At 36.8% G+C, this 230686-nt stretch carries 235 protein-coding genes, 2 pseudogenes, 1 riboswitch and 1 other annotated feature (1 of these 239 cut by a window edge); of the genes and pseudogenes, 191 read left to right on the top strand and 46 right to left on the bottom strand.

All coding sequences use genetic code 11. The annotated features are described in order from the left end of the window. From dnaA to IGJ76_RS00070, 14 genes are all read left to right on the top strand, one after another. The gene (gene dnaA, locus IGJ76_RS00005; protein ID WP_067483664.1) at positions 1-1335 is read left to right on the top strand and encodes a chromosomal replication initiator protein DnaA; all 1335 of its coding nucleotides are present in this window, start codon (positions 1-3) and stop codon (positions 1333-1335) included. Positions 1336-1504: 169 nt separating this feature from the next. Continuing rightward, complete coding sequence (gene dnaN / locus IGJ76_RS00010; protein ID WP_075491779.1) at positions 1505-2635, top strand: DNA polymerase III subunit beta; 1131 nt, start codon at positions 1505-1507, stop codon at positions 2633-2635. Positions 2636-2859: 224 nt separating this feature from the next. Continuing rightward, positions 2860-3102 carry a S4 domain-containing protein YaaA gene (yaaA, locus tag IGJ76_RS00015; RefSeq protein WP_067483660.1) on the top strand — a complete coding sequence of 81 codons (243 nt, stop codon included), beginning with the start codon at positions 2860-2862 and terminating at the stop codon, positions 3100-3102. Further along, on the top strand, positions 3089-4213 hold the full coding sequence (gene recF, locus IGJ76_RS00020) for a DNA replication/repair protein RecF (protein ID WP_075491781.1): 1125 nt from the start codon (positions 3089-3091) through the stop codon (positions 4211-4213). Before yaaA ends, recF begins: the two co-directional genes overlap by 14 nt. Further along, a complete protein-coding gene (gene gyrB / locus IGJ76_RS00025; RefSeq protein WP_075491783.1) occupies positions 4210-6156 on the top strand; it encodes a DNA topoisomerase (ATP-hydrolyzing) subunit B in 1947 nt (648 codons plus the stop codon). Before recF ends, gyrB begins: the two co-directional genes overlap by 4 nt. 21 nt (positions 6157-6177) lie before the next feature. Further along, the gene (gene gyrA / locus IGJ76_RS00030; RefSeq protein ID WP_075491785.1) at positions 6178-8670 is read left to right on the top strand and encodes a DNA gyrase subunit A; all 2493 of its coding nucleotides are present in this window, start codon (positions 6178-6180) and stop codon (positions 8668-8670) included. Positions 8671-8852: 182 nt separating this feature from the next. Next, positions 8853-9152 carry a 30S ribosomal protein S6 gene (gene rpsF / locus IGJ76_RS00035; RefSeq protein WP_067483652.1) on the top strand — a complete coding sequence of 100 codons (300 nt, stop codon included), beginning with the start codon at positions 8853-8855 and terminating at the stop codon, positions 9150-9152. A gap of 47 nt (positions 9153-9199) precedes the next feature. Then, positions 9200-9712 carry a single-stranded DNA-binding protein gene (gene ssb / locus IGJ76_RS00040; protein ID WP_067483650.1) on the top strand — a complete coding sequence of 171 codons (513 nt, stop codon included), beginning with the start codon at positions 9200-9202 and terminating at the stop codon, positions 9710-9712. Positions 9713-9736: 24 nt separating this feature from the next. Continuing rightward, entirely contained in the window at positions 9737-9973 is a 237-nt protein-coding gene (gene rpsR / locus IGJ76_RS00045; protein ID WP_016623165.1) for a 30S ribosomal protein S18, read from the top strand. A 167-nt stretch (positions 9974-10140) separates the two neighbouring features. Beyond that, on the top strand, positions 10141-12114 hold the full coding sequence (locus IGJ76_RS00050) for a DHH family phosphoesterase (protein WP_071869224.1): 1974 nt from the start codon (positions 10141-10143) through the stop codon (positions 12112-12114). 5 nt (positions 12115-12119) lie between these two features. Continuing rightward, positions 12120-12572: a 50S ribosomal protein L9 gene (rplI, locus tag IGJ76_RS00055; RefSeq protein ID WP_067483646.1), complete on the top strand. Its 453-nt coding sequence runs from the start codon at positions 12120-12122 to the stop codon at positions 12570-12572. A gap of 184 nt (positions 12573-12756) precedes the next feature. After that, on the top strand, positions 12757-14124 hold the full coding sequence (gene dnaB / locus IGJ76_RS00060; protein ID WP_075491787.1) for a replicative DNA helicase: 1368 nt from the start codon (positions 12757-12759) through the stop codon (positions 14122-14124). 210 nt (positions 14125-14334) lie between these two features. Next, positions 14335-15627 carry an adenylosuccinate synthase gene (locus IGJ76_RS00065; protein ID WP_067483642.1) on the top strand — a complete coding sequence of 431 codons (1293 nt, stop codon included), beginning with the start codon at positions 14335-14337 and terminating at the stop codon, positions 15625-15627. A gap of 229 nt (positions 15628-15856) precedes the next feature. Continuing rightward, on the top strand, positions 15857-16720 hold the full coding sequence (locus IGJ76_RS00070) for a DegV family protein (protein WP_413130789.1): 864 nt from the start codon (positions 15857-15859) through the stop codon (positions 16718-16720). A gap of 69 nt (positions 16721-16789) precedes the next feature. Here the strand turns inward: IGJ76_RS00070 and IGJ76_RS00075 are convergent, their stop codons facing one another. Continuing rightward, positions 16790-18412 (bottom strand): ABC-F family ATP-binding cassette domain-containing protein, encoded by a 1623-nt coding sequence (locus tag IGJ76_RS00075; RefSeq protein WP_071869223.1) that lies wholly within the window; start codon positions 18410-18412, stop codon positions 16790-16792. Between the two features lie 227 nt (positions 18413-18639). On the opposite strand from IGJ76_RS00075, the gene IGJ76_RS00080 reads away from it, so the two are divergent. Then, positions 18640-19164 (top strand): HdeD family acid-resistance protein, encoded by a 525-nt coding sequence (locus IGJ76_RS00080; protein WP_067483636.1) that lies wholly within the window; start codon positions 18640-18642, stop codon positions 19162-19164. A 51-nt stretch (positions 19165-19215) separates the two neighbouring features. On the opposite strand, the gene spxB is transcribed toward IGJ76_RS00080, so the two are convergent. Further along, entirely contained in the window at positions 19216-20943 is a 1728-nt protein-coding gene (gene spxB / locus IGJ76_RS00085; protein ID WP_095803322.1) for a pyruvate oxidase, read from the bottom strand. Positions 20944-21097: 154 nt separating this feature from the next. Here spxB and IGJ76_RS00090 point away from each other — a divergent pair, with 154 nt between their 5' ends. The 5 genes from IGJ76_RS00090 to IGJ76_RS00110 all read left to right on the top strand — a co-directional run bounded on the left by IGJ76_RS00090 (position 21098) and on the right by IGJ76_RS00110 (position 24509). Next, a complete protein-coding gene (locus tag IGJ76_RS00090; protein ID WP_067483631.1) occupies positions 21098-21916 on the top strand; it encodes a ZIP family metal transporter in 819 nt (272 codons plus the stop codon). Between the two features lie 517 nt (positions 21917-22433). Further along, positions 22434-23009, top strand: a complete 576-nt coding sequence (locus IGJ76_RS00095; protein WP_067483626.1) for a TMEM175 family protein — start codon at positions 22434-22436, stop codon at positions 23007-23009. A gap of 364 nt (positions 23010-23373) precedes the next feature. Further along, positions 23374-23616, top strand: coding sequence for a helix-turn-helix domain-containing protein (locus tag IGJ76_RS00100; RefSeq protein WP_067483624.1), 243 nt, complete (start codon positions 23374-23376; stop codon positions 23614-23616). Between the two features lie 277 nt (positions 23617-23893). Next, a complete protein-coding gene (locus IGJ76_RS00105) occupies positions 23894-24001 on the top strand; it encodes a helix-turn-helix transcriptional regulator (RefSeq protein ID WP_244897455.1) in 108 nt (35 codons plus the stop codon). Positions 24002-24143: 142 nt separating this feature from the next. Further along, a complete protein-coding gene (locus IGJ76_RS00110; RefSeq protein WP_157729241.1) occupies positions 24144-24509 on the top strand; it encodes a hypothetical protein in 366 nt (121 codons plus the stop codon). A gap of 237 nt (positions 24510-24746) precedes the next feature. Here IGJ76_RS00110 and IGJ76_RS00115 read toward each other — a convergent pair whose 3' ends face one another. Beyond that, complete coding sequence (locus tag IGJ76_RS00115) at positions 24747-25358, bottom strand: hypothetical protein (protein WP_430596657.1); 612 nt, start codon at positions 25356-25358, stop codon at positions 24747-24749. A gap of 288 nt (positions 25359-25646) precedes the next feature. On the opposite strand from IGJ76_RS00115, the gene IGJ76_RS00120 reads away from it, so the two are divergent. From IGJ76_RS00120 to IGJ76_RS00135, 4 genes are all read left to right on the top strand, one after another. Then, positions 25647-26249, top strand: a complete 603-nt coding sequence (locus tag IGJ76_RS00120; protein ID WP_218658014.1) for a response regulator transcription factor — start codon at positions 25647-25649, stop codon at positions 26247-26249. Between the two features lie 132 nt (positions 26250-26381). After that, positions 26382-26789 carry an NUDIX hydrolase gene (locus IGJ76_RS00125; RefSeq protein ID WP_067483616.1) on the top strand — a complete coding sequence of 136 codons (408 nt, stop codon included), beginning with the start codon at positions 26382-26384 and terminating at the stop codon, positions 26787-26789. A 160-nt stretch (positions 26790-26949) separates the two neighbouring features. Next, a complete protein-coding gene (locus tag IGJ76_RS00130; protein WP_067483614.1) occupies positions 26950-28020 on the top strand; it encodes an ABC transporter permease in 1071 nt (356 codons plus the stop codon). 9 nt (positions 28021-28029) lie between these two features. Continuing rightward, entirely contained in the window at positions 28030-28701 is a 672-nt protein-coding gene (locus IGJ76_RS00135) for an ABC transporter ATP-binding protein (protein WP_067483612.1), read from the top strand. Between the two features lie 223 nt (positions 28702-28924). On the opposite strand, the gene IGJ76_RS00140 is transcribed toward IGJ76_RS00135, so the two are convergent. The 6 genes and pseudogenes from IGJ76_RS00140 to IGJ76_RS00165 all read right to left on the bottom strand — a co-directional run bounded on the left by IGJ76_RS00140 (position 28925) and on the right by IGJ76_RS00165 (position 34300). Next, entirely contained in the window at positions 28925-29947 is a 1023-nt protein-coding gene (locus IGJ76_RS00140; RefSeq protein ID WP_430596658.1) for an LLM class flavin-dependent oxidoreductase, read from the bottom strand. A gap of 221 nt (positions 29948-30168) precedes the next feature. Continuing rightward, entirely contained in the window at positions 30169-30906 is a 738-nt protein-coding gene (locus IGJ76_RS00145) for a class I SAM-dependent methyltransferase (RefSeq protein WP_270346018.1), read from the bottom strand. Positions 30907-31411: 505 nt separating this feature from the next. Further along, positions 31412-32613, bottom strand: a pseudogene (locus IGJ76_RS00150) (tyrosine-type recombinase/integrase). After that, positions 32606-32809 carry a DUF3173 domain-containing protein gene (locus IGJ76_RS00155; RefSeq protein WP_430596659.1) on the bottom strand — a complete coding sequence of 68 codons (204 nt, stop codon included), beginning with the start codon at positions 32807-32809 and terminating at the stop codon, positions 32606-32608. The pseudogene IGJ76_RS00150 and the gene IGJ76_RS00155 overlap by 8 nt, the downstream one beginning before the upstream one ends. Positions 32810-32857: 48 nt before the next feature. Continuing rightward, complete coding sequence (locus tag IGJ76_RS00160) at positions 32858-33709, bottom strand: rolling circle replication-associated protein (RefSeq protein ID WP_430596660.1); 852 nt, start codon at positions 33707-33709, stop codon at positions 32858-32860. 219 nt (positions 33710-33928) lie between these two features. Then, positions 33929-34300 carry a hypothetical protein gene (locus tag IGJ76_RS00165; protein WP_430596661.1) on the bottom strand — a complete coding sequence of 124 codons (372 nt, stop codon included), beginning with the start codon at positions 34298-34300 and terminating at the stop codon, positions 33929-33931. Between the two features lie 194 nt (positions 34301-34494). On the opposite strand from IGJ76_RS00165, the gene IGJ76_RS00170 reads away from it, so the two are divergent. The 20 genes and pseudogenes from IGJ76_RS00170 (at position 34495) to IGJ76_RS00265 (ending at position 56270) form a co-directional block, all read left to right on the top strand. Further along, positions 34495-35358 (top strand): helix-turn-helix domain-containing protein, encoded by an 864-nt coding sequence (locus IGJ76_RS00170; RefSeq protein WP_430596662.1) that lies wholly within the window; start codon positions 34495-34497, stop codon positions 35356-35358. Between the two features lie 60 nt (positions 35359-35418). After that, positions 35419-39060 carry a hypothetical protein gene (locus IGJ76_RS00175; protein ID WP_430596663.1) on the top strand — a complete coding sequence of 1214 codons (3642 nt, stop codon included), beginning with the start codon at positions 35419-35421 and terminating at the stop codon, positions 39058-39060. 482 nt (positions 39061-39542) lie between these two features. Next, positions 39543-39857, top strand: a complete 315-nt coding sequence (locus tag IGJ76_RS00180) for a YdcP family protein (protein ID WP_000421280.1) — start codon at positions 39543-39545, stop codon at positions 39855-39857. A gap of 20 nt (positions 39858-39877) precedes the next feature. Further along, complete coding sequence (locus IGJ76_RS00185; RefSeq protein WP_001234189.1) at positions 39878-40255, top strand: YdcP family protein; 378 nt, start codon at positions 39878-39880, stop codon at positions 40253-40255. Between the two features lie 9 nt (positions 40256-40264). After that, a complete protein-coding gene (locus IGJ76_RS00190) occupies positions 40265-41038 on the top strand; it encodes a hypothetical protein (RefSeq protein ID WP_000185760.1) in 774 nt (257 codons plus the stop codon). A 21-nt stretch (positions 41039-41059) separates the two neighbouring features. Next, positions 41060-42463, top strand: a complete 1404-nt coding sequence (locus IGJ76_RS00195) for an FtsK/SpoIIIE domain-containing protein (RefSeq protein WP_001130247.1) — start codon at positions 41060-41062, stop codon at positions 42461-42463. 181 nt (positions 42464-42644) lie between these two features. Further along, a complete protein-coding gene (gene mobT / locus IGJ76_RS00200) occupies positions 42645-43829 on the top strand; it encodes a MobT family relaxase (RefSeq protein ID WP_000426691.1) in 1185 nt (394 codons plus the stop codon). Then, positions 43826-44098 carry a hypothetical protein gene (locus tag IGJ76_RS00205; protein WP_000055367.1) on the top strand — a complete coding sequence of 91 codons (273 nt, stop codon included), beginning with the start codon at positions 43826-43828 and terminating at the stop codon, positions 44096-44098. The genes mobT and IGJ76_RS00205 overlap by 4 nt, the downstream gene beginning before the upstream one ends. Continuing rightward, entirely contained in the window at positions 44095-44316 is a 222-nt protein-coding gene (locus IGJ76_RS00210; RefSeq protein ID WP_001009054.1) for a hypothetical protein, read from the top strand. The genes IGJ76_RS00205 and IGJ76_RS00210 overlap by 4 nt, the downstream gene beginning before the upstream one ends. 59 nt (positions 44317-44375) lie before the next feature. Then, a complete protein-coding gene (locus IGJ76_RS00215) occupies positions 44376-45137 on the top strand; it encodes an abortive infection family protein (RefSeq protein ID WP_000494842.1) in 762 nt (253 codons plus the stop codon). Positions 45138-45198: 61 nt separating this feature from the next. After that, on the top strand, positions 45199-45699 hold the full coding sequence (locus IGJ76_RS00220) for an antirestriction protein ArdA (protein ID WP_000421245.1): 501 nt from the start codon (positions 45199-45201) through the stop codon (positions 45697-45699). Between the two features lie 71 nt (positions 45700-45770). Further along, entirely contained in the window at positions 45771-46796 is a 1026-nt protein-coding gene (locus IGJ76_RS00225; RefSeq protein ID WP_000234705.1) for a hypothetical protein, read from the top strand. A gap of 70 nt (positions 46797-46866) precedes the next feature. Continuing rightward, positions 46867-47262 (top strand): conjugal transfer protein, encoded by a 396-nt coding sequence (locus IGJ76_RS00230; RefSeq protein ID WP_000723886.1) that lies wholly within the window; start codon positions 46867-46869, stop codon positions 47260-47262. Continuing rightward, on the top strand, positions 47246-49699 hold the full coding sequence (locus tag IGJ76_RS00235; protein ID WP_000941001.1) for an ATP-binding protein: 2454 nt from the start codon (positions 47246-47248) through the stop codon (positions 49697-49699). Before IGJ76_RS00230 ends, IGJ76_RS00235 begins: the two co-directional genes overlap by 17 nt. After that, entirely contained in the window at positions 49696-51723 is a 2028-nt protein-coding gene (locus tag IGJ76_RS00240) for a CD3337/EF1877 family mobilome membrane protein (RefSeq protein WP_000192390.1), read from the top strand. Before IGJ76_RS00235 ends, IGJ76_RS00240 begins: the two co-directional genes overlap by 4 nt. Next, positions 51720-52742, top strand: coding sequence for a bifunctional lytic transglycosylase/C40 family peptidase (locus tag IGJ76_RS00245; protein ID WP_000768374.1), 1023 nt, complete (start codon positions 51720-51722; stop codon positions 52740-52742). The genes IGJ76_RS00240 and IGJ76_RS00245 overlap by 4 nt, the downstream gene beginning before the upstream one ends. 16 nt (positions 52743-52758) lie before the next feature. After that, positions 52759-53688, top strand: coding sequence for a conjugal transfer protein (locus IGJ76_RS00250; protein ID WP_000584387.1), 930 nt, complete (start codon positions 52759-52761; stop codon positions 53686-53688). Positions 53689-54001: 313 nt separating this feature from the next. After that, positions 54002-54049 (top strand): annotated as a pseudogene (locus IGJ76_RS00255) (hypothetical protein); the annotation flags it as partial. A gap of 15 nt (positions 54050-54064) precedes the next feature. Next, positions 54065-55984, top strand: coding sequence for a tetracycline resistance ribosomal protection protein Tet(M) (tet(M), locus tag IGJ76_RS00260; RefSeq protein ID WP_000691737.1), 1920 nt, complete (start codon positions 54065-54067; stop codon positions 55982-55984). Between the two features lie 100 nt (positions 55985-56084). Next, complete coding sequence (locus IGJ76_RS00265; protein ID WP_413926387.1) at positions 56085-56270, top strand: cysteine-rich KTR domain-containing protein; 186 nt, start codon at positions 56085-56087, stop codon at positions 56268-56270. Between the two features lie 57 nt (positions 56271-56327). On the opposite strand, the gene IGJ76_RS00270 is transcribed toward IGJ76_RS00265, so the two are convergent. Next, the gene (locus tag IGJ76_RS00270; RefSeq protein WP_001227349.1) at positions 56328-56681 is read right to left on the bottom strand and encodes a helix-turn-helix transcriptional regulator; all 354 of its coding nucleotides are present in this window, start codon (positions 56679-56681) and stop codon (positions 56328-56330) included. 531 nt (positions 56682-57212) lie between these two features. On the opposite strand from IGJ76_RS00270, the gene IGJ76_RS00275 reads away from it, so the two are divergent. From IGJ76_RS00275 to IGJ76_RS00290, 4 genes are all read left to right on the top strand, one after another. Next, the gene (locus tag IGJ76_RS00275) at positions 57213-57635 is read left to right on the top strand and encodes an RNA polymerase sigma factor (protein ID WP_000804878.1); all 423 of its coding nucleotides are present in this window, start codon (positions 57213-57215) and stop codon (positions 57633-57635) included. After that, positions 57632-57862 (top strand): helix-turn-helix domain-containing protein, encoded by a 231-nt coding sequence (locus IGJ76_RS00280; RefSeq protein ID WP_000845144.1) that lies wholly within the window; start codon positions 57632-57634, stop codon positions 57860-57862. The genes IGJ76_RS00275 and IGJ76_RS00280 overlap by 4 nt, the downstream gene beginning before the upstream one ends. A gap of 495 nt (positions 57863-58357) precedes the next feature. Further along, the gene (locus IGJ76_RS00285) at positions 58358-58558 is read left to right on the top strand and encodes a DUF3173 domain-containing protein (RefSeq protein WP_000633909.1); all 201 of its coding nucleotides are present in this window, start codon (positions 58358-58360) and stop codon (positions 58556-58558) included. Positions 58559-58584: 26 nt separating this feature from the next. After that, entirely contained in the window at positions 58585-59778 is a 1194-nt protein-coding gene (locus IGJ76_RS00290) for a site-specific integrase (protein WP_000237798.1), read from the top strand. A gap of 67 nt (positions 59779-59845) precedes the next feature. On the opposite strand, the gene guaA is transcribed toward IGJ76_RS00290, so the two are convergent. Further along, positions 59846-61411 carry a glutamine-hydrolyzing GMP synthase gene (guaA, locus tag IGJ76_RS00295; protein ID WP_067483585.1) on the bottom strand — a complete coding sequence of 522 codons (1566 nt, stop codon included), beginning with the start codon at positions 61409-61411 and terminating at the stop codon, positions 59846-59848. Between the two features lie 57 nt (positions 61412-61468). Then, entirely contained in the window at positions 61469-62392 is a 924-nt protein-coding gene (coaA, locus tag IGJ76_RS00300) for a type I pantothenate kinase (RefSeq protein WP_067483584.1), read from the bottom strand. Between the two features lie 250 nt (positions 62393-62642). Between coaA and IGJ76_RS00305 the strand changes: the two genes are divergently transcribed. The 13 genes from IGJ76_RS00305 to IGJ76_RS00365 all read left to right on the top strand — a co-directional run bounded on the left by IGJ76_RS00305 (position 62643) and on the right by IGJ76_RS00365 (position 76093). Then, positions 62643-63248 carry a class I SAM-dependent methyltransferase gene (locus IGJ76_RS00305; RefSeq protein WP_067483583.1) on the top strand — a complete coding sequence of 202 codons (606 nt, stop codon included), beginning with the start codon at positions 62643-62645 and terminating at the stop codon, positions 63246-63248. 167 nt (positions 63249-63415) lie between these two features. After that, the gene (locus IGJ76_RS00310) at positions 63416-64432 is read left to right on the top strand and encodes a LacI family DNA-binding transcriptional regulator (RefSeq protein WP_067483582.1); all 1017 of its coding nucleotides are present in this window, start codon (positions 63416-63418) and stop codon (positions 64430-64432) included. A 140-nt stretch (positions 64433-64572) separates the two neighbouring features. Then, positions 64573-65874, top strand: a complete 1302-nt coding sequence (locus IGJ76_RS00315) for a pyrimidine-nucleoside phosphorylase (protein ID WP_067483581.1) — start codon at positions 64573-64575, stop codon at positions 65872-65874. Positions 65875-65888: 14 nt separating this feature from the next. Then, a complete protein-coding gene (deoC, locus tag IGJ76_RS00320) occupies positions 65889-66551 on the top strand; it encodes a deoxyribose-phosphate aldolase (protein WP_430596664.1) in 663 nt (220 codons plus the stop codon). Position 66552: 1 nt separating this feature from the next. Beyond that, the gene (locus tag IGJ76_RS00325) at positions 66553-66954 is read left to right on the top strand and encodes a cytidine deaminase (protein ID WP_067483577.1); all 402 of its coding nucleotides are present in this window, start codon (positions 66553-66555) and stop codon (positions 66952-66954) included. 61 nt (positions 66955-67015) lie between these two features. Further along, complete coding sequence (locus IGJ76_RS00330) at positions 67016-68107, top strand: BMP family lipoprotein (protein ID WP_067483707.1); 1092 nt, start codon at positions 67016-67018, stop codon at positions 68105-68107. A gap of 213 nt (positions 68108-68320) precedes the next feature. Then, on the top strand, positions 68321-69883 hold the full coding sequence (locus IGJ76_RS00335) for an ABC transporter ATP-binding protein (protein WP_270607867.1): 1563 nt from the start codon (positions 68321-68323) through the stop codon (positions 69881-69883). Further along, complete coding sequence (locus IGJ76_RS00340) at positions 69876-71009, top strand: ABC transporter permease (protein ID WP_067483573.1); 1134 nt, start codon at positions 69876-69878, stop codon at positions 71007-71009. The genes IGJ76_RS00335 and IGJ76_RS00340 overlap by 8 nt, the downstream gene beginning before the upstream one ends. Further along, a complete protein-coding gene (locus IGJ76_RS00345; RefSeq protein ID WP_067483571.1) occupies positions 71009-71965 on the top strand; it encodes an ABC transporter permease in 957 nt (318 codons plus the stop codon). The genes IGJ76_RS00340 and IGJ76_RS00345 overlap by 1 nt, the downstream gene beginning before the upstream one ends. 102 nt (positions 71966-72067) lie before the next feature. Beyond that, positions 72068-73234 (top strand): phosphopentomutase, encoded by a 1167-nt coding sequence (gene deoB / locus IGJ76_RS00350; protein ID WP_430596665.1) that lies wholly within the window; start codon positions 72068-72070, stop codon positions 73232-73234. A 34-nt stretch (positions 73235-73268) separates the two neighbouring features. After that, entirely contained in the window at positions 73269-74087 is an 819-nt protein-coding gene (locus IGJ76_RS00355) for a purine-nucleoside phosphorylase (RefSeq protein ID WP_067483566.1), read from the top strand. 38 nt (positions 74088-74125) lie between these two features. Continuing rightward, a complete protein-coding gene (gene deoD, locus IGJ76_RS00360) occupies positions 74126-74833 on the top strand; it encodes a purine-nucleoside phosphorylase (RefSeq protein WP_067483564.1) in 708 nt (235 codons plus the stop codon). A 75-nt stretch (positions 74834-74908) separates the two neighbouring features. Then, positions 74909-76093: an iron-containing alcohol dehydrogenase gene (locus IGJ76_RS00365; protein ID WP_086270532.1), complete on the top strand. Its 1185-nt coding sequence runs from the start codon at positions 74909-74911 to the stop codon at positions 76091-76093. Between the two features lie 58 nt (positions 76094-76151). On the opposite strand, the gene gpmA is transcribed toward IGJ76_RS00365, so the two are convergent. The 3 genes from gpmA to rpiA form a co-directional block, all read right to left on the bottom strand. After that, positions 76152-76838 carry a 2,3-diphosphoglycerate-dependent phosphoglycerate mutase gene (gene gpmA / locus IGJ76_RS00370; protein ID WP_067483560.1) on the bottom strand — a complete coding sequence of 229 codons (687 nt, stop codon included), beginning with the start codon at positions 76836-76838 and terminating at the stop codon, positions 76152-76154. A 156-nt stretch (positions 76839-76994) separates the two neighbouring features. Beyond that, positions 76995-77576 (bottom strand): recombinase family protein, encoded by a 582-nt coding sequence (locus tag IGJ76_RS00375; protein ID WP_067483558.1) that lies wholly within the window; start codon positions 77574-77576, stop codon positions 76995-76997. Positions 77577-77693: 117 nt separating this feature from the next. Beyond that, complete coding sequence (rpiA, locus tag IGJ76_RS00380) at positions 77694-78383, bottom strand: ribose-5-phosphate isomerase RpiA (protein ID WP_270346035.1); 690 nt, start codon at positions 78381-78383, stop codon at positions 77694-77696. Positions 78384-78693: 310 nt separating this feature from the next. Between rpiA and rpsL the strand changes: the two genes are divergently transcribed. The 37 genes from rpsL (at position 78694) to truA (ending at position 101123) form a co-directional block, all read left to right on the top strand. Next, complete coding sequence (rpsL, locus tag IGJ76_RS00385) at positions 78694-79107, top strand: 30S ribosomal protein S12 (protein ID WP_002294318.1); 414 nt, start codon at positions 78694-78696, stop codon at positions 79105-79107. 92 nt (positions 79108-79199) lie between these two features. Then, positions 79200-79670, top strand: a complete 471-nt coding sequence (rpsG, locus tag IGJ76_RS00390; protein WP_067483554.1) for a 30S ribosomal protein S7 — start codon at positions 79200-79202, stop codon at positions 79668-79670. 90 nt (positions 79671-79760) lie between these two features. Then, positions 79761-81848 (top strand): elongation factor G, encoded by a 2088-nt coding sequence (fusA, locus tag IGJ76_RS00395; RefSeq protein ID WP_067483552.1) that lies wholly within the window; start codon positions 79761-79763, stop codon positions 81846-81848. A 172-nt stretch (positions 81849-82020) separates the two neighbouring features. After that, the gene (tuf, locus tag IGJ76_RS00400) at positions 82021-83208 is read left to right on the top strand and encodes an elongation factor Tu (protein WP_067483550.1); all 1188 of its coding nucleotides are present in this window, start codon (positions 82021-82023) and stop codon (positions 83206-83208) included. Positions 83209-83543: 335 nt separating this feature from the next. Continuing rightward, positions 83544-83852 carry a 30S ribosomal protein S10 gene (gene rpsJ / locus IGJ76_RS00405; RefSeq protein ID WP_005880808.1) on the top strand — a complete coding sequence of 103 codons (309 nt, stop codon included), beginning with the start codon at positions 83544-83546 and terminating at the stop codon, positions 83850-83852. Between the two features lie 27 nt (positions 83853-83879). Next, positions 83880-84509: a 50S ribosomal protein L3 gene (rplC, locus tag IGJ76_RS00410; protein ID WP_067483548.1), complete on the top strand. Its 630-nt coding sequence runs from the start codon at positions 83880-83882 to the stop codon at positions 84507-84509. Between the two features lie 27 nt (positions 84510-84536). Then, positions 84537-85160 (top strand): 50S ribosomal protein L4, encoded by a 624-nt coding sequence (gene rplD, locus IGJ76_RS00415; protein WP_430596666.1) that lies wholly within the window; start codon positions 84537-84539, stop codon positions 85158-85160. Continuing rightward, a complete protein-coding gene (gene rplW / locus IGJ76_RS00420) occupies positions 85160-85450 on the top strand; it encodes a 50S ribosomal protein L23 (RefSeq protein ID WP_067483546.1) in 291 nt (96 codons plus the stop codon). Before rplD ends, rplW begins: the two co-directional genes overlap by 1 nt. Before the next feature lie 40 nt (positions 85451-85490). Further along, on the top strand, positions 85491-86324 hold the full coding sequence (rplB, locus tag IGJ76_RS00425; protein ID WP_067483545.1) for a 50S ribosomal protein L2: 834 nt from the start codon (positions 85491-85493) through the stop codon (positions 86322-86324). Positions 86325-86366: 42 nt separating this feature from the next. Further along, a complete protein-coding gene (gene rpsS, locus IGJ76_RS00430) occupies positions 86367-86645 on the top strand; it encodes a 30S ribosomal protein S19 (protein WP_002288655.1) in 279 nt (92 codons plus the stop codon). Positions 86646-86667: 22 nt separating this feature from the next. Continuing rightward, positions 86668-87015 carry a 50S ribosomal protein L22 gene (rplV, locus tag IGJ76_RS00435; protein ID WP_067483544.1) on the top strand — a complete coding sequence of 116 codons (348 nt, stop codon included), beginning with the start codon at positions 86668-86670 and terminating at the stop codon, positions 87013-87015. Between the two features lie 13 nt (positions 87016-87028). After that, positions 87029-87685: a 30S ribosomal protein S3 gene (gene rpsC / locus IGJ76_RS00440; RefSeq protein ID WP_067483543.1), complete on the top strand. Its 657-nt coding sequence runs from the start codon at positions 87029-87031 to the stop codon at positions 87683-87685. Positions 87686-87687: 2 nt separating this feature from the next. Then, positions 87688-88122, top strand: a complete 435-nt coding sequence (rplP, locus tag IGJ76_RS00445; protein WP_067483541.1) for a 50S ribosomal protein L16 — start codon at positions 87688-87690, stop codon at positions 88120-88122. Next, entirely contained in the window at positions 88112-88300 is a 189-nt protein-coding gene (rpmC, locus tag IGJ76_RS00450) for a 50S ribosomal protein L29 (RefSeq protein ID WP_002288664.1), read from the top strand. The genes rplP and rpmC overlap by 11 nt, the downstream gene beginning before the upstream one ends. Positions 88301-88324: 24 nt before the next feature. Beyond that, a complete protein-coding gene (gene rpsQ, locus IGJ76_RS00455; protein ID WP_067483538.1) occupies positions 88325-88591 on the top strand; it encodes a 30S ribosomal protein S17 in 267 nt (88 codons plus the stop codon). 57 nt (positions 88592-88648) lie between these two features. Continuing rightward, positions 88649-89017 carry a 50S ribosomal protein L14 gene (gene rplN / locus IGJ76_RS00460; RefSeq protein ID WP_002288669.1) on the top strand — a complete coding sequence of 123 codons (369 nt, stop codon included), beginning with the start codon at positions 88649-88651 and terminating at the stop codon, positions 89015-89017. A gap of 36 nt (positions 89018-89053) precedes the next feature. Further along, a complete protein-coding gene (gene rplX / locus IGJ76_RS00465; RefSeq protein ID WP_067483536.1) occupies positions 89054-89362 on the top strand; it encodes a 50S ribosomal protein L24 in 309 nt (102 codons plus the stop codon). 28 nt (positions 89363-89390) lie between these two features. Continuing rightward, the gene (rplE, locus tag IGJ76_RS00470) at positions 89391-89930 is read left to right on the top strand and encodes a 50S ribosomal protein L5 (RefSeq protein WP_067483534.1); all 540 of its coding nucleotides are present in this window, start codon (positions 89391-89393) and stop codon (positions 89928-89930) included. An 18-nt stretch (positions 89931-89948) separates the two neighbouring features. Further along, positions 89949-90134, top strand: a complete 186-nt coding sequence (locus tag IGJ76_RS00475; protein ID WP_002356214.1) for a type Z 30S ribosomal protein S14 — start codon at positions 89949-89951, stop codon at positions 90132-90134. Between the two features lie 36 nt (positions 90135-90170). Next, positions 90171-90569 (top strand): 30S ribosomal protein S8, encoded by a 399-nt coding sequence (rpsH, locus tag IGJ76_RS00480; RefSeq protein ID WP_067483532.1) that lies wholly within the window; start codon positions 90171-90173, stop codon positions 90567-90569. A 31-nt stretch (positions 90570-90600) separates the two neighbouring features. Next, positions 90601-91137: a 50S ribosomal protein L6 gene (gene rplF, locus IGJ76_RS00485; protein ID WP_067483530.1), complete on the top strand. Its 537-nt coding sequence runs from the start codon at positions 90601-90603 to the stop codon at positions 91135-91137. 63 nt (positions 91138-91200) lie between these two features. Next, entirely contained in the window at positions 91201-91557 is a 357-nt protein-coding gene (gene rplR / locus IGJ76_RS00490) for a 50S ribosomal protein L18 (protein ID WP_075491300.1), read from the top strand. 20 nt (positions 91558-91577) lie between these two features. After that, positions 91578-92078 carry a 30S ribosomal protein S5 gene (rpsE, locus tag IGJ76_RS00495; protein WP_067483528.1) on the top strand — a complete coding sequence of 167 codons (501 nt, stop codon included), beginning with the start codon at positions 91578-91580 and terminating at the stop codon, positions 92076-92078. 14 nt (positions 92079-92092) lie between these two features. Continuing rightward, positions 92093-92272: a 50S ribosomal protein L30 gene (gene rpmD / locus IGJ76_RS00500; RefSeq protein ID WP_002290455.1), complete on the top strand. Its 180-nt coding sequence runs from the start codon at positions 92093-92095 to the stop codon at positions 92270-92272. Between the two features lie 38 nt (positions 92273-92310). Continuing rightward, positions 92311-92751 (top strand): 50S ribosomal protein L15, encoded by a 441-nt coding sequence (gene rplO / locus IGJ76_RS00505; RefSeq protein WP_067483526.1) that lies wholly within the window; start codon positions 92311-92313, stop codon positions 92749-92751. Next, a complete protein-coding gene (gene secY / locus IGJ76_RS00510) occupies positions 92751-94046 on the top strand; it encodes a preprotein translocase subunit SecY (protein ID WP_067483524.1) in 1296 nt (431 codons plus the stop codon). The genes rplO and secY overlap by 1 nt, the downstream gene beginning before the upstream one ends. 63 nt (positions 94047-94109) lie before the next feature. Then, on the top strand, positions 94110-94757 hold the full coding sequence (locus tag IGJ76_RS00515; RefSeq protein WP_067483522.1) for an adenylate kinase: 648 nt from the start codon (positions 94110-94112) through the stop codon (positions 94755-94757). Between the two features lie 190 nt (positions 94758-94947). Further along, positions 94948-95166 (top strand): translation initiation factor IF-1, encoded by a 219-nt coding sequence (gene infA / locus IGJ76_RS00520; protein ID WP_010767960.1) that lies wholly within the window; start codon positions 94948-94950, stop codon positions 95164-95166. 32 nt (positions 95167-95198) lie between these two features. Continuing rightward, the gene (rpmJ, locus tag IGJ76_RS00525; RefSeq protein WP_002288710.1) at positions 95199-95315 is read left to right on the top strand and encodes a 50S ribosomal protein L36; all 117 of its coding nucleotides are present in this window, start codon (positions 95199-95201) and stop codon (positions 95313-95315) included. Positions 95316-95332: 17 nt separating this feature from the next. Continuing rightward, entirely contained in the window at positions 95333-95698 is a 366-nt protein-coding gene (rpsM, locus tag IGJ76_RS00530; RefSeq protein WP_067483520.1) for a 30S ribosomal protein S13, read from the top strand. Positions 95699-95725: 27 nt separating this feature from the next. Continuing rightward, positions 95726-96115, top strand: a complete 390-nt coding sequence (gene rpsK, locus IGJ76_RS00535; protein ID WP_067483518.1) for a 30S ribosomal protein S11 — start codon at positions 95726-95728, stop codon at positions 96113-96115. 79 nt (positions 96116-96194) lie between these two features. Further along, entirely contained in the window at positions 96195-97133 is a 939-nt protein-coding gene (locus IGJ76_RS00540; protein ID WP_002288715.1) for a DNA-directed RNA polymerase subunit alpha, read from the top strand. Between the two features lie 27 nt (positions 97134-97160). Further along, positions 97161-97541 (top strand): 50S ribosomal protein L17, encoded by a 381-nt coding sequence (gene rplQ / locus IGJ76_RS00545; protein WP_067483516.1) that lies wholly within the window; start codon positions 97161-97163, stop codon positions 97539-97541. A gap of 271 nt (positions 97542-97812) precedes the next feature. Further along, positions 97813-98652 carry an energy-coupling factor ABC transporter ATP-binding protein gene (locus IGJ76_RS00550; protein ID WP_067483514.1) on the top strand — a complete coding sequence of 280 codons (840 nt, stop codon included), beginning with the start codon at positions 97813-97815 and terminating at the stop codon, positions 98650-98652. Then, positions 98628-99497 (top strand): energy-coupling factor ABC transporter ATP-binding protein, encoded by an 870-nt coding sequence (locus IGJ76_RS00555; protein ID WP_071868757.1) that lies wholly within the window; start codon positions 98628-98630, stop codon positions 99495-99497. The genes IGJ76_RS00550 and IGJ76_RS00555 overlap by 25 nt, the downstream gene beginning before the upstream one ends. Continuing rightward, positions 99487-100284, top strand: a complete 798-nt coding sequence (locus tag IGJ76_RS00560) for an energy-coupling factor transporter transmembrane component T family protein (RefSeq protein ID WP_067483511.1) — start codon at positions 99487-99489, stop codon at positions 100282-100284. Before IGJ76_RS00555 ends, IGJ76_RS00560 begins: the two co-directional genes overlap by 11 nt. Before the next feature lie 92 nt (positions 100285-100376). After that, positions 100377-101123, top strand: a complete 747-nt coding sequence (gene truA, locus IGJ76_RS00565; protein ID WP_430596667.1) for a tRNA pseudouridine(38-40) synthase TruA — start codon at positions 100377-100379, stop codon at positions 101121-101123. A 75-nt stretch (positions 101124-101198) separates the two neighbouring features. Here truA and IGJ76_RS00570 read toward each other — a convergent pair whose 3' ends face one another. Both IGJ76_RS00570 and rpmB read right to left on the bottom strand, forming a co-directional pair. Continuing rightward, entirely contained in the window at positions 101199-103823 is a 2625-nt protein-coding gene (locus tag IGJ76_RS00570; RefSeq protein ID WP_430596668.1) for a YfhO family protein, read from the bottom strand. Between the two features lie 554 nt (positions 103824-104377). Then, complete coding sequence (gene rpmB, locus IGJ76_RS00575) at positions 104378-104566, bottom strand: 50S ribosomal protein L28 (protein ID WP_067483507.1); 189 nt, start codon at positions 104564-104566, stop codon at positions 104378-104380. A gap of 272 nt (positions 104567-104838) precedes the next feature. On the opposite strand from rpmB, the gene IGJ76_RS00580 reads away from it, so the two are divergent. The 15 genes from IGJ76_RS00580 to gshAB all read left to right on the top strand — a co-directional run bounded on the left by IGJ76_RS00580 (position 104839) and on the right by gshAB (position 125357). Then, on the top strand, positions 104839-105201 hold the full coding sequence (locus tag IGJ76_RS00580) for an Asp23/Gls24 family envelope stress response protein (RefSeq protein WP_067483505.1): 363 nt from the start codon (positions 104839-104841) through the stop codon (positions 105199-105201). Between the two features lie 51 nt (positions 105202-105252). Beyond that, positions 105253-106932 (top strand): DAK2 domain-containing protein, encoded by a 1680-nt coding sequence (locus IGJ76_RS00585; protein WP_067483503.1) that lies wholly within the window; start codon positions 105253-105255, stop codon positions 106930-106932. Between the two features lie 116 nt (positions 106933-107048). After that, positions 107049-109082, top strand: coding sequence for an ATP-dependent DNA helicase RecG (gene recG / locus IGJ76_RS00590; protein ID WP_430596669.1), 2034 nt, complete (start codon positions 107049-107051; stop codon positions 109080-109082). 47 nt (positions 109083-109129) lie between these two features. Continuing rightward, entirely contained in the window at positions 109130-110131 is a 1002-nt protein-coding gene (gene plsX / locus IGJ76_RS00595; protein WP_067483499.1) for a phosphate acyltransferase PlsX, read from the top strand. 122 nt (positions 110132-110253) lie between these two features. Continuing rightward, positions 110254-110496, top strand: a complete 243-nt coding sequence (gene acpP / locus IGJ76_RS00600; protein ID WP_067483497.1) for an acyl carrier protein — start codon at positions 110254-110256, stop codon at positions 110494-110496. A 301-nt stretch (positions 110497-110797) separates the two neighbouring features. Beyond that, positions 110798-111802 (top strand): ABC transporter ATP-binding protein, encoded by a 1005-nt coding sequence (locus IGJ76_RS00605; RefSeq protein WP_067483495.1) that lies wholly within the window; start codon positions 110798-110800, stop codon positions 111800-111802. Beyond that, on the top strand, positions 111803-112747 hold the full coding sequence (locus IGJ76_RS00610) for an ABC transporter ATP-binding protein (RefSeq protein WP_067483493.1): 945 nt from the start codon (positions 111803-111805) through the stop codon (positions 112745-112747). Continuing rightward, a complete protein-coding gene (gene opp4B, locus IGJ76_RS00615; protein ID WP_067483491.1) occupies positions 112747-113709 on the top strand; it encodes an oligopeptide ABC transporter permease in 963 nt (320 codons plus the stop codon). Before IGJ76_RS00610 ends, opp4B begins: the two co-directional genes overlap by 1 nt. A 29-nt stretch (positions 113710-113738) precedes the next feature. Then, positions 113739-114653 carry an ABC transporter permease gene (locus IGJ76_RS00620; protein ID WP_067483489.1) on the top strand — a complete coding sequence of 305 codons (915 nt, stop codon included), beginning with the start codon at positions 113739-113741 and terminating at the stop codon, positions 114651-114653. Between the two features lie 23 nt (positions 114654-114676). After that, a complete protein-coding gene (locus tag IGJ76_RS00625; protein ID WP_075491303.1) occupies positions 114677-116455 on the top strand; it encodes an oligopeptide ABC transporter substrate-binding protein in 1779 nt (592 codons plus the stop codon). Positions 116456-116757: 302 nt separating this feature from the next. After that, entirely contained in the window at positions 116758-117450 is a 693-nt protein-coding gene (gene rnc, locus IGJ76_RS00630) for a ribonuclease III (RefSeq protein WP_067483701.1), read from the top strand. 16 nt (positions 117451-117466) lie between these two features. Continuing rightward, the gene (smc, locus tag IGJ76_RS00635) at positions 117467-121045 is read left to right on the top strand and encodes a chromosome segregation protein SMC (RefSeq protein ID WP_430596670.1); all 3579 of its coding nucleotides are present in this window, start codon (positions 117467-117469) and stop codon (positions 121043-121045) included. A 9-nt stretch (positions 121046-121054) separates the two neighbouring features. Beyond that, a complete protein-coding gene (locus IGJ76_RS00640; protein WP_067483482.1) occupies positions 121055-121864 on the top strand; it encodes a Cof-type HAD-IIB family hydrolase in 810 nt (269 codons plus the stop codon). 11 nt (positions 121865-121875) lie between these two features. Beyond that, the gene (gene ftsY, locus IGJ76_RS00645; protein ID WP_430596671.1) at positions 121876-122877 is read left to right on the top strand and encodes a signal recognition particle-docking protein FtsY; all 1002 of its coding nucleotides are present in this window, start codon (positions 121876-121878) and stop codon (positions 122875-122877) included. A gap of 182 nt (positions 122878-123059) precedes the next feature. Beyond that, the gene (gshAB, locus tag IGJ76_RS00650) at positions 123060-125357 is read left to right on the top strand and encodes a bifunctional glutamate--cysteine ligase GshA/glutathione synthetase GshB (RefSeq protein WP_095803342.1); all 2298 of its coding nucleotides are present in this window, start codon (positions 123060-123062) and stop codon (positions 125355-125357) included. Positions 125358-125425: 68 nt separating this feature from the next. Here the strand turns inward: gshAB and IGJ76_RS00655 are convergent, their stop codons facing one another. Continuing rightward, entirely contained in the window at positions 125426-125872 is a 447-nt protein-coding gene (locus IGJ76_RS00655; protein WP_067483477.1) for a YueI family protein, read from the bottom strand. A 147-nt stretch (positions 125873-126019) separates the two neighbouring features. Here IGJ76_RS00655 and IGJ76_RS00660 point away from each other — a divergent pair, with 147 nt between their 5' ends. Genes IGJ76_RS00660 through IGJ76_RS00675 form a run of 4 tightly spaced genes read left to right on the top strand, consistent with a single transcriptional unit; the run spans position 126020 to position 129647 of the window. Further along, positions 126020-126967 (top strand): ABC transporter permease, encoded by a 948-nt coding sequence (locus tag IGJ76_RS00660; protein WP_075491305.1) that lies wholly within the window; start codon positions 126020-126022, stop codon positions 126965-126967. Further along, positions 126964-127923 (top strand): iron chelate uptake ABC transporter family permease subunit, encoded by a 960-nt coding sequence (locus IGJ76_RS00665; protein ID WP_095803343.1) that lies wholly within the window; start codon positions 126964-126966, stop codon positions 127921-127923. The genes IGJ76_RS00660 and IGJ76_RS00665 overlap by 4 nt, the downstream gene beginning before the upstream one ends. Next, positions 127920-128675 carry an ABC transporter ATP-binding protein gene (locus IGJ76_RS00670; RefSeq protein WP_067483471.1) on the top strand — a complete coding sequence of 252 codons (756 nt, stop codon included), beginning with the start codon at positions 127920-127922 and terminating at the stop codon, positions 128673-128675. Before IGJ76_RS00665 ends, IGJ76_RS00670 begins: the two co-directional genes overlap by 4 nt. Before the next feature lie 24 nt (positions 128676-128699). Beyond that, entirely contained in the window at positions 128700-129647 is a 948-nt protein-coding gene (locus IGJ76_RS00675; RefSeq protein WP_075491306.1) for a siderophore ABC transporter substrate-binding protein, read from the top strand. A 237-nt stretch (positions 129648-129884) separates the two neighbouring features. On the opposite strand, the gene IGJ76_RS00680 is transcribed toward IGJ76_RS00675, so the two are convergent. After that, positions 129885-130181 carry a hypothetical protein gene (locus IGJ76_RS00680; RefSeq protein ID WP_067483467.1) on the bottom strand — a complete coding sequence of 99 codons (297 nt, stop codon included), beginning with the start codon at positions 130179-130181 and terminating at the stop codon, positions 129885-129887. Between the two features lie 231 nt (positions 130182-130412). Here IGJ76_RS00680 and IGJ76_RS00685 point away from each other — a divergent pair, with 231 nt between their 5' ends. The 3 genes from IGJ76_RS00685 to IGJ76_RS00695 are packed head-to-tail and all read left to right on the top strand — an operon-like array spanning position 130413 to position 132284. Then, entirely contained in the window at positions 130413-130982 is a 570-nt protein-coding gene (locus IGJ76_RS00685; RefSeq protein WP_067483700.1) for a GNAT family N-acetyltransferase, read from the top strand. 17 nt (positions 130983-130999) lie between these two features. Then, on the top strand, positions 131000-131356 hold the full coding sequence (locus IGJ76_RS00690; RefSeq protein WP_071868748.1) for an iron-sulfur cluster biosynthesis family protein: 357 nt from the start codon (positions 131000-131002) through the stop codon (positions 131354-131356). A gap of 28 nt (positions 131357-131384) precedes the next feature. Continuing rightward, entirely contained in the window at positions 131385-132284 is a 900-nt protein-coding gene (locus IGJ76_RS00695; RefSeq protein WP_071868747.1) for a metallophosphoesterase, read from the top strand. A gap of 283 nt (positions 132285-132567) precedes the next feature. On the opposite strand, the gene IGJ76_RS00700 is transcribed toward IGJ76_RS00695, so the two are convergent. Next, entirely contained in the window at positions 132568-133302 is a 735-nt protein-coding gene (locus IGJ76_RS00700; protein WP_067483461.1) for an MIP/aquaporin family protein, read from the bottom strand. 317 nt (positions 133303-133619) lie between these two features. Between IGJ76_RS00700 and IGJ76_RS00705 the strand changes: the two genes are divergently transcribed. The 7 genes from IGJ76_RS00705 to IGJ76_RS00735 all read left to right on the top strand — a co-directional run bounded on the left by IGJ76_RS00705 (position 133620) and on the right by IGJ76_RS00735 (position 138512). Next, positions 133620-134021: a CidA/LrgA family protein gene (locus IGJ76_RS00705; protein WP_067483459.1), complete on the top strand. Its 402-nt coding sequence runs from the start codon at positions 133620-133622 to the stop codon at positions 134019-134021. Then, positions 134014-134715, top strand: a complete 702-nt coding sequence (locus tag IGJ76_RS00710; protein WP_095803346.1) for an LrgB family protein — start codon at positions 134014-134016, stop codon at positions 134713-134715. The genes IGJ76_RS00705 and IGJ76_RS00710 overlap by 8 nt, the downstream gene beginning before the upstream one ends. Before the next feature lie 62 nt (positions 134716-134777). Beyond that, on the top strand, positions 134778-136313 hold the full coding sequence (locus IGJ76_RS00715; RefSeq protein ID WP_067483455.1) for a helix-turn-helix domain-containing protein: 1536 nt from the start codon (positions 134778-134780) through the stop codon (positions 136311-136313). After that, positions 136303-136524 (top strand): DUF2829 domain-containing protein, encoded by a 222-nt coding sequence (locus IGJ76_RS00720; RefSeq protein WP_067483453.1) that lies wholly within the window; start codon positions 136303-136305, stop codon positions 136522-136524. Before IGJ76_RS00715 ends, IGJ76_RS00720 begins: the two co-directional genes overlap by 11 nt. After that, positions 136521-137282: a 3-oxoacyl-ACP reductase gene (locus IGJ76_RS00725; protein WP_067483451.1), complete on the top strand. Its 762-nt coding sequence runs from the start codon at positions 136521-136523 to the stop codon at positions 137280-137282. The genes IGJ76_RS00720 and IGJ76_RS00725 overlap by 4 nt, the downstream gene beginning before the upstream one ends. A 134-nt stretch (positions 137283-137416) precedes the next feature. Further along, positions 137417-137926 (top strand): QueT transporter family protein, encoded by a 510-nt coding sequence (locus IGJ76_RS00730; RefSeq protein ID WP_071868744.1) that lies wholly within the window; start codon positions 137417-137419, stop codon positions 137924-137926. A gap of 148 nt (positions 137927-138074) precedes the next feature. Then, positions 138075-138512 carry an SLATT domain-containing protein gene (locus IGJ76_RS00735; RefSeq protein ID WP_071868743.1) on the top strand — a complete coding sequence of 146 codons (438 nt, stop codon included), beginning with the start codon at positions 138075-138077 and terminating at the stop codon, positions 138510-138512. Positions 138513-138627: 115 nt separating this feature from the next. Here IGJ76_RS00735 and IGJ76_RS00740 read toward each other — a convergent pair whose 3' ends face one another. After that, the gene (locus IGJ76_RS00740) at positions 138628-139179 is read right to left on the bottom strand and encodes a biotin transporter BioY (RefSeq protein WP_430596672.1); all 552 of its coding nucleotides are present in this window, start codon (positions 139177-139179) and stop codon (positions 138628-138630) included. A gap of 142 nt (positions 139180-139321) precedes the next feature. Next, the gene (rpsD, locus tag IGJ76_RS00745; protein ID WP_067483447.1) at positions 139322-139933 is read right to left on the bottom strand and encodes a 30S ribosomal protein S4; all 612 of its coding nucleotides are present in this window, start codon (positions 139931-139933) and stop codon (positions 139322-139324) included. Positions 139934-140324: 391 nt separating this feature from the next. Between rpsD and IGJ76_RS00750 the strand changes: the two genes are divergently transcribed. The 7 genes from IGJ76_RS00750 to IGJ76_RS00780 all read left to right on the top strand — a co-directional run bounded on the left by IGJ76_RS00750 (position 140325) and on the right by IGJ76_RS00780 (position 148437). Continuing rightward, on the top strand, positions 140325-140963 hold the full coding sequence (locus IGJ76_RS00750; RefSeq protein ID WP_071868741.1) for a DNA alkylation repair protein: 639 nt from the start codon (positions 140325-140327) through the stop codon (positions 140961-140963). 19 nt (positions 140964-140982) lie between these two features. After that, positions 140983-141756 carry a Cof-type HAD-IIB family hydrolase gene (locus IGJ76_RS00755; protein WP_067483445.1) on the top strand — a complete coding sequence of 258 codons (774 nt, stop codon included), beginning with the start codon at positions 140983-140985 and terminating at the stop codon, positions 141754-141756. A gap of 186 nt (positions 141757-141942) precedes the next feature. After that, on the top strand, positions 141943-142740 hold the full coding sequence (locus IGJ76_RS00760) for a TIGR00282 family metallophosphoesterase (protein ID WP_067483443.1): 798 nt from the start codon (positions 141943-141945) through the stop codon (positions 142738-142740). Between the two features lie 9 nt (positions 142741-142749). Next, positions 142750-143169 (top strand): YlbF family regulator, encoded by a 420-nt coding sequence (locus IGJ76_RS00765; RefSeq protein WP_067483441.1) that lies wholly within the window; start codon positions 142750-142752, stop codon positions 143167-143169. Then, positions 143117-145735, top strand: a complete 2619-nt coding sequence (gene mutS / locus IGJ76_RS00770) for a DNA mismatch repair protein MutS (protein ID WP_218658023.1) — start codon at positions 143117-143119, stop codon at positions 145733-145735. Before IGJ76_RS00765 ends, mutS begins: the two co-directional genes overlap by 53 nt. Positions 145736-145752: 17 nt before the next feature. Next, positions 145753-147855: a DNA mismatch repair endonuclease MutL gene (gene mutL / locus IGJ76_RS00775; RefSeq protein WP_430596673.1), complete on the top strand. Its 2103-nt coding sequence runs from the start codon at positions 145753-145755 to the stop codon at positions 147853-147855. A gap of 21 nt (positions 147856-147876) precedes the next feature. Beyond that, the gene (locus tag IGJ76_RS00780) at positions 147877-148437 is read left to right on the top strand and encodes a Maf family protein (RefSeq protein ID WP_071868738.1); all 561 of its coding nucleotides are present in this window, start codon (positions 147877-147879) and stop codon (positions 148435-148437) included. 78 nt (positions 148438-148515) lie between these two features. On the opposite strand, the gene treP is transcribed toward IGJ76_RS00780, so the two are convergent. Then, positions 148516-150498: a PTS system trehalose-specific EIIBC component gene (gene treP / locus IGJ76_RS00785; protein WP_075491314.1), complete on the bottom strand. Its 1983-nt coding sequence runs from the start codon at positions 150496-150498 to the stop codon at positions 148516-148518. Positions 150499-150731: 233 nt separating this feature from the next. On the opposite strand from treP, the gene treR reads away from it, so the two are divergent. The 7 genes from treR to IGJ76_RS00820 all read left to right on the top strand — a co-directional run bounded on the left by treR (position 150732) and on the right by IGJ76_RS00820 (position 155398). After that, complete coding sequence (treR, locus tag IGJ76_RS00790; protein ID WP_067483432.1) at positions 150732-151445, top strand: trehalose operon repressor; 714 nt, start codon at positions 150732-150734, stop codon at positions 151443-151445. Positions 151446-151524: 79 nt separating this feature from the next. After that, positions 151525-151974: a peptide-methionine (R)-S-oxide reductase MsrB gene (msrB, locus tag IGJ76_RS00795; RefSeq protein WP_067483430.1), complete on the top strand. Its 450-nt coding sequence runs from the start codon at positions 151525-151527 to the stop codon at positions 151972-151974. Positions 151975-152151: 177 nt separating this feature from the next. Next, positions 152152-152754, top strand: a complete 603-nt coding sequence (ruvA, locus tag IGJ76_RS00800) for a Holliday junction branch migration protein RuvA (RefSeq protein WP_067483428.1) — start codon at positions 152152-152154, stop codon at positions 152752-152754. Between the two features lie 12 nt (positions 152755-152766). Beyond that, positions 152767-153768: a Holliday junction branch migration DNA helicase RuvB gene (gene ruvB, locus IGJ76_RS00805; RefSeq protein WP_067483426.1), complete on the top strand. Its 1002-nt coding sequence runs from the start codon at positions 152767-152769 to the stop codon at positions 153766-153768. Positions 153769-153805: 37 nt separating this feature from the next. Next, complete coding sequence (locus tag IGJ76_RS00810; RefSeq protein WP_218658025.1) at positions 153806-154387, top strand: TetR/AcrR family transcriptional regulator; 582 nt, start codon at positions 153806-153808, stop codon at positions 154385-154387. 37 nt (positions 154388-154424) lie between these two features. After that, positions 154425-154892 carry a low molecular weight protein-tyrosine-phosphatase gene (locus IGJ76_RS00815; RefSeq protein ID WP_430596674.1) on the top strand — a complete coding sequence of 156 codons (468 nt, stop codon included), beginning with the start codon at positions 154425-154427 and terminating at the stop codon, positions 154890-154892. Between the two features lie 131 nt (positions 154893-155023). After that, positions 155024-155398, top strand: a complete 375-nt coding sequence (locus tag IGJ76_RS00820; RefSeq protein WP_071868736.1) for a hypothetical protein — start codon at positions 155024-155026, stop codon at positions 155396-155398. Between the two features lie 276 nt (positions 155399-155674). On the opposite strand, the gene brnQ is transcribed toward IGJ76_RS00820, so the two are convergent. Then, positions 155675-157036, bottom strand: a complete 1362-nt coding sequence (gene brnQ / locus IGJ76_RS00825; protein ID WP_218658027.1) for a branched-chain amino acid transport system II carrier protein — start codon at positions 157034-157036, stop codon at positions 155675-155677. Positions 157037-157188: 152 nt separating this feature from the next. Between brnQ and IGJ76_RS00830 the strand changes: the two genes are divergently transcribed. Beyond that, the gene (locus IGJ76_RS00830; protein WP_071868734.1) at positions 157189-157797 is read left to right on the top strand and encodes a TMEM175 family protein; all 609 of its coding nucleotides are present in this window, start codon (positions 157189-157191) and stop codon (positions 157795-157797) included. Positions 157798-157843: 46 nt separating this feature from the next. On the opposite strand, the gene IGJ76_RS00835 is transcribed toward IGJ76_RS00830, so the two are convergent. The 4 genes from IGJ76_RS00835 to IGJ76_RS00850 form a co-directional block, all read right to left on the bottom strand. Next, positions 157844-159196, bottom strand: coding sequence for an amino acid permease (locus tag IGJ76_RS00835; protein WP_067483421.1), 1353 nt, complete (start codon positions 159194-159196; stop codon positions 157844-157846). A 261-nt stretch (positions 159197-159457) separates the two neighbouring features. Continuing rightward, complete coding sequence (locus IGJ76_RS00840; RefSeq protein WP_067483419.1) at positions 159458-160198, bottom strand: amino acid ABC transporter ATP-binding protein; 741 nt, start codon at positions 160196-160198, stop codon at positions 159458-159460. Positions 160199-160210: 12 nt separating this feature from the next. Next, the gene (locus IGJ76_RS00845; RefSeq protein ID WP_067483417.1) at positions 160211-161803 is read right to left on the bottom strand and encodes an ABC transporter permease subunit; all 1593 of its coding nucleotides are present in this window, start codon (positions 161801-161803) and stop codon (positions 160211-160213) included. Between the two features lie 147 nt (positions 161804-161950). Further along, a riboswitch (Lysine riboswitch) is annotated at positions 161951-162125 on the bottom strand. A 283-nt stretch (positions 162126-162408) separates the two neighbouring features. Then, positions 162409-162702 (bottom strand): hypothetical protein, encoded by a 294-nt coding sequence (locus IGJ76_RS00850; RefSeq protein ID WP_067483415.1) that lies wholly within the window; start codon positions 162700-162702, stop codon positions 162409-162411. A gap of 323 nt (positions 162703-163025) precedes the next feature. On the opposite strand from IGJ76_RS00850, the gene IGJ76_RS00855 reads away from it, so the two are divergent. The 3 genes from IGJ76_RS00855 to IGJ76_RS00865 are packed head-to-tail and all read left to right on the top strand — an operon-like array spanning position 163026 to position 165113. After that, a complete protein-coding gene (locus tag IGJ76_RS00855) occupies positions 163026-163757 on the top strand; it encodes an NAD-dependent protein deacylase (RefSeq protein ID WP_067483413.1) in 732 nt (243 codons plus the stop codon). After that, complete coding sequence (locus IGJ76_RS00860) at positions 163744-164589, top strand: chorismate mutase (RefSeq protein ID WP_067483410.1); 846 nt, start codon at positions 163744-163746, stop codon at positions 164587-164589. Before IGJ76_RS00855 ends, IGJ76_RS00860 begins: the two co-directional genes overlap by 14 nt. Before the next feature lie 2 nt (positions 164590-164591). Continuing rightward, on the top strand, positions 164592-165113 hold the full coding sequence (locus IGJ76_RS00865; RefSeq protein WP_067483408.1) for a transcription repressor NadR: 522 nt from the start codon (positions 164592-164594) through the stop codon (positions 165111-165113). Positions 165114-165178: 65 nt separating this feature from the next. Here IGJ76_RS00865 and IGJ76_RS00870 read toward each other — a convergent pair whose 3' ends face one another. From IGJ76_RS00870 to def, 3 genes are all read right to left on the bottom strand, one after another. Continuing rightward, the gene (locus IGJ76_RS00870) at positions 165179-166066 is read right to left on the bottom strand and encodes an RsiV family protein (RefSeq protein WP_430596675.1); all 888 of its coding nucleotides are present in this window, start codon (positions 166064-166066) and stop codon (positions 165179-165181) included. Between the two features lie 18 nt (positions 166067-166084). After that, a complete protein-coding gene (locus IGJ76_RS00875) occupies positions 166085-166588 on the bottom strand; it encodes an RNA polymerase sigma factor (RefSeq protein ID WP_067483404.1) in 504 nt (167 codons plus the stop codon). A gap of 256 nt (positions 166589-166844) precedes the next feature. Further along, complete coding sequence (gene def / locus IGJ76_RS00880; protein ID WP_067483402.1) at positions 166845-167408, bottom strand: peptide deformylase; 564 nt, start codon at positions 167406-167408, stop codon at positions 166845-166847. 251 nt (positions 167409-167659) lie between these two features. On the opposite strand from def, the gene rpsO reads away from it, so the two are divergent. The 4 genes from rpsO to IGJ76_RS00900 all read left to right on the top strand — a co-directional run bounded on the left by rpsO (position 167660) and on the right by IGJ76_RS00900 (position 172897). After that, on the top strand, positions 167660-167929 hold the full coding sequence (gene rpsO / locus IGJ76_RS00885; protein WP_010734375.1) for a 30S ribosomal protein S15: 270 nt from the start codon (positions 167660-167662) through the stop codon (positions 167927-167929). Positions 167930-168113: 184 nt separating this feature from the next. Beyond that, positions 168114-170237: a polyribonucleotide nucleotidyltransferase gene (gene pnp / locus IGJ76_RS00890; RefSeq protein ID WP_067483400.1), complete on the top strand. Its 2124-nt coding sequence runs from the start codon at positions 168114-168116 to the stop codon at positions 170235-170237. A gap of 175 nt (positions 170238-170412) precedes the next feature. After that, complete coding sequence (locus IGJ76_RS00895; RefSeq protein ID WP_067483398.1) at positions 170413-170667, top strand: GlsB/YeaQ/YmgE family stress response membrane protein; 255 nt, start codon at positions 170413-170415, stop codon at positions 170665-170667. 283 nt (positions 170668-170950) lie between these two features. Then, entirely contained in the window at positions 170951-172897 is a 1947-nt protein-coding gene (locus IGJ76_RS00900) for a KUP/HAK/KT family potassium transporter (protein ID WP_086271069.1), read from the top strand. Positions 172898-172936: 39 nt separating this feature from the next. Here IGJ76_RS00900 and IGJ76_RS00905 read toward each other — a convergent pair whose 3' ends face one another. The 3 genes from IGJ76_RS00905 to IGJ76_RS00915 form a co-directional block, all read right to left on the bottom strand. After that, positions 172937-174301, bottom strand: coding sequence for an MATE family efflux transporter (locus IGJ76_RS00905; RefSeq protein WP_284591124.1), 1365 nt, complete (start codon positions 174299-174301; stop codon positions 172937-172939). Between the two features lie 157 nt (positions 174302-174458). Then, on the bottom strand, positions 174459-174782 hold the full coding sequence (locus IGJ76_RS00910; RefSeq protein WP_067483392.1) for a DUF960 domain-containing protein: 324 nt from the start codon (positions 174780-174782) through the stop codon (positions 174459-174461). 439 nt (positions 174783-175221) lie between these two features. Beyond that, positions 175222-175833 (bottom strand): 50S ribosomal protein L25/general stress protein Ctc, encoded by a 612-nt coding sequence (locus IGJ76_RS00915; RefSeq protein ID WP_067483390.1) that lies wholly within the window; start codon positions 175831-175833, stop codon positions 175222-175224. A gap of 319 nt (positions 175834-176152) precedes the next feature. Between IGJ76_RS00915 and IGJ76_RS00920 the strand changes: the two genes are divergently transcribed. From IGJ76_RS00920 to IGJ76_RS00970, 11 genes are all read left to right on the top strand, one after another. Continuing rightward, complete coding sequence (locus IGJ76_RS00920; protein WP_067483388.1) at positions 176153-176869, top strand: 16S rRNA pseudouridine(516) synthase; 717 nt, start codon at positions 176153-176155, stop codon at positions 176867-176869. Positions 176870-176886: 17 nt separating this feature from the next. After that, positions 176887-177582 (top strand): YjjG family noncanonical pyrimidine nucleotidase, encoded by a 696-nt coding sequence (locus IGJ76_RS00925; protein ID WP_067483386.1) that lies wholly within the window; start codon positions 176887-176889, stop codon positions 177580-177582. A gap of 84 nt (positions 177583-177666) precedes the next feature. Further along, entirely contained in the window at positions 177667-178296 is a 630-nt protein-coding gene (gene udk / locus IGJ76_RS00930; RefSeq protein WP_067483384.1) for a uridine kinase, read from the top strand. Between the two features lie 151 nt (positions 178297-178447). Further along, the gene (locus tag IGJ76_RS00935) at positions 178448-179047 is read left to right on the top strand and encodes a TVP38/TMEM64 family protein (protein ID WP_075491322.1); all 600 of its coding nucleotides are present in this window, start codon (positions 178448-178450) and stop codon (positions 179045-179047) included. Between the two features lie 55 nt (positions 179048-179102). Next, positions 179103-179597 carry a GNAT family N-acetyltransferase gene (locus tag IGJ76_RS00940; RefSeq protein ID WP_071868727.1) on the top strand — a complete coding sequence of 165 codons (495 nt, stop codon included), beginning with the start codon at positions 179103-179105 and terminating at the stop codon, positions 179595-179597. A 332-nt stretch (positions 179598-179929) separates the two neighbouring features. Beyond that, positions 179930-181303 (top strand): hypothetical protein, encoded by a 1374-nt coding sequence (locus IGJ76_RS00945; RefSeq protein ID WP_075491323.1) that lies wholly within the window; start codon positions 179930-179932, stop codon positions 181301-181303. After that, entirely contained in the window at positions 181287-181736 is a 450-nt protein-coding gene (locus IGJ76_RS00950) for a YaiI/YqxD family protein (protein ID WP_430596676.1), read from the top strand. The genes IGJ76_RS00945 and IGJ76_RS00950 overlap by 17 nt, the downstream gene beginning before the upstream one ends. Before the next feature lie 260 nt (positions 181737-181996). Next, positions 181997-183073 carry a D-alanine--D-alanine ligase gene (locus IGJ76_RS00955; protein WP_067483374.1) on the top strand — a complete coding sequence of 359 codons (1077 nt, stop codon included), beginning with the start codon at positions 181997-181999 and terminating at the stop codon, positions 183071-183073. A gap of 117 nt (positions 183074-183190) precedes the next feature. Next, complete coding sequence (locus IGJ76_RS00960) at positions 183191-184540, top strand: UDP-N-acetylmuramoyl-tripeptide--D-alanyl-D-alanine ligase (protein WP_430596677.1); 1350 nt, start codon at positions 183191-183193, stop codon at positions 184538-184540. Positions 184541-184677: 137 nt separating this feature from the next. Continuing rightward, on the top strand, positions 184678-185151 hold the full coding sequence (locus tag IGJ76_RS00965; protein ID WP_413124061.1) for a DUF2975 domain-containing protein: 474 nt from the start codon (positions 184678-184680) through the stop codon (positions 185149-185151). 53 nt (positions 185152-185204) lie between these two features. Continuing rightward, positions 185205-185414, top strand: a complete 210-nt coding sequence (locus tag IGJ76_RS00970) for a helix-turn-helix domain-containing protein (protein WP_067483366.1) — start codon at positions 185205-185207, stop codon at positions 185412-185414. 37 nt (positions 185415-185451) lie between these two features. On the opposite strand, the gene IGJ76_RS00975 is transcribed toward IGJ76_RS00970, so the two are convergent. After that, positions 185452-185742 (bottom strand): hypothetical protein, encoded by a 291-nt coding sequence (locus IGJ76_RS00975; protein ID WP_430596678.1) that lies wholly within the window; start codon positions 185740-185742, stop codon positions 185452-185454. A 438-nt stretch (positions 185743-186180) separates the two neighbouring features. Here IGJ76_RS00975 and cshA point away from each other — a divergent pair, with 438 nt between their 5' ends. The 4 genes from cshA (at position 186181) to IGJ76_RS00995 (ending at position 189685) form a co-directional block, all read left to right on the top strand. Beyond that, positions 186181-187695 carry a degradosome RNA helicase CshA gene (gene cshA / locus IGJ76_RS00980; protein WP_067483362.1) on the top strand — a complete coding sequence of 505 codons (1515 nt, stop codon included), beginning with the start codon at positions 186181-186183 and terminating at the stop codon, positions 187693-187695. Positions 187696-187824: 129 nt separating this feature from the next. After that, positions 187825-188175, top strand: coding sequence for a holo-ACP synthase (gene acpS / locus IGJ76_RS00985; protein WP_067483359.1), 351 nt, complete (start codon positions 187825-187827; stop codon positions 188173-188175). A 15-nt stretch (positions 188176-188190) separates the two neighbouring features. Then, on the top strand, positions 188191-189312 hold the full coding sequence (gene alr / locus IGJ76_RS00990; RefSeq protein ID WP_067483357.1) for an alanine racemase: 1122 nt from the start codon (positions 188191-188193) through the stop codon (positions 189310-189312). Between the two features lie 10 nt (positions 189313-189322). After that, positions 189323-189685: a type II toxin-antitoxin system PemK/MazF family toxin gene (locus tag IGJ76_RS00995; RefSeq protein ID WP_067483355.1), complete on the top strand. Its 363-nt coding sequence runs from the start codon at positions 189323-189325 to the stop codon at positions 189683-189685. A gap of 313 nt (positions 189686-189998) precedes the next feature. Here the strand turns inward: IGJ76_RS00995 and rpsN are convergent, their stop codons facing one another. Further along, a complete protein-coding gene (rpsN, locus tag IGJ76_RS01000) occupies positions 189999-190268 on the bottom strand; it encodes a 30S ribosomal protein S14 (RefSeq protein WP_067483353.1) in 270 nt (89 codons plus the stop codon). Positions 190269-190452: 184 nt separating this feature from the next. On the opposite strand from rpsN, the gene IGJ76_RS01005 reads away from it, so the two are divergent. The 4 genes from IGJ76_RS01005 (at position 190453) to IGJ76_RS01020 (ending at position 196790) form a co-directional block, all read left to right on the top strand. After that, a complete protein-coding gene (locus tag IGJ76_RS01005) occupies positions 190453-191397 on the top strand; it encodes an NADP-dependent oxidoreductase (protein WP_067483351.1) in 945 nt (314 codons plus the stop codon). A 30-nt stretch (positions 191398-191427) separates the two neighbouring features. Then, complete coding sequence (locus IGJ76_RS01010; RefSeq protein ID WP_067483350.1) at positions 191428-191742, top strand: hypothetical protein; 315 nt, start codon at positions 191428-191430, stop codon at positions 191740-191742. Positions 191743-192049: 307 nt separating this feature from the next. Then, positions 192050-194755 (top strand): YhgE/Pip family protein, encoded by a 2706-nt coding sequence (locus IGJ76_RS01015; RefSeq protein ID WP_430596679.1) that lies wholly within the window; start codon positions 192050-192052, stop codon positions 194753-194755. Between the two features lie 211 nt (positions 194756-194966). Then, complete coding sequence (locus tag IGJ76_RS01020; protein ID WP_067483346.1) at positions 194967-196790, top strand: amino acid permease; 1824 nt, start codon at positions 194967-194969, stop codon at positions 196788-196790. Positions 196791-197127: 337 nt separating this feature from the next. Here IGJ76_RS01020 and IGJ76_RS01025 read toward each other — a convergent pair whose 3' ends face one another. Genes IGJ76_RS01025 through IGJ76_RS01040 form a run of 4 tightly spaced genes read right to left on the bottom strand, consistent with a single transcriptional unit; the run spans position 197128 to position 200529 of the window. After that, complete coding sequence (locus IGJ76_RS01025) at positions 197128-197787, bottom strand: ABC transporter permease (protein WP_067483344.1); 660 nt, start codon at positions 197785-197787, stop codon at positions 197128-197130. Positions 197788-197791: 4 nt separating this feature from the next. After that, positions 197792-198712, bottom strand: coding sequence for an osmoprotectant ABC transporter substrate-binding protein (locus tag IGJ76_RS01030; protein ID WP_067483342.1), 921 nt, complete (start codon positions 198710-198712; stop codon positions 197792-197794). Beyond that, on the bottom strand, positions 198709-199350 hold the full coding sequence (locus IGJ76_RS01035) for an ABC transporter permease (RefSeq protein WP_067483340.1): 642 nt from the start codon (positions 199348-199350) through the stop codon (positions 198709-198711). The genes IGJ76_RS01030 and IGJ76_RS01035 overlap by 4 nt, the downstream gene beginning before the upstream one ends. Positions 199351-199353: 3 nt before the next feature. Then, entirely contained in the window at positions 199354-200529 is a 1176-nt protein-coding gene (locus IGJ76_RS01040; protein ID WP_067483338.1) for a betaine/proline/choline family ABC transporter ATP-binding protein, read from the bottom strand. Between the two features lie 212 nt (positions 200530-200741). On the opposite strand from IGJ76_RS01040, the gene queA reads away from it, so the two are divergent. From queA to IGJ76_RS01055, 3 genes are all read left to right on the top strand, one after another. Beyond that, positions 200742-201773: a tRNA preQ1(34) S-adenosylmethionine ribosyltransferase-isomerase QueA gene (gene queA, locus IGJ76_RS01045; protein ID WP_095803357.1), complete on the top strand. Its 1032-nt coding sequence runs from the start codon at positions 200742-200744 to the stop codon at positions 201771-201773. Positions 201774-202182: 409 nt separating this feature from the next. Continuing rightward, entirely contained in the window at positions 202183-202566 is a 384-nt protein-coding gene (locus IGJ76_RS01050) for a DUF7006 family protein (protein ID WP_067483334.1), read from the top strand. Between the two features lie 698 nt (positions 202567-203264). Beyond that, positions 203265-205907: a cation-translocating P-type ATPase gene (locus IGJ76_RS01055; protein WP_071868717.1), complete on the top strand. Its 2643-nt coding sequence runs from the start codon at positions 203265-203267 to the stop codon at positions 205905-205907. Between the two features lie 66 nt (positions 205908-205973). Here IGJ76_RS01055 and IGJ76_RS01060 read toward each other — a convergent pair whose 3' ends face one another. Beyond that, positions 205974-206687 carry a DUF975 family protein gene (locus IGJ76_RS01060; protein WP_067483330.1) on the bottom strand — a complete coding sequence of 238 codons (714 nt, stop codon included), beginning with the start codon at positions 206685-206687 and terminating at the stop codon, positions 205974-205976. Between the two features lie 211 nt (positions 206688-206898). On the opposite strand from IGJ76_RS01060, the gene tgt reads away from it, so the two are divergent. The 9 genes from tgt to IGJ76_RS01105 all read left to right on the top strand — a co-directional run bounded on the left by tgt (position 206899) and on the right by IGJ76_RS01105 (position 216163). Next, entirely contained in the window at positions 206899-208044 is a 1146-nt protein-coding gene (tgt, locus tag IGJ76_RS01065; protein WP_067483328.1) for a tRNA guanosine(34) transglycosylase Tgt, read from the top strand. A 99-nt stretch (positions 208045-208143) separates the two neighbouring features. After that, positions 208144-208521 (top strand): preprotein translocase subunit YajC, encoded by a 378-nt coding sequence (yajC, locus tag IGJ76_RS01070; protein ID WP_067483326.1) that lies wholly within the window; start codon positions 208144-208146, stop codon positions 208519-208521. 313 nt (positions 208522-208834) lie between these two features. Beyond that, a complete protein-coding gene (adhE, locus tag IGJ76_RS01075; RefSeq protein WP_067483323.1) occupies positions 208835-211432 on the top strand; it encodes a bifunctional acetaldehyde-CoA/alcohol dehydrogenase in 2598 nt (865 codons plus the stop codon). Positions 211433-211793: 361 nt separating this feature from the next. Continuing rightward, positions 211794-211892 (top strand): L-rhamnose mutarotase, encoded by a 99-nt coding sequence (locus tag IGJ76_RS01080; protein ID WP_071868761.1) that lies wholly within the window; start codon positions 211794-211796, stop codon positions 211890-211892. Between the two features lie 69 nt (positions 211893-211961). Then, positions 211962-212723, top strand: coding sequence for an IclR family transcriptional regulator (locus IGJ76_RS01085; RefSeq protein ID WP_067483322.1), 762 nt, complete (start codon positions 211962-211964; stop codon positions 212721-212723). A 98-nt stretch (positions 212724-212821) separates the two neighbouring features. Beyond that, the gene (locus tag IGJ76_RS01090) at positions 212822-213466 is read left to right on the top strand and encodes a bifunctional 4-hydroxy-2-oxoglutarate aldolase/2-dehydro-3-deoxy-phosphogluconate aldolase (protein WP_067483320.1); all 645 of its coding nucleotides are present in this window, start codon (positions 212822-212824) and stop codon (positions 213464-213466) included. 6 nt (positions 213467-213472) lie between these two features. Further along, entirely contained in the window at positions 213473-214480 is a 1008-nt protein-coding gene (locus IGJ76_RS01095) for a sugar kinase (protein WP_095803360.1), read from the top strand. A gap of 14 nt (positions 214481-214494) precedes the next feature. Then, a complete protein-coding gene (kduI, locus tag IGJ76_RS01100; RefSeq protein WP_067483315.1) occupies positions 214495-215337 on the top strand; it encodes a 5-dehydro-4-deoxy-D-glucuronate isomerase in 843 nt (280 codons plus the stop codon). A gap of 22 nt (positions 215338-215359) precedes the next feature. Continuing rightward, positions 215360-216163: a gluconate 5-dehydrogenase gene (locus tag IGJ76_RS01105; RefSeq protein ID WP_067483314.1), complete on the top strand. Its 804-nt coding sequence runs from the start codon at positions 215360-215362 to the stop codon at positions 216161-216163. A 104-nt stretch (positions 216164-216267) separates the two neighbouring features. Here IGJ76_RS01105 and fni read toward each other — a convergent pair whose 3' ends face one another. From fni to mvk, 4 genes are read right to left on the bottom strand one after another with little or no spacing between them, the layout of a single operon-like run. Beyond that, positions 216268-217311, bottom strand: a complete 1044-nt coding sequence (gene fni, locus IGJ76_RS01110) for a type 2 isopentenyl-diphosphate Delta-isomerase (RefSeq protein WP_086270546.1) — start codon at positions 217309-217311, stop codon at positions 216268-216270. Next, a complete protein-coding gene (locus IGJ76_RS01115; RefSeq protein ID WP_067483309.1) occupies positions 217308-218393 on the bottom strand; it encodes a phosphomevalonate kinase in 1086 nt (361 codons plus the stop codon). The genes fni and IGJ76_RS01115 overlap by 4 nt, the downstream gene beginning before the upstream one ends. Before the next feature lie 12 nt (positions 218394-218405). Next, a complete protein-coding gene (gene mvaD, locus IGJ76_RS01120) occupies positions 218406-219383 on the bottom strand; it encodes a diphosphomevalonate decarboxylase (RefSeq protein WP_086270547.1) in 978 nt (325 codons plus the stop codon). Further along, positions 219376-220326, bottom strand: coding sequence for a mevalonate kinase (mvk, locus tag IGJ76_RS01125; RefSeq protein WP_086270548.1), 951 nt, complete (start codon positions 220324-220326; stop codon positions 219376-219378). Before mvk ends, mvaD begins: the two co-directional genes overlap by 8 nt. Before the next feature lie 329 nt (positions 220327-220655). On the opposite strand from mvk, the gene IGJ76_RS01130 reads away from it, so the two are divergent. After that, positions 220656-221315, top strand: a complete 660-nt coding sequence (locus IGJ76_RS01130) for a deoxynucleoside kinase (RefSeq protein ID WP_172843715.1) — start codon at positions 220656-220658, stop codon at positions 221313-221315. Between the two features lie 89 nt (positions 221316-221404). After that, positions 221405-222310: a magnesium transporter CorA family protein gene (locus tag IGJ76_RS01135; RefSeq protein WP_075491333.1), complete on the top strand. Its 906-nt coding sequence runs from the start codon at positions 221405-221407 to the stop codon at positions 222308-222310. A 1-nt stretch (position 222311) separates the two neighbouring features. Here IGJ76_RS01135 and IGJ76_RS01140 read toward each other — a convergent pair whose 3' ends face one another. Next, entirely contained in the window at positions 222312-222944 is a 633-nt protein-coding gene (locus tag IGJ76_RS01140) for a pentapeptide repeat-containing protein (RefSeq protein ID WP_067483301.1), read from the bottom strand. Positions 222945-223085: 141 nt separating this feature from the next. Continuing rightward, positions 223086-223212, top strand: a sequence feature (ribosomal protein L20 leader region). Positions 223213-223255: 43 nt separating this feature from the next. On the opposite strand from IGJ76_RS01140, the gene infC reads away from it, so the two are divergent. The 9 genes from infC to IGJ76_RS01185 all read left to right on the top strand — a co-directional run. Then, on the top strand, positions 223256-223780 hold the full coding sequence (infC, locus tag IGJ76_RS01145; RefSeq protein ID WP_067483298.1) for a translation initiation factor IF-3: 525 nt from the start codon (positions 223256-223258) through the stop codon (positions 223778-223780). A gap of 71 nt (positions 223781-223851) precedes the next feature. Beyond that, positions 223852-224052: a 50S ribosomal protein L35 gene (rpmI, locus tag IGJ76_RS01150; RefSeq protein WP_067483297.1), complete on the top strand. Its 201-nt coding sequence runs from the start codon at positions 223852-223854 to the stop codon at positions 224050-224052. 57 nt (positions 224053-224109) lie between these two features. Beyond that, entirely contained in the window at positions 224110-224469 is a 360-nt protein-coding gene (gene rplT, locus IGJ76_RS01155) for a 50S ribosomal protein L20 (RefSeq protein WP_067483295.1), read from the top strand. 266 nt (positions 224470-224735) lie between these two features. After that, a complete protein-coding gene (locus tag IGJ76_RS01160; RefSeq protein ID WP_430596680.1) occupies positions 224736-225473 on the top strand; it encodes a GntR family transcriptional regulator in 738 nt (245 codons plus the stop codon). A 194-nt stretch (positions 225474-225667) separates the two neighbouring features. After that, complete coding sequence (locus IGJ76_RS01165) at positions 225668-226855, top strand: glycoside hydrolase family 88 protein (protein WP_075491907.1); 1188 nt, start codon at positions 225668-225670, stop codon at positions 226853-226855. A 22-nt stretch (positions 226856-226877) separates the two neighbouring features. Continuing rightward, positions 226878-227381 (top strand): PTS sugar transporter subunit IIB, encoded by a 504-nt coding sequence (locus IGJ76_RS01170; RefSeq protein WP_067483287.1) that lies wholly within the window; start codon positions 226878-226880, stop codon positions 227379-227381. 19 nt (positions 227382-227400) lie between these two features. Then, positions 227401-228216 carry a PTS mannose/fructose/sorbose/N-acetylgalactosamine transporter subunit IIC gene (locus tag IGJ76_RS01175; RefSeq protein WP_067483285.1) on the top strand — a complete coding sequence of 272 codons (816 nt, stop codon included), beginning with the start codon at positions 227401-227403 and terminating at the stop codon, positions 228214-228216. After that, on the top strand, positions 228206-229021 hold the full coding sequence (locus IGJ76_RS01180) for a PTS system mannose/fructose/sorbose family transporter subunit IID (RefSeq protein ID WP_071868546.1): 816 nt from the start codon (positions 228206-228208) through the stop codon (positions 229019-229021). The genes IGJ76_RS01175 and IGJ76_RS01180 overlap by 11 nt, the downstream gene beginning before the upstream one ends. A 143-nt stretch (positions 229022-229164) precedes the next feature. Continuing rightward, positions 229165-230686, top strand: the 5' portion of a protein-coding gene (locus tag IGJ76_RS01185; RefSeq protein WP_075491905.1) for an alginate lyase family protein. 404 nt of this gene lie beyond the right edge of the window; 1522 of the gene's 1926 nt are visible here — the first part of the coding sequence; it begins with the start codon at positions 229165-229167; its stop codon lies beyond the right edge, outside the window.

The following is a 230686-nucleotide window of genomic DNA, read 5'->3' on the forward strand; positions in this document are numbered from 1 at the left end:
ATGGTATCCCTCGATGCTTTATGGAACGAATTAAAAACTACTTATCAAAGAGATTTATCTCCCGCGAGTTACAATACTTGGATTGAAACTGCAACACCTCGTTCATTAGACAATCATCAATTTGTCTTAGAGGTTCCAAGTAAGATTCACAAAGAATATTGGGAAAAAAATCTAGCTACAAAAATTGTTGAAGTTGGCTATATGCTGACTGAAGATGAAATTATTCCACGTTTTGTCACTGGGGATGAGCTTGAACAAGAAGAAATCATTACTGAAAAAATGGAGAAGCCCACCATGGCTGCGCCAATCAAAAAAGCCATGTTAAATCCTAAATATACTTTTGATACATTTGTCATTGGTAAAGGAAATCAAATGGCACATGCTGCAGCATTAGTTGTAGCAGAAGATCCTGGATCAATTTACAATCCACTTTTCTTTTATGGTGGTGTTGGTTTAGGGAAGACTCACTTGATGCATGCGATTGGTCACCAAATGCTGTTAAGCCAGCCAAATGCAAAAGTAAAATACGTAAGCAGTGAAACTTTTGCGAATGATTTTATCAATTCGATCCAAAATAAAACTGCCGAAGAATTTCGTCAAGAATACCGAAATGTTGATTTACTATTAGTAGATGACATTCAATTTTTTGCAGAAAAAGAGGCTACTCAAGAGGAATTTTTTCATACATTTAATGCACTTTACAACGAGGGCAAACAGATTGTCTTAACAAGTGATCGTTTGCCCAATGAAATTCCAAAACTGCAAGAACGACTAGTTTCGCGCTTTGCTTGGGGACTTTCTGTCGATATTACACCTCCAGATCTTGAAACTAGAACAGCTATTTTACGTAAAAAAGCTGCTGCCGAACAATTAGAAATTCCAGATGACACTTTAAGTTATATCGCAGGCCAAATTGATTCAAATATTCGGGAACTTGAAGGTGCTTTGGTTCGAGTTCAAGCCTTCGCTGCAATTAATAGCGCAGATATTTCAACTAGCTTGGCCGCTGATGCTTTAAAAACGTTAAAATCTGGAAAAGGTCATTCTCAATTGACTATTTTACAAATCCAAGAAGAAGTTGCTAAGTATTATCATGTCCAGCTAAAAGATCTAAAAGGAAAGAAACGTGTCAAGTCTATCGTTGTCCCACGTCAAATTGCGATGTATCTTGCACGTGAACTCACAGATAGCTCATTACCAAAAATCGGCGCTGAATTTGGTGGGAAAGATCATACAACTGTCATCCATGCACATGAAAAAATCCAACATTTGATGGATTCCAGCATGAGCATGCAAAATGAAGTTTCAGAAATCAAAAATTTCTTACTTAATTAGCTTGTGGATAAAGATAAAAGTTTTACTTTTTTTATCCACAGTTTGTCCACAGCGATTTTTTCTACGGACTATTATGTTTTTAATAGTTTTCCACAAAATTAACATGCCCTATTACTTTTATTATTTTAATTAACTAATAATAAATTAACTACGCAAAAGGAGATTCATCATGAAAGTTACTTTAAATCGAGCTAGCTTTATGCAAGAGCTACATACTGTTCAAAGAGCTATTTCAAGTAAAACGACCATCCCAATTTTAACTGGGGTCAAAATTACGTTAACTGATGAAGGTTTAACGTTAACAGGGAGCAATGCAGATATCTCAATTGAAACACTTTTATCTGTTGAAAATGAAAAGGCTCAGATGCAAATTGAATCTACAGGTTCAATTGTTTTACAAGCACGCTTTTTTAGCGAGATTATTCGTCGTTTACCGGAAGAAAACTTTACTTTAGAAGTTTTAGAAAATAAGCAGGTAGCAATTACTTCTGGTAAAGCCAACTTTACTGTTAATGGATTAGATGCAGATAATTACCCACATTTACCAGTTATCGAAAGCCACAACCAAATGAAATTACCTGTTCATGTATTAAATAAATTGATCAATGAAACAGTTTTTGCTGTTTCTCAACATGAAAGTCGCCCAATTTTAACTGGAGTACATTTAATTTTATCGGATGAATCATTATTAGCAGTTGCTACAGATTCACATCGCTTGAGCCAACGTGTTATTCCAGTAGATCAAACAGCTGACCATTTTGATATTGTTATTCCTGGTAAAAGTTTGACTGAACTTTCTCGCTCGTTAACCAATGAAGAAGAAATTGTTGAAATTAGTATCATGGAAAACCAAGTGCTTTTTAAAACTGAAACAATGTTCTTCTATTCTCGTTTACTAGAAGGGAATTATCCTGATACTAATCGTTTAATTCCATCAAGCTTTAATACGGAAGTTGAATTCTCAGTACCAAGCTTATTAGCAGCGATTGAACGTGCTTCATTGTTGTCTCACGAAGGCCGCAATAACATTGTTCGTTTATCAATTAATTCAGATTCAGTTGTGTTATACGGAAACTCGCCTGAAATTGGTAAAGTAGAAGAAAGCTTAAATTATACGGCTAGCAGTGGAGATCCATTAGAAATTTCATTTAATCCAGACTACATGAAAGCTGCTCTACGTGCATTTGGAGATATGAGTATCAAAGTTAAATTCATTTCAGCTATCCGTCCGTTCACATTAGAACCTGCTGAAGAAGGTGTTCAATTTATTCAGTTGATCACGCCGGTTCGGACAAATTAATCTTTTTTTCATCCTTTTGAAAAATACTTTGAAAAAAATCAAAAAAATAAATTTTGAAACAGAAGGCCCTAAAATCAATTTTAAGGCTTTCTGTTTCTTTTTATTCAAAAGACCTTTTTAGAATCAAATCTTCTTATATTTGAAAATATGTAGGAAAATTTGTTTTATTCCTCAAAAAAAGGTATAATAATGCTATGTTTAATAATGAAAATGAGGGATGGATATTGAAACAACAAGTCATTTTAGAAACAGAATTTATGACGTTGGGCCAAATGTTGAAAGAAACTACTGTTATTGGCAGTGGTGGCCAAGCAAAATGGTATTTAGCTGAAAATACTGTTTTAGTTGACGGTGAACCAGAAAACCGTCGAGGAAGAAAACTTTATCCCGGAATGATGATTGAAGTTCCAGATGTAGGAACTTTTTTTATGGTAAAAAAAGGAAAAGTGAATAATGAGGCTGAATAAGCTACACCTTAAAAATTATAGAAACTATGATGAATTGACTATGGATTTTTCCAAGAATTTGATTATTTTTTTAGGTGAAAATGCTCAAGGAAAGACGAATTTGTTAGAAAGTATTTATGTACTTGCTATGACACGAAGTCATCGTACAACTAGTGAACAAGAACTAATTGGCTGGGAACAAGAACAAGCACTTGTTCAAGGTGAAATTAGTAAAGGTTCTTCTAAACTTCCTTTAGAGATTTTATTATCTAAAAAAGGGCGTAAAACCAAGATTAATCATATTGAGCAAAAAAAATTAAGTAGTTATGTTGGGCAACTAAATGTCATTTTATTTGCACCAGAAGATTTATCATTAGTAAAAGGTAGTCCTCAAGTACGTCGAAAATTTTTAGATATGGAATTAGGTCAAATTAATCCTATTTATCTATATAATTTGGTTCAATATCAGTCAATTTTGAAACAACGAAATCAATATTTAAAGCAATTAAGCGAAAAAAAGCAGTCAGATTTGCTTTATTTAGATATTTTATCGGAACAATTAGCAGATTTTGGAAGTAAAGTGTTGAAAGCTAGAAGCCAGTTTATTAAAAAGTTAGAGTTTTGGGCTAATTCACTACATCAACAAATCACGCATCAAAAAGAACACCTTAAAATTGAATATGTGACGACGCTTAATTCTTTGGAGAGCCAATCGCAAGAGCAAATTCAAAAACAATTTTTAGAAGAATTAGCAAAAAATCAAAAAAAGGATCTATTTCGAGGTACGACAACTGTAGGACCACATCGAGATGACCTTCATTTTTTTATCAATGAAAAAAATGTTCAAGTTTATGGGTCACAAGGACAGCAGAGAACTACTGCTTTAAGTGTTAAATTGGCAGAAATCGATTTGATTAAAGAGGAAACAGGTGAGTATCCAATTTTGCTATTGGATGATGTGATGAGTGAACTAGATGATAACCGCCAATTACATTTGTTGGAGACAATCGAAGGGAAAGTTCAAACCTTTTTAACAACGACAACACTTGATCATGTAAAAAATAAAATGACCGTTGAACCAGAAATATTTTATGTTCAACAGGGAAAAATAAAAGGAGACGAAACTGAATGACGGAAGAAAAAAGTTTAGTGGATCGCGCTAAAGAATATGATGCCAGTCAGATTCAAGTATTAGAAGGACTGGAAGCCGTTCGTAAACGTCCAGGGATGTACATTGGAACAACAAGTTCTGAAGGATTGCACCACTTAGTATGGGAAATCGTTGATAATTCAATTGATGAAGTATTAGCTGGGTTTGCTACTTCTATCCACGTTATTATTGAAAAAGATAATAGTATAACAGTAGTTGATGATGGTCGTGGTATTCCTGTTGATATCCAAGCTAAAACGGGACGTCCAGCTGTGGAAACAGTTTTTACTATCTTGCATGCCGGAGGTAAATTTGGCGGTGGCGGATATAAAGTATCAGGTGGTCTTCATGGTGTAGGATCTTCTGTTGTAAATGCGTTGTCTACTCTATTAGATGTAAAAGTTTATAAAGACGGAAATGTTTATTATCAAGAATACCGTCGAGGTGCTGTTGTCGATGATTTGAAAATTATTGATACAACCGATCGTCACGGAACAACAGTCCATTTTATTCCTGATCCAGAAATCTTCACTGAAACAACTGTTTTTGACTTTAATAAATTAGCAACGCGTATTAGAGAACTAGCTTTCTTAAACCGCGGAATGCATATTTCAATTGAAGATAAGCGTGAAGAAGAACCAGTTATTAAAGAATATCATTATGACGGCGGGATTAAGAGCTACGTTGAATTTTTAAATAGCAGTAAAAATGTTTTGTTCCCAGAACCAGTTTATTTGGAAGGTGAACAGCAAGATATCACAGTTGAAGTATCAATGCAGTATACAGATGGTTATCATTCAAACATTATGAGTTTTGCCAATAATATTCATACATATGAAGGCGGAACACATGAATCTGGATTTAAAACAGCACTGACACGCGTTGTTAATGACTATGCAAGAAAACAAAAATTGATGAAAGAAAATGACGACAATCTAACTGGAGAAGATGTTCGTGAAGGGTTAACAGCTGTTATTTCAATTAAACATCCAGATCCACAATTTGAAGGTCAAACGAAAACAAAATTAGGAAATTCTGAAGTTCGTACTGTAACTGATCGATTGTTCAGCGAACATTTCATGAAATTTTTACTTGAAAATCCAAGTGTTGGACGACAAATCGTTGATAAGGGATTACTTGCATCTAAAGCACGTTTAGCTGCTAAACGCGCACGTGAAGTTACTCGACGTAAAGGCGCACTAGAAATTAGTAATTTGCCAGGAAAATTAGCTGACTGTTCAAGTAATGATCCTGAAAAATGCGAACTATTTATCGTCGAAGGCGATTCTGCTGGAGGATCAGCAAAACAAGGACGTGATCGTCAATTTCAAGCTATTTTACCAATTCGTGGGAAAATTTTAAACGTTGAAAAAGCAAGTATGGATAAAATTTTAGCCAATGAAGAAATTCGTTCACTGTTTACAGCAATGGGAACAGGATTTGGAGCAGATTTTGACGTAGCAAAAGCACGTTATCATAAATTAGTTATTATGACCGATGCCGATGTTGATGGTGCTCATATCAGAACACTGCTATTAACATTGTTTTATCGTTACATGCGTCCAATCGTGGAGGCCGGCTATGTTTATATTGCACAGCCACCTTTGTATGGAGTAAAACAAGGAAAGAAAATCACTTATGTTCAACCAGGTAAAAACGCAGAAGAGGACTTGAAAAATGTTATTGCTTCCTTACCTGCATCGCCTAAACCAAACGTTCAGCGTTATAAAGGTCTAGGGGAAATGGATGATCATCAATTATGGGAAACAACCATGAATCCTGCTAATCGAATGATGGCTCGCGTAACTGTAGACGATGCAATTGCTGCAGACCAAATTTTTGAAATGCTGATGGGAGATCGCGTAGAACCTCGTCGTGCGTTCATTGAAGAAAATGCACATTACGTTAAAAACTTAGATATTTAATCATGAAGGAGGAAAAGAATTGTGAGTGAAAAATTTAGTGAAAACATCCATGATGTCAATCTAACCAATGAAATGAAAGACTCCTTCATCGATTATGCAATGAGTGTTATCGTAGCTCGTGCATTACCTGATGTTCGAGATGGATTGAAACCAGTTCATCGTCGTATCTTGTACGGAATGAATGAATTAGGTGTTACACCAGATAAATCACATAAAAAATCAGCCAGAATTGTTGGGGATGTTATGGGTAAATACCATCCCCACGGTGATAGTGCTATTTATGAATCCATGGTTCGGATGGCTCAGCCATTCAGCTATCGCTATATGCTAGTTGACGGTCACGGAAACTTTGGCTCTGTGGACGGTGACGGAGCTGCCGCAATGCGTTACACGGAAGCCCGAATGAGTAAGATTGCTATGGAAATGCTAAGAGACATTAACAAAAATACAGTTGATTTCCAAAGTAACTATGATGATACGGAAAAGGAACCAGAAGTTCTTCCTGCTCGGTTCCCCAATCTTTTGGTCAATGGGACAACTGGTATTGCGGTAGGTATGGCAACGAACATCCCTCCACATAATTTATCAGAAGTTGTAGCGGCAATTGATTTGTTGATAGAAAATCCGGAAGTTACAACAAATGAGTTAATGGAAGTGTTACCTGGACCAGACTTCCCAACTGGCGGTCTAGTTATGGGTAAATCTGGAATACGCCGTGCCTATGAAACGGGTAGAGGATCAATTACTGTTCGAGCAAAAGTTGAAATCACTGAAATGCCGAATGGCAAAGAAAGAATTTTAGTCACAGAATTACCATACATGGTAAATAAAGCAAAACTAATTGAACGAATTTCTGAACTTCATCGTGATAAACGAATTGAAGGAATTACTGATTTACGGGATGAATCTTCTCGTGAAGGAATGCGTATTGTTATTGATATACGCCGTGATGCTAGTGCTTCTGTTATTTTAAATAACTTATATAAAATGACTTCATTGCAAAACTCGTTTGGATTTAATATGTTAGCAATTGAAAAAGGTGTTCCTAAAGTTTTAAGCTTGAAAGAAATTCTTGAAAACTATGTTGAACATCAGCGTGAAGTAATCACACGTCGTACAATTTTTGATAAAGAAAAAGCTGAAGCACGGGCACATATTTTAGAAGGTTTACGCATTGCGTTAGATCACATTGATGAAATTATTGCTATTATTCGTGGATCAAAATCTGATGATATTGCAAAAGCAACAATGATTGAACGATTTGCTTTGTCAGATCGTCAAGCACAAGCAATTTTAGATATGCGCCTTCGTAGACTAACTGGTTTAGAACGTGAAAAAATTGAAAATGAATATCAAGAATTATTAAAATTGATTGCAGATTTAACTGATATTTTGGCAAGACCTGAACGAATTACTGAAATTATCAAAACAGAACTTGCTGAGTTAAATCAACGATTTGGTGATAAACGTCGGACAGAACTTTTAGTTGGTGAAGTCTTAAGCTTAGAAGATGAAGATTTAATCGAAGAAGAAGAAATCGTTATTACTTTGACAAATAATGGTTATATCAAACGTGTTGCTAATAATGAATTTAGAGCACAAAGACGTGGCGGACGTGGTGTACAAGGCATGGGTGTTCATAACGATGATTTTGTAAAAAATCTTGTTTCCTGTTCAACACACGACACATTATTATTCTTCACGAACAACGGAAAAGTATATCGTGCAAAAGGATATGAAATTCCAGAATATGGTAGAACTGCCAAGGGGATCCCCGTCATTAATTTACTTGGAATTGATTCTAGTGAAAAAATCCAAGCAATTATTGCTGTAACAGGGAAAGCAGAAGAAGGGCATTATCTATTCTTTACTACTCGTCTAGGAACTGTAAAACGAACAGCAGTGACCGCCTTTTCTAACATTAGAAGTAATGGCTTGATTGCCATTGGCTTAAAAGATGGTGATGAGTTAGTCAATGTCTTATTAACAAATGGCGAATCGAATATTATCATTGGAACGCACAATGGTTACTCAGTTACATTCAAAGAAGAAGCTATCCGTGATATGGGGAGAACTGCTTCTGGTGTAAGGGGAATTCGTTTAAGAGAAGAAGACTATGTCATCGGCGCAGCTTTGATGACAGAAAATCATGAGGTTCTTGTAATTACAGAAAAAGGATATGGAAAACGTACAAAAGTATCTGAATATCCTGTAAAAGGTCGTGGTGGTAAAGGAATTAAAACGGCCAATATTACTGAGAAGAATGGTCCTTTAGCTGGATTAACGACTGTTACTGGTGAAGAAGATATTATGTTGATTACAGATAAAGGCGTCATTATTCGTTTTAATGTGTCAACAGTCTCTCAAACTGGTCGTTCAACATTAGGCGTTCGTTTAATGAAAATGGAAGCTGATACAAAAGTTGTAACAATGGCAGCAGTTGAACCTGAAGCGACTGAAGAAGTAACAGAAGTAAATTCAGAAATTGATGCAGAAGAAACAACAGAGGAATAAAAATTTTCTTTGAAAACAATCTATAATAAGAGTACCTTAAATTTTAAGGTGCTCTTATTTTTTTGTTGCGCAAAAGACGTAATGCGTGTATAATCAAAGATTGTGAGTAGTCTAATTATATTAGAAAACTCTCCTTGCTCTTGGAATAACAAGAGCCTAAAGTCCATAGGGAGGTGAAATCAATGGAAAATACGAAATATGAAATTATGTATATTATTCGTCCAAACATTGATGAAGAAGCAAAAACTGCTTTAATCGAACGTTTCGATACAATCTTAAAAGATAACGGAGCTGAAGTTATCGAATCTAAAGATTGGGAAAAACGCCGTTTAGCTTATGAAATTAACGGTTACCGTGAAGGTATCTATCACATCGTTAAAGTGTCTTCTCCATCAAATGCAAGTGCAATCAATGAATTTGATCGTCTTGCTAAAATCAATGACGATATCGTTCGTCACATGATTGTTAAAGAAGAAGCTTAATTTGTTTCACATGGAACAAAGGAAAACGATGAGAGGAGATGACTATTTTGATTAATAATGTTGTACTAGTTGGACGTCTGACTAAAGATCCGGATTTACGATACACATCAAACGGAACTGCAGTAGCAACGTTTACTCTGGCCGTAAATCGTAATTTTACAAACCAAAGTGGAAATCGAGAGGCTGACTTTATTAACTGCGTTATTTGGCGTAAATCAGCAGAAACAATGGCTAACTATGCACGTAAAGGTACACTTTTAGGTGTTACTGGTCGTATTCAAACACGTTCTTATGATAATCAACAAGGACAAAAAGTCTATGTTACAGAAGTAGTAGCTGATAACTTCCAATTATTGGAATCTCGTTCTGCATCAGAAAATCGTCAACAAAGTGGCGGTTTCCAAAGCTCAAACCAATCAACAAACACATTTGGTGGAAACAATAACTTTAATCAAACATCTCAATCATCCAACGGTATGCCTGATTTTGATCGTGACACAACTGATCCATTTGGTTCAAGTTCAACGATTGACATTTCAGATGATGATTTACCATTCTAAACGAATTGATAGGAGGGAAATAGAATGGCACAACAAAGAAGAGGCGGACGTAAACGTCGTAAAGTAGACTATATTGCTGCTAATCATATTGAATATATCGATTATAAAGATATCGAATTACTAAAAAGATTTATCTCAGAACGCGGTAAAATTTTGCCACGTCGTGTAACTGGTACAGGCGCTAAAAACCAACGTAAACTTACTGTTGCAATTAAACGTGCTCGTATTATGGGCTTACTACCTTTCGTTAGTGAAGACTAATAAATTGTAAAAAAAGAAGCAACAATCCTTTGGGATTGTTGCTTCTTTTTTATATAAAAGCAGAATTATAGTTTCTTTTTTTTGTTTAGGGAGCAGATATAGATGTTAGTCGCTTGTATTGACCAAAATATGGTAAAATTGAACTAATTATTAGTGGGAGGGAGAATATGGAAGATGAAAATTTAAACTTTACCCCCAGACCATTCTTCTTTTTTTTGTTTATTCTAATAGAAGTTTTGGTTATTCTAGTGTTTCCGTTTCGATTAATTAGTGCATTAATTGTATTTGTCATGAATGCACTTTGTTTCCGTTATTGGTTAAAGATGAGTCGATGGTTAGTTTTAAGAAACCGAGAGAAAATTCAACAAGCATCGACTGTGGCAGAAACTAATCTCGCATATGTTTCAGAGATTATGCCTGTAGGAGTAATCGCTTACCAACCAACGACACAAAAAATCGAATGGTTAAATCCCTTTGCTCTAGATATAAAAGATAAGAGTGCATTATCGGAAACTGAATTATTAGATGCCTTTTTTTCTGCTAAAGAAAAAAAGAAAAATCAATTATATTTAGCAGACAAAACCTTTCAGTTTGATCTAGATACGGTCAAAGGAGTTATCTACTTCAGTGATGTCACACAAAATCAATTATTAAAATTGCATCAAACAAATATACAGCCCGTAATCGGAATTTTATCAATTGATAACTATGCAGATGCAATTGATAAATTAGATGATAAAGAGATTTCTTATCTAAATTCATTTGTTACCACATTGATTTCTGATTGGATGGATGAATATCATATTTTTTATAAGAGAATAAATGCAGAGCGTTTTTTCTTTTTTGCACAAATGATTGATTTGAAAAAGATGATGGAAAAGAAATTTGACTTATTAGACCGGCTGAGAGCTGAAGCAGAAAAACAAAATTTACCGATTACGCTAAGTATGGGTGTTGCTTATGGGCAAAAAACGCTAGAAGAAATTGGCGACGAAGCACAGAATAATTTAGATATTGCTTTAGTTCGCGGGGGCGATCAAGTTGTTGTAAAAGAAGTCCAAGAAGGATCAAAACCAACTTACTATGGTGGTAAGTCAGCGAAAAATGTAAAAAGAACAAGGGTAAGATCTCGTGCAATGAGTACTGCGTTACGGAAAATATTTACAGAAACAAATGATGTGTTTATTATGGGCCATCGTTTTCCAGATATGGACGCTTTAGGTTCTGCTTTTGGTGTCAGTTGTTTGGCGCGCTTCAATCAGAAAAAAGCATACGTTGTGATTAATGAAGATGAAATTATTCCAGATGTTTCTAGATGTTTAGAAGAAATTCACAAGCATCCAGAGCTAGAAGCTCAAATAATTTCGCCAGAGCGAGCGATGGAGATCAAACAAGACAATGATTTATTAGTTATGGTAGATTATCATAAACCGTCATTATCAATCTCACAGAGCCTGTATGACCAATTTGATAAGATTGTGATTATTGACCATCATCGACGTGGAGAAGAATTTCCCAATAAACCATTATTAACTTACATTGAATCATCTGCGTCATCAGCCTCAGAATTGGTAACAGAATTGATTCAATATCAAAGTACGAGAACCAATAGACTTGATCGTTTTGAAGCAACACTTTTACTCGCTGGGATGACCGTAGACACGAATAGTTTTAATGTGAGAACTACGGCTCGAACATTTGATGTGGCAAGTTATTTGAGGTCTTGCGGAGCAGATGCGTCATTAGTACAATATTTATTAAGCTCTGATTTAGATACTTATTTAGAAATCAGCGATCTAATTGCTCACAGTGAGTATGTTACAAAAGATATTGTGGTAACAGCAGGAACAAATGAGAAAGAGTATAATAGTGTTATTGCCGCTAAAACAGCTGATACGTTGCTGTCAATGATTGATATTAATGCTGCCTTTGTTATCACTAAGCGAACAGATGGTTTGATCGGAATTAGCGCAAGAAGCAGTGGAACAATCAATGTCCAACTCATCATGGAGTCTTTAGGTGGTGGAGGTCATTTTACCAATGCAGCAACACAATTGGAAAATACAACAGTTGAAGAAACAAAAGAGCGGTTATTAGCAGCAATTCATGAGAATATAAATCAAATATATGACAAGGAGTAGGCCAAATGAAAGTAATTTTCTTGCAAGATGTAAAAGGAAAAGGCAAAAAAGGGGACGTCAAAGAAGTTCCAACTGGATATGCACAAAACTATCTATTGAAAAATAATTTAGCTAAGGAAGCTAATAAAGGTAGCATTAGTCAATTAGCTGGACAAAAAAAGGCACAAGAAAAGCATGAAGCCGAAATTTTAGCTGAAGCAAAAAAATTAAAAGATTTTCTTGAAAAAGAAGACACAGTTGTTGAAATTAAAGCAAAAGCTGGTGAAGACAGTCGTTTGTTTGGATCAATCCCATCAAAACAAATTGCAGAAGGATTGAACAAACAATATAAAGTAAAAATCGATAAACGAAAAATAGAATTGGAAACACCAATCAGAGCTTTAGGTTACACAAACGTACCAGTTAAGTTGCATCATGATGTAACTGCGACGATTAAAGTACATGTTGTGCAAGAATAAGAGTACAAAGAGATTGTGACGCAAAACGTTTAACTCTGACAAATAGTGAGGCGTTGTTTTGGAACACTGTTTATTCGGAAAAAGGAGGTATGACAAGATTTTTGTCACACCTCTTTTCTTATGCGGTGTACATTTCAGTTATTTTCTTGTAAAATGAAGCAACCGAAGACAAGGAGCGATAAGTATGAGTGAAGTGTGGCAGGATCGAATTCCACCGCAAAATATTGAAGCGGAACAAGCAGTCTTAGGCTCTGTTTTTCTTGATGCAGAAACGATCATTGATGCCATGGAATACATAGAGCCAAAAGATTTTTATCGTCGTGGTCATCAAATTATTTTTGAAACAATGATTGAGTTGAATGATCGCAATGAAGCGATAGATGTTGTAACTGTGAAGGATCGATTAGAGCAAGGAAATCTTTTAGAAGATGCTGGGGGATTAAGTTACCTCTCAGAACTTGCTTTGGCGGTCCCTACAGCTGCAAATGTGGCTTACTATGCCAAAATTGTTGAAGAAAAATCTCTGTTGCGAAATTTAATCCAAACAGCAACTGGAATTGTAACTAAGGGCTTTGAACAAGGTGAAGAAGTTCAGTCGATTTTGGACGACGCAGAACGAAGTATTTTAGAAGTATCTGAAAAAAGAAATCGTAGTGGTTTTTTATCAATTGCTGAAGTTTTGAACTCCACAATTGAAAATATTGATCAGCTAGCACAAAATAATGAAGAAATTACCGGGTTACCGACAGGGTATCAAGGGTTAGATAAAATGACTGCAGGTTTTCAAGCAGAAGAATTAATTATCATTGCCGCTCGTCCAGCGGTAGGTAAAACAGCTTTTGCTCTGAACATTGCTCAAAATGTTGGAACAAAAACAGATCGTGCTGTAGCAATTTTTAGTTTAGAAATGGGTGCGGAATCATTAGTAAATCGTATGCTTTGTGCAGAAGGATCCATTGAGGCTAGTCATTTACGAACAGGTCAATTATCAGAGGAAGAGTGGTCAAACTTAATTGTTGCTATGGGAAGCTTATCACGAGCCAATATTTATATTGATGATACTCCTGGTATCAAAATTTCTGAAATTCGTGCGAAATGTAGAAAACTAGCACAAGAAAAAGGAAATTTAGGATTGATTTTGATTGATTACTTACAATTGATTGAAGGGAGTGGGCGAGAAAATCGTCAACAAGAAGTGTCTGATATTTCGCGTCAGTTGAAAAAATTGGCAAAAGAGTTAAAAGTACCTGTAATTGCGTTATCCCAACTTTCACGTGGTGTAGAACAGAGACAAGACAAACGTCCAGTTCTTAGTGATATTCGGGAATCTGGATCTATTGAGCAAGATGCCGATATCGTAGCGTTCTTATATCGTGATGATTATTATGATCGTGAAAGCGGAGAAGACGGAGAAGCGACAGAACCACAAAATGATAATGTAATCGAAGTAATCATTGAGAAAAACCGGAGTGGTGCACGTGGGACTGTTGAGTTACTATTTATTAAAGAATATAATAAGTTCTCTTCACTTTCACCGAGGGAAGAATTCTAATAAATTTTTTTGAAAAAAGTTTGTTTTTATTGTGTAGACAGTAAAGCCAAGCTTTTTTTATTATGGAAATTTTTTAAATAATTTGCAAAACGTTCGTAAATAAACCGTTTTTACAAAAAAAAATAAAATATCATTCGAATTTTGTTTGAATATATAGGCATAACTTGGTACAATAGTTCAGGATCAAATAATATAAAATGAGGTGTTCGAATGTCATCTGTAGTAGTAGTAGGTACACAATGGGGCGATGAAGGGAAAGGAAAAATCACTGACTTTCTTAGTGAGAACGCAGAAGTAATCGCACGTTACCAAGGTGGCGATAATGCAGGACACACAATTAAATTTAGTGGTGTTACGTATAAACTGCATTTAATTCCTTCTGGAATTTTTTACAAAGATAAAATCAGTGTGATTGGGAATGGTGTTGTTGTTAATCCTAAATCTTTAGTAAAAGAGCTTGCCTATCTACACGAAAAAGATATTACGACGGACAATTTAAGAATTTCTGACCGTGCACATGTCATCTTGCCATATCACATTAAATTGGATCAATTGCAAGAAGATGCTAAAGGTGAGAATAAAATTGGAACAACGATCAAAGGAATCGGACCTGCATATATGGACAAAGCAGCACGTGTAGGGATTCGAATTGCAGATTTATTAGATAAAGAAATTTTTGAAGAACGTTTACGCATGAATTTGGAAGACAAAAACCGTCAATTTGTTAAAATGTTTGACTCTGAGCCAATTTCATTTGATGAGATTTTTGAAGAATACTATGAATATGGGCAACAAATTAAACAATATGTGACAGACACTTCAGTCATTTTAAATGATGCGTTAGATGCTGGAAAGCGTGTGTTATTCGAAGGTGCACAAGGAGTTATGTTGGATATTGATCAAGGAACTTATCCGTTTGTTACTTCATCTAATCCAGTTGCTGGAGGCGTAACAATTGGTAGTGGTGTTGGCCCATCTAAAATCAACAAAGTGGTTGGTGTATGTAAAGCTTATACTTCACGTGTAGGTGATGGTCCTTTCCCAACTGAATTATTTGATGAAACTGGTGAACAAATTCGTAAAATCGGTCGCGAATATGGTACAACAACTGGTCGACCACGTCGTGTTGGTTGGTTCGATACGGTTGTTATGCGTCATTCAAAACGTGTATCGGGGATTACAAACCTTTCACTTAACTCTATTGATGTGTTAAGTGGCTTAGACACAGTAAAAATCTGTACAGCTTATGAGTTAGATGGAGAGTTAATCTATCATTACCCAGCTAGCTTGAAAGAATTAAAACGTTGCAAGCCTGTATATGAAGAATTACCAGGCTGGTCTGAAGATATTACAAGTTGTAAAACATTGGCAGAATTACCAGAAAATGCTCGTAATTATGTGAGACGTATCTCAGAGCTTGTAGGCGTGCGTATTTCTACTTTCTCAGTTGGACCAGATAGAAACCAAACAAACATCTTAGAAAGCGTATGGGCGCAAATCTAGGACGTTTCAGCCCACATAGATAACTGAATCAGGACATTTCTTTTAGAAGTGAGTTATCATCTTGGGGAAACTTTTTAATAAAAAACAGCTGAAACTTGAAGTAACCTTGAATTTATTCATGTTGCTTCAAGTTTTTTTGTAAATACTGGCCATAAATTCCTTTTGATTGCAAGACGTTTGTTATAATGTAGTAGTTAGGCGGGTTAAGAATAAAAAGGAGTTGAATAATGTGTATCAAATAGTGACTGATTCTTGTTGTGATTTACCTTATCAGGTATTAGAAGAAATAAATGTCGATTTTTTATCAATGAAGATTCAGCTAAATGGCGAAGAATTAATTGACGACTTAGGAAAAACTTTTGATTATGAAAAATATATGAATGAATTAAAAGGCGAAGCAATGCCAACAACTTCTCAAATAAATGTGGGGGGCTATTTAGAATTTTTTCGATCATATGTTGAAAAAAAGATTCCTGTCCTTTATGTTGCTTTTTCTAGCTCAATGAGTGGCTCTTATAGTAGTGCAATGCAAGCTGTTGAGTTATTGAAGGAAGAGTATGAAAATCCAGAAATTTATGTTTTTGATACGAAAGCAGCTAGTGTTGGCGAAGGACTGTTGGTTTTAGCGGCAGCTCGATTAAAAGAAGAAGGCAAGCCACTTAAAGAAGTTTTAGAGTGGTTGAATAATAATTATTTAAAAGTGCGTTCTTGGGTAACTGTCGATGATTTAAAACATCTTGAGCGTGGGGGAAGAATTTCTAAGACAAGTGCGACCTTAGGAAGCATTCTAAGTGTAAAACCTATCATTACCGTTGATGAAGCTGGACGTTTAACAAATGTTGACAAAGTTCGTGGAAGAAATAAATCCATTCAAAAAATTGTTGATGAAACGATCCAATCAATCGTAGCGCCTCTTGAACAAACCATTTATATTGCATACGCTGGTGATTTAGAAAGTGCCGAAAAAGCTAAGAAACAATTAGAAGAAAAAATCCAAGTAAAAAACATTGTACTTTACCCCTTAGGGCCAACGATTGCTAGCCATACTGGTTATGGTTGTATTGCTATCTTTTCAATGGGAACGAGTCGTTAATCAATATCAATAATCCATAACAAAAAAGCGTAGGACGGTTAAGTTGTCTCTACGCTTTTTGTGTTTATTTTATGAGAACAATGCATCCATACTTTTCTTAATATCAGGATTTTCTAAAAACTCATCGTAGGTTGTATCTGCACGATCAATTACACCTTTATCAGAAACAGCAATGATGCGGTTTGCTAGTGTTTGAATGAATTGGTGGTCATGGGAAGCAAATAGGATAGAACCAGTGAAAGCCATCAATCCATCGTTTAAAGCAGTAATTGATTCTAAATCTAAATGATTTGTCGGGTCGTCGAGTACTAAGACATTCGCTTTTGAAAGCATCATTTTTGAAAGCATACAACGAACTTTTTCACCACCAGATAAAACGTTAACTGGTTTTAGGACTTCTTCTCCAGAAAAGAGCATTCGACCTAAGAAACTTCTCAAGAATGTATTGTCATCTTCTTCTTTGCTTGCATACTGACGTAACCAGTCAAGAATCGTTAAGTCATTATTGAATTCTTTTGTAGTATCTTTTGCTAAATAAGAATGACTTGTTGTAACACCCCAGCGAACAGTACCAGTATCAGGCTTGATTTCACCCATGATTACTTTAAATAAGGTAGTAGTTGTAATATCATTATCTGCTATGAAAGCAACTTTATCTTCTTTATTCAAAGTAAATGATATATCTTTTAAGATTTGCTTACCATCAATGGTTACACTCACATTATCTACTTGTAAAAGATCATTTCCAATTTCACGTTCAGGTTTAAATCCAACAAATGGATAGCGTCTTGAAGATGGTTGAATATCATCTAAAGTAATTTTTTCTAACATTTTTTTACGTGAAGTTGCTTGTTTTGATTTTGAAGCATTTGCACTGAAACGCGCAATAAATTCTTGTAACTCTTTGATCTGTTCTTCTTTTTTTGCATTTGCATTTGCTTGGAGTTTTGTTGCAAGTTGGCTAGATTCTAACCAAAAATCATAGTTACCGACGTAAAGTTTGATTTTGCCGAAGTCTAAATCTGCCATGTGTGTACAAACTTTGTTTAAGAAGTGGCGGTCATGGGATACTACGATTACAGTATTTTCAAATTCAATTAAAAATTCTTCTAACCAATTGATTGATTGGATATCCAGCCCATTGGTAGGTTCGTCAAGTAGTAATACATCAGGTTTACCAAAAAGTGTTTGCGCTAGTAAAACTTTGACTTTTTGACCAGCCGTTAATTCACTCATTGATTGATGATGTAATTCTTCAGGGATATTTAATCCTTGCAATAAAACTGCTGCTTCGGGTTCAGCTTCCCAACCATTTAGCTCAGCAAACTCTCCCTCTAATTCTGCGGCACGAATACCGTCAGCATCGGAAAAGTCTTCTTTCATATATAAAGCATCTTTTTCTTTCATTACTTCATATAATCGTTTATGACCCATAATAACAGTTTCTAAAACAGTATATTCTTCATAATCAAAATGATTTTGTTTCAATACTGCCATACGTTCATCAGGGCCTAAAGTAACGTTCCCAGTTGACGGTTGTAAATCTCCAGATAAAACTTTAAGGAAAGTTGATTTACCTGCTCCATTTGCACCAATCAATCCATAACAATTTCCGGGAGTGAATTTAATATTAACGTCATCAAATAGTTTGCGATCTGAAAAGTGCAAACTTACATCATTTACAGTAATCAATTTTTTTCCTCACTTATATCTATAGTAGTTTTGACGAATTTGAGTCTTATAGAATTATAAAGGGGAAAGGTAAAAGTTTCAAGGTAATACCAATTTTAATTGTGTTTCACGTGGAACGTAAAAAAATTGATCAAAAATTTTTTTGTCAGATAGACAGCATAAATTTTGACGTATATCGAAAGAGTGTTTAGTATTAGTTATGTAAATAAAAGAAAGAAGGTATGAAAATGAATGAAAATAGAAGATCGGTTGATTGGGGCTCCTTGCTGTTAGGGGTTTTGTTTGTGATTGTATCGCTATTATCATTTCAAGATCCTGTCGGAAATTTAGTGGCTATTGTTATGGTGTTTGCAGTGTTTGCTTTTTTAAAGGGAATTTTTGAAATTATTGGACGTAATCGATTGAAAGAGTTAACTGGTTATAAAGCAAAAATGCCTTTAGTAGTTGGGATTATTGATATTTTAATTGGGATTTTTTTCCTGTTTAATGTAAATGCAGGTGTGATGGCTTTACCATTTGTATTTGCTGTTTGGTTCATCATTGATTCGATATTTGCTTTATTTGTTACTGATTTGGCAAAAAATATTAGTACAGGATATTATTGGTTTACAGTTATTATCAATATTTTAGGAATCTTCTTAGGAATTGTGTTACTATTTAACCCAATTTCTTCAGCATTGACTTTGAGTTTTTTAGTTGGTTTTTACTTTATGATGTTTGGAATCACTCATATTGTTTATGCATTTAGATAATAAATGAAAAAATAGCGTATGCTTTTTGAGCATACGCTATTTTTTATAGTTTTATAGATTTTCGTAAATTTCATGAAGGACGGGCATGTCGTGTACTTCGTATTTTTGTTTAAAACTTTCAATTTCTTCAGCTGAATAGAGACGAGGATCCAAATGTAAATCTTCAACTGGTAGTGGACGTTTGTCTGAAATTTTGACATCAATGACGACTGGACGAGTTGATTTTGCTGCAGCATCAAATGCAGGGCGCAATTGTGAAAATTCAGTGATTGTGAAACCATCAGCACCTAGCGCTTCCCCTACTTTTCCGAAGTCAGCACCTTCCAAAAAGACACCAAATTTATTTTGTTCAGAATCTTCTTGCTCAGCTTCGATAAAACCAAAGGATTCATTTGAAAAAACAACATTGATAATAGGTAATTGATATTTAACTTGAGTAATAATATCTTGCATGACCATTGCAAAGCCACCATCACCACTAAGTGTAAAAACTTGTTGTTCAGGATAACTTAATTTTGCAGCAAGCCCGGCCGGAACAGCGTAACCCATCGTGGCAAACCAACCAGATGTTGTATGTTTTTGTTGACCATTTAAATCTAATAAACGAATAGATTGGATTGTGGTATTACCGACATCTGTTACAAAAATAGCTGATTCTTCTGCAATACGATTGATTTCATTGTACACAGCTTCGGGATGGATTGGCTTATCAGCTTTAGTTGCGAACGATTGAAGCCAATTTACCCAATTTTCTTTATTTTTTTGGTTAGCAAGCAACCAGTTATCTGAAGGTCGTGCTTCTCCAAGTTCAACCAACGTTTGCAATGTTGTGACGGCATCACCTAAAATGGCTAGTGAAGTTTGGTGCCGACGACCAAATTTTGAAGCATCAATGTCTACTTGGACAAATTTTGCATCAGGATTAAAGAAGTATTGGGCGAAAGGAAAATCACTTCCTACGAAGAAAATTAAATCTGCTTCAGCCAAAGCTTCGTTTGCAGGCTTGGTAGCAACACGACCAGCAAAACCAAGAAAATTAGGATAGCTATCTGGAACAATACCTTTTCCTAAAACAGAAGAAACAACAGGCATTGAAAAATGTTCTGAGAAAGCTTTGATCTGTTCAAATCCTCCACGAGTTCCTTGCCCAATATAAAGCACAGGCTTTTTCGCTTCGCTGATGTATGGTAAAGCTTTGATTACTTCATCTTTTTTTGGTAACAAAACATTATTTTGATAGGTGGAGGCTGTACTGAATTCTTGTTCTTCAATAGTTGCATAACCAAAATCAACAGGAATAGTTACCACGGCTACACCATTGTATTTGTAAGCAGCTTTAATTGCTTCATCAGCTACATGAGGGAGACTTTCTGGTGTCATTACTGTTCGATTATAGACACTAACATCAGCAAACATAGGGTTTTCATTTAATTCTTGGAAAGCATTATAATTCATTGCACTTGAAGCGACTTGTCCAAGAAAGGCGACTACTGGTACATGATCCATTTGTGCGTCGTACAGCCCGTTGATTAAGTGTGTTGCCCCAGGACCAGCTGAGCCAAATACAGCCCCAACTTTACCAGTTAGTTTAGCGTCAGCTGCAGCTGCTAGTGCACCTACCTCTTCGTGACGAACTTGAATATATTTAATAGAGTGTTTTTCTTGATATAAAGCATCCATGATGGAATTAAAGGAACCACCAGGGATACCATAGATATGATCAATGCCCCAACTTTCTAAAACTTTGACCATAGCTACGCCTGAATTAATTGTTGACATATGATGTATCACTCCTTTTGCTTTGTTAGACACAGTATAACTCTTTCTTTGTTTTGTCCCAACTAATTCGTTTTTTCACATAATAAGTCGTGATAGGTGTCGAAAAACTCTTTTTTTTAGTATGATGAATAAGTAAATGAGAAAGGAGAAATCAATGGTTACCTGGTTATTAGGATTGGATTCATGGCAACAAGCATTAGTCGGAACAGGATTCACTTATTTTATGACAGCGCTAGGCGCAGCACTTGTATTTTTCTTTAAAGAGATTAAGAAAGAGTTATTGAATTTGATGTTGGGATTTGCTTCGGGGATAATGATTGCTGCTAGTTTTTGGTCATTGTTAGATCCAGCAATTTCAAAAGCAGAAGAAAATGGCGACATTGCCTGGTTGGTCGTAAGTATTGGATTTGGTTTAGGTGGCGTTTTTCTTTACATAGCAGATAAGACGTTACCTCACATGCACTTTGGTCCAAAGCATGAAGTAGAAGGGTTTCAAACACATTTGAAACGAACAATTTTATTGGTTTTTTCGATTACACTACACAATATTCCAGAGGGATTGGCAGTAGGGGTGGCATTTGGCGCAGCAGCCAATGCTAGTGATCCTAAGGCAGCAACGTTGGCGGCCATTTCGGTTGCTTTAGGAATAGGTATTCAAAACTTCCCCGAAGGTGCAGCAGTATCGATTCCATTGAGACAAGAAGGATTAAGTCGAAGAAAAGCGTTCTGGTATGGGCAGGCTTCAGGTGTGGTTGAACCAATAGCAGGTGTGCTAGGTGCACTGCTTGTAACGAAAGTATCACTATTGTTGCCTTATGCATTGGCTTTTGCCGCAGGCGCGATGATTTACGTTGTTGTAGAAGAGTTAATTCCAGAGGCACAACAAACATTATCAAGCAGACGACACTTTGCTGTATTTGGTGTCATGCTTGGATTTATGATTATGATGATTTTAGATGTAGCATTAGGATAAAATGAATGTAACGGCAGTTTTGCTCAAAGAAACAACCAGAGAAAATTTTTCTCTGGTTGTTTTCTGTTAAATAATGAATCATAAAATTGCAGCATTTTTAGTGATTGCTCGAAAGGGTCCTGTAAGCTATAGCCAGTTTTTTCGTGCAATAACTAGTAGTATCGTCTATTGTTACCGGACGTTCCTGTAATCAATCGAACTAGCCAAATAGCAATAGCCAATGGGATAAGTAATTTGATTGCAAACCACAAGAATCCGCTTAATAAACCAACAAAAAGACTGATGATAGAGCTAGCGATGATTAGAAAAAGAATTAACAAGAATACTTTTCCAAGTATATTTTTTTGTCCCATGAACTATTCCCTCATTTCATATGTTTTTTTCTATATAGAAAGTTTAACAAATTTTTACTTTTTTCACGTCCAACTAAAGACTGATTATTTCATCAGACTTCAGATGATTATCTTTTGCTTTTTTTGAATGTTTCCATATAAAATAAGCGAAAGGAGAGAAAATTATGACAAAGAATCGTTTAGAAGCATTTACAGATGCAGTTATTGCAATTATTATGACCATCTTAGTTTTAGAATTACATCAGCCTGGTTCGGATACGTGGTCGGCATTGATTGGACTCGAACATAAAATTTTAATTTATGTTATCAGTTTCTTTACACTGGTTATTTATTGGAATAACCACCATCATTTGTTTTTAGTGGTCAAAAAAATCAACGGACAAGTATTGTGGCGAAATAGTATCTTTATTTTTTCTTTATCGTTATTCCCTTTTGCGACTGCTTGGATCAGTGAATACATAAATAGTCTCGTGCCTGAGCTTATTTATGGTTTAGTCACATTGTTTGCTAATGTTACCTATTATTTTTTAGCGAGAGAACTTGCTAAAGTAAATAAAAAAGAAAGCATCGTGAAAGAACTGTTGATTGACTATCGGAAATCTTATCTATCTATTGGACTGAATATTTTAGGGTTATTATTGGGGTGGTTAGTCGCTCCTATTGCAGTTTTGATCGTGAATGTATTGATATTATTGATGTGGATTATTCCAATAAAAAAAGTGGAACAGTATTTTCGATGAAAAGAAAGGTGTGGGACAATAGTCTTACACCTTTCTTTTGTGGATTAAATAAAAGAACCAGAGTTTTCCACAGTGGATAACTCTGGAAGAATGACAAAATTCAGAAGTAAATATGCGTTATTTGTAAATGATTGAATAACGTTTCTTTACAGCATACAAGTGATAGACAGTTGGCAACAAGAGAATAAATAAGGGGATATATCAGTATCTCACATACCATTAGGGGGTATTTAGATTAAGGATTAAACTAAGGTACTAAACACTAGAAAGGCTTAGTTGAAAGGGTACCAGGCTAGTAGAGAGGGGGGAACTGTTTTCTTATATTGAGATAGATGAGTTACAATAAACAAAAAGGAAGAAAATAATGAATAATTTACGTAAATTACGATTAGAACACCAATTAACCATTCGAGAGTTAGCTGATATTTTAGTTTGTGACTTCTCTTTGTATTCAAAATATGAACGTGATGAGCGGAGTATTCCGATTAAATATTTGGTCATATTATCAGATTTTTATGATACGAATAGTGATTTTTTACTGGGACGAACAGATTATCCTAAAAAACTTCCATCGTCTAAAGAACCATCTGAATATGATCGTACATAGAATTATTGATAAAATATAGCCAATCAAAATTTGATATATCAAATTTTGGTTGGAGACGAGATAAGAAGAAAGTCAAAAATAGATAAAACAAAATAGTAGTTTGATTTTTTATTTTTCATCAAATAGTGGAGAATTTTTATTAGATGTGTTGTTCCATGAATGTTAAGTGGTGTAGAAATGCCTTATAGTGGAAGTAAGTAATGATTCAACTGTTCGTTGAGTCAAAAAAGTGAGCGCCACAAAGCGTACATTGCCAAACTATTTTTCAAGGAGTACATTGATAGTAGAAATAGGAAAGAAAATAAAAGAATTAAGACAATCAAAAGAAATGACGCAAAAAGAATTAGCAGAAATCTTGAATGTTACACCTCAAGCAAGTATCTAAGTTGGAGCAAAACGTTAAGTAATCCGTATCTTCAAATACGTTTAAGACTTAGTCGTTAGATGTTTCCGTTACTGATACTTCAGGTAATACTAAGCAGACACTTTTTGATTCTCTTTTTTCAAAAATGAAAAGGGGTAAGCAGATGGAAAATTCTCAAAACACGAATATAGAGCAAGTTTCAACTGATACAAAAGTCCTGATTTTTGATTTAAGTGGTAGTTTTATGAGTGATAAAGGCTTGTTACAGACACAAATTTTGAATAGTAAATTACAGTCACTAATGAATAAAAGTGGAAAAAAAGTCATAGTAGACACCTATGAATCTAGTCAAATAAATAAGTACGGAGAACAAGCAGATGTTATTCTATTGACACCGTCATTTAGTTTTGCGCAAAAAGACATTGAAAAACAATTTCCTAAAATTCCTGTGATTGAAATATCGAAGAGAGACTATGGTTTGCTGAATATTGAAAATATTTATCAAGAGATTCTCAACTTAGTTAAATAGAAAACAACTAAGTAAAAGAAAAGGCAGCCTTTGAGTAAACGACTCAGAGGCTGCTCTTTTTGCGAAGGGTTAGATCAGAGATGCAATACAATAAATAGTAAATTTACTAAAAGATAAATGACAAGCAGTGCTCTGCTTAACACCGTTTCTCTCTTTTTTTTGATTTTTAAGTGGTAGTAGGTTCCAAATGTCATCAGACAAATAAGAAACATTAGATACTTCGTTAGTAACATAAAATTACAACTTTTTGATTGGACTTTGAGTCGTTGTCTTTAAATTAGCAATTGGGAACTCATCGGTAAGAGTAATTCGGATTCCTCCTTTAGCTGAGCCAACACTAATCCATTTTTTCATATCATTGTTACCATCTCTAAATCTTGATGCTAGAATGGTAGCTCCTACTAGTCCAATAAGAGCCCCCGCAGGTCCACCGGCAAGTGCACCACCTAATGTGCCATTTACTTGTAATAATGTTGCACTCGCACCTAGATTATCACGTAAACTTACCATAGCTGTTTTATTAGAAGCGAAAGCATTGTATCCACCGGATAAAAATACTTCTGAAAAGGAGGCTCTACCATTGATATATACAGTAGATTCTGCATTATCATATTTATTGATTAAATAAAGAAGTTGATTTCTAGTCAAATCGAGTGTACCAGACTGACGTAGTTGACTAGCCCGTAGATTATTAAACTCTTGCTCAAATCCAATCCATTGTTTATTCGATTCTCTAGTTATTGAATAGCTGTCTATGCTAGTTTCTGTTGCATATGTAGTAGTAATAGGTGACAAAATTATTGATGAAAAACTGAAACACATAACCATTGTAATTATCATTTTTTTCATTTAAACGTCCCTCTTTCTTTAACAACTAATTTTATGCTGATAAATAGGCCCAATTATCTACCAAGTTTGGTGGTGTTCTTTTTTATTATTAACTAAAAAAATGTTTATTTCATCCGTAAAAAATGTATCTTTTTTTCTCTATTTACGTATGCCATGTATTGAAGCGTGATAAAATATGACGTATTAAATGATTCTAAGGGGAGGGATGGGCAGCGAGACCAACTAATTTTTTGAACCACATTTTTGAAAAAGTGCACTGAGAGAAAAAGAGATATTGAGGTGTAAATAATGAAAGTAATTTTATTTGATGATCAAGAGTTATTTTCAAAAGGAGTAGAGGAAGTTCTTACACAAGAAGTCGCTAGTTTTCGTACATTTCCCACTTCTAGTAATATTATAGCCACAGTACATAGAGAGAACCCAGATGTTGTTTTGATGGACATCCATATGGAAGGAAAGGATGGATTTGAAGAAGGAAAGAAGCTAGTAGAATCAAATTCAGAATCGAAAGTGGTTTTTTTAACAGAGTATCCATTTAATCAATGCTATGAAGAAATGATTAGTATCGGTGCAGCTGCTGTTATTTCTAAGAGAAGCTCCAGAGAAGATTTTATTACAAAATTAAGGCTAGTTATAAAAGGGAACAGAATTTTTCCCAAGAAAGAACTTATGGTGGAAAGCTTAACTGCTAAAGAAAACAAAATCTTACAAATGATTACGGATGGCAAGACGCAAAAAGAAGTCGCTATTCAGTTGTACATGAGTCAAAGGACAATAGCCACGCATATGCAACATATCTTAAACAAATTAGGTGTTCATTCTACCGTGTCAGCAGTTGTTAAAGCGCTTGAGCTAGGTGTTGTGAAAATTAAATCAGAAAAAAATCAGTAATAGTATTTTACCATCCGTTTTTGTTGTTACTTTTAAATATTTTTGAGAACCTAAATTCGAATAACAAATCTGATATACTAACATATGGAAGCGGAAACAAATTATTGCTATAACTCAAAAGGGACTGATTTTATGAAGAAAGTTTTTTCTCGCGTATTTATTAAAGACACTGCTGGGGATTTTTTAATAATTAGAGATAGAGCAGATGTTTGGAATTTTCCAGGTGGTAAAAAAGAAATTGGCGAAACCACAATGGAATGTGCTATCCGTGAAGTATATGAGGAAACTGCCTTACGAATTTCTCAAGTAGAAGAAGTTTATCAAGCGGACTTCCTTTTTGAAGGGGTGGAATGGGAAGGACATTTCTATTTTGCTCATCAGGTTTCGGGGCGTCCAACATTAAATGAGCCTAATAAAATTAAAGGTGTACAATTTATTTCTGAGCTAAGTTCCGTTGAATTTTCTCCTAGTTTAGCTTCGTTATTTCGATGGCTTTCTAAACAAGATGATTTAAAGACAGAACATACAATTTGGTGTTAAAAAAGACGCAGTTACTTTATGTTTAACTTTTTAAGGATGTTACCCTCCTGACTACATAGTCAGGTTTTTTTATTTTTATAGCAAATAAGTCACTCTATTTTTATCTTAGAAGAAAAGATGGTACGCTTGTTTTACTCGATAGAAGGCAAGGAGGAGCGACATGTTTTTAGCAATAAACGAAATCAGGTATTCAAAGTTAAGATATGCTTTGGTAATTGGAGTTATGTTTTTGATTGCCTATCTAGTATTTTTTTTAACAGGATTAGCATATGGATTAGCTCAGGACAATCGGACAGCAATAGATAATTGGCAAGCAGACGATATATTATTAGCAGATGAAGCTAATAATAATTTAAATATGTCGATGATTCCATTAACGAAATTTGAGGAGGTCAAGGCAGAAGAAAAGGCCTACCTAACACAGACTGCGGGTGTGATACAGAAAGAAAAAGGGAAAGAAAAAATTGATGTTACTTTTTTTGGAATTAATCAAGATCAATTTTTAGCTCCAAAAATCAGTGATGGGAGAATGTTCCATTCCGATGATGAAACAGTTGCGGATAGTAGTGTAAAAGAGCAGTATGAGCTGAGTTTAGGTGACACAGTTCAACTTGCGGGCAGTGATAAAAAATTAAAAATTGTAGGATTCACGAAGAATGCAAAGTTTAGCGTTGCCCCAGTTTTGTATACAACAGTGGGTGCTTATCAAGAAATTCGTTTTGAAACACAGGGCAGTCAAACTAGTGAAAAAACGAGAGTCAATGCGATTGTTACGAGAGGAAACGTAAGTAAAATTCCAGATGATCTAAAAAAAATAAGTATTAAGACATTCATAAATGATTTGCCTGGATATAGCGCACAAGTCCTAACTTTTGGCTTTATGATTGGCTTTTTAATTGTGATTGCTGCTATTGTGATTGGGATCTTTATCTATGTTTTAACTATGCAAAAAGCGGATGTTTTTGGTGTCATGAAAGCACAAGGAATTTCTAGTCGATACATTGCTAATTCAGTGATTGTTCAGACTTTTTTACTTGCAATTATCGGGGTCGCAACGGGATTAGTGGGAACGTTGGGGACAAGTTTACTGTTACCTGAAGCTGTGCCATTTCAAGTAAATCTTCTGTTCTTTTTAAGTATCAGTATTTTGATGATTGTGATAGCAGTTTTGGGTGCTTTGTTCTCTGTCAGAACAATTGTGAAAATTGATCCATTAAAAGCTATCGGATAGGAGAAAATAATGAAAGCAATTGAATTCAAACAAGTAAAAAAATCATTTAAAGATGGTGATTCTGTTATTGAGGCTTTAAAGGAAACGAATTTTTCAGTTGAAAAAGGAGAATTTGTGGCAATTATTGGCCCTTCTGGTTCTGGCAAAAGTACACTCTTAACAATTGCTGGGGGGCTACAGGCTCCTTCTGCTGGGCAAGTGCTGATTAACGATCGACCGTTTAGTGAAGAAAAAGAAAAGCAACGTGCAGCTTTACGCTTTAAAGAAATTGGATTTATCTTACAGGCATCTAATTTGGTTCCTTTTTTAACTGTAAAAAAACAATTAAAATTGGTCGATAAAGTTAGTAAAGAAAACCGACTAGATAATGGGATTAAGTTGTTAGAACAGTTAGGCGTAGGTAAGTTGCTTGATAAATATCCTGAAGAATTATCAGGAGGAGAGCGTCAGCGTGTAGCAATTGCACGTGCATTGTACCATGACCCAACAATTATTTTGGCAGATGAACCAACAGCAAGTCTTGACTCAGAGAAAGCTTATGAAGTAGTAAAAATATTAGCTGAAGAAACCAAAGAAAAACAAAAAGCAACGATTATGGTGACTCATGATACTCGTTTGATTGAACATTGTGATCGCGTGTTGGTGATGAAAGATGGTCAACTAACAGAGCAGAAGGAGTAATTAATTCCCGAATGCTAACAAAAGCTTGTTTTTAAAATAGAAAGAGCCTAGGAATCATTTTTCCTAGGCTCTTTCTATTTTTTAGTTACGAAGAGAGATCTGTTGAGTAAATTTCAGCAAAATAACGTACATACGCATAAAATAGGGAAGGCTACTTGGTATTTATTATTATTTATACAATTGAAATTCTCGAACAAAAGATACGCTCAACTCTTCAAATTTTTTAACGCCAACCCAAATCAGGGGCGACATCTTTTACAATGGATTCAAGCAAATGAACGTTGTATTCAACTCCTAGAGTGTTTGGAATAGTTACAAGAACAGTATCCGCTTCTTTGATTGCTTCGTCTTCCGCTAATTCTTTTACGATTTGATCTGGCTCGCCAGCAAACGTTTTACCAAAAATTGTTGGATTTTGATGATAAGCTAAGAAACCAACTTGATCGTATTTAGAATCATCATTTCCACCAAATAAACGACGATCTAAGTCACTTGTAATTGGCTGAATGGAACGAGTAACGAGCGTTCTTGGTTCAAAATCATGACCCGCTTCTTTCCAAGCTTCTTTGTATGCACGTAGTTGTTTTGCTTGTTGAACGTGGAAAGGTTCATTTGATTCGTTATTAACAAGTGTTGATGATTGAAGATTCATTCCGTGTTTAGCCGCCCAAATGGCTGTTTCTTGTGAGCCTACTCCCCACCAAATCCGTTTTTCTAAACCTTCTGAATAAGGTTCAATACGCAATTTTCCTGGTGCTTGTGGGAACATTGGCATTGGATTTGGTTCAGCAAAACGTTCACCTTTCAATAACTCTAAAAATTCAAGTGTTCGTTCACGTGTAACTTCTTTGATTTCTTCTTCGCTGTAATCATAACCAAAGTATTTCCAACCATCGAGAACTTGTTCAGGTGAACCACGACCGACGCCTAATTGCACTCGTCCTTGGGTAATGATATCTGTTAATCCAGCATTTTCTGCCATGTAGTAAGGATTTTCGTAACGCATGTCGATTAATCCTGTTCCAATCTCAATTTTACTTGTTTGTGCACCAATTGCAGAAAGTAGTGGGAATGGTGAGCCAATTTGTGGTGCAAAATGATGGACGCGGAACCAAGCACCATCAATGCCGAGTTTTTCTGCTTCGACAGCTAGCTCAATTGATTGTAGATAAGCATCTTGAGCGGTTTTTACTAAAGAACCTTGATCCATCCAATGACCGAAACTTAAAAAGCCAATGTTTTTCATAATTGAAATCCTCCTTAACCTTGAATAATTTCACTTACTTTTAATAAGTTGAATTTATTCTACTACTTTTTATTTTAAAAGGCGAATAATTGTTCCGGCTGTGATTCTCAAATGAAAAGAAGCGATTCTCCCTAGTATTTACTTTACAGTGAAAAAGGAAAAAGTCAGCCTTTAATTAGCTGACTTTTGATAATCTATAGTAAAAAATAAAAGCAAGAAATCTATTTGATTTTTTTAGCAGAAACCAGTAGCATCATTGGACGTCTTAATTCATCTTTCATTCCGGGAACACTATCCAATAAATGTTTGTCTGGTATTGGTTCTACAATTGCGGTAATGCTCAATCCATGTTTGATTAATGTATTTAAATAAGTTGTCAGTGTTTTATGGTATTTGGTGACAGTTTCTCCCAAAAATACTGCTTTACGCTGATTTTCCAGAAAATAATTGTCAACAGGCCAATGATCAGGTGTCCCATCTTCGTTATAGATCCAGTCTTGATTCCCATATGCGGTAAAAACAGGGTGTTCTACCGAAAATATGAACTCACCATTTACACGAAGAAAAGAAGAAATTTTTGAGCAAATTCGATCAAAATCAGGGGTATAGTGAAGTGCCAATGAACTGATAATGATGTCGAAACTTTCAGGTTTAAAATCTAAGTCTTCCATTGCAATCTGTTGATACTCAATATTGGCAAGGTGTGTTCGTTCACGTGCCTCAGCTAACATTTTTGTTGAAATATCTGTCCCAATTACTGTGTCTGCACCGCGTTCTGCCGCGTAGATACAGTGCCAACCAAAACCACAGCCAATATCTAAAACAGTTTTCCCTTGAAAGTCTGGCAGCATTTTTTTTAATTCATGCCATTCGCCAGCAGCACTGAGTCCAGCTACGGATCTTGGAAAATGGCTGTATTTATCAAAAAAGCGATTATTATCGTAAATGTTTTCTTTCAATTATGTTCACTCCTAAAATGTAATCAATTGTTGTGTGCTTGCTGTAATTAATCTTCACCCATTCATGCCAAAGGCTCATAATTTTTTTACAATGATAAGGGGTCCTTTTTTACGAATATTTTAAGTAAGCTTACAATAGCAGCGACATTTAGTCCAGAATTTTCAAAATGAATGTTTGTTTTTCCAAACTGTTTTTATATAGAAAAAGCGGTTTGTTCAATTTTTTCTATTAGCAAGTTTTGCTGTTGCAGAATCCTCAAATAATTATATAAAGATTGAATTACCAGAGCTTAGTAAAAGATGTTAAAAATCAATTTCAGAAATAAAAGAAGCAACTGTGATAAAAGTATGATTATAAAAAAATAAAGAGCCAACAAACATTGATTTAACAATGTTTGTTGGCTCTTTTTAATTATTCCCACTCGATGTAGTTCAATCCTACGAAAATGCTGATTTAACAACATTTATAAGAGATAACTCCCATCTTGGCAGGGATTTGGCAGTGTTATATTTTTACTGCCTGATTTCCATTGAAATCGACTTTTGACTTTTTTGCGAAGTTGAAAATGATGTTGCCAGTCATCAGATCGGCGATACCTTCATCATTTCTGCTCCACAGGTGAGCGTAGTGCTTCAAAGTGATTTCTGGGCTGGAATGCCCTAATCGTTGTGAGACGACTAAATATCTGCGTTAAATTCGTTGATCAAATAGCTTACATGAGAGTGACGCAGCCCTTTGCCTTGAATGGCAGGGACGTTAGCTAGTTTTGCGTATCTCTCAATGATTCGCTGAACGGTGGAACGATATAAAGGTAGGTCGGTGTAACTTAGGATAAAATGTTCAACGCCATGTTTCTTTTGGACGCTTTTCCAGCGTTTCAAAATTCTGACCGTATCATCATCCAGTGAGATTGTGCGCATACCGCTTTCTGTTTTGGTATAAGGCTTTCTGATATAGTCGTTTTGATTTTTCATGTCGAGTGTATGATGGATACGCAGTTTTTTTCTCTTCAAATCCACATCAGTCCAATGGAGTGCTAGACCTTCGCTGACACGAATTCCAGTCATATAATACAACCAGATTAGCACGAAGCTCATGTGTTCATAAAAATCATCAATGAAGATCGTTGCTAGAACTTTTTGAAATTCTTCTTTGGTCCAATAAGGAACAATGGATTTACCTTTAGAGATGGCTTTGGTTCGCTTGGAAATATTTTCGTTCACGAAATTCAATGTCACTGCATAGTCCAATGTTTTACGAAACATTCCGTACATTAGAGAGCAGTATGATTGAGAGTAACCACTGTCGTTCAGTAGCCAGATTCGATAATTCTCACAATCTTCAACGGTGATTTCTCGAAGCCTTATATCTCCAAAACGCTGTTTGATTTGTTCCAAACCAGTTTGTCTTGAATTCCATGTGCTGCGTTCAACACTTGACCGATAGTAAGGAATATATTTTTGTTCCATGAATTGGGCATAAGTCAATTTGTAATTGATGTAGCCATTTTGTAGCATAAAATCATTTTTCAACCGAGTCAGCTCTTTATAAGCTTCTCTGGCGGATTCAAATGGCTTTCCATTTTGGTCTTTGCGTCCTTTTTTCTGGATTCGCTTGCCAGTCGCTTTGTCGATTCCCAATTCTAGTTGATAAAAATACTTCCCATTTTTATCTCGATAGATACCTACATATTTTGTTTTAGGCACTGTGATTCTCTCCTTCAAGAGAAACGCCTATGATTTCTTCTACAACCTCTCTTGGAACATAGCCCAATCGTTTATTGTTGTAAAACGGATACCCTTTTTGTACCATAATCTGTTTTGCTTGTCGAACGATCATCATAGCTGTATAGGGTTTGTAGCCTAAACTTAATAGATCATCCTTACATATTGTTGACTTCATAACATTCACCTCTCAAATACAAGAACATTGAAACCACGAATGATGAATTCAATGAGTTTCTGTGTTCTTACCTTTCTTTATTTTTGTATACTTCATGTTGCTTTCTTCAAATTCGACGACCTGTTCAAAGGCACCCGCTTCATTAAGTACCTTAGAAAATTTTGGTGATCGCCGAATATAATTTTTTGTGTGGAGAACTTTTTGACCACTCGTATCGTATTCTTGTTTGGTCAATTTTTTTGTTTCTTTCGGTATTTTGAGATTTTGCGATTTGAAGAAAGCTTTTTTCTTATGCTCTTTGAGGTCCAAATCTTTGTCAAAATACTTACTGATGTATCTTCCACGATTTTCCACCGCATCCACATCTATCTTATTGATCCAAACCAGTCCATGTCCCCAAATCTCCATCAGTCGATCATGAGGGACGAAAGGGAAGGAGAATAAGACAATGTGGTAATGGATAGCACCACGTTTCTGCTTTTCCCACGTTGCTAAATACTTGATCTGGGATTTTTTCGTTTTATAAATCTGATAATTTAGTCGTTTAATATATTTTTTGAATTCATCATTCGTGGTTTCAATATCTTGGATATTCTCTTTAAAGGTGAGTGTGAGAAATTTTGTGTTGTCATCGAAATTCATATCAATCAAGCGAGCAATTTCAAAGCGCATATTTTTATAGTGTTTTTGTTTTCTTTTTAAGCTGTCATATTGTTTTTCTGCTGTTAGTTCATCATATTTTTTATTTGGCTCATTTAAGTTTTTGATCCATTCAGGTGTCGGGTGTTCATATTCTTCATTTTTCTTTTCGTCTACTTTGTAAACAATCGGTTTTTCGTATTCCCAAATTTCTGTATACGTAGGAGTTTCAATGATTTTTTGATTGTAAGCTTTTAGCAATCATCATCGCTCCTGACATACTTCTAGGTTATTCAGTTTTCAATGAACGAGGACAACTTTTTTTCGACAGATGTTGTCCTATAAATCAAGTAAAGGAGCAGAACTGCTACGCAGCTCTGCTAGCCTGCTTATTTATTGTGCGGTTTTTTCGTTGCAGTCGGCTTTGGGCTTGGTGCCCATCCGCCCTCAACGAAACCACCCAACAAACAAGCAGGAATATTAGTTGCGTGAATCTTTTGAATGATTGCTAGGAGTATCTGTTTGTTGCTTTGTCAGTAAAACTGCTGAGTCTGCCGTTGCGGATAACCCATAGCTGACAAACTGACCATTTGCACGTCCCCAAGGTTTGATCACAAGATTGTTAAAAGTAACTGTCGCGATCCCATTTTTATCAAGTTCATCCACTGTTACAACTGGTTCAGCGCTTCCAATTTTTACGCTCATCTTTTCAAAGCGAAGTTTGGGTAAGACGCACTCGTAGCTCCATCCTAAAATTTCTCCATCCTTTTGCCACCGTGAGACATTAACGACTTGGTATTCCTTTTCTAGTTTTTCTTTTGGTAAGGTTAAATCACTGATTTTGATTGACATAATGTTTTCTCCTTTTTGATATACGTTTTGATATACGTTTTGATATACGTTTAGTTTAAAAAAATGTAGCGGTACCTCTACATTTGTATCGTATACGATTTTAAATACGGTGTCAATAGTTTTTGTAAAAAAATATATACGAAATGATATACGTGTGATATGCTGTATATGAAATCATATAGGAGGGATCAGAAATGTTTGGATTATTGCAACCAAATAAAGAAAAAGTTGGAAGACGATTAAAACAAATCAAAGACGAAATGAATATCTCTTTTACAGAGTTTGGTAGCCGGCTTGGATTAAAGAAGCCGACGATTAGTTCGTATGTTCAAGGATATAACTTGGCACCGATTGATGTGATTGAAAAAGTGGCTAAGATCAGTGGAAGGTCTGTTGGTTGGTTTTACTTTGGGGAGATAGAGGAATATATCGCGGATTATCTGACTCTCACGGGACAAGGCGAGTTAGTTAAGGAATATCCGGATGTGGTAAAGCAGATCAAAGAAGAATTCTTTAGTGGTGATTTTAAAAATTCTGGTTGGGAAAATGAAGTCGGTTATCCAATGGAAGAATTCATCGATGATTGTTTCGCGGATTTTTCTCCAAGTATTTTAGATAGGTATATTGGCAAAATCGTTACGCAGCAGATCGATAAATCGGAGAAGTTGAAAAACTTTTCAGATAAGGAAAAGGGTGAAGCACTGGCATTTGTCTATCAAGAAGTGATGGACTTTGTTGAAATGAGTGGTGAGGTTAAGTATGGTGAAGAGGAGAAGGTTATCGGATTAGTCGAAGATTCGATCAGTAATCTGGCGAAAAGAGGAAAAATCGAATTCTCAGAAGAATATTTGGTAGGAAGGTTAGTGAATATTCTGGATGATGATGTCGAGACAGCAAAAATCATTTCGACTTTATCATTGAATCTGACAGGAAAAGCTTTTTCGCCGCTTTTTGGTGGGAAAGAGTTGATTGAGATTTTTCAGGCAATGCGTCCGGCTCTGATGAAGTTGTATTCGGAAAAGAGTAGAGATGAGCTGTATGATTGGTTTGAGAAGTAAAGACAAGTTACTAAAGATACTTTGAAGTTTTTTTAGGCGGCAAAGGAGGAAAAACATATTGTGTCTAAGTTAAATAGGATTCAAAATGAAATCAAACAATTAGAAGGAGGACGCTTCCAAAATTTATGTGATGTTTATCTTTATCGTAAAAGAAATTGGGAGAATATTGTATCTCTCGGTTCTATGGACGGAACAGATAAGACTACTAAAGGAATACCTGACACTTATTATTTTGATAACCATTCTAATACATACATTTTGGTTATGTATGGTACTAGAAAGGATGCAACTGCAAAATTAGAGACAGATGTTCGAGAAGCTATCGAGAAATCTAAAGTTGATAAAAAAGATATTGAAGAAATAATCTGCTGTCACACTTCTTCAAATTTAACTGTTGAGAAAGATAAGGAACTAAGAAGTTTATCAGGCTCAATAAAGCTGACTCTCGTAGGAATAGATACATTATCTAATGACCTCCTTAAGTTTGAGTATCAAGATATTGTAAAAGACTTTTTAGGTATATTAGAATCAACTGAACAGGTTTGGAGTTTAGAGCAATTTATATCTATACATGATAAAAGTAGAACCAATGCGCCCTTGGACACAAAATATATAGATGAAAAACATATAGTTGATAGGATGAACGATGAAATAAATAGTCATCAGATTATTCTGCTATCTGGAGTACCTGGAACTGGAAAAACTAGGCTAGCCATCGAGATATGTAAGAAATTACCTATGGATAGCAACATAATTTGTGTTAAGAGCAATAGCATGCCTGTTTATCAAGATATTAAAGATGCATTAGACATTAGAAGAATAAATTATTTGCTTTTAGATGATGCTAATACGGTCACAAATTTTGATGCTATTGTCAGCCTCCTGAGTTTAGAGAACTTTGAACAAAAACTGAAAATTATTATGACTGTTCGAGACTATGCACTTTCAGGAGTCATTAATCAAATAACACCGTTTAAAGTCAAGGTGCAAAAACTCTCTTTAATGAGCGATGATCAGATTGAAACACTGATTAACAGTATAGAAGATATTTCTCCTGTTGATCTTAGGAAGATTATGAAATTATCTCATAATAATCCGAGAATAGCTGTAATTGCAGCAATTATGGTTAAAGAGAAAAACTTTGATTTTATTGAAAATGGAAAGGAGATATTGGATAGTTATTATAGTCAAATCATTGAAGAGAATTCCCTCTCTTCAAATGAAAAAATTAGTATGTTCATTTTAAGCTTCAAACACAAGCTGAATTTGACAAATAAAGAATCATTAGAGGACATCTTAAAATATTTTAAAATTGATTCTGATAGCTTTTTATCTGCATTACATCAATTACATGATAAAGAACTTTGTGATATATTTCAGGATAAAGCTGTTAAAGTCAGCGATCAAAGTTTATCAGATTTTGTAATAGTAGATTTTGTTGCAAATAAGAAAATTTTCAAGATAAAAGATTTTTTTGTTAATCTTTATCCTATTCATGAAAAAGAGATTGTTGAAATGCTTGTACTTGTTAATAATTTTAATTCTTCCAAGGACTGGATAGAGTATCTAACCAATGAAATAAAGTTTGTTTACAATAATATTATTGCAGATATTGATAAAGAACTTTTTTTAACACAATACGGGGTAATAATTCCCGTCGAATCTCTTGCGTATGTTCATGAGAAGGTACAAGATGCTGATAACACTGAATTTCAAACATCTCAAAAAGAATTTGAAGAGAAAAAGAGAAATCAAGGAGTTAATGATCCGATTATAAGTATTCTTTGTTCATTATCAAATAGTGAAAGATTTAAGGATGCAGGTATGCTTCTTATGTATTATTTCAGAAAAAGGCAGGATAAAATCTTTGAAATTTTCTCTGCAATTAAAAATAATTTTGATATTGAAGCTAGATGGAATCGTTATTTAGAAAAAAGATTCAGTATTATTGAAACTTTTTCAGTTCAAGAAAATATTAATGAAACAACAGCTCTGCTTATTGCCAATATTGCTGATGAGTTTTTAAAGTTTTCAGGAGAAAAATATACTTTTAACGGCAAGAATGGGGTTATTAATCGTTATACACTAGTTGATGGAGACTATCTAATTAATCTCCATAAAAAAATTTTTGATATACTCTCTAAAGTTTATAGTTATGGAAACGTAGAAGTGAATAATTATATAGATAAACTATTGCTCAATTATCCAGTCTATGAAGTTGAAAATGGATTCTTAGAAACTGTTAGTTCAGATTTAACTTGTATAGAAAATCTTTTTTTTAAAGATTTAGATAGTTTAAATTTTAGACAAGAAGCTATAGTATTTGAATTGTTTTCAAAATCTAAAAATCTAAAAATAAAATCACAGCCTTTTTTTGAATATGAACCGTCAACCAGTAAAAAAATTTATAAAGATTTTTCAACTAGTATATGGGCTTATCAGATGGAAAAATTTGATTATGAAAAGATTCAAAAGTTAAGAAAGGTAAGTCTTCGTGAGATTTTTGAGAAATATTCTAATGACTTAGTCTGGCTGTTCAATGTCCTCGGAATATTTCAATCGGATGTATTGTTAAATAAGTATGAATTAGAAGATTCTTTACTTCTATTGTATTCTGACCTAGATTTAAAGGATCAAATAAAGTTTTTACCAGCGTTGCTAAAAAGTAATTTTGTTGTTTCTCCTAATAATTTTGTCAATTATATAGATAAGTTGTCTTTTGAAGAAGGCAAAAATATTCTAAACTCAGTTGAAAAGGAAATAGATGAAGGATGGTATCTTTCAAACTTTTTGATATGTAGAAACATTAGTGGTAGCGAGACAGAAGGACTTATGTCCTTTTTAGAGAATCTTAAAAACTATGAAGCAATGAATTATTTTAATGTCATATCATTTGAAAACTATATCAAGTATGACGGAAATATTTTAGATATCTTAAAAAATATGTATTCAGAAGATAAGGTATTAGGTAGTTTTTTTGTACCAAACTATGTGCCAGAGGATGGTGCTGAAAAAATTTTAGATATAATTGGATATAAAGAATTAAAAGAAATCTATTTAAGTCTTCTTGGTAGCAGAGATGTTGATGGATCAGGAGAAATTTTTAAGTGCCTATTAAAAGAAAATGATATCAATTTTATATACTTATTCCTTGTTAAGCTAAACACTCAAAGATTAAATTTCAATTATAGTGAATATGATGTTCAACTAAAAAGTATATGGAAATCAGCAGTCGCAGAGGAAGGGATTAGAAAATATCTAGATTTTTTAATTCAAGAGAATCGTGTGATTTATGTAGGAGTAGACCCATTTTTGGAAAAAATTTTCAAAGCTAATATTGAACATTCTATTGAATTTATAAAAGCAGAAGTAATAAATACTGGGGATGAGGATAGGTTGGTTAATTTATACAACTTGTCTCTTGAAATATTCGATGATGAGATATTGCTGCATATCTTCGAATTACTCAAAGATAAAGAAATTACTACAAATTTTTTTGAAAAGCTATATCTAACTATGCGCACTAATAGTTGGTCTGGAAGTTTAGTACCTCTTTTAGATAAAGAAATTAGTTTTTTAAATAAGTTACTTGATATTTTCGAAGGAATAAAATTTATTTCCCATTCATTAATTATCACTACATGTATAGACTCACTTAAAAAGCAAAAAGAAAAAGAGTTGCTATCAGATTATTTGGAATAAAATATCTGGACGAGATTTTTCAATATCATAAACATTAAAAAAACCAAACCCTGCTAAGAAATTTCTTGGCAGGGTTTTTGGCAGGGAACTATTTGATTTTTAGTGTTTTTAATCCGTTCTACATTCCAAGAAACGCTGTAAAATAGGCTTTCTCACTTCAATTTATAGTGGCTCTTTATTCCCACTCTGTTTTAAGGGTATGGCATATAAGCGAAAATGCTGTAATATCAAGGATTTTGGAAACGTATAAAATCGAATAAATTATATTTAAAAAAATAAAAAGTGCAATAAAAGTGCAGTATTTGCACCTAAGCAGACCTGATTAAATTCGAAATGGAATTCTAAACTCAATATTCATTTAAATGATAGACGTTCATAATGAGCGTCTATTTTTTATGCTTTGAAAGGTTGTGATACTAACAAATTTTTAAATGAATAAAGTAAGCCAAAAATATTTTATGTGAGAAAGGAACGATACACTTATGGAATTAAAATATGTCATTCCCAATATGGAAAAAACATTTGGTCAATTAGAATATGCTGGTGAAGGGAATATTGAACAACGTCGAGTCAATGGCAGACCAACTATTCTCTCTCGTAGCTACAATTTATACTCAACGATTCAACGAGCAGATGATATTGTTGTCATTCTTCCCTCCGAAGCTGGCGAGAAACATTTTGAATCCGACGAAAAAGTCAGACTCATCAACCCACGTATTACCGCAGAAGGTTATAAAATTGGCAATAGAGGATTTACCAATTACATTATGCACGCAGACGATATGGTGAAAGCTTAAGAAAGGAAAGGTGAAAAAATATGAGATTAGCAGAAGGTATTGTGATTGAAAAAGACCAGACATTTGGCACATTGAAATTTTCCGCTTTACGTCGTGAGGTTCGTATTCAAAATGAAGATGGTTCGGTTTCCGAAGAAATTAAAGAACGTACCTATGACTTAAAATCAAAAGGACAAGGACGCATGATACAAGTCAGTATCCCCGCTTCTGTTCCTTTGAAAGAATTTGACTACAACGCAGAAGTGGAATTAATCAATCCTGTGGCAGATACCGTAGCGACGGCTACTTTTCGAGGGGCAGACGTTGATTGGTACGTGAAAGCAGACGATCTTGTATTAAAAGGACAGACAAAACCTCATCAGAAATATAAAAAAGAAGCGTCCGAAAGTGAAAAATAGGTGTTGCTTATGACAAACACACCATTGATTTTGAAAGAAATTCCGAAAGATGAAGCCATTTCTTTTATTCGGCAATACCATTATTCAAAGATACTCCCTAGATTGTGTAAATACTTTCTAGGGATTTTTTCAGAAGAAAAATTATTAGGCGTTGTGGAATTAGGCTGGGGTACGCAACCCCTACAAACCATACGCAAACTCTTTCCCGACAGTTCCCTTCAAACCACAGATTATTTAGAAATTGGAAAGATGTGTTTTCTTCCAGAAATGAATCAAACCAATTATTTTGGCAGTCAAGCTCTTTCAGCTCTAATTAAGTGGTTGAAAGAACATACGGACTGTCATTTTTTATATACATTGGCAGATGGAATTGAGGGAAAATGTGGCTATGTCTATCAAGCGTCCAACTTCTTTTACTGCGGGTATTTCAAGACAAGTGTCTATCGTGATAAACAGTCATGGGAAAAGATACACCCTCGAAGTGCTCGCCTTTTATTAGAGGAAAATGCTCGTTTTGAACAGGTAGAGAAAAAGCATTGGCTTTCCCAGGCATTTTGCGAATACAAAGGGATTGAGAAAATCAATGGACGCATGTTTCGCTATCTCTATCCGTTGACAAAAGAAGCGAAAAAACTGTTAGGACACACGCTCTATCGACGTCATTATTATCCGAAAGAAAAAGATTTACGCTTTGAAAAGCGAATCGCTTATCGGAAATATGAAGCCATTTCTCAACCAACTTTTGATAAACAGGCTCGTATCTACAATACACAATTATTTTGATAGATGGAAAGGAGGATTTTTATGCCATTGCTTCATGACAGAGGAAAGCGAATCAAAGCCAACGATAAGGACTTGGTCTATCATTTTGTGCTGATTTCATTGCTGATAGTTTTTCTAGTCGTTCTACTCCCTTTTCATTGGAGAACGTTACAATCGGTGAATTGGCAAACAGTTCAGTTAGATACATTTTTCTATCAACTGCATACGCCATACTTTTGGAGCAGTATTCTCACTGCTTTTTTTGTATGCGGACTCATCAGCTGGCTCTATTATCACTATCGCATAGATTCTATAAAACAGTTAGAGCACCGTCAAAAGTTAGCTCGTATGATTTTAGAAAACCATTGGTATGAAGCCGAAGAAACTCAATCAGAGGGATTCTTTAAAGACTTATCCAGCAAGAAAACCAAACAACGAATCCGCCATTTTCCTAAAATGTATTACCGAATGAAAGATGGACTGATCCATATTCATGTAGAAATCACTTTAGGGAAATATCAAGATCAGCTCTTGCACTTAGAAAACAAACTAGAAACAGGCTTGTATTGTGAATTAGTGGAAAAAACGTTGAAAGATTCTTATGTAGAGTATGTTCTACTTTATGACACCATTGGCAATCGAATTGGCATTGAAGATGTGGTAGCTCAAGATGGACGTGTCAAATTGATGGAATCGGTCTATTGGGAGTTTGATTCTCTCCCTCACATGTTAATTGCTGGGGGCACGGGTAGTGGAAAATCCTATTTTATTCTCACATTGATTGAATCTCTCCTGCATACAAATGCGAAGCTTTATATTCTCGACCCTAAAAATGCTGATTTGGCAGACTTAGGAGCGGTCATAGATAATGTCTATTACCGTAAAGACGATATGCTGGCATGTATTAGTCAATTTTACGACGATATGATTGCCCGTAGTGAAACCATGAAGCAACACCCGAACTACAAAACAGGAGAAAATTATGCGTATCTTGGTCTACCTGCGAACTTCCTGATTTTTGATGAATATGTGGCGATGATGGATATGTTAGGTCGTGATAGTGCACAAGTTATGAATAAACTCAAACAAATTGTTATGCTCGGACGACAAGCAGGCTTCTTTTTAATTCTTGCCTGTCAGCGTCCAGACGCAAAATATTTTAGTGATGGTATTCGAGATAACTTTAACTTCCGTGTGGCTTTGGGTCGTATGTCTGAAATGGGCTTCGGTATGATGTTTGGAAGCGATACACAAAAACAATTTTTCTTAAAACCCATCAAGGGAAGAGGTTATGTGGATACAGGAAAAAGTGTGATTAGTGAGTTTTATACACCCCTTGTACCAAAAAGGTATGATTTCTTAGGAGAAATAGGAAAAGTCATTCAAAAAAAGCAATCTGAGCCTGTACCGCACGAAGTGAAAGGTACAGGTTCAGACTTGCTTTGATTGGTGTGGCGTTAGCCACGCCAATCCTTTAGCCCCCTCTACCTAACAGGGGGGCACAAATACAACTGAAAACAGGCAATTCTCATCAACCAATGTTGATGGTACAAGGAATTGCGGAAAATAGGAAAGATGTAAACTCAAGGGTCATAGTTTACATCTTTTTTAGATTGGAGGTTTGCGAATGGAAAACGAAAAAATTTGGATTAAGGAATTGAAAGAAAAGCGACTGGCTTATGGCGTTTCTCAAAATAAACTGGCGGTTGCTTCTCATATTACCAGACCTTACCTATCGGATATTGAAACAGGCAAGGCAGTCCCTACTCAACAGGTGAAAGAAGATTTACTGAACGCTTTGGAACGCTTCAATCCCGATAACCCATTGGAGATGTTATTCGACTATGTACGGATTCGATTCCCTACCAATGATGTGTCTCAAATTATCGGTGAGGTTTTACGCTTGAATATGGATTATATGCTACACGAAGACTTTGGCTATTATTCTTATCCCGAACACTATCGTTTCGGTGATATTGTTGTCCTAGTCTCTCATGATGTAAGTAAAGGGGTTTTATTAGAACTGAAAGGAAAAGGCTGTCGGCAATTTGAAAACTTTCTATTGGCTCAACATCGGAGCTGGTATGGTTTCTTTCAAGATTGCATGGAACATAAAGGTATTTTCAAACGCTTGGATTTAGCCATCAACGATAAAACAGGGATTTTGAATATTCCAGAATTGGCAAAGAAATGTAAACAGGAAGAATGTATTTCCGTCTTTCGGAGCTTTAAAAATTATCGCAGTGGTGAATTGGTTCACCGTGATGAAAAACCAGACATGGGAAACACCCTTTATATTGGCTCATTAAAAAGCGAAGTCTATTTCTGTATATATGAGAAAGATTATGAGCAATACGTGAAAAATGATATTGCCTTAGAAGACGCAGAAATAAAGAATCGCTTTGAAATTCGTTTGAAAAACGACAGAGCCACTCAAGCCATGAAAGATTTGTTGGAACATCAAAATGCAGAAAAAACAGCGTTTGAGATTATCAATCGTTATATTCGCTTTGCCGATAAGGACGAAACCAAGCGACGGAGTGATTGGCAAACCAATGAACGCTGGGAATGGTTTATCGGCAAAAATCGTGGAGCATTACGCCTAACCATACAGCCAGAACCTTATTCTTTTGAACGAACATTGAACTGGTTACATCATCAAGTCGCCCCTACATTAAAAGTCGCAAGCATTTTAGATATTCTCAACGGTACAACCATTATTTCCACCATGATTCATGAAGCCAAACTGACAGAAAAACATGAGAAATTAATTGAACAACAACATCTAGGCATGGAGGATTTGATTACATGAGCCTCTTAACAGAAGAATTAAAGAAGTTAGGGTTTCAAGCGTATATACAAAATACAGGGAAATATACGTCTCTCATTATTGAGGGAAAACGGCAAGCTGGTGATACCATCTATACCTATGATTTTTACAAAGTGAGCTTTTATAAGAATTATACCAGTCGAATAACTGTTTATGGAGAGCATTTAACTCCTTTTCAATTATTAAAGCGTGTAAAAAGCTATATCTACTATCGAGAAAAATATCTTAAGGAAAGGAGGACAATCACATGAATTTTGGGCAGAATTTGTACAACTGGTTCTTGGATAATGCACAGTCATTGGTATTGTTAGCGATTGTCGTCATTGGACTGTTTTTAGGTTTTAAACGAGAATTTTCAAAACTTATTGGCTTTTTGATTATTGCTTTAATCGCCGTCGGACTTGTGTTCAATGCAGCTGGCGTGAAAGATGTGTTATTAAACTTATTTAACCGAATCATTGGTGCTTAACAGATATTTTTCATGATAAAATAGGAAGTATATATTTTGTTATGAAAGGATCCATGAATATGTTTACAAATGATCAATTTAAATCTCTTTTAATTAAAACATTAGAAAGAAAGAGCTCTTCAAATTATTATGAAGGAGGTAACGAGATTGTTTCTAAAATGAAAATATCAGAGGTAACTTTAGATGAGACTAACGAGTTTACTTATTATAAAGGATACAAAAGGGATTGGAATACGCTTTGCACCTATCTTAAAATAAGAGCTCCTTTTGATGATTTAGACTTTTTTGAAAGTCATAAAGATTTGCTTACCCAGACAGCAAGCTCCATATATGATAAACAAGGTGATAATGTATTAGTGGATACTATTTTAGTACCACTTCCAGAGAATTACGAAGTAATTAACTTTAGTCAGTTGAAAATTAGTGATGTGATTTCACAAGCTATTGAAGACGCTGAGTCTTTCATGAGTAATGGTGAATATCAACGTGCCTTTGACAGAGTTCACACTGCTTTTCATGGATATTTAATTGAAATACTAAAAAAATATGAAATTACAGTTCCTAGAGACGAAAATCTATCTAAATTATATAGTAGGATACAACAATTAATTGAAAAAGAAATTCAACCTACTGAACTTGCTGATATAGTGAAGACAACGATAAGGTCATCAAATGGAATGATTAGCTCTCTTAATGAAGCAAGAAATAGGCATTCACTTGCACATCCTAATACAAATATTATTGGAAAGAGAGAAGCAAAACTAATAATAGGTATTTCAAGTACAGTTACAGATTATATTAGCGGATACCTTGATAAGTAGCGTCATTAACTGATTGCTACTTTTTTTTTGACTATATTTTATAAAAAGGATGTGATAAGAATTGGAATTGAAAGTCTATGTGGCAAATTTGGGACGGTATAATGAAGGTGAATTAGTTGGATCATGGTTTACTCCACCAATTGATGAGGAAGAAATGGCAGAAAGAATCGGTTTAAATGAGAACTACGAAGAATACGCCATACATGATTTTGAGCTTCCTTTTGATGTGGACGAATACACGCCAATTAGTGAAATCAACCGTCTATGTGAAGCCATTCAAGAAATCGAAGGTACACCTATTTATAATGAACTCAAAGAAATTCAAGGCATGTGGTTTAGTAGCTTGGAAGAATTACTGGAAAACAAAGAGAATATTCATTGTTATAGTGAATGTGATTCTATGGAAGATGTCGCCCGTTATTATGTGGAAGAAACAGGACAACTTGGTGAAGTACCTTCTAATTTACAAAATTATATTGATTATCAAGCTTTGGGACGTGATATGGAAATAGAGGGAAATTATCTTATCACCTCTCATGGAGTATTTGAGTATTCTAATTAACATGGATTACTCTAAACTAGCAATACTGCTATAATAATTTTATACGTTCTGAATTAAGGAGGATTGTTCAATTGGTAATAATAGATGTTTATGGGAAAATAACAAAAATAAAATTGTCAGATAAATTGAAACTATATATATCTAATGTTTCTGATGACTGGAAGGAAAGCATTATAGAAGACATGTTACAAGAAATTCGACAACAAAAAGTTGACATGGCAGATAATTTGAAAAGGTATGGTAAAACATTTCAAACAGAATATTCTATATCTTATTTGAAAGAAATCGTTCACGCCAATGTTGAAGACTATACAAAATATAATTTAGATTCTATTGAGTCATGTCTTCAATGCCTTGTTGATAATATGATATGTCTATTCTTTGACTATGAATATCAGGATATGCCTTTTTTTGATTGGACAAGCAATTGCTTTGATGGTCGTTTTTGTGAAGAGGATTACGCTGAAAAAGTGATGTATTTTAGTAACTTTGTAAATCATGATATACAAAATGGTATTCATATGAACTGCATTTATACAAGTAATATGAATCCTAAAGAGCATACTAGGATATTATCAAATCTAAGTTTTAGAATTGATTCAAACTTTAAAGGGTGCAGGACTACAGACGACTACATTACGGAACTTAAAAAAATGGGCAACCGAATTGATTCTATACTAAAATCGGAAAACGATTATTACAAATTAGATTATATTATGAACGGGATATATAGTGATAATAGTTATAATCAAAATCATTATTTAAAGACTTTTACTTTGTTAGAACTTGTATTATTAAAACCAAATCAGAATACAAATGAAATTGACAAATTACTAATACCTTATCTTGATAAGAAATATGGAGAGGTTTCGAGTGAAGTAGCAAAATTATTAAGACAAATGAGAAATAAAATCGGACATGGTGATTTCAAAGGTTTTAACGAAAAAGCAGAAAAATTCGCTCAAAAATTTATGAAACACTTTCATTTTGACTATACAGAATACAGTAGATTAAATTGGGTATTACTTCATACCTGCTGTCTTTTAGATGATTTACTCAGAATAACTATTTTTCAACAATTAAAAGTCACAAAATAATTATTATTTTATAGAGCAATCACCTATTTTGATTGCTCTTTTTCTATTTTTACGGAAAGGACGTGAAGACATGAAAAAAATAAGAAGTTACACCAGTATTTGGTCAGTAGAAAAAGTGATTTATGCAATTAATGATTTACAACTCCCTTTTCCCATAACCTTTACACAAATGACATGGTTTATCGTTTCTTTGTTTGTCGTTATAATCTTTGGCAGTTTACCACCACTTTCCTTGATTGACGGAGCACTACTCAAATACTTAGGGATTCCCGTTGTCCTCACTTGGTTCATGTGTCAAAAAACCTTTGACGGGAAGAAACCCTATGGATTTTTAAAATCTATTATTACCTATGCTCTACGCCCTAAAATAACCTATGCTGGCAAACAAATACGATTAAATAAAGAAAAAATGAATGAATCAATCACGATTGTAAGGAGTGAACAATTAAATGGCACACCCCATTAAATATATCGAAGATAATCTCGTATTTAATCATGATGGCGAAGTATTTGCTTATTATGAATTAATTCCCTATAATTACAGTTTTTTAAGTTCCGATGAAAAAGTTCAAGTTCATGATAATTTCCGTCAATTGATTGCCCAAAATCGTGATGGTAAGATTCATGCCCTGCAACTAGCAACCGAATCAAGTATTCGAGCGACACAGGAACAATCGAAAAAAGAAATCACTGGACGATTAAAAGAGATAGCTTACGAAAAAATAGATGAACAGACCGAAGCGTTAGTTTCTATGATTGGTGACAATCAAGTGGACTATCGCTTTTTTATTGGTTTTAAACTCTTGCTGAATGAACAGGAAGTATCGGTCAAAAATATTGGCAAAGACATTCAAAAAGCATTTGCGGAATTCTTTCATGGCGTGAATCACAAGTTGATGGGCGATTTTGTTTCTATGCCTATGTCAGAAATCGAACGCTTTTCTAAAATGGAACAGTTATTAGAAAGTAAATTATCCAGACGCTTTCACATTCGCCCATTGGGGAAAGATGATTTTGGGTATATCATTGCCCACCTTTACGGTCAAACAGGGATTCCTTTTGATGACTACGACTACCATTTACCCAAACGATATGAAGATAAAAAAGTGTTGGTAAAGAAATACGATATTATTAAACCCACTCGCTGTTTAATCGAAGAAAAGCAACGCTACTTACGGATGGAACAGGAAGATACTACCACTTATGTGGCGTATTTTACGATTAACAGTATCGTCGGCGAATTGGATTTCCCCAATAGTGAGATTTTTTATTACCAGCAACAACAGTTCACTTTCCCGATTGATACCAGCATGAATGTTGAAATTGTTGCTAATAAAAAAGCTCTGTCTACCGTTCGCAACAAAAAGAAAGAATTGAAAGACTTGGATAGTCACGCATGGGAAAGCGACAATGAAACCAGTACCAATGTGGTGGACGCTTTAGAATCTGTCGACGAATTAGAAACCAACCTAGACCAAACCAAAGAATCCATGTACAAACTAAGCTATGTGGTACGGGTATCGGCAAAAAATCTGGACGAGTTGAAACAACGTTGTGATGAAGTAAAAGATTTTTATGATGATTTGTCTATCAAATTAGTACGACCTTTTGGCGATATGCTAGGCTTGCATAATGAATTTATTCCCTCAAGCAAGCGATATATCAATGACTATATTCAATATGTCACGTCGGATTTTTTGGCTGGTCTTGGTTTCGGAGCTACACAAATGCTTGGTGAAAATTCTGGTATTTACGTCGGTTACAATCTCGATACAGGCAGAAATATTTATCTCCAACCCAGCCTTGCAAGTCAAGGAATTAAGGGCTCTGTGACGAATGCGTTAGCGTCTGCTTTTATTGGTTCATTAGGTGGCGGAAAATCATTCTCTAACAATATGCTGGTCTATTATTCGGTACTCTTTGGCGGACAGGCAATCATTGTAGACCCAAAAGCTGAACGTGGCAAATGGAAAGAAACCTTACCTGATATTGCCCATGAAATCAATATCGTTAATCTCACGAGTGAGAACGACAATAAAGGGTTACTTGACCCTTATGTGATCTTAAAACTCCCGAAAGATTCAGAAAGCCTAGCCATTGATATTCTCACGTTCTTAACAGGCATTTCCAGCCGAGATAGCGAGAAGTTTCCTGTCCTGCGTAAAGCGATTCGGAGTGTCACTCAAAGCGAACAACGAGGGTTGTTATTGGTGATTGATGAATTGCGAAAAGAAGATACACCCATCAGCAATAGTATTGCTGACCATATCGAAAGCTTTGTCGATTATGATTTTGCCCATCTGTTATTCAGTGATGGCAATGTCACCCAATCCATTAGCTTGGAAAAACAACTCAATATTATTCAAGTGGCAGATTTGGTCTTACCCGATTCCAATAGCTCTTTTGAAGAATACACCACCATGGAATTATTAAGTGTGGCAATGCTGATTGTCATTAGTACCTTTGCTTTAGACTTTATCCACTCTGACCGTTCCATTTTTAAAATTGTTGACCTTGATGAAGCTTGGAGTTTTTTACAAGTGGCACAAGGAAAAGCTCTATCTATGCGTTTAGTTCGGGCAGGGCGTGCCATGAATGCAGGGGTCTATTTCGTTACTCAAAACGCCGACGATTTACTAGATGAAAAGATGAAGAATAATATTGGCTTGAAATTCGCCTTTCGTTCCACTGACCTAGTGGAAATCAAAAAGACCTTAGAATTTTTTGGCGTGGACAAGGAAGATGAAAACAATCAGAAACGCTTACGTGAATTAGAAAATGGACAATGTTTAGTTTCAGACATCTATGGTCGTGTAGGGGTTATGCAGTTTCACCCGATTTTTGAAGAGTTGCTTCATGCCTTTGATACCAGACCGCCTGTGCGAAATGAGGGGGAAAAATGACACAAAAACAAAAGAAATTTCTTCACTATAGTTGGATAACGCTCCTTTGTGTGGGCGTTATTTTACTTTTATTAGGCACGCTGGGCAATGCAGTACAAGCAACAGGCTTAGTTGATGAAACCATTGATACAAGCAACGAGTATTCCAAGTATGGTTTAAATCATTATCAGCTTGATTATTATGTGGACAATAGCTGGGGCTGGCTGCCGTGGAATTGGAGTGACGGCATAGGGCAATCAGTGATGTATGGACTGTATGCCATTACCAATTTCATTTGGACGATTTCTCTTTATCTTTCCAACGCCACAGGCTATTTGGTCAAAGAAGCCTACGCCTTGGATTTCATTAGTCAAACGTCTCAAGCGATTGGTGAGAACATGCAGACCATTGCAGGGATTACACCGAATGGCTTTTCCAGTTCGGGTTTTTATGTCGGCTTCCTTCTTCTTTTTATTCTGATTGTTGGAATCTACGTTGCCTATACAGGACTGGTGAAACGAGAAACGACCAAAGCTATACGAGCTGTGTTAAATTTTGTGGTGGTGTTTATTCTATCAGCTTCCTTTATTGCGTATGCTCCCGATTATATTGCGAAAATCAATGATTTTTCCAAAGATGTGAGCACTGCCAGTTTAGATATTGGGACAAAGATTGTCCTTCCCGATACGGATAGTCAAGGCAAAGACAGTGTGGATATGATACGTGATAGCCTATTTTCTGTTCAAGTCAAGCAACCGTGGTTATTACTTCAATATGGCTCAACCGATATAGAAACCTTAGGTGAAGACCGTGTGGAAAAGTTATTGGCTACCAGTCCAGATACAAACAATGGTGAAGATAGAGAAAATGTAGTGATTGAAGAAATTGAAGATCATGACAATACCTATTTAACACTCCCGAAGACCATTTCCCGATTAGGAACGGTCTTCTTTTTGTTTGTATTCAATATTGGTATCTCGATTTTTGTTTTCCTTCTAACAGGAATCATGATTTTTTCGCAAGTGCTATTTATTATTTTCGCTATGTTTTTGCCAATCAGTTTCCTATTAAGTATGTTGCCGAGTTTTGATGGCATGGGCAGGCATGCCATTACCAAGTTATTTAATGTGATTATGACAAGGGCTGGTATTACCTTGATTATTACCGTTGCCTTTAGTATTTCCACTATGCTTTATTCGCTGTCAGCAAGTTCTCCCTTTTTCATGATTATGTTTTTACAAATTGTGACCTTTGCAGGGATTTATTTTAAACTGGGCGATTTAATGAGCCTATTCTCTTTACAAAGCAACGACTCTCAAAACATGGGCAGACAAGTGTTTCGCAGACCTCGTCAAATGATGAATCGACAAACCAGAAGATTTCAACGCAGTATGAGTAAGATTTTTCGTGGAAAAGCAGGGTCAACGAAGCAAAAGACAATGACAACAAAGCAGAATCAAACCAATAAAGCTAACCATACTCGTCAAAATGAACGGACTACACCAAAGAAAGAAACAGCACTTTCCAATGTGAAAAAGCAACAAGGCGGTATCGGGCAACGATTAGGTGAAAAGACAGCCCATGTATTGGACACGAAAAATCGTCTAGTCAATAAAAGAAAGCAGGCTAAACAACAGATACAGGCGACACCAACCCATGTCAAATATGCCCTTCATCAAGGAAAAGAGAATGTCACTCATAATGTAACAGACTTTAAACAATCTATGGCAGATACCAAAGCTCAACGCAAACAACAGCGTATGAACCAGCAGGAGCAAAAACGAAAGAACATTGCTCAAAAGCGTTTGGAGCTGGATAAAGCAAAAGAAAAAAGACGAAAAGAAAACCCATCATCTCCTGTTCAGAATAACCAGCAGCATGTTCGCAAGCGTCAGCAAACCGTCACGCCTGTTTTGTCACAAAACACTAAACGTGAAAATCATCAGCGACCATTGAAAAAAGAGCAAAAACAAAAGACACCACCGAAGCAATTCAATCAGAGGAAGCTAAATAAAAGAACGGATAAGCGAGGACAACAAACATGAAGCTAAAAATAACAGTGATTTGTAGTGTGGTCTTCTCTCTCTTCTTTTTTCTCTTATTATTCCTAGTCATTTTCTTTGCAGATGATACGGACAGTGGCGAAAACAACAAGGATTCTTCTATTTCACAAGGCGGTGTGACCGTTTCACCAGAAGTGTTGGCACACCGTCCGTTGATTGAAAAATATGGTAAGGAATATGGGATTGAAGACTATGTTTCTTATATCTTAGCCATTATGCAAGTGGAATCGGGCGGTACAGCAGAAGATGTTATGCAAAGTTCCGAATCTTTGGGTTTACCGCCCAACAGTTTGAGTACCGAAGAGTCCATCAAACAAGGGGTTAAATATTTCAGTGAATTATTAACCAGTGCAGAACAACAAGGAGTGGATATAGATTCTGTTATCCAATCTTATAATTATGGCGGTGGCTTTTTAAATTATGTGAGGAGTCATGGGAAAAAATATACCTATGAATTAGCCGAACAGTTTTCTAAAGAGAAGTCGGGTGGTCAAAAAGCAGACTATCCCAATCCCATAGCCATACCTGTGAATGGTGGTTGGCGATATAACTATGGAAATCAGTTTTATGTTCAGTTGGTTTCACAATACCTAACCGACACTTCCCCAACAGAATTTGATGATGAAACCGTGCAAGTCATTATGGACGAAGCCTTGAAATACGAAGGGTTTCCCTATGTCTTTGGAGGGGCGTCGCCTACCACCTCTTTTGATTGTAGTGGCTTAATACAATGGGTGTATGACAAAGCTGGCATTTCTCTCCCTCGTGTCGCCCAAGATCAGTATGACGCTACGCAAGAAATCTCTATGGAAGAAGCCCAAGCAGGCGACCTTATCTTCTTTCATTCAACCTATAATGCAGGCACATATGTGACTCATGTGGCGATATATTTAGAGGGAAATCGCTTTTATCATGCAGGCGACCCAATCGGTTATGGCGACTTAAGCAGTCGTTATTGGCAAGACCATCTGATTGGGGCTAGACGTGTTATTCATAACTAAGAAAGGAATGAATCAAATGATTATAAAAATCGAGCGAAAAGAAAAGAAGGAGAAACCAAAGAAATCTAAAAAACCGAGCAAGCAAAGAAAAGTTCCGATGATTAAAGTTGGCACGCATAAGAAATTAACCTTTGTTTTATGGGTTTTATTGATTGGTAGTGTCGGATTTGGAATCTATAAAAATTTTACTGCCATTGACACTCATACTGTCCGTGAAACAGAAATCATTAAACAGCAGATTGTCGATACCAACCAAGTAGAAAGTTTTGTGAAATCCTTTGCGAAAGACTACTTTTCGTGGCAACAATCCCAAGAAGCCATTGATAAACGAAATGAAAAATTGACCCATTATTTGACGGAAGAATTGCAGGTATTAAATGAAGAAATGATTCGTAAGGATATTCCTACTAGTTCTAGTGTGAACGATATACAGGTGTGGCAGGTTTCTCAAGTGAATGAGAACACCTTTGAGGTACTGTTTTCTGTTGAACAAGTTATTACCGAAGACAAAGACAAGGAAACTATATCGTCTAGCTTTCATGTGGTTGTCCATATAGATGAATCAGATAATATGGTTATTATCAAAAATCCGACAATGAGTAAGAAACCTCAAAAATCGGACTACCAACCCAAACAGCTAGAAAGTGACCATACAGTAGATACAGAAACGATGGACGAAATCACTAGCTTTTTAGAAACGTTCTTCCAGCTCTATCCTACCGCCACAGAAAAAGAATTGACTTACTATGTAAGTAATCATGTGTTACCTATGATTAACAAGGAATATGTTTTCGAGGAATTGGTGAATCCTATCTTTACCAGAAAAGATAACCAAGTAATCGTGAATGTCGCTGTGAAATATTTAGATCAAGAAACAAAGGCAACCCAAATCTCGCAATTTGAGTTGATATTAGAAAAACAAGATAATTGGAAGATTGTAAAATAACAAATATTGGTACATGATTACAGATACTTTGTAATCATGTACTCTTTTTGATAAAAAATTGGAGATTCCTTTACAAATATGCTCTTACGTGCTATTATTTAAGTGACTATTTAAAAGGAGTTAATAAATATGCGGCAAGGTATTCTTAAATAAACTGTCAATTTGATAGCGGGAACAAATAATTAGATGTCCTTTTTTAGGAGGGCTTAGTTTTTTGTACCCAGTTTAAGAATACCTTTATCATGTGATTCTAAAGTATCCAGAGAATATCTGTATGCTTTGTATACCTATGGTTATGCATAAAAATCCCAGTGATAAAAGTATTTATCACTGGGATTTTTATGCCCTTTTGGGTTTTTGAATGGAGGAAAATCACATGAAAATTATTAATATTGGAGTTTTAGCTCATGTTGATGCAGGAAAAACTACCTTAACAGAAAGCTTATTATATAACAGTGGAGCGATTACAGAATTAGGAAGCGTGGACAAAGGTACAACGAGGACGGATAATACGCTTTTAGAACGTCAGAGAGGAATTACAATTCAGACAGGAATAACCTCTTTTCAGTGGGAAAATACGAAGGTGAACATCATAGACACGCCAGGACATATGGATTTCTTAGCAGAAGTATATCGTTCATTATCAGTTTTAGATGGGGCAATTCTACTGATTTCTGCAAAAGATGGCGTACAAGCACAAACTCGTATATTATTTCATGCACTTAGGAAAATGGGGATTCCCACAATCTTTTTTATCAATAAGATTGACCAAAATGGAATTGATTTATCAACGGTTTATCAGGATATTAAAGAGAAACTTTCTGCCGAAATTGTAATCAAACAGAAGGTAGAACTGTATCCTAATATGTGTGTGACGAACTTTACCGAATCTGAACAATGGGATACGGTAATAGAGGGAAACGATGACCTTTTAGAGAAATATATGTCCGGTAAATCATTAGAAGCATTGGAACTCGAACAAGAGGAAAGCATAAGATTTCAGAATTGTTCTCTGTTCCCTCTTTATCATGGAAGTGCAAAAAGTAATATAGGGATTGATAACCTTATAGAAGTTATTACTAATAAATTTTATTCATCAACACATCGAGGTCCGTCTGAACTTTGCGGAAATGTTTTCAAAATTGAATATACAAAAAAAAGACAACGTCTTGCATATATACGCCTTTATAGTGGAGTACTACATTTACGAGATTCGGTTAGAGTATCAGAAAAAGAAAAAATAAAAGTTACAGAAATGTATACTTCAATAAATGGTGAATTATGTAAGATTGATAGAGCTTATTCTGGAGAAATTGTTATTTTGCAAAATGAGTTTTTGAAGTTAAATAGTGTTCTTGGAGATACAAAACTATTGCCACAGAGAAAAAAGATTGAAAATCCGCACCCTCTACTACAAACAACTGTTGAACCGAGTAAACCTGAACAGAGAGAAATGTTGCTTGATGCCCTTTTGGAAATCTCAGATAGTGATCCGCTTCTACGATATTACGTGGATTCTACGACACATGAAATTATACTTTCTTTCTTAGGGAAAGTACAAATGGAAGTGATTAGTGCACTGTTGCAAGAAAAGTATCATGTGGAGATAGAACTAAAAGAGCCTACAGTCATTTATATGGAGAGACCGTTAAAAAATGCAGAATATACCATTCACATCGAAGTGCCGCCAAATCCTTTCTGGGCTTCCATTGGTTTATCTGTATCACCGCTTCCGTTGGGAAGTGGAATGCAGTATGAGAGCTCGGTTTCTCTTGGATACTTAAATCAATCATTTCAAAATGCAGTTATGGAAGGGATACGCTATGGTTGCGAACAAGGATTATATGGTTGGAATGTGACGGATTGTAAAATCTGTTTTAAGTACGGTTTATACTATAGCCCTGTTAGTACTCCAGCAGATTTTCGGATGCTTACTCCTATTGTACTGGAGCAAGCCTTTAGAAAAGCTGGAACAGAATTGTTAGAGCCATATCTTAGTTTTAAAGTTTATGCACCACAGGAATATCTTTCACGGGCATATAACGATGCTCCCAAATATTGTGCAAATATCGTAAATACTCAACTGAAAAATAATGAGGTCATTATTATTGGAGAAATTCCTGCTCGATGTATTCAAGATTATCGCAATGATTTAACTTTTTTTACAAATGGGCTTAGTGTTTGTTTAGCAGAGCTAAAAGGATATCAGGTTACCACTGGCGAACCTGTTTGCCAGACCCGTCGTCTAAATAGTCGGATAGATAAAGTAAGATATATGTTCAATAAAATAACTTAGTGCGTTTTATGTTGTTATATAAATATGGTTTCTTATTAAATAAGATGAAATATTCTTTAATATAGATTTGAATTAAAGTGGAAAGGAGGAGATTGTTATTATAAACTACAAGTGGATATTGTGTCCTATTTGTGGAAATAAAACAAGACTACGAATACGAGTGGATACTATACTTAAAAATTTCCCTTTATACTGCCCCAAATGTAAGAACGAAACTTTAATTAATGTTCAAAAAATGAATATAATAACAATCAAAGAGCCAGACGCCAAGACGCAGAGCCGATAATTTGAGAAATGAAACTCTCATCTTATCGGCTCTTTTTGTTTATCTGAATTTTACTGACTAGCCTTCAATATTTCTTGCTTCATTGATACCTTTTGCTAGTGCTTCCATTAAGGATAGTTCTTTGTCTGTAAAGCTATCCATGTATTTTTCTATCTGTAGCCTTCGAGTGCTTTTTATCAAATTATCTGTAGGTAAGAAAAATTCATCAATAGACACATGGAGTAATGATACAAGATCATAAAGCACCTGTGTACTTGGGTGTTGCCCTTTATTTTCTATATTTGTTAAATAACGTGGGTCAATTTCAATGATTGTTCCTACTTGTTCACGGGTGAGACCACGTTTTATTCGAGCCTCTTTAATCGCTAGACCAACGGCTCTAAAATCGTATTTATCTTCTTTTTTACGCATAATAAACCACCTCTATACATTTTACTGTTCCTATCCAAGTGGAAACAGGTATAGAAAAACGTGTTATGTAGTTTGTGAGTTCTTTTAAGAGCGCTATTATGCTTATGAATGTGATAAATCCAATCTCAAATAGAAAGGTCGCTGATTTTATTTACCCATACAACTATATAAAATTTAGTTATGCTGCTAAAAAGTAGATAAAATTGGCGACTGAATGGAGGTCACAGTCGCCATGAAAAAGATACGTCACTATCTAATTCTCTTAATTAGGTTCTTATCAAAAAAACTTACCCACCTACACTAGATAAATATGACCATCAATGTGGTTTTACAAATCGTATAGACAGAACAATTGAAGCACATGAACAGAGAAAACAATCTGTTTATGTGTTTTTTTGGCTACTTCGTGAATATCTTTTAAGATTTTTCTTCACTTATGCAACAAATCCCCCTTTCGTGTCGGGACTTAGTATGAAGGGAGATAAAGAAGTACATGCCACTCCCTTTCACGACAGAAAGGGGGTGAAAAACATGAAACCATCTTCTTTTCAAGAAACCATAGAAAATCAGTTTGACTATATCTGCAAACAAGCCATTGAAGATGAACGGAAAGATTATTTCAAACATCTAAGCAGACTGTCCAAAAAAGAAGTTTCATTTTCTGAAATAGATAACTACCTTGTCACCTCTTTTTCTACGGTTGATACGTATGTCACTGATTTTCAACTATTCACATTGTATGGATTAAGAATCAATGTTGAAAGTGATTTGTTAAGCGAAGCCTTACGCCACCTTCCAGAGAACAAGCGGAACATCATTTTACTTCATTATTTTATGGATATGAGTGATGTGGAAATTGCAGAATTACTAAATGTAAATCGTTCAACAGTTTATCGTCATCGAATAAGTGGACTAGCCATGATTAAAGAATTCATGAAGGAGTGTAAAGAATGAAAACAGCCTATCCAAGGGTTCCCTTCCCCCTCATTGTAAAGGCGACAGATGGCGACGTGGAAGCAATTAATCAGATTGTTAAACATTATCGAGGGTATACCTCAAAACGTTCTTTGCGTCGCATGACAGACGAATATGGCAATTCTCATATGGTTATTGATGAAACCCTACGTGGCAGAATGGAAACAAAACTCATCACCAAGATTTTAGCGTTCGAAATTAAATAATCTCATTTTTTCGTGGAAGCGTGTTGAACCGTTCCACGCTTCCCGATTTGGGAGGTTTGTTATTCCATCAAAGCCTACTGTATGTTCAGTATGTTTTGATAGGCTAACAAGCCAAACGTTCTTTGACAATTGAATAAAGCCAATCGAATACGTTTCGATAAGAAAAGAGCCAACGAACTAACACGCCATGATCTATGAAGATAGCGAGCGATTCATGTTAAAACTTCGTAAACAATCTTTAGCAGGATTGTTGCCATGACTTTCTTATCGTGATAATGATACTCCCGTATAGCCACAGTCCGAGCGTTAGTAGCGTCGCAGACAATGGGTACGGCTACATGAAAATCATGCAGGGGTGAAATGCCCGTGAGCTTTGCTAGAGCTGTTCGATTGCTGGGATATTCTTCTCTTGTCAATGTATTATCATAAAAATATTTGATATAATTATAGGTGAATATTGGAGTTTTCCTAGCCTATAATGGGAAAGGAGTAATAATGATAACGGTCACAAAAAAAGATTTAGTTGAGCTAGGATATGGAACTTCTTTTTCAGCAGACATCATAAAAAAAGCAAAAGAATTGATGATTACAAAAGGGCATACCTACTATCAATCTCGAAAGTTAGATAGAGTCCCTCGTGAAGCTGTTGAAGAAATTCTAGGAATTCGGTTTTCAAATGAAAACAGGTCTGAGTAGTTTTTGCACAGTAAGGAGTAAAAACTATGGTTAAAGACCCAATAAAAAAAGCAAAGAATGGAACCTATTATTTTCGTGCAAATCTAGGTTATGATTCTAAAGGAAAAAAAATTCAAAAATATCGTAGTGGATTCACTACTAAAAAAGAAGCAAGAGAAGAATATTCAAAACTACTACTGATGAAACCAGAAGAATTAAGTGAGAATAAGGATAAAATGACGTTTAATCATTATATCTTTGAAATTTTTCTTCCATGGTATAAGACACAGGTAAAGCTCAGAACATATGAAAATCGCTTACCAACTATTAAGAAACATTTCTCTTATTTTGATAAAATGGCTGTTTCCGATATTGAGCCTATTGATGTGCAAAATTGGCAACTAAAATTATCAAAGAAATGTAAGTCTTCTTATGTGAGAGCTGTTCAAGGACTATTTTCAGTTGCTATGGATCGAGCAATTGTCCTTGGGATAACCACCACAAATCCATCTAAGATTATTGGCAATGTGAAAAAGCAAAAGTCTAAAATTGAATTTTGGACAAAAGAAGAATTTGAAAAAGTAATCTCTCTAATTTATAAAGAAGATTACTATCAACACTTTTTATTTATCTCTCTGTGGTTTTTATTTATGACTGGAATGCGAATTGGTGAAGCTACTGCCATTCAATGGGAAGATATTGATTTTGACTCTGGAGTACTAACCATCAACAAAACACTTTATTACAAGAATCAATCGGATTATAGATTTGTTGAACCAAAAACAAAGGCGAGTGTTCGTCATATTGTATTAGATGAATGTACTCTAAATTATCTATCCGAATGGAAGAAAGCACAACAAAATCTAATTCAGACAGACTTTGTAATGAGCTATAACGGTATTCCTACCCAAAAACATACGCTAGCACATGCTATTGAACGCTATGCTAAGCTGGCTAGTATTCATCGAATCAGAATTCATGGTTTACGGCATTCGCATGCTTCCTTGTTAATCAGTATGGGAGAAAACCCACTCATCATTAAAGACCGTTTAGGACATGAAGATATTGAGACGACTTTAGGAACGTATGGACATCTTTATCCTAACAGTAATTTTGAGGTAGCTAACAAATTAAATGGAGCCATTTCCTTTAAAGAAGCAAAACAAAATTATGATACTTCACCAAAGAATCAATTTACTGTAGACTACTTGCGAAACAAAGAAATGAAAAAAGTGCAATAAAAGTGCAGTAAAAAAATAAGAAGAGCCAGAAACCCTTGATAAACAAGGATTTCTGGCTCTCCTACAACTACTCCCACTCCACAGTTGCAGGTGGCTTAGAAGTAATATCGTACACGATGCGGTTTACGTGTGCGACTTCATTTACGATGCGAACAGAGATTTTTTGCAAGACATCCCAAGGAATACGAGCAAAGTCAGCTGTCATTCCATCAATCGAAGTAACTGCACGGATACCGACTGTGTAATCATACGTACGGCCATCACCCATAACACCAACTGAACGAATGCCAGGTAAGACAGTAAAGTATTGCCAGATGTCACGATCAAGACCAGCTGCTGCGATTTCTTCACGCAAGATAGCATCTGATTCACGAACGATTTCTAATTTGTCTTCGCTGATTTCACCTAAGACACGGATACCGAGACCAGGTCCAGGGAATGGTTGACGCCAAACGATTGAGTCAGGCATTCCAAGTTGAGTTCCTAATTCACGTACTTCGTCTTTGAAGAGTGTATTTAAAGGTTCGATTAATTCGAATTGCATATCTTCAGGTAGTCCACCAACATTATGGTGAGATTTGATTGTTTGAGCTGTTTCAGTACCACTTTCGATAACGTCTGTATAAAGTGTTCCTTGTGCCAAGAAAGAAATACCTTCTTCGCCAGCTAATTTTGTTGCTTCATCATCAAAAACATAAACAAATTCATTACCAATGATTTTGCGCTTTTGTTCAGGATCAGAAACACCTTTTAGTTTGTTTAAGAAACGATCACGTGCATCTACTTTGATGATGTTTAGGCCGAATTTTCCACCTAAGCTTTCCATTACTTGATCTGCTTCATTTTTGCGTAACAAACCATGGTCAACAAAAATTGATGTTAATTGGTCGCCAATCGCTTTTTGTAAAAGGACACCAACAACACTTGAGTCAACTCCGCCAGAAAGGCCAAGCAAGACTTTTTTGTCGCCAACTTGTTCACGGATTTTTTCAACTTGCATATCAATGAAGCTATCCATTGACCAGTTACCTTGGCAATGGCAGACATCGAAGGCAAAGTGACGTAATAATTCGATTCCGTATTCAGAATGACGTACTTCAGCATGGAATTGGATACCATAAAAGTTACGTGTAGTATCTTGAATAGAAGCGATAGGACAGTCTTTGCTTGTACCGACAACTTCAAAACCTTCAGGAACTTTCGTTACTAAGTCGCCATGACTCATCCAAACCGTTTGTTCTTTTGGTGTATCAGTGAATAACACCGCATCATCTGTTGTAACTTCCAATAAGGCTTTTCCGTATTCACGGTTTTTAGCAGGTTCAACTTTCCCACCAAGATTGTACGTAATCAACTGCATTCCGTAACAAATTCCTAATACAGGTATATCTAAATTGAAAATCTCAGGATCAATACTAAAAGCACCTTCGTCATAAACACTGTTTGGTCCACCAGAAAGGATAATTCCTTTTGGATTCATAGCTTTAACTTCTTCTGCAGTAATTCGGTGGCTCAATAATTCAGAAAAGACCCCTAAATCACGGATGCGTCGTGTAATCAATTGATTATACTGGCTACCATAATCTAACACGATAATCTTTTCAACGTTCGTCATATCGGCAACGTTTGTCACATTTATTACCCCTATCCATTTAAATTTATCTCAAAATAGTTTTACTATTTTAAAATGCTAATATTTGCGCATGAAAATCGAATCGATGATATGATTTTCAGTTTTATGGAGAATTATATCTGCTCTACCACGTGTAGGCAAGATATATTCCTCTAAATTTTTCAAATTCACATTTTTCCAGACTTCTTTGGCCATTTGAAAGGCGTCTTCACGATCACCGATTGCAAAACGATAATAATAATTCTCAGGATTTTGAAAAGCTGTGTCTAACAGCGCAGCAAAACGATCGAGATACCATTTTTCAATCAAATCAGGTTCGGCATCAACAAAAACAGAAAAATCAAAAAAGTCACTAACGTAAATTTGTTGGTTAGCTGGGAGTTGTAAGGTATTGATTCCTTCAACGATTAAAATATCTGGTTGCTGGATCACTTCATACTCGTCGGGAATAATATCATAAACATCATGAGAGTAGATAGGAACTTTCAACTCGTCTTTTCCAGACTTTACTTGATTTAAAAAATCAATGAGCATTTCCATGTCATAGCTTTCAGGAAATCCTTTGCGATCCATGATTCCTTTTTCACGCAAGACCTTATTAGGATACAAAAAACCATCAGTCGTAATCAATTGAACGTTTCGTCGTTTTAGCGTACGAGACAAGATTGTTTGCAACAAACGTGCAGTTGTACTTTTTCCAACAGCAACGCTCCCCGCAATTCCAATAATGAAAGGCGACACAGGTACATATTTATGGAGAAAGAGTCCTTTACTTAATGATAAAGATTCAAATTCTTTCATATAAAGATGAATGAGGTGCGTTAAAGGAACATAAATATCTTGAACATCTTGCATCGAGATTCGATCATTCAAGCTTTTGATGCTGTCTAATTCCGCTTGTGTCAGTGGTGCTTGTCCATTACGATAAAATTCTTGCCATTCTTCCCTTGCAATACGATAGTAGTTCATTGGGTCGTTCATAATAGCCTCCTGCGTTCTCTCCCGTCAATGGATTTATTCTAACATAAAATAGTGCTAAACCCTACCTCTTATAAAGGGAATGAGAAGACTTTTTCACGAATTTGAAAACATGGCTTTATCCAATAGGTTCGATTTGCTAAAATCAAAGAAAGAAACGAGTTAAATGAACTGATTTTGAATGGATAGTACTTGTTTGTTTTTGAAGAAAAAGGTAGACTATGTGCAGCATAATAGAAGAAGGATGGAAAAGATGACAGATCATTATTATACAGAGCGTCCCAATGTTGCCCATGACTTTGAGCAATGGTCGTTTGAGTTAAAAGGAAAATTATTTCACTTTGTGACAGATGCCGGGGTATTTTCACGTGAAACGGTAGACTATGGTTCGCGTGTGTTAATCGACGCATTTGATTGGGAAGAAATTCCAGCTGAAGGAAACGTGTTAGATGTTGGCTGTGGTTATGGACCAATTGGGTTAGCCATTGCGTATGCTAGCCAACGTACGATTGAAATGATTGACATTAATTTACGCGCAGTGGAATTAGCACAAGGAAATGCGAATCGTAATCAACTGGCGAACGTAGACATTCATCAATCAAATATTTACGAAGATGTGCATCAAGAAAAGTACGCAGCGATTATTAGCAATCCGCCTATTCGTGCTGGAAAAAAAGTTGTTCACGAAATTTTGACAGGCGCCTATCCACTTTTAGAAACAGGTGGCACGTTGACAATTGTCATTCAGAAAAAACAGGGCGCACCAAGTGCACAAAAGAAAATGGAAGAAACTTTTGGCAACGCAACAATCGTTACCAAAGACAAAGGTTATTACATTATTAAAAGTGTAAAAGAATAAGTTTGACCATCAATTTTTATTGCAATAGATATTCGAGTGTGGAATATCTATTGCAATTTTTTTGTTTGCAAAATTATTTTCATTTTAAGAAAGTGCTATCAATTAACTATTTTTTTAGAAAAGGTTTTGTTACACTGATTAAAAGTTCAAGTTGAGGGGGAGAAAAAGTGAAGTTAACAATTAGAGATATTGCTGAGATGGCTGGTGTATCAGTTACAACTGTTTCGCAAATTTTGAATAATAAAGGAAGTCGCTTTAGTGACAAAACTAGAAAAAAAGTTTTGAACATTGTTAATGAACATCATTATAAGCCAGATTATTTTGCTTCAAATGTAATCAACCGTCATTCAAAAACAATTGGAATGATTGTTCCAGATGTAACAGACTTTTTTTTCTCAAAACTAATTGAAGGCGTCGAAAGCTATTTAAATCCACTTGGGTATGTAATTATGTTGTGTAACTCAAGACACAAGCAAGAAAATGAAATCAAATATTTACGTGAATTAGCGCATCGTTCAGTCGATGGGATTTTATTAGCTACACCAAACGTTTTACCAGAGGCTTATGCTTTAGACAGTGGATTTTATAAAAATATGCCGATTATCTTGATTGATCGTGGTTTAAATCGTCGAGATAGTGGCCGCTTAATTGTTAAAGAATATGAGGGAGCGTATCAAGCTGTTTCATTATTTATCAAAGAAGGACACACAAAAATTGGCATGTTGAAGGAAACAACTGGCTACTATCAACTAGAAGAACGGTTTAATGGCTATCGACATGCACTAAAAGATCATGGAATATCGTTTAATGGGAAATTCGTTGAGCATGGCGAACTAACGGTTCAAGGTGGGTATGACGCAACTAAAAGATTATTGGAACACAAAGATATCACAGCGATTTTTTGTGGAAATGATGCAATGGCAATCGGTTGTTATCAAGCTATTCATGAAATGGGTAAAAAAATTCCGGATGATATTTCTGTCATCGGTTTTGATGGATTAAAATTATCTGAGTACATGATTCCACAATTAACGACGGTGCGACAACCTAGTTTTGATATTGGATTTTATGCGGCTCGTTTTCTAATCGATACGATTGAATTCCCTCAACGCAAAGTTCCGAACAAAGTCTTCGAGACAAAATTAATTATTCGTGAGAGCGTAAAAGCATTGACAAATGGCTAAGTGGGCGGTATATTGCTTATGTAAGTGTTTACAAATGCAGGGCAAAGCCTTTTGCATTTTTAGTAAACCAGTTTACTAAAGTGGTTTACCTTTTATAAAAATAATGTATAATACCGAATGAAGGCTAGGAGGATCAAGCGATGCGAATGGTAGATTTGATTGAAAAAAAGAGGGATGGAAAAACCTTAACAAAGAATGAGATTGATTACATAATTACTAATTATACAAACAATCAAATTCCAGATTATCAGCTCAGCGCATTATTGATGGCAATCTTTTATCAAGATATGACTGATGAAGAAATTACAAACATGACTTTAGCAATGGCAAATTCTGGTGATGTGATCGACTTGACTTCATTGAATGGTATTAAAGTAGATAAACATTCTACGGGTGGAGTTGGAGATACAACTACTTTGATCTTAGCACCGTTAGTTGCAAGTGTGGGTGTGACTGTGGCGAAAATGTCAGGACGTGGGCTTGGTTATACTGGCGGAACGTTAGACAAATTAGAAGCAATTCCTGGATTTAAAATTGAACTTTCAGATGAAGAATTCATTCGAATTGTTAATGAAAGTCAAGTTGCTGTTATTGGACAATCAGGGAATTTAGCCCCAGCGGATAAAAAGCTCTACGCTTTACGTGACGTAACGGCGACTGTAGATTCAATTCCTTTAATTGCTAGCTCAATTATGAGTAAGAAAATTGCAGCTGGTGCGGATGCAATTGTTCTAGATGTAACAACTGGTGACGGTGCCTTCATGAAAAACATTGAGGATGCGAGACGCCTCGCAAAAACAATGACAAGTATTGGCAAACTTGCTAATCGTCAAACAATTGCCGTAATTTCTGATATGTCCGAGCCATTAGGTGAGGCAATCGGTAACAGTTTAGAAGTAGTTGAGGCAATTGAAACATTGCAAGGGAATGGTCCAGAAGACTTAATCGAAATGTGTTACGTATTGGGTAGTCAAATGGTTGTTTTAGCTAAGAAAGCTGACTCTGTAGAAGAGGCTCGTGTAATGCTACAAGAAGCGTTAACTTCAGGTAAAGCCTTAGAAAAATTCAAGGAAATGATTCAAAACCAAGGCGGAGATATTCGCGTGGTTGAAAAACCAGAACTGCTTCTGACAGCACGATATCAAGTAGAACTTCCCGCAAAATCTGCTGGGTTAGTTTCTAAAATCGTTGCTAACGAATTGGGTATCGCGGCGATGATGCTGGGTGCCGGTCGTAAAACGAAAGACGATGCGATTGATCACGCAGTTGGTTTGAAATTGCATAAAAAAATTGGCGATTCAGTACAAGAAGGCGAATCTTTATTAACTATCTATAGTAATACAGAAGATCTTTCTCAAGTTGTCGAATTATTATATCAAAACATTGAAATCAGTGATTCAGCTAAAAAACCAATTTTAGTACACGATATTATTACTGAGTAGGAAGGAAGAAAAAAATGGAATTAAATCGAATGATTGACCACACAATTTTAAAGGCAGATGCGACAGAGGAAGATGTGTTACGCATCATTGAAGAAGCAAAAAAATATCATTTTTATTCTGTATGTATCAATCCAACTTGGGTTTCATTAGCAAAAGAACAGTTAAAAGGTGAACCTGTTGCAGTCTGTACAGTAATCGGCTTTCCTTTAGGAGCAAATACTTCTACTGTTAAAGCCTATGAAACGACAGATGCAATCAATAATGGTGCTGACGAAGTGGATATGGTCATCAATATTGGTGCATTGAAATCAAAACAGTTCAATAAAGTTCAACAAGATATTGAGGTAGTAGTCGAAGCGGCAAAAGATCGCGCACTTGTTAAAGTAATTATTGAGACAGCACTGTTAACAAATGAAGAAATCGTCAAAGCTTGTGAACTTGCAAAAATTGCAGGAGCAGACTTTGTTAAGACATCGACTGGGTTTTCAACTGGTGGCGCTAAAGTAGAAGATATACGTTTAATGCGCGCAACTGTTGGTCCTGAAATGGGCGTGAAAGCTTCTGGTGGTATCCACAATGAAGAAGAAGCTGTAGCAATGGTTGAAGCAGGAGCAACACGAATTGGTACGAGTGCTGGAGTTGCTATTATCTCTGGCTCAGTTGGCGAAGGATACTAAAATGAGTGAAGTGGCAAAACAAGAATGGATTGACATTGCTGTAACAGCATTGGAAAAAGCATATGTCCCATATTCACATTTCCCAGTTGGTGCGTGTTTAGTAACAGATACAGAAAAGACGTATCAAGGCGTAAATATTGAGAATGCTTCTTTTGGATTAACCAATTGTGCTGAACGAACAGCATTTTTTAAAGCTGTGTCAGAAGGCGAAAAACAATTTTCTCATTTGGTTATTGCTGGTCACACGCCAGAACCAATTTCACCATGTGGGGCTTGTCGACAAGTAATGGCAGAATTTTGCTCACCAGAAATGCCAGTCACGTTGGTTGGCGATGATGGTGTGACAAAGACAATGACGGTTAGAGAACTACTACCGTATGCATTCACAGAAAAAGATTTATAACCTATGTTCATTCAGTCAGCTGACTGTTGAAAAAACAATTATTTTAGGGGGCTTTACAGAAATGAAAAAAGCAAAATTATTTGGTTTGGGTGCCGTAGCATTAACAGCTGGATTACTTCTAACTGCATGTGGCAATGGCAATAGCGGAACAGATTCAACTGATGGTGGAAGTGGAAGCTCATCAGCAGGAACAACTGCAGCATTAATCACAGATACAGGCGGTGTCGACGACCGTTCATTCAACCAGTCAGCTTGGGAAGGTCTAGAAGCTTGGGGTAAAGAACACAAGCTTTCACGTGGAAACGATGGCTACCAGTATTTCCAATCTTCAAATGAATCAGATTATATTCCAAATATCGACCAAGCTTTAACAGCAGGATTCCAAACAATCTTTGGAATTGGGTATAAATTACAACCTGCCATTAAAGAACAAGCAACAAATAATCCTGAAACAAATTTTGTTATTATCGATGATGTTATTGATGGCTTAGACAACGTAGTTTCTGCAACATTTAAAGACAACGAAGCTTCTTACTTAGCAGGGATCGCTGCAGCTTACACAACTGAAACAAATGTTGTTGGTTTCATTGGCGGAGTAAAAGGTGAAGTTATCGACCGTTTTGATGCTGGATTTACAGCCGGTGTTGAAGCAGGGGCGAAAGAATTAGGTAAAAAAATTGACGTGAAAAACCAATATGCTGGTGATTTCTCTGCACCAGATAAAGGTCGTTCAATTGCACAAGGTATGTACGCACAAAATGCAGACATTATCTTCCATGCTTCAGGCGGAACTGGTAATGGTGTATTCCAAGAAGCAAAATCATTAAATGAATCTGGCGACAAAAAAGTTTGGGTAATCGGTGTTGACCGTGACCAATCAGACGAAGGCGGCTACACATTAAACGGCGAAGATAAAAACTTCACATTAACATCTACACTTAAAGGTGTGGGCACTGTTGTTGAAGACTTAGCTCAAAAATCTGCAGATGGTGACTTCCCTGGTGGAGAACATACTGTTTATGGCTTGAAAGAAGACGGTGTTGGCTTAACAAAAGGTCAACTTTCTGATGAAGCACAAAAAGCAGTTGATGCTGCTAAAGAAAAAATCATTGCAGGCGATGTAAAAGTTCCTGAAGTTCCAGAAAGCAAATAATAATTTTTCTATAGCCTTGTTAGACAACTGTTTGACAGGGCTATGGTTCAATTTTAGTAGTTGTTTGTTTATTCAAGTGGTCAAAATTTGACTGTTTGAATAAGGGAACACCCCCTGAAGTGAATTTACTTCAATTTGCGAGGACGGATTTCCGATAGTCAGAAATCTTTACTCATCGTTGCCCTAGATAGAAATCGTTAGGATGTGAAAAATGTGGTTCAAGAAAATATTGTCATCGAAATGCGGAATATTACCAAGCAGTTTGGAACATTCAAAGCAAATGACAACATCAATTTGCAAGTAAAAGCTGGGGAGATCCATGCGTTACTTGGAGAAAACGGTGCTGGCAAGTCAACATTAATGAACGTTTTATCTGGCCTTTTAGAACCAACATCAGGAGAAATTTTGATGCATGGGAAAAAGGTTCAAATCACAAGCCCAACTAAAGCCAACCAATTAGGGATTGGAATGGTTCACCAACATTTTATGTTAGTTGATGCGTTCACTGTTACTGAAAACATAATTTTAGGTAGCGAGCCAAGTCGGATGGGAATTGTTGATCGCAAAAAAGCACGTGAAGAAATTCAAAAAGTATCAGAACAATATGGACTGTCAGTTAATCCAGATGCTTACGTTCGTGATATTTCTGTTGGAATGGAACAACGTGTCGAGATTTTAAAAACACTTTATCGTGGTGCAGATGTCTTGATTTTTGATGAACCAACAGCTGTTTTGACACCACAAGAAATTGATGAACTAATTTTGATTATGAAAGAATTAGTTAAAGAAGGTAAATCTATTATTTTGATTACCCATAAATTAGATGAGATTAAAGCCGTAGCTGATCGCTGTACAGTTATCAGACGAGGTCAAGGAATTGGAACTGTCAATGTAAAAGATGTTAGTTCACAGCAACTTGCTGATATGATGGTTGGTCGAACGGTTTCATTTAAAACGGATAAAAAAGAAGCTCGCCCTCAAGAAGTTGTCCTAGCGATTGAAGATTTAGTTGTAAATGAAAATCGTGGATTAGAAGCAGTAAAAAGCTTAAATCTAGAAGTTCGTGCAGGAGAAGTTTTAGGGATTGCAGGAATTGATGGCAATGGTCAATCTGAGTTGATTCAAGCATTAACTGGCTTGCGAAAAGTTGAAAGTGGAAGTATTCGCTTAAAAGGTGAAGAAATTAGTAATAAACGTCCAAGAAAAATTACGGAGTCTGGCGTCGGCCATGTCCCAGAAGATCGCCATAAATATGGTTTAGTTCTAGACATGACGTTATCTGAAAATATTGCTCTTCAAACATATTACCAATCTCCTTATAGCAAAGTTGGACTATTAAATTATTCAGTTATCAATGAACATGCGAGAGAATTGATTGATGAGTATGATGTTCGTACGACGAATGAATTAGTTCCAGCTAAGGCGCTATCTGGTGGGAATCAACAAAAAGCAATTATTGCACGCGAAATTGATCGCGACCCAGATTTATTGATTGTTGCGAATCCAACACGTGGACTAGATGTAGGAGCCATTGAATTTATCCATAAACGTTTGATCGAACAACGAGATAAGTTCAAAGCAGTATTGTTAGTTAGTTTCGAATTAGAAGAAATTTTAAATGTGTCTGATCGAATTGCTGTGCTTCACCAAGGTAAAATCGTTGGGGTTGTTGATCCAAAAGAAACATCTGAAAATGAATTAGGTCTATTAATGGCGGGCTATTCTTTAGAAGAAGCAAGAAAAGAGTTAGAAAAGGCGGGTGGCGCACATGAATGATCGTAGCGAAAAACTCCGTAATTTACTTGTACCTATTTTTTCAGTAATTTTAGGATTAATTTTAGGTGCATTATTAATGGCAGCTTTTGGATATAACCCAATTCAAGGATACTCTTCTATGTTGGAAGCTGCGCTAGGTTCACAACGAAGTATTGGTGAAACTTTACGACAAGCAACACCGCTCATTTTTACAGCGTTAGGATTTTCAGTGGCGAATTCAGCGGGTTTCTTTAATATCGGGCTTTCTGGACAAGCGCTATGTGGCTGGATTGTTAGTGTGTGGTTTGCGTTGGCCTTTCCAGATCTGCCGAAGGTGATTTTGCTTCCAGCTTGTGTCATTTTAGGTGCTTTGGCAGGGGCGATGGCTGCGGCAATTCCCGGATTATTACGCGCGTTCTTTGGAACCAGTGAAGTAATCGTCACAATTATGATGAATTATATTTTATTGTATTTAAGCACTTATGCTTTACATGATGTGATGCCAGAAAGTTATCGTTCAAGTTTAGACTCATCCAATTTAATTAGTCAAAATGCTTCATTAAGAGTTCCTTGGTTAACCCAAATGTTTGGCGGTTCTCGGGTAAACGCTGGTTTGTTCTTAGCTCTAATTGCTTTGTTCCTTGTGTGGTTACTTATGAAAAAGACAACTTTGGGATATGAAATTCGTTCAGTTGGTCTAAATCCTTTTGCGTCAGAATATGCAGGAATGAGTAGCAAACGAACAATTGTTTTATCAATGGTTATTTCTGGTACACTTGCAGGATTAGGGGGCGTTGTTGAAGGTTTGGGAACGTACCAAAACTTTTTTGTTCAAACAACTTCTTTAGCAATTGGCTTTGACGGAATGGCAGTATCTTTACTGGGCTCTGGTTCAGCAATTGGTGTGTTGCTATCAGCAATTTTATTCAGTATTTTAAAAATCGGTGGTTTGGGAATGCAAACAGGTGCCGGTGTGCCATTTGAAATCGTGAATGTATCAATTGCATTGATTATCTTCTTTATTGGTATTAACTTCTTAATCCGTTTTATTATGGCAAAATTTTTCCAAGGTAAAAAACAAGTAGCTGTAGTTGAAACAATTGAATCTAAATCAACGCATCAAGATCAAGAAGGAGGGAATTTATAATGACAGCTGTAGAATTGATTGCTTTAATCCTTACGTCAACATTAGTTTATTCCACACCTTTGATTTTGACATCGTTAGGTGGAACATTTTCTGAACGAAGCGGAATCGTTAACGTTGGTTTAGAAGGAATTATGGTAATGGGCGCTTTCAGCTCAATCGTATTCAATTTAACGATGAGTCCATCTTTAGGCGCGATGACACCTTGGATTGCCATTCTAGTTGGTGGGATAGTTGGTGTTTTATTTTCATTACTTCATGCAGTGGCAACAGTTAGTCTTCGTGCAGACCACATTATTAGTGGTACGGTAATCAACTTGATGGCACCTGCGTTAGGTGTGTTCTTAGTTAAAGCGTGGTATGGAAAAGGACAAACAGATAATATCACACGAAACTTAGGTTATTTCTCATTTCCTGGGTTATCAAAAATTCCTGTGATTGGTCCAATTTTCTTTAAAAATACATTCTTACCAGCCTATTGTGCTATTTTAATTGCTGTAATTGCTTGGTTTGTCATTTTTAAAACAAGATTTGGTTTACGTCTGCGTTCTGTCGGAGAAAATCCACAAGCTGCAGATACTTTAGGCATCAATGTTTATGCGATGCGTTATTCAGGCGTTTTGCTTTCAGGTTTATTAGGCGGTATGGGTGGTGCAGTATTTGCTCAATCAATCTCAGGTAATTTCTCTGCGGGAACGATTGTTGGCCAAGGTTTCATTTCGATGGCAGCAATGATTTTTGGTAAGTGGAATCCTTTGGGTGTAATGGGTGCATCATTATTCTTTGGTTTTGCACAAAGTTTGAGTATTATAGGAGCACAGCTTCCAGTGATTTCTTCCATTCCACCAGTGTTATTACAAATTGCACCTTACTTGTTAACAATTATCGTCTTAGTTGTTTTCTTAGGACAAGCATCTGGTCCGAAAGCAAATGGGAAGAACTATATCAAATCCAAATAATTTTTAGTTAATAAAAAGGGTGGGACTATGGGAAGTGTTTCTTCGTCTCGCCTTTTTTGTTTAGTTTAAAGTAGAAAAGATGAAAAGAAAGAAGGAATCGAAATGTTTAAACGCGTACACTTAATTGTAATGGATTCAGTCGGAATTGGTGAAGCACCTGATGCAGACAAATTTAATGATGCTGGATCAGATACGCTAGGTCATATTGCAAAAGAAGCAGGTTTAACAATTCCTCACTTAGAAAACTTAGGCTTAGGTGCAATTCGCCCATTAGAAGGAGTAAAGACTGTAACAGATCATCAAGGCTATGCAACAAAATTAGAAGAAGTTTCTGTTGGTAAAGATACGATGACAGGTCACTGGGAAATTATGGGCTTGAATATCAAGACACCATTCCGGGTATTTCCCAATGGATTTCCTGATGAATTATTACAACAAATTGAAGAATTCTCTGGACGAAAAATTGTTTGTAACAAACCTTATAGCGGAACAGCTGTAATTGATGATTATGGTGAACATCAAATGAAGACAGGTGACTTGATTGTTTATACGTCTGCAGATCCTGTTTTGCAAATTGCTGCACATGAAGAAATTATTCCTTTGGAAGAGTTGTATCGTATTTGCCAATTTGTTCGTGATATTACGAAAGATGATCCATACATGATTGGAAGAATTATCGCACGTCCTTATATTGGAGAACCAGGAAACTTCACTCGAACAAGTAACCGTCATGACTATGCTCTTGATCCATTTGGACATACAGTTTTAGACTCATTAAAAGAAGCTGGTAAAGATGTGATTGCTGTTGGCAAAATTAATGACATCTTCAACGGCCAAGGAATCACTCAATCTGTCCGTACTAAAAGTAATATGGATGGTGTAGATCAACTATTAAATGTGATGAAGCAGGATTTCAACGGACTAAGCTTTACTAATTTAGTAGACTTTGATGCTTTATTTGGTCATCGTCGTGATGTTGTTGGTTACGCACATGCAATTGAAGAATTTGATTTACGCATTCCGGAGTTACTTGATGCAATGAATGATGATGATTTATTGTTGATCACAGCAGACCACGGAAATGATCCAACATTCCCAGGAACAGATCATACGCGTGAATATGTACCATTATTGGCTTATAGTAAAAAAATGAATGAACAAGGAAGCTTACCACAAGGGTACTATGCAGATATCTCAGCAACGATTGCTGAAAACTTTGAAGTACCAGCAACTGAAAATGGTGAAAGCTTCTTGAAATTGCTGAAATAATAGTTACTAAAAACCATAACTTAGGAGAAAAAGAATGAAAAAATTAAGCGAAATGTTACAAGAAACAACTCAATTCATCCTTGATCAAGGAGTAAAAGAAATTGAATTTGGTATGATTCTTGGCTCAGGTCTTGGTGAGTTGGCAGATGAAATTGAAGATGCAATTAAGATTCCATATGACAAAATTCCTTTCTTCCCAGTTTCAACAGTTGTTGGACATGCGGGACAACTAGTTTACGGTACATTATCAGGCAAAAAAGTTTTAGCGATGCAAGGACGTTTTCATTTTTATGAAGGGCATTCCATGCAGACAGTTACTTATCCAGTCCGAGTAATGGGCGCTCTTGGTGCACATTCAGTGATCGTAACAAATGCTTGCGGTGGCGTAAATGAATCTTTTGTACCAGGTGATTTGATGCTGATCAGTGATCATATTAATTTTACAGGAACTAATCCGTTGATTGGACCAAATGAAGATGAAATCGGCCCACGTTTCCCGGATATGAGTCAAGCTTACACACCTGCGTATCGAGAATCTGCAAAAGAAGTTGCTAACAAGTTAGGGTTAGACTTAAAAGAAGGTGTCTACATGGGTTATTCAGGTCCAACTTATGAAACGCCAGCAGAAATTAAAATGTCACGTGTCATGGGTGCTGATGCAGTTGGAATGTCGACTGTACCGGAAGTAATCGTTGCGGCACATGGTGGATTAAAGGTGTTGGGTATTTCTTGTATCACAAACTTAGCGGCAGGAATGCAAGCAAATTTAAACCACGAAGAAGTAGTGGAAACAACGGAACGTGTTAAACAATCATTTAAAGCTTTAGTGAAAGAAACCCTGGCAGTATTATAAAAAGAGTAGTAGTTGAAAATGAAGGAGAGATAAACTAAATGAGTGTTCATATCGAAGCAAAACAAGGCGAAATTGCTGATAAGATTTTACTTCCAGGAGACCCACTACGTGCAAAATATATTGCAGAAACTTTTTTAGAAAATCCGGTTTGTTATAATCAAGTTCGTGGAATGTTAGGTTATACAGGAGAATATAAAGGTGAGCGTGTTTCTGTACAAGGTACAGGGATGGGGATGCCTTCAGCGACTATTTATGCGCATGAACTAATTAATTCTTATGGCGTGAAAAAATTGATTCGCGTTGGGACTTGTGGTGCGTTATCAAAAGATGTTCATGTGAGAGATTTAGTGATTGCTCAAGGTGCAGCAACAAGTTCATCTATGATTGAAAAGAATTTTCATCAATTCCATTTTCCACCAATTGGTGATTTCGATTTACTATTAAAAGCTTACGAATTTGCTAAAGGAAAAGGGTACACGACTCATGTAGGAAATGTTTTGTCAGAAGATACCTTTTATAAAGATGATTTAACTGAAACACTAAAGCTAGCTGAACTTGGCGTTTTGGGTGTTGAGATGGAAGCTGCAGCACTTTACTATTTGGGTGCAAAATATAAAGTGCAAACGTTAGGAATTATGACAGTTAGTGATCATTTGATTACTGGAGAAGAAACAACGGCACAAGAACGTCAAACAACGTTTAATGAAATGATTGAAGTTGGTTTAGAGACAGCAATCGCAAAATAATTGTAGAAAAAGCTTGGAACGACTATTATTAATGTTGGTTCCAGGCTTTTTTAATAGGTAAGGAGGAAAAGAAAAATGGAAAACTTTCGCTTTGATGTAGCAACAGATATTCGTTTTGGTAAAGATCGTTGGGACGAATTACCAGAGGTCTTAAATCAGTTTGGAAAAAATATTTTACTTGTTTATGGTGGAGGAAGTATTAAAAAAAATGGTGTTTATCAAAAGATTATGAGTCGTCTGCAAGAACATGATTTCAATGTGACAGAACTAAGTGGGGTAGAACCAAATCCTCGTATTGAAACAGTTAGAAAAGGGATTGCTCTTTGTCATGAAAATCAAATTGATGTAATTCTTCCAGTCGGCGGAGGTTCAACAATTGATTGCGCTAAAGTGATTGGTGCTGGCGTTTTCTATGAGGGAGATCCATGGGATTTAGTCATCAAAAAAGCAAACGTCGGGAAAGTATTACCATTAGTAACAGTTTTAACACTTGCGGCAACCGGAAGCGAAATGAATCGAGGAGCGGTCATTTCAAATCCCAAAACAAATCAAAAACTAGGTCTAGGTGGTTGGGAAATGTTACCCAAAGTTTCATTTCTTGATCCAACAACGACATTCACTGTACCAAAGAATCAAACGGCGGCAGGCTCAGCAGATATTTTCAGTCATCTAACTGAAAATTATTTTAAGCGGACCGCTGGAACAGATATTCAAGATTTCGTTGCAGAAGGAATTTTTAGAACAGTCATTAAAAATTGCCCAATTGCATTGAAGTATCCAGATGATTATGATGCACGAGCAAACTTAATGTGGGCTAGTACCTTAGCTCTAAATGGATTAACTGGTAGTGGAAAGACGGGTGCGTGGTCCTGCCATCCAATTGAACATGAATTAAGTGCATTTTATGATATTACGCATGGCGTTGGCTTGGCTATTTTGACGCCACGCTGGATGAATTATGCATTGAATGAAGAAACTGAAGAAAAATTTGCACAATTTGCTCGTAACGTGTGGGGAATTCAAGAGTCAGTAAATCATCTTGCTGCAAAAGAAGGAATTCAAAAAACATATGATTACTTTAAAGCATGCGGCATACCTATGACTTTGCCTGAGGTAGGGATTGATGAAACCAAATTTTCTTTGATGGCAGAACAAGCTGTTAAGCACAGTCAAATTGCTACAGATGCGTATGTTCCATTGGATGAACAAGCAGTCGAAAAAATTTTGCGCGAGTGTTTGACAGAATCTAATTATTTATAAGTAAAAAAGGAGTGGCGATTTTATCGCCACTCCTTTTTTTGCTTATAATCAATGAAAATTATAAGTAGTATTTTTTAGCAACAGTTAGATCATCATTCAATTCATAAACAAGTGGTTGACCTGTTGGAATTTCAAGATCCATAATGTCTTCGTCAGAGATTCCTTCGATATGTTTTGCTAAAGCGCGTAATGAGTTACCATGTGCAGCTACTAAAACAGTTTTGTCGTCTAGTAATGCTGGAGCAATATGATCTTGCCAGAATGGTAAAGCACGTTCCAAAGTAACTTTTAAGTTTTCGCCACCAGGAATATCGCGTTTGTCTAACATAGCGTAACGACGTTCGTTTGCAGCTGAACCTTCGTCAGTTTCGTCCAATAATGGAGGAAGAGTGTCGTAAGAACGGCGCCAAATATGAACTTGTTCATCACCATATTTTTCAGCAGTTTCTTTTTTGTTCAAGCCTTGTAATTTACCATAATGACGTTCGTTTAAGCGCCATGATTTTACTTGAGGTACCCAAAGTTGATCTGAGTATTCTAAGATAAGGTTACAAGTTTTGATGGCACGAGTTAAAACAGAAGTGTAAGCAATATCAAATTCGATTCCAGCTTCTTTGATTTTGCGTCCGCCTTCTTTTGCTTCTTCGATACCTTCTGGTGCTAAGTTTACATCAGCCCAACCAGTAAATTGGTTTAAAGCGTTCCATTCACTAAGACCGTGACGAGAAAAAACTAATTTTGGCATGTTGTGTGCTCCTTTTTAAAATGTATTTATTTCTGAAAATTTCAGTTCTTGTTTATTGTACAATTTTTTTGAAAAGATTTCCATTGAAAATGATAGAAGATTGAATTCAGATACACAAAAAAATAAGTAATCTTCGGAAAGATTACTTATTTTTAATTAATTATATAATTGCTCAATATCTTTTTCTGGAAGATTTATATATTTATAGCAAGTTCCAACTGAAACACCACATTTTGATGAAATAAATTGAATTGTTTCTTTCTTCTCATAATAAAGGCGACGAATTTTTTTGATGGTTTTGGCATCAATTTTAGGACGGCCGCCAATTTTCCCTTTTTTACGTGCTTCATTCAAGCCAATTAAAGTGCGTTCTTTAATCAATGAGCATTCCATCGTAGCTAGACCTTCCATTAATTGAAAGTAAACTTTGCCCATTGGTTTACGAGTATCGATTTCTTCAGCGATACTTACTAAATGGAGCCCACGATCGTTAAAAAGTTTTGTAAATTCCGTTAATTGTCTTGTTGATTTGCCAAGACGATGAAGTTGGCAAATGACAAGAGTATCTCCTTGTTGCATTTGTTCAATGACAGATTGTAATTTGATCATTGTCTCAGCATCTTTTGCTTCGTACGTTTCATGGAAAATTTCCTGACAACCAAAGGTAGATAGTTGTTCAACCTGAGTTGTTAAATCAACATCGTTTATGGTTGTGCGTGCATAACCAATAATTTTCATGATGATTCCTTTCTAGCGGTGAATTTTAAACAGAATACAATAGTAAAAATTTAGCATAAAGCCCACTAAAAAGATAGTATTTTAGTGGATTTTATCTAGAAGCTTTATCTGAAAATACTATGCTTTAGGGGCATGTGGTGTATCCAAAATTTTCACACCATTTTCGGATCCGACAACTACTTTTGAAACAAGATTCAAGAATAAGCCATGCTCAACAACACCAACGAGATTATCTAAGTAGTCAGCAAGTATTTCTGGTTGTTCAATAGTTTGAAGGTGTAAATCAATAATGAAATGACCACTATCAGTTTTAAGTGTTTCACCATCAGCTGTTTTTCGTAAAACTGGATGAAAATCTTTTGCTTCAAATAGACGTAATAGTTGTTGCGAACCATAAGGGATAACTTCAACAGGAAGAGGGAAATCACCAAGGTTTTCGACTAATTTTGATTCATCAACGATCCAAATCGTTTCTTTTGAATAAGTAGCAACGATTTTTTCGAATAGTAAGGCTGCACCTCCACCTTTAATCCCTTGGAAATCAGTACTAATTTCATCTGCGCCATCAATTGTTAAGTCAACCTCAACAACATCATCAATACTCTTTAATGGAATGCCAAGTTTCTCAGCTTGTTCTTTCGTAGCGTTTGATGTTGTTACACCTATGATATTTAAGCCTTCTTCTCGCATACGACGACCAAGTTCTTCTACCATATAGTAAGCAGTAGATCCTGTTCCAAGACCAACGATCATACCATCTTTGACAAATTTTGCGGCTTCGATACCAGCTTGTTGTTTTAGATTCATGTTTGCTTTTCCCCTTTTTTGAGTTTGAGCTTTCCTGCTTATTTTAGCGTTTATTTTAGTAAAAAGATACCTTTCTTTGGTACCAATTTGAATGATTTTCAAAAAAAATATGGAACAAGTTGACATGGGTTTTCATTCGTGCTATTCTAACGAAGGTGCTTTATCTACAGGTCTCTGTAAAGAGACGTGCTGACTGTTTATCAAAGCATATTTGATAAAGATGCAGACATTGCATTTATTTTTTATCGCAAAAAAAGAACCACCTGGATGTGTGGAACTAGATGCGAATGAGGGAAGGAGGAAACAAGGAATGCCTACAATTAACCAATTAGTACGTAAACCTCGTAAATCAAAGGTGGAAAAATCAAATTCACCTGCTTTGAACAAAGGATATAACAGCTTTAAGAAAACTCAAACTAACGTGAACTCTCCTCAAAAACGTGGGGTAGCAACTCGTGTGGGAACTATGACACCTAAAAAACCGAACTCAGCTTTGCGTAAATATGCTCGTGTTCGTTTGTCAAACTTGATTGAAGTTACTGCTTATATCCCAGGGATTGGTCATAATTTACAAGAACATAGCGTTGTATTATTACGCGGTGGACGTGTAAAAGACTTACCAGGGGTACGTTACCACATCGTTCGTGGTGCACTAGATACTGCTGGTGTTAACGATCGTAAACAAAGCCGTTCTAAATACGGTACTAAGAAACCTAAAGCTTAATTTTAATTAATTAGCCAAACAAACAATTAAACTTTACTTCTATATAAAAGGAGTAAATACTAAGAACTATATTTCGGAAGGAGGAGTTACGGATGCCACGTAAAGGTCCTGTTGCAAAACGTGATGTTTTACCAGATCCTATTTATAACTCAAAATTAGTAACTCGCTTAATCAACCGTGTAATGGTTGATGGAAAACGCGGGATTGCAGCTAACATTATCTATAATGCCTTTGATTTAATCAAAGAATCTACAGGTAACGATCCATTAGAAGTGTTTGAACAAGCAATGAAAAATGTAATGCCTGTTCTTGAAGTTAAAGCACGTCGTGTTGGGGGTTCAAACTATCAAGTACCAGTTGAAGTTCGCCCTGAACGTCGTACAACTCTAGGTCTTCGTTGGGTAGTAAACTACGCTCGTTTGCGCGGTGAACACACAATGGAAGAACGTCTAGCTAAAGAAATCATGGACGCTGCAAACAACACAGGTGCTTCTGTTAAAAAACGTGAAGACACTCATAAAATGGCAGATGCTAACCGTGCGTTTGCTCACTACCGCTGGTAAGATTCTCTCTGTTTGGTCGGCTTTGTGCCGACCTCAGAAGATATCCTTATTTTTAGCAACTAGATAGTAAAGAGAGGAGAAACAAGGAGAATGACCAGAGAATTTTCTTTAGATAATACTCGTAATATCGGTATCATGGCCCATATTGATGCTGGTAAAACAACTGCTACTGAACGTATCTTGTACTATACTGGTAAAATCCATAAAATTGGTGAAACTCATGAAGGAGCTTCACAAATGGACTGGATGGAACAAGAACAAGAACGTGGAATTACGATCACTTCTGCTGCAACAACTGCACAATGGAAGGGTCACCGAATCAACATCATCGACACACCAGGACACGTAGACTTCACTGTTGAAGTTGAACGTTCATTGCGTGTACTTGATGGTGCTGTTACAGTCCTTGATGCACAATCAGGTGTAGAACCTCAAACTGAAACAGTTTGGCGTCAGGCTACAACTTATGGTGTACCTCGTATTGTATTTGCAAACAAAATGGATAAAATTGGTGCTGACTTCTTATACTCAGTATCAACTTTACATGACCGCTTGCAAGCAAATGCTCACCCAATTCAATTACCAATTGGTGCTGAAGATGACTTCACAGGAATTATTGACCTTGTAACAATGAAGGCTGAAATCTATACAAATGATTTAGGTACTGAAATTGAAGAACGAGAAATTCCAGAAGAATATCGTGAATTAGCTGAAGAATGGCGTGAAAAATTGGTTGAAGCAGTTGCTGAAACTGATGAAGAACTTACTTTAAAATACTTAGAAGGTGAAGAAATCACTGAAGCTGAGTTAAAAGAAGGTATTCGTCGCGCAACACTTGGCGTAGACTTCTACCCAGTATTATGTGGTTCAGCATTTAAGAACAAAGGGGTTCAATTATTATTGGACGCTGTTCTTGACTACTTACCATCACCATTAGATATTCCTGCTATTAAAGGGATTGATCCTAAAACTGACGAAGAAGTTTTACGTCCTGCAGACGATGAAGCTCCTTTCTCAGCATTAGCATTTAAAGTTATGACTGACCCATTCGTAGGTCGTCTAACTTTCTTCCGTGTGTACTCTGGTGTCTTGAAATCAGGTTCATACGTACAAAACGCAACAAAAGGCAAACGCGAACGTGTTGGTCGTATCTTACAGATGCATGCTAACTCACGTTCAGAAATCTCTGAAGTTTACGCTGGAGATATCGCTGCTGCTGTTGGTTTGAAAGATACAACAACTGGGGACACTCTTTGTGATGAAAAGAATTTAGTAATTCTTGAATCAATGGAATTCCCAGAACCAGTTATCCAAGTCGCTATTGAACCTAAATCAAAAGCTGACCAAGATAAAATGGGTGTTGCTCTTCAAAAACTATCTGAAGAAGATCCTACTTTCCGCGCTGAAACAAACGTGGAAACAGGCGAAACTATTATCGCTGGTATGGGTGAACTTCACTTAGACATTATCGTAGACCGTATGCGTCGCGAATTTAAAGTTGAAGCTAACGTAGGTGCTCCTCAAGTATCTTACCGTGAAACTTTCCGTTCTGGCACTCAAGCCGAAGGTAAGTTTGTACGTCAGTCTGGTGGTAAAGGTCAATACGGTCACGTATGGGTTGAATTTACTCCAAACGAAGAAGGCGGCGGCTTTGAATTTGAAAATGCAATCGTTGGTGGGGTTGTTCCTCGTGAATATATCCCAGCTGTTGAAACAGGTTTGAAAGATGCTATGGAAAATGGTGTCTTAGCTGGATATCCATTAGTTGATATCAAAGCAAAACTTTACGATGGTTCATACCATGATGTCGATTCAAATGAAACTGCCTTCCGTGTTGCTGCTTCTATGGCATTGCGTGCGGCAGCTAAGAAAGCTAATCCAGTTATCCTTGAACCAATCATGGGTGTTGAAGTAGTTATTCCAGAAGATTACTTAGGTGATGTTATGGGACACGTTACTGCACGTCGTGGTCGCGTTGAAGGTATGGAAGCTCGCGCTGGCGGACAACAAGTTGTTCGTGCTATGGTCCCTCTTGCTGAAATGTTTGGTTATGCTACAACTCTTCGTTCAGCTACTCAAGGTCGTGGTACATTTACTATGACATTTGATCACTACGAAGATGTACCGAAATCAGTTCAAGAAGAAATCATTAAGAAAAACGGCGGAAAAGCTGAATAATTTCTTAAAAACTTGATAATCACGTAAAGAGATTATCTAAAGAGACTATATTTTTAATATAGTTTCGTGTAAAATAGCTATCGATGATATGGGCATGTGATGTACGTTTAGTACATCATGTTCCTATCAGATAAATAAAAAATTATATTGTATTTTGGGAGGACATTTTAAAATGGCAAAAGAAAAATTTGACCGTTCTAAACCACACGTTAACATTGGTACTATTGGCCACGTTGACCATGGTAAAACTACATTAACAGCTGCAATCACAACTGTACTATCTAAGAAAAACGGCGGCCAAGCTATGGCTTACGATCAAATCGATGGTGCTCCAGAAGAACGCGAACGCGGAATCACTATTTCAACAGCTCACGTTGAGTATGAAACTGACGCACGTCACTACGCTCACGTTGACTGCCCAGGGCACGCGGACTACGTTAAAAACATGATCACTGGTGCTGCTCAAATGGATGGAGCTATCTTAGTAGTTTCTGCTGCTGATGGCCCTATGCCTCAAACTCGTGAACACATCCTATTGTCACGTCAAGTTGGTGTTCCTTACATCGTTGTATTCTTGAACAAAGTTGACATGGTTGACGACGAAGAATTATTAGAATTAGTTGAAATGGAAGTTCGTGACTTATTAACAGAATACGAATTCCCTGGTGATGATGTTCCTGTTGTTGCTGGTTCAGCTTTAAAAGCTCTAGAAGGCGACGCTTCATACGAAGAAAAAATCCTTGAATTAATGGCTGCAGTTGACGAATATATCCCAACTCCAGAACGTGAAAACGACAAACCATTCATGATGCCAGTTGAAGATGTATTCTCAATTACTGGTCGTGGTACTGTTGCAACTGGTCGTGTTGAACGTGGACAAGTTCGCGTTGGAGACGAAGTTGAAGTTGTTGGTATTGCTGAAGAAACTTCAAAAACAACTGTAACTGGTGTTGAAATGTTCCGTAAATTATTGGATTACGCTGAAGCAGGCGATAACATTGGTGCATTATTACGTGGTGTTTCACGTGACGATATCCAACGTGGTCAAGTTTTGGCTAAACCAGGTACAATTACACCTCATACAAAATTCTCTGCAGAAGTATATGTGTTGACTAAAGAAGAAGGTGGACGTCATACTCCATTCTTCACTAACTACCGTCCACAATTCTACTTCCGTACAACAGACGTAACTGGTGTTGTTGAATTACCAGAAGGAACTGAAATGGTTATGCCTGGCGACAACGTAACTATGGAAGTTGAATTAATTCACCCAATCGCTATCGAAAACGGTACTAAATTCTCAATCCGTGAAGGCGGACGTACAGTTGGTGCCGGTGTCGTTACTGAAATCAAAGCTTAATTTTTTTAAGCCTAATTAATGCAACATTATATTCGGACCTAAAAGCTCGAAACAATCATTATTTAGTGATTGTTTCGAGCTTTTTCTTTTCTTTATGAAAAAATATGAAAATAAATTGAATTTCCAAAGAAAAAGCCTTGCGTTGTGTGTTTGAATATACTATAATTACAAAGGTGCGTTTACCTTGGTGAATTGCACAGACGGAATCAATTTGATTCTTGTCGGCTAAGAAACGAGAGGTTGCGACACGCCCGGACGCTTTGCCACGAACGAGCGTGACGGAAATTTTCGTGGAGCTATGTCTACTTTTCAAAATAGGCGAAGGAGGGAACAAGATGGCAAAACAAAAAATTCGTATCCGTTTAAAAGCGTATGAACACCGTATTTTAGATCAATCAGCGGATAAAATTGTAGAAACTGCAAAAAGAACTGGAGCTAGTGTATCTGGTCCAATTCCATTACCAACAGAACGTAGTCTTTACACTGTTATTCGTGCGACTCATAAATACAAAGATTCTCGCGAACAATTCGAAATGCGTACTCACAAACGTCTAATTGACATTGTGAACCCAACACCAAAAACTGTTGATGCTTTGATGAAGCTAGACTTACCATCTGGTGTAAACATCGAAATCAAACTATAAAAAAACTAAATTAATGGAGGTGTACTCATGACCAAAGGAATCTTAGGGAAAAAAGTGGGAATGACACAAATCTTCACTGAATCTGGTGAATTAATTCCAGTAACTGTTGTAGAAGCTACTCCAAACGTAGTGCTACAAGTGAAAACAATGGAAACTGATGGCTACGAAGCTATTCAAGTTGGTTACCAAGATATGCGTGAAGTTTTATCAAACAAACCTGCGAAAGGTCATGTTGCAAAAGCAAACACGGCTCCTAAGCGCTTCATTCGTGAATTCAAAAATGTTGAGCTAGGAGAATATGAAGTAGGAAAAGAAGTTACAGTAGATGTTTTCCAAGCAGGAGACATTATTGATGTAACAGGTACTACGAAAGGTAAAGGATTCCAAGGGGTTATCAAACGTCACGGCCAAAGCCGCGGACCAATGGCTCACGGTTCTCGTTACCATCGTCGTCCTGGGTCAATGGGTCCAGTTGCACCTAACCGTGTATTCAAAAATAAACGTCTTGCTGGCCGTATGGGTGGCAATCGCGTGACAATCCAAAACTTGGAAGTTGTACGCGTTGATGCAGAAAGAAACGTAATCTTAATTAAAGGAAACGTTCCTGGAGCTAAAAAATCACTAATCACTATCAAATCAGCTGTGAAAGCTAAATAATAGTAGGAAGAAAGGAGGAACTAAGGAATGCCGAATGTAGCATTATTCAAACAAGATGGTAGCCAAAACGGTGAAATCACACTTAACGAAGAAATTTTCGGAATCGAACCTAATGAAAGTGTTGTTTACGATGCAATCGTTATGCAACGTGCTTCATTAAGACAAGGAACACATGCGGTTAAAAATCGTAGTGCTGTTCGCGGCGGTGGACGTAAACCATGGCGTCAAAAAGGAACAGGTCGTGCTCGTCAAGGATCTATCCGCTCACCACAATGGCGTGGAGGTGGCGTAGTTTTCGGACCAACACCACGTTCTTACAGCTACAAACTTCCTAAAAAAGTTCGTCGTTTAGCAATGAAATCTGTTTTATCAGAAAAAGTTGCTTCAAATAACTTGGTTGTTGTTGACGCATTAAGCTTTGACGCACCAAAAACAAAAGAATTTAAAGAAGTTCTTGCTAACTTATCTGTAGACGCTAAAGTATTAGTAGTTTTAGAAACTGGCAATGAGTTCGCTGCTTTATCTGCACGTAACTTATCAAACGTTTCTATAGTAACTTCTGATAATGTTAGTGTTCTAGACGTTGTTTCTAACGTGAAAGTATTAGCAACACAAACTGCTCTTACTCAAATTGAGGAGGTGCTTGCATAATGAACTTACTAGACGTAATTAAACGCCCAGTGATCACTGAAAAATCTATGCTTGCTATGGATGATAAAAAGTATACTTTCGAAGTTGACACTCGCGTAAACAAAACTTTAGTAAAACAAGCGGTTGAAGCTGCTTTTGACGTTAAAGTCAAAAACGTGAACATCGTGAACGTTCGTGCGAAATTCAAGCGTATGGGCAAACATGCGGGATACACTAAAAAACGTCGCAAAGCGATTGTTACATTAACAGAAGATTCAAAAGAAATTCAATTATTCGAAGCTGCTGAATAAGCACTATCTTGAAAACTTATTATAAATAGGAGGGAAAAACGTGGCGATTAAAAAGTACAAACCTACCTCAAATGGTCGTCGTAACATGACAGGTTCTGATTTTGCTGAAATCACAACATCAACACCTGAAAAAACATTGTTACAACCATTGAAAAACCATGCTGGTCGTAATAACAACGGTCGCATCACTGTACGTCATCAAGGCGGCGGACACAAACGTCAATACCGCGTAATCGACTTCAAACGTAACAAAGATAACGTTGTTGCTACTGTTCAAACGATCGAATATGATCCAAACCGTTCAGCAAATATCGCGTTAGTACACTACGAAGATGGAGTGAAAGCTTACATCTTAGCACCAAAAGGACTACAAGTTGGAATGAAACTTGTTTCAGGTCCAGATGCAGATATCAAAGTTGGGAATGCTCTTCCTTTAGCAAACATTCCAGTTGGTACTGTTATCCATAACATCGAAATGAAACCTGGTAAAGGTGGACAATTGATTCGCTCTGCTGGTACAAGTGCTCAAGTACTTGGTAAAGAAGGCAAATACGTATTGATCCGCTTAAACTCTGGTGAAGTTCGTATGATTTTAGCTGCATGCCGTGCAACAATCGGTTCTGTAGGTAATGAACAACATGAACTTATTAACATCGGTAAAGCTGGACGCTCTCGTTGGATGCGTAAACGCCCAACAGTACGTGGTAGCGTAATGAACCCTAACGATCACCCACACGGTGGTGGTGAAGGTAAAGCTCCGATCGGACGTAAAGCACCAGTTTCTCCTTGGGGTCAACCAGCTCTTGGCTACAAAACTCGTAACAAGAAAGCCCAATCAGATAAACTTATCGTACGTCGTCGCAAGACTAAATAATTTCTTTGACCATGTGTCGCACATTTTGAGAGGAGGTTCACCATGGGTCGTAGTTTAAAGAAGGGACCTTTCGTCGATGAGCATTTAATGAAAAAAGTTGAAGCTCAAGCGGGGGTTGAAAAGAAAAAAGTTATCAAAACTTGGTCACGTCGATCAACAGTATTCCCAAGTTTTGTTGGATATACCATCGCAGTTTATGATGGACGTAAACATGTACCAGTTTACATCCAAGAAGACATGGTAGGACACAAATTAGGTGAATTTGCACCAACAAGAACTTATCGTGGCCACGCTGCAGACGATAAGAAAACTAAACGCTAATTTGAGGGGAGGATAAATCCAAATGGCAGAACAAATCACATCAGCTAAAGCAACTGCAAAAACAGTTCGCACTTCACCTCGAAAAGCCCGTTTAGTAATTGACCTTATCAGAGGTAAAAGTGTTGCGGATGCAATTTCAATTTTGAAATTCACACCGAACAAATCTGCTGGAATCATCGAGAAAGTCTTGATGTCAGCAGTTGCAAATGCAGAAAATAATTTTGACTTAGACGTTGAAAATTTAGTAGTATCTGAAGCTTTTATTAACGAAGGACCAACAATGAAACGTTTCCGTCCACGTGCAAAAGGGTCAGCTTCTCCAATCAACAAACGTACAAGTCATATTACAGTAGTCGTATCAGAAAAATAAGGAGGGATAATCAGTGGGTCAAAAAGTACATCCAATTGGAATGCGTGTAGGCATCATCCGCGACTGGGATGCTAAATGGTATGCTGAAAAAGAGTATGCTGAATTCTTACACGAAGATCTAAGAATCCGTAAATTTATTTCAACTAAACTTGCTGATGCCGCTGTGTCAACTGTTGAAATCGAACGTGCTGCAAATCGCGTAAATATTTCAATCCACACAGCTAAACCAGGTATGGTTATTGGTAAAGGCGGTTCTGAAGTTGAAAGCCTAAGAAAAGAATTAAACAAATTAACTGGTAAAAGAATTCACATCAACATCGTGGAAATCAAAAAACCAGATTTAGATGCTAAATTAGTGGGCGAAGGAATTGCACGTCAATTAGAAAACCGTGTAGCTTTCCGTCGTGCACAAAAACAAGCTATCCAACGTTCAATGCGCGCAGGCGCTAAAGGAATCAAGACTCAAGTATCTGGACGCTTAAACGGTGCTGATATTGCACGTTCAGAAGGATACTCAGAAGGAACTGTTCCTCTTCATACATTGCGTGCGGATATCGATTATGCATGGGAAGAAGCAGATACAACATACGGAAAACTAGGAGTTAAAGTGTGGATCTATCGTGGAGAAATTCTTCCAACTAAAAAAAACACTGAGAAAGGAGGGAAATAATCATGTTAGTACCTAAACGTGTAAAACACCGTCGTGAATTCCGCGGAAAAATGCGTGGTGAAGCTAAAGGTGGTAAAGAAATCGCATTTGGTGAATATGGCTTACAAGCTGTTGATTCACATTGGATTACAAACCGACAAATCGAAGCTTCTCGTATCGCAATGACTCGTTACATGAAACGTGGTGGGAAAGTATGGATTAAAATTTTCCCTCACAAATCTTATACTGCCAAAGCAATTGGGGTACGTATGGGTTCTGGTAAAGGGGCACCTGAAGGATGGGTTGCACCAGTAAAACGTGGTAAAATCATGTTTGAAATTGCAGGCGTTCCTGAAGAAGTAGCTCGTGAAGCGTTACGTCTAGCTTCTCACAAATTACCAATGAAAACTAAGATCGTAAAACGTGAGGAAATGGGTGGTGAATCGAATGAAGGTTAAAGAAATCAGAGAATTAACCACTGCCGAAATGCTTGATCAAGAAAAACAATTGAAAGAAGAATTGTTTAATCTTAGATTCCAATTAGCAACAGGTCAATTAGAAAACACTGCACGTATTAAAGAAGTACGTAAATCGATTGCACGCATCAAAACTGTATTGCGTGAACAAGCTAAGTAATTACGGAAGGAGGCCATTAAGCGTATGACTGAAGAAAGAAATCAACGCAAGGTTTATCAAGGTCGTGTAGTTTCAGACAAAATGGATAAAACAATTACCGTTGCTGTCGAAACTAAGAAAAATCACCCTATCTATGGCAAACGCATGAACTATTCTAAGAAATACAAAGTGCATGATGAAAACAACACTGCCAAAGTTGGAGATATCGTGAGAATTATGGAAACTCGTCCATTATCAGCTACAAAACGTTTCCGTTTACTAGAAGTAGTCGAAGAAGCAGTTATTATCTAATAACACGAGATTTTCCTATATAGATTGAATGCAAAATCTGAAAGGAGGATACACAACGTGATCCAAGCAGAAAGTCGTTTAAAAGTCGCTGACAATTCAGGCGCACGTGAAATTTTGACGATCAAAGTCCTTGGTGGATCTGGTCGTAAAACTGCTAATATCGGTGATGTTATCGTTGCTACGGTTAAACAAGCAACGCCAGGTGGGGTTGTCAAAAAAGGTGACGTCGTTAAAGCCGTTATCGTTCGAACAAAATCAGGAGCTCGTCGTACAGACGGTTCATACATTAAGTTTGATGAAAATGCTGCAGTGATTATTCGTGATGATAAAAGCCCTCGTGGAACACGTATCTTTGGGCCAGTTGCACGTGAATTACGTGAAAACAACTTCATGAAGATCGTTTCACTAGCACCAGAAGTTTTATAATCTTGAGACACTTATCAAAGGAGGTGCGAAACAGTTATGTTTGTTAAAAAAGGCGATAAAGTTAAAGTTATCACTGGAAAAGACAAAAATAAAGAAGGCGTTGTATTAGCAGCGTTTCCTAAAAAAGATAAAGTCATTGTCGAAGGTGTGAATATTGTCAAAAAACACCAAAAACCTTCTCAGGCTGCTCCTCAAGGTGGTATTGTTGAGATGGAAGCTCCAGTTCATGTTTCTAACGTGATGGTGATCGACTCTACTGGTGTAGCTGGCCGAGTTGGCTACAAAGAAGTAGATGGCAAAAAAGTCCGTGTTTCTAAAAAAACCGGTGAAGTTCTAGATAAATAATAATTTTAAGGAAGGAGGGTCTTACTGAATGAACCGCCTAAAAGAAAAATATCTTAAAGAAATTACTCCATCATTGATGGAAAAATTCGACTATAGCTCTGTTATGCAAACACCTAAAGTTGAAAAAATCGTCATCAACATGGGTGTTGGTGATGCGGTATCAAACGCTAAAAACTTAGACAAAGCAGTTGAAGAATTAACTTTAATCACTGGACAAAAACCAATGATTACTAAAGCTAAAAAATCAATCGCTGGATTCCGTTTACGTGAAGGAATGCCAATTGGTGCAAAAGTTACTTTGCGCGGAGAAAGAATGTATGAATTCTTAGACAAATTGGTTTCAGTTTCACTACCACGTGTACGTGACTTCCATGGTGTAAGTAAAAAAGCCTTTGACGGTCGTGGAAACTATACTTTAGGTATTAAAGAACAATTGATCTTCCCAGAAGTAGATTATGATTTAGTAGATAAAGTACGCGGTATGGACATCGTTATTGTAACAACAGCTAACTCAGATGAAGAATCTCGTGAGTTGTTAACACAATTAGGTATGCCATTCCAAAAATAATTAAAGGAGGCGAACTACGTGGCTAAAAAATCAATGATTGCTAAAAACAAACGTCCTGCAAAACATTCAACACAAGCTTATACTCGTTGCGAACGTTGCGGACGTCCACATTCAGTTTATCGTAAGTTCCATCTTTGCCGTATTTGCTTCCGCGAACTTGCCTATAAAGGTCAAATTCCCGGCGTGAAGAAAGCTAGCTGGTAAAAAGTAAATTCGCATAAGAAGGAGGTAATTAGTTCAATGGTCATGACAGATCCAATTGCAGATTTTCTAACTCGTATCCGTAATGCAAACATGGTTAAACATGAGTCTTTAGAAGTACCTGCATCAAAAATCAAACGTGACATCGCTGAAATCTTGAAACGTGAAGGTTTCGTCCGTGATGTTGAATATATCGAAGATGACAAACAAGGCGTAATCCGTGTTTTCCTAAAATTTGGTAAAAACGGTGAACGTGTTATCACAAACTTAAAACGTATTTCTAAACCAGGATTGCGTGCTTATGTCAAAGCTGACGAAGTACCAAAAGTATTGAATGGTTTAGGTATCGCAATTATTTCGACTTCTGACGGTGTTATCACTGACAAAGAAGCTCGTGAAAAAAATGTCGGCGGCGAAGTTATCGCTTACGTATGGTAATTAAGTAGAATCTACAAGGAGGTGTCTTTAAGTGAGCCGTATCGGAAATAAAATCGTAGTCATTCCTGCAGGAGTAACTGTTACTCAAGATGGAAATGATATTACAGTTAAAGGACCTAAAGGTGAATTAACACGTACTTTTTCTTCAGATATTACTATGAATATTGAAGGAAACGAAGTTACTTTCACTCGTCCAAACGACAGTAAAGAAATGAAAACAATCCACGGAACAACTCGTGCTAACTTCAACAACATGGTTGTCGGCGTTAGTGAAGGTTTCCAAAAAGCATTAGAACTTATCGGGGTTGGGTACCGTGCACAATTACAAGGTTCAAAACTTGTATTGAACGTTGGTTACTCTCATCCAGTAGAAATTACACCACCAGCTGGTGTTACAGTTGAAGTTCCTGCCAATACACAAGTGATTGTTAAAGGTGCGAACAAAGAAGCAGTTGGCGAATTAGCTGCGAACATTCGTGGTACTCGTCCTCCAGAACCTTATAAAGGTAAAGGTATTCGCTATGTTGGTGAATATGTACGCCGTAAAGAAGGTAAAACTGGTAAATAATCGTAATTTATTTAAATTACGATTCGCGGCCTAATGGCTAGCATTATTAAAGAGGTGACAATTGTGATTACAAAACCAGATAAGAATAAAACACGTCAAAAGAGACATCGTCGTGTACGTAATAATATCTCTGGTACTGCTGAGCGCCCACGCTTGAACGTTTTCCGTTCTAACAAAAACATCTACGCGCAATTAATTGATGACGTAGCGGGTGTGACGCTAGCAAGTGCCTCTACCTTGGATAAAGAAATTTCAGGTGGAACAAAAACAGAAACAGCTACTGCTGTGGGTAAATTAGTTGCTGAACGCGCAGCTGAAAAAGGCATTAAAGTAGTAGTCTTTGACCGTGGTGGATACCTTTACCATGGCCGTGTGCAAGCTTTAGCTGAAGCTGCTCGCGAAAATGGACTAGAATTTTAGAAAAAGGAGGAATACCATTCATGGTTTACATTGATCCAAAACATTTGGAATTAGAAGACCGCGTTGTTGCAATCAACCGTGTAACAAAAGTTGTTAAAGGTGGACGTCGTCTACGTTTTGCTGCTTTAGTTGTTGTCGGTGACAAAAACGGACACGTAGGTTTCGGTACTGGTAAAGCTCAAGAAGTACCAGAAGCAATCCGTAAAGCAATTGAAGATGCGAAGAAAAACTTAGTTGAAGTACCAATGGTCGGTTCAACAATCCCACACGAAGTTATCGGTACTTTTAGTGGTGGTAGAATCCTAATGAAACCTGCTGTAGAAGGTTCTGGGGTTGCTGCTGGTGGACCAGTTCGTGCCGTATTAGAGTTAGCAGGGGTAGCTGATATCACTTCTAAATCATTAGGCTCAAATACACCAATCAACGTTGTTCGCGCAACTGTTGAAGGTCTGAAACAATTGAAACGTGCTGAAGAAGTTGCAGAACTTCGTGGCAAATCAGTTGAAGAAATTATCGGATAAGGAGGACAAAAATAATGGCTGAATTAAAAGTTACTTTAAAACGCAGTATTATCGGACGTCCTCAAAACCAACGTGACACTGTCAAAGCGTTGGGTCTTACAAAGATTAACAGTTCAGTGGTTAAGCCTTCTAATGAAGCTATTAAAGGTATGATCAATACTGTTTCTCACCTAGTGGACGTTGAAGAAGTCTAATAATTAAGAACTAGATTATTTAAGGAGGTGCCAAACCTATGAAACTTCATGAATTAAAACCTGCAGAGGGTTCACGCCAAGTACGCAATCGTGTTGGTCGTGGTACTTCATCTGGTAACGGAAAAACTTCTGGACGCGGACAAAAAGGTCAAAAAGCTCGTTCAGGCGGTGGTGTACGTTTAGGATTCGAAGGTGGACAAACTCCATTATTCCGTCGTTTACCAAAACGCGGTTTTACTAACGTAAATCGTAAAGAATATGCTGTCATCAACTTAGATGTTTTGAACCGTTTTGAAGATGGTGCAGAAGTAACACCTGTTGCTTTAGTTGAAGCTGGAATCGTTAAAAACGAAAAAGCTGGAATTAAAGTATTAGCTAACGGTGAATTAACTAAAAAATTAACTGTTAAAGCAGCTAAATTCTCGAAAGCAGCTCAAGACGCTATTGAAGCGGCTGGTGGTTCAATCGAGGTGATCTAATGTTTAAACTATTAAAAGATGCTTTTAAAGTAAGAGACATTCGATCTAAAATTTTCTTTACTGTATTTGTACTATTTGTTTTCCGTCTGGGTGCCCACATTACGGTACCAGGCGTGAATGCTAGTACATTACAAAATCTTTCTTCTTTACCATTTTTCAACATGTTGAACTTGGTAAGTGGTAGTGCAATGCAAAACTTTTCTATTTTCTCAATGGGGGTTTCACCATACATTACTGCTTCAATCGTCATTCAATTATTACAAATGGACATTGTTCCTCGTTTTGTTGAGTGGTCGAAACAAGGAGAAGTCGGTCGTAAGAAATTAAATCAAGCAACTCGCTATTTAACATTAGTTTTGGCTTTTGTTCAATCAGTAGGGATTACCGCTGGATTTAATCAATATGCTCAATTAGGTTTTGTAAGCAATCCAAACGTGTCTACATATGTAACGATTGGTTTAATTTTAACTGCCGGTACAATGTTTGTTACATGGTTAGGGGAGCAAATTACAGAAAAAGGAATTGGGAACGGCGTATCAATGATTATTTTCGCAGGGATCATTTCTCGATTGCCTGATAGTATCAAAGAAATTTATGAAGATTATTTTGTAAATATTGATTCTTCTGATATTTGGAAATCTGCAATTTTTATTGCCGTTTTACTTGTCGCGGTTTTATTGATCGTGACATTTGTAACATTTTTCCAACAAGCTGAACGCAAGATTCCAATTCAATATACGAAACGTGTGGCAGGTGCGCCAACAAGTAGTTATTTGCCATTAAAAGTAAATGCAGCTGGTGTTATTCCAGTTATTTTTGCTAGTTCGTTTATTGCAACCCCTAATGCTGTTTTACAAGCTTTAAGTGGTAGATTTGGGTCTGAAAATTGGTATAAAATCATGATGCAAATTTTCAACTATAATACGGTGCCTGGTGCAACAATTTATACTGTTTTGATTATTGCATTTACATTTTTCTACGCTTTTGTTCAAGTTAACCCTGAGAAATTAGCGGAAAACTTACAAAAACAAGGAAGTTATATACCTAGCGTGCGCCCTGGTAAGGGGACTGAGGAGTATGTCTCAAGCTTATTAATGCGATTAAGCACAGTTGGTGCAATCTTCCTTGGACTTGTGGCTTTATTACCAATTATCGCTCAGATGATTTGGGATTTACCACAATCTATTGGGTTAGGTGGTACAAGCTTACTGATTGTCATTGGTGTAGCTTTAGAAACTGCGAAACAGTTAGAAGGCTTAATGCTGAAACGCAAGTATGTTGGCTTTATCGAATAAGTAAGAAAGCGTGTTGAGGTTTCTCCTCAACACACGTTCTCACATTTATTAGGAGGGAAAGCAATGAACCTCATTTTAATGGGGCTACCAGGTGCGGGTAAAGGAACACAAGCTGAGAAGATTATTGATGCTTATGGTATTCCTCATATCTCAACTGGAGACATGTTTCGTGCGGCTATCCAAAATGAAACAGCTCTAGGCTTGGAAGCAAAGTCTTATATGGATAAAGGTGCACTAGTTCCTGATGAAGTAACAAATGGAATCGTGAAAGAGCGCCTAGCAGAATCTGATACAGAGAAAGGCTTCTTATTAGATGGCTTTCCTCGTACAATTGAGCAGGCTGAAGCTCTGGATGCAATGCTAAAAGATTTAAATAAAAAAATTGATGCTGTCATTGATATCCATGTTGGTGAAGAAGTTTTGGTTGAGCGATTAGCTGGCCGTTTCATCTGCAGCAATTGTGGAGCAACTTATCACAAAATTTTCAATCCTACAAAAGTTGAAGATACATGTGATCGTTGTGGGGGGCATGAATTCTATCAAAGAGAAGATGATAAACCTGAGACGGTTAAAAATCGTCTGGCTATCAACATCAAAAATAGTGAACCAATCCTTGCTTTTTACAAAGAACATGGTTTGCTTCATACTATTGATGGTGATCGTGAAATCGATGCTGTATTTACTGATGTACAAAAAATCATTGAAAAATAGCATGATTGCCCGTAGCCAACTTGCTTTATGCAGTTACTCTTGTAAAGTTCAATAAATTATGATAGAATATGTCAGTCCGACTTCTAGAGATTCCTCTAGATGATCCATTTTGAGAATTTTGAGGTGGGAACTGCAGTTTCCGCCATTTTATCGTGTGAAAATGCGAAACAAGTACAAGGAGGTACTGTGCGTGGCAAAAGAAGATATGATTGAAGTCGAAGGTACAGTCGTCGAAACTTTGCCGAATGCAATGTTTAAAGTTGAACTAGAAAACGGACACCAAGTTCTTGCTACTGTTTCAGGTAAAATTCGTATGCATTACATCCGTATCTTACCTGGTGACAAAGTAACGGTTGAATTGTCTCCATACGATTTAAGCCGTGGCCGTATCACTTATCGCTTTAAATAATTGTACTCCGTAAAACTACAGGAGGTATTATCATGAAAGTAAGACCATCAGTAAAACCAATGTGTGAACATTGTAAAGTAATTCGTCGTAAAGGACGCGTTATGGTGATTTGCCCAGCAAATCCAAAACATAAACAACGTCAAGGATAATTGGAGGTGTAACAAGTATGGCTCGTATTGCAGGAGTAGATATTCCTCGTGATAAACGTGTAGTAGTTTCACTTACTTATATCTATGGTATTGGTAACACTACTGCTCAAAAAATCTTGGCTGATGCTGGCGTATCTGAAGATGTTCGTGTTCGTGATTTAACGAATGAACAAACAGATGCTATCCGTGCTGAAGTTGATAAATTAAAAGTTGAAGGTGATCTTCGTCGTGAAGTGAACTTAAACATCAAACGTTTGATGGAAATCGGTTCATACCGTGGTATCCGTCACCGCCGTGGTTTGCCAGTTCGTGGACAAAACACAAAAAACAATGCACGTACTCGTAAAGGTCCAGCTCGTTCTATCGCTGGCAAGAAAAAATAATTCTTAAGTGAAGGAGGTTAGAACTTCATGGCAGCAAAAAAAGTGAATCGTAAACGCCGTGTGAAAAAGAATGTAGAAGCAGGGATTGCACATATCCACTCTACTTTCAACAACACAATCATCATGATCACTGATACTCACGGAAATGCATTAGCGTGGTCATCAGCTGGTTCATTAGGTTTCAAAGGAAGCAAAAAATCAACTCCTTTTGCCGCTCAAATGGCAGCAGAAACTGCTACTAAAGCAGCAATGGAACACGGATTAAAAACTGTTGAAGTAACAGTTAAAGGACCTGGTTCTGGACGTGAAGCAGCAATTCGTTCATTACAAGCAACAGGTTTAGAAGTGACTGCAATTCGTGACGTGACTCCAGTTCCTCATAATGGTGCCCGCCCTCCAAAACGCCGTCGTGTTTAATGAGTGCCGCTCATTTTGAGTTTCTATAGTAACGTCATTGAACAAGACACTTTTCGTTTTGAAAGGGGTAAAGATAAGAATGATTGAGTTCGAAAAACCAAGAATCGCAAAAATTGATGAAGAAAAAGATTATGGCAAGTTCATCGTTGAACCTCTTGAAAGAGGGTATGGGACTACTTTAGGGAATTCCCTACGTCGTATTTTATTATCTTCTTTGCCAGGTGCTGCCATCACTAATATTCAAATCGATGGTGTACTGCATGAATTCTCTACTATTAAAGGTGTTAGAGAAGACGTCACTCAAATCATCTTGAACATTAAAGGCTTAGCGCTTAAAATGTATGGCCAAGAAGAAAAAACCCTTGAAATCGATATTACCGGACCTGCTACAGTAACTGCTGGCGATATTATCGTTGATAGTGATGTAGAGATTCTGAACAAAGATATGTATATCTGTAGTGTCTCTGAAGGAGCTACGTTCCATGCTCGCTTAACTGTGAAACCTGGACGTGGTTATGTTCAAGCAGATGAAAATAAAAAAGAAGATATGCCAATCGGTGTTCTTCCAGTCGATTCAATCTACACACCAGTTCGTCGTGTGAACTATCAAGTAGAAAACACACGTGTTGGACACCGTGAAGATTTTGATAAATTGACGATGGAGATTTGGACAGATGGTTCAATTGAACCATTGGAAGCAATGAGTTTATCTGCAAAAATCATGACTGAACATCTAGATATTTTTGTGAATTTAACTGATGAAGCAAAAAATGCTGAAATCATGGTCGAAAAAGAAGAGACACAAAAAGAAAAAATGTTGGAAATGACAATTGAAGAATTAGACTTATCTGTTCGCTCTTATAATTGTTTGAAACGTGCAGGAATTAATACTGTACAAGAACTTACGAATAAATCTGAGCCAGAAATGATCAAAGTCCGTAATTTGGGCCGTAAATCATTGGAAGAAGTTAAGGCAAAATTGCATGACTTAGGTTTAGGTTTACGTAAAGAAGATTAAAACCTTTTACGAAGGAGGGAAACCAACGTGAGTTATCGTAAACTAGGACGCACATCTAGTCAACGTAAAGCGATGTTGCGCGATTTAACAACTGATTTATTAATCAACGAACGTATTGTGACAACTGAAGCTCGTGCGAAAGAAGTTCGCTCAACTGCAGAAAAAATGATCACTTTAGGTAAGCGTGGAGATTTGCATGCTCGTCGTCAAGCGGCTACTTTTGTACGTAATGAAGTTGCTAGCGTGCGCGAAGAAAACGAAGACATCGTTATTGAATCAGCTTTACAAAAATTATTCAATGACATTGCACCTCGTTATGCAGAACGTCAAGGTGGCTACACTCGTATCTTGAAAACAGAACCAAGACGCGGTGATGGAGCACCAATGGTTATCTTAGAACTTGTCTAAAATCACACTAATAACATCACTTTATAGATGATTCTTTTAGAGTGTTATGATGTTGGAGCTTTGCTCCGAGTCTAGCTCAGCGCTACTCCCCAAGTTTTTAGCTTGGGGAGTATGCACTCATCATAAAGTGTTTTTTTGTACCTTTAATTAACTGTCTTGACAGGTTTTATTGAAGGTACAAAAAAACATTTTATTCAAACAATAAATAATTGAAAATTTAGTTTTTTTTTGATAGTGTTAGAAAGAACTTTAGGATGAAGAAGGAGTAAGCATGGAGCCAATTATTGATTTGAAAAATATAAATTACACATATCAGCCTGATGACCTTCGACCAGCGTTAAAAGATGTTTCTTTTACAATTAACAAAGGAGAATGGGTTGCAATTATTGGGCACAATGGTTCTGGAAAATCAACTCTTGCTAAAACGATCAATGGTTTGATTTTACCAGAGTCTGGTACAGTAGCAGTAGAACAGCAAACACTTAATGAAGAAAATATTTGGACGATTCGACAAATGGTTGGGATGGTATTTCAAAATCCAGATAATCAATTTGTGGGTTCAACTGTGGAAGATGATGTTGCTTTTGGATTGGAAAATCAAGGTATTCCTCGTGAAGAAATGCTCGTACGTGTAAAAGATGCATTAGAAAAAGTTCGTATGAGTGAGTTTGCAACTCGAGAACCTGCTCGCTTGTCTGGTGGACAAAAACAACGTGTAGCAATTGCTGGCGTAGTTGCTTTACGACCAGATATTATTATTTTAGATGAAGCAACTAGTATGCTTGATCCTGAAGGTCGAGAAGAAGTTATTTCAACTATCAAAAAAATTAAAGAAGAAAGCCAATTAACTGTCATTTCTATTACGCATGATATTGATGAAGCTGCAAATGCGAATCGTATTTTAGTAATGCGTGAAGGTGAACTAGTTGGCGAGGGAACACCAGAAGAAATTTTTTCTGCCGGACCAGATTTGATTCGTCTAGGACTAGACTTACCATTCCCTGAAAAATTAAAAAGTGCGTTAAAAGTGCGTGGAATCACTGTTCCTGATGAATACATGACGGAAGAAAGGATGGTGAATTGGTTATGGACATCCATTTTGAAAAAGTAAGTTTTACTTATCAACCCAATACACCATTTGAACAAAGAGCATTATTTGACATTGATCTGTTAATCAAAGAAGGAAGTTATACTGCGTTAGTTGGGCACACAGGCAGTGGAAAGTCGACATTATTACAACACTTGAATGCTTTGGTTAAACCAACGAGTGGTTCTGTACAAATTGGTGATCGAAAAATAACTCCTGAAACGGATAACAAGAATCTAAAACCAATTCGTAAAAAAGTGGGAATTGTATTCCAGTTTCCAGAAGCACAATTATTTGAAGAAACAGTTGCTAGAGATATCGCATTTGGACCAAAAAACTTTGGCGTAGGTGAAGAAGAAGCGTTAGAAATTGCTAAGGCATCCTTAATTCAAGTTGGTTTAGATGAAACATACTTGAATCGCTCACCTTTTGAACTTTCTGGTGGACAAATGCGTCGGGTTGCCATTGCAGGAGTTCTTGCAATGAAACCTGAAGTGTTGGTTTTGGATGAGCCTACTGCGGGTTTGGATCCTCAAGGAAGAAAAGAAATGATGGAGATGTTTTGGCAACTTCATAAGGAACAAAATATTACTATTGTATTAGTCACTCATTTAATGGATGATGTGGCTAACTATGCAGACTTTGTTTATGTTTTGGAAAAAGGGAAAATTGTTAAAAGTGGTGAACCAAGGAAAGTCTTTCAAGATTTAAATTGGTTAAAAGAAAAACAACTAGGTGTGCCTACTGCAACGGAATTTTCAGAGCTATTGAGTGAAAAAGGAATTGAAATGGCTAAGCTACCTTTAACAGCTGAGGAATTAGCGGATGAAATTGTACGCTTGTCTGGAGGAAATGCTCATGATGAATAAATTGATTTTTGGGCGGTATATGCCAGGTGATTCATTCATTCACAGATTAGATCCTCGAGCAAAGTTATTAGCTAGTTTTTATTTTATTGGGATCATCTTTTTAGCAAATAATTGGCAAACATATCTTTTATTGGCAATGTTTACTTTATTTGCTGTTTCATTATCAAAAGTGGATATGAAATTTTTCATCCGTGGTATTCGCCCATTGATTTGGTTAATTTTATTTACTGTTGCACTACAAGTTTTATTTACAAGCGGAGGCGAAGTTTATTGGCACTGGGGAATTTTTAATATCACTCAGTTTGGTGTATTGAATGGACTCTTTATTTTTTGCCGATTTGTTTTGATTATTTTTATGTCAACATTACTTACTTTGACAACTCCACCGTTAGAATTATCTGATGCAATTGAATATTTATTGCGTCCGCTAAAAGTTGTTCGTTTTCCAGTCCATGAAATCTCGCTGATGTTATCCATTGCATTGCGCTTTGTTCCAACATTAATGGATGAGACGGAAAAAATTATGAATGCGCAACGCGCACGTGGTGTTGATTTCGGCGAAGGTAGCTTAGTTCAAAAAATGAAGGCAATTATTCCTTTATTGATTCCTTTATTTGTAAGTAGCTTTAATCGAGCGGAAGATTTAGCAACTGCTATGGAAGCTCGAGGCTATCAAGGGGGCGAAGGACGCACGAAGTATCGAGTGCTTCATTGGCACAATCAAGATACTCTGGTTATGATCGCCTTTGGTTTATTAACAGTTATTTTAGTATTTTTACGTGGTTGATAAAAATCAGTAAATTAATTATTATATGAAAAAAGAGAGGCGCCGTGACGATGTCACAGCCTCTTTTTTATGGGAAGATAAGGAGAGAAAAAATGGTACGTTACAAAGCAATCATTGCGTACGATGGTACAAATTTTCATGGTTTTCAAAAGCAACCAAATGGTCGAACTGTTCAAGAAGAGTTTGAGAAAACATTAAAAAAAATGGCAAATGGACAAAGCATTACAGTTTTTGGTTCTGGTCGAACGGATTCTGGTGTTCATGCAGTTGGACAAGTTATTCACTTTGATTATCCGCAAGAACGACCTTTAGAACGTATGCGATTTGCTCTAGATACTCAATCGCCAGAAGATATTGCAGTTAAGAAAGTGGAAATTGTTCCCGAAGATTTTCATGCACGTTATATGGTTCATGAAAAAACGTATCAATTTCGAGTAGATATTGGTAAACCAAGAAGCCCGTTTCGTCGACATTACGCGAGTTACTATCCTTATCCATTAGACTTGGAGAAGATTGAACGAGCTTTGCCAGATTTAATTGGAACGCATGACTTCACTTCATTTTGTGCTGCAGGAAGTTCCATTGAAGATAAAACGCGGACGATTTATGAAGCAACAATGCAAGTAAATGATGCAGGAGACGAACTGCTATTTACATTTAGAGGGAACGGATTTCTGTACAAAATGATTCGTATTTTGGTAGGTACATTATTGAAAATTGGAAATGGTCGAATACCAGAAGATGCAATTCCAGAAATTATTGCAAAAAAAGATCGCAATTTAGCAGGTCCAACGGCACATCCAGAGGGCTTGTACTTGTACGAAGTGAAATATGAATAAATAGTATTACACTTCGTTAAACAGTTAAAGCACACCAAACAAAGTTGTTTGGTGTGCTTTTTTTGTCTAAATGATTTATTTAAGAGAATCTGTGCCATCTAAAATTCTTTTTCGAGCTAAAAGATAAGAATAAAGAGCAAAGAGTAAGATACAAATTACGAATAACATACTTCCGAGCTTAAATCCTTTTGGCAAGTAGCTAAAAGTAATCGTATGTTTGCCTTTTGGAACTTTGACCATTACAAAAGCATTTTGGAAACTTTCAATAGCGACAGCCTTTCCGTCAACTTTTGCTTGCCAACCTTCATCATAAGGAATTGTTGTTACAAGCATGGCGTCTTGGTCTGAATTAACTGTGCCCGTGGCTTTACGACCTGAAGTGGTTAAATCGACACCTTTATTTTTAATCTGATTCATCGCAGCTTGATAGGCAATAAGATTTAGTCCAACCACTTCTGGTTCCATGAAGCTGACTTCTTTTGTTCCATAAAAACTAGCTGTAAAAGTTACCGTAGTATCAGTAGGGTAGTAACCAAGATCGTAATATTGACCAGAAATGTTAATTTGTGTCTGCCTTGAAGTTCCATTTACTGTAATAGTTGCGCTCGAACTTTCTAACTGAGCATAGTTCGTTGGGAATAAACTTAAGTAAGCTTGTGTATTTGCAGGAACTTGAACTTCCCAAGTTAATTCTTTTGCTTGGTTACTGGTTATTTCAGAGTAAGTGACACCAGTTGTTGTATTTGTGATTTTCGTATTCGTTTGTTTTTTCAACGTAGGCTTATAGAAAGAGTAATAATCTTCTTGTAAACCAGAAAGTTCATTGATTAAGTTTGTTTGACTTGTTAAATTATCAGTTGCTGGTTGCTCGACGTCATCAATTGTCAATGGAGCAGTGAAAGCAAGTGGTAGAGCATTAATATTTTCATAGAGTGTGTAATCACCACTTTGTCCAACTTGATTGAAGCCGTATTTGCTAAATGTATTTTCGTTTTTGCTGATGTTATATTTAATACCAGTAAACCCATCCATTAGCAATGTATTATTTGCATAACGAATATTTAGATTGGTACTGCGTGAACGAAAGCCAAGTCGATCAAGATAAGAAGAAGAGTTACGATTACGGATGGAAGAAAACATACTGATACCACTATATCCATAGTTTAATGAATCATTGGCAGAAACAGGATCTAAATTTTCTAATCGATAAAATGTATCGGATTCTTTTTTCGTTTTTGTTACTAGCTCTTGGATGTTTGGATAAGGATCTGTAAATAAACTGCGTGAAGCATAGTTCCAATCGTCTAAAATACCATGAATCATGCTGTTCGTATTGACTATCGCCTCAGAAGACATTAGAAGTAATAATAAAATACTTAACTGTTTCATAGGGATTTTTTTGAGTTGGAAAAATCCAACAGCAATAGCATAAAGAACTAAAAAGACAACTGTTAAAATAAAGGACGTTGTCGTTACATAAGTGTAACTTTCAGCTGGCTTAAGCGCCCAAGAAATTGAGAAAATAGCAGCTAAGATAAGTGTGATGCCAACAAAAAGTCCGTGATCGTTCTGTTCCAATTTTTCCCAACCATAACCGGCAAGCAAAATGACCAGAAAAGAAAACAAGTAGGCGTAACGGAATAAGAACATATTCGGTGCATGCATACCATGCCAGAATAGATTTAATGGAACTAGATAAAAACTTGCGATTAAAATTATGAACAAACTTCCAAACAAAAGTTTATTTTTTAATTGGATTTTTCGACTAACAAAGTAAAAAATACAAAGAACTAGTGGAAATAATCCCGCGTAGACAAATGGAATTGATCCATATTTCGTTGTGTCATAGACGCCAATCATGTTTTTCATTGCTAGATCTAAGAAAGAAGTTGCTTCTGTTTTTAAAGCAGTTATTTGGCTCAACGCTTCACCATTAGATCGTAAATCAAGTATAGCAGGTAAGATGATGATCATTGATGCCCCACCAGCTAATAACGAAGTAATTCCATAAGGTAGAATGGTTTTCTTGTATTTGGACCAGTTGGTAAAAAGTCTCGCAAAGAAATAAAGAAAAGAAAAGACACCAATCATGAAGCCCATATAAAAGCTAGACAAAAATAGTAATAAGTAACTAACAAATAAGACAAGCGGTTTTTTCAAATCCATCACACGATGAATACCTAAGATGATTAATGGTAGGTATACGAAGGCATCTAACCACATAATGATTTCTGAGTGCGCGGTGACAAAAGAAATCAACGCATAGCTGATACTTAACGCCACTTGCCCCCAGCGTGGGATTTTAAAAGTTCTTCCTAAAAACCAAAAAGCTAAACCAGCACTGGCTACTTTGATTAAGGTTAAAAAGTAAAGTGCATCAGGCATGTATTGATTTGGAAAAAAGAAAACTAAGGGTGTAAAAATACCTCCAAGATAGTAGGAGATCAAGGATAAGTAATTTAAACCTAATGAAGCGTTCCACGTGTAGAAAATACTTTGTTTTCCAAAAAGCATATTGCGGAAGCTGGCATGGAAATTCGAAAATTGTGAGAATGCATCACTCGCTAAAATACTTCTGCTACTACCAGGATAAATTCCAATACTTAAATAAATAAGTGCCAGAATAATTAGTGGAATGAAAAAGCTAGCAGCCATGTATGGCCAATTTTCTTTGAAGAATAGTTTATAATTTTTTTTCATTTTATTTTTCACCAAATTTCTATGAAGTTGTTTTAAGTTTATCATACTCAGGTTTTTCTCCACCAAAAATGAGCCTAATTTTCATTAAAAAATAAAAAAATGAAATAAATAACGATGGTAAGTTTAAAAAACCTAGGAATTTACGATTTGTTAAAAAATAAACAAATCAATATTTTAGTTAATTTTACAAGCTTTTTGCTATTGACAGCGTTTGTATATAAGCGTATATTTTAGTTGTAAAAAAAACATATATTACTCGCTTGCATTAGAGGCAAGTGGCACATAAAAAAGAACTTAGAACAGCTATCTCAATGGATAATTGCTCTAAGTTCTTTTTCTTTTGGAAAAATGTGTTTTAGCTGAATGATATCAGGTCGATTAACCAAAAGACGAAAAATAAATTTTCTACTTTTTAGCTGAATCATATATGTAAGAACGGTTTAAGAGGTTGTGCTTAAAGCACAACTTCTTTTTTGAGGAATCAATAATAATCTTGGACATAAATCCAAGAAAAAAACCGTTCATACGATGAACGGTTCGCAGTCCTGATTCAATTAAACGCGTTCAACTTTTCCTGATTTCAAAGCACGAGTTGACACCCAAACTTTTTTAGGTTTACCGTCGATCATAACGCGAACTTTTTGTAAGTTAGGTTTAACAGTACGTTTTGTTGAGTTCATAGCGTGTGAACGGTTGTTTCCACTTGAAGTCTTGCGACCTGTAAAGTAACAAACTTTAGCCATGTAAATTTCCTCCTTTGCCTTGATATTGGAGCAATAGAATAATTAAGCTCATACCAAACTAACTTATCATATAAGAAGGCAATTTGCAAGCATATTTATCGAGTTATAATTGACATTTCCGCATAATAATTGTAAATTATACAGGGTTGCTAATAAACATTTTGAGGGTTTTAAGGTACTTTGAAAGTAACTGCCTTTTATTTCACGTTATGCTATGATAAAATATTATAGAAGAAAAATGGGCTATTTGTGCCCGTTAAGGAGGCTTATTCATGGCTGTAAAAATTCAAACTTCAGCTGGAACCATTGAAATTACCAATGATGTGATTGCAACAGTTGTTGGTGGCGCTGCAACGGACGTTTTTGGTGTTGTTGGTATGGCCAGCAAAAATCAAATTAAAGATAATATTACTGAGATTTTGCGCAAAGAAAACTATTCTCGTGGAGTAGTTGTTCGTCAAGAAGAAAATGGTATTGCAGTTGATGTATATACAATTATTAGTTATGGAACAAAAATTTCTGAGGTTTCACGTAATGTTCAGGAAAAAGTAAAATACAACTTAGAGGCATTATTAGGTGTAACAGCCAATTCAGTTAATGTCTTTGTACAAGGTGTTCGTGTACTGCCAGACTAGGCAGGAGACTTGCTAGTAACTCAGCAGTCGATCTGAAGGAGGATTATCCAGGTGAGTGTAACAGAAATCAGTGCAAGCCAGTTCCAAGAAATGGTTCAGGCCGGTGCGAATCGTCTGCAAGCAAATGCAGAATATGTCAATTCATTAAATGTCTTTCCAGTACCAGATGGAGATACTGGAACAAATATGAACTTATCAATGACTAGTGGCGCAAAAGCCGTAGTCGACTCAACTTCTGAAAAAGTTGGCGAATTAGCCGCTGTGCTTTCTAAAGGACTTCTTATGGGAGCTCGAGGAAACTCAGGAGTTATTTTGTCTCAACTATTTCGTGGGTTTTCAAAACAAATCCCAGAAGTAGAAACATTGAATGCAACAAACTTAGCAGCAGCTTTCACACATGGGGTCGAAACTGCTTATAAAGCAGTAATGAAACCAGTTGAAGGAACGATTTTAACTGTTGCCAGAGAAGCAGCCAAAGCAGGTGAAAAGAAAGCAAAATCTACGGATGACGTAATCGAAGTAATGACTGCTGTTGTTAAAGGTGGAAAACGCGCATTAGCGAAAACACCTGATTTATTACCTGTATTAAAAGAAGTTGGAGTAGTAGATAGTGGCGGTCAGGGTTTGTTATTTGTATATGAAGGTTTCTTGAGTGCATTAAATGGTGAATTCCAAGTCGATGACATCTATGAACCATCTCCTGCAGAAATGGATGAAATGGTTAATGCAGAACATCACCGTAGTGTACAAGGACAATTGGCAACGGAAGATATCCATTTTGGTTATTGTACAGAAATTATGGTTAAAATTGGCGAAGGTCCAACTGTTGATAGCCAGTTTGATTATGAAGGCTTCCGTAACTACTTGGACGGACTTGGTGATTCATTATTAGTTGTAAATGATGATGAAATCATCAAAGTGCACGTTCATACAGAACATCCAGGTGAAGTAATGAATTATGGTCAAAAATTCGGTTCATTGATTAAAGTAAAAGTGGATAACATGCGTCTACAACACGAAACAATTTTAGAACATGATGAAGATGTTCAAGAATTTACAGAAGAAAAAGTACGTGTTCCTTATGGCGTGGTAGCTATCGCAGCAGGCCAAGGAATCCAAGAACTTTTTGAAAGTCTAGGTGCCAACTATGTGATTAGCGGTGGGCAAACAATGAATCCAAGTACAGAAGATATTTTGAAAGCAATTAAAGATGTTAATGCTGATCAAGTAATTGTTTTACCAAATAACAAAAATATTTTCATGGCTGCAGATCAAGCAGCTGAAGTTGCCGAAATTCCTGTAGCAGTTGTTCCGTCACGGACAATCTCTCAAGGCTTGACAGCGATGTTATCATTCAACGATCAAGTTTCATTAGAGGAAAACAAAGCAACGATGACTGATGTATTAAGTAGTGTCATAAGTGGTCAAGTAACACATGCTATCAGAAATACTTCAATTGATGGAGTAGAGATTGTCGAAGGCGACTTTTTAGGAATGATTGATGGAAAAATCGTTATTTCAAATCCTGATATTGTGGATACTTCTTTAACTACTTTAAAACAAATGATTAATGAAGATACTGAAATTGTGACAATCCTTGCTGGTGAAGGCGGTACAGTCGCACAGGCAGAGGAGTTGGCAGCAACGCTAACAGAAAAATATCCTGATTTAGAAATCGAGATTCACCAAGGAGACCAACCAGTCTATCCTTATCTGTTTTCTGCTGAATAGGAAAGTTTGTCACAAAGCCATCATTTCATGGTGCAGAAAGTATGAAGGACCTCGGTTTTCGATTAACTTTGATCGAAAACCAAAGTCCTTTTTTTGTTAAGAAAGGAGTGAAGTCGATGCGAGCGTTAACGGATCCAGTTACTGTGCTAGCTGGTGTAGGACAAAAAAGAGCAGAGAGTCTTGCTAGTTTAGGTATACATACAATTGAAGATTTGCTGACGTACTATCCTTTTCGTTATGAAGATATACAAGAAAGAAATTTAACAGAAATCCAAGATCAAGAAAAAGTGACGTTAAAAGGATTGGTTGTTTCACCACCCGTATTGAGTCGTTTTGGATACAAAAAAAGTCGATTGCAGTTTCGGATGATGCAAGATCATGCTGTTTTTAATGTTTCTTTTTTTAACCAGCCTTATCTTAAAGATAAAATTATTTTGTCTGAAGAAATTGCAGTGTATGGTAAATGGGATTCAAAAAGAAAAGCACTAAGCGGGATGAAAGTTCTTGGCTCGCAGACGTTAGATGATTTTTCACCAATTTACCATGTCAATAAGTCAATCAGACAAACAACGTTGGTTGATTTGATCAAAAAAGGGTTCGACGAGTATGGTGACTTAGTTGAGGAAAATCTTCCGTATACATTAGTGGAGAAGTATCGTTTGCTTGATCGTCAAACGGCAGTTAGAAGCATGCACTTTCCCAAAAATCATGAAGAAAATCATCAAGCCAAGCGCCGAGTTGTTTTTGAAGAATTTTTCTTATTCCAAATGCAGCTGCAAGGACTTAAACATGCAGAAAAATCTGAAAAAAATGGAATCGAAGTTTTATATGATGTTCAAAAGCTCAAAGAATTCACTCAAAGTTTGCCATTTGAATTAACTGATGCTCAAAAACGAGTAACAAATGAAATTTGTCGTGACTTACGGAGTCCTCAACATATGCAACGTCTCTTGCAAGGGGATGTTGGTAGCGGAAAAACAGTGGTAGCAGCAATTGCATTGTACGCAGCTGTTACAGCAGGGTTCCAAGGTGCGCTGATGGTTCCAACTGAAATTTTAGCCCAGCAGCATATGGAAAGTTTTGTACAATTGTTTTCAGATAAACTTTCTGTTGCCTTGTTAACGGGTTCAACAAAAGCAAAAGAAAGACGTGAACTATTAGAGCGTTTGGAAAGTGGCGAAATAGATGTGGTGATTGGTACCCATGCATTGATTCAAGAAGGTGTAGAATTTAAGAACCTTGGACTAGTTATCACGGATGAACAACATCGTTTCGGTGTTAACCAACGAAAGGTTTTACGAGAAAAAGGATGGCGACCAGATGTTTTATTTATGACAGCAACACCGATTCCGAGAACGCTTGCTATTACTGCTTATGGTGAAATGGATGTATCCATTATTGATGAACTTCCTGCAGGGCGAATACCGATTGAAACTAGATGGATTCGTACGCCGCAATTAGATAGTGTCTTAGAGTGGACCAGAAAAGAGTTAGGCAAAGGACATCAAATGTATGTAATCTGTCCGTTGATTGAAGAATCCGAAGCACTAGATGTTAAAAATGCTGTAGAAATTTATGAAAAACTCAGTGATTTATTCGCGCCAGAGTACGAAGTAGGTTTATTACATGGAAAAATGAAGAATCAAGAAAAAGAAAGAATCATGGAAGACTTTAAAGAAAATCAAACACAAATTTTGGTCTCTACCACAGTAATCGAGGTTGGGGTGAATGTTCCAAATGCAACGGTTATGCTAATCATGGATGCAGATCGTTTTGGTTTGGCACAGCTGCATCAGTTGCGTGGTCGAGTTGGTCGTGGAAGTGACGCTTCATTTTGCATTTTAGTTGCTAACCCGAAAAACGAAATGGGTGTGGAACGGATGAAAATTATGACGGAAACGAATAATGGTTTTGTTTTAAGCGAAAAAGATTTAGAATTACGAGGACCAGGTGAAGTTTTTGGTTTCCGTCAATCTGGGTTACCACAATTTGCAATTGCAGACTTGGTAGCAGACGGAAATATTTTAGAAGTAGCTCGAGATGAAGCCACACAAATTTGGCAGAAGGCTAATTGGCAAATTTTGCCAGAATATCGAGTATTAGTCCAAAGCTTACAATTAGAAAGTCAAGACAATCGTTATTTTGATTAGCGGATGTGCTATACTTTGAAATGATGAACGAAAGAGGAGTGAAGACAATGAGAATTGCGGTAGATGCAATGGGCGGTGATCATGCACCACAAGCAATTGTGGAAGGTGTTGCTTTAGCTCAACAAGATTTCCCAGAAGTTGAATTTTTATTGTATGGGAAAGAGTCAGAAATCAAAAAATATTTAACAAATGAAAAAAATATTACAATTATTCATACAGATGAAAAAATTAGTAGTGATGACGAGCCAGTGAAAGCAATCCGTCGTAAAAAAACGGCCTCAATGGTTCTTGCTGCACAAGCTGTTAAAAATGGCGAAGCAGATGCGGTTTTTTCAGCAGGAAATACGGGTGCGTTACTTGCCGCTGGTTTATTTATCGTTGGCCGAATCAAAAATGTTGAACGTCCTGGCTTGATGTCAACCTTACCAGTCATTGGAAAAGAAAATGCTGGCTTTGATATGTTAGACTTAGGTGCGAATGCTGAAAATAAACCAGAACACTTACTCCAGTATGGAATTTTAGGTTCATTTTACGCACGAAAAGTTCGTGGAATCGGACGTCCTCGCGTAGCCTTATTGAATAATGGAACAGAAGCGACAAAAGGTAGTGAGTTAACGAAACGTGCTTATGAGTTATTGCAAAATGAAACAAGCTTGAACTTCATTGGAAATGTAGAAGCACGTGAATTGTTGAATGGTGTTGCTGATGTGGTTGTGACAGATGGTTTTACTGGAAATGCTGTTTTGAAATCAATTGAGGGAACAGCATTAAATATGATGGATTTATTGAAATCTGCAATTTTGAATGAAGGAATTAAAGGAAAGATGGGCGCTTTATTATTAAAAGATGGGTTACGTTCATTAAAATCTGAGATGGATTATTCAAAACATGGCGGTGCGGTTTTATTTGGATTAAAAGCTCCTGTGATCAAAACACATGGCGCAACTGGACCAGACGCCGTTCGTTATACGATTCGTCAAATCCATACAATGTTAGAAACAAACGTTGTTGGACAGTTAGTTGAGCAATTTGAAAGCTCTGCAGATTAATTATCATTTAATGTAAACGATGTGAAATATGAGATAATGAAAAAAAGGTAGACATTTTCAAAAAATGTCAGTAAAATTAGCCTTGGTTAAGGCAGTTGTCTCGATTGTTGGAGGTGAAAACATTGACTCGTGAAGAAATATTTAATAAAGTAGCGAAAATTATTTCAAACCACTTTGAAATGGATACAGATAAAGTTACAGATGACTTGAATATCAAGGATGATTTGAAAGCTGACTCAATTAGTATCATGGAATTTGTTTTGGAGCTTGAAGACGAATTTGGAACAGAAATTTCGGATGAAGACGCAGAACAAATTGAAACGGTGGGCGGCGCAGTAAATTATATCTCAGAACATCTAAAATAAGTTAAACCCACGTATAACCAAAAGACCTAAAAATCTTCGTTGATTTTCAGGTCTTTTTCTTTTATTTTAAAAGCACCTTTTTTAATCTAATGCAAATGGTAGCGGTTGTAGTAGATTTAGTTTTCAGACAATTCAGGCAACAATTTCAATTGTGCTTGCAAAGTAAAACGGTTTTCTATATAATTATTAAGAAAATATTATACTTCGTTAAGAATAGGATTGGTTTAAATGATTTTATTCTGTGTGAGTATTATTTTATTAATGAAAAACTTCCATCTAGGGAGCAGAGAGGGGTATTCGATTGTCGGATAATCAATTATTAGATGTTCAGAACCTACACACAGGCTTCCGTATCAAAGATGAATTTTACGATGCAGTAGACGACGTTTCTTTTACTTTAGATAAAAACGAAATCTTAGCAATCGTTGGAGAATCTGGTTGCGGAAAAAGTACATTAGCCACTACTATTATGGGGCTGTTGGATCCTAACAATACCAAGATTACAGGAGAAATTTTATATAATGATTTAAATCTAATTGATTTGAATGAAACACTTTATAACAAGATTCGTGGAAATGATATTGGAATGATTTTCCAAGACCCATTGTCAGCGTTGAATCCTCTAATGAGAATTGAAGACCAAATTAAAGAAGGTCTTTCTTATCATACAAAGATGAATGCAGAAGAGCGTCAAGCAAGAGCACTTGAATTGTTAGATCAAGTGGGGATTCCTAATCCGACTCGAGTGGGACGTCAATATCCTCATGAATTATCTGGTGGGATGCGTCAACGTGTAATTATTGCGATTGCGATTGCATGTAAACCGCCAATTGTCATTGCTGATGAACCAACAACAGCGTTAGACGTGACAATTCAAGCACAGATTCTTGATTTATTAAAAGACTTACAAGAAGAAACAAAAACAGGAATTATTTTGATTACCCATGACTTAGGTGTTGTGGCTGAAATGGCAGATCGCGTAGCTGTTATGTACGGTGGACAATTCGTTGAGGTTGCTGAAGTTGAAGAATTGTTTGAAAATCCAAAACATCCATATACACGTTCATTATTGAATTCAATTCCTCAAGAAGGACAACATGAAGAAGAACTACATGTGATTGAAGGAGTTGTTCCTTCATTGAAAAATATGCCACGTCGGGGTTGTCGTTTCGCTCCACGGATTCCATGGATTCCAGAAAGTGATCATGAGAAAGACCCAATTCTTCATGAAGTAGCACCGAACCATCTCGTTCGTTGCTCATGCTATAAGCATTTTCATTTTAGAGACGAAAAAGGAGAGGTGTAGATGACAGAATTAATCACAATTAATGATTTAAAAGTTCACTATCCGATTCGCAGCGGTTTTTTCAATCGAGTAAATGATTATGTTTATGCTGTAGATGGCGTCGACTTCGTTATTGAAAAAGGAAAGACGTATGGTTTAGTTGGAGAATCTGGTTCAGGAAAATCAACGACGGGTAAGGCGATTGTTGGGCTAGAAAAAGTGACGGATGGTCAAATCATTTATCAAGGAACAGATGTAACAAAACGTAGTAATCGCAAGAAAATCGAATACAACAAAGATGTTCAAATGATTTTCCAAGATTCAATGTCTAGCTTAAACCCTAAAAAGCGGGTATTAGATATTATTGCGGAACCAATTCGTAATTTTGAACGTTTAAGTGATCAAGAAGAAAAGAAAAAAGTAAAAAGTTTACTTGACATTGTTGGGATGCCAGAGGATGCGTTATACAAATATCCACATGAGTTTTCTGGTGGTCAGCGTCAACGTTTAGGTGTTGCTCGTGCCGTAGCAACAAATCCAAAATTGATTGTAGCGGATGAACCAGTTTCAGCGCTTGATTTATCTGTACAAGCGCAAGTTTTGAACTTTATGAAACGAATCCAACAAGAATTTGGACTTAGTTATCTATTTATTTCTCATGACTTAGGTGTTGTTAAACACATGTGTGATAATATCGCTATCATGTATAAAGGTCGTTTCGTTGAAATCGGAACAAGGGAAGATATCTACAATGACCCACGTCACATCTATACAAAACGTTTACTGTCTGCAATTCCTCGAATCGATGTTGAGAATCGCGAATTGCATAAAGAGAATCGCCGAAGAGTTGAACAAGAATACATCAATAGTCAAAAAGATTATTACGATTCAACTGGCCGGGTGTACGATTTGCGTGCATTATCAACTACTCATAAAGTAGCGTTAAAAGATGGAGGTGCTAGCTAATGTGGAAAACAATCCTACGTCGTGTGTTATTGATGATTCCTCAAGTTATTATTCTTAGTGTTTTAATTTTCATGTTGGCAAAAGCGATGCCAGGTGATCCATTTACTGGATTAATCAATCCAAACCAAGATCCAGCTGTGATTGAGCAAATGCGACAAGCTGCTGGGCTAAATGATCCGTGGTACGAACAATATTTCCGTTGGATTGGAAACGCATTGCATGGAGATTTTGGTCAAAGTTTCTTATACAAACGTTCAGTTGCTGACTTGATTGGTGAGCGTATCGTCAATACGTTGTACTTATCTATTTTGACAGTTATTTTAACGTATTTGATTGCTGTACCGTTAGGAATGTTAGCAGGTCGTTACCAAAATTCGATTTTAGACAAAGTCGTAGTTATCTATAACTTCTTCAGCTTTGCTGTACCATTGTTTATTTTCGGTCTAATCATGTTATTCATTTTTGGTTACCGTCTAGGTTGGTTCCCAACAAGTGGTTCACAGACTTTAGGACTAAGTGGCGGATTCTTTGCTCAGTTTGCCGATCGAATGAAATATATTTTATTACCATCAATCACGCAAGCATTTTTGGCTACGGCGGTTACGATTCAGTATCTTCGAAGTGAAGTAATTGATTCAAAATCATTAGACTTTGTAAGAACAGCACGTTCAAAAGGTGTACCAACTAAGAAAGTCTTCAGTCGTCATATCTTTAGAAATGCTGCTTTACCAATGGCGTCACAGATGGGGTACGAAATTACTTCATTGATTGCTGGTTCAGTGGTTATCGAGAAGATTTTTGGTTATCCAGGTGTTGGTAAGTTATTTATTGATGCTATTGGCCAACGTGATTATGCTGTTATTACTTCTTTAGTATTGATTTTAGGGATTGCAACATTAGTGGGGACCTTGCTTTCAGATATTATCATGAGTATTGTTGATCCACGTATTAGAATCCAATAAAAATCAATCAAAAAAGGAGGATGAGTCAAATGAGTGAAAAGAAAGATGTCGTAGCGCAAGAAAGTGTCCCACCAATGGGCCTGCGCATGATTGCACGTGAATTTAAAAAAGACAAAATAGCCATGTTTTCATTGGGCTTGTTAGTTCTTTTATTATTGTTTGTCTTTATTGGCGCTATTTTAACAGATCAAGATAAAGTAATGTATGTAAGTATTTTTGATAAATACGCTGAACCTGGAGCGATTTCTACTCAAGGTCATAAGTTCTTGCTTGGCGCAGATGAAGGTGGCCGAGATGTATTCGGTCAATTAGTGATTGGTGCTAGAAACTCTGTTTTAATTGGTTTTGCGATTACGATCATTACTTCGATCATCGGGGTAGGATTAGGAATCATTTCTGGGTATTACGGTGGAATGATTGATAATATATTGATGCGAATCGTTGATTTCGTCATGATTTTACCAATTATGCTGATTATTATCGTATTTGTTTCAATTATTCCTAAATACAATGTTTGGTCATTCATTTTTATCATGAGTGCATTCTACTGGGTAGCGAAAGCGCGACTCTTTAGAAGTAAAACATTATCAGAAGCAAGACGTGATTACGTCAGTGCATCGAAAACAATGGGAACAAGTGATTTTAAAATCATGTTCCGTGAAATTATGCCCAATTTAAGTTCATTGATTATTACCAACTTAACGATGAACTTTGCAGCAAATATTGGAATTGAAACTACTTTGACTTTCTTAGGATTTGGATTACCTACGAATGTACCAAGTTTAGGAACTTTAATTGGTTACGCAAGTAGTGGTGAAGTGTTAGTAAATCGTCAATGGATCTGGTTACCCGCGTCAATGCTAATTCTAGTTTTGATGTTGTGTATAAACTATGTTGGTCAAGCATTTAAGCGTTCTGCTGATGCGCGTCAACGTTTAGGATAGAACGAAATAAGGGGGATATAGGAATGAAGAAAACGATTTTTGGAGTAGTAACATTGTTATCTGTCGTAACACTAGCAGCTTGTGGCGGCGGCAACGGTACGGATTCTTCTGGAAATGCTTCAGGAGATAAAGGGGATAGCCAAGCTTTATCATTCCCACTTGCAACAAAAAATGATAAAGATGCAATTGAAGATGGTGAATTAGAAGCCGCAGTTGCAACAGATAGTCAATTCGCTGGGTTGTTCCAATGGGAATTCTATCAAGATGCGTTTGATGCGGCATTCATGGCACCATCACATGAAGCATTATTCTCAAATGATACAGATTTCAAAATCACTGATGATGGAGCAGCTACTTTAGACTTAGACCAAGATAAAAAAGTTGCGACAATCAAACTGAAAGACAATGTGAAGTGGTCTGACGGAGTGGACGTTACGGCGGATGACGTAATTTTCTCTTACGAAATCATTGGTCACAAAGACTATACAGGTATTCGTTATGACGATACTTTCCGTAATGTAATTGGTATGGAAGAATATCATGATGGCAAAGCAGATACGATTTCTGGAATCAAAAAAGTAGATGACAAAACAGTTGAAATTGAATATAAAAAAGTTGAGCCAAGTATGTTACAAGCCGGCGGTGGTGTTTACTCATATGCTGCTCCAAAACATACACTTGAAGGCGTAGCAATCAAAGACATGGAATCAAGTGATCAAGTTCGTAAACACCCTGTAACTTTTGGTCCTTATTACATGAGTAATATTGTTGCTGGTGAATCAGTAGAATACTTGCCAAATGAGTACTATTGGAATGGCAAACCAAAATTGAAAAAAATCACAATGAAGTCAGTGCAAACAGCTAGTGCAACAGAAGCATTGAACTCTAAGTTGTATGACATGATTTTCCAAATGCCAACAGATACTTACGAAACATATAAAGATATTGAAGGCTATACAAACTTAGGGCGTGAACAAACTTCATACACTTACCTTGGATTTAAATTAGGTAAATGGAACAACGAAGAAAGCACAGTTGAATACGATCCTAATTCAAAAATGGCTGACAAATCATTACGTCAAGCGATGGGTTACGCTTTAGATAATGACTCTGTTGGTAGCAAATTCTACGCTGGTTTAAGAAGCAACGCAACGTCATTGATTCCTCCAGTGTTCGAATCTTACCATGATTCTAAACTAAAAGGGTATACACAAGATATTGATAAAGCAAACAAATTATTAGATGACGCAGGATTCAAAGATGTTGATGGCGATGGTATTCGCGAAGACAAAGATGGCAAAGAATTCACAATCAAATTTGCTTCAATGTCAGGTGGCGAAACAGCACAACCATTAGCTGATTACTATGTACAACAATGGAAACAAATTGGTTTAAATGTTGAATACACAACTGGACGTCTAATTGAGTTTAACTCATTCTATGACAAACTAAAAAATGATGATCCTGAAATTGATGTTTATCAAGCAGCTTGGAATACAGGAACTGATCCAAATCCAAGTGGACTATGGGGACCAAATGCAGCATTCAACTACACTCGTTACGAATCTGAAGAAAACACAAAATTAATTGATGCAATCAATTCAAGTGATGCGTTTGATGCAGATTTCCAAAAAGAAGCATACCAAAAATGGCAAGAATATGCGTTTAAAGAAGCTTTTGCAATTCCAACATTATTCCGTAATGAAGTCTTACCTGTGAATGATCGCGTAAAAGACTGGAACTGGGCATACGACGAACGTAATCCTTGGGCAGAAGTTTCTGTAACAGATGCTTCACGCTAATCAAAATTTTTAACAGAAACTATTTTCGTTTATAATTTTACAATGAATAAGGTCAACCACTTGCTGGTTGACCTTATTTTTTTGTTGGATACTAAAAGGAAAAAAGAGTGACAGATCAGAACAAAGCTGTTCAAAAATTTGAGCAACCTTTTCTAAAAAAATCCCAATTAGTAAAGCAACCTGTTTTGAACGACAGCATTTTTCTTAAAGCTTTCTTACTTTTTAGCCAAACATTTCAAAATTATCAAAAAACCAGTATAATAAGGAAGTATGAAAAATATCCTATAAAAGGAATGTGGAAAATGGACAATCAGCTGACAAAAGAACTTAAAGAAAAATATACAATCGTTTTTCACGATCTAAATTTACTTGAACAAGCTTTTACCCATTCATCCTATGTGAATGAGCATCGCAATCTACACCTATCAGACAATGAACGTTTAGAATTTTTGGGAGATGCAGTGTTAGAATTAATGGTTTCTCAGTATTTGTATCGCTTGTATCCCGATTTACCAGAAGGAAAATTAACAAAAATGCGTGCAGCAATCGTTCGTGAAGACAGTTTATCAAAATTCGCAAAAGAATGTCATTTTGATCAACACGTCATGTTAGGTAAAGGTGAAGAAAACTCTGGTGGACGAACACGTCCTGCGTTATTATGTGACCTATTTGAAGCGTTTCTAGGTGCTTTATATTTGGACCAAGGCTTCGAAGTAGCGCATGCATTCATCAAGCAAGTTATCTTCCCAAAAGTCAAAGCAGGTGCTTTTTCACATGAGATGGATCACAAAACCAAATTGCAAGAAGTCTTGCAAAAATCAGGGGATGTTTTTATTGAATATCGCTTGATTAAAGAAGAAGGACCAGCCCATGAACGTATTTTTTGGATTGAAGTCTATGTTGATGATCAATTGATTGGTACGGGCCAAGGAAAATCAAAAAAATTAGCAGAACAAGCTGCTGCTGAAAATGCATTAGCAGCCTTGGAAGAGTAAGTGAGGGAAAGCTTTCGTGTATTTGAAACGAATTGAAATCGCTGGATTCAAGTCATTCGCTGATAAAACAGTGATTGACTTCGAAAACAGTGTCACAGCAGTTGTTGGCCCCAATGGTAGCGGAAAAAGTAACATCACGGAAGCCATTCGCTGGGTCTTAGGTGAACAATCAGCAAAAAGTTTACGTGGTGGAAAAATGCCAGATATTATTTTTGCAGGTTCAGATTCTCGTAAACAACTAAACGTAGCAGAAGTAACGGTCATTTTAGATAATGAAGACCATTATCTACCATTGGAATACAATGAAATAAGTGTGACACGTCGCTACCGTCGAACAGGAGAAAGCGATTTTTTTATCAATAAACAATCTTGTCGGTTGAAAGATATCCAAGAGTTGTTTTTAGATTCTGGCTTAGGAAAAGAATCTTTTTCAATTATCTCACAGGGAAAAGTTGAAGCGATTTTTAGTAGCAAACCAGAAGATCGTCGTGGAATCTTTGAAGAAGCAGCGGGTGTTTTAAAGTATAAACAACGTAAGAAAAAAGCAGAACAAAAGCTTTTTGAAACAGAAGATAACCTTAGCCGAGTTCAAGATATTATCTATGAATTAGAAGAACAGCTAACTCCTTTAGCTACTCAAAGTAAGGCAGCAAAGGAGTTTTTACGCTTAAAAGAAGAATTGACCGAAACAGATATTGCTCTAATGATTGCAGAAATCAAAGCGGCAAGAACTGAGTGGACCCAACGAGAAGCTGAACTAAAGCAATTTAATCAAGAGTTAGCGACCGTAACCGAGCAAATCCAAGTGCGTGAATCAACTCTGGCAACTTGGCGTAAACAAAATGCGCAAGCTGATCGTTTGATTGAAAAGAATCAGCAAAAATTACTTGCTTTGTCAGAAAGCCTAAAGCAAACAGAAGGACAAAAAGATGTTTTACTGGAACGCTCAAAGCATACCAAACAAAGTACACAAGAATATCAAGCATCTTTAGCGGAAGCACAGAAAAAAGTTCAACACTTTGAAAAACAACAAGCTAGTTTAACAAAAGATGTTGATAAAAAAGAAGCGGAAATCCAGCAAGCAGAAGCACAATTGATGGTAACCCAACAGGAACTTGAAAAATATCAAAAATCGACAAAAGAATTATTAGCCGAATTACGCGATCAATATGTCGATTTAATGCAAGAACAAGCAGCTGTCGGAAATGAATTGAAATACTTAGAACGTCAGTATCAGCAAGAGACAGCAAAGAGCCAACAAACATTGGCAAAGCAAACAGAAGTTCAAGCAACTGTTGCAGAATTGTCGGCAAAAAAAGCAGAATTAGTGGAGCAACAAACGAAACTGACTCAATCATCAGAAGAAACAAAAACAAAAGTGACAGCTATTCAGACAGAAGGAAAGAAATTCCAAGAACAGTTGAATACTGAACACCCAAAAATGTATCAATTGATGAATCAGGTGCAACAATTACGTGCACGACAAAAGAGTTTACAAGAAATCCAAGAAAACTATTTTGGCTTTTATCAAGGTGTACGTTTAGTGTTACAACACAAGCAACAATTATCTGGCGTTGTAGGTGCAGTCGCAGAACTAATTGATGTTCCAGCTGATTTCACTTTAGCAATCGAAACCGCATTAGGAGGAGCTGCACAACATATTATTGTTGAAAATGAAGTGGATGCAAGACAAGCAATCACTTATTTGAAGCAACAAAAAGGTGGACGTGCAACTTTCTTACCATTGACAACGATTAAACCACGTCAATTACCTGCTCATGTTGCGGCACAAGCAGCTACTATCGAGGGCTTTTTAGGCGTAGCAAGTGAACGAGTGACTTACCCAGATGCAGTCCAATCAGTAGTGAATAATTTATTGGGAACGATCCTTTTAGCAAAAGACCTAGCTAGTGCTAATACGATTGCACAAACGATTCATTATCAATATCGTGTGGTTTCTTTAGAGGGAGACGTTATGAACGCAGGTGGTTCAATGACAGGCGGAGCCAATAAGCGTGGAAACCAAGGAAGTTTATTCGCTCAAAATCAAGAATTGAAACAATTGACTAGTGAGTTTGACCAAGCAAATCAAGAACTACAAGTTCAAGAAAAGAAAGTTCAAGCTTTACAAGAAAAAGTTACGACACTTAGTGAAGAATACGAAGCTGCCCGAAGTGTTATGGAACAGTTGCGTTTCGAAGAACAAGAAGTTGCAAATAAACTTCAAAATATCTCAAATGATTTAACACGTTTTGAAAAAGAACAACAGATTTCTAATTTTGAGACACGTGAGTTAAATCAATTTATCGAAACTTATGAAAAACAACGTACAGAATTAGCAACGAAGCAACAAGAATTGGAAGAACAACGCACGAAAATTGACGAAGAAATCAAATCTTTAAGTCAAGAAAGCGATCAAATGGAAGCTCGTCGCGCGCAAATCCAAGGACAAAAAGCGCAAGAACAAGCGGATCTTGCCGTATTAAAAGAACAGTTTAATCACTTGCAGATCCAGTTACGTGGTGCACGTGTCCAAAAAACAGAGGCAATGGAACGCCAGACAAGTTTAGAACAACAGCTAGCTGCGTTAACGGCAAACTTTTCTGATCATGAGTTGACAGAAGAAAGCTTAGACGAAAAAATTCGTGAATTATCTGTGCAACGTGAACAGCTACAAGCTGAACTTCAGGAAGTGAAAGCAACCCGTGACACAACACAAAAAGAAATTGACCAGCTAGCAGAAGTATTGGCACAACAAAACCAAGAATACAAAGTTCGCTTGACTGAGCAATCAAAACTTGAAGTGAAAAAAGATCGTGCAGAGATGCTACTAGATCAGCACGTTACGTATTTAGAAACAGAATATCAAATGACTTTTGAGAAAGCTGTGATTGATTATCAACCAACAGTAGATGTTTCCGGTAGCAAAGAAAAAGTAGCGACATTGAAACGAAGTATTGAAGCACTAGGACCAGTTAACTTGAATGCCATTGAGCAATATGAACAAGTGAATGAACGTTATACCTTTTTATCTACTCAAAGAGATGATTTGCTTTCTGCGAAAAATCAGTTATTTGATACAATGGATGAAATGGATGATGAAGTTCGCACTCGTTTCAAAGAAGTTTTTGAAGCAATCCGCAAAGAATTCAAAGTGGTCTTTCCGAATATGTTTGGCGGTGGACGAGCAGAACTTGTCTTGACTGATCCCACTGATTTATTAAAAACAGGAATTGAAATCGAAGTTCAACCTCCAGGTAAAAAACTACAAAGTCTAAGTCTACTTTCTGGTGGAGAGCGCGCATTGACGGCAATTGCTTTGCTATTTTCAATCATTCGTGTGCGTCCGGTACCGTTTTGTATTCTTGATGAAGTAGAAGCAGCTTTAGATGAGGCAAACGTGACACGTTTTGGGAACTATTTGCGTAATTTCCAAAATGATACCCAATTTATTGTGGTCACCCACCGTAAAGGAACAATGGAAGCTGCGAATGTTTTGTATGGCGTAACGATGCAAGAATCAGGTGTTTCAAAAATCGTTTCTGTCCGTATGGAAGATCTTAAAGAAGATGAGAATCTTGTTGTGAAAGAGTAGGAAGTAAATATGATTAAATTAGTTGCCATTGATTTAGATGGAACATTACTAAACGAAGAAAAACAAATTTCTGCTAGAAATAAAGAAATTTTGGCGCAAGCAAAAAATCAAGGAGTTAAAATTGTTTTGTGTACAGGTCGTCCACTGGCGGCTATGGCACATTATTTAACGGAATTGGATTTGCTTGATTCAGGTGACTATAGCATTACGTTTAATGGTGGGCTTGTTCAAAAAAATGACACAGGCGAAATCATGGCGAAAAAAGTAATGACTATTGCAGACGTTGAGCAATTGACCCAGTTAGCACAAGCGTTGTCTTTGCCACTAGATGTGTTATCTGATGGGATTGTTTATCAGTTACCAACAGCTCCTGAAAAACAATCGCTTTATAATGTGCTGAATAAAGTTTTGGATTTCCGTCCGGGAACTTTGCTGGATGTTAAGAAAGCGGATGTTTTGAACAAAGCAGTTATTGCTTATGCACAAGAAGAATTAGATCCAAAAATTCAAGAAATTCCAAATGTGTTTCATGAACAATTTGAAATCATCAAGACACGTAGTATGCTGCTAGAATTTATGCCAAAAGGTGTTACTAAAGCGTATGGAATTTCTTTATTAGCAGAAGAGCTAGGAATCACCCAAGCAGAAGTCATGGCAATTGGTGATGAAGAAAATGATTTACCAATGATCGAATATGCAGGAATGGGTGTCGCAATGGCAAATGCTGTTCCTTTAGTTAAAGAAAGTGCAGACTATTTGACTGCAAGTAATGATGACGACGGTGTTGCACAAGCAATTGAAAAATTTGTTTTAGTATAGGGGGGAATCAAATGGGATTTTTTGACAAAATCAAGCGAGCGTTTACTGGTGAAGAGCAACCAGAAGAAGTCGTTGAAGTCCAAGAAAAGTATGACAAAGGATTAGAAAAAACGAGAAAAACTTTTGGCGAGCGAATGAATGAATTGTTTGCTAATTTCCGAACAGTTGATGAAGATTTCTTTGAAGAATTAGAAGAAACATTGATTGGCGCGGACGTTGGTTTTGAAACAGCAATTCAAATTACAGAGTCTTTACGTCAAGAAGTGAAGTTGCGTAATGCGAAGAAACCAGCAGAAGTTCAAAATGCCATCATTGAAAAACTGGTTGATTTGTACGAACAAGAAGGTCTTAATGAAGTGAATGAGTTGAATATCCAACCAGAAGGACTGACGGTAATGCTTTTTGTTGGTGTGAATGGTGTGGGTAAAACGACAAGCATTGGGAAACTTGCACATCAATACAAAAATGAAGGCAAAAAAGTTTTGATGGCAGCAGCTGATACATTCCGTGCGGGAGCGATTGACCAATTAATAGTCTGGGGTGAACGCGCTGGTGTGGAAGTCGTTCACGGAAATGCTGGTGGCGATCCAGCAGCAGTTGTTTATGATGCATTGGAACGTGCCAAAGCAGAAGAAGCAGATGTTTTACTTGTTGATACAGCTGGACGCTTGCAAAACAAAGTGAATTTGATGAAAGAGTTAGAAAAAATCAAACGTGTGATTCAACGTGAACTACCAGATGCACCACATGAAACATTATTGGTATTAGATGCAACAACAGGGCAAAATGCAATGGTTCAAGCAAAACAATTTAAAGAAACAACAGATGTAACTGGGCTAGTTTTGACTAAATTAGATGGAACTGCTAAAGGTGGAATTGTGTTAGCTATCAGAAATGAATTGCATTTACCAGTAAAATTAGTTGGATTAGGTGAAGGAATAGATGATCTAGAACCGTTTGATCCAAATGATTTTGTTGTTGGATTGTTTAAAGGATTACTGAAAGAAGAATAATCAATTAACTTATGAACAAATCATGGGAACATGACGTTTTAAATGTAAGAAGTATGCCGGAAAAAGACTGGTATACTTCTTTTTTTGTGCAGTTTTTCATAATCTCCTCATTTTAAGGCAAGATCGTTCTTTTTCTGATTGTTTTTTACTATAATGTCAATGTATGAAGTGGAGGACATGTAATGATGAACTTTAAAAAATTATTAGAACATTCAAGTGCGATACCGTTTATCGATCAAGCTCGATTTGGAATTGAACGTGAAGGACAACGGGTAACACATGACGGAAAGTTAGCAAGAACAGATCATCCAGCTATTTTTGGTGATCGCACGTATCATCCATATATTCAAACTGATTTTAGTGAGACTCAAGTGGAAATGATTACACCAGTAACAGATTCCATTGATGAACTTTTTCAATATTTAGATGCAATTTATGATGTGACTTCTCGGTCAATGTCAGATGAGGAAATGATTTGGCCACTAAGTATGCCACCTGCTTTGCCACAAAAAGATGAGGAAATCATGATTGCCAAACTAGCAACATTTGAAGATGTTTTGTATCGTCGCTATTTAGCAAAAGAATATGGTAAACGAAAACAAATGGTCAGTGGCATTCATTTTAATTTTGAATTTGGTGAGGAATTAATTCGTTCTCTGTTTGTTCAGCAAACAGAGATTCAAGAGTTTGCAGCTTTTAAAACAGAAGTGTATTTAAAAGTAGCAAGAAACTTTTTGCGCTATCGCTGGTTGATTACGTATTTATATGGAGCTTCTCCATTAAGCGAGGCAAATTATTTCGTTGATGAACTACATCCTCATGAACCTGTTCGTAGTATTCGAAATAGTGAATATGGCTACACTAATCATTCAAATGTAAAAGTTTCTTATGCCTCAATGGAGCAGTACTTAGCAGATATTGAACAAATGATTGAAGAAGGCAAGTTATCTGAAGAAAAAGAATTCTATGCACCTGTACGTTTCCGTGGAGGTAAAAGAGTTGCGGACGTTGCAAAGATGGGTGTACGTTATATCGAGTTGCGGAATATTGATTTGAACCCGTATCATCATTTAGGAATTAGTAAAGAACAAGTCCAGTTTTTACAATTATTTTTAGTATTTATGCTCTGGGCACCCGAAGGATCATCTGTCGACGAGTGGGTGGAAGAAGGAACGCTTTACAACAATCGAGTTGCTTTGGAAGGACCATTGGATCAAACCGCGATGTACGAGGAAGGCCTGATGCTCTTTACGCAAATGAAAGAGATGGTTCAAGCTTTGCAACATGAAGAATTGTTACCTACAATTGACAAATTAGCTGAACGTTTAAATAACCCGTCTCAGACGATTGCTGCCCAATTATACACAGAAGCACAAAGTGATAGCCAAAAAGCTGTTGCAGTTGCCTTAGGCAGAAAATACGATGCTGAAAGCCATGAGCGACCATATCAATTGGCGGGCTTTCGTGAGATGGAACTATCCACACAAATTTTCCTATTTGATGCAATTCAAAAAGGAATTCAAGTGAAAGTGATTGACGAAGCAGATCAGTTTTTACGTTTGCAATTTGAAAATCATGTCGAATACGTTAAAAATGCGAATATGACAAGTAAAGATAGTTACATTGTGCCTTTGATTATGGAAAATAAAACGGTGACCAAAAAAATTCTAGCAGAAACAGGTTTCCGTGTTCCTTCTGGTGCGGAGTTTACTTCGATGGCTGAAGCAAAACGTGCCTATTCTCGTTTTGCAAAGGAAGCATTTGTCATTAAACCAAAGTCAACGAATTACGGATTAGGTATCACAATTTTTAAAGAGGGCGCGAGTGAAGAAGATTATCACAAAGGGTTAGAAATTGCTTTTCGGGAAGATACCTCCGTTTTAGTAGAGGAATTTTTACCTGGAACAGAATATCGTTTTTTTGTGATTGATGGACAAGTTCAAGCAATTTTACTTCGGATACCTGCAAACGTTATTGGCAACGGCGAGCAAACTGTGGCGGAATTAGTTGCTCAAAAAAATCAAGATCCTTTACGTGGGACAAATCATCGTGCACCATTAGAATTAATTCAGTTGGGTGATCTTGAACAATTGATGTTGAAAGAACAAGGATTAACAATTGATTCTATTCCTGCGAAAGATCAAATCGTTTATTTACGTGAAAATTCCAATATCAGTACTGGTGGAGATTCAATTGATGTAACAGCTGAGTTTTCTGATGCGTACAAAGAAATTGCAGTCGCAGCCGTTACGGCGTTGGGGGCAAAAGTCAGCGGAATCGATTTGATTATTCCAGACAAAGAAATTAATCCGTCAACAGATGAGAAGGCTTACGGTATCATCGAAGCCAATTTTAATCCTGCAATGCACATGCATGTTTATCCATTTTCTGGGACAGGACGACGATTAACTTTAGCGGTGTTGAAACTTTTGTATCCGGAAGTCTGGACGTTGAACCATTGGAACGAGGAAGAAAAATAAGTTGATTTAAATAAAGTAAAAAGCTCGTGTAAAATTCGTTAATGAATTTACATGAGCTTTTTGCTTTATTAGTGGAATAATTTGTCCCAAAGACTTTTTTTCGGTTTTTCTGATTGTTCAGGTTCTTGAACTTTTGGATATTTTTTTTCAATATCAATGACGGGCTCATTGACCGCTTCTTTAGCAGCTAAAATCAGACCAAGACTATCGTCATCATTTTTAACAAAATCATTGATAACTGTGAAACGAACTTTTTGTTTTGTTGCCAATTGGATATAGCGTGCTTGAAGGTCTTCAGGCATACTGCCATTTAATAAAATTTGTTCATCTGGGTATTTTTCAAGTTCCTTAGTGAAGTTTGCTTGATTCTCAGCTTTTTTCATTTCACCAATGGTCATACTGACATAGCAACGCTCACGAAAAGTTCCTAGATATTTATGTTGTTCATCTGGGTTGACCAAAGGTGTCCCGTAACGACCTTTGTCCAAGTGACTTTGCAATTCATCTTGTGGCAAAAGAAGCCCTCCTTTATAGCGATTGATACAGCGATTATAACACAAATTACTTGAAATAAGATAAATGGTAAAAAAGCGGTTGCTTTTGCTCAACTTCTCACTTAGAATAAGAATGAAAATCATTCTCAATTAGAAAAGAGGGATTTTATGCGTTATCGCTGGTTGATTGCCAGCTTAGTGGGACTCAGTTTTCTTTCACTATTGATAGGAGTGTCATCGGTCCAATTAACAGAATTTTTTCAGGCAGATACACAAAGTGCGCAATTATTTCTTATTAGTCGTTTGCCTCGTACCATTTGTATTGTGCTAGTGGGAGCTACAAGTAGTATTTGTGGGTTGATTATGCAGCACTTGACTCAGAATAAATTTGTTTCACCAACGACTGCTGGAACAATGGACAGTGCACGCTTAGGAATTTTGATTGTAATGCTTTTTCTACCGAATGCGTCGATTGTCACACGTTCAGCAACGGCTTTTGCATTTGCTTTTTTAGGGACAGGATTGTTTCTTTATTTTGCAAGAATGATTCCACAAAAAAATCAGTTGATGCTGCCATTGATTGGTGTGATGTGGGGCAATATTATTGGTTCCATCGCAACTTTTTTTGCTTACCAATATCAGTTGGTGCAAAATATGTCTTCGTGGTTACAAGGAAATTTTTCTACCATTCTGCGTGGCAATTATGAACTGCTTTATCTAACGATTCCTTTGTTAGGAATTATTTATTATTTTGCGTATCAATTTACGATCGTTGGATTGGGTGAGTCATTTGCGGTGAATCTTGGTATGAATTATCACAAAATGCAGTTGTTAGGTGTCGGATTAGTTTCTTTAGCTAGTGCAGTCGTGTTAATTATGGTTGGAACAATGCCGTTTTTAGGCGTTATTGTTCCCAATTTAGTGGCGAGAATGTATGGGGATCAAGTCCATCAAACTTTAGGAATAACTGCATTATTTGGAAGTATTTTTTTATTAATTTGCGATATTTTGGCTCGCGTTCTAATTTATCCTTATGAAATTCCAGTGAGTGTCATTGTTGGAATAATTGGCGGAATTATTTTCCTCTTTTTATTAGTGAAGGGGGAGAAACGATGAAAAACAATCTACGCTGGCGTTTATTGTTATTAGTTGGTGTGGTGTGCTTGGTTACGATAAGTTATTTAATCATCAACACTTATGGAAACTGGTCGTTTGCTTGGGCATTAAGAAGTAAAAAAATTGGTGCTTTTTTCTTGGTTTCACTAGCAGTGAGTGGAGCAACAATTAGCTTTCAAACAATCAGTCAAAATCAATTTTTGACCCCGTCCGTTTTGGGACTAGATTCGTTGTATGTACTTGTTCAAACAATTTTATTTTTCTTGTTAGGTGGCGTGACGATGCTACAGCAAACAGGTCTTGTCTTTTTTTTGCTGACAATTAGTCTAATGGTTGGCTTGAGTTTGAGTTTATTCTATTTTTTATTAAAAAAAATGCAAGCTAGCTTATTTTTATTATTGATGACTGGGATGGTCTTAGGAACGTTGTTTGGCAGCATGAGTACGTTTTTACAAGTCATAATGGATCCTAATGAATATGATTTGTTACAAGGTCGGCTGTTCGCAAGTTTTGGGAATATTCAGAGTCAATATCTCTTGCCAGCCACTTGTTTGATTGTTGCTGGCTGGTGTCTGCTGTTTTATTTGCATCGTTTTCTAGATGTTATTCACTTGGGAAGAGAAAAAGCGATGAACTTAGGTGTAGATGTTGCACGATTACAATTTCTTGTGCTGTTTGTGGTTAGCTTACTGACGGGAACAGCGACAGCGTTAGTAGGTCCTATGACCTTTTTAGGGTTTATCGTAGCAAATGTTAGTTACCGGTTATTTGCAACATATCAACACAAAGTTTTATTTGTCGGTAGTTTTTTAGTGGCAATGCTGTTACTGACAGGTGGGCAGTTGCTTGTTGAACAACTTTTTGGTTGGAACACAACAATTAGTGTAGTGATTGAATTTCTGGGGGGGAGTTACTTTTTACTAAAATTAATTCGTGAAAGGAAGCAAGCAGGATGATTGATTTAGCTGGTGTGAATAAAGCTTATCAAGGAAAGTCAGTGGTAGATAATATCAACTTGACGATTCAAGAACAACAATTAACGGCTTTTATTGGACCAAATGGCGCGGGAAAATCAACTTTGCTTTCCTTGGTTAGCCGTTTAGTTCCTAAAGATACAGGTGAAATTTATTTAGATCATAATGAAGTGCGGACGTGGAAGTCAAATGAATTAGCGAAAAAATTAGCCATTTTACGTCAATCAAATGAATTGAATTTACAAATTACAGTTAGAGAATTGGTTGAATTTGGTCGGTTTCCTTATACAAAAGGACGCTTGACACAAGAAGACCATCAACTTGTGGAAGAAGCGCTCAAACATTTGGGGTTAACTAAGCTAACAGATCAATTCGTTCATACCTTATCTGGCGGACAACTTCAGCGTGCATATATTGCGATGGTCTTAGCTCAAGATACCGATTATATCTTGCTGGATGAACCGTTGAATAACTTAGATATGAATTTTGCAGTTCAAATCATGCAAATTTTAAAAAAATTGGTGACCGAGCTTGGCAAAACAGTCGTAATTGTCCTACATGATATTAATTTTGCGGCTAGTTATGCAGATGAAATTGTGGCAATGAAAGAAGGACAATTGTTTACGCAAGGAAAAACCAATGAGATTATCCAAAAAGCTGTACTCGATGAATTATATGAAATGGACATTCGAATTTGCGAAATTGAAGGTCGTAGATTCTGTCTTTATTTCTAAAAATAAATGTTAGGAGAACAAGGAATGAAAAAATGGATGTTTAGTTTCGTGGTTGTTGCATCATTGTTAACAGCTTGTGGAACAGGGAATAAATCAGAAGAAACAACAGCAACAAAAACTGCTAGTAGCGAAGAAACAACGCTGACAGTCAAAGACAGCAATGGTGAGGTAAATGTAACCAAGAATCCTCAGAAAGTTGTCGTTTTTGACAATGGGTCACTAGATACACTTGACGCATTAGGCGTAGGCGACCATGTTGTTGGTGCTGCAACACAAAATTTACCTGCTTATTTATCAAGTTACAAAGAAGTTGAATCTGCTGGTGGAATCAAAGAACCAGATTTAGAAAAAATCAATCAAATGAAGCCAGACCTGATTATTATTTCTGGTCGTCAAAGTGATTTTCAAGAAGAACTAAGTAAAATCGCGCCGACTTTATTTTTATCAGTTGATACGGAAAAACCATGGGAATCAATTCAACAAAATGTCTTAACGCTAGGTGAAATTTTTGATAAAGAATCTGAAGCGAAGAAACAAATCAAAGAACTATCTACTGAAATCAAAAAGACAGCAGACAAAGCAAGTGACCTTGATAAAAAAGCATTAGTTGTTTTAGTTAACGAAGGCCAACTATCTGCTTATGGTTCTGGTTCACGTTTCGGATTTGTACATGATGTTTTTGGCTTCCCGCAAGCAGATAATGAAATTGAACCTTCAACACACGGTCAAAGTGTTTCATTTGAATATGTGTTAGAAAAAAATCCAGACTTATTATTTGTAATTGATCGTACCAAAGCAATTGGTGGAGATGACAGCCAAAATAATTTGGCAGAAAATGAATTGATTGCACAAACGAATGCAGGTAAAAATGGAAAAATCATTTCACTACAACCAGATGTATGGTATTTGAGCGGTGGCGGATTAGAGTCAATGAAATTGATGTTAGAGGATGTAAATCAAGCATTTGAATAAAGATGAAAGAAAAAAACAAGGCAAAACGATTATTCGTTTTGCCTTGGTTTTTTGCTATTTTCATACTCAGTCCGTAAAATCAGTTGGTAACAGGCATTCGCTATCAATCTCGTAAGGACTGATTCGCGGCGGTTCATCGATTAAAAAAGTTGCGAGCCAGTGTAAGAACATCGTTCATCGCCTCCTTTAGGGTAAATCTATCATAGGTGATTCACCTTAAAGGAAGCTTAACTTACCTTACGCATAGTATTCTGCAAGTGGTTGGTATTGAACGATATTCATTTTACGATAAAAGTCGGCGGGTAAATGACTCCAGCGTTTTAATAATTGATAAAAATAACTTGCTTCAGCTTTGATTTTATATTCACTTAACGTCAAACCAAAGGACTTTTGTTGTTTCTTTGCCTGTGTTTCGTAAAATTGAAGAGCCGTTTCTTTGTCCTCATTGACAAAAAGAGTTTTGACTTCAATATATGATCCTTCAATGTTCTGAGTTTCTTCAATAAAATAAATATTTTTGATTTGCTCGCTCATAATGGTTCCTCCAAATACTTGATTTGCTTTGATAAGAAAACTATAACTAAGAGATATTAACAAACTGTGAACAAATCATTATTCTTTTTCAACTAGTTATTAAAACTTTCTTGTTTTGCTTTTCCATCTTGTTCTTTTAAGGAAGGTCTAAGGATAGTTAGGTAAATACTTGCTTCTTACAGCAAATTTCGCTACAGTAATTAGAAAACTAGAGATTGGTGCGTGTTGCAAATGGAATTAAAAGTAAACCGAAACTTGATTTTTGCTGAACATCAACAAATAGAAACAGCACGACTATGGTTGCGTCCCGTTTCAATTATGGATGCAAAAGACATGTTTGAATACGCGAATGATGAAGAGACGACTCGTTTTGTTTTTGTTCGCCATCAAACACTAGAAGAGACAAGAATTTCCATCGCCAATTATTTTATGAATGAACCGCTGGGAAAGTACGCCATCGAAGTCAAAGAAACGGGTAAGATGGTTGGCACCATTGATTTGAGAATCGAAGACGTTGCGGCAGTTGCTGAGTTAGGCTACGTACTGAACAAAAACTATTGGGGAAATGGATATATTGCAGAAGCAGCGGAAGCTTTACTTGATTTGGGCTTTACCAAGTTAGATCTCGTACGCATTTTTGCTTATCATGATGTTGAAAATCCAAACTCTGGTCGCGTAATGGAAAAACTTGGGATGAAACAAGAAGGAATGATTCCTGATGCGCGACGTTGGAAAGAAAAAGTAATTTCGGTTATATTAAGAGGCATTACGAAAAGCGAATGGGCAGCAGCTCATCAATGAATGAGAGGGGAACAAGCATGGAATTAATAGTGACGAAGGAAGCACAAAGCTGGTTAGAAAAACATCGGGAAAAAGATGAACAAATTTTGCTGGATTTAGAAAATGGTGACGGGCCGTTTTCTGATAGTCGGATTACTTGTCAATTAGATACAGCTTTTCGTTTGATTTTTCTCAAGAAAGAGTCAACGGCTGATCTTAGTTTGTATTCGATTTTGGCAGACACGCCCCTAGGGACAATTCGTATCAAGAAAAGTGCCGAGATGTATTTAGATGATCCAACAACTTTAGCTTTAGAACCAACTTATCAAAGTTTACAATTGAAAGGGCCAAGTGGTTTATTAAAAGGGAACTTACCAGTCGTTCGAAAAGCTTGAAAAATTTCAAATAAGAAGGTAACAAAAAATGGGGAAATTGGCAGTAATTAGTGATTTACACGTAGATATTAATAAATTTGGCGAGTCGCAAATGAATGATTTGTGGCAAGTGTTACAAAAAAAGGAAATCACTCGCCTGCATTTAGCCGGTGACATTGCCAATAAGGTCAATCAGGCTTTGGCAGTTGTTGATTTTTTTGCAATGAAAGGATTGCCGACGACGTTTAACTTTGGGAATCATGAACTAGCAGACGTGACGGGTGAACCAATGATGAATCATTTCCCAGATAACCATTTTTTGAATGAACGTTACCTTGCATTAAATGATCACACAGTTCTACTTGGAATGAATGGCTGGTATGATTATCAGTTTTCTGAGCTAACGGATGAGGAACAAATTTTGCGGATGAAGCGATTGTACTGGTATGACCGAATGATCGAGCGAGAAGGAACCGATTTGGAAGTCAATGAGCAAGTGCTTGTAGCAACCAAGCAACTCCTTGAAACACTTACGCAAAAAAAATTAGATGTCATATTGGCTACGCATTTTGTGCCAAAAAAAGAATTTATTGTCTATCAATCTGCGCCTTATGAACGTTGGAATAAATTAAATGCTTTTTTGGGTTCTGCTTCAATGGGGCAACTTTTGGATCAATATACCAATGTAAAACAAGTTGTTTTTGGGCATACCCATCGTCGATTTGAAGACCAGGTCATTCAAGGAACGAAATATAGTTGTCGACCATTTGGTTATTATTATGAATGGCAACTGACAAGGCAATTTGTGTTACAAGAAAAGCTGGTAGAAAAATATAATCCAATGAAATTGCGTGGTGTTTTACGTGATCATTATCCAGCTTTTTTGGCCTATCAAAAAAAGCATTTGCAAGAAGAGTTTGAGCGAGCACTAACAATCATTGATTATTAATTGGATAACTAAAAAGGATGGGACAAGTAGTTGCTTTGTTCCATCCTTTTTAGTTATAAATATAAACAAAACTGCTACCTTCATTGAAATGTGTCAATTGTTCGCATGCTTTTTTGCAATGCTAGCTTGTTTCTAGCGCAATGATTCTGTTAAGGGTGAATGTACGCCAAGAAAGTGAAGCTAATTTGGAAAGGTGGGACTGTTTATATTGAAAAATCAACGCATTTGATTCAAAAAAAACTCACAATGAAAAATTTCATCGTGAGTTTTTTTATAGATAAGATTAAGCCATAAATAATGCTTTGTATAAGAATACTGCAACGATCCCAGCGCAGATAGGTGCAACGACTGGTACCCAAGCATAGCTCCATTGTGATGAGCCTTTGTGTTTCAATGGTAAAATTGCATGTAGCAAACGAGGACCAAGGTCACGAGCTGGATTTAATCCAGGACCAGTAGGACCACCTAGTGAAGCTACAAGTGTCCAAACAAGGAAACCAAGTGCTAAGTGAGCAGTTCCAAGATTATCTTGGAAGAAAGGTGCTTTGGTAATTCCTAAAGCGCCAAAGAATAAAACAAATGAACCAAAGAATTCGTTAACGAAACCGTTGAATTTAGAACCAACACTATTGATAGTTGAGAAAGTTCCTAACACGTGGTTTACGTCTTCTGTTTGATCGTAGTAAGGTTTGTAACAAGCAACAACGACTAACTGTCCAATAATTGCTCCAAGGAATTGTGCGCCAATATAAGGTGCAACTTCTGCCCAAGGGAATAATCCGTTCATTGCTAGAGAAATAGTAAACGCAGGATTGATGTGGTTTCCACTGATTCCACCAAATACCATTGCAGGAATCATAACCCCACAGCCGTAACCGACAGCGATCAACATCCAGTCACTACCATAACCTTTTGTACCTTTTAAATCTACATTTGCTACAGCGCCATTACCTAAAATAATCAATAAAGCTGTACCCAACATTTCCGCCGCAAGACGAGTCATTAATGAGTAATCCATATATACCTCCAAAAATTTATAAAAGTGCAAAAAAAAAGAAACATCAACACAAAAGCAGGTGCGGTGTCTCGTGCTAGTCATTCTTCGAGGTCGTAATAAGTGCAATCAATCAAAAGAAAAAATGATTTCGACCAACTTGAACAAGCTAACCCTTTTTTTAGAAAAAAAGTCCCCTACAACTCACCAACTTCACTTTTAAATATACCAAAGAAAACTTATTTATTTTTTCAAAAGATGCTTCTTAGAAACAACACGTTTTGAAACTTTCAGAAAAAGATTGTTAGTAAAATGAAAATCAGACGTAAGGAGTGTATTACATGAAATTTTTTCAAGAGTTTTTCATTATTCTTTTTTTCTCTGTCTTAGGCGAGGGAATACGAGTGTTTGCCCATCTACCAATTCCGGGAAGTATTTTAGGTATTATCTTTTTGTTTTTAGCATTTGAAATGAAATTAGTAGACCCTGAAAAAATTGGGGCAACTGGTGATTTTTTATTGAATAATCTGACCATTTTATTTGTACCTGCCGGCGTGGGATTATTGGAATATTATGATGATATTGCGACCATCTGGCCTATCTTATTGGGTGCAGTAGTTGTTTGTGCGATTGTTACGATGGTTGCTGCTGGGAAAACAGCAGAAGGTGTCGAAGCAGCAATCAACTATTTACAAGAGCGGAAAATTCAAAAAAATGAAGTGGAGGATAACCAAGTTGAGTGAGTTTCTTAAAAACCCATTGTTTGGTCTTAGCCTAACTTTAGGTGTGTATGTATTATCAGATAAATTTTTGCGGAAATACAAATTGCCGATTATCAATCCTTTAGTGCTATCAATAGTTGTTATTATTTTCTTTTTACATTTTACAGGAATTAGTTATGCAGACTATAATGTCGGCGGGAATTTTTTAACGATGTTAATTACTCCTGCAACAGTTGCATTAGCGATTCCTTTATACAAGAATCTACATTTACTCAAAGAAAATTTCTTTCCGGTCATTTCAGCGATTTTGGCTGGAATTTTGGCGAATTGTTTAGTTAGTGTTGGAATTGGCTCTCTTTTTTTGTTGAAGAAGGAAATGGTCATCTCTTTATTACCAAAATCTGTGACAACAGCAATCTCCGTTGATCTTTCTCATACAATGGGTGGCGTTAACGCAGTTACTTTAGCAATTGTTGTATCAACGGGTATTTTTGGTTCATTGATTGCAACACACATCTTTCGTTTGTTTAAAATCAAAAGTCCAGTTGCACGAGGTGTCGCTTTAGGTAGTACCTCACATGCCATTGGGACTGCAAAAGCGATTGAGATTGGTGAAGTGGAAGGGATTATTTCTGGGCTTGCTATTTGTGTTAACGGGATGCTCACAGTTTTCTTACTACCGTTGATTTTCCAACCCTTTGCTAGTTGGTTTTAATGCGGGAAATGGCGTTTTGTGCTACAATAACCAAAAAGTTCTAGCACAAAGGAGCATAGCAAATGTATTTGTCATCAGATTATCTCAAGACGTTTGATAAAGACTTATATTATCAGATTCTCCTGCTGGAAAGCTTCGAGGATCATGAGTGGCACACTGCGGCTCAGCTTGCACAAAGTGTACAGCTTGACGCGCGGAGTGTCACAAAATATTTAAGTGAATTAACAAAAAGTTATCAGCGCTTCAGCGGAAAAACACAAGCGCTCTTTCGTAAAAATCGGCGATCAGGTTACAACTTTTCAACGACGTTGGATCCGATAGAACATGAACGATTTTTAATCTATCTCGTGCAAAGTACGCTGAAGTTTCAGTTATTGCACGACATTTTTTTTGAAGAGTTTCGGACGATGTACCAGTTTGCTCAAAAAAATTATATCAGTGAGTCAACAGCGCACCGAAAAATCAATGAATGGAAACAAGAGCTACATTCATATGGAATCACGTTACAACGGAGAAGTTATGTCGCAAAAGGGGAAGAAGAAATCATCCGCTTATATTTACATATGACTTTTTGGCAATTGTTTCGCGGAAAAATCTGGCCATTTGAGACAATTTCACAAACAGATGTCAAAAAAATCGCAGATCAAATTATTGATTTTTTCCACGTTCAACTTAATGAAATCAAAAAAAGAAGACTCGAATACATGCTAGGTGCATTCTTTTTACGGAAATCACAAAAACATTTTGTTATTTTAAATCGTAAGAAGCGCGAGCTTATTTCTAACAATTTGTTATTTAAACGTTTTTGTCAAGCAATGGCACCAGTGTTCCCAAATTATTTTCAAGTTGAGGATGAATTAGGTGCATTGTTTTTAGTGTTGATGACTAGGGAAGAGTACTACTGTAATCCTCAAATCAGAGAAATGATCTACTCGTTTCATCATTCAGCAGAAACCCCGCCATTTAAAGCTTTGCGGGAAGCGGAGCGTGCCTTGCTACTTTATCAAAAAGAGCAGCATCTACCTGAGGAACCTTTGTCATTGGAAGCAGAGAATTATTTATTTAGTAGCCATATCTTTACTTTTTTATTTCCAGATGCAAAGGCGACGATTGATGGCAACAGTAGCGATTTTCATAATCATCTGATTGTGAGAAATCCTAAATTAAACCAATGGCTGCTCTCTTTTTTTGAAGACGCAAGAGAAACGGAAGCTAGTTTAGCGTTTCAAAATCAGGGGTTTTTGATGGCTCGTTATCTAACGGTCATGAAAACGTTAGGTGCGTTTATGACACAATTACCAGAAATTACTGTTTTGTTAATGACTGATTTCCCCGTTTTTGAAGAAGAATTGTTGATGGCAAGTCTTCATAATTTTTTCCGTAATGATTATCGACTGGTTTTTCTACCGGCGAATTATCGTGGGCGAGAAGCTGATTTACTGATTTCGACGAGCAAGGTGCATAAAAAACCTTGGGCAGACCTAGATTATTTTATTGTTGCTCAAGAGTTACAGTTGACAGATTATATTCAGTTGACTCAAAAATTACAGACAATTCAAAAAGAAAAAAGTGAGAAGGGGTACAACAATGACATTTGAAGAAATTTTACCAAAAGTGAAACAAGGTGCGAAAATGATTCGCAAGGGCTGGAGCGGCTTTGAGCTGTATGTCGTTTTAGTCACAGATGATGAATTTGATGGTTGTCCAGTAACGCCTTATTTTCTAATCAAGACAAGTGATGAAGGATTCTCAAGTTTTGCACCGACTGTGTGTGATATTTTAGCAGATGATTGGGAAATAGTTGAATGAGCAACCAGTATCCGGACTTAGCAAGAAAAGTCGTTTTTGTCACCGGTGCGGCTTCAGGGATTGGTGAAGCACAAGCGCACGCTTTTTTAGCGCAGGACGCTTTTGTGTTTGGGTTTGATCGACAAGCAGGGAAAATGGCAACAGTAGCGCAACATTTCCCTGATCAGTTTGCTTTTTTTGTAGGTGATATAAGAGATCAAGCTTCAGTAGAACAAGCAGTTAAACAATGTCATGAGCATTTTGGCACTGTGACTATTTTGTTAAATACTGCCGGCATTCTGGACGACTATAAACCACTACTTGAAACAAGTGAAGAATTGTGGGAAAACATCTATGAAACAAATGTAAAAAGCATGTTTCGCGTGACGAAGGTATTGTTACCTGAAATGCTCGCCCAGCAAGCTGGTGTGATTATCAACATGGCTTCCATTGCCGGCTTAGTAGCTGGCGGCGGTGGAATTGCTTATACGAGTGCCAAACATGCAATCGTTGGCTTTACGAAACAGCTTGCTTTAGATTATGCTGCAAAAGGGATTCGGATAAAGGCGATTGCGCCAGGTGCAATCGAAACACCGATGAACGCAGCTGATTTCGCAGGAACAGGAGAAATGGCTCAGTGGGTAGCAGATGAAACACCAGTTAAACGTTGGGCGAAACCAGAAGAAGTGGCAGAACTGACTTTGTTCTTGGCGACGCCCCAAGCGAGTTATATCCAAGGAGCAGTTGTGCCAATCGATGGTGGCTGGTTGCTAAAATAATCTTGAGTTTTTTCTTGATTCCTGTATGATAAATGTAGCGGAATTTCCGCACTACGGCACTTCAGTTGGAAGAAGATTCCCATCCTTTGGCCGTAGTTATTACCAAGATGTTGATCTTGCAAAGGAGAACAATTATGGAACAGAAAAATAGCCAGACTGCTAGTCGCTGGACGACGACAGAAGTGGCAACAATGGCGTTAGTTACTGGACTTTATGTGGCAGTGACCGTCTTTTTAGCTGTCATTAGTTTTGGTGCAATCCAAATTCGTTTATCAGAAATGTTTAATTATTTATCGTTGTACAATAAGAAATATATTATTTCAGTAACTATTGGTGTTGCCTTGGCCAATCTGGCTTCGCCATTGGGACTCGTCGATGTCGTCGTTGGAAGTGTCAGTACATTGATTGTTTTGCTAATTAATTATCAAGTAACCAAACGTGTCAAGAATATGAAAATAAAAATGGTTATTACTGCATTGATTTTTGCTTTTTCAATGTTTACGGTGGCAGGTCAGTTGACTTTTTTCTATCAAGCTCCCTTTTTCTTTAACTGGGCAATCATTGCTTTAGGAGAGTTGGTGTCAATGGCAGTCGGCGGTGTGATTATCTATTGGGTGAGTAAAAAAATTGATTTAACAAAATAAATGATTCGTCTATTGTGAGTTTGATGGGAACTTGCAGTGGGGACGATTACGTGAAGAGCTTAAGGGAGTGTCTTAAGCTCTTTTTTTATTTTGGAGTTAAAGTTATACTAAATAGAACGACAGGATAAAAATGAAAGAAGTTTTGTGTATGGAAAAAAATCAGGCGAAAGATAATTTCAATGAATACATAGAGAAAAGAATCAAACAACCAATTATTCATCTACGCAAAAAAAGAAAACGATTGAAGAAAGTCATCTTTGTTAGCAATGCATCGAAATTGATTTTGTCTTCCTGTATACCCGTTCTAGCATCAATGGTGCCTGAGCACATGTATCTATTAACGGTCATCTCAATTATCAGTGCAATCGTGGCTGTACTTCAGGGATTGCAAACGTGGAAAAATTTTGAGGAGCAGACGTTAGCTATCTCTAAGTTTATCAACGAGTTGGAAAAAGAATATTTTCTCTTTTATGTAAAGTGGGAAGAGGGAACAAGTACGAAAGCTGAGGTTGAAAAATTTGTCGAAAGCGTTGAAAACTTATACGACGAACAAATTAATGAAATGCTTGATTCTAGTTCAAATTAAACACAGAAAAAGAGTGGAACGAAACGCTAAGCCGTTTTGTTCCACTCTTTTTTCTGCTGAAAGTTGCTCTGCTTTGAACTTTTTTGAGTCAACGATATGAAGCAAAACCTCTATTTTATGACTGTGGCTGTTCAAATGAAAAATAGTTTGGTAAACGATGACGAATGACTGTTCCTAGGTAACCGGCAGCAACTGCTTTGATGATTCCTGGTAAAATAAATGGAATGAATCCGCTAACTATGGCTGTATTCCATGATAAATCGCCACTAGCTTTTAGCCAAATGACACCAAAAATGAGTGTGACAAATGAACCAATCACGTTAGCAAAGATTACCCAAGTATAACTAGAAACATTTTTTTCAACGAGGTAGCCAGTAAGCCATGCTTGAAAAATGAAACCAATCAGATAGCCACCAGTGGGTCCAAAAACAATACTCAATCCACCTGATAGTCCTGCGAAAACAGGTAGTCCAATAGTTCCTAATAATAAATAAATCAAGACAGAAAGTGTCCCACTACGTCGCCCCAATAAAGTAGCCGTTAGTCCAATCGCGAAAGTTTGCCCAGTCAATGGAACAATACCTAATGGAATCGTAAATTGAGATAAGATAGCAATAATAGCTGAAAATTCTGCAGCGCTAATAAGTGGCTTCAATGACGTTTTCATAATTTCCTCTTTTCGTTAACTTTGTTTTTTACGTTGGTTAACGATAGTTTAGAAGAAAAAATTTAATTTGTAAAGTGTTTTTTGCAAAAAAAAACCAAAGCCAACCATCCGAAGATAGTTGCTTTGGTTTTGAAGCCATGAATTATAGGCTTTGGTTGTAGTATTCAACGACAAGAGCTTCGTCGATTTCTGGATATAGTTCGTCACGTTCTGGTAAACGAGTTAATGAACCTTCCAATTTTTCAGCGTCAAAGCTTACAAATGCTGGACGTCCAACAGTAGCTTCTACAGCTTCTTTAACAGTTACGATGTTTTGTGATTTTTCACGAACACCGATTACTTGACCGATTTCTACGTGGTATGAAGGAATATCAACACGTTTGCCATCAACAGTAATGTGGCCATGGTTAACTAATTGACGTGCTTGACGACGAGTAGTTGCAAGACCTAGACGATAAACAACATTGTCTAAACGTTGTTCTAGTAAGATCATGAAGTTAACACCGTGTTTACCTTCTTTGATTTTGCTAGCTTTAACGAACAAGTTACGGAATTGACGTTCGTTCATTCCGTACATGTGACGAAGTTTTTGTTTTTCAGTTAATTGCATACCGTATTCAGATTGTTTGCCACGGCTGTTAGGTCCATGTTGACCTGGTGCGTAAGGGCGACGTGCTAATTCTTTACCTGTGCCTGATAATGAAATACCTAAGCGACGAGAAATTTTCCATGATGGTCCAGTATAACGAGACATTGAGATTTCCTCCAATAAATTAAATTTAGTTTTTGGAGTAAAATAATCCGTTAAAAAATTCATATTCGTTTAGTTTGTTCTTCAATCTTCACCTTTGCAGCCGCGGTTACACAATTGAACCCGAATCGGGGCAACAAACTAGGGACGAGCTATTATTTTCCTGCTGCATTATTTTACACAAAATACAGTATAGTTGATTTAAATGGCAAGTGTCAAGTAGATAAACACGTAAAAACGCTTTACAAACGATCAGATGCTCTATAAAATGAGAAGGTGTCTGTCAAATCAATTTAGCTGACAGTAAAGAAAATTTTTAAAATAAGCATAAATCATGAAATGGTAAGGGAACGGTAAAGGAAAATCGCTTATTATTTTGAGCGGAGGAGCTAACTTGGAAGAACTTATTTTTCCTAGGAATGAAGAACAAGCTGTGCCCATGGCAAAGTATATGAAAAATCATTTTCCGTTTGCGGGCGTGCCAAAGCCGGAACGTGCGCGTTTACAAAAAAAGTTTTTGGTACAAAGCAAACAACTAGAAGTGACAGAAGTTTTGTCACTTGCAAAAAAATATTATCAAAAAGCAGAAAGAGAATATCAATATGTAGCAATTGAGTTGATTCAACTCAATGTAAGGCGTCTGGCATTCTCTGACTTGGTAATGCTGTTATCACTCGTGCAAGAAAAAGAGTGGTGGGACAGTATTGATTCTTGGCGTAAAGTATACACGACGTGGTGTAAAGCTCACCCAGATCAGCTAGAGCAAGTATTTAACTTGTTCATTCAACAAGAAGATTTTTGGCTGCGAAGGATCGCAATTACTTTACAGCTGGGATTAAAAGAAAAGGTAAACCAGTCGCTATTGAAAAAAGCAATCCTGCAAGATCGAGAAACAACAGAATTTTTTATTCAAAAAGGGATTGGCTGGGCATTACGCGATTATAGCAAAACGAATCCTGGTTGGGTAAAAGATTTATTAGAACAAGAAGCATTAAGTAAGTTAGCAGAAAGAGAAGCCAGTAAATACTTATAAGAAAGCGAGACGATCAGACATGAAACGAGGCTTATTTGCCTTTGATATTGACGGAACGTTATTGGACACGAACAAGCAAGCATTGGATAGTACAAAAGAGGCATTGCAACAATTGCGTCGAGCAGGACATTTAGTGACAATTGCAACAGGGCGTAGTCGTTTTCATGCGCAAGAAATTATTCGTGAGTTAGAATTTGAAAATTATATTTTATGTAATGGTGCAGCTGGGTTCTTGGATCACGAACAAGTTTACAAAAATCTGTTGGATCGTGACCAGCTAGATACGTTTGTTGAAGAAGCGCAGACAAAAGAAATTGATACAGCCTTTGTTAGTTTGGACAATATGAAACGATCTTCTTCTAATGATGTTCAAATCATGGAAGAGGCGATGCATTCATTTGGCGCTGTGTTGCCTGAGTTGGATCAATTTTTTGTTGAAGACCAAGACATTTATCAAGCTTTAGCATTCTTCAATAAAAGCTACGACACACAATTTCAAAAATATGACAAACTTCGTTTTGTTCGTTGGCATGAAAACAGTGTAGATGTTGTACCACACGATGGTTCAAAAGCTGCAACGATTCTTCATTTGGCAGACCAAGTTGGAATTCCTCGTGAATCTATCATCAGTTTTGGTGATGGACTGAATGATCGAGAAATGTTACGTGAATCGGGGATTGGTGTGGCAATGGGAAATGCGTCAGCAGAAGTTCAAGCTACAGCTAATTTGGTAACTGACACGAATGACCAAGATGGCATTTGGAAAGCACTGAAAAAATTAGCTGTAATTTAAACACAAATAGTCAATTCGTGATTGTTGACCCTTGATAAAAAAGTTCGAGACTTTCTTTCGTCTCGGACTTTTTTTGTTCAATCGTTTGTCTTACGCCTCATAGTTACAACCTTCTCAGAGAGCTTTTCTTTCTTAAAAAAAACTACTATAATAATAGAATGATGTTAAAAGAGAAGAGGAATCAATGTGCGGGTATTGTTTATTGGTGATGTAGTGGGTTCGATGGGGAGAGAAATGATTACGGAATATGTCCCTCGTTTAAAGAAAAAATATCGTCCACAAGTAACCATCGTGAATGGTGAAAATGCAGCTTCTGGAAGAGGTATCACTGAAAAAATCTATAAAAAACTTTTACAAGATGGTGTGGATGTTGTGACTATGGGAAACCATACATGGGACAATCGCAATATTTTTGAATTTATTGATGACGCGAAAAAAATGGTTCGTCCAGCAAACTTTCCAGAAGGAACACCAGGTCAAGGAATGGTATTTGTCAAAGTCAATCAAGTGGAACTTGCTGTTATCAATATGCAAGCTCGTTCATTTATGACGGATTTGGATGACCCATTTCGTAAAATGCAAGCATTAGTTGCTGAAGCAAGAAAAAGAACGCCAATCATTTTTGTCGATTTCCATGGAGAAACGACTAGCGAAAAACAAGCAATGGGTTGGTTTTTAGATGGTGAAGTGTCAGCTGTTGTTGGAACACATACACATGTCCAGACCAATGATGCACGGATTTTGCCAAAAGGAACCGCGTACTTAACGGATGTCGGTATGACAGGACCATATGATGGTATTTTAGGAATGCGTCGGGATGTAATTATCGAAAAATTTTTAACGGCAATGCCAAAACGTTTTGAAGTTGTGGAAGAAGGTCGCGCTATTTTATGTGGTTGTTTGTTAGAAATTGATGATGCAACTGGAAAAGCAAAAGATATCCAATTGATCCAAATCAATGACGACCGACCATTTATGGAATGAGGCAGATCAATGGCTTTTTTAGAAAATGAACCAGAGATACAAGAAACAGTTGAGCAACTGACCAAACTTCTAAGCAACAATGAAATTATTATCCGCTATAAAGAGTTAGAAGAAAAGGTCCATCAAAATAATTACTTAAAAGAATTGACCGAAGAGATCAAAGTGGCGCAAAAAGAGGCAGTCCAATTTGGTCACTATGGAAAAGTGATTGCTGAGCAAACAGCAATCACCCGGGCGAATCAATTGACGAAAACATTTGAACAGCACCCTTTAGTGGTTGCCTATCGTCGCCAATTGCTCGAGGCAAATGATCTCTTGCACCATTTAACTGGGTTGATTCAAGATGAAATCAATGAATTATTAGAGGAGGAAAACGATGCCTCAAAAAACGAAGAACACACCAATGATGGAACAATATCTAAGCATTAAGGCGCAATACCAAGATGCTTTTTTGTTTTATCGTCTTGGTGATTTTTATGAACTATTTTATGAAGATGCAATCCAAGTTTCACAGCTATTAGAGCTAACACTAACGAGTCGAAATCGTAACGCAGATGATCCGATCCCAATGTGTGGCGTTCCGCATCATGCAGCCCAAGGGTATATCGACAGTTTAGTGGAAAAAGGACATAAAGTGGCGATTTGCGAGCAAGTTGAAGATCCGAAAACAACGAAAGGTATGGTCAAACGTGAAGTTGTTCAGTTAGTTACACCAGGAACAGTCATGGACAGTAAGGGACTTTCTGCAAAAGATAATAATTACTTGACTGCTGTTGTACAAGAAGACAATGAATTTGGTTTTGCTTATGTTGATTTAAGCACAGGTGAGTTAAAAACAGCGCATCTTTTTGATGAAGAAGGCGTTTTAAATGAAACTTCTGCATTACAGACAAAAGAATTAGTTCTGGGTACAGAAATTTCCGCTAACCTACGTGAACAACTAAGTATTCGTCTGGGCTTAGTTTTTTCTTCTCAAGAAACACTAGAGGAAAATGCCGAATTTAATTTTTTGACTCGCGAAATAACGGATGGTCTTGAAAAAGAAGCTACAGGTAAGTTATTAACTTACTTGGCAGTGACGCAAAAGCGGAGCTTAGCGCATATTCAAAATGCAGTGGAATATCAACCAGATCACTATTTAAAAATGGATTATTATTCCAAATTCAATTTGGAATTAAGCCAGTCGATCCGAACGGGTAAAAAACATGGCACTTTATTGTGGCTATTAGATGAAACAAAGACCGCAATGGGCGGCCGAATGCTAAAACAATGGCTTGATCGACCATTGATTCAATCGCATGCGATTAACGCTCGCCAAGAGATGGTGGCTTCCTTAGTTGATAGCTACTTTGAACGAATTGATTTACAAAGTGCTTTGACCAAAGTTTATGATTTGGAGCGCTTAGCTGGCCGAGTGGCATTTGGAAATGTTAATGGTCGCGATTTGATTCAGTTGAAGACGTCACTTGAACAAGTGCCGATGATCCGTCAACTGATTGAAGGAATCGACCAAGGACAATGGCAATCGCTATTAGAAAAAATGCAACCAATGGAAGGGCTAGTTCAACTAATCAGCCATGCAATTAAAGAAGACCCTCCATTACAAATCACAGAAGGTAACGTGATTCGTGATGGGTTCAATGAACAATTAGATGCCTATCGTTCAGCCATGAAAAATGGGAAACAATGGTTAGCCGAACTAGAAGCCCGTGAACGAAAAGAGACAGGCATCAAAAATTTAAAAGTTGGTTTCAACCGTGTGTTTGGGTATTATATCGAAATTACAAAATCAAATTTAGCAAACTTAGAAGAAGGAAAGTACGAGCGTAAACAAACGTTAGCAAATGCAGAACGCTTTATTACGCCAGAGTTGAAAGAACTAGAAACTCAAATCCTTGAAGCAGAAGAAAAATCTGTTGATTTAGAATATCAACTATTTTTAGCTGTTCGCGAAGAGGTCAAAAAAGCCATTCAACCTTTACAAACGTTGGCAAAATCAATCAGTGCGGTGGACGTGTTGCAAAGCTTTGCAACAATCAGTGAACGTTACCAATATGTTCGTCCAATCTTAACGAATAATAGCCAACAATTATGCATTCAAGATGGCAGACACCCAGTCGTTGAAAAAGTACTGGGACATCAAGAATATATTCCAAATAGTGTTGAGATGGATGAACAAGAGATGATTTTATTAATCACAGGACCGAATATGTCAGGGAAAAGCACGTATATGCGTCAACTTGCATTAACCGTCATTATGGCACAAATGGGTTGCTTTGTTCCGGCACAAAAAGCCATTTTGCCGATTTTTGATCGAATCTTCACTCGTATTGGGGCAAGTGATGACTTGATTGCTGGCCAAAGTACCTTCATGGTTGAAATGATGGAAGCCAATCAAGCGTTGCGAAATGCTACACCCAATAGTTTGATTCTATTTGATGAACTTGGTCGTGGGACAGCGACATATGATGGGATGGCGTTAGCACAAGCAATCATTGAATATATTCATCAAAATGTTCAGGCAAAAACACTTTTCTCGACGCATTATCATGAACTAACAGTCTTAGACCAAGAATTATCTCAATTAAAAAATGTTCATGTAGGAGCAGTCGAAAAAGATGGAGAAGTCGTCTTTCTTCATAAGATGATGGAAGGACCAGCAGATAAAAGTTATGGGATTCATGTAGCGAAAATTGCGGGACTACCAATCGATTTGTTGAAACGAGCATCAACGATTTTAGCAACACTTGAATCTGGGGAAGAAAAACATCATCAAATTTCTGTTGAACCAATTAAATCTGTTGTGAAGGTACAGGAAGAGCCTGCACAGACTTCGAAAGCACAAGTGAATGAGGAAACACAGCAACTTTCTCTATTCTCTGAGCTGACGGATGAAGAACAAGGGGTTGTTACGTCATTAAAAGAACTTAATTTATTAGAAATGACGCCAATGGACGCACTGAATAAATTATATGACTTGCAAAAACAACTTTAGAAAGAAGGCGTAGACCCATGGCGAAAATCCAAGAACTATCAGAACGTTTAGCCAATCAGATTGCAGCCGGTGAAGTCGTCGAACGACCTGCATCGGTTGTGAAAGAATTGGTTGAAAATGCGATTGATGCAGGAAGCAGTCAGATTGATATCTTAGTGGAAGAAGCTGGTCTGCGAACAATTCAAGTGATAGATAATGGTGAGGGAATTTTGACCGATGACGTTGAAAGTGCATTTAAGCGTCATGCAACAAGTAAAATTCATAATCGAGATGATCTATTTCGGATTCGTACACTTGGCTTTCGTGGCGAAGCACTTCCAAGTATTGCCTCTGTTTCTGAATTAACGATTGAAACAGCTAATCAAGAAGAAAGCCAAGGCACTTATGTAGCGCTAAAAGGTGGCGAGATTATGGAACATCGTCCAGCACCATTACGCCAAGGAACGAAGATTACGGTAAGCAATCTTTTTTTCAATACACCTGCTCGCCTCAAATATGTCAAAACGTTGCATACAGAACTCGCAAATATTGGAGATATTGTGAATCGCTTGGCGTTAAGCCATCCAAACATTGCTTTTCGCCTCGTTCATGATGGCAATAAAATGTTAGCAACAGCGGGAAATGGGGAACTCAAACAAACCATTGCTGGTATTTATGGTTTAGCTACTGCCAAAAAAATGCTAAAAATTGAAGCAAAAGATTTAGACTTTGAGCTGCTGGGTTATGTCTCGCTTCCAGAGGTAACTCGTGCCAGCCGAAACTATCTATCAACGATTATCAACGGACGTTATATCAAAAACTTTGCTTTGAATAAAGCAATTGTAGCTGGTTATGGCTCAAAATTGATGGTTGGTCGATATCCAATTGCTGTTTTAGAAATCAAAATGGATCCACTATTAGTTGATGTGAACGTTCACCCAACAAAGCAAGAAGTTCGCTTATCCAAAGAAAAAGAATTGACTGATTTGATAGCAAATGCAATACAAGAAGCACTGAGTCAAGAAAATTTGATTCCTAGTGCTGCAGATAATTTACGATTTAAAAAGAAAGTAACAGATCAGCCAAAAGTTGAACAAACAGAAATTGATTTATCTTATGCGTTTGAAGATGAAAAACCACAAAAACCACAAAGTTTAAATTTTGATCGAGAAACAAGTAGTTTTTACGTGAAAGAAACCGAACAAGCTAGTTTTGGGAAGGTTGTTGATAACTCTGTGGAAAATGTTGAAAACTTTGCTCCGTTTTCTGAAGAATCGACAAATTATCCAGAAAATAGTGGAAAAACGGTGGATAAACACGAAAACTCTGTGGAAAACTTTGTAGAAAAGTCTGTTGATAAAATTACAGAAGAAACATCATCCACTGTGGATAATGTTGAATTTCAAGAAGAACTATCCCCAACTGTTGAAATGAACGCCTCAGAACAAGTTTACGAAGACGAGCTTGCCTTGCATCCAGAATTTGGTCAAGGGAATAGCCGGGCATTGGATCAAGCCATTCAAAAATTAGAAACAGAAAAAGTAACTGAACGTTTTCCCCAACTGGAATATTTTGGACAGATGCATGGCACTTATCTATTTGCACAAAGTAGTACGGGCTTATACATTATCGATCAACATGCGGCACAAGAACGTATCAAGTACGAATATTTCCGTGAAAAAATCGGTGAAGTGTCAAATGACTTGCAAGAATTGTTGGTACCTTTTGTTTTGGACTATCCCAACAATGATGCATTGAAGCTAAAAGAAAAGAAACATTTACTTGAAGAATCCGGTATTTATTTGGAAGAATTTGGGCAAAATAGTTTCATTGTACGGGCTCATCCAACATGGTATCCAAATGGAGAAGAAGAATCAATCATCCGAGAAATGATTGATATGTTGCTGACGATAGGCAGTGTTAGCGTGAAAAAATTCCGTGAAGCAACGGCGATCATGATGAGCTGTAAACGTTCAATCAAAGCAAATCATTATTTGAATGAAGCACAAGCTCGCGTATTGCTAAAAGATTTAGCGCAATGTGAAAATCCCTTCAATTGCCCACACGGCCGACCAGTATTGATCCATTTTACTAATTCGGATATGGAACGGATGTTTAAACGTATCCAAGATCCACATTAAAAAATAGGAAAGAGGCAGAAAATGAAAATAGTATTAGCTTCTCAATCTCCTAGAAGAAAGGAACTGCTTGGTCGTTTAGTTTCTGAGTTTGCAATTCAACCAGCTGCTATTGATGAGACGCCGATTAAGGGTGAAGATCCTGTCACGTATGTTCAGCGAATGGCATATGAAAAAGCACAAGCAGTTGTGGAACAGCAAACGGAACAAACATTAGTAATTGCTAGTGACACAACGGTTGTTCATCAACAACAAATTTTAGGGAAACCGGTAGATTTAGCGGATGCAAAAGCAACGCTTCAATCATTAAGTGGGGAAACACATCAGGTATATACTGCTGTTGTCTTAAAATCAAAAGAACGTGAAGAAAAGATTTTAGCACAAGCAGAAGTAACCTTTTATCCACTAACAGAACAAGAAATCGATACGTATTTGGCGACAGGAGATTATCAAGACAAAGCAGGTTCTTATGGCATTCAAAGTTTTGCGGGTGCATTTGTCAAAGAAATAAGAGGCGATTACTACAGCATTGTTGGTTTTCCAATTGGCGCAGTTAATCAGTCGCTGAAAAAATTTGTGTTTTAAAGAAATAAAAAAATAAGAGCCACGACAATTGTCGTGGCTCTTATTTTTTTACTATTTATGAATCAAAGAGCGAAAGACTTAGCGAACTTCAGCTTGACCAACTTGTTCTTCTGGGCGAACAAGTCCAGTTTTATCAAGTGAGAAGCTGTCAATTTTTTCGGTGTTTGTTAAGACAACAAGAATGTCTGTTTTCTTGCCTGCTTGTTCTACTTGTTCGACAGCCATTTCTGCAATCAGTGAACTTGGTGTTACTAACTCGCCTTCTTGAACATGAACAGTGAACGGAGTGCCTTTTAACTCAACTGTATCTAAGCCCATGTGTACTAAAACTTCAATGCCTTCTTTAGAAAGAATACCAATGGCGTGTTTGGTTTCAAAAATGTTAGTGATTGTTCCAGTAACTGGTGAGAAAACTTTATTGTTAGCTGGTACGATAGCATAGCCGTCACCCATCATTTTTTGTGAGAAAACTGGATCATCTACGTGAGTAATTTCTTTTAGTTCACCTGCAGCAACTGCAAATAATTTTTCTGTTTTAAGTGCAGTAGTAGTAGCTTCAAATTGCGTTTTTTCTGGGACAGCTGTTGTACCGTCTGCCGTTTCAAATTGTGCACCGATAGCTTCAGCAGCTGGCGAAACAGGATCAATTTTGTTTAAGATTCCTTGGCGTCTGAAAATAACTGTTAAACCAAATGGAATAAAGATGGCGATAATCATTGCGATAATGAACGGTACCCAAGACTCTGCTTGAATTGCTAAAATTCCTGGTAAGCCACCGACACCAATTGCATTTGCGCGAACGCTCATCAATGTGGCAAACATGCCAGCTAAACCAGAACCAATCATTGCGGCAACAAATGGATAAACATATTTTAAATTGATACCAAACATAGCAGGTTCAGTAACTCCTAAGTAACAAGAGATCATAGCAGGAATCGAAATTTGTTCTTCTTTCTCGTTTCCACGATGCAAGAAAATAATTGCTAAGACGGCTGAACCTTGTGCGATGTTTGACAGAGCAATCATTGGCCAAAGATTTGTTGAGCCAAAGTCTGCAATCAATTGCATATCGATTGCATTCGTCATGTGGTGAAGTCCTGTAATTACGAGTGGTGCGTATAAGAAACCAAAGACAGCACTGAATAACCAGCTGATTGAAGAAGTTAAACCAGCATTAACGACAGTTGAGATCCAGCTTCCGATTGTCCAACCAATTGGTCCTAAAATTACATGAGCCGCTAAAACAGTTGGGACTAAAGAGAAAAGTGGAACAAAAATCATCGAAATCGATTGTGGAATAATTTTTCGGAAAAAGATTTCTAAGTATGCAAGCATGAATCCGGCCAACATTGCAGGAATAACTTGTGCTTGGTAACCAATCATATCAATTTGTGCAAACCCAAAATCCCAAAATGGAATATCTGCAGCTGCAGTAGAGGCAACGCCATAAGCATTTAATAATTGCGGAGAAACTAAGGTAATACCTAAAACAATTCCTAATATTTGCGTAGTGCCCATTTTTTTCGCGATGCTCCAGGTAATTCCGACTGGTAGGAAATGGAAGATTGCTTCACCAGGTAACCATAAAAACGCATTCACGCCACTCCAAAACTGTGAGTGCTCAACGATTGTTCCACCAAGGCTATCAAATTGGATTCCTTCCAATACATTTCGAAATCCTAAAATCAGTCCACCAACAATAATTGCAGGAATCAATGGAGTAAAAATTTCAGCTAAGACAGCGACTGCTCGTTGAATAGGATTCAGATTTTGTTTTGCATATGCTTTACTTTGTTCTTTTGAAACGCCTTCTACACCAGATACAGCAACAAAATCATTGTAGAAAGTTGCTACATCGTTCCCAATGATAACTTGAAACTGTCCAGCATTAGTAAACATTCCTTTTACGCTTGGAATATCTTCTATTGCTTCCTCATTTGCGACTGCTGGATCATTTAAAACAAAACGCATTCGAGTGGCACAATGGCTGACTGCAGCAATATTTTCTTTTCCGCCGATTTCTTTTAATAATTTCTCGGCATCTGCTTGGTACTTTGTCATAAGAAAAACTCCTTTCGTTCAACTTGTCTATGCAAGTTTCTTGAGTCAACTATACTGGAATCAAAAATAAAATGCAAGCGTTTTATTCCGAATGTTGTCATTGGTCGCCGGAATCGGTTTCTTTTCTGTTAAGATGCGTCTTTTTTCGCCTTTTTTGAACGTTGAAATGAAAACAAAGCTATAGTATAGTGAAGCAATAATCGAAAAAATAATTGGGTGGAGGAATCAAAACAATGAATAAATTTAATGAAATTTTTTTGGATCTGGAGAAAAAAATTTTAGCAAAGCAGTATCCTCCGCACACACTTTTACCAAGTGAAAATCAATTAATCAAAATTTATGGCGTCTCTCGAGAAACAATTCGAAAAGCATTACAATTATTGACAACAGAAGGTTATATTCAAAAAAAACAGGGAAAAGGATCGATTGTCTTAGAGCGAAGTCGTTTTGATTTTCCAATTTCTGGTTTGACGAGTTATAAAGAATTGCAAGAAACCCAAAATATTCCAAGTGAAACGATTGTTCAAGAACTAAGTGAAACAAAAGTGGATAAGGAGTTAAGTGAAATTACTGGGTGGAAAATTGGGACGCCAGTTTGGCATTTAGTTCGGCAACGAAAAATTGCAGGTGAAGTTGTCATTTTAGATCGTGATTACTTGCTAAAGGAAGTCGTACCAACTTTGTCAATTGAACAAGCAAAGGCATCTATCTATGATTATTTTGAAAATGAACTTGGATTGACGATTGCTTATGCCCAAAAAGAAATCACAGTAGAACCTGTGACACCAGAAATCCATGAAGCCATGACCTTAAAAGACGATCCGTATGTGGTAATTGTCCGAGGATTAGTGCATCTGGAAGACACGCGTTGCTTTGAATACACAGAATCAATTCATCGATTAGATAAATTTCGTTTTGTTGAATTTGCTCGTCGCCGCAAAGTTTAATTCTTAGCAAGAAGTGAGCAGATTAGTTGCCTCTTCTCGTTGTTAGTCAGTAAGATTGACAAAAAAGGGGATGACATCAATGTCAAAAGAAACAAATCCAGTACCTGATGAAGAATTAAAACAAAAATTATCACCAATTGCTTACGCAGTGACGCAAGAAAATGCGACTGAACGTCCATTTAGCGGAAAATATGATGACTTTTATGAAAAGGGAATTTATGTTGATATCGTGAGTGGTAAACCTTTATTCAGTTCAACAGAAAAATATGACGCAGGTTGTGGCTGGCCTTCTTTTAGTAAGCCAATTAGTGAAGAGGAAATTACTGAAAAAACCGATCGCTCACATGGAATGCACAGAGTAGAAGTTAGAAGTCAAAGTGCCGATTCACATCTCGGTCATGTTTTTGATGATGGTCCGGTAGAAAAAGGTGGATTGCGTTACTGCATTAACTCGGCTGCATTAAAATTTATTCCATATGATGAAATGGCTGAAAATGGTTACGAAAAATATAAATCACTTGTTGAATGATTCAACTAACGAAAGAAGGAGAAACCTCGGAATAGGTAAGACCAAACGAGGTTTCTTTTTTATTCGCATTTTTCAGTTTTTTGTTTGAACTTGCTTAAGAGTAAGCTACTTTTTTCGGCCGTTGAAATGTGCTACAATAAAGCGAACGTATGTGTGTGAAAGAAAGAGGAAAATGGAATGTATGAATATCTAAAAGGGACGGTTACATTTATCAGCCCTTATTATATTGTGGTAGAAAATCAAGGAATTGGTTACCAAATCGCTTTAGGAAATCCTTATCGTTATAGTAGTAAGATGAACCAAGAAATCACTATTTATATCCAGCAGGTTATTCGTGAAGATGGCCATCTACTTTATGGCTTTTCTAGTTTAGAAGAGAAGCAACTTTTCTTAAGACTGGTGAGTGTTTCAGGAATTGGCCCAAAAAGTGCGTTAGCAATCATGGCAAGCGATGATCATTCAGGTTTGATTCATGCAATTGAGTCTGGTGATGTCACTTATTTAACGAAGTTTCCCGGTGTGGGTAAAAAGACTGCACAACAAATGATTCTGGATCTAAAAGGAAAACTAGGTGAAATCAGTATTGAAGCACCAATCAATTTATTTGATGAAGCAAACACGCAAGATACAACGGCATTAGCTGAAGCAATGGAAGCTTTAAATGCGTTGGGGTATAGTGCCAAAGAAGTGAAACGTGTAGAAAAACAATTACAAGCACAAGATAACTTGACTACTGATGAATACTTACGCCAAGCACTGAAATTGATGATGAAAAAATAGGAGGGAACTATGATGACAGACGAACATATTCTATCACCAGAAACTGGCGAGAATGAACTTAGTTTGGAAAAATCTCTCCGACCACATTTATTATCACAATACATTGGACAGGATAAGGTGAAGCAGGAACTCCAAATTTATATCGAAGCTGCTCGTAACCGCGAGGAACCACTCGATCATGTTCTATTGTATGGTCCGCCGGGTTTAGGAAAAACGACAATGGCAATGGTGATTGCAAATGAGATGTCTGTAAACATTCGTACCACAAGCGGGCCAGCGATTGAACGACCGGGTGACTTGGTCGCGATTTTGAACGAACTGGAAGCAGGGGATGTATTGTTTATTGATGAAATCCATCGCCTACCACGAGTAGCAGAAGAAACGCTCTATTCAGCAATGGAAGACTTTTACGTGGATATCATGGTTGGGCAGGGACCAACAGCACACCCCGTACATTTTCCTTTACCCCCATTTACATTGATTGGGGCAACGACGCGTGCAGGAATGCTTTCGGCACCGTTACGTGACCGCTTTGGAATTATTTCACACATGGAATACTACGATGAAGGTGATTTACGAGAAATCGTTCAGCGTTCTGCTTCTATTTTTCAAACGGACATTGTCGAAGACGGGGCAATTGAAATTGCACGTCGTTCGCGAGGAACCCCACGAATTGCGAACCGTTTATTAAAAAGAGTACGTGATTTTGCACAAGTCCAAGCAGATGGAAAAATTGACCGAAATATCGCCGATCAAGCACTGACTCTTTTACAAGTCGATCATGCCGGGTTAGATTACGTTGACCAAAAATTATTACGAACGATGATTGAATTGTATGGCGGTGGACCAGTTGGCTTGAGCACGTTGTCTGTAAATATTGGAGAAGAGCGTGAAACGGTTGAAGATATGTATGAACCATTCTTGATTCAAAAAGGTTTTTTGAAGCGAACACCTCGTGGAAGAATTGCTACTGCATATGCCTATGAGCACTTTGGTTATCCGTATAATAATTAATCGAAGTAACAAGTTTATTGAGATGGGAGGAGAAAAAATGGGTGACTCCATTCACACAAAACAAGTAATCAAACAGGCATTGATTCACCTATGCCAACAAAAAACATTTCGTAAAATAAGTGTTCAGGAAATCGCGCATGAAGCGAACATCAACCGTCAAACATTTTATTATCATTTTACAGACAAGTATGACTTACTTCGTTGGGTGTACTTTGAAGATGCCTTTCACTTTTTAGATCCTCATAATTTATCATTAGATAATTGGGAAGAACAGGCACTAAAAATGCTGAAAGTTATTGCTGATGACAAAGAATTTTATAGCAATACGGTGGCGTCAGACCAAGAAGTATTGCAACAAGAATTTTCGACAATCATCCAGCAATCGTTTATCAGCATTTTTAACCAAATGGACCAAGAAAGACAATTGTCGCAACAAGATAAACTTTTTTATGCCCGCTTTTTCTCTTACGGTTGCAGCGGTGTTTTAGTCAATTGGATAACGCATGATTACCAGGAAACACCGATGGAAATCGCGATGCAACTATTTCGCTTAGCAAAAGACACGGAACTCTATTCTTACCGTCTATATGCACAGGAAGAATCAGAGTCGGATGAGTAAAGAAATAGTTGTCTTTTTATAAAATGGAGGGGAAAAAATGACCAAAGTTTTATTTGTTTGTTTAGGAAATATTTGTCGCTCGCCAATGGCAGAAGGTTTGTTGCAAAAACGAGTACAGAAAACAAAACAGGCTGCTGAATTTTTGATCGATTCTGCTGCTACCAGTTCTTATGAAATTGGTTCTGCACCGCATCCAGGAACGCAAAGAATCCTTGACGAAGAAGCGATTGATACAAGTAATATGATTGCTCGCCCAATTACGCCAAAAGATTTTGAAACGTTTGATTGGATTATCGGTATGGATCAAGAAAATGTACGAGAATTACAACGAATCGCATCTGAAAATGCACAAGATAAAATCAAATTATTTATGAGTGTTGTCCCTGGAAAAGAAATGGAAGATGTTCCTGATCCTTACTTTACAAATAACTTTGAGGAAACATTTCAGTTGATTAATGAGGGATTAGATCATTGGAACTTCACATCAAAAGCAAACATAAAATAACAAGTTGTATATTAAAAAATGAACGAGAAGGTTTTAATCAGAAAGCTTATTTTCTTGTTTTTTCCATTAGATTTAGGTAAAATAAAATTACTTAATTCATTACTTTCTTAGCAAAAGGAGGAGTACATTCGATGGACGAGGAAACAGTATCACCAATGAAGAAACTTACCAAGTTAGTGACGCATACGTCGTATCAGTTTTTTGATTCTTTTGTTAATGATACAGAAGAAAAGGCCAAGAATGTACGTAAACAAGGAGAGTTTGTTCTTGAGCTTCAAAAAGCTGCGGTACAAAATAGTCTAGTTGTTTTGCAAGTGAGAGAAAATCGTTTAAGTAATAAGCATGAAACAGTATCTGGATGGGTAGCGACAAAAATCGTTGAAAAAGAACGTGTCATGATTCGTTTACGAAATGAAGAGCAACAAATTCGGATGATTCCCATTGAGCAAATTGAAAAAATCACGAGCTTATCGCCAAGTGGAGAGCAAGAACGTTTATCACGTTAAGATTGGTGTTTTATTTTAAGGAAACTAAAAGAGCTTTTCTATCAGCTGATAGAAAAGCTCTTTTTTGATTTGTTTTATAAAAAAAGATCCTGCTAGCTGGGGGGCTAGCAGGAAAGGAGTTAAAAATGAAAAAGTGTTGTTAGGGTTGTTTGTTGGTATGTCTATATAATAGAGTGAAGTTGTGAATATTTTGTGACGATTTTTTTCGAAAGTTGTTAAGTTTTAGCTATAAAAAAATGTCTTTCTAATTTCGCACGTAAAGTAATCAAAAAAGTGTTACTCATTTACTGATGTGACAGTTTCTTTTTTTATAAAGCTCCAGCCTAATCCAATAACGAAACCGATAATTGCTGGAACAATCCAGCCCATGCCAAAGGAAAAGAATGGCAAATAGCTTTCAGCAAATCGTAAAATCGTTTGAACAAACGGTGTATCCTTGATGAGAGCAGGTGACGCATTTAATGCGTCAAGAACAGATGCAATCAAAGTAAAGTACGTAGTCATTCGATAAACACATGCTCGTTTTTTGAACAAAGACTCGCATAATACCAATAAAATCAATGTCATTGCTAAAGGATAAATAAACATTAAAACAGGTAAAGAAATCTGGATAATATTTGTCAAGCCGACATTAGCAACCAAGCAAGCAAGGACACTTGCTAGTGTTACGAAAAATAAATAGCTTCTCTTTGGAAAAAGTTCTGAAAAAGTTTCGGCAAATGCCGTGATTAAACCAATGCCAGTTTTTAAACAAGCAAGAATGACAATCAATGCTAGCAAGATACTTCCGTAAGTTCCTAAATAATAATCAGCGATTTGAGCTAGAGCGATTCCGCCATTTTCACTTAAAGGAAACATACCTAAACTCATCGTTCCTAAGTAAGAAAGCAGAGTATAAATGATTCCCATCAAAAGAACACTGATTGCACCCGATTTGATTGTACCTTTTGCAATATCTGATGATTTGGTAATGCCCATTCCACGAATCGTTGTGACGATAATGATTCCAAAAGCTAGAGAAGCAAGTGCATCTAACGTATTGTAGCCTTGAGTGAAACCAGTGAAGAAGGCATGTGTTTGATAATGGGGTTGGATTGGAGCATCAGCAACGGAACCAAGTGGATTCAAAAATCCTAATAAAAGTAAGATTCCTAGTAAAACTAAAAAGATTGGATTTAAAAACTTACCAACGTAATCTAAAATTTTGGTTGGTCTACGTGATAACCACCAAGCAGTAAAGAAGAATAAGATACTAAAAAGTGCTAGAAAAAGTGATTGCTGCTTTGGTGCAATGAAAGGTGCCAAGCCAATTTCAAACGAAGTGCTGGCTAACCGTGGTAAAGCAAAAAAGGGGCCAACTACTAAATAAAGTAAAATAGTAAAAATAATTGCATATTTCCGATTCACGCGTTGGGCCAGTTCATAAACACCAGAGCTTTTTGATACACCAATGGCAATAACACCCAAGAAAGGCAAGCCAATTCCGGTAACTAGGAATCCAAGATTTGCCCAAAAAACGGCTGAGCCAGCCTCTTGTCCCATATGAACAGGAAATATTAAGTTTCCTGCTCCAAAAAATAATCCAAAAAGCATTGAACCAATAAATATACTTTCTTTAAATGACAGTTTTTTTGTCATAGACGAGTCTCCTTTAAAATTCATTTTTTTTAAGGTAACAGAAATTGTGTGTGTACGCAACAATTTTCTGAAAATTTATACAGTATTATTGGTAAGTATTTTTGCAGAACCAGTGCTAAAATGAAATCAGCGTTGAAGTAAAGGAGAAAAAAATGACAAAATCAAGGTTAGAGGCATTTACAGATGGTGTGGTAGCCATTGTTTTGACCGTATTGGTGTTAGATATTGAAATTCCTGATCCTGCTAATTTTCAATCGTTGTGGGGAATTAGAAATACTTTGCTTGCGTATTCAATCAGTTTTCTCTTTGTTGCAGTGATTTGGGTTAATCATCATCGCATCTTTCAAATGGCAGATAAAATTAATTATCGAGTAGTGTGGGCAAATATCTTTTGGCTGTTTTGGCTGACGCTTTGTCCATCAGTTACAAGCTGGGTCGGGAGAAATCCGACAGCATTTTGGCCTGAGATGTCTTATGTCATTGTTTACACAATGTGGAGTCTATCTTTCGGCATTTTAATCAAACAAGTTTTGAAAGCAAATAGCAAAGATTCTCATGTAGTCAAAACAGTTTCTAAGGATCATCGAAGCATGATTTCGATGATTATCAATATTGGTTTAATTATTGGGGTCTTTTTTCAACCATTGATTGGCTTGTTTGGACGTTTCCTTGTATCTGGTTTATGGGTATTGTCCTATAAAAAATCAGACTATTACTATCAGAAAATCTTTTTACACAAAAGAAAAGAAGTGAGCAAATAAAGAAACTCTTTTTCCAAATCTAATTTCTTTTGGAAAAAGAGTTTCTTTATTTTTTTCGTTCATATTTCAAATGATAAATGGTTAATAAAGCAATAAACCAAATTGGAGTTAAGAAAAATGCCAGTCGAGTATCTTCACCTAAGATCAATACACCACAGACGAATAACATGTAGAGAAAGACAAGATAGTTACTAATCGGATAAAAAGGCATCTTGAATGAATGTGACTTCTTCCCTAAGATACTCCGACGATATTTTAAATGAGTATACACAAGCATGCTCCAGATAAATAAGAAACAAGTGGTTGCAATACTACTGACTAAAGTAAAGACCTCACTAGGCATAATGTAATTAAGAACAACTGAAATAAAAATAATAATTGTCGAAAAGACCAATGATTGTCCTGGCACATGATGAGTGGTTAATTTTTTAAATCGTTTAGGTGCGCTCCCTTCTTGTGAAAGAGAACGAAGCATTCGTCCAGTGCTATAAATTGCACTATTACAGGCAGATGCCGCAGCACTTAAAACGACCAAATTGATGATTGAAGCAGCCATCGTAATACCAATTTCAGAAAATACTTCCACAAACGGACTTTCATTTGCGTTTAGACTGTTCCAAGGGTAGATTGACATGATGACAAATAGAGAACCTAAATAAAATAAAATGATGCGAATTGGAATATTATTGATTGCTTCTGGCAAGACTTTTTCCGGATTCTTTGTTTCACCAGCAACCAAACCAACTAATTCGATACCAGCGAAGGCAAAAGTAACCATTTGAAAGGAAAGAATAAATCCTTTTGCACCTTTTGGAAAAAATCCTCCATGTGACCACAGAGTTGAAATAGCAGCAGGGCCAGCACTTGTTTGATAATGGGTGAGAATCATGTAGACACCAACAAGAATGAAGGCAATAATGGCAACCACTTTGATTAGTGCAAACCAAAATTCTAGTTCACCAAAAAGTGAGACAGCGACCATGTTCAAAGCAAGCAGTAAAATGAGAGCAATTAGTTCTGGAAGCCATTGAGGAACACCAGGTGCCCAATACCGAACGTACATCCCAATTGCGGTTAAATCTGCCATAGCAATTGCAATCCAACAAAACCAATAAGTCCATCCTGTAACAAACGCCGCTTTTTTTCCAAGATACTCTGCAATAAAATCTAGGAAAGAGTGATTGTTTGTGTTGGATAAAAGCAACTCACCTAGCGCACGCATAATGAAAAAACAAATACAACCAGTAATCAAGTAAGCGAGTAAAATGGAAGGCCCCGCTAACTGAATCGTCTTTCCGGAACCTAAGAAAAGGCCAGTCCCAATTGCTCCCCCAATTGAAATCAGTTGGACATGCCGATTCTTAAGTCCCCGCTGTAGTTCTTGTTCATTTTCGTCCATAAAATAATCATCCTAACTAAAAAGTAATTATCTTAAGTTTAAGAGAGTTTTCAGAAAATGACAACTTTGTTTTCTAAATAGGTGGAAAAAAGTTCCTAAAATAAACAAATAAGCTCCGTCAAAATAGGGTATAGCTATTCAAAAAAGTTTTCTGATTGTTAGAAATGAAAACGCAGGTTAAGCAACTATTTTTGGACTTCAATGAAGGATGACAACAAAAAAACTAGGATCTTGCTTGATCCTAGTTTTTTGTTTGAAGATCTATTTGTTTAAAATGCGTGATAAGAATTCTTTTGTTCGATCTTCTTTTGGATGAACAAAGATATCTTCAGGCGAGCCTTCTTCTGCGATGATCCCTTTATCCATGAAGATGACGCGATCCGAAACATCTTTTGCGAATTCCATTTCATGTGTCACGATAATCATTGTTAACCCAGTGTGAGCTAAATCTTTCATTGTGTTTAGAACTTCACCAACCATTTCTGGATCTAATGCTGAAGTTGGTTCATCGAATAATAAAACATCCGGATCCATAGATAACGCGCGTGCGATAGCGACACGTTGTTTTTGACCACCAGATAGTTGAGAGGGTCTCGCTTCGATGTAGCGATCCATGCCAACTTTTTCTAAATTTTCAATGGCGATTTTTCGTGCAGATTCTTTATCTCGTTTTAAAACGGTCACTTGACCGGACATACAGTTTTCTAAAACATTCATATTATTGAATAAATTGAACGATTGGAACACCATACCTAAGTGTGTACGGTATTTCGGCAAATTATATTTAGGGGCTAAGACATTTTCACCTTCGTAAATAATTTCGCCACCGGTTGGTTTTTCTAGAAGATTGATACAGCGTAAGAAGGTTGATTTGCCTGAACCAGAAGATCCGATAATCGTTACAACTTCACCTTTATTAACCGTCACGTTAATGTCTTTTAGTACTTCGTTTTCACCAAAGCTTTTTCTTAAATGATTGATTTCAATAATTGTTTCGCTCATGTTTCTTCCTCCTTATTCTTGCAAGTTTGAATTTTCGACTTCTTCAATTTTTGTGTAAGCTGAAGGGCCATCGATTTTCTTTTCAACAAAACGCAAGATTCTCGTAATTGTAAAGGTCATAACTAAGTAAATAATCCCTACAATCGTAAAGGTTTGGAAGAATTGGAAGTTTGCCCCGGAAGCAGAGTTCCCTTGGAAGAACAAGTCTGCTACACCAATTACACTCAATACAGCTGTGTCTTTAATGTTGATTACAAATTCATTACCTGTTGCTGGTAAGATGTTTCGTAGGACTTGAGGAATCACAACTTTACGCATCGTTTGTCCATGTGTCATCCCGATTGCTTGTGCGGCTTCAAACTGGCCTTCATCTACGGCGAAAATACCACCACGAACGATTTCTGTCATATAAGCACCTGTGTTGATTGAAACAATAAATAATGCTGCAATTGTCCGGTTCAATGAAATACCAAATGCTAAAGCTAATCCATAGAAGATAACCATTGCTTGTACCATCATCGGTGTCCCGCGGAAAACTTCGATATAAATTGAAAGCAGACCGTTTGCGATTTTTTGGAAAAACTGCGTAACTTTATTATCTGATTCAGGGATTGTACGGAAAACACCAATCAATAAACCAAGGGTTGTTCCGACAATTGTACCAATCAATGCGATGAATAATGTAAGACCTGCACCGCGAAGAAACATTTCCCCATATTGGTTCCAAATATTTTTGAAATCGGTAAAGATTCCTGATTGTTCTTCTTCGTCAGTTGAAGCAGGCTGGTCCTTGATTGCTTGATCCATCATTGCAGTACGCTCATCTTGTGAGATACCTGAAAGAATTTCATTGACTTTTTGAATATCAGTATCATTTTTGCGCATCCCGATGGCAATTTGAACATCTTCTGCATTTGTTTCAAAACCATTTTCGCCTGTGAATTCCAACATTTTTAGGTCTTTATTCACGCTAGTAGCTGTGACACCTTCAGGTCGCTCGCTGACGTAACCATCAATCATTCCAGAAGCTAAGGCAGTCCTCATAGCAGAGAAATTATCCATTGCTTGTTGCTTTTGAACATTTGGAATTTGGTCGATGACACTATAGTGGAAGGTATTTAATTGTGCAGTGATTTTCGCATTTTCTAAGTCAGCTAGTTTTTTTGCATTCGCAAAGTTGCCGTCTTTTTTAACTACCACAACTAATTGAGACTCATAGTAAGGGTCAGTGAAATCAATTTCTTTTTTTCTTTCCGCAGTCGGGCTCATCCCTGCGATGATTGCATCAATTTTTCCTGATTGAAGAGCAGGGGCTAAACCATCCCATTTTGTTTGGACGATAACTAAATTTTTTCCTAAGCCGTCAGCAACTTTTTTTGCGATTTGAACATCATAGCCACCAGCGTAACTTTTTTGTCCGTCAATTGGTAATGCGTTGTTCTTATCCGTTTGTTGAGACCAGTTGAATGGAGCGTAACCTGCCTCCATCCCAACGCGAAATTCGTTGTCGGGTGTTTTTTCATCGGCAAAAGCAGATGTGCTTACGCTAAATAATGAAAAGATAAATGCAAATAATACGGTAACTGAAACAAAATTTTTATTCATGTTCTTTCTCCTCTTCTTTCTGATACATCTTGAACGAGCGGTCTGATTGAACAATGAGTTGCAGCTGCTTATCTAAAAAAACAAAAAACGACCATCAAGCTTGTAAATACAAAATGGTCGTTAAAATTATCGGTCGATAAACCCCACACAAACCATAGCGCAACTTAGCATCACTGCTAAGACAGTCCGCAAGCTGTTAACTTGCGTCCCAACGTAAACTTTAAGCAAAAAAGAGTACATTTCGGCGATCCTCCCTAGTCCTGTTTCAACATGTTTGCTTCACTCCACAGGGGTAATGATTCTCGCGACCTCTACCTCATTGATTGAGGTAATCCCGTATTCAGTTATTTATACAAAAAGAAGTTTACGTTATTCTGAGGGCTTTGTCAATCAATTACCATTATTTTTCTGAAAATTGTTGATAAATATAGGGAATATAGGATGGATTTAAATGTTTTATGAAAAGAGGAGGAGAGATGTATGTTGTTGAAAGAGAATAAATATGCAATGAGTGAATAGGAAGAGACAAAAAAAGAAACTACGGCAATCATCAAAAAACGAAAATTGCTGTAGTTAGTCAAACTAAATTGATCGTTTATCAATTGTTAGGCTGCGGCTTTTGGTTCGCGACCTAAGATTGCTTGTAAAATAACTGTTACACCATAAATTGCTAACACTAAATAAATCAGGCTAGAATACTGAGTGATTCCCCAACCCCATGTGCGATAAACAGCTAATGTAATGGCTAAAACAATTGCAGCGATAACGTTAAATAACGCGAATGCCCATAGATTGCCGTTTTCTTTACGTACGAAATAGAAGATAGAGAAAAAGACGCTTAAGGCTAACCAAGCGATGCACGCTAAAATAACGCCCCAGTAAATGAAAAATGGTACCATATTGATTCACCTCTCTTTTATACAGCCTGTATTGTAGCACGTTTTCATTTCTTTGTCAGTTGTCATTGTGATAAAATTCGCAAGAAATGGAATCGTTTTACTTTTAGTACGTGTTTTCATGTTAAAATTTAATTGTTTACCAGTCAAAAAATGGTAGGTGAAATGTAGCAAATTGTAAATAAAAGAAGCACACATTTTTGAAAACGGATGTGTATCGATAAAAAGATGATTGTTGGTATAAGTATTCAACAAATTTTTTAATCATTCTTTTCTCGTGCTTTCTTTTTTGTTGAATTCAGTATAATAAAGATGAGGTGAGGAACATGAATGACCAAATAATGGATAAAATAGTTCAAGAAGTCTTATCTAGTCAGTCGATTACTTTTTTAACAGGAGCAGGCGTTTCGACACCTTCGGGAGTTCCAGATTACCGTTCGTTAAAAGGTGTGTATGCAGGAATGGAACAGCCAGAGTATTTATTAAGTACTCAAGCGCTAGAACATGAGCCAGAAAAATTTTATTCGTTTGTAAAAAAATTATATCATCCTCAGGCAGAACCTAATATTATTCATTTGGAAATGGCACAGCTAGCGACGAATAAGCAAGTTGCTGTTGTATCACAAAATATTGATGGTTTGCACGAGCGAGCAGGAAGCAAGCAGCTAGTCAATTTTCATGGGAGCTTGTATCATTGTCATTGTCGAAAGTGTGGTAAGAATGTGGCATGGCAAGCTTATTTAGAAAGTGACAGACATCAAGCGTGTGGTGGGCAAGTTCGCCCAACTATCGTTTTATATGGTGAAGGATTCCAGCAAGCGACGATTGACGCAGCCGTTTTTGCTGTGGAGCAAGCTGATTTAATCGTTATTGTAGGAACAAGTTTTCAAGTACATCCTTTTTGTGATTTGATTCAATACCGAAAAAAAGGTGCTCAGATAATCGTCATCAACCAGACACCAATTTTACTTTCCGCAGAACATTCGTTTATCCAAGAAGATGGCGCAAAAGTATTTCAAAAAATTCATGAAGCGAGGATTAATAATGACAGAGTTTAAAACAGAAAAAGAAAAAATGATTGCGGGTGAACTTTATTTTGCAGGTGATCCTGAATTAGTGGCAGATCGAAGTTTTGCACGAGAACAAGCAAAATTAATTAATCAAGCAGAAGACTCAGCGATCCGTTCACAATTAGTTAAGGAAACTTTTGGTAAAACAGGTGAAAATATCTACGTTGAACCAGCAGTCAACTTTGACTATGGATACAATATTTTTGTTGGCGAAAACTTTTATGCGAATTTTAATAATACATTTTTAGATGTAAGTACGATTGAAATTGGTGATAATTGTATGTTTGCACCGAATGTTCAACTGTATACGGCAACGCATCCGCTACACCCAGTCAAAAGAAATAGTGGATTAGAGTACGCAAAGCCAATCAAAATTGGGAACAACGTATGGCTTGGTGGAGGAGTTATCATTACACCTGGTGTTACTTTGGGGAACAATGTAGTCGTTGGTGCAGGTTCAGTTGTGACCAAGTCTTTTCCGGATGATGTTGTAATTGCGGGAAATCCTGCTCGTGTAATTAAAACGATCAGTATTGAAAAAGCAGCACCGTCATTAGCAAATTTACGTGAACAAGTGGATATTATCGACAAAAAATTAATTGAGTTGCTAGAAAAACGATTGGATGTAGTTACCGAAATCAGTCAGTTAAAACAAGAAACTCAGCAAGCCATTTTCGATGAGAGCCGTGAACGAGAAGTTTTAGCAAAGATCAAAAAATGGGTAAAGAATCCAGATTATGAAGAAACAGCAGTAGCTATGTATACTGATTTGATGCAGCAATCTCGCGGATATCAAGCAAAATTACGTGGGGAGGAGTGAAAATGGTAGAAGGAGAATTACGGCGACAACAAATCATGCAGACATTAGCAAGTGCAGAAAAACCAGTTAGTGCAAGCAAATTTGCTAAAAAATTTGGGGTTAGCCGCCAAATCATCGTAGGAGATATTGCCTTGCTCCGCGCAGCAGGAGAAGAGGTGGTTGCAACAGCACGTGGGTACATTTTGGAATCAAATGAAACAAATACAGGCTTTGTTAGCAAGATTGCTGTACAACATGAGCGCCAACAAACGGAAGAGGAATTACAAATTATCATTGAGCATGGTGGAGAAGTAGTGGATGTTATTGTAGAGCATCCTCTTTATGGTGAACTTGTAGGTATGTTGCACTTAAAAACGAAGCAAGACATAGCTTCTTTCATGAAACGTTATGAAAAAAGCCAAGCAACGTTACTATCAGAGCTAACCGCAGGCATTCATCTACACACCATTCGCTATCCTGATGAAGCCACGTTAAAAAAAATCAAACGTGCATTGTCAACTGCACATATTCTTTATGAGGATTAGTTAGAAATGAAAAAAGTTCGCTTAAACTCAACTATTTAAGTTGAGATTTTAAGCGAACTTTTTTGTTAATTACTTAAATAATTAGGTGAAGCCAATTGTTGCCTGATAATTTTGGTTGGAATCACAAATTCAGGTGTTCCCATGTAATAAGGAGCTATTTCGCCTTGCGCAAAAGTGATAATCAATTGGTGTTTGGTGTTGATATAGAAAGTTTGATTAGGCTTGATTTGTTTGAATGGTTGGACATCAGTTGGTTGGTCAGCTGCTTCAGACCAATAAATTTGATTCGGATCAGCTTTCATTTGTTCGTTCATCTGTTGTTTGATTTCCTCGCTGATTACAGAAAGGTAGTCTTCATTTTTAAAAATCAATGGTAAAGAAACCACGACATTCAACTTTTTATCAATCGTATCGTATTGGGTCGTTGTGGCAGAGCTTCCTTGAATCTGAGTCAACGTTCGTTTGACTACTAAGAAACGAGAGTCATCCACAACTTTTTCAAAGTCTCCAGTAACAGAAACACGTGAGCCATCAAATAATTGTTTTTTGACTTGTTGAAATTCAGCTTGAGCTTCTTTCAAGTATTTTTTGTTTAAAGCAGTAGCAACTTTTGTTGGTGTAGCTGTTTCGATTTTTGGTACGTCAATTGCTATCTCACTAGCTTCTTTTTTTGCTGTTAATGTTTGCAATGTAACCAACTGAACTAACTTATCGAAGCCTGGAAGGACACTAGCAGCTTCACCAACGCCCGGAAATAAGTTGACAGCCAGTATAAATGTCAGGGCGAGCGCTAAGGCACTTTGAGTGGCACGATTTCGGAAACGTCTCCAGGAATATTTTTTCTTTTCTTTATGAAAGAGGTTGGTCACTTGTGTGTGTAAGTCTTCTGGTAATGTTTGTTGACGATATTGCTTGGAAAAATTTCTGATTACGGTTTTTACAAAATCCTTCATGAAAATCTTCTCCTTTGATTATTCTAGTTTGCTTCTTAATTCATTCAAGCTTCGATATAGTTTTGTTTTGATCGTGTTCTCATTCAGCGCTAAAATGACAGAAATCTCTTTGAGGGTAAAGCCTTCAAAAAATTTTAATAAAATAATTTCACGATTAGGGCTGCTGATTTGATTGATGATTTCTTCTATTTCGAGATAACTATGTTGCGAGTCGTTCAAGAAAGACCATGACTGTTCATTTTGATCGAGATATTCGGCTTCGCGTTTGTTTTTTCGCCAAAAATCAATAGAAACAGAAATGAGGATTCGAAAAAACCAAGCATTAAATTCTTCGATTTCATGGAAATTTTTCTTTTGAATAGCTTTCAATGCTTTTTCAAAACTTTCTTGGATAATATCTAGTGCATCTTCCTTTGAATGGGAATAGTTAAAAGCTAGACGATACATTTTTTCATATTGTGTGTCCGCCAGTTCTTCTAACGCTTTTATATATTTTCTTCTCTTCCAACCATCGAAAACCATGTGTCTGGGTCACCCTCCTTTCTCATCTACTTATATAGACGAATTAGATTGCTAAAAAGTTTCATATTTTTTCATTTTATTTAAGCTGAATTGATTCTATGTAACGGGCCAAGCAGCATTAGGACAGAAAGACTTGTTCTTTGATAATAAAAGACAAAAAAATAAACTCGTCAACCAAAAATGAGGTGAGACGAGTTTATTTTTCGACGATAAATTTTTCTGTTGAAGCAAGAAGTGCTAGCTAAAATCTGCTATCTTAGTCGATAACAAGCACGCCTTCTTTAAGAGAAAATGGATTAGCTTCATTGATGTGGTCATAGAACATAACCCCGTTGATGTGATCAATTTCATGTTGAACAACAATAGCTTCGTAGTTTTTTAAACGAATTTTTTGTTTTTGTCCGTCTGCGTCATAATAAGAAATCGTTACTTTTGCGTGACGAACGACATAACCTGGAACTTCACGATCAACAGATAAGCATCCTTCACCTTCACCAAGACAAGCATCTTGAACAGAGTGGCTTAAAATTTTTGGATTATACATCACTGTACTTAAAGTGGGTTCGGCTACTTCTGGATCTGCACTAGGCACATGAACAGCGATGATCCGTTTTGAAATATCTAATTGTGGTGCAGCTAGACCAACACCTCCACGTAAGTTTAATTCTTCCGCTTTAATAGGATCTTGGCTGTTTTTTAGAAATTCCATCATTTCTTTTCCTAATGCGATGTCTTCCTCACTAAGTGGAAGAGAAACTTCGCTTGCTACTTCACGTAAAGTTGGATTGCCTTCACGAATAATATCATCCATTGTAATCATGGAAAATGACTCCTTTCATCTAAGACTTGAATATGACAAGTCACTTTTCGCACTATAGTGTAACATAAAATAAAAAAAGTAGTAGTTAGATTGTTTGAAAACTATTCTTTCTTAATGATTCTTTACTTGATTTATAGCATCATTTCAGGTAAAGTATAGCTGTGTGTTTAAGCACGCGTCCTGTCACTTGGTTAAGCGAATCACCAACGTTTTACTCAGTCGCAGGGAAATATTCGAAAGAGGTGGAAACAATGGCAATTTCAAAAGAACGTAAAAACGAAATCATTAAAGACTATGCACGCCATGAAGGAGATACTGGTTCTCCAGAAGTACAAATCGCTGTATTAACTGAAGAAATCAATCACTTGAATGAACATGCACGTGTTCACAAAAAAGATCACCATTCATACCGTGGCTTGATGAAAAAAGTTGGTCACCGTCGTAACTTGTTAGCTTACTTACGTAAAACTGACGTTCAACGTTACCGCGAATTAATCCAACGTCTAGGTCTACGTCGTTAATTTAATTTAAAGAGAGTGAGGTTCACATGAATCTCACTTTTTTTACTGTGAAACCAAAAGAATCTGTGATTAAGCATGATGGACTCCTACTAACCAAATGAAAGTTGCTAACTCGCCAAAAAGGATTGGCGGTTTTCATTTGTTTAGTAGCGTCTTGCTTTCACGAAATGGAAAAGGAGAAGTTATGTCAGAAAAACAAGTATTTAAAATGACATGGGGAGGCCGTCCCTTAGAAGTAGAAGTCGGTCAATTAGCAAAACAAGCGAATGGAGCTGTTTTAGTTCGTTATGGTGACACTGTAGTATTAAGTGCAGCAGTTTCTTCTAAAGAAGCAAAAGATACAGATTTCTTCCCATTAACAATCAACTATGAAGAAAAAATGTATGCGGCTGGTAAAATCCCTGGTGGTTTCATCAAACGTGAAGGTCGTCCAAGCACAGAAGCAACATTGACTGCACGCTTGATTGATCGCCCAATCCGTCCAATGTTTGCGGAAGGCTTCCGTAATGAAGTTCAAGTGACAAACATCGTAATGAGTGTTGAAACAGATTGTTCACCAGCCATGGCTGCTATGCTAGGTTCATCTTTAGCATTATCAATTTCTGATATTCCTTTTGATGGCCCAATCGCAGGTGTTGAAGTTGGTCGTGTAAATGGCGAGTATGTCTTGAACCCAACTGTTGAACAAGCAGAACAAACGGATATCGAGCTATCTGTTGCAGGAACAAAACAAGCGATTAACATGGTTGAAAGTGGCGCTAAAGAAGTTTCTGAAGAAGATATGCTAGGTGCATTGCTTTTTGGATTTGATGCAATCAAAGAATTAGTTGCTTTCCAAGAAGAAATCGTTCAAGCTGTCGGCAAAGAAAAAATGGAAGTTACTTTATTGCAAGTAGATGCAGATCTTAAAAACGAAATTTTTGCTGCTTCATACGAAACAATGAAAACTGCCGTTATGACGGAAGAAAAACTTGCACGAGAAGACAATATCGAACAAGTAAAAATTGATATTCGTGAAGCATACGCTGAAAAATTTGCCGATCACGAAGATGAAGCACATCTAGCTAAAGAAGTGAAACAAATTACAGAAGATCTAGAAAAAGATGTTGTTCGTGAATTAATCACGATTGACAAAATTCGTCCAGATGGTCGTAAATTAGATGAAATTCGTCCACTTGCTTCAGAAGTTGGCTTATTACCACGTGTCCATGGTTCAGGTTTATTTACTCGTGGACAAACGCAAGCATTATCTGCTTGTACACTTGCGCCGTTAGGAGAACATCAAATCATTGATGGCTTAGGGGTTGAAGTGAGCAAACGATTCATTCATCATTATAATTTCCCACAATTTTCTGTTGGTTCAACTGGTCGCGCAGGCTCACCAGGTCGTCGCGAAATTGGACATGGGGCTTTAGGTGAACGTGCATTGGCACAAGTTATTCCTGCTGAGGAAGACTTCCCTTATACAATTCGTTTAGTAGCAGAAGTTTTAGAATCAAATGGTTCTTCTTCTCAAGCAAGTATCTGTGCAGGTACATTAGCATTGATGGATGCAGGTGTTCCAATTAAAGCGCCTGTTGCTGGTATTGCAATGGGACTTGTTTCTGATGGCGAAAACTACACAATCTTAACTGATATCCAAGGGCTAGAAGATCACCTTGGCGACATGGACTTTAAAGTTGCTGGAACAAAAGACGGAATCACTGCCTTACAAATGGATATCAAAATTCAAGGGATCACTGAACAAATTCTAAAAGAAGCATTGGCTCAAGCAAAACAAGCGCGTATGGAAATCTTAGAAGAATTGACTTCAACGATTGCTGCACCACGTGAAGAGTTAAGCCAATACGCACCGAAAATCGAAATGATTCAAATTGAACCTTCTAAGATCAAAGATGTGATTGGTAAAGGTGGCGACACGATTAACGGAATCATCGAAGAAACAGGTGTTAAAATTGATATTGATCAAGATGGTAAAGTAAGTATTGCTTCCGCTGATTCAGAAATGATCAAAAAAGCCATTAAGATCATCGAAGATCTTACAAAAGAAGTAAAAGTTGGCGAAGTTTACTTAGGTAAAGTTGTCCGAATTGAAAAATTTGGCGCATTCGTTAACTTGATTAAAGGAAAAGATGGCTTGGTTCATATTTCTCAATTAGCAAACGAACGTGTCAACAACGTTGAAGATGTCGTTAAACTTGGTGACGAAGTTCTTGTGAAAGTAACAGAAATCGACAAACAAGGTCGTGTAAACTTATCTAGAAAAGTTTTGTTGAACGACGATGAAGCTTCAAAAGAAACGAAATAAAAACTGATTCATTAAAAGCTGAAAGCGAGACATTATAAATGTTTCTGCTTTCAGCTTTTTTATGTGAGAAAACAGAAATCGCCGGTAGAATTTTTACTGAAAAAAGCTTATCCATTGGTAAGACTAACTAAATAAGCGTAAAATCAAGTATATAAAGACTGAAGGAGGACGCGACATGTTAAGCTTTTTGGGTGCGCTTGTTGTTGGTAGCGTATTAGGAATGATTGCCGGAGCGATTTTGGGAAAAGATGTTCCCGGTGGCTGTACAGGAAATATTGTCGTTGGTGCTCTGGGTAGCTGGTTGGGTGAATTGATTTTAGGTGAATTTGGTCCAGTAATTATAGACGTTTATTTAATTCCAGCTTTGCTTGGCGCAATTTTGTGCTTAGTCATTTATTACTTCATTATTGAGCGGTTATTTCGCAGTTGAATCACTTACTAAAAGTGGTTGACACGTAGGATGTTTCCTAAGATAATGAGAAGAAGTTTAGGAAATAAACGATAAAAAATAATGATTTTAGGTTACTAGCGTAGCAAAGATATCGCTGGTTTGATGCTTTTTATCAGATTCAAGTGATAGTTGTTTTGGCTGTTGCTTGAATCTTTTTTTTATTTTGTTTTCTAAATGCTAATTTGGGGACAGAAATGAGGGAGAAAAGTTGACAACAAAAAAGAATGTCAAAAAATTGTCAGCTGCAGGTCTTTTAGTAGCAATGGGTGTGGTTTACGGTGATATCGGAACTAGTCCATTGTATGTAATGAAGGCAATTGTAGGTGATAACGGGGGACTGCAAGGAATAAATCCTGACTTTGTCATTGGCGCAGTTTCACTAATTTTTTGGACATTGACTTTATTAACAACGATTAAATACGTTGTGATTGCACTAAATGCGGATAACCATGGAGAAGGTGGTATCTTTTCTTTGTATACTTTAGTGAGAAAAGGTGGCAAGTATTTAATTATTCCAGCAATGATAGGTGGAGCGGCATTACTTGCTGACGGTGTCTTAACGCCGGCAGTAACAGTTACAACCGCAATTGAAGGATTAAGAGGTATACCGCTGTTTTTTGAACGGTTTGGAAATGATCAAACAATTATCGTAATCATTACTTTAGTGATCATCTTGACTTTATTTATGGTTCAGCGCTTTGGTTCTGAATTAGTTGGGAAAGCATTTGGCCCAATCATGTTCTTATGGTTTACTTTTTTGGGCGTGATGGGTGTCATGAACTTTAGTCAAGACTGGACAGTTGTGCGTGCAATCAATCCTTATTACGCAATTCAGTTATTACTTAGTCCAGATAATCGGCTAGGTTTATTTATTTTAGGAAATGTTTTCTTGGCAACAACTGGGGCAGAGGCATTGTATTCAGATTTAGGTCATGTTGGTAAACTAAATATTCGTTTGAGCTGGCCATATGTCAAGCTTTGCCTGATGTTGAATTATTTTGGACAAGCAGCTTGGTTAATCAACGTGTATCAAAATCCAGAAATTCAAAAAATTGAAAATCTGAATCCATTTTTCCAAATGATGCCAAATAGTTTAACTGGTTTTGGCGTTGTATTTGCTACAATTGCTGCGGTGATCGCTTCACAAGCATTGATTTCAGGTTCGTTTACGTTAGTCTCTGAAGCAATCAAATTGAAACTATTACCAAGATTGAAAATTATGTACCCCGGAAGCAGTATTGGTCAAATGTACATTCCAGCAGTGAACTTTATGCTATGGCTGGCTTGTTCGATTATCGTGATTACTTTTAGAACATCACATCGTATGGAAGCAGCATATGGGTTATCAATTACGGTTACGATGTTGATGACGACAGCACTACTTTATTTTTATTTGATTCAAAGTGGACATAGTCATTGGTTAGCGCATCTTGTAACATTTTTCTTTGGAGCGATTGAGATAGTTTTCTTTTTATCAAGTATTGTGAAATTTTTCCATGGTGGTTTTGTGGCAGTTTTGATTGCGTTACTTATTTTGACTGTCATGTTTATTTGGGAAAGAGGAAATATTATTCGAGAGTCAGTGGCTGAAGATGTTCCACTTCGCGAATATATTCCTCAGTTAGCACAATTGAGAAAAGATACGTCGTTACCTGTTTATCAAACAAACGTCGTCTTTTTGGTACCTAACATGGAAGACGATCAGATTGGGAAACAATTTGTTTATTCGATTTTAGATAAGCGACCAAAGCGTGCGGGTGTCTATTGGTTTGTGCATGTAGAAGTTACGGATGAGCCTTATACTAAAGAGTATCAAATCGAAATGATGGATACTGATTTCATTGTTCAAGTAAAACTGTTCCTTGGTTTTCGTGTAGAGCAGGAAATCAATGTTTATATTCGTCAAATCATTCACGATTTGATGAAGGAAGGCCGATTACCGAAACAACCACAACGTTATTCACTCACACCAGGCAGAGAAGTGGGCGATTTCCAATTTATTTTGATTGATGAAGTTTTGTCGAATGTCACATCATTAAGCAAGTGGGATCGACAAATTATGCAAGCAAAATTAGCTATCAAAAAATACACGACGTCACCAGAAACATGGTTTGGTTTAGAATATAGTGAAGTCAAACATGAAACAGTCCCATTATTTATTGGACATACACGTAAGACTTGGTTGAAAGAACGAAAAGAAAACGAGTAAAAAGGTTGGGACAAAATTTTGTCCCAACCTTTTTTGTTTCTATGCTTCTAAAGTACGCTCTAATTGTTGTTGCTCATCCAATTTTCGTAGCTTTTTGATTGCTTTGAAATAAGAATAAAGTAATACGGCAACAGAACCAATCCATGCTAAAGGTGAAGCCGCAGCAGCACCAGGATAGCCCCACAAAGCTGTTAGAAAAATGGCTGCGAATGAACGCATAATAAGCTCCATAATCCCAGCAATTGTTGGAATCTTACTTTGACCAAGTCCTTGCAACGTGTAGCGTAAAATAAATAAAATGGCTAGTATCCAGTAAAGCGAACCATTAATATTAAAATAAATTTGTGCTAACTCAAACACACGCGTCTCGCTGGCATCGACGAATAGGTGGACAAAAGAGTGACCAAAGATAATAACGACTGCTCCTGCAATGATACTAAAGCCACCACTCATCAGGAGACACTGCTTCACCCCTTTTAATATGCGGCCATATTCTTTGGCACCATAGTTTTGGGCAGTAAATGTCGCCATTGTGATTCCAAAAGACATCATTGGTTGCGTAGCGAATTGATCAATCCGACCTGCTGCGGCTTGAGCGGCAACAACATCTGTCCCTAAACTATTGAGAGCTGATTGTAAAATGATTGCCCCAATAGCGATGATTGATGCTTGAAAGGCCATGGGTAACGAAATATTTAAATGAGTACGAATTTCTTTTTTATCAAAAACAAAATCTTTTTTGCGTAATTGAAGTAACGGAATCTTTCTTTTGATATAAATCAAGCAAAGCAAGCTCGACGCAACTTGAGCAATCACTGTTGCAATACCAGCACCTTCTACGTCCATGCCGAAGTGAATAATAAAAACTAAATCTAAAATAACATTGATAATCACAGCGATAATCAGGAAAAAGAGAGGTGTACGACTGTCACCCAATGCACGAATGACATTTGATAATAAATTGAAGCTCATGGATGCGAAAATCCCCATTAAGATGATTGAAATAAATGCTTGGGCTTGATCAATGATTTCTGGAGGAGTTTGCATGAGCTGTAACATCGGACGAATGAATAAGAGACTGAGAACGGTTAAAATGATTGTAACGACGAGACTAATGATGATGCTGGTAGCAAAACTTTTCTTTAGACCACGATAATCTTGGGCACCAAAACGTTGAGCCGTAATAATTGCTAAACCTGCTGTTAGCCCTTGAGCAAAACCAATAATCAAAAAAGTTAAGCTTCCGGTTGAACCAACAGCAGCTAAGGCATTCTTTCCTAAAGTTTGACCTACAATGATCATGTCGACCATATTGTAAAATTGTTGGAAAATATTCCCAATCAAGAGGGGAATCGTAAAAATAAAAATTAGTTTCGCTGGATTCCCTTTGGTTAATTCACGCATCTGTACAACTCCTATTCGTAACATATTTAGTTAGTAGTATAGAGTTTTTATCGTGGAAATACTATAAAAAATTCGTGAAAATAAAAAAAGCTAAGGCTTGGAATTTTCTCCAAGTTCTCAGCTTTCTTTTTTCATTAAAACCTAAACTATTTTTAGACTAGTATTGTTTGATTTCGCTAGGTAAAAGAATCGTTTCTCTTGTACCATCATCATAAGCATAAACTTGTGTAGGAAACTGACTAGAATATGCAAAAGGCAAATCAATGTCCATCTCAACAGAACTTCCTGGTTGAGAAAAGTGCATAGTTACTTTTCCATGATTGTTAACAATATCAAAGGCAAGGATATTGTCTAACGGAATAACTCCTTTGAGGTCTAAGTCAATAATAAACCAGATACTGTCGATCAATTCACCGGGCATACTCGATACTACACCGACAGAGGCATAACGATTGCGTTCGCTGTCAAAACTTTCAAACATCTGTTTAACCTCCTTTGTTTCTTCAATCCTTCTATTAAATAGTATAAGACAAATTGAAAAAACTTGCTTTTGTGAGGATTTATTCTAATAAAGATTAGTTAAAAATGCAACAATAAGTAGTCAGTTTGTCTTAAAGGATCTTTTTTTTAATGATTTTTAAAAAAGTAGAGGAGGTCGGACGTGTTACGTCGACCTCCTCCGAAATGTGTGTATTGTTCAAAGTAATCTTCAAAATAAGTCTAAATTTCACAAAAATTTGAGAAGTGATTTCTGGAAATTTATTTTTATTTATTGGAGTTGAACATTTCTTTTATAACCTCATACACGGTGTCCCCAAAACAACTCCTCAAGATAGCTGGCACTCACTACAAAATATGAAAAGCTATTTTGAGTGATTACTCACTAGCTTGTCGGAGCTGGCCGTTTGGAGCCACAACCTTTATTCTTCAGTTGAACCAATTACTTCTGGTTCGCTTGCTTCAGCTGGTTCAGCTTCTTCTTCCACTTGTGCTTCGACAACTGCTGCAATTTGTTCTTCTCCATCAGTAATCACTGCGTAGTCTTTGTTTGCAGGAAGGTCAGCAACTGTAATTGAGTCACCGATATTCAAATCAGTTACATCAACTTCGATGCGTTCTGGTAATTTATCTGGTGTAGCTGAAACAATTACTGTATACAAGTTTTGAGCTAATACACCACCAGATTTAACACCAGCAGATTCACCCACAAGAACAACTTCTGTTTCAACTTCGGTATCTTCTGTCATGTTGACAGATAAAAATTCAACGTGTTCAAAATGATTGTTGAATGTATTTGTTTGAACTTTATGAACTAAAGTGTTCACTTTTTTGCCGTCAACGTCCATGGTAATAACTGTGTTAGCACCATTTTCACGCAACATTTTGCTGAAAATTTGTCCATCAAATGAAATAGGGGTACTTTCCATTTGGTAGCCATAAACCACTGCAGGCACCTTTCCTTCGTGACGCAATTGATTTCTTAATGAACGGGGACGTACTGCTCTTTTACTTACTTCTAATGATACTGACATAACCTAAATTCCTCCTTAAAATGTGATTGTCTTAGGTCATAAGACAAGTTTTATTTAAGTGAATTTGCATGGCTAATCTCTTGCACATTATTGGGTTGTGCGTTTGAAAAACGCAAAAAGACAGATGCGTACATCTGTCTAAGGAAAGTTATGATTCAACTTTTCTCCACCAGGTCATTACGCTGTGTATGAGAAATCCGATTCACTTTACCTATTAACCGTAGCGCGAATCAAAAGTTAAGTCAAGGGATAAGGTGTTTGTTCATTTGCAAGCGACTGATTTCAAGTTATAATGCTTTTTAGTAAGAAAGGAACTTGTATGCGATTAGATAAATTGATTGAGAAAGAATTACAAACAACGAGAAAAGAAATGAAACGCTTGTTTACGACGAAAAAAGTCAAGGTAGACGGCGTAGTCGAATTTCAAGAAAATCGGAATGTCGATAGTTTATTGCACGAAATTGAAGTAGCGGGCGAGCGATTGCAAACAAATGAAGTGTATTATCTTTTGAATAAACCAAGTGGTGTCGTAACTGCTGTGAAAGATCCAAATAAGGTAACAGTCATCGACTTGATTGCATCGGCAGATCAGCAACCGTCACTTTATCCTGTTGGCAGGCTAGATCGAGACACGACAGGATTATTACTGCTGACATCCAATGGTCAACTGGGTTATGAATTACTTTTGCCTGATAAAAAAGTAGAAAAAACATATCAGGTTACGGTAAATGCTAAATTAGGTGCAGAAGATATTCGTGCTTTTGCTTCAGGAATTCGTTTTGCAGATGGAACAAAGTGTCAACCAGCGACATTAACAATTAGTTGTGCTACTTCAAAAGGAAGTCAGGCATTCCTGACGATTCAAGAAGGAAAATTTCACCAAGTGAAGAAAATGTTTTTGGCGCAAGGGAAAAAGGTGAGTGCATTGACCCGAATTTCAATGGGCCCTTTGACGTTAGATGAACAATTAGCACCAGGCGCTTACCGTGCGCTGACATTGACTGAGCTACGACAACTGAGCAATTATTTTAAATGAGAGAGGAAGGCAATTAAATGAAATATACCACTTTATTATTTGATGTAGATGATACTTTATTGGATTTTCAAAAAACAGAAGAACGTGCGCTCAATGAATTATTCGCTGAACAAGGCATTACGCTTACGCCAGAAGTAAAAACGAGTTATAAAGCATTGAATCATCATCTATGGCAAGAATTTGAAAAGGGAAACATGACGAGAGAAGAAGTAACAGGAAATCGTTTTGGCTTGTTGTTCCAACAATTTGGTCAAACGGTGGATGGTCCTCAAATGGAAGCAAGATATCGTCATTATTTGAATCAAGGTCATGATTTAGTAGCAGGCAGTCGAGAGCTGATTCATTCTTTGGCACCAAAAGCGGATCTTTATATTGTAACGAATGGCGTCTCACAAACGCAGTATCAACGTTTAACGGATGCTGAATTATTGCCTTATTTCAAAAAAATTTTTGTTTCTGAAGATGTAGGCGCACAAAAACCGATGAAAGAATTTTTTGATTATGTGTTTGATCGAATTCCAGAGTTGGATCGAGAAAAAACTGTAATTATTGGTGATTCACTAACCTCAGATATCCAAGGAGGTAATCAAGCTGGGATTGATACGATTTGGTTCAATAAAAATCAATTACCAGAAAGCGAGAAGATCACACCGACTTACCGAATTGATTCGTTAGCTGAAATTTATACTATTTTAGAGAATGGAAATGAATAATTTTCAGAAAAATCGTAGCATTTTCATATTTTTCCGCTATAATAGATAGGAATGAAAAATAGGATATGAAAGAGGTTTTAGTTAATGACAAAAAGCAAGCCAATTATCATTGGTGTGACGGGCGGATCAGGAAGTGGCAAAACGAGCGTCAGTCGTGCGATTTTTAGTAATTTCCCAGATCACTCGATCATGATGCTTGAACAAGATTCGTATTATAAAGATCAAAGTCATCTTAGTTTTGAAGAACGATTGAACACGAACTATGATCACCCATTTGCTTTTGATAACGACTTACTAATTGAGCATGTCGAAAAATTATTGAATTATGAAGCCATTGAAAAACCCGTGTACGACTACGTAGAACATACTAGAAGTCAAGTAACGATTGTTGAAGAGCCAAAAGAAGTCATTATTCTTGAAGGAATTTTGATTTTGGAAGATGAACGTTTACGTGAGTTGATGGATATAAAATTGTATGTTGATACGGATGATGACATTCGCATTATTCGCCGCATCAAACGAGACATGGAAGAACGAGGCCGCACGTTGGATTCTGTTATTGAACAATATTTAACGGTAGTGAAACCGATGTATCATCAATTCATTGAACCTACTAAACGGTATGCGGATATTATTGTTCCAGAAGGTGGCGAAAACCACGTAGCAATTGATTTAATCAATACAAAAGTAGCTAGCTTCTTAAACCATAATTAAGTAAGACTTTTTAATACACAGCAGTTGACTGAATCAACATTTCCGGTTGGGTTTTGACTAGAAGATTCAGCAGCTGCTTTTTTCTGTGGAACTTTTTTCTAAAAACGTAGGTATAGGAAAAAACAAAATTTAAAAGAGATGGAGACCTGCTATGGAAAATTATCGATCAACGATTCGGCGAATCTTTCAAATTTTACCTATAATTGGTTTTAGCTTATTTTTCATACTTGCCATCTATGCGTATCGCCATGGAATTTTTCAATCAACGGATTCGTTACAAGTATTTATTCAACAATTTGGTCAATATGCGGTATTGATTTTTATTTTGTTACAGATTATCCAAGTAATCATTCCCATTTTGCCTGGTGGTATTTCATCTGTTGTAGGGATGCTGATGTTTGGCACTGGGTGGGGCTTAGTTTATAGCTACATTGGATTAGTAATCGGTGAAGCACTTGGCTTTTTACTTGTGCGTTACTACGGCGTAAGCTTCGTTCAATTGATTTTATCACCAAAAAAATATCAAAAATTTGATCAATTATTGACTGCACATACCCAAAACATCCGCCGTTTTTTGATTTGGACGTTGATTTTACCTTTTGCACCAGACGATCTCGTTTGCTTAGTAGCCGGCTTAACAAAAATGTCTTTTCGTGAATACATGCGAATTATTTTGATTTTAAAGCCGTGGTCAGTGGGAATATATGGACTTATGATGCTTTATTTATTTAGAAAAGCACAAGGTTTGTAGCATTTGTTTTTTCATGGAATAATAGCAACAACCTGTACGGAAAGGAAGTTAGTCAATGTTAGAAAAAAAGCGTGTGACAACAGAAGAAGAGCTTGATCAGCTTTTACCAATCATTCATGATGTTTGGCAAGAAGCGTTTGTGCCAATTATTGGTCAAGCACAAGTGGACTACATGCTAGCCACTTATCAATCAAAAGAACAAATTCAAAAAGAATTAGGCAATGATGTGTATTATTTTTTATTAATAAAAGATGATCAACCTGTTGGATACACAGCCTATGAAAAATTTGAGTCTAGCATTTACTTAAGCAAATTATATTTATTGGCGAGTGTGCGTGGTCAAGGGCTAACTTCAGCCGTTTTCGATTGGTACGAAGAACTTGCCAAAAAAGAAAAAGTCTCCGAAATTTTTTTGCGTGTGAATCAAGATAACCTCCATGCAATAGATGTTTATAAGCACCAAGGCTTTCAGTTGGAGGAAGAATTAATCTCAGATATTGGCGAAGGTTTTCAAATGGTTGACTATAAAATGAAAAAAGAACTCGCATAACAGTGTAACTTGTGATAAAGTAGTCACATGCGACGGGTCGAGAAGGTCTCTGGTTTACAGAGTACCTAATTGATTTTGGAGGCACGCGATGATTTTCATCACCTACCGGATGTAGGCAGTGTCGGGTAAGACTTTTGTGGAGAAGGGCTTATCTACTTGATTATTCAAGTACCAGTTGAGGCACGACATTTTGTCGTGCCTCTTTTTTTTAATCAAGATTATTTTGGGTGTGATCAGAGGTTGATAAGATTGGTTTGTCCACTCTTTAATGATAAACTTGAACTAACTAAAGGTCGACAAACTTGTCATTGACCATTCGAGGAGTTTTGATTATGTTAGACAGACTGAAACAATTTGGTCGTAATTTTACTGAGACAACCCCTTTTATTTTGAGTAATACGGTGATTTTTATTCCGTATCTTTTATTTTTGAGTTTGAATAACGGTTACAATTGGGCAACCGTTTTGCCATTTACTTTGTTTTATACGTTCCGAATGACTGGTTTGTTTTTGATTCGGGGAATTCATGCTGGTTTAGATAGTTACACTTTGCTGATGATCTCACTTTTGGTTGGAGGTGCAGGTTCACTGCTTGGCTTGTTCGGGTTATTGTCGTTCCCTTTGTTTTATCTTTCGGCGATTTGCCTAGGGCTTAGTGCTGCTTGGCTCGTTCCCGCAAATGTCACTGTTAACTTCCATGAAAAACAACAGGGATTCATCAATATTAAAGGCAAAAAATATATTTATGCGTTAATTATGCTGGCACTTCTTTATGAAGTTGTTCGCTTACCAATGCCTTTACAATTAGCAGCAACACTAGGTTTTTATACGTTGCTTTACGTGATGGCTTATCACACAGTCAAACATTACCCACGTTATGAGTTAGATTTTAAAGACGTGCAAAGAAATTTGATTGAAAAAAAGGAATTAATTTTATTTTTTGGCTTTTTTATTTCTCTTTTTTTGTTGCGAACTGCGCGACTATTGATGGATACGGTATTATTTGATGTTGCTCTTTTCAGTATCTTATTGTTGTATATTTTGATTACGTTCTACTTAAGCCGAAAGAAGCAGACATGGGTATTACCTAGTTGGCTGAATTTATTGACGTTTTTAGATGGAATGCTTGGCAATTTTTTATTTTTATTCGGCACTTTTTATCTAGGAATCATTGCTGGCTTTAATCAATTAGCTACGACGCTCTATTTTCCATATATCGTTGGGCTGATTTTGGCAAAGATAGTCGGTCCAGTTGTAACAAAAAAATTACCTGAAGATTATTCGATTGCTAGTTATTGCTTAGGACTACTTGTTTCATTTGGCGTATTATTTAGCCCCAATGCTTTCTCAATTGGCATCCTTTTACTGAGTTTGGTACATACGTTACTTGGTAGTCACTTAAATCAATTGTATGAGCAGTTGGAAGAAATTTTGCCAGATCAACGTTTAATCGTGAAGTATACGACGCAAAATAAAGGGAGTTTGACCCATCAATTTTTCTTGATGGGTGTCCTACTTTTCTTAACGAAACAGTTGGGGCAGCCTATTCGTTTCTTACTACGAATGACAGGTACCATGAGGCAATCTGCTGAAAGTATTCAACTAGTAGAGCAGGCAAAGTGGTTTAACCTAAGTGTGCTGATTCTGCTGACAGTTATTGTTTATTATTTATGGAAGGAAGCGAAAAAGAATGCGACTATTCATTGATGGAGATGGTTCACCAGTCAAAGATGATGCGATTCAAGTAGCACGAGCTTTTAATCTAGAAGTCGTAATTGTAACGAGCGTGGATCACTATACGACGAAAGAATATCCGGAAAATGTGCGCTTTGTTTATGTTGATCGTGGTGCAGACAGTGCAGATTATAAAATTGTTGGCTTAATCCATGCAGGGGACTTTTTAGTGACACAAGATTATGGATTGGCTTCTCTAGTATTAGCTAAAGGTGTTCGTGTATTTCACCAAATAGGTAAAGAGTTTGATGAAACAAATATAGATACTTTATTAGAACAACGTTATCACAGTAGCAAATTAAGGAAGGCGGGTCTGCGAACAAAAGGACCAAAACCATTTACGCAAAAAGAACATGAAGATTTTTTGTCCGCGTTAACTAATGCAATGAAAGAGTTACGCAAATAAAAATTTCTTTTTTGTACGAATTTTTTTAATGTTAATTGAATAAAATAAAAAAGATCAAGTTGAAAGATTACTTGGTCTTTTTCTTTTGCTTTAAGCAAGGAAGAAAAGAAAAAATTTTTTCAAAGGAGTTTACCGTGAAAAAAAGTTGTGAATGATTTTTGTCGCACTTTTTTACAAATAAGTTGGTCGATTATTTTCATTTTGTGCTAAAATATGGAGGTAAATCACTGAATGATTTGAAAATACAGGAGGACAATCTTTTGAAGATTACTTTACTATATGGTGGACGTAGTGCAGAACACGACGTATCTATTCTTTCGGCGTTTTCTGTTTTAAATGCCATTTATTACGCATATTATCAAGTTCAACTCGTTTTTATTAGCAAAGATGGACAGTGGGTCAAGGGCCCATTATTAACAGAAAAACCTGATAACAAAGAATTATTACATTTGACATGGGATCCAAGTGGAAAAGTAACAGAAGGATTCACTGGGAAAGTCATTAACCCAGGTGAAATCAAAGAAGAAGGAACAATCGTTTTTCCAGTCCTGCATGGTCCGAATGGAGAAGATGGAACGATTCAAGGATTTTTGGAAACGTTAAATCTGCCTTATGTTGGTGCAGGCGTACTGACAAGTGCTTGTGCAATGGATAAAATTATGACGAAGTACATTTTACAGGCTGCGGGTGTTCCACAAGTTCCTTATGTACCCGTATTAAAAAATCAATGGAAAGAAAATCCGAAAAAGATTTTTGATCAATGTGAAGGTTCCCTGTTGTATCCAATGTTTGTTAAACCAGCAAATATGGGTTCAAGTGTTGGAATTACAAAGGCTGAAAATCGTGAAGAGCTTCAAAATGCGTTGGAAACAGCTTATCAATTTGATTCTCGTGCAATCGTTGAACAAGGAATTGAAGCGCGTGAAATTGAAGTAGCTGTTTTAGGTAATGAAGATGTGCGAACAACTTTACCTGGAGAAATCGTGAAAGATGTTGCTTTTTATGACTATGATGCAAAATACATTGATAATAAAATAGAAATGAAAATTCCTGCTGAAGTACCTGAAGAAGTACATCAAAAAGCACAGGAATATGCAAAATTGGCTTACACAATGCTTGGTGGAAGTGGCTTAAGCCGTTGTGACTTCTTCTTGACAAGTAAAAATGAGTTGTTCTTAAACGAATTAAACTCAATGCCGGGATTCACTGAATTCAGTATGTATCCTTTATTATGGGAAAACATGGGATTAAAATATGGTGACTTAATTGAAGAACTGATTCAATTAGGAATGAACCGCTATGAACAAAGACAAGGCTTTTTTGAAGCACACGAATAAAAAAGAAGGGGTGTGACAATGATTGTCGCAACCCCTTTTTATGAATAGACAGGCATTTCAGAAAGGAGTAACTGGTTTGTTTTTTCTGGAGTGACCTCTTCTGAGGAGAGAAAATACATGAAGGTAACAAGTCAAGAAATTGCAGAGGCACTTTCAAGTCATTGCGAGAAGAGCGTTGAAATCACAAATGTTGAATTTGATAGTCGAAAAGTCACTGAAGGTAGTTTGTTCGTACCACTTGCGGGTGCGCGTGATGGCCATGAGTTTATTCAACAAGCCATTGAAAATGGAGCAACAGCCACTTTCTGGAGTTGGGACATGGCTCAAGCACCTACAGAAATTTCAGTGATTCCAGTCGAAGACACATTGAAGGCAATGCAGGCACTTTCAAAATATTATTTAGCAAAAGTTGGCGCAGAAGTAATTGCAGTTACAGGAAGTAACGGAAAAACAACAACGAAAGATTTGACCGCTTCCGTTTTAGCACAACGATATCGGACGTATAAAACGCAAGGAAACTATAACAACAATATTGGTTTACCGTACACTATTTTGCATATGCCGGAAGAAACAGAAAAATTGGTCTTAGAAATGGGAATGGATCATGCTAATGAGATCACGGAGTTATCTCAAATGGCACAGCCAAAAGTTGCTGCAATCACTATGATTGGAGAAGCCCATATTGAAAATCTTGGTTCTCGTGAAGGGATTGCAAAAGCAAAAATGGAAATCGTTGATGGTTTGCCGAAGAAAGGTCTATTGATCATTCCAGCGAATGAGCCATTATTGAAACCACTAAGTCAGAATTTGTCACAAGAAGTAACAACATTTGGGCTTGCTGAGGGTGACGTGCGAGGCGAGGTAACAAGGGAAGAAAAAACAGCTACGACATTTACAGTTGCAGGCGAATCATTCACGATACCTTTACCAGGAAGTTACAATGTAACGAATGCGTTGATTGCTTATACCGTTGGTCGCTTCTTTGGTTTATCCATTGAAGAAATTCGTCAAGGCTTTTCGACAGTTGCAATAACGCAAAATCGAACGGAATGGTTAACAGCTGGAAATGGAGCAGCGATTTTGAGCGATGTTTATAATGCAAATCCAACAGCGATGGGATTAGTCTTAGAAACTTTCCAAAAATTACCAACGAATGGTCGCCGTTTTGCGGTTCTTGCTGACATGTTAGAACTTGGTCCGGACTCTCCAACAATGCATGCCCAAATGAGTGAGCATATCGATCCTGATAAATTCGCGGGAATCTTTTTATATGGTAGTCAAATGGAAAATTTACGTGATGCCCTACAAGTAAGTGGTGAACTACCTGTTTTTTATTTTGAAAAGGATAAGCAAGCTTTAATTCAAGAAATTGAAACACAATTGGAAGCAGAAGACAGTATTGTTTTAAAAGGAAGTAATGGAATGGGCTTGTATGAAGTAGTTGAAAGATTACAAAAGCTCAACTAAATTTAGTAATAGCAAGGGTACGAGAAATCGTACTCTTTTTTGTTTAAAATTTTATTGTTTTTCAATATGTACATATTGTTTTACGATATAGAGAACGTTATACTATTTTTATCTTAAAGGTAGGGGAGATTGTATTTATGAAACCAAAAACAACTTTTTTAAAATTTATTTTAGCAGGTTTAGTGGCATTTATTCTGTTTCTCAGCTTTTTACTAACCATGGGACTACTGTTTTCAATCAATGAGCATTCCGTGTTTCCAGAGCAAGTACTTGCCAGCATCTCACTTTATTTGTCAGCGATTGCTTCCCTTTTAATCATTTATTACATGTATCGAATGTTAAGTTTAGTGGATAATGATCGTGCATTCTCGGTGATGAGCTTGATTTACGTTCGGGCAATTTTTCGTTTAACAATCATGGAATTTATCGTACTTATAGGGACTGTACCTTTTGTTTATTATATTGCAGACAATGATGATGCACCAGGCGTGATGATTATTGGCTTGGGTATGTTGATTATTCCACTAGCAGTAGCGACCTTCGTTTCGATTATCGAAAAGCTTCTTAAAAATGCAATTGAGTTGAAGTTAGATTATGAGTTGACTATTTAACCAACAGAGAATGAGTATTCGATTTCTTAACCAGACTGAAGAGGTGAACAAAAATGATAAAAGTGAATCTTGATATTATGTTAGTCAAACGTAATATGAGTGTTACAGAATTGGCTGAGCGTGTCGGAATCACCCAAGCAAACATGTCTATTTTAAAAACAGGTAAAGCAAAAGCAATTCGATTTTCGACTCTTGAAAAAATTTGTCAGGTATTGTCATGCCAACCTGCTGACTTATTGGAATATGTTGACGAAACATCGTAGAGATATTGCATGCCAATAAAAAAGCTTCTAGAAAATTCTAGAAGCCTGAGAGATAACCAAATTGGTTCAACAAAAAGATAACTAGCGCAGCTAAATTACCTAGAAAAGATAGAATAATCAGTGCAAAAGGAATCGTCCAAATCGTGTACCAGCCGCCATCATAACTTGGGTGAGAACGTCTACCTTTGTAACTAAGCAAAGGAATTAATGTTAAGCCAAAAAGAATTAATTGGAAAAAAATCGCTAAAGACAATGAATAAGTATGGTTCGTAATAGCAGAGTGATTGAAAAATGTACCAATACCTGTCAAAAGTGCGAGAACTAGCATAAATTAGATCTCCTTTCAGTTTTTTATGAATTATAACAAAAAAAGAAGTAAAGAAGTTTATTTCTCTTGTAGCAGAACTAGTTTTGTAAAAAGATTGTTCTTGCTTGAAATAAAAACTGGAAACTTGCAGAAAACAAGTTACTATGGTAGAATAACCTATTGCCGAAAGATGAAGATAAATTGGACTGACTTTGAATGTCGTTACATCCGGAGATCAGATGTCATAACAATGATAAAGCTGAACGTGACCCGTTTGGCTTTTCTAATGCCTAACTAAACTTCGCAAAGTGATTTTTCGGTGGTGTCACAGCGGCTCTGCGCATAAATAGTTATAGTGGCCACTGTCAAAAAGAGAACGACTTCACTTTGACCGAACAAATCGACGGGGTAGCAAAAAGAAGCTACATCCTCAGTTAACAACCACATAGGAGGATTCATTTGAAATTTAAAGAATTAGAATTATCACCAGAATTATTGAAATCAGTTGAACGTGCTGGTTTTGAAGAAGCAACACCGATCCAATCAGAAACAATTCCTTTAGCATTAGCTGGGAAAGACGTTATTGGTCAAGCACAAACAGGTACTGGTAAAACAGCTGCTTTTGGGCTACCAATGTTAGAAAAAATCGACCCTCAACGCCATGAATTACAAGGTTTAGTTATTTCACCAACACGTGAGTTAGCTATCCAAACACAAGAAGAACTTTATCGTTTAGGTCGCGATAAAAAAATTCGTGTACAAGCTGTTTACGGCGGAGCAGATATCGGTCGTCAAATCCGTGGCTTAAAAGATCGTCCACATATCGTTGTTGGGACACCGGGACGTATGTTAGATCACATTAACCGTCACACATTAAAATTAGGAACTGTTCAAACATTAGTTTTAGATGAAGCAGATGAAATGTTGAACATGGGCTTCTTGGAAGATATTGAAAAAATTATTTCAACTGTTCCAGAAGAACGCCAAACATTATTATTCTCTGCAACAATGCCACCAGCAATCAAAAACATTGGTGTCAAATTCATGAAAAATCCAACACACGTAAAAATCAAAGCAAAAGAAATGACAGCTGATTTGATTGATCAATATTATGTACGTGCAAAAGAATATGAAAAATTTGATATCATGACTCGTTTATTCGATGTTCAAAAACCTGAATTGACGATTGTATTTGGTCGCACAAAACGCCGTGTAGATGAATTAGCTCGTGGATTAGAAGCACGTGGCTATCGCGCAGAAGGAATTCACGGTGATTTATCACAACAAAAACGTATGAGCGTTTTACGTTCATTCAAGAGCGGTCATTTAGATATTTTAGTTGCAACCGATGTAGCTGCCCGTGGATTAGATATCTCTGGTGTGACACATGTTTACAACTACGATATCCCTCAAGATCCAGAAAGCTACGTTCACCGTATTGGACGTACAGGTCGTGCAGGAAAAGGCGGAATGTCAGTTACTTTTGTTACACCAAACGAAATGGGTTACTTACACGTAATTGAAAACTTAACGAAAAAACGTATGACTGCTTTGCGTCCACCAACCGAAAAAGAAGCATTTAAAGGCCAACTAGGCGCTGCTTTTGAAGAAGTTGAAGCAAAACTTGAAGAAAACGGTTTGGACAAATACTTGTCACCAGCAGATAAATTGTTGGAAAAATATTCAGCACAAGATTTGGCTGCACTATTATTAAAAACTGTTGCAAAAGATCCTTCAGATGCAATTCCAGTGAAAATCACACCAGAACGTCCATTACCATCTCAGAAAAAAGGGTTCAATAAAAATGGTAAACGTGGTGGCGGCAATAATCGTAATCGTCGAGGCGAAGGCGGAAATTACCGTGGAAATAAATCTAAAGGCGGATATAACAAAAACAACGGAAATCATAAAGACGGCGGTCGTCGTCAAAACGATAAAAAACGTGGATTTGTAATTCGCTCAAATAACGATTAAAAAACAAATGAAAGCTTCTCTTATTTTAAGAGGAGCTTTCATTTTTGTTATATATAGACTTAATTGTGGTAAATTGGCAGGAATTTGGTAGAATGAGATTGTTCGAAATTTGATGAAGAGAGAAGATAAATGATAAAAGGGATTGGAATCGACGCAGTTGAATTACCAAGGATTGCTAAAATTATTCAAGAAAAAACAAATTTTATTGATCGCGTACTAACAGTCAATGAGATTGAATTGTTTCGTGTATTACCCTTCCATCGCCAAGTAGAATTTTTAGGTGGGCGTTATGCATGTAAAGAGGCTTTTTCAAAAGCTTGGGGAACAGGAATCGGTAAAGTAACATTTCAAGAAATTGAAATTTTAAAAGATGTGCTCGGTCAGCCTGTTGTCACACAGTCCCCACATCAAGGAACTGTTTGGGTAAGTATCACACACACAGATGAATTGGCTTTTGCACAAATTATTTTGGAAGAATAGAAAGAAGGAAAGAAAATGGTTGTCGCTTGGAATCGTCCGACAAAAGCAATTATACATACACAAGCTATTACAGAGAATGTGGCAAATGAATTAGCAAGACTTCCAAAAGGAAAAGAATTATTTGCAGTTGTGAAAGCAAATGGTTATGGACATGGTGCGATTGAAACGGCACATGCAGCGATTGCGGGAGGTGCTACAGGCTTTTGTGTAGCTAACTTAGATGAAGGCCTAGAATTAAGAGAAGCAGGTTTCACTCAGCCAATTTTAGTCTTAAATATGATTCCTTTTACCGCAATCGAATTGGCAATTGCCAATGATTTGGCAGTAACGGTGGGGACCAAAGAATGGTTAGATGACGCCAAAGAATATTTTTCAGAACATGCAATTGAAGGCCAGTTGAAAATTCATTTAAAAGCAGATACGGGAATGGGACGAATTGGTTTTTTAACACCAAAAGAAGTCAGTGAAGCAGTTGAATTTGTTCAAGCAATATCGTATTTTGAATGGGAAGGGTTATTTACACATTTTTCTACTGCTGACCAAGAAGATGATACGTATTGGAATTTACAAAAAAATCGTTTTTTAGCTGTTCTTGAAGAATTACCAGAGTTACCTCGCTATGTGCATGTTAGTAACAGTGCAACAGCTTTGTGGCACGACGAATCAATTGGGAATATGATTCGTTACGGAATTGCGATGTATGGATTGAATCCATCTGGTCATGCGTTACCAGAAATTTATCCATTACAACCAGCACTCGAACTTGTTTCTGAATTGATTCAAGTGAAAGAATTAGCTGCTAATGAAGGAATTGGCTATGGTGAAACATACATCACATCAAAACCAGAATGGATTGGAACCGTACCAATTGGTTACGCAGATGGCTGGTTGAGAAAGATGCAAGGATTTTCTTTATTAGTTGATGGAAAATTTTGTGAAATAGTGGGGCGAGTTTGTATGGATCAATTGATGGTTCGCTTACCTTATGAATTACCTGTAGGAACAACTGTGACTCTGATTGGGAAAAACCAGGATCAGGTGATTGCGATGCAAGATGTAGCCGATCAATTAGAAACGATTCATTATGAAGTAGCTTGTATACTAGGAACACGGATACCAAGAGAATATCAAAAATAAGGAGGATCCTATGGTAAAAAGAGGAGATATTTACTTTGCTGATCTTTCTCCAGTTGTGGGATCAGAGCAAGGCGGAACACGCCCTGTGCTGATTATTCAAAATAATTTAGGAAACCATTTTAGTCCAACGGTAATCGTGGCAGCAATTACTGCAAAAATGGCGAAACCTAAATTACCCACGCATATAGGGATCAAAGCAACGGGAACAGGAATAGACCGAGACTCCGTCATTTTATTAGAACAAATTCGGACCATTGATAAATCAAGATTGAAAGAAAAAGTGTGTCACTTAGATCGTGAAATTATGCAAGATGTCGATCGCGCATTAAAAATCAGTGTTGGTGTGGAGGCAATCGCTCCAGTATCAAAGTAACGATGATGTGACTTGCCTGAATGAAATTTAGTCGATATGTAGCAGCTCTGACTAACTTGATAAATTATATTTACATAGAATAAGCAGTGTTCGCAAACAATTGTGATATGAAGGCAAAAAAAGGTGAGGGCAAACGAAATCTCGTTTGCCCTCACCTTTTTAATTAGTTCTTCAGTCAGTCTTGCTTGCAAAGTATACGAAAAAGAGATTGGGACAAAAGTAGTCACCCGCAAGTTTTGAAGCGCAAAACTTTTGAACCGCATTTTTTCCGTGAAAGGAAATTCTTCAACTTATTCAAAACAGAACTTTGTAATTACCAGCTAGCTTTTTTAACGCCGGGAATCAATCCCTTATGAGCTAATTCACGGAATTTCACGCGAGACATTCCGAATTTACGCATGTATCCGCGTGGACGACCATCAATTAAGTCGCGATTTTTCAAACGTTCTGGGCGCGCATCTAAAGGGAGCTTACGCAAGCCTTCATAATCATGGTTCGCTTTTAATTCTTGTCGTACTGCCGCATAACGTTCAATCGTTGCTTGCTGTTTCTTTGCTTTTGCAATTTTTGATTTTTTTGCCATTGTGTTTCCTCCAATTGTTTAAAATTTATTTTTTATTTTGATATAAATCGTAATTGTTACGATTATGAGATGTCCGTTCATAATTTAGCACGTCTGATTAAAAAAGACAACTATTTTTACTCATACACTTTTTTTGTAAAAAATAGCACTTCCACGTAAACTAATAAAGAGGAGTGTGACAAGTATGAAAAGATTTGCGATAAAAGAGTATGGTTTAGCACAGGATGTATTTGAAGAAATCGATGCGAGTCCACGTGAAGTAAAGGATGGACGCCTTCGAGTAGCGTTAAAGGCATTTAGTATCAACCCATATGATGTATCTCTTCGACTTGGAAATATGAAAGAGGTTCGTCCGTTAAAATTTCCTTATGTTTTGGGAAATGATGGTGCCGGAATTGTAACCGAAATTGCTTCAGACGTGACTGATTTTGTTGTTGGTGATCGAGTAGTTGTCCACGCAGTTGGAGGGACCTATGGCGAAGAAATTGTTGTTCCCGCGAAAAAAGTAGCAAAGATTCCTGAGAAAATGGATTGGGCGCAAGCAGCGGGTATGGTAACAACAGGATTGACTGCGTATAATTTATTGACACATTTACTTGATGTACAACCAACGGATGTTGTGATGATTGAAGGAGCTTCTGGCGGTGTTGGTTCAAGCCTTGTCCAGTTATTGCATGCTAAAGGGATCAAAGTGTTAGCCAGTGCTTCCAAAAAAAATGAAGAAAAAGTACGTGAGCTTGGAGTAGCGGAATTCGCTGCTTACGATCAAGAAGATGCCGGCGAACGTTTTGCGAATCAAGCAGATATTGTAATTGATGCAACAAAAGGTAGCAAACGCGGGACTTCGGGTATCGAGATTATGAAACCAGGGGGGCGTTATGTTGCATTGACGCAACTACCAGATTTGGATCTACGAGAGAAAAAAAGTGGTTTTTATGAATCATTTGTTCCAAGAAAGGAATATCAAGATCAAGAAGCATTTTCTTATTTATTACGAGCATATGAAAAAGGAACATTCACTGTACCTATTAGTCAACTGTTGCCAGCAACATTAGAGAATGTCATCCATGCACATCAGTTAGTGGAAGGCCATCCTCCTGCTGGAAAAATTGTATTGACACTCGCTTAGTTATGCTATACTTTCGCATGAGGTGAGAGGATGAATAAAAATTGGCAAGCAATCAAACAACAGTTAACTGAAAAAGAATGGCTAACGAATGGTTATTATCGTTTACGTAAACAAGGAGAATACTATGAATTTGCTTTTTTACAACCAGGTCCCTGTGGTGATTTCATGTATCACCCGCAAATCACTGTTCAAGAAATAGCAAATGAACCAGTTCCAATCAAATGTTTTGATAATGGTGGTTCTTCTGTCCAATCTTTCGTAAGAGATGAAAGTAATCAACAACAGTTAAATGAAATATTTGAACAATTGATGCAAACCTATCTTGAAGAAAAAATAGGTAAATAATTTTTAATTCTGTCAGAAACTTTTTGGCGAGGACAAAACAAGAAAAAAGTTTTGTCCTCACTTTTTTATGTTTGCGAAAGAGATTTCATGGATTAGGGCTAAATTTTTATCATAAAATTATCATTCCACGTTATTTCATGATAAAGTGAAGGAAATAAAATTTAATAGTTTTTTAAATTGTAAGAGATTACAGTTCGACAGTTGTCCTTATATGTCAAAATTCTCGCTTTTTTTGATTAATGTTCATTGAAATCATAGAGAATTGCATGGTAAAGTAGTTCAGCTAGAAAAAAAGAAGGGGAAAATTATGGGATCAATCAAAAATACATTTAAACTTTACTTACTTGATTGGAAACGAATCTTTAAAAACCCGATTGCGACACTTCTGATTATCGCTATCATGATTATCCCTTCACTGTACGCATGGTTTAATATCAAAGCTTTGTGGGATCCATATGGAAATACTGGAGAGTTACCAATCGCCGTATACAGTGCGGATAAGCCAGTTGAATTTCAAGGAAAAGAAGTAGCTATTGGGAAAGAAGTAATAAAGTCACTACACAAAAATGACCAGCTGGGTTGGCAATTTGTTGACTCAAAAGCTGAATTAGAATCTGGTGTTCGTTCAGGAAAATATTATGCAGGTATTTATCTGCCAACTGATTTTTCTGAAGACTTATTAAGTTTTACCAGTGGGGACATTAAGAAACCAAAAATCGAATACACCGTTAATGAAAAAATTAACGCGATTGCGCCGAAAATCACTGATAAAGGTGCAAGTTCGATTCAGTCACAAATCACAGAGGAATTTATTAACACAGCAAGTTCAACCTTGCTAAAAGTTTTTAACGAAATTGGTTACGATATTGATTCCAACTTAGTGAGCATCAATAAAGTAAAAGATATGATTCTTTCTACTGATGAAAACCTGGATGACATTGAAGGGTATACCAAAAAAGTGCTAGAACTTCAAAGCCAACTTCCTGGCATCAAAGAAAAGCTCAACAAAGCAAATGAATTTGTTGACTATCTACCAAAAGTAGACGAAATGGGTGGAAAAGTCATTGCATTGAATGACAAGATGCCTGAACTTCAAGAACAAGCGAAGATTATTTTGGATCTACAAGAAAAAATTCCTGAAATCCAAAACGCTGGGAAACAATTAGCGATGATTGATGAAGATTTTGCTTCAATCCAAGATACAATGAATCAAGGAATTGATGAAGCAAAACAAGGATTAGTGATTATTGGTCAAGTGCAAGATGCTTTGCCAGATATCAAAAGATTGGAATCACAGGCAAGTAATCTTGCGTCGACAACTGAAAATGGTGCGACACAATTAAAAGAGGCTGTTCCAAGTATTGTGACCAGCGTGCAAGTGACTTTAAAATCAATTGGCGAAGTTGCCACTACGACAAATTCGATTATTGAAACAATCGAAGGAGCGATTGCAGATGGTGAACTGACGACTGAAGAAAAAGCGAATATCGGTCAAATCTTAACTGATTTTTCTGCTAGTTTGGGTCGTCAACAAGAAGCCATTGATCAAGTTGTCCAATTTATGACAGACTTACAAACAAGTGCTGGAAACAATAAACTAGACGACGTTATTGCTGGATTGAAAAATATCAAAACAGCACTTGGTAATTTGAACACACGTGTGAATGAATTAAATACGGCTGTTCAAAATGGGAACTTAAATCAAGTGAAAAGTTTGCTTGAAGGCGTCAAAACAATTGCTTCAAATATCAAAGAATTGACAGGTAATATTGATGTTAATGCAGTTGGCTCAACTGTTGAATCAATCTTAGATCAGTTGATTCACACGATTCAAACAGCAAATGGTGTCTTAGACAAAGCAGACCAAATCGACTTTGATTCGTTATTAAGTTCGACAAAGACAACTGTTTCAAATGCAGTTGGTATCCTAGAAAAATATCAAAAAGAAATGCCCGCAATTGGTCAAGAAGTCCATGATGCGAACACCATGCTGAATGGAAACATGAATACGATCGTTGACGGCATCAATAAAGGCGCTGACTTGTATAATAATGATTTGCCAGTCGTTGCGCAAAAATTAAACACAGCTGCTGATTTTATTAAGAATGATTGGCCAACTTTAAAAGGTGAATTAACGGGCACGTTGACAACGGTCAATGAAAAGATGCCAGAAGTTGAGACAGCTGTTAATGCTGCCGCAGACTTGATTACAAATGATTGGCCAAGTATCAAGGCAGGAATTGAAAAAGCTGCTGATGCTATCCGTAAAGGGGAAGAAGAAGTCGATCTTGGTGAAGTAATTAAATTATTGAAATTAGATGCGACAAAAGAAAGTGATTTCTTTACAAACCCAGTTGAATTGAAAACAAATCAACTGTATCCAATTGCCAATAATGGTTCAGCAAGTACACCATTCTACACGGCATTATGTATTTGGGTTGGTGCAGTCTTACTTTCAAGTGTAGCAACTACTGACTATTATCTTGAGAAAAAAGATAAAACAAAATTCACGAAGCGAGAACAATATGTTGCTCGAATGTTGACATTCTTAACGATTGGTTTGGCACAAGGATTGATCGTTGCTCTTGGAAATATCTTCCTATTGGGCGTAGACGTTCATAATCCAGTGTATAGCGTGTTATTTGCGTTATTAGTGTCCTTATCCTTCATGATGATTGTTTATGTGCTAGCGTCCTTATTCGGCAACGTAGGGAAAGGGCTGGCGATTATCATCCTCGTGCTGTCAATTTCAGGTGGTGGTGGGAATTATCCAATTCAAGTTTCTGGAAAATTCTTCCAAATGATCAATCCATTCTTACCGTTCACTCACGCGGTGAATTTATTGCGTGAATCAGCTGGTGGTATTTACTGGCCAACGGCAACGAATGCGATTTGGATTATGATTGGTTTGTTCATCGTCTTTGGGATTGTCGGAACGGCTGTTTATCCATTTATTGAATCTAAAATGAAAAAATTGCAGGAATACTCACACGAAAGTCATATTTTCCACTGAGTACGTTGCGATGAATCAAAAATTGAACTGGAATCTCTTGAGTGAATGGAGATTCCAGTTTTTCTATAATTAAAAATCTTTTCGTTTTTTGAAAGATTTTTTTAGTAGAATGTTGACTTTTATATTTGATGAGCGTACTATATCATCTTGTTTACTGTAAATTTTCGAAAACAATATTTAACATGAAAAAAAGTGTAAAGGAGTTTAAGAGTTGGATTACTTAAAAAGGTTGTTAGTCGGTAAACCGTTAAAGTCTGCTGAAAATGACGACCATAAATTGAGTCGATTTGCTGCGCTAGCATTATTGTCTTCTGATGCACTATCTTCGATTGCATATGGGACAGAACAAATCGTTGTTGTGTTGGTTGCTTTGTCTACCGCAGCAATTTGGTATTCATTACCTATTGCAGCATTTGTTATTATTTTACTTATTTCATTAACTTTATCTTATCGACAAATTATTCATGCTTATCCTCATGGCGGTGGTGCTTATGTGGTAAGTAGTGAAAACTTAGGGAAAAACGCTGGTCTGATTTCTGGGGGATCATTGTTGATCGATTATATGCTGACTGTTGCGGTATCTGTTTCTGCTGGGGCAGAGGCGATAACGTCGGCGATCCCAGCTTTGTATGGTCATCAGGTAGGTATTTCCGTCGCAATTGTCTTGTTATTGATGATGCTGAATTTAAGAGGGTTACGTGAATCGGCCTCTTTCTTATTAGTTCCTGTTTATACATTTATTATTGTCATTACCTTGCTGATTGTCGTTGGTCTGTTCAACATTGTGACTGGTGCAGTACCGTTAAATGCGACTGCCTTGCCAGGCGCGGCCGTTCCAGGTGTTTCGATTGCATTGATTTTACGTGCCTTTTCATCTGGCTCCTCTTCACTGACTGGGGTTGAGGCAATCAGTAATGCGGTACCGTTCTTTAAAAAACCACGGGCGAAAAACGCTGCGGGTACGTTAACAATGATGGCTGTCATTTTAGGATTTTTCTTTGTGGGAATTACATTCATTAACTACTGGTATGGCATCGTACCTGAAACAGAAGTGACGGTCTTGTCTCAAATCGGTAAAGCTGTCTTTGGACATGGTGTGTTGTATTACGTTTTACAATTTGCAACTGCTTTGATTTTAGCAGTAGCCGCAAATACTGGTTTCTCTGCGTTTCCAGTTTTAGCGTTTAATTTAGCAAAAGATAAATTCATGCCACATATGTATCAGGATCGTGGTGACCGTTTAGGTTATTCAAATGGGATCATGACTTTAGCCTTTGGTTCAATCATCTTATTGTTTATCTTCCAAGGATCAACGGAACGATTGATTCCACTTTATTCGATTGGTGTATTTATCCCATTTGCTCTTTCTCAAACAGGGATGGTTATCAAGTGGCGAAAAGAAGGTAAGAAGTGGTTGCAAAAATCAATTGCAAACATTGTTGGAGCATTTATTTCTTACTCGATTATTATTATTTTGTTCATCTATCGTTTAGGTGATATCTGGCCATTCTTTATCATTATGCCTATTGTTCTGTTTGTTTTTTACAAAATTCATGGACACTACAAAAATGTGGCAGAACAACTTCGCTTAGAAGAAGATGCTAAGTTACATGATTTTGATGGAAATACGGTGTTAGTTTTAGTGGGAAATGTTACTCGTGTAAACATTGGAGCGTTGAATTATGCACGTTCGATTGGGGACTATGTAGTAGCAATGCACGTATCCTTAGATGAAGATGTGGCGAAGGAAAAAGAAATCGAAGCCGAATTCAAAAAACATTTTCCTGATGTTCGTTTTTCGGTTGTTCATTCTTCGTATCGTTCAATTGAAAACCCAATTATTCGCTATGTGGATCTAGTGAGCAAAAATGCAGCAAAACAAAACTATACGACAACGGTGTTGATTCCACAGTTTGTACCAAACCGTCGTTGGCAAAATATTTTGCACAACCAAACAAGTTTGCGTTTACGTTTGCGACTTTCTTGGCGAGAAAATATTGTTATCAGTACCTATAGTTATCATCTGAAAAAATAAGTAATGGAGCATAGCGATTACTTTATCAATAAACAAAGATTGTGGATCCAAGTGCTCAGTTTCGAAAAAATAATTCATAACTGTCAAAAATGGCTACTCATATTTTTGGACAGTTATGAATTATTTTGAGGAGTTGCTTTGGGAACACTGTGAATAAGATTGTGGTGCAAAACGTTTAGCTCTGACAAGATAGCGAGCAGACACTCAAAATAGTTTTTCATATTTTGAAGTGAATGTGAGCTATTTTGAGGAGTTGTTTTGGGAACACTGTTTATAGAAAAAAAGGACCTGTGACAAACTGTCGCAGGGCCTTTTTTCTATTGTTCAGCTTCGTACACTAAGCTTTTTTTGCTGCAGGATCTAAGCGTCGTTCTACGATACCAAGTACCCAGTCAGTAATGATCGCCATTAAAGCTGTTGGTAACGCACCTGCAAGAATGATTGAAGCACCGTCTGTTGCATTGGTCCCGCGGATAATGATGTCACCAAGGCCGCCGGCACCAACGAATGCACCAATCGCAGTAATTCCGATCGCAACAACCAAAGCGTTACGAATCCCAGCCATAATGACCGAAACAGATAAAGGTAGTTCCACCATGATTAAACGTTGACGAGCAGTCATACCCATTCCTTTACCGACATCCAAAATATTTTTATCTACTTGGATCATGCCAGTATAAGTGTTTTTGATAATTGGTAATAAGGAGTACAAGAAGACCGTAACAATAACTACGTTAACACCTAGCCCCAGTCCAATCATCAAAATAGAAAGCATTGCTAAAGAGGGGACAGTTTGAATGATGTTTGCTAAGCGAATGACCCAATTGGCAAGTTTGCGTTTACGAGAGATCAATATCCCAATCGGAATCGCTACAACAGCGGCGAAAAAGACACCGTAAATTGAAATCAAGAAGTGACGGATAAATTGACTAAAGACATAGGCACCGTTTTCTTGAAAATAATAGACGAATTGTTGAAATAAATTCATTTTATCCATGCAATCACTTCCCTTCCTCAAAATAATGATGTTCTTTCAAAAAGCGTTCGGCAACAACAGAAGGTTCCACCAAATTGTTGTCTGCCTCATAATTTAATTTTTGCATTTCCTCTGTAGTGATCGTACCACCTAATTTTTGTAAGGCTTCCTCTAGGTGAGGCGTGTCTTTCAACACTTGGTTTGCGACGACCGGTGCAGCATCATAAGGTGGGAAGAAGCTTAAATCATCCTCTAACATCACCAAATCATAACTTGCAATTCGTCCATCAGTAGAATAACCTAATACGATGTCCATTTTTCCTGCTTCAACAGCGTCATAAACTAAACCAATTTGCATTGGCAAGATAGATTCAAACGAAAAGCCATATGTTTCTTGGAAGCCATCATAGCCATCACCTTTACGGTTGATCCAAGAAGTATCGACACCTGCAACGAGTTCATCCGCTACATTTTTCAAATCACTGACTTTCGTTAGATTGTATTTCTCAGCTGTGTCTTTGCGAACGAGAAAGACATACGTGTTTTCAAATCCATAAGAAGGAAACCATGTTTGATTGTACCGTTTTTCAAATTCTTCTTTCACTATGGCAAATGCTTTTTTAGGATCTTTTTCAGGCGGTAGCCCTAAGGTAGTTGTTAAGTCCGTTCCTGTATAGCGTGCCGCAGAAATCGAAGCGTCCCCATTAATCATAGCTTGGTGATTAATCGTTGTTGTTGCTAAATTGTTGATGATCGTTGTGTTTTTGTCTGTATAATGTTCAACCATTCCAGCGACAATCCCTGCAAGAATTTGTGCTTCTGAAGTAATGCCACCAGTAATCGAAATCGTTTGGTCATCCGTATTACTTGCTAAGCCTGGCAAAGAACAGCTACCGAGAATGAGTGAGAGTCCAAAAAGCAAAATGAGTTGTTTAAGTCGTTTCATTCATCATTCTCCTTTCTAAGCGCAATCGGAGTGAGATGTGTTTCTAATAAACCAAGTAAGAAATCAGCAAGCAGAGCTAAAATCGTTACCGGAATCGTTCCAGCAAAAATCAGATCTGGTTGATAATTATTTAGTCCACTAAAAATCAAATCACCTAAACCGCCTGCACCAATGTAAGAGGCTAAAGTTGCCCAAGCAATCACATAGACTGCAGCTAAACGAATCCCTGCCATAATCGTTGGCATCGCGATTGGAAGTTCCACTGAAAGAATGGACTGCAGATTGGTCATGCCCATTCCTTTGGCAACATCTCGATAGTTCCAATCCACATTTTTCATCCCAATATAGGTGTTTCGTAAAATAGGCAATAGCGAATAAATAAAGAGAGCAATAATTGCGGGTGTTTTTCCAACGCCTAGCAAGGGTATCATCAGAGCTAACAGTGCCAAAGAGGGAACCGTTTGAAGTGCGCTACTAATACCAATCACAATCGTTGCCGCTTTTTGAAAACGAGTTAAGAGAATCCCTAGCGGAACTGCAACCAAAATACCAAGTGCTAGAGCGAAAAAAGAAATATAAAGATGTTCAGCACTCTTTGTTAAAATTTCGGCGCCATGCTGATTAAAAAACTGCTGCATGAGCTAGACCTCCTTTGTTTCTACAGGCTTCGTTGACTCAATCGCATCTGTGATAGATTGATCTTCTCCCCAAATCACATCATAAACAATATCAACTAGTGAAGCACGAGTTAAAATACCAACTACTCGGTTTTGTTCATCAACGACAGGCACGTATTTTAGTCCACGTTTTAAAATCCGTTGTAAAGTGTCACGTAAATAAGCGGATTCTTTCACGTAGAAAACTTTAGGATTTAAAATATCCCCAACACTCGAAACTTTGCCACGTTTTCGGTCAAGTGTTTCAACATCAATGAAGCCCTTCAATACATTTGAGTTGTCTGTTACTAAAAGGGTATCCACGCGTTTTTCGCGCATGAGTTTGATTGCTTCTTGCAATGATTTTTCTGGAGTAATCGTAATGGCAGTGTTCAACATGACTTCGTTGACGCGTGTCGTGTCCGGTTTTGCTTGAAGCAAACGATCTTCACCGATAAGTTCTTCTACGAATTCATTGGCAGGGTTACGTAAAATATTTTCTGGTGTATCAAACTGGATCACTTTTCCTTCACTCATGATAGCGATACGACTTGCTAATTTTAATGCTTCGTCCATATCGTGGGTAACAAAGACAATGGTTTTCCCTAGACGTTCTTGTAAGTCTTTCACTAGATCTTGCAAGGCGTCACGCGTAATTGGATCTAGCGCGCCAAATGGTTCATCCATCAAAATAATATCTTGATTAGCAGCTAATGCCCGAACGACACCAATTCTTTGTTGTTGTCCGCCAGAGAGTTCGCTTGGATAGCGATCAAGCATCTCACGAGGTAATTCGACAAGGTCAATCATTTTCTCGGCAGTTTTATTACGTTCTTCCTGACTAACTTTCAGTAGCTTTTGTACAAGTGTAATATTTTCTCGAATGGTCATGTGTGGCATCAAACCAATATTTTGAATAACATAGCCAATTTGTCGGCGTAGTTCAACCGGATTGATATCTAGGATGTTTTTTCCATCAATCAAAATTTTTCCTTTAGACGGGTCAGTCATTCGATTTATCATGCGCATCGTCGTTGTTTTCCCACTACCACTAGTTCCGATAAAGCAGATAAATTCTCCTTGTTCAAACGAAAGATTCACGTCATCAACAGCAACTTTGTTTCCTTTATAAATTTTTGATACATGTTGAAATTCAATCAAATTTTCTCACCTCAAATTATCATTTTTTTAATCTTCACATAACTAGTATGGCTGAAAAATCGTTAACATACAAATCGAAAGGTTTGAAAGAAGAGATTTTTTACTGGAATATGGATTGGGGTGTGCTAAAAAAGTTTGAACTGAGCTGTTCGCCAAGTCTCTAAAAAAGTGTTAGAATAGCTTGAGATAAATGACTAGAAAGAGTGGATAAGATGTTAACAACAGAGGATTTTGATTTTGATTTGCCAGAAGAACTCATTGCACAAACACCGTTAAAAGATCGTGACCAGTCACGTTTGTTAGTGGTCAATCGTACAACAGGGGAGTTAGAAGATAAACATTTTCATGATATTATTGATGAATTGAACCCGGGGGACGCCTTGGTCATGAATGACACACGCGTGCTACCCGCTCGTTTATATGGAGAAAAACCAGATACTGGCGCTCATTTAGAAGTATTGCTTTTAACGAATACAGAAGGTGATACATGGGAAACGTTGATCAAGCCAGCTAAACGTGCCAAAGTAGGGACAACGATTTCATTTGGTGATGGTCGACTAAAAGCTGTGGTGGAAGAAGAACTAGAGCATGGTGGACGAATCATTACGTTTAAATATGACGGAATTTTTCTTGAAATCTTAGAATCGCTGGGCGAAATGCCCTTGCCACCTTATATCAAAGAACGCCTAGAAGATCCAGATCGTTACCAAACAGTGTACGCGAAAGAAAATGGTTCTGCGGCAGCCCCAACAGCAGGATTACATTTTACAAAAGAATTATTGGAAGAAATCGAAGCCAAAGGAATTGAATTAATCTACTTGACACTTCATGTTGGCCTAGGAACATTCCGTCCAGTTAGCGTAGATAAGATTGAAGATCATCATATGCATAGTGAATTTTATCGGTTAACAGAGGATGCTTCGAAACGTTTGAACCAAGTTCGCGAGAATGGCGGGAAAATCGTAGCGGTAGGGACAACTTCTATTCGGACATTAGAAACGATTGGGACAAAGTTCAATGGTGAAATCAAAGCTGACAGTGGTTGGACAGAAATTTTTATTACACCAGGTTATGAATTTAAAGTCGTCCAAGCATTTTCAACAAATTTCCATTTGCCAAAATCAACCTTAGTGATGTTAGTAAGTGCATTTGCGGGTCGCGAATTAATTCTGTCTGCATACCAACATGCGATTGACGAACGTTACCGCTTCTTTAGTTTTGGAGATGCGATGTTCGTCAAATAAATGGGTTGACAATTACATGTTTGAATAAAAATAAGAGAGTGAATGATCCTTATCGATCATTCACTCTCTTTTCTATTTTCCACTTTTAATGAATCACATAAGCAAAGTGAAGCTTACTTTCTGAATTTCAAACTAGCTCTGAGCAATTGAATTAGCTGGAGTAATTTTCCTTGGCTAATAATCAATCAATGTTAAGACAGTATTTTTTGGATCAAATAAATGGTCTGTTTTTCATTTTCAATATAAATGTTTCTTTTGCGCAGAGAGTATCAAAAATTGCTTGTTCAACCACCATTTTTTGATAATAAATTTTATGAATTTAGTTTTTTTTTAGAAAAAAGGTAAATAAAAATACAAATGAAAAAGGTACGATTATAAAAAATAAAATAAAAAGACAGGAGCTGATGGAATGCTTTTGACCAATAAAAGCCTCGACCATTATTTTGATAAATACGACCAATATTTTTCATTGATGACTGAATACGAGTATCCACTCATTTATCGCGAATACGATAAAATAAAAAAAGAAGCCTATTATCTGGTTGACCAAATCTCTTCAGAAAATTTTTTCTCCAAGTTGAAACAACTACTGATATTAGATGCTCGGATACAAATCATTCAAAGTTTACTTGAATTGGAATCAGAAAAAACTACTGAGGCAGAGATTCTCGAATTAGCTAAAACAGATAGCTGGACGTTTTATAAAGAAGCAGCGGGCTACCGATTAAATGAAACAGTGCCTCACACGTTACTTAATTATGTTTTGGCAGAAGACGAGGGTAGCCGTGATTAAATTTTTTGTAGAGAGTGGCTGAATCGAAGTGTTTATTTTGCTAAATATTCTTAGCTATCAAATTTTTCGAAGTACTAGTAAGGAGAAAAGAACGCATGGATAATTGGAAGTAGACAACACAAAAAAGCTGGACTCTCGACAAGTCCAGCCTCTGTATTTCGGAAGGAATCAAATAAGTAGAATTTTTGTTACTTTCCATGATACATGTAAAGTACCTTGTTGAATTTCTTCTTGATAAACAAAAAATCTTGTTTTCGTTACATCTTCAACACTCATTGACACATCTTTTACTAGTATTCAATTTTCAGATGTTCATTGTTTATTTTACGTATCTTTGTTACTTCTGGTTTTGGGAAACGAATCATCCAAACTCTTTATACGCATTCACTATTTTCATCAGTTTGACGCTTTGTACTTCACACGTATACTTGGTGAAACCTGTACTTCTAACAACTTTGTTTGCTTACAATACTTCATCGAGAAATCCTTCAACTTATTTGATGTTATCCTCCTTCCTTACACCTATATAGTAGCACGAAATGTTAGCGTTTGCAAATGAGATGCTTGCGATTCTATGCCTTTTTTATGAACAAAATTCATAAATTGTCTGAAATAGTTTATTAAGTTGAAAAAAATAAAAAAATGATGTTATATTTAATATAGGATTATTATTTAATGAAGATTGAAGGAGGAATAGGATGGAAGAATATAAAAAAACGGTGAGGGAAGTCCAAGAAGAAACAAATGCAAACCTAGAACAAGGATTGTCTTCGCAAGAAGCAACTAAGCGGGGCAAGGAGCAGGGACTTAACCGTTTTGATGAGGCAAAGAAAGAATCATTAGCCAGAAAATTTTTTAGAAGTTTAGCAGATTTTACGACGATTATTTTATTGGTTGCTGCTGTGATCTCTTTTTATACGGCCTTTGCAACAGAACACGGAGATTTATTTGAAGGTCTGTTGATTATCGCTATCGTTGTTATCAACTCCGCACTTACAATTGTTCAAGAAGGAAATGCAGAAAAAGCATTAGAGTCGTTGCAGGATATGAATAAGCAGACGGCACTGGTTTTACGTGATGGCAAACGAGAACAAATTGATGCAGAACAATTAGTTGTTGGGGACATTTTGATTTTAGAATCAGGTGCAACCATTCCTGCAGATGCTCGGTTGATTCAAAGTTCACAACTCCGAGTAGAAGAATCAGCTTTGACTGGTGAGAGTGAAGCGGTTGAGAAAGATGCTACTTATGTTAGTAAAGAAGAGGTACCTTTAGGCGATCAGATTAATATGGTGTTTAAAGGGTGCAGTGTAGCTGCCGGTCGTGGTCAAGCAATTGTTACAGCAATTGGGATGCAAACTGAAATGGGAAAAATCGCTGGACTATTAAGTGGCGATATGATGCAGAAAACACCTTTGCAAGTTCGCTTGAATCAGTTAGGTAAACGAATTAGTTTTATTGCATTAGGAGCGGCTGCATTAGTTTTTATTATCGGTGAGTTGCAAGGAGAACCGCTACTGGAAATGTTTATGACTTCTGTATCTTTAGCAGTTGCGGCAGTTCCAGAAACATTGACAGTTATCGTGACATTAACTTTAGCATTTGGCGTTCAGAAAATGGCAAAAAAACATGCAATTATTCGTCAACTGCCTGCAGTTGAAACATTAGGAACAGCTAACGTAATTTGTTCTGATAAGACGGGAACGCTAACCCAAAATAAAATGCGCGTGCGTCGAGTTTGGAGTCGCGGCGATGAAGTTACTGATACAGAAGATGCTATGACAGATAGTGCAATGGAAGTCTTGAAGATGGCAGCCTTATGTACAGATGTAAGTGTTGAAAAAGAAAATGATGAATTGATTATCAAAGGGAACCCAACAGAAGCCGCAATTGTGCGTGCTGTGGAAGAAAACTATCATACAAAAGCAGAGTTGGAAGAAAATTATCCTCGAATTGGAGAATTGCCGTTTGACTCAGAGCGAAAAATGATGACAACGGTACATAAGATGGGAAAAAAATATATTTCCATTACCAAAGGTGCTTTTGACGTATTAGCTCCACGCTTTCGTTATGGAGACATCGAACAAGCCACAGTTGTCAATGACCGTTTCGGAAAACGTGCGCTTCGCGTGATTGCAGTTGGTTTTGCTGTCTATGACGAAGAGCCACAAGACATTAGTTCAGAAGCGTTAGAAAAAGATTTACGTTTAATCGGGTTGATTGGCATGATTGATCCACCTCGCCCAGAAAGTAAAGGAGCAATTGCTCGCGCGAAAAAAGCTGGGATCAAAACAGTAATGATTACTGGTGACCATGTGGTGACAGCGAGTGCGATTGCAAAAGAACTTGGAATTTTGGAGCATTCTTCAGAAGCTTTAACAGGCGCAAAATTGCACGCGTTGACTGATGAAGAACTAGATGAACGTGTAAAAGAATTGTCTGTCTATGCACGAGTAACGCCAGAAGACAAGATTCGGATTGTTAAATCATGGCAACGAACAGGCGCAGTTGTAGCGATGACTGGTGATGGAGTAAATGATGCCCCTGCGTTGAAAGCAAGTGACGTTGGCTGTGCCATGGGAATCACTGGGACGGATGTAGCTCAAAGTGCTTCAGATATGATTTTAACGGATGATAATTTTGCAACGATTGTTGATGCAGTTAGCCAAGGCCGTTCTGTTTATCAAAATATTCGAAAAGCGATTAATTTTCTTTTGAGCTGTAATATCTCAGAAATTTTCATTGTGTTGATTGCGATGCTTCTAGGTTGGGGTGCGCCATTTACGGCAGTTCAATTACTATTTGTCAACGTAGTAGCTGATGGGCTACCAGGATTTGCACTAGGAAGGGAACCGGCGGAAGCAGGAATTATGGATCAAATGCCAATACCGCGAAATGAGGGGATTTTTGCACGTGGATTGTGGCAAAAAATTGCAGTGAACGCAAGTGTGTTTACCGTTGTAACACTTTTTGGTTACTATCTAGGAAGTTTTGTTGACACAATTAGCCCTTGGGTTGATGCTAGTCAAGAAGTTGGTCAAACGGTTGCTTTCCTAGTCTTAGCCTATTCTTCAATTTTGCATGTTTTTAATGTGAGAAGTAGTCAATCAATATTTAAGGTAAGTCTATCCTCCAATAAATCGCTATTAGAAATGGCCGTCTTAGCTGTAGTAATTACTACGGCAATGGCACTGTTCCCATTCACTCAAGAACTTTTTGGACTTGTTCATATTAGTTTGAATCATTGGTTGCTGGTCTTCATTTTATCAGTTACACCAATTGCAGTGAGCGAGCTGATTAAGTTCCATCAACTGCCAGATGTGGATGATGAAGAAGAATAAATAAAAAAGTGTAGCAAAAAAGCTGCGGTATTAACCGCAGCTTTTTTTGTGTACCTGTTGTTTAGTTTAGTAAGCAACATCTTTAGGCAATTCATTGTAAAAAGCAGCTTTTGTTGCTGTAATATATGGATTCAACCATAAATAGCCGATTCCTGCAGTCATTAATGCAAGAATGTGCCATCCGATAAACGACAAATCCAACCAGAACAATTTCCCTTTGTAACCATCCATTAGCTTACGACTTGCTGTAATCGTATCAAGCACACGAGGTTTTTGACCTGTTTCTTGAATCGTGTCGTAGTAGATAAAGTAGCTTTGAGAGTAAGAATAACTTTTGATAATCCCAGGGATAATAAGCAACAATGTCCATAATGTGGTGAATAACCAAATTAAAATAGCTAAACCGATTACGCCACCGATAAAGATACCTGAAAATCCACGAAATGCATCTTTAAATGGTTCGATTTGTGATTTTTGTCCACGTAATACATCAAGATAAGTCCAAGAAATACCACTCATGAACAACGCGCTAATAATGCCGGAAACAACTCCGCCACCACTACCACCGCCAGCACCAGATCCACCATTATCATTAGCAATCGTTTCCTGGATACTTGAAACATCTGACATACTTGCAATAAACAAGATGAATGGTACAAGAATCAAAAGAATAAGTGCAATAGCAATTAACGACGGAATCAAATTCAATAATACCGCTTGCCCCCAACGACCTTTCAAACTAGCCTTAGCTTGTGATTTTAATTCAGCAGAAGATTTCATCTATTTTTCACTCCTTTTCCATAAGTTAAAATTATTATAACAAAGATTCACTTTTTTGCCTTTCATCTTGCATTGATTATTCCGGAAATGTCTCTAAAAAAAGAGGATTAAATAGAACAGAAACAATAGATAAACTCTTGCAAAAAAGTGCCGAAACGATTATGATTGTGTGAGTTGTCAACGCTATTTTATAGAGAAAGTAGGGAATTGAATGTCACAACCTGCCATTCGCTATCGTTTAATCAAAAAAGAAAAACATACGGGTGCCCGCTTAGGTGAAATTATTACGCCACACGGTACTTTTCCAACTCCCATGTTCATGCCTGTCGGAACATTGGCGACAGTAAAAACTATGTCTCCTGAAGAATTAAAGGAGATGGGTGCAGGAATCATTTTAAGTAACACGTACCATCTGTGGTTGCGACCTGGAGAAGATCTAGTCGCTGAAGCTGGTGGTTTGCATAAATTTATGAATTGGGATCAACCGATTTTAACCGATTCTGGTGGTTTCCAAGTATTTTCATTAAGTGATATGCGTAACATTGAAGAAGAAGGGGTCCATTTTAAAAATCATTTGAATGGTTCTCGGATGTTTTTATCACCTGAAAAAGCAATTGATATCCAAAATAAATTGGGTTCAGATATCATGATGAGTTTTGATGAATGTCCACCATTCGATGAAAGCTATGACTACGTGAAAAAATCTGTAGAGCGTACTTCACGCTGGGCAGAGCGTGGACTAAAAGCTCACGCAAATCCAGCAACACAAGGTCTATTTGGAATTATCCAAGGGGCAGGATTTGAAGATTTACGTCGTCAAAGTGCGAAAGATTTAGTTAGCATGGATTTCCCAGGCTATTCAATCGGAGGATTATCTGTTGGGGAACCAAAAGCAGACATGAACCGTGTTTTAGAATTTACGACACCATTAATTCCAGAAGACAAACCACGCTACTTAATGGGGGTTGGTGCAGCTGATTCCTTGATTGATGGAGTAATTCGTGGAGTAGATATGTTTGACTGTGTATTGCCAACAAGAATCGCACGTAATGGAACTTGTATGACTTCGCAAGGTCGTTTAGTTGTTAAAAATGCAAAATATGCACATGATTTTCGTCCAATTGATGAAAAATGTGATTGCTATACATGTAAAAACTATACTCGTGCTTATATTCGTCATTTAATCAAGTGTGATGAAACATTCGGTATTCGTTTAACTTCTTATCATAATCTTTATTTCCTATTGAATTTGATGAAACAAGTTCGTCAAGCAATCATGGATGATAACTTATTAGAATTCAGAGCAGCCTTCTTTGAAGAATACGGATTTAACAAAGAAAATGCTAAGAGTTTCTAAATTCATGACTTTTATGTGAAATTTAGGTAAAAAGCTAGTGTAGATAGTACTTTTTATGCTAAAGTGTTTTTTGTAGATAGATTGAGTGAGGTGAAAAAAATGGGATCATTACCAATGATTGTGATGTTCGTTGCGTTGTTAGCAATGTGGTACTTTATGTCACGTACACAAAAGAAACAACAACAAGAACGTCAAAACTTGTTAGATAGTATGAAACCAGGCGATGCAGTTGTTACAATTGGTGGCTTGCATGGCGTAATTTCAGAAATCGATGAAGACAAACGCACAGTCGTTTTAGACTGTGAAGGTATCTTCTTAGAGTTTGACCGTGCGTCAATCAAAACGGTTAAACCAGGAGTGACTGTAGAAAACGATGCTACAGTGACAACTATCGAAGAACCAGTTGAAACAAAAGAAGAAACAATCACTGAAGAAGTAACAGAAGAAGTTTCTGAAGAAAACAAAGACGAGAAATAAGCATAGATTCTATGATTATTTTTCATCTGAAGAGACACAACTAATTAATTAGTTGTGTCTCTTTTTTTATTTGAAAATCAAAAGCGAGAAAATAAGTTCAATAGTGAACGTGATTGATAAATAAAAAATATTTTTTTCTTAGATAGTTCAAAAAATGCTTATAGCTAAATAACTTTATAACATCAAGGTTTATCTTTGATTTTAAAACTGTGAAAAAAATCACAAAAAACTATTTACAACTAAAATAAATTATTGTATGATACATATGTGAAATAATTAACAAACAAATGTGATACCCACTAGGAGGAAGACAATGGCTAAGACATTGGAAAAAGAACAAGTAAAAACGATCGACGTGCAAGCAATGATCGATGATCTTGCAACAAAAGCAAATGTAGCCCTAAAGGAAATGGAAGACTTTGATCAAGCGAAAGTGGACCATATCGTACATGAAATGGCAATGGCTGCCTTAGATCAACATATGCCTCTAGCAAAAATGGCAGTTGAAGAAACTGGTCGTGGTATTTATGAAGATAAAGCAATTAAAAATATGTATGCTTCAGAGTATATTTGGAATAACATTAAACATGATAAAACAGTTGGTGTAATTAATGAGGACGTTCAAAAAGGATTAATCGAAATTGCTGAACCAGTCGGAGTTGTTTGTGGTGTAACACCAACGACTAACCCAACTTCAACAACGATTTTCAAATCAATGATTGCATTGAAAACAAGAAATCCAATCGTGTTTGCTTTCCATCCAAGTGCACAAAAATCTTCTGCAGAAGCAGCACGTGTTGTTCGTGATGCGGCAATCGCAGCTGGTGCACCAGAAAACTGTATCCAATGGATCGAGCATCCATCAATTGATGCAACTTCAATGTTGATGAACCATCCTGGAATTGCAATTGTTTTAGCAACAGGTGGAGCAGGAATGGTTAAATCTGCTTATTCAACTGGGAAACCAGCTTTAGGAGTTGGACCAGGTAACGTGCCAGCATACATTGAAAAAACAGCAAAAGTAAAACGTGCAGTGAACGATTTGATCGTATCAAAAACATTTGATAACGGAATGATTTGTGCGTCTGAACAAGCAGTAATTGTTGATAAAGAAATTTATGCAGCTGTAAAAGCAGAATTCCAAGCGCATCAAGTGTACTTCGTAAAACCAAGCGAACTAGCAAAATTAGAAGATGCAGTGATGAATGAAGGTAAGTATGCTGTTAACCCAGCAATCGTTGGACATTCAGCAATGGAAATTGCTAAATTAGCAGGTATCAAAGTACCAGAAGGAACAAAAATGTTAATTGCTGAATTAGAAGGTGTAGGTGCTGATTACCCACTTTCACGTGAAAAATTATCACCAGTTTTAGCAATGGTTAAAGCAAACAATACAGACCATGCATTTGAATTATGTGAAGGTATGTTAAATCTTGGTGGACTAGGACATACAGCTGTTATTCATTCAGAAAATGAAGATTTACACGTGAAATTTGGTTTACGAATGAAAGCTTGTCGTATTCTAGTTAACACACCATCAGCTGAAGGCGGAATTGGTAATATCTACAATGAAATGATTCCTTCATTAACTTTAGGTTGTGGTTCTTATGGTAAAAATTCTGTTTCTCGTAATGTATCTGCTGTCAACTTAATCAACGTCAAAACTGTAGCGAAACGGAGAAATAACATGCAATGGTTCAAATTACCACCAAAAATCTTCTTTGAAAAGAATTCATTACTTTACTTAGAAAAAATGGAAAATGTTGAACGTGTCATGATCGTTTGTGACCCAGGAATGGTCCAATTTGGTTACTGTGATACAGTTCGTGAAGTACTTGCTCGCCGTAAAAACGACGTAAAAATTGAAGTTTTCTCTGATGTTGAGCCAAACCCTTCAACAGATACTGTTTACGCTGGAACAAAACTAATGGCTGATTTTAAACCTGATACAGTAATCGCATTAGGTGGTGGATCTGCAATGGATGCTGCCAAAGGAATGTGGATGTTCTATGAACACCCAGATACTTCTTTCTTTGGAGCAAAACAAAAATTCTTGGATATTCGTAAACGTACGTACAAAATTGCAAAACCTGAAAAAACTCAATTTGTATGTATTCCAACAACTTCAGGAACAGGTTCAGAAGTAACGCCATTTGCAGTTATCACTGATAGCGACACACATGTTAAGTACCCATTAGCAGACTATGCATTAACACCAGATGTTGCAATTGTTGATCCACAATTTGTTATGTCAGTTCCTGCCTCTGTAACTGCAGATACTGGTATGGATGTCTTGACTCACGCAATTGAATCATATGTATCTGTCATGGCATCTGATTACACTCGTGGTTTAAGTTTGCAAGCAATCAAGTTAGTCTTTGATTATTTAGAAAAATCAGTAAAAACACCTGATATGGAATCACGTGAAAAAATGCATAATGCGTCAACGATGGCTGGTATGGCGTTTGCAAATGCGTTCCTAGGAATTTGTCATTCAATCGCCCACAAAATTGGTGGAGAATATGGTATTCCTCATGGACGTACAAATGCAATCTTGTTACCACACATTATTCGTTACAATGCGAAAGATCCACAAAAACACGCAATGTTCCCTAAATATGACTACTTCCGTGCAGATACAGATTATGCAGATATTGCTAAATTCTTAGGTCTAAAAGGCGAAACAACTGCTGAATTAGTAGATGCATTAGCAAAAGCTGTTTATGAATTAGGTCAAAACGTAGGTATCGATATGAACTTGAAAGCACAAGGTGTGACACAAGAAACACTTGATACAACAGTTGATCGTATGGCTGAATTAGCTTACGAAGACCAATGTACAACTGCTAATCCAAAAGAACCATTAATTAGTGAATTAAAACAAATCATTATTGATGCTTACAAAGCTTAATAATTACCACTAGTTAGCGTACGGCTGGCAGCTGTTCGCTACATGAATCCCCCACACAAATTTCCGCTCAAATTTGTGTGGGGGATTTAAAATCATATTGATTCATATAAGTTTGTCTGGATGATTCTCTCATTCAGACAATTTTTTTATGTAAAGATAAAAATATGTGTTCCAATATGTACCTTTAGAATTACTTTGAAAAAATCCTTGTCTAACAAAAAAGAGAGAAACATTTCAAGGATCACTTAGCTATAAATTATTAGGATATGTAAAAATTTAAAACATAAGAGCAATTTTAGATATTTTTTCTCAATTAGAAATCGCAGATGAAAAATTATAGGAAGACTTTGCTCGAACGCCGATTAACCAAAAATGGTGGACGTATATGGCTCCTTTTATGGAAACCAATGACGAGGATTCGCCTGTGGCACAAGAACTAACTCCTGTATTTGAAGTTTGAATCAGTCGTACTATTAAAATCAAAAGTTTTCCGTTATAATTTTCCTATAAAGAAACGGGAGTGTGCAATATGGAAAATAAAAAACCTTACGGAACTGTTTTGATTAAGGCATCAACTATTTTAGATTACTTAGCAGAAGCGCCAGATTCTTCATTACAAGCAATTGCTAAAGGCACGGGAATGACTGCTTCAACTGCTTTAAAAATTTTAGATACATTAACTTTAATAGGATATACAAATAAAAACTCGGACAAAAATTATCGTTTAGGTAGTAAATTTATCCGTTATGCGAACAAAAGTATTGAGGAACAAGATTTAGTGGAAGCAACGCGTCCGTATCTTGAACAACTCCAAGACACGATTGATGAAACCATTCATCTAGGAATTTTAAATAATGAAGAAATTTTATATGTCAATAAACTAGAAGCGAAAAACCAAACGATCCGAATGTCGTCCAAAATCGGTGTGACTAGACCACTCTATAGTTCTGCTATGGGAAAAGCTGTATTAGCTGAGTTTGATGAGAACCAATATGATACATACTTAACGAAACATCCGCTAGTTCCATTTACTGAATACACGATTACTAATCCACTGCGTTTAAAAAGCGAGATTGAAAAAGTACAGCAGTCCAAAATTGCTTACGATGATGAAGAAATGGAACAAGATATTTTTTGTATCGGTGCAGCTATTGTCAAAAATAATGAAATCATTGGTGCATTTAGTATCAGTATGCCTAAATATCGTTTAACAGGCGAAATTAAAAATCAAATTGTTGCAGCAGTAAAGCAAACGAAACAAAAAATAGAAGAAACATTAACAAAAAAATGAAAAAGCGTTTGCATTTTTTCTTTTCTCCTTTATAATACGAGTATAGATTTCCAAATTATAAAACTTAATTTCTAAATAGGAAATAAGAGGTGGGGAAAATGAAAAAAATTGAAATTTTATCTCGATTGAAAAATGCTGGTGTGATTGCTGTAGTTCGTGGAAAAACGAGTGAAGAAGCACTGAATGCTTGTCATGCAATTATCAAAGGTGGCTTAACGGGCATCGAACTTACGTTTACCGTGCCACAAGCTGACCAAGTAATCAAAGAACTTTTAGCAACTTATCAAGAACGAGAAGAGATTGTCATTGGTGCTGGAACAGTGTTAGATGCGGTTACTGCTCGTTTAGCAATTTTAGCTGGTGCAGAATATATTGTGAGCCCATGTTTTGATAAAGAAACAGCAGAGCTATGTAATTTGTACCAAGTACCTTATTTACCAGGTTGTATGACGATTGATGAAATCAAAACAGCACTGAAGAGTGGGGTTGATATCGTGAAATTATTTCCTGGAAGTGCATTTGGTCCAAGTATTGTTTCCGCATTCAAAGCACCTATGCCACAAGTCAACATTATGCCAACTGGTGGTGTAAGCTTAGAAAATATGCAGGATTGGTTTGATGCAGGTGTGGTAACTGTTGGTGTGGGTGGCAATTTACTTGCGCCGGCTGCTACAGGTGATTTTGAGAAAGTGACAGAAGTAGCTAAGCAGTACGCGGCGAAAATGAAAGAAATCGCGGGGTAATTCATGATGGGAAAAGTGGTAACTCTTGGAGAAATCATGTTGCGATTATCTACAACTCAAGGAACGCGTATCATTAAAAGTGAGCAGTTCAGAGCTGATTATGGTGGCGGTGAAGCTAATGTCGCTATTTCATTAGCAAACTATGGACATGAAACTATTTTTGCTAGTAAAGTTCCGACTCATGCATTAGGCGATGCAGTTCAGAAACATCTTCAAAGTTATGGGGTGTCAACTAATTACTTGTTACGCGGTGGTAAGCGATTAGGGACATATTACATGGAGGCTGGGGTTGGAGAACGAGCGACCTCGGTAATTTATGATCGAGCAGGTTCCAGCTTTGCGACAATGACGGAAATCGAATGGTCATTAGAAAATTTATTTGAAGGCGTTGACATCTTTCATGTTTCTGGAATCACACCTGCTTTGTCTAGCGAATGGCAGCAGATGACAAAAAAATTGATGGAAGCTGCGAAAGAATCAGGCTGTTTGATTAGTTTTGACATCAATTATCGCGGGAAACTATGGACACAAGCAGAAGCAAGCCGAGTAATCAAGCAACTGTTACCTTTAGTAGACATTTGTTCAGCTGGAGAAATGGATGCGCTTTACTTGTTGGGAGTAGATAAAGCACCAGAAGAAGAAACAGAATCCCTGATTTATTATTATCAAAAAATGCAAGAGAAATTTCCTATGATTAAAGCATTCTATTCAACCAAAAGAAAAGTTTATTCAGCTAGCGCAAATCAATTAGTGGGAACCTTATGGATGGATGAAACTTATTTTGAATCACAAGTTCATGAAATCGAACCGATCGTTGATCGTGTTGGAGGTGGTGATGCTTTTGCTGGCGGAATACTACATGGTATGTTAACGGACATGCCGCCGCAGGAAATAATCAACTTTGCGACAGCTGCGTCCGCGTTAAAACATACGGTTCATGGTGATTGCAATCAATTCAGTCAAGAAGAAGTCACACAATTTTTAACCTGTGGCTCTGGAAAAATTATACGATAGGGAGAGTATTTATTATGCAAGAAATGAAAACACGTTATACACATAGTCCGGAAGATATCCGTCATTATTCAACTGAACAATTAAGAAATGAATTTTTAGTTGAAAAAGTATTTGTTCCTGGAGAAATTCGTTTAACTTATACCCACAACGATCGCATGATCTTTGGCGGAGTGACGCCTACAACAACTACTTTAGAAGTCAAATTAGATAAAGAACTCGGCGTTGACTATTTCTTAGAACGTCGTGAACTAGGTGTCATCAATATTGGTGGTCCAGGTTTTATTGAAATTGATGGACAAAAAGAACCAATGCAAAAACAAGATGGCTACTATATTGGGAAAGAAACGAAAGAAGTGATTTTTTCTTCAGAAGATGCTGAAAACCCAGCAAAATTTTATTTGAGTAGCGCACCAGCCCACCATAAATATCCAAATGTAAAAATTAGTATCGACCAAATCAAGCCAATGGAAACTGGTGAAGGTGTTACCTTGAATGAACGAAAAATTTATCAGTACATTCACCCAAATGTTTGCGAAAGTTGTCAACTTCAAATGGGTTATACAATTTTAGAGCCAGGTAGTGCTTGGAATACCATGCCTTGTCATACGCATGAACGTCGAATGGAAGCTTATGTTTATTTTGATTATGCAAATGAAGACACGCGTGTATTCCATATGATGGGTAAACCAGATGAAACAAAACATTTAGTGGTTGCGAATGAACAAGCAATCATTTCACCAAGTTGGTCAATCCATTCAGGTGTTGGTACAAGTAATTATTCATTTATTTGGGCAATGTGTGGCGAAAATATCACTTATACGGACATGGATATGGTTCAAATGGATCAATTAAAATAAACCAATATAAAGGAGAATCATTATGGATTTTACAATGGATAATTTTCGATTAGATGGAAAAGTTGCACTTGTTACAGGTGCAGTTTATGGGATTGGTTTTGAAATTGCCCGTTCATTAGCATCTGCAGGCGCAACAATCGTTTTTAATAATTTGACGCAAGAATCTGTCGATGAAGGAATCAAACACTATCAAGAAGCTGGTATTGAAGCAAAAGGATATGTTTGTGATGTGACGGATGAAGAAGCTGTTCAAGCGATGACTAAGCAAATCAAAGAAGAGGTTGGCTCGGTAGATATTTTGGTGAACAATGCCGGAATCATCAAACGGACACCAATGATCGAAATGAGTGCTGCTGATTTCCGTCAAGTCATTGATGTTGACTTGAATGCACCATTTATCGTAGCAAAGGCCGTTATCCCAGATATGATTGAAAAGGGTGGCGGAAAAATTATCAATATTTGTTCGATGATGAGTGAGTTAGGTCGTGAAACAGTTAGTGCCTATGCTGCTGCAAAAGGCGGCTTGAAGATGCTAACAAAGAACATTGCTTCTGAGTATGGACAATACAACATTCAATGTAATGGCATTGGCCCTGGATATATTGCGACGCCACAAACAGCACCTCTGAGAGAGCAACAAGAAAATGGTGAACGCCATCCGTTCGATCAATTTATCGTAGGAAGAACGCCAGCTGCGCGTTGGGGTGAACCAAGTGATTTAGCTGGACCAGCAATTTTCCTTGCTTCAGGTGCTTCAGATTTTGTTAATGGACACATCCTGTATGTTGATGGCGGTATTTTGGCATACATTGGAAAGCAACCATAGGAAAATAGTCATGAGATAAAAGAGTATTTCCTTCAATCTAAACAAAAAAGTGTCTGGGACATTAATCAAAATGATTATGTCCCAGACACTTTTTTTAGCAACAGTTATTTTCGTCTGCCATATTTTACTAAGGATATTTCTCTGGCTTCACACCAATCTTTAACAGCACCAGAAAAAATAAGTGATTGATATTTTAACTCATTTGTTGTTCTAGCACCAACTAAAGTATAGAGCAAACGTAGTTCTTCTTGCCATTGTTTAATCAATAAAATCGTTTCTTCTACGCCATGATTCATTAGATGTGTTAAAACTGTACCAGAAGTACCAACGGCTTGAGCCCCTAAGCAAAGAGCTTTGAAAATATCATAGGCAGAACGTATACCACCAGATGCAAGGATATCAACAGTGGCATTTGCTTCATGTGCTTCGAGTAATGAGGTGACGGTTGATTGTCCCCAATCAGCAAGATAAGTTAATTCACGCTTTTCTCGGCGCGCATTTTCAATCTGAGTAAAGCTAGTCCCACCACGTCCACTGACATCAATTGTTTTGACGCCAATTTGTGCAAGTTGCTCAATTGTTTCACGTGTCATGCCAAAACCGACTTCTTTTACGATTAAAGGTACAGCAATTGTTTGTTGGATTTCTTGAATCAATTCCAACCAGTTTGAAAAATCACGGTCACCTTCAGGCATAACTAACTCTTGTGGGGCGTTGAGATGAATTTGTAAAGCATCTGCATGGAACAATTGAATAGCTTCTTGGGCTTTTTCAACAGAAGTTCCAGCACCGATATTAGCAAGAATCTTTCCTTCAGGGTATTCTTCACGCATCACGGTATAACTGTCAGCTAAGCTGGAATCTTTCAAAGCAGCACTCACTGAACCTGTTGCAATCATCAAATCAGTTTCGCGTGCAACAATTGCAAGGTCACGATTGATTTTTTTTGTTTTTTCACTGCCACCAGTGATAGCGTTGATATAAAACGGACTGGTCAACGTAAAGCCAGCAACAGTCGTCGATAAGTCGACATCAGTTGTTGCTAGCTGGGGCAACGCATTATGAATGAGGTGAACAGCGTCAAATTCATTTTTTTGCTTATTGTGAAAAGCCTTGGCTAATGAAACATGTTCGTCTTTTCGATTCATGATTGATCCTTTCTGCGATAACTATAAACATGAAGTGGAAGTGGTGTGATTTCTGCATTTTCCCATGCACTCATGAGAGGTAAGATGCCGGATTTTTGATCCACGATCACGATTCCACAATCACCACCGCCAGCACCAGAAGACTTAGCGGCTCCTTCATATTCTTCTGCTAAGTTACACAATTCATTTAACGCAGGTGTTTCGATGACCACACCGGTAACGGTAGATAGGTTGCGTAGCAATTGGCGATTTTGCCGAATTTGTTTTTGAATCAGAGCCACATCATCTTGTTTGAATCCTTGAATCATTTGATTGACACAATTTTCACTATTTCTAAGAAATGTTTCGTAAGCCGTTTTTTTATCTTCTCGTGAACGATGGACTTGGTCAACTAAATCAGAAGTAGAAGCTGGACTACCTGTCCAACCAATAAGCAATCGTAAATCTTTTGGTGCCTCAAGGGGCTCAATCGAAAGTCCTGGCCAATCCATTGCAAGTAACTCACTAATTGTCTGCTGTTTTTCTTGTTGCTGAACCCAACGATGATCAAAAGTAGAAAAAGCAATCCAACCACCATAACAACTAGCGGCAATATCTCCGCAAGAACCGTTGTCTTGAACAGCTAGATTTGCTAAAGCAGCAATTTTGAAAATTTCTAACTGGCTTAGGTGCAAATCATAAAAAATATTTAATGCTTTAACAGTTGCGACCGTAACAGCACCGCTTGAACCAAGACCATATTTTCGGCCATTTGAACTATCTAGCTCGCTGGTTACCTTCAAGTCATAAAAAGAAAGCAAACTATTTTTTTCTTGTGCGTATTTTTCAGTTAACCGAATTGCTGCCAGAATGTAATGAAATGGATTTTCTCGAATATCTAAAACTAATTCACCATTTCTTCTAGTCCAACGAATCGGCATCTCACTATATTGTGCAGACTGGATACTTCCCACTTTTCTAGCCGCTTCGACTGTTACCGTGACAAATTGGTCAACCGCCACGATGATGGCAGGGTGCCCAGTTTCTACAACTGCATATTCACCAGCAATGTAAAGCTTTCCTGGTGCAGATACTTCAATCATAAAAATCTCCCTTTACTTGATAATCGTAATTCCAGAACCTGCTTGGGCTGAAACTACTTGTTTTTCACTAAATAAATGATTACAAGCTGTTTTAACTGCAGCTAAATGTTTTTTCTCGACTAAAATTTTTACATTTGGTCCAGCATCCATTGTAAAGTAACACGGAACGCCTTGCTTTCTCAAATCACGGACTGCTTGCATTGCTTTTAAACTATCAGGAGACCAGTAAGTAAACGGTGGGTTCGCTGCTAGTGTAGTGCCATGCATCTTTAATGCGTTTCGTTCCATTGTTTCCCCTAAAGATTGAAAATTTTTGTCAGTAATGGCTTGCTTTAACTGCGCTAAATCTGCATCTAGGGAGTCAAGCCAGCCTTGATAAAAGCTTGAAGTTTCAACTGTGCGACGCATGCCATCACGACTAGAAACGTCTTTTTGCTGATCGTTTAGTAATAAAAAGACCATGGCTAAATCATCTTCAAAATGATCGGAAGGGATTTGCTTTGCGTAGGAGGTAAAATCGTCAACCCCTTTTTCCCATTCCACAAATCCGCCGTAAATACTACGACACGCTGAACCAGAGCCCCGACGAGCTAATCGAGATAATCCTGCGTTATCTAAGCCTAATTGAAGTGCCTCATTACAAGCACCAGCTAATGCAGCTAAGCCACTTGCGGAGGAAGCAAGTCCAGCAGCTGTAGGAACAAAATTTTGACTGATAACTTGCGCATTGAGCGTTGTTTGGCCTTTTTCTCGTACAAGATCAAGAAAAGTGCTGATTTTTTTCGTTGCTTTTTCGTCTTGTTGCTCACCATCCAAATAAAATTTATCCTTAGTAAAAGTATCAGAGAAGATGACTTCTGTTTCGGTGTAAAAAGCATCTAGTGTAAGAGATAAACTATTATTCATTGGTAAAATGAATTCCTCATCTTTTTTCCCCCAATACTTGATGAGTGCAATATTCGTGTAAGCACGAGCTTTTCCTTTAAACATGGGTATGTACTCCTAATCCTTGAATCCAAGTAGCTACAGCACCGGCATCTTCCAGAGCTGTACAAATCGCTTGGGCTTCTGTTTTTGTTTTGGCAAGAGCGAGCATACAACCACCGCGTCCGCCTCCAGTTAATTTCGCTCCTAGAGCACCAGCATCTAACGCTGTTTCAATCAATAGGTCTAGAAAATGATTACTGATTGTTAATTCTCTTAATGTAACTTGTGCCTGATTCATGACTTGCGCTAAATTTTCGGGATTGTTTTGGATGATTGCTTGTTTTGCTTTTTGTGTGAGTTGTCCTAATTGTTGAATTTTTTGTCCAGTCTTGTGTGAGTCTTTTTCAAATAAATGAGCGACGTCTTTAACAGCTTCCCGCGTTTGTCCTTTGATCCCAGTATCAGCAACAATCAAAAAAGCATCCAAGTTGATTGTGAAATACTCGAAAGGTTGCCCTTTGATAAAATAGATTGGGTTATGACTACTTGTAGCGGCAGCATCGATTCCACTTGGGTTGCCATGAGCAATTTTTTCAGAAATCTGAACATAGCTTAACAATGTTTCATGTGCTAGTGAAAGTGAAAGATAATCATAAAAGGCGCGTGTGATTGCTACTGCAACAGCAGCGCTAGAACCCATTCCGCGTTCAGCAGGAATGGTACTTTCAATGGTGAGGCTGACTGATTCCTTGACACCATGATCCTGTTTTAAATGTGTGACTAAAGCTTTGATATTTTTGAGTGCTTGTGGTGCATGAATCAACTTTCCTACATAATAGGCTGAAAACAATTGATCTTGGGTAACATCTTCAGTTAACGTTTCAAATTTTGCAGTGACTTTCGTTGCATAAAATGGAAAGGCAATTGCTGGTTCGCCGTATACAACGGCATGTTCACCCATCAAGATAATTTTTCCGCTTGATTCCCCTTGGCCATAGTTTGCCATAACTTAACTCCTTTTCCTCACATAACAGTAACTTTTAGACAAAAAATAAAGCGCCCTAAATAGTTGCGCTACTCAACGAGAATTTGGTTTGATGATGTGAAAAAAAGCAAACCAAAAATCATTTCCTCCCTATTTTACTAAATCCGCTCAATAAGTAAAACCAAGAATGCGTTTTCTGTCAAAAAATCACTGTTTTCTTAAGAATTTTTTTGAGTTTTTTTTCGAAGGGCGTTCAATAAATTCCATTTGACACTACTAGATATTGGGGGTATATTTAGAAAGATTGAAAAACACATACAATATTTAGTAATGAAGTGAGTTGGAGGTAAATGAGCGTGATCGTTTTAGCTGGTACAATTGGTGCAGGAAAGTCAAGTTTAACAGAAATGATAGCTGAAGAATTTAATAGTCAGGCTTTTTATGAATCAATTGATGATAATGAAGTGTTACCTTTGTTTTATGCTAACCCTGAGCAATATGCTTTTTTATTACAAATTTATTTTTTAAATAAACGTTTTGCAAGTATTAAACAAGCAATGAAAGATGATAACAACGTTTTGGACCGTTCAATCTATGAAGATTCTTTATTATTCCATTTGAATGCAGATTTAGGAAGAGCGACAGAAACAGAAGTGCGTGTCTATGATGAATTACTAGAAAATATGATGGAAGAGCTACCTTATGCAGCCCACAAAAAAAATCCTGATTTACTGATTCATATTCGAGTTTCTTTTGATACAATGTTGGAACGAATCGAGAAACGTGGTCGTTCATATGAGCAATTATCTTTTGACCCATCGTTATATGATTATTATCAAGAATTGAATCGTCGTTATGATCAATGGTACGAAAACTACAATGAAAGTCCTAAAATTCAAATTGATGGAGATCGCTACAATTTTGTCGAAGATCCACAAGCAAAAGATGAAGTGGTCCGAATCGTGAAAGAAAAATTAGCCGAAATCCGTCAAGAACAATTTGTATATTAAATAAATACTATTCAAGCAATGGCTTTTACCTTGTTTGAATAGTTTTTTTCTTTATACTGTTAAGAGAAAGTGTTATGAGGAGGTCAATAATGAGTAATAAACGTTTTTTTAATTCTGACCAAAATTTTTGGCTAAATATTCAACGTGACAATGTTATTGGTGTTAAAAACTTAAAAGAAGAGTATAAATTAAGCGACGAGATGCTAACTTACTCTCTCGATAAAAACGAACGCGCACGGGTAGAATATGATGTGCTTGATGAGGCAATGCTTCTTGTCTACAATGTTCCTCACCAAAGGAAAAGTGAAAATCATTATGAAACAACACCGATGGCCTTTATTTTGAAAGAGAACGGTATTTTTACATTTACTACAGAAAATACTGGTTATGTAGTACGTCTCATGGAATCATTGCTACAACGCACACCTAACATGAGTGTCTATAGCTTGCTATTTCAAACTTTATTTTTGATTTCAGATTCCTTTTTCCCATTAGTTGAAGAAGTGAATAGCGAGCGACAACGCTTAAATCAAAAGTTACGAGAAAAAACAAGTAATCAAAACTTATTGCAATTATCTGACTTAGAAATCGGACTAGTTTATTTAGTCACAGGGACAAAACAAAATGCTGTGTTGATTGAGCAGATAAAAGCTTTAGCTATTTATCGTAAAATGTCTGAAGGCGAAAAGGAACAATTGGATGACGCATTGATTGAAGCCAAGCAGGCAGTCGAGATGACGAATCTGGCATCACAAATTTTAGACCAGTTATCTGGAACTTATAATAACTTGTTGAATAACAACCTAAATGACACGATGAAATTCTTAACTGTCTGGTCATTATTGTTGACCGTTCCGACGATCGTCACTGGTTTTTTTGGAATGAACTTACAGTTACCATTTACTCACTCTGTGTTTGGTTGGGGAATTGCGCTGGTCATCAGTCTGATTTTATCCGTTTGGATGTTAATTGCTTTATGGCGCCGAATTAAATAAATTATTCTTCAATGATAAGTCCCAAACTAGCTGCGATGACTAAAGCTTGTTCTTGGTCGACTGATAAACCAGAGAGATTTTCTAGAGAAAGTGCAATTTTAGTAAAGTCATTTGTTCTAAAATCCAATGCTTTTAGAGGTGTACGGAACCAATTAGATCCCGTAAGCTGATTGTTGAGCAGGGATAAGTTTTTCCATCGAACTTCATAAAATTCGGTGTCTTCTAGTTGACAGTCAGAAAAGCGGACAGTTTTCAAATTCGTGTTGCTGAAAGAGGCCATCGAAGCTAAACATTCATTGAATGAGCAATCACGAAGATAGCCTTCCGCAAAATTTGTTCCGGTTAACTTGCATTGTTGAAAAGTTACTTGGTGAAAACTGGCACCAATCCATTCTAAATTGGAAAAATCACAGTGGTCGAAAATGACATTGCTACATTCAAAACTTTCCAAAATAGTTTTTTGCATGGTTAATTTTTGAATGTGGCTGTCTCTTATAATCAAATTTTTTGCGGATAAATAACTTTGGTCGCTATCTTTGACTAAAAGATTTGAAAAGAGTTCTTCATCTTCTAAATAAAAGTCGCCTTCCTCTAGGTGAGATAAGATAGGTGCAATAGGATCATTCTTTTTCATAGGTTGCCTCCAAATTATTTTCTTATCTTAAAGATAAATAAAATAAAGAGAAAATGCTAGGATATCTTTTTAAAATAGGTCCTTTATTTTAGATAAAGAGTTGACATGTTCAAGTAAATTTGATAAACTAGTGAAGTTGAGAAATAAAAGCAGAAGCACGCGCTTCTCGCCTTAGTTGATATAGTCGCTGGGCTAGATAGTTTTCGCCGATTCTTTAGGTGGATTATGCGCGGGTTCTGATAAAAAGAACTCGTTTTTTTATTACCGAAAATTCGGTAAGCTTTTCTTTCTCTCATAATATTTGGAGGTGAATGACCATAGCAAAGGATATGATGGTTAACGACGGCATTCGTGCACGAGAATTACGATTGATCGGTTCAGAAGGCGAGCAGTTAGGTGTTAAAACAAAAGCAGAAGCATTACAGATTGCTGAACAAGCAAACTTGGATCTTGTGTTAGTTGCCCCAGGTGCGAAACCACCAGTTGCGCGAATCATGGATTACGGGAAATTCCGTTTTGAACAACAGAAAAAAGACCGTGAAGCGCGTAAAAAACAAAAAGTGATCAATGTTAAAGAGGTACGTTTAAGTCCGACAATTGACGTAAATGACTTCAATACAAAACTTCGTAATGCACGTAAGTTCTTAGAAAAAGGCGATAAAGTGAAAGCTTCTATCCGTTTTAAAGGCCGTGCCATTACCCATAAAGAGATTGGTCAAAAAGTCTTAAATCGCTTAGCTGAAGAAACTGCTGATATTGCAACAGTGGAACAAAAAGCGAAAATGGACGGACGCAGCATGTTCTTGACGCTGGCACCGAAAAACGACAGTAAGTAATTTGAATGACTAACTGATTGTTGAACAGTCAATGGTCGGATAACGAAAGATTTTGAGGAGGAAATATAGTCATGCCAAAACAAAAAACACACCGCGGATCAGCAAAACGATTCAAACGTACTGGTAAAGGCGGATTGAAACGTTACCGCGCGTTTACAAGTCACCGTTTCCACGGCAAAACAAAAAAACAACGCCGTCAATTGCGTAAAGCACGTATGGTTGCTAGTGGCGATTTTAAACGTATCCGTCAACAACTAGCAAAAATGAAATAAGCAACGCAAATTTAGAAAAATTTCAATGAGAAGATTTATTTTTAGGAGGAATTAAACATGGCACGTGTTAAAGGTGGAACAGTAACTCGTAAACGTCGTAAAAAAATGCTAAAATTAGCAAAAGGTTACTACGGTTCAAAACACACTTTATTTAAAACAGCAAAAGAACAAGTAATGAATTCATACAACTACGCATATCGCGATCGTCGTCAAAAGAAACGCGACTTCCGCAAATTATGGATTGCTCGTATCAACGCAGCAGCTCGTATGAATGGCTTAAGCTACTCAAAATTAATGCACGGTTTGAAATTGGCTGAAATCGACATCAACCGTAAAATGTTAGCTGACCTTGCTGTTAACGATGCAGCAGCTTTTACTGCATTAGCTGACCAAGCAAAAGACGCTTTAGCTAAATAATTCAGATTTTCGTTAAGATTTATTGATGAAATTCTAGTTAAATAACTAAGTTGAAAATCAATTTAGGCAGATACTGCTTAAATTGATTTTTTTTTGTATTTTTTTACCAATTAATGTGAATTGTTATTTTTACATAACCGTTAAGCTGTGTAAAAATTGTGGGAAAGTATCAGTCGATATGTTCTTACAGTCAAGCAATCTATTTACAGAAAACAAAAAATTATTTATTATGTAAATAAACGGTTAACAGGTTAAGGGAGAATAAAATGACATCCAAGTACGAAACAATCAAACAGGATATTATCAAGAAAATTGAATCAGGAGAATTTAGTGCAGGTGAAAAAATTTACTCCGAAGGTGATTTAAAAAAAATCTATAGTGTCAGTAACACAACGGTTGTAAAAGCACTAAATGATTTGGTAAATGAGGGTTACTTGATTCGTCGCCAAGGAGAAGGAACCTTTGTTAGAAAAAATTTGAAACACAGAAAGGTCTTTTTTTCTGAACAGCTTTCTTTATCAAATGATGCTAAGAAAAAATCAGTTGAAAAAACAATCACCTTGAATTTTGGTCAAGTGAAGGACAAGTTTATCGCACAACAATTAGGGGATAAAACGGGGCAAAGATCGTTAGTGAAAATAAGCCAAATTGCACTGACTAATGGTCGTCCATGGAAAATACAAAACCGTTATCTTTTCCGAGATAAATTAGCAAAAGATTCTTTGGAACGCTGGGTCAATGGCGCAAGCCTGTCAGAAGAACTTGGACTGGTTGGGCACATGTCGAATCTTCCGATGTCGATGGAAGTTCGAACAATTTTATTAAGAGAAGGAATGGAAGAACTTGAACCACTAAAACTGATTGAGAAACGTTTTGGTGAAGAGGAGAGCTATTCGTTATTTGATATTAGACGTTTGATTTCAGGAAAGGATGGCGTACCGATTGAGTACAGTCGAAGCTTTATTCATCCAGATTTTTATCAAATTGAAATTGTTGGGGAATAACTTTTTATTTTTAAAATAGTTAAATGACTCAAGCACTGAGAAGTTAACAATCTTCTTCAGTGCTTTTTTGTGTATCAAAAAATAAAATACGTAAACTATTTTTAGTTTCAAAAAAAGAAAGGGTTTACAAAAAATGAAAAATAAGCTAAGATATTTTTACACCGGTTAACACGTTAAGTGATGGAGGGATTTTTTTGAAAGAAAAAAAGAAAGAAAAGTTATTGTCTAGTGAGAGATACTTTGGTCAAGGGTTACTTTCGGAAGAAGTGATTGATCAAGCGATAGCTGATGCGGTGAAAAAAGTTAAAAAAAATATTTTTCAATTGAAGGACCAGTATCCTACACCAGCGACTAAAAATAATTCATATATGCCAATGGCTAATACGGAATGGACAAATGGTTTTTGGACAGGTATTCTCTGGCTTTGCTATGAGGTCACGCAAGATGAAGACTTTAAAAAAATTGCAGAAAAAAATGTTCAAAGTTTTATTCATCGAATGGATCAGGATATTGAAATTGATCATCATGATTTAGGTTTCCTGTATAGCCTATCTTGTGTGAGTGCCTACAAACTTGTAGGTGATGAGCAAGCAAAGCAAGTGTCTTTAAAGGCGGCAGAAAAATTATTGTCACGTTACCAAGAAAAAGGTCAATTTATTCAAGCTTGGGGAGAGCTAGGGAAACAAGATAATTATCGCTTGATTGTCGACTGCCTTTTAAATATTCCCTTACTTTTTTGGGCGACAGAAGTTACTGAAGATAAAAAGTATCGTGAAGTTGCAGTCAGACACTATCATACGACCATTGAACACGCGATTCGTGAAGATTCTTCTGCCTATCATACGTTCTTTTTTGATACGAAAGAAGGACTACCTTTGTATGGAAAAACACGTCAAGGCTATTCAGATTCGTCGAGTTGGGCACGTGGACAATCTTGGTTAATTTATGGAATTGCACTTTTTCGTTCATATTGTTCGAATGAACAGAATACTGAATTATTTGAAGCAGTCACAAATTATTTCTTAAATCGGCTACCAAAAGATTTCGTTAGTTATTGGGATTTGATTTTTACAGATGGATCCAATCAGCCTAGAGATACTTCTGCAACAGCCATTGCGATTTGTGGAATGAATTTGATGGATAGGTTTTTACCCGAAGCAAATCAATCCAAATTAGTTTACAAGTATGCGCAACATTCAATGCTGAAAAGTTTAATAGAACATTACACAGATTCTAAAACGGAAGGGATTACAGCTTTAATGAATGAAGGTGTGTATTCATGGCATAGTGGCAAAGGAGTAAATGAAGGGAATATTTGGGGAGATTATTTTTACTTGGAGGCTTTAGTTCGATTCAAAAAAGATTGGAAAATGTATTGGTAAAGCAAGAATAGGAGGGGAAAATATGGATAAACCAAATGTAAAAATGGTACGAGTAGATGCGCGTTTAATCCATGGACAAGGGCAATTATGGATTAAAAGTTTAGGAGTTAATTTAGTTATTTGCGCGAATGATAAGGCAGCTGAAGATAACGTACAACAAATGTTAATGAAAACAGTCTTACCTCAAGATATCAATGTCCGCTTTTGGACCATTGCACGTACTGCTGAAGTGATCTGGAAAGCAGCGCCTCATCAAACGATTTTTGTAGTTGTCGAAAATCTCCATGATGCACTAAAACTTTGTGAGTTGGGTTTTCCAATGGAACAATTAAATATTGGCAATATTCATGCTGCTGAAGGAAAAGAAAAAATTTCTCAATTTATCTATTTGGGTGAAGAAGATAAAAACGACTTGAGAAAATTGAAGAATGAACACCATGTGACGTTTACTACCAAAACTTCGCCGATGTCTAATGATGGCTCTCAGCATTTAGATACATTAATGGAAAAAATTAAAAACAGTTAATTTAGAGAGGAAATAAAAAATGGAGATTACATTAGTACAAGGAATACTTATAGGATTAATTACTGCGTTTTGCTATTCTGGGCAATTATTGGGAATCTATACGAACCGAGCATTGGTCATGTCCTTTTTTGTTGGCGTTGTTTTAGGTGATATTCCGACTGCTTTGAAATTTGGGGCACTAGCTGAGCTAGCTTATATGGGATTTGGCGTAGGTGCGGGTGGAACAGTTCCGCCAAATCCAGTTGGTCCGGGAATTGTTGGAACGATTATGGCAATCACGTTGAAAGATCAAGGCGTAACCGCTGAGTCTGCGTTGGCATTGTCATTTCCATTTGCCGTTTTATTTCAATTAGTGACGACTGCATTATATACATTCTTTTCAGGAAGTGCTAAGTGGTCTAAAAATGCTATTGAAAGTGGACAATTTAAAAAATTCACGCTTATCGCTCACTCAACCTACATTGCTTTTGCTTTAGCAGGTTTTCTCATTGGGATACTTGCAGCATTAAGCCGACCTGGATTACAAGCATTTGTGGAAGCGCTACCCGAATGGCTGATTAATGGCTTCTCAGTAGCTGGCGGACTTATCCCAGCGATTGGTTTTGCAATGATTATGTCGGTTATGTTAGAAAAGAGTTTGATTCCGTATGTGTTGTTAGGCTATGTCTGTGTAGCGTATCTTGAGTTACCCACAATGGCAGTCGCGATGGTCGGTGCAGTTTTTGCACTGATTCAGTATTATGGGAAAGATAAGACACCTGTTGGGGAAAAAAGCTTAGTAGCGAATAATCAAACTTTGTTGGATGAAGAGGAGGACTTCAGTAATGGAATCTAAAAAACTTAAATTGACACAAAAAGATTATATGACGACTGCTCTTCGGTCATACTTTTTACAAAATGCGTTCAACTATACCTCTTATCAAGGTGTGAGTTATTTAAATACAATTATGCCTGCGTTAAAGAAAATCTATAAAGATGATCCAGAAAAGTTAAAAGAAACGGCCACTGCAAATTTAGAATTTTATAATACAAATCCTCAAATGGTGCCATTTATTACTAGTATGCAGTTAGCAATGTATGATAATGATCAAAGTATTTCAGATACGCGTAGTATTAAAATGGCGCTCATGGGCCCGATGTCAGGAATTGGAGATTCTATTGCTCAGTTTGGGATTGCGCCCTTATTCTCAACGTTATTTGCGGGCTTAGCCTTAGACGGCCTAGGTTTTGCTCCAATGGGCTTCTGGTTCTCAATGGTTGTAACAATGTTAGCAATTAAAATCCTCATGGGGTATCTGGGATTCAAATTAGGCACTAGTGTTATCGAAACATTAAGTGACCGAATTGGAAAAATCTCTGCTGCGGCAAATATTGTGGGGGTAACAGTAATTTCGGGTTTAGCTACATCTTTTGTAAAAGCTAATATTGCTATTCAGTATGCTAGTAAAGTGGAGTCAGGAGAAAAACAAGTAATTGCTATTCAAGACATCTTGGATAAAATTATGCCCAATATGTTAGCTGTTCTACTTACTATCCTTGTATTTTATCTGATTAAAAAGAAAAAATGGAACACGTATCAGCTATTAATACTGTTATTTGCAATTGGTATCTTGGCATCTGTATTTGGTATTTTGGCATAGATAAATTGAAGTTTCTTAAGGAAAAGGCGAGAAGTTTCCTTTTATTTTAGAAAATATTGTTTTTCTTTCGCCATAAGTTCTTCAAGTGATTAGCTATAAAAATTATTTATGTTTAGGTGGTTAAAGTTAAAAAGGAGAAGATAGTGGACTTTCAAAGAATTGAGATATACCAACAGAAATTTTTTAAAGATGATTGGGTTTCAAATTATGTTGAGCAACAGGAAAAATTTTTAGAGCCACTTTTTGATCGAGTGGATTTTTTAATGAAAGATCAAATTGTTTACACAGATGCGATGGACATGGAAGCATGCTCGACGCCTTACTCATTGAAGGACTTTGGTTGGAATAAGTTCCCAGAAGAAGATCCAGAATGGCTATTTATGTTGAGTAGACATGGGTTTATGGTAGATTTAGCGCAAGGTTATCTATTAACAAAAGAGAAGCATTTCATAGAAAAGTGGACAACGCTACTGTTGGATTTCATCACGAGCTGTGAAAGAGCTAATCCAGCGAATGAAAATAGTTGGCGTCCACTAGATACTGGGCTACGTTTAACTAACTGGATGAAGAGCCTAACTTATTTGCCTGTTGCACACCTGAAAAATACAAAAATCGAGAGAATGTTACAGAAATCAATTCAAGATCATTTGGTATTTTTAGAGAATAGTTATATTGATAAATATCGTCTGAGTAATTGGGGTGTTCTAGCAATCGGCGGTATGGCTGCGGTAGATTTGTTTTTCCCCGATTTAGTAACAGAGGAACAAAGAACGTTAATTTGGAAGCGATTAGTAGAACAACTAGATTTACAATTTTATGATGATGGGGTGCACTGGGAGCAAAGCCCACTCTATCAACATGAAGTTATCATAATGTATGCCTATTTATTACAAATTTCAGAGTATCTTGAACAACCACTCCCTATAAATTTAAGGGAAAAATTAACTCAGCCTATTCAAGCCACCTATTATCTAGCTGATAATCAAGAGATGCTTCTTCCCTTAAATGATAGCGATCATGTGGATTTTCACTACGTTTACGCTATTTATCAAAGTTTAGGCTTCTTAAAAAAGGACAAAAGGGATTCAAATCTGGCAGTACTTTGGACAGGAAGCTTGTATACTAGTTCTCCATCAGTAGCGACAAAAATGCCTCCTATTTTTGCTGGTCAAGATAGTGGAATGATGGTGTATAAAGACCAAGACATTTATTTTACGCTCTTTAACGGTCTGCATGGTAGTGGACACGGCCATGCATCTGTAGGAAGCTTTACCTTACAATTACATGGACAAGACATGATTATTGACAGTGGTCGTTATACTTATGTAAACAACAAAAAGAGGATTCAATTAAAGGAAATGGCTGCCCACAATACATTATTTATTGCTAAAGAGCCACATACCATAATTAAGGATACATGGGGATATGATAGACTACCAAAGCCGTTATTTCATAAAATCCGAGAAATTTCAGAAGGTTTTTTTGCTGAATGTGCTTGGTCTTCATGGAATAAGCAAGGATGGACAATATTTGAACGACGTTTTTTATATTTGAAAGAAATAAATTCTTTAATCATTTTGGATAACTTTTCTGGTCAAGAAAATACTGAGATAACTTCTAGCTATAATTTATCGCCGAAAGTTACTTCTCAAAAAATTAACAATC

It is taken from the genome of Enterococcus sp. DIV0175 (assembly GCF_050529075.1).
In the GTDB taxonomy this organism is placed as follows: Bacteria; Bacillota; Bacilli; order Lactobacillales; family Enterococcaceae; genus Enterococcus_B; species Enterococcus_B thailandicus.

Bases quoted from the DNA above. Each gene is read 5' to 3' on its own strand.
- IGJ76_RS00355 (WP_067483566.1), top strand. From the start codon at position 73,269: ATGAAAAAATTAAGCGAAATGTTACAAGAAACAACTCAATTCATCCTT.
- dnaB (WP_075491787.1), top strand. From the start codon at position 12,757: ATGAGTGAAGTGTGGCAGGATCGAATTCCACCGCAAAATATTGAAGCG.
- msrB (WP_067483430.1), top strand. From the start codon at position 151,525: ATGTCAAAAGAAACAAATCCAGTACCTGATGAAGAATTAAAACAAAAA.
- adhE (WP_067483323.1), top strand. From the start codon at position 208,835: ATGGCTAAGACATTGGAAAAAGAACAAGTAAAAACGATCGACGTGCAA.
- IGJ76_RS00125 (WP_067483616.1), top strand. From the start codon at position 26,382: ATGAAGAAAGTTTTTTCTCGCGTATTTATTAAAGACACTGCTGGGGAT.
- fni (WP_086270546.1), bottom strand. From the start codon at position 217,311: ATGAATCGAAAAGACGAACATGTTTCATTAGCCAAGGCTTTTCACAAT.
- IGJ76_RS00330 (WP_067483707.1), top strand. From the start codon at position 67,016: ATGAAAAAAGCAAAATTATTTGGTTTGGGTGCCGTAGCATTAACAGCT.
- IGJ76_RS00815 (WP_430596674.1), top strand. From the start codon at position 154,425: ATGACCAAAGTTTTATTTGTTTGTTTAGGAAATATTTGTCGCTCGCCA.
- mutL (WP_430596673.1), top strand. From the start codon at position 145,753: ATGGCGAAAATCCAAGAACTATCAGAACGTTTAGCCAATCAGATTGCA.
- rpiA (WP_270346035.1), bottom strand. From the start codon at position 78,383: ATGAATCTAAAACAACAAGCTGGTATCGAAGCCGCAAAATTTGTCAAA.
- IGJ76_RS00195 (WP_001130247.1), top strand. From the start codon at position 41,060: ATGCCATTGCTTCATGACAGAGGAAAGCGAATCAAAGCCAACGATAAG.
- rpsQ (WP_067483538.1), top strand. From the start codon at position 88,325: ATGACTGAAGAAAGAAATCAACGCAAGGTTTATCAAGGTCGTGTAGTT.
- rpsR (WP_016623165.1), top strand. From the start codon at position 9,737: ATGGCACAACAAAGAAGAGGCGGACGTAAACGTCGTAAAGTAGACTAT.
- IGJ76_RS00610 (WP_067483493.1), top strand. From the start codon at position 111,803: ATGACAGAATTAATCACAATTAATGATTTAAAAGTTCACTATCCGATT.
- rpsF (WP_067483652.1), top strand. From the start codon at position 8,853: ATGGAAAATACGAAATATGAAATTATGTATATTATTCGTCCAAACATT.
- rpsS (WP_002288655.1), top strand. From the start codon at position 86,367: ATGGGTCGTAGTTTAAAGAAGGGACCTTTCGTCGATGAGCATTTAATG.
- IGJ76_RS00280 (WP_000845144.1), top strand. From the start codon at position 57,632: ATGAAAACAGCCTATCCAAGGGTTCCCTTCCCCCTCATTGTAAAGGCG.
- treR (WP_067483432.1), top strand. From the start codon at position 150,732: ATGAATAAATTTAATGAAATTTTTTTGGATCTGGAGAAAAAAATTTTA.
- IGJ76_RS00895 (WP_067483398.1), top strand. From the start codon at position 170,413: ATGTTAAGCTTTTTGGGTGCGCTTGTTGTTGGTAGCGTATTAGGAATG.
- def (WP_067483402.1), bottom strand. From the start codon at position 167,408: ATGATTACAATGGATGATATTATTCGTGAAGGCAATCCAACTTTACGT.
- IGJ76_RS01130 (WP_172843715.1), top strand. From the start codon at position 220,656: ATGAGCGTGATCGTTTTAGCTGGTACAATTGGTGCAGGAAAGTCAAGT.
- IGJ76_RS00140 (WP_430596658.1), bottom strand. From the start codon at position 29,947: ATGAAAAACATTGGCTTTTTAAGTTTCGGTCATTGGATGGATCAAGGT.
- IGJ76_RS00240 (WP_000192390.1), top strand. From the start codon at position 49,696: ATGACACAAAAACAAAAGAAATTTCTTCACTATAGTTGGATAACGCTC.
- rpsM (WP_067483520.1), top strand. From the start codon at position 95,333: ATGGCTCGTATTGCAGGAGTAGATATTCCTCGTGATAAACGTGTAGTA.
- IGJ76_RS00780 (WP_071868738.1), top strand. From the start codon at position 147,877: ATGAAAATAGTATTAGCTTCTCAATCTCCTAGAAGAAAGGAACTGCTT.
- IGJ76_RS00090 (WP_067483631.1), top strand. From the start codon at position 21,098: ATGGTTACCTGGTTATTAGGATTGGATTCATGGCAACAAGCATTAGTC.
- IGJ76_RS00305 (WP_067483583.1), top strand. From the start codon at position 62,643: ATGACAGATCATTATTATACAGAGCGTCCCAATGTTGCCCATGACTTT.
- mvk (WP_086270548.1), bottom strand. From the start codon at position 220,326: ATGGCAAACTATGGCCAAGGGGAATCAAGCGGAAAAATTATCTTGATG.
- IGJ76_RS00135 (WP_067483612.1), top strand. From the start codon at position 28,030: ATGAAAGCAATTGAATTCAAACAAGTAAAAAAATCATTTAAAGATGGT.
- IGJ76_RS00620 (WP_067483489.1), top strand. From the start codon at position 113,739: ATGAGTGAAAAGAAAGATGTCGTAGCGCAAGAAAGTGTCCCACCAATG.
- deoD (WP_067483564.1), top strand. From the start codon at position 74,126: ATGAGTGTTCATATCGAAGCAAAACAAGGCGAAATTGCTGATAAGATT.
- IGJ76_RS00995 (WP_067483355.1), top strand. From the start codon at position 189,323: ATGGTAAAAAGAGGAGATATTTACTTTGCTGATCTTTCTCCAGTTGTG.
- IGJ76_RS00715 (WP_067483455.1), top strand. From the start codon at position 134,778: ATGTATTTGTCATCAGATTATCTCAAGACGTTTGATAAAGACTTATAT.
- IGJ76_RS00570 (WP_430596668.1), bottom strand. From the start codon at position 103,823: ATGAAAAAAAATTATAAACTATTCTTCAAAGAAAATTGGCCATACATG.
- IGJ76_RS00830 (WP_071868734.1), top strand. From the start codon at position 157,189: ATGACAAAATCAAGGTTAGAGGCATTTACAGATGGTGTGGTAGCCATT.
- rplT (WP_067483295.1), top strand. From the start codon at position 224,110: ATGGCACGTGTTAAAGGTGGAACAGTAACTCGTAAACGTCGTAAAAAA.
- IGJ76_RS00365 (WP_086270532.1), top strand. From the start codon at position 74,909: ATGGAAAACTTTCGCTTTGATGTAGCAACAGATATTCGTTTTGGTAAA.
- rpsN (WP_067483353.1), bottom strand. From the start codon at position 190,268: ATGGCAAAAAAATCAAAAATTGCAAAAGCAAAGAAACAGCAAGCAACG.
- IGJ76_RS00875 (WP_067483404.1), bottom strand. From the start codon at position 166,588: ATGGTTTTCGATGGTTGGAAGAGAAGAAAATATATAAAAGCGTTAGAA.
- infC (WP_067483298.1), top strand. From the start codon at position 223,256: ATGACCATAGCAAAGGATATGATGGTTAACGACGGCATTCGTGCACGA.
- rpsG (WP_067483554.1), top strand. From the start codon at position 79,200: ATGCCACGTAAAGGTCCTGTTGCAAAACGTGATGTTTTACCAGATCCT.
- IGJ76_RS00855 (WP_067483413.1), top strand. From the start codon at position 163,026: ATGAATGACCAAATAATGGATAAAATAGTTCAAGAAGTCTTATCTAGT.
- rnc (WP_067483701.1), top strand. From the start codon at position 116,758: ATGGACAATCAGCTGACAAAAGAACTTAAAGAAAAATATACAATCGTT.
- IGJ76_RS00755 (WP_067483445.1), top strand. From the start codon at position 140,983: ATGAAACGAGGCTTATTTGCCTTTGATATTGACGGAACGTTATTGGAC.
- IGJ76_RS00250 (WP_000584387.1), top strand. From the start codon at position 52,759: ATGATTATAAAAATCGAGCGAAAAGAAAAGAAGGAGAAACCAAAGAAA.
- IGJ76_RS01055 (WP_071868717.1), top strand. From the start codon at position 203,265: ATGGAAGAATATAAAAAAACGGTGAGGGAAGTCCAAGAAGAAACAAAT.
- IGJ76_RS00095 (WP_067483626.1), top strand. From the start codon at position 22,434: ATGACAAAGAATCGTTTAGAAGCATTTACAGATGCAGTTATTGCAATT.
- rplV (WP_067483544.1), top strand. From the start codon at position 86,668: ATGGCAGAACAAATCACATCAGCTAAAGCAACTGCAAAAACAGTTCGC.
- IGJ76_RS00270 (WP_001227349.1), bottom strand. From the start codon at position 56,681: ATGCGTAAAAAAGAAGATAAATACGATTTTAGAGCCGTTGGTCTAGCG.
- IGJ76_RS00865 (WP_067483408.1), top strand. From the start codon at position 164,592: ATGGTAGAAGGAGAATTACGGCGACAACAAATCATGCAGACATTAGCA.
- IGJ76_RS00550 (WP_067483514.1), top strand. From the start codon at position 97,813: ATGGAGCCAATTATTGATTTGAAAAATATAAATTACACATATCAGCCT.
- IGJ76_RS00915 (WP_067483390.1), bottom strand. From the start codon at position 175,833: ATGTCAGTATCATTAGAAGTAAGTAAAAGAGCAGTACGTCCCCGTTCA.
- IGJ76_RS00580 (WP_067483505.1), top strand. From the start codon at position 104,839: ATGGCTGTAAAAATTCAAACTTCAGCTGGAACCATTGAAATTACCAAT.
- IGJ76_RS01090 (WP_067483320.1), top strand. From the start codon at position 212,822: ATGAAAAAAATTGAAATTTTATCTCGATTGAAAAATGCTGGTGTGATT.
- IGJ76_RS00695 (WP_071868747.1), top strand. From the start codon at position 131,385: ATGGGGAAATTGGCAGTAATTAGTGATTTACACGTAGATATTAATAAA.
- treP (WP_075491314.1), bottom strand. From the start codon at position 150,498: ATGACAAAGTACCAAGCAGATGCCGAGAAATTATTAAAAGAAATCGGC.
- IGJ76_RS00210 (WP_001009054.1), top strand. From the start codon at position 44,095: ATGAATTTTGGGCAGAATTTGTACAACTGGTTCTTGGATAATGCACAG.
- rpsL (WP_002294318.1), top strand. From the start codon at position 78,694: ATGCCTACAATTAACCAATTAGTACGTAAACCTCGTAAATCAAAGGTG.
- IGJ76_RS00725 (WP_067483451.1), top strand. From the start codon at position 136,521: ATGAGCAACCAGTATCCGGACTTAGCAAGAAAAGTCGTTTTTGTCACC.
- pnp (WP_067483400.1), top strand. From the start codon at position 168,114: ATGTCAGAAAAACAAGTATTTAAAATGACATGGGGAGGCCGTCCCTTA.
- IGJ76_RS00230 (WP_000723886.1), top strand. From the start codon at position 46,867: ATGAAAAAAATAAGAAGTTACACCAGTATTTGGTCAGTAGAAAAAGTG.
- IGJ76_RS00115 (WP_430596657.1), bottom strand. From the start codon at position 25,358: ATGAAAAAAATGATAATTACAATGGTTATGTGTTTCAGTTTTTCATCA.
- IGJ76_RS01010 (WP_067483350.1), top strand. From the start codon at position 191,428: ATGAATAAAAATTGGCAAGCAATCAAACAACAGTTAACTGAAAAAGAA.
- IGJ76_RS01160 (WP_430596680.1), top strand. From the start codon at position 224,736: ATGACATCCAAGTACGAAACAATCAAACAGGATATTATCAAGAAAATT.
- tuf (WP_067483550.1), top strand. From the start codon at position 82,021: ATGGCAAAAGAAAAATTTGACCGTTCTAAACCACACGTTAACATTGGT.
- IGJ76_RS00680 (WP_067483467.1), bottom strand. From the start codon at position 130,181: ATGAGCGAGCAAATCAAAAATATTTATTTTATTGAAGAAACTCAGAAC.
- IGJ76_RS01135 (WP_075491333.1), top strand. From the start codon at position 221,405: ATGAGTAATAAACGTTTTTTTAATTCTGACCAAAATTTTTGGCTAAAT.
- IGJ76_RS00690 (WP_071868748.1), top strand. From the start codon at position 131,000: ATGGAATTAATAGTGACGAAGGAAGCACAAAGCTGGTTAGAAAAACAT.
- IGJ76_RS00850 (WP_067483415.1), bottom strand. From the start codon at position 162,702: ATGGTACCATTTTTCATTTACTGGGGCGTTATTTTAGCGTGCATCGCT.
- alr (WP_067483357.1), top strand. From the start codon at position 188,191: ATGGTTGTCGCTTGGAATCGTCCGACAAAAGCAATTATACATACACAA.
- ruvA (WP_067483428.1), top strand. From the start codon at position 152,152: ATGTATGAATATCTAAAAGGGACGGTTACATTTATCAGCCCTTATTAT.
- IGJ76_RS00945 (WP_075491323.1), top strand. From the start codon at position 179,930: ATGTTAGACAGACTGAAACAATTTGGTCGTAATTTTACTGAGACAACC.
- IGJ76_RS00315 (WP_067483581.1), top strand. From the start codon at position 64,573: ATGCGAATGGTAGATTTGATTGAAAAAAAGAGGGATGGAAAAACCTTA.
- rpsK (WP_067483518.1), top strand. From the start codon at position 95,726: ATGGCAGCAAAAAAAGTGAATCGTAAACGCCGTGTGAAAAAGAATGTA.
- rplW (WP_067483546.1), top strand. From the start codon at position 85,160: ATGAACTTACTAGACGTAATTAAACGCCCAGTGATCACTGAAAAATCT.
- mvaD (WP_086270547.1), bottom strand. From the start codon at position 219,383: ATGTTTAAAGGAAAAGCTCGTGCTTACACGAATATTGCACTCATCAAG.
- deoC (WP_430596664.1), top strand. From the start codon at position 65,889: ATGGAATTAAATCGAATGATTGACCACACAATTTTAAAGGCAGATGCG.
- rpsE (WP_067483528.1), top strand. From the start codon at position 91,578: ATGGTTTACATTGATCCAAAACATTTGGAATTAGAAGACCGCGTTGTT.
- IGJ76_RS00120 (WP_218658014.1), top strand. From the start codon at position 25,647: ATGAAAGTAATTTTATTTGATGATCAAGAGTTATTTTCAAAAGGAGTA.
- IGJ76_RS01005 (WP_067483351.1), top strand. From the start codon at position 190,453: ATGAAAAGATTTGCGATAAAAGAGTATGGTTTAGCACAGGATGTATTT.
- IGJ76_RS00810 (WP_218658025.1), top strand. From the start codon at position 153,806: ATGGGTGACTCCATTCACACAAAACAAGTAATCAAACAGGCATTGATT.
- IGJ76_RS00180 (WP_000421280.1), top strand. From the start codon at position 39,543: ATGGAATTAAAATATGTCATTCCCAATATGGAAAAAACATTTGGTCAA.
- IGJ76_RS01030 (WP_067483342.1), bottom strand. From the start codon at position 198,712: ATGAAACGACTTAAACAACTCATTTTGCTTTTTGGACTCTCACTCATT.
- spxB (WP_095803322.1), bottom strand. From the start codon at position 20,943: ATGTCAACAATTAATTCAGGCGTAGCTATGGTCAAAGTTTTAGAAAGT.
- IGJ76_RS01095 (WP_095803360.1), top strand. From the start codon at position 213,473: ATGGGAAAAGTGGTAACTCTTGGAGAAATCATGTTGCGATTATCTACA.
- rplD (WP_430596666.1), top strand. From the start codon at position 84,537: ATGCCGAATGTAGCATTATTCAAACAAGATGGTAGCCAAAACGGTGAA.
- rplP (WP_067483541.1), top strand. From the start codon at position 87,688: ATGTTAGTACCTAAACGTGTAAAACACCGTCGTGAATTCCGCGGAAAA.
- IGJ76_RS00765 (WP_067483441.1), top strand. From the start codon at position 142,750: ATGGCTTTTTTAGAAAATGAACCAGAGATACAAGAAACAGTTGAGCAA.
- IGJ76_RS00700 (WP_067483461.1), bottom strand. From the start codon at position 133,302: ATGGATTACTCATTAATGACTCGTCTTGCGGCGGAAATGTTGGGTACA.
- gyrB (WP_075491783.1), top strand. From the start codon at position 4,210: ATGACGGAAGAAAAAAGTTTAGTGGATCGCGCTAAAGAATATGATGCC.
- IGJ76_RS00960 (WP_430596677.1), top strand. From the start codon at position 183,191: ATGAAGGTAACAAGTCAAGAAATTGCAGAGGCACTTTCAAGTCATTGC.
- IGJ76_RS00625 (WP_075491303.1), top strand. From the start codon at position 114,677: ATGAAGAAAACGATTTTTGGAGTAGTAACATTGTTATCTGTCGTAACA.
- coaA (WP_067483584.1), bottom strand. From the start codon at position 62,392: ATGAACGACCCAATGAACTACTATCGTATTGCAAGGGAAGAATGGCAA.
- recG (WP_430596669.1), top strand. From the start codon at position 107,049: ATGCGAGCGTTAACGGATCCAGTTACTGTGCTAGCTGGTGTAGGACAA.
- queA (WP_095803357.1), top strand. From the start codon at position 200,742: ATGTTAACAACAGAGGATTTTGATTTTGATTTGCCAGAAGAACTCATT.
- IGJ76_RS00130 (WP_067483614.1), top strand. From the start codon at position 26,950: ATGTTTTTAGCAATAAACGAAATCAGGTATTCAAAGTTAAGATATGCT.
- IGJ76_RS00155 (WP_430596659.1), bottom strand. From the start codon at position 32,809: ATGAAGTCAACAATATGTAAGGATGATCTATTAAGTTTAGGCTACAAA.
- ftsY (WP_430596671.1), top strand. From the start codon at position 121,876: ATGGGATTTTTTGACAAAATCAAGCGAGCGTTTACTGGTGAAGAGCAA.
- dnaA (WP_067483664.1), top strand. From the start codon at position 1: ATGGTATCCCTCGATGCTTTATGGAACGAATTAAAAACTACTTATCAA.
- rplI (WP_067483646.1), top strand. From the start codon at position 12,120: ATGAAAGTAATTTTCTTGCAAGATGTAAAAGGAAAAGGCAAAAAAGGG.
- IGJ76_RS01175 (WP_067483285.1), top strand. From the start codon at position 227,401: ATGGAGATTACATTAGTACAAGGAATACTTATAGGATTAATTACTGCG.
- IGJ76_RS00685 (WP_067483700.1), top strand. From the start codon at position 130,413: ATGGAATTAAAAGTAAACCGAAACTTGATTTTTGCTGAACATCAACAA.
- IGJ76_RS00905 (WP_284591124.1), bottom strand. From the start codon at position 174,301: ATGCGTGAATTAACCAAAGGGAATCCAGCGAAACTAATTTTTATTTTT.
- fusA (WP_067483552.1), top strand. From the start codon at position 79,761: ATGACCAGAGAATTTTCTTTAGATAATACTCGTAATATCGGTATCATG.
- ruvB (WP_067483426.1), top strand. From the start codon at position 152,767: ATGACAGACGAACATATTCTATCACCAGAAACTGGCGAGAATGAACTT.
- rpsH (WP_067483532.1), top strand. From the start codon at position 90,171: ATGGTCATGACAGATCCAATTGCAGATTTTCTAACTCGTATCCGTAAT.
- IGJ76_RS01050 (WP_067483334.1), top strand. From the start codon at position 202,183: ATGCTTTTGACCAATAAAAGCCTCGACCATTATTTTGATAAATACGAC.
- dnaN (WP_075491779.1), top strand. From the start codon at position 1,505: ATGAAAGTTACTTTAAATCGAGCTAGCTTTATGCAAGAGCTACATACT.
- rpmD (WP_002290455.1), top strand. From the start codon at position 92,093: ATGGCTGAATTAAAAGTTACTTTAAAACGCAGTATTATCGGACGTCCT.
- acpS (WP_067483359.1), top strand. From the start codon at position 187,825: ATGATAAAAGGGATTGGAATCGACGCAGTTGAATTACCAAGGATTGCT.
- yajC (WP_067483326.1), top strand. From the start codon at position 208,144: ATGGGATCATTACCAATGATTGTGATGTTCGTTGCGTTGTTAGCAATG.
- rpsO (WP_010734375.1), top strand. From the start codon at position 167,660: ATGGCAATTTCAAAAGAACGTAAAAACGAAATCATTAAAGACTATGCA.
- rplE (WP_067483534.1), top strand. From the start codon at position 89,391: ATGAACCGCCTAAAAGAAAAATATCTTAAAGAAATTACTCCATCATTG.
- IGJ76_RS00870 (WP_430596675.1), bottom strand. From the start codon at position 166,066: ATGAAGGATTTTGTAAAAACCGTAATCAGAAATTTTTCCAAGCAATAT.
- IGJ76_RS01140 (WP_067483301.1), bottom strand. From the start codon at position 222,944: ATGAAAAAGAATGATCCTATTGCACCTATCTTATCTCACCTAGAGGAA.
- IGJ76_RS00100 (WP_067483624.1), top strand. From the start codon at position 23,374: ATGAATAATTTACGTAAATTACGATTAGAACACCAATTAACCATTCGA.
- IGJ76_RS00050 (WP_071869224.1), top strand. From the start codon at position 10,141: ATGGAAGATGAAAATTTAAACTTTACCCCCAGACCATTCTTCTTTTTT.
- IGJ76_RS00660 (WP_075491305.1), top strand. From the start codon at position 126,020: ATGCGTTATCGCTGGTTGATTGCCAGCTTAGTGGGACTCAGTTTTCTT.
- IGJ76_RS00935 (WP_075491322.1), top strand. From the start codon at position 178,448: ATGGAAAATTATCGATCAACGATTCGGCGAATCTTTCAAATTTTACCT.
- IGJ76_RS00515 (WP_067483522.1), top strand. From the start codon at position 94,110: ATGAACCTCATTTTAATGGGGCTACCAGGTGCGGGTAAAGGAACACAA.
- gpmA (WP_067483560.1), bottom strand. From the start codon at position 76,838: ATGCCAAAATTAGTTTTTTCTCGTCACGGTCTTAGTGAATGGAACGCT.
- IGJ76_RS00110 (WP_157729241.1), top strand. From the start codon at position 24,144: ATGGAAAATTCTCAAAACACGAATATAGAGCAAGTTTCAACTGATACA.
- IGJ76_RS00840 (WP_067483419.1), bottom strand. From the start codon at position 160,198: ATGAGCGAAACAATTATTGAAATCAATCATTTAAGAAAAAGCTTTGGT.
- rplX (WP_067483536.1), top strand. From the start codon at position 89,054: ATGTTTGTTAAAAAAGGCGATAAAGTTAAAGTTATCACTGGAAAAGAC.
- IGJ76_RS01085 (WP_067483322.1), top strand. From the start codon at position 211,962: ATGGAAAATAAAAAACCTTACGGAACTGTTTTGATTAAGGCATCAACT.
- IGJ76_RS00345 (WP_067483571.1), top strand. From the start codon at position 71,009: ATGACAGCTGTAGAATTGATTGCTTTAATCCTTACGTCAACATTAGTT.
- IGJ76_RS00065 (WP_067483642.1), top strand. From the start codon at position 14,335: ATGTCATCTGTAGTAGTAGTAGGTACACAATGGGGCGATGAAGGGAAA.
- IGJ76_RS00170 (WP_430596662.1), top strand. From the start codon at position 34,495: ATGTTTGGATTATTGCAACCAAATAAAGAAAAAGTTGGAAGACGATTA.
- IGJ76_RS00640 (WP_067483482.1), top strand. From the start codon at position 121,055: ATGATTAAATTAGTTGCCATTGATTTAGATGGAACATTACTAAACGAA.
- IGJ76_RS00215 (WP_000494842.1), top strand. From the start codon at position 44,376: ATGTTTACAAATGATCAATTTAAATCTCTTTTAATTAAAACATTAGAA.
- IGJ76_RS00730 (WP_071868744.1), top strand. From the start codon at position 137,417: ATGGAACAGAAAAATAGCCAGACTGCTAGTCGCTGGACGACGACAGAA.
- IGJ76_RS00860 (WP_067483410.1), top strand. From the start codon at position 163,744: ATGACAGAGTTTAAAACAGAAAAAGAAAAAATGATTGCGGGTGAACTT.
- rpsD (WP_067483447.1), bottom strand. From the start codon at position 139,933: ATGTCTCGTTATACTGGACCATCATGGAAAATTTCTCGTCGCTTAGGT.
- IGJ76_RS00740 (WP_430596672.1), bottom strand. From the start codon at position 139,179: ATGAAAACGTCATTGAAGCCACTTATTAGCGCTGCAGAATTTTCAGCT.
- IGJ76_RS00555 (WP_071868757.1), top strand. From the start codon at position 98,628: ATGGACATCCATTTTGAAAAAGTAAGTTTTACTTATCAACCCAATACA.
- rpmJ (WP_002288710.1), top strand. From the start codon at position 95,199: ATGAAAGTAAGACCATCAGTAAAACCAATGTGTGAACATTGTAAAGTA.
- rpmB (WP_067483507.1), bottom strand. From the start codon at position 104,566: ATGGCTAAAGTTTGTTACTTTACAGGTCGCAAGACTTCAAGTGGAAAC.
- IGJ76_RS01115 (WP_067483309.1), bottom strand. From the start codon at position 218,393: ATGATTGAAGTATCTGCACCAGGAAAGCTTTACATTGCTGGTGAATAT.
- opp4B (WP_067483491.1), top strand. From the start codon at position 112,747: ATGTGGAAAACAATCCTACGTCGTGTGTTATTGATGATTCCTCAAGTT.
- IGJ76_RS01180 (WP_071868546.1), top strand. From the start codon at position 228,206: ATGGAATCTAAAAAACTTAAATTGACACAAAAAGATTATATGACGACT.
- IGJ76_RS00165 (WP_430596661.1), bottom strand. From the start codon at position 34,300: ATGTCAATCAAAATCAGTGATTTAACCTTACCAAAAGAAAAACTAGAA.
- IGJ76_RS00375 (WP_067483558.1), bottom strand. From the start codon at position 77,576: ATGAAAATTATTGGTTATGCACGCACAACCATAAACGATGTTGATTTA.
- IGJ76_RS00665 (WP_095803343.1), top strand. From the start codon at position 126,964: ATGAAAAACAATCTACGCTGGCGTTTATTGTTATTAGTTGGTGTGGTG.
- IGJ76_RS00910 (WP_067483392.1), bottom strand. From the start codon at position 174,782: ATGTTTGAAAGTTTTGACAGCGAACGCAATCGTTATGCCTCTGTCGGT.
- IGJ76_RS00975 (WP_430596678.1), bottom strand. From the start codon at position 185,742: ATGCTAGTTCTCGCACTTTTGACAGGTATTGGTACATTTTTCAATCAC.
- IGJ76_RS00275 (WP_000804878.1), top strand. From the start codon at position 57,213: ATGAAACCATCTTCTTTTCAAGAAACCATAGAAAATCAGTTTGACTAT.
- rplO (WP_067483526.1), top strand. From the start codon at position 92,311: ATGAAACTTCATGAATTAAAACCTGCAGAGGGTTCACGCCAAGTACGC.
- IGJ76_RS00720 (WP_067483453.1), top strand. From the start codon at position 136,303: ATGACATTTGAAGAAATTTTACCAAAAGTGAAACAAGGTGCGAAAATG.
- IGJ76_RS00245 (WP_000768374.1), top strand. From the start codon at position 51,720: ATGAAGCTAAAAATAACAGTGATTTGTAGTGTGGTCTTCTCTCTCTTC.
- udk (WP_067483384.1), top strand. From the start codon at position 177,667: ATGACAAAAAGCAAGCCAATTATCATTGGTGTGACGGGCGGATCAGGA.
- IGJ76_RS01060 (WP_067483330.1), bottom strand. From the start codon at position 206,687: ATGAAATCTTCTGCTGAATTAAAATCACAAGCTAAGGCTAGTTTGAAA.
- IGJ76_RS01025 (WP_067483344.1), bottom strand. From the start codon at position 197,787: ATGGATAAAATGAATTTATTTCAACAATTCGTCTATTATTTTCAAGAA.
- truA (WP_430596667.1), top strand. From the start codon at position 100,377: ATGGTACGTTACAAAGCAATCATTGCGTACGATGGTACAAATTTTCAT.
- IGJ76_RS00670 (WP_067483471.1), top strand. From the start codon at position 127,920: ATGATTGATTTAGCTGGTGTGAATAAAGCTTATCAAGGAAAGTCAGTG.
- IGJ76_RS00970 (WP_067483366.1), top strand. From the start codon at position 185,205: ATGATAAAAGTGAATCTTGATATTATGTTAGTCAAACGTAATATGAGT.
- mobT (WP_000426691.1), top strand. From the start codon at position 42,645: ATGGAAAACGAAAAAATTTGGATTAAGGAATTGAAAGAAAAGCGACTG.
- IGJ76_RS00205 (WP_000055367.1), top strand. From the start codon at position 43,826: ATGAGCCTCTTAACAGAAGAATTAAAGAAGTTAGGGTTTCAAGCGTAT.
- IGJ76_RS00925 (WP_067483386.1), top strand. From the start codon at position 176,887: ATGAAATATACCACTTTATTATTTGATGTAGATGATACTTTATTGGAT.
- rpmC (WP_002288664.1), top strand. From the start codon at position 88,112: ATGAAGGTTAAAGAAATCAGAGAATTAACCACTGCCGAAATGCTTGAT.
- IGJ76_RS00325 (WP_067483577.1), top strand. From the start codon at position 66,553: ATGAGTGAAGTGGCAAAACAAGAATGGATTGACATTGCTGTAACAGCA.
- tgt (WP_067483328.1), top strand. From the start codon at position 206,899: ATGTCACAACCTGCCATTCGCTATCGTTTAATCAAAAAAGAAAAACAT.
- IGJ76_RS00675 (WP_075491306.1), top strand. From the start codon at position 128,700: ATGAAAAAATGGATGTTTAGTTTCGTGGTTGTTGCATCATTGTTAACA.
- IGJ76_RS00340 (WP_067483573.1), top strand. From the start codon at position 69,876: ATGAATGATCGTAGCGAAAAACTCCGTAATTTACTTGTACCTATTTTT.
- IGJ76_RS01170 (WP_067483287.1), top strand. From the start codon at position 226,878: ATGGATAAACCAAATGTAAAAATGGTACGAGTAGATGCGCGTTTAATC.
- IGJ76_RS01105 (WP_067483314.1), top strand. From the start codon at position 215,360: ATGGATTTTACAATGGATAATTTTCGATTAGATGGAAAAGTTGCACTT.
- IGJ76_RS00190 (WP_000185760.1), top strand. From the start codon at position 40,265: ATGACAAACACACCATTGATTTTGAAAGAAATTCCGAAAGATGAAGCC.
- IGJ76_RS00965 (WP_413124061.1), top strand. From the start codon at position 184,678: ATGAAACCAAAAACAACTTTTTTAAAATTTATTTTAGCAGGTTTAGTG.
- IGJ76_RS00845 (WP_067483417.1), bottom strand. From the start codon at position 161,803: ATGAATAAAAATTTTGTTTCAGTTACCGTATTATTTGCATTTATCTTT.
- kduI (WP_067483315.1), top strand. From the start codon at position 214,495: ATGCAAGAAATGAAAACACGTTATACACATAGTCCGGAAGATATCCGT.
- IGJ76_RS00540 (WP_002288715.1), top strand. From the start codon at position 96,195: ATGATTGAGTTCGAAAAACCAAGAATCGCAAAAATTGATGAAGAAAAA.
- IGJ76_RS00080 (WP_067483636.1), top strand. From the start codon at position 18,640: ATGAATGAAAATAGAAGATCGGTTGATTGGGGCTCCTTGCTGTTAGGG.
- IGJ76_RS00560 (WP_067483511.1), top strand. From the start codon at position 99,487: ATGATGAATAAATTGATTTTTGGGCGGTATATGCCAGGTGATTCATTC.
- gshAB (WP_095803342.1), top strand. From the start codon at position 123,060: ATGATGAACTTTAAAAAATTATTAGAACATTCAAGTGCGATACCGTTT.
- brnQ (WP_218658027.1), bottom strand. From the start codon at position 157,036: ATGACAAAAAAACTGTCATTTAAAGAAAGTATATTTATTGGTTCAATG.
- IGJ76_RS00235 (WP_000941001.1), top strand. From the start codon at position 47,246: ATGGCACACCCCATTAAATATATCGAAGATAATCTCGTATTTAATCAT.
- IGJ76_RS00900 (WP_086271069.1), top strand. From the start codon at position 170,951: ATGGGTGTGGTTTACGGTGATATCGGAACTAGTCCATTGTATGTAATG.
- mutS (WP_218658023.1), top strand. From the start codon at position 143,117: ATGCCTCAAAAAACGAAGAACACACCAATGATGGAACAATATCTAAGC.
- plsX (WP_067483499.1), top strand. From the start codon at position 109,130: ATGAGAATTGCGGTAGATGCAATGGGCGGTGATCATGCACCACAAGCA.
- IGJ76_RS00820 (WP_071868736.1), top strand. From the start codon at position 155,024: ATGGACGAGGAAACAGTATCACCAATGAAGAAACTTACCAAGTTAGTG.
- deoB (WP_430596665.1), top strand. From the start codon at position 72,068: ATGTTTAAACGCGTACACTTAATTGTAATGGATTCAGTCGGAATTGGT.
- IGJ76_RS01035 (WP_067483340.1), bottom strand. From the start codon at position 199,350: ATGCAGCAGTTTTTTAATCAGCATGGCGCCGAAATTTTAACAAAGAGT.
- IGJ76_RS00735 (WP_071868743.1), top strand. From the start codon at position 138,075: ATGGAAAAAAATCAGGCGAAAGATAATTTCAATGAATACATAGAGAAA.
- IGJ76_RS00835 (WP_067483421.1), bottom strand. From the start codon at position 159,196: ATGGACGAAAATGAACAAGAACTACAGCGGGGACTTAAGAATCGGCAT.
- rplC (WP_067483548.1), top strand. From the start codon at position 83,880: ATGACCAAAGGAATCTTAGGGAAAAAAGTGGGAATGACACAAATCTTC.
- IGJ76_RS00705 (WP_067483459.1), top strand. From the start codon at position 133,620: ATGAAATTTTTTCAAGAGTTTTTCATTATTCTTTTTTTCTCTGTCTTA.
- IGJ76_RS00185 (WP_001234189.1), top strand. From the start codon at position 39,878: ATGAGATTAGCAGAAGGTATTGTGATTGAAAAAGACCAGACATTTGGC.
- IGJ76_RS01015 (WP_430596679.1), top strand. From the start codon at position 192,050: ATGGGATCAATCAAAAATACATTTAAACTTTACTTACTTGATTGGAAA.
- IGJ76_RS00940 (WP_071868727.1), top strand. From the start codon at position 179,103: ATGTTAGAAAAAAAGCGTGTGACAACAGAAGAAGAGCTTGATCAGCTT.
- IGJ76_RS00290 (WP_000237798.1), top strand. From the start codon at position 58,585: ATGGTTAAAGACCCAATAAAAAAAGCAAAGAATGGAACCTATTATTTT.
- IGJ76_RS00950 (WP_430596676.1), top strand. From the start codon at position 181,287: ATGCGACTATTCATTGATGGAGATGGTTCACCAGTCAAAGATGATGCG.
- rpsJ (WP_005880808.1), top strand. From the start codon at position 83,544: ATGGCAAAACAAAAAATTCGTATCCGTTTAAAAGCGTATGAACACCGT.
- IGJ76_RS00920 (WP_067483388.1), top strand. From the start codon at position 176,153: ATGCGATTAGATAAATTGATTGAGAAAGAATTACAAACAACGAGAAAA.
- rpmI (WP_067483297.1), top strand. From the start codon at position 223,852: ATGCCAAAACAAAAAACACACCGCGGATCAGCAAAACGATTCAAACGT.
- recF (WP_075491781.1), top strand. From the start codon at position 3,089: ATGAGGCTGAATAAGCTACACCTTAAAAATTATAGAAACTATGATGAA.
- IGJ76_RS00285 (WP_000633909.1), top strand. From the start codon at position 58,358: ATGATAACGGTCACAAAAAAAGATTTAGTTGAGCTAGGATATGGAACT.
- secY (WP_067483524.1), top strand. From the start codon at position 92,751: ATGTTTAAACTATTAAAAGATGCTTTTAAAGTAAGAGACATTCGATCT.